This window comes from Neotamlana laminarinivorans (assembly GCF_020523925.1).
Classification (GTDB): domain Bacteria; phylum Bacteroidota; class Bacteroidia; order Flavobacteriales; family Flavobacteriaceae; genus Neotamlana; species Neotamlana laminarinivorans.
In genome coordinates, this window is the sequence record NZ_JAJAPW010000004.1 from 230,686 (window position 1) to 461,371 (window position 230,686).

Annotated in this window: 225 protein-coding genes, 1 tRNA gene and 1 pseudogene (1 of these 227 cut by a window edge); 151 read left to right on the forward strand and 76 right to left on the reverse strand. The window is 32.0% G+C overall.

From position 1 onward, the window contains the following. From rplW to LG649_RS10505, 32 genes are all read left to right on the forward strand, one after another. Positions 1 to 214: the 3' portion of a 50S ribosomal protein L23 gene (gene rplW / locus LG649_RS10350; protein ID WP_044631097.1), read on the forward strand. Its footprint begins 77 nt before the window's first position; only the last 214 of its 291 coding nucleotides appear in the window; its start codon lies off the left edge, out of view; it ends in the stop codon at positions 212 to 214. Positions 215 to 225: 11 nt separating this feature from the next. Then, positions 226 to 1,053: a 50S ribosomal protein L2 gene (rplB, locus tag LG649_RS10355; RefSeq protein WP_044626936.1), complete on the forward strand. Its 828-nt coding sequence runs from the start codon at positions 226 to 228 to the stop codon at positions 1,051 to 1,053. Positions 1,054 to 1,056: 3 nt separating this feature from the next. Continuing rightward, positions 1,057 to 1,335, forward strand: coding sequence for a 30S ribosomal protein S19 (gene rpsS, locus LG649_RS10360; RefSeq protein WP_013869040.1), 279 nt, complete (start codon positions 1,057 to 1,059; stop codon positions 1,333 to 1,335). Positions 1,336 to 1,341: 6 nt separating this feature from the next. Next, positions 1,342 to 1,749 (forward strand): 50S ribosomal protein L22, encoded by a 408-nt coding sequence (gene rplV, locus LG649_RS10365; RefSeq protein WP_044631099.1) that lies wholly within the window; start codon positions 1,342 to 1,344, stop codon positions 1,747 to 1,749. A gap of 9 nt (positions 1,750 to 1,758) precedes the next feature. Beyond that, on the forward strand, positions 1,759 to 2,478 hold the full coding sequence (rpsC, locus tag LG649_RS10370) for a 30S ribosomal protein S3 (RefSeq protein ID WP_044626934.1): 720 nt from the start codon (positions 1,759 to 1,761) through the stop codon (positions 2,476 to 2,478). Between the two features lie 21 nt (positions 2,479 to 2,499). Beyond that, the gene (gene rplP, locus LG649_RS10375) at positions 2,500 to 2,919 is read left to right on the forward strand and encodes a 50S ribosomal protein L16 (protein WP_044626933.1); all 420 of its coding nucleotides are present in this window, start codon (positions 2,500 to 2,502) and stop codon (positions 2,917 to 2,919) included. Between the two features lie 12 nt (positions 2,920 to 2,931). Beyond that, entirely contained in the window at positions 2,932 to 3,123 is a 192-nt protein-coding gene (rpmC, locus tag LG649_RS10380) for a 50S ribosomal protein L29 (protein ID WP_044626932.1), read from the forward strand. A 12-nt stretch (positions 3,124 to 3,135) separates the two neighbouring features. Next, entirely contained in the window at positions 3,136 to 3,393 is a 258-nt protein-coding gene (gene rpsQ / locus LG649_RS10385; protein ID WP_044626931.1) for a 30S ribosomal protein S17, read from the forward strand. Between the two features lie 2 nt (positions 3,394 to 3,395). Then, positions 3,396 to 3,764 carry a 50S ribosomal protein L14 gene (gene rplN / locus LG649_RS10390; protein WP_027138502.1) on the forward strand — a complete coding sequence of 123 codons (369 nt, stop codon included), beginning with the start codon at positions 3,396 to 3,398 and terminating at the stop codon, positions 3,762 to 3,764. Positions 3,765 to 3,776: 12 nt separating this feature from the next. Further along, on the forward strand, positions 3,777 to 4,088 hold the full coding sequence (gene rplX / locus LG649_RS10395) for a 50S ribosomal protein L24 (protein WP_226543757.1): 312 nt from the start codon (positions 3,777 to 3,779) through the stop codon (positions 4,086 to 4,088). A 2-nt stretch (positions 4,089 to 4,090) separates the two neighbouring features. Continuing rightward, on the forward strand, positions 4,091 to 4,642 hold the full coding sequence (gene rplE, locus LG649_RS10400) for a 50S ribosomal protein L5 (RefSeq protein WP_226543758.1): 552 nt from the start codon (positions 4,091 to 4,093) through the stop codon (positions 4,640 to 4,642). A 3-nt stretch (positions 4,643 to 4,645) separates the two neighbouring features. Continuing rightward, the gene (gene rpsN, locus LG649_RS10405; RefSeq protein WP_226543759.1) at positions 4,646 to 4,915 is read left to right on the forward strand and encodes a 30S ribosomal protein S14; all 270 of its coding nucleotides are present in this window, start codon (positions 4,646 to 4,648) and stop codon (positions 4,913 to 4,915) included. 73 nt (positions 4,916 to 4,988) lie between these two features. Then, complete coding sequence (gene rpsH / locus LG649_RS10410; RefSeq protein ID WP_044626927.1) at positions 4,989 to 5,387, forward strand: 30S ribosomal protein S8; 399 nt, start codon at positions 4,989 to 4,991, stop codon at positions 5,385 to 5,387. Positions 5,388 to 5,405: 18 nt separating this feature from the next. Further along, positions 5,406 to 5,948 (forward strand): 50S ribosomal protein L6, encoded by a 543-nt coding sequence (rplF, locus tag LG649_RS10415; RefSeq protein ID WP_226543760.1) that lies wholly within the window; start codon positions 5,406 to 5,408, stop codon positions 5,946 to 5,948. A gap of 11 nt (positions 5,949 to 5,959) precedes the next feature. Then, on the forward strand, positions 5,960 to 6,316 hold the full coding sequence (gene rplR / locus LG649_RS10420) for a 50S ribosomal protein L18 (protein ID WP_044626925.1): 357 nt from the start codon (positions 5,960 to 5,962) through the stop codon (positions 6,314 to 6,316). A gap of 6 nt (positions 6,317 to 6,322) precedes the next feature. Continuing rightward, complete coding sequence (rpsE, locus tag LG649_RS10425; RefSeq protein WP_226543761.1) at positions 6,323 to 6,847, forward strand: 30S ribosomal protein S5; 525 nt, start codon at positions 6,323 to 6,325, stop codon at positions 6,845 to 6,847. A gap of 12 nt (positions 6,848 to 6,859) precedes the next feature. Then, entirely contained in the window at positions 6,860 to 7,039 is a 180-nt protein-coding gene (gene rpmD, locus LG649_RS10430; protein WP_044631108.1) for a 50S ribosomal protein L30, read from the forward strand. Positions 7,040 to 7,055: 16 nt separating this feature from the next. Next, positions 7,056 to 7,508, forward strand: coding sequence for a 50S ribosomal protein L15 (gene rplO, locus LG649_RS10435; RefSeq protein WP_226543762.1), 453 nt, complete (start codon positions 7,056 to 7,058; stop codon positions 7,506 to 7,508). Positions 7,509 to 7,522: 14 nt separating this feature from the next. Beyond that, a complete protein-coding gene (gene secY, locus LG649_RS10440; RefSeq protein WP_226543763.1) occupies positions 7,523 to 8,869 on the forward strand; it encodes a preprotein translocase subunit SecY in 1,347 nt (448 codons plus the stop codon). Positions 8,870 to 8,879: 10 nt separating this feature from the next. After that, positions 8,880 to 9,095 (forward strand): translation initiation factor IF-1, encoded by a 216-nt coding sequence (gene infA / locus LG649_RS10445; RefSeq protein ID WP_007094967.1) that lies wholly within the window; start codon positions 8,880 to 8,882, stop codon positions 9,093 to 9,095. Positions 9,096 to 9,172: 77 nt separating this feature from the next. Beyond that, on the forward strand, positions 9,173 to 9,289 hold the full coding sequence (ykgO, locus tag LG649_RS10450; protein ID WP_013305171.1) for a type B 50S ribosomal protein L36: 117 nt from the start codon (positions 9,173 to 9,175) through the stop codon (positions 9,287 to 9,289). Between the two features lie 104 nt (positions 9,290 to 9,393). Next, positions 9,394 to 9,762 carry a 30S ribosomal protein S13 gene (gene rpsM / locus LG649_RS10455; RefSeq protein ID WP_226543764.1) on the forward strand — a complete coding sequence of 123 codons (369 nt, stop codon included), beginning with the start codon at positions 9,394 to 9,396 and terminating at the stop codon, positions 9,760 to 9,762. A 117-nt stretch (positions 9,763 to 9,879) separates the two neighbouring features. Further along, the gene (rpsK, locus tag LG649_RS10460) at positions 9,880 to 10,263 is read left to right on the forward strand and encodes a 30S ribosomal protein S11 (RefSeq protein ID WP_044631112.1); all 384 of its coding nucleotides are present in this window, start codon (positions 9,880 to 9,882) and stop codon (positions 10,261 to 10,263) included. A gap of 174 nt (positions 10,264 to 10,437) precedes the next feature. Beyond that, positions 10,438 to 11,043, forward strand: a complete 606-nt coding sequence (gene rpsD / locus LG649_RS10465; protein ID WP_226543765.1) for a 30S ribosomal protein S4 — start codon at positions 10,438 to 10,440, stop codon at positions 11,041 to 11,043. Between the two features lie 97 nt (positions 11,044 to 11,140). Further along, positions 11,141 to 12,133: a DNA-directed RNA polymerase subunit alpha gene (locus LG649_RS10470; RefSeq protein WP_226543766.1), complete on the forward strand. Its 993-nt coding sequence runs from the start codon at positions 11,141 to 11,143 to the stop codon at positions 12,131 to 12,133. 69 nt (positions 12,134 to 12,202) lie between these two features. Then, entirely contained in the window at positions 12,203 to 12,676 is a 474-nt protein-coding gene (gene rplQ, locus LG649_RS10475) for a 50S ribosomal protein L17 (RefSeq protein WP_226543767.1), read from the forward strand. 95 nt (positions 12,677 to 12,771) lie between these two features. Beyond that, positions 12,772 to 13,488: a hypothetical protein gene (locus LG649_RS10480; protein WP_226543768.1), complete on the forward strand. Its 717-nt coding sequence runs from the start codon at positions 12,772 to 12,774 to the stop codon at positions 13,486 to 13,488. A 167-nt stretch (positions 13,489 to 13,655) separates the two neighbouring features. Beyond that, entirely contained in the window at positions 13,656 to 14,363 is a 708-nt protein-coding gene (locus tag LG649_RS10485) for a hypothetical protein (RefSeq protein WP_226543769.1), read from the forward strand. 81 nt (positions 14,364 to 14,444) lie between these two features. Continuing rightward, positions 14,445 to 15,548 carry a glutamine-hydrolyzing carbamoyl-phosphate synthase small subunit gene (gene carA / locus LG649_RS10490; RefSeq protein WP_226543770.1) on the forward strand — a complete coding sequence of 368 codons (1,104 nt, stop codon included), beginning with the start codon at positions 14,445 to 14,447 and terminating at the stop codon, positions 15,546 to 15,548. 155 nt (positions 15,549 to 15,703) lie between these two features. Beyond that, positions 15,704 to 16,993 carry a phosphopyruvate hydratase gene (gene eno, locus LG649_RS10495; RefSeq protein ID WP_226543771.1) on the forward strand — a complete coding sequence of 430 codons (1,290 nt, stop codon included), beginning with the start codon at positions 15,704 to 15,706 and terminating at the stop codon, positions 16,991 to 16,993. Positions 16,994 to 17,169: 176 nt separating this feature from the next. Beyond that, positions 17,170 to 18,456, forward strand: a complete 1,287-nt coding sequence (locus LG649_RS10500; protein ID WP_226543772.1) for a citrate synthase — start codon at positions 17,170 to 17,172, stop codon at positions 18,454 to 18,456. A gap of 75 nt (positions 18,457 to 18,531) precedes the next feature. After that, positions 18,532 to 19,446 carry a dimethylarginine dimethylaminohydrolase family protein gene (locus LG649_RS10505; RefSeq protein ID WP_226543773.1) on the forward strand — a complete coding sequence of 305 codons (915 nt, stop codon included), beginning with the start codon at positions 18,532 to 18,534 and terminating at the stop codon, positions 19,444 to 19,446. Positions 19,447 to 19,516: 70 nt separating this feature from the next. On the opposite strand, the gene LG649_RS10510 is transcribed toward LG649_RS10505, so the two are convergent. Both LG649_RS10510 and LG649_RS10515 read right to left on the reverse strand, forming a co-directional pair. Then, positions 19,517 to 20,776, reverse strand: coding sequence for an arylsulfotransferase family protein (locus tag LG649_RS10510; RefSeq protein ID WP_226543774.1), 1,260 nt, complete (start codon positions 20,774 to 20,776; stop codon positions 19,517 to 19,519). Between the two features lie 141 nt (positions 20,777 to 20,917). Continuing rightward, positions 20,918 to 21,790, reverse strand: coding sequence for an MBL fold metallo-hydrolase (locus LG649_RS10515; RefSeq protein WP_226543775.1), 873 nt, complete (start codon positions 21,788 to 21,790; stop codon positions 20,918 to 20,920). Between the two features lie 120 nt (positions 21,791 to 21,910). Here LG649_RS10515 and cyoE point away from each other — a divergent pair, with 120 nt between their 5' ends. From cyoE to tsaB, 14 genes are all read left to right on the forward strand, one after another. Beyond that, positions 21,911 to 22,804 carry a heme o synthase gene (cyoE, locus tag LG649_RS10520; protein ID WP_226543776.1) on the forward strand — a complete coding sequence of 298 codons (894 nt, stop codon included), beginning with the start codon at positions 21,911 to 21,913 and terminating at the stop codon, positions 22,802 to 22,804. 3 nt (positions 22,805 to 22,807) lie between these two features. Further along, entirely contained in the window at positions 22,808 to 23,389 is a 582-nt protein-coding gene (locus LG649_RS10525) for a cytochrome c oxidase subunit 3 (RefSeq protein ID WP_226543777.1), read from the forward strand. Between the two features lie 114 nt (positions 23,390 to 23,503). After that, positions 23,504 to 24,472: a cytochrome c oxidase subunit 3 gene (locus LG649_RS10530; RefSeq protein ID WP_226543778.1), complete on the forward strand. Its 969-nt coding sequence runs from the start codon at positions 23,504 to 23,506 to the stop codon at positions 24,470 to 24,472. 17 nt (positions 24,473 to 24,489) lie between these two features. Beyond that, entirely contained in the window at positions 24,490 to 24,870 is a 381-nt protein-coding gene (locus LG649_RS10535; protein ID WP_226543779.1) for a cytochrome C oxidase subunit IV family protein, read from the forward strand. 85 nt (positions 24,871 to 24,955) lie between these two features. Further along, positions 24,956 to 25,681 carry a hypothetical protein gene (locus LG649_RS10540; RefSeq protein ID WP_226543780.1) on the forward strand — a complete coding sequence of 242 codons (726 nt, stop codon included), beginning with the start codon at positions 24,956 to 24,958 and terminating at the stop codon, positions 25,679 to 25,681. After that, a complete protein-coding gene (locus LG649_RS10545; protein WP_226543781.1) occupies positions 25,668 to 26,411 on the forward strand; it encodes an SCO family protein in 744 nt (247 codons plus the stop codon). Before LG649_RS10540 ends, LG649_RS10545 begins: the two co-directional genes overlap by 14 nt. A gap of 1 nt (position 26,412) precedes the next feature. Next, positions 26,413 to 26,940, forward strand: coding sequence for a DUF420 domain-containing protein (locus LG649_RS10550; RefSeq protein ID WP_226543782.1), 528 nt, complete (start codon positions 26,413 to 26,415; stop codon positions 26,938 to 26,940). Positions 26,941 to 26,976: 36 nt separating this feature from the next. Beyond that, positions 26,977 to 27,198, forward strand: a complete 222-nt coding sequence (locus tag LG649_RS10555) for a hypothetical protein (protein WP_226543783.1) — start codon at positions 26,977 to 26,979, stop codon at positions 27,196 to 27,198. A gap of 91 nt (positions 27,199 to 27,289) precedes the next feature. Continuing rightward, positions 27,290 to 27,991: an ABC transporter ATP-binding protein gene (locus tag LG649_RS10560; protein ID WP_226543784.1), complete on the forward strand. Its 702-nt coding sequence runs from the start codon at positions 27,290 to 27,292 to the stop codon at positions 27,989 to 27,991. Beyond that, on the forward strand, positions 27,984 to 29,213 hold the full coding sequence (locus LG649_RS10565) for an ABC transporter permease (RefSeq protein WP_226543785.1): 1,230 nt from the start codon (positions 27,984 to 27,986) through the stop codon (positions 29,211 to 29,213). The genes LG649_RS10560 and LG649_RS10565 overlap by 8 nt, the downstream gene beginning before the upstream one ends. Position 29,214: 1 nt before the next feature. Beyond that, positions 29,215 to 30,459, forward strand: coding sequence for an ABC transporter permease (locus LG649_RS10570; RefSeq protein ID WP_226543786.1), 1,245 nt, complete (start codon positions 29,215 to 29,217; stop codon positions 30,457 to 30,459). A 12-nt stretch (positions 30,460 to 30,471) separates the two neighbouring features. Next, entirely contained in the window at positions 30,472 to 31,590 is a 1,119-nt protein-coding gene (locus LG649_RS10575; RefSeq protein ID WP_226543787.1) for an efflux RND transporter periplasmic adaptor subunit, read from the forward strand. Continuing rightward, positions 31,574 to 32,923 carry a TolC family protein gene (locus LG649_RS10580; protein ID WP_226543788.1) on the forward strand — a complete coding sequence of 450 codons (1,350 nt, stop codon included), beginning with the start codon at positions 31,574 to 31,576 and terminating at the stop codon, positions 32,921 to 32,923. Before LG649_RS10575 ends, LG649_RS10580 begins: the two co-directional genes overlap by 17 nt. Positions 32,924 to 32,998: 75 nt before the next feature. Continuing rightward, positions 32,999 to 33,673 carry a tRNA (adenosine(37)-N6)-threonylcarbamoyltransferase complex dimerization subunit type 1 TsaB gene (gene tsaB, locus LG649_RS10585; RefSeq protein WP_226543789.1) on the forward strand — a complete coding sequence of 225 codons (675 nt, stop codon included), beginning with the start codon at positions 32,999 to 33,001 and terminating at the stop codon, positions 33,671 to 33,673. A gap of 63 nt (positions 33,674 to 33,736) precedes the next feature. Here the strand turns inward: tsaB and LG649_RS10590 are convergent, their stop codons facing one another. From LG649_RS10590 to LG649_RS10610, 5 genes are all read right to left on the reverse strand, one after another. Beyond that, a complete protein-coding gene (locus tag LG649_RS10590; RefSeq protein WP_226543790.1) occupies positions 33,737 to 34,552 on the reverse strand; it encodes a mechanosensitive ion channel family protein in 816 nt (271 codons plus the stop codon). A 130-nt stretch (positions 34,553 to 34,682) separates the two neighbouring features. After that, positions 34,683 to 35,042 carry a DUF1304 domain-containing protein gene (locus LG649_RS10595; RefSeq protein ID WP_226543791.1) on the reverse strand — a complete coding sequence of 120 codons (360 nt, stop codon included), beginning with the start codon at positions 35,040 to 35,042 and terminating at the stop codon, positions 34,683 to 34,685. Beyond that, positions 35,039 to 37,147: a thioredoxin domain-containing protein gene (locus LG649_RS10600; RefSeq protein ID WP_226543792.1), complete on the reverse strand. Its 2,109-nt coding sequence runs from the start codon at positions 37,145 to 37,147 to the stop codon at positions 35,039 to 35,041. Before LG649_RS10600 ends, LG649_RS10595 begins: the two co-directional genes overlap by 4 nt. Before the next feature lie 82 nt (positions 37,148 to 37,229). Then, on the reverse strand, positions 37,230 to 37,430 hold the full coding sequence (locus tag LG649_RS10605) for a dodecin family protein (RefSeq protein WP_226543793.1): 201 nt from the start codon (positions 37,428 to 37,430) through the stop codon (positions 37,230 to 37,232). 83 nt (positions 37,431 to 37,513) lie between these two features. Beyond that, complete coding sequence (locus LG649_RS10610) at positions 37,514 to 38,416, reverse strand: NifU family protein (RefSeq protein WP_226543794.1); 903 nt, start codon at positions 38,414 to 38,416, stop codon at positions 37,514 to 37,516. A gap of 175 nt (positions 38,417 to 38,591) precedes the next feature. Between LG649_RS10610 and LG649_RS10615 the strand changes: the two genes are divergently transcribed. After that, on the forward strand, positions 38,592 to 39,599 hold the full coding sequence (locus LG649_RS10615) for a PorP/SprF family type IX secretion system membrane protein (RefSeq protein ID WP_226543795.1): 1,008 nt from the start codon (positions 38,592 to 38,594) through the stop codon (positions 39,597 to 39,599). 47 nt (positions 39,600 to 39,646) lie between these two features. Here the strand turns inward: LG649_RS10615 and LG649_RS10620 are convergent, their stop codons facing one another. After that, on the reverse strand, positions 39,647 to 40,804 hold the full coding sequence (locus LG649_RS10620; protein ID WP_226543796.1) for a vWA domain-containing protein: 1,158 nt from the start codon (positions 40,802 to 40,804) through the stop codon (positions 39,647 to 39,649). A gap of 194 nt (positions 40,805 to 40,998) precedes the next feature. Between LG649_RS10620 and LG649_RS10625 the strand changes: the two genes are divergently transcribed. Genes LG649_RS10625 through LG649_RS10635 form a run of 3 tightly spaced genes read left to right on the forward strand, consistent with a single transcriptional unit; the run spans position 40,999 to position 44,469 of the window. Then, entirely contained in the window at positions 40,999 to 43,176 is a 2,178-nt protein-coding gene (locus LG649_RS10625) for a tetratricopeptide repeat-containing sensor histidine kinase (protein ID WP_226543797.1), read from the forward strand. After that, positions 43,177 to 43,911, forward strand: a complete 735-nt coding sequence (locus tag LG649_RS10630; protein ID WP_226544034.1) for a LytR/AlgR family response regulator transcription factor — start codon at positions 43,177 to 43,179, stop codon at positions 43,909 to 43,911. Between the two features lie 39 nt (positions 43,912 to 43,950). Further along, positions 43,951 to 44,469 carry a gamma carbonic anhydrase family protein gene (locus LG649_RS10635; protein WP_226543798.1) on the forward strand — a complete coding sequence of 173 codons (519 nt, stop codon included), beginning with the start codon at positions 43,951 to 43,953 and terminating at the stop codon, positions 44,467 to 44,469. Positions 44,470 to 44,589: 120 nt separating this feature from the next. On the opposite strand, the gene murI is transcribed toward LG649_RS10635, so the two are convergent. The 8 genes from murI to LG649_RS10675 all read right to left on the reverse strand — a co-directional run bounded on the left by murI (position 44,590) and on the right by LG649_RS10675 (position 52,780). Next, entirely contained in the window at positions 44,590 to 45,369 is a 780-nt protein-coding gene (murI, locus tag LG649_RS10640) for a glutamate racemase (RefSeq protein WP_226543799.1), read from the reverse strand. Between the two features lie 66 nt (positions 45,370 to 45,435). Further along, positions 45,436 to 45,936, reverse strand: a complete 501-nt coding sequence (locus tag LG649_RS10645; RefSeq protein ID WP_226543800.1) for an OmpH family outer membrane protein — start codon at positions 45,934 to 45,936, stop codon at positions 45,436 to 45,438. 32 nt (positions 45,937 to 45,968) lie between these two features. Then, complete coding sequence (locus LG649_RS10650) at positions 45,969 to 46,997, reverse strand: OmpH family outer membrane protein (protein WP_226543801.1); 1,029 nt, start codon at positions 46,995 to 46,997, stop codon at positions 45,969 to 45,971. A 141-nt stretch (positions 46,998 to 47,138) separates the two neighbouring features. Continuing rightward, entirely contained in the window at positions 47,139 to 49,769 is a 2,631-nt protein-coding gene (locus LG649_RS10655) for a BamA/OMP85 family outer membrane protein (RefSeq protein ID WP_226543802.1), read from the reverse strand. Further along, positions 49,702 to 50,442 carry an isoprenyl transferase gene (locus LG649_RS10660; RefSeq protein ID WP_226543803.1) on the reverse strand — a complete coding sequence of 247 codons (741 nt, stop codon included), beginning with the start codon at positions 50,440 to 50,442 and terminating at the stop codon, positions 49,702 to 49,704. The genes LG649_RS10655 and LG649_RS10660 overlap by 68 nt, the downstream gene beginning before the upstream one ends. Before the next feature lies 1 nt (position 50,443). After that, complete coding sequence (gene porG / locus LG649_RS10665) at positions 50,444 to 51,130, reverse strand: type IX secretion system protein PorG (protein WP_226543804.1); 687 nt, start codon at positions 51,128 to 51,130, stop codon at positions 50,444 to 50,446. Positions 51,131 to 51,223: 93 nt separating this feature from the next. After that, positions 51,224 to 52,117, reverse strand: coding sequence for an NAD kinase (locus tag LG649_RS10670; protein ID WP_226543805.1), 894 nt, complete (start codon positions 52,115 to 52,117; stop codon positions 51,224 to 51,226). Between the two features lie 3 nt (positions 52,118 to 52,120). After that, complete coding sequence (locus LG649_RS10675; RefSeq protein WP_226543806.1) at positions 52,121 to 52,780, reverse strand: CBS domain-containing protein; 660 nt, start codon at positions 52,778 to 52,780, stop codon at positions 52,121 to 52,123. 86 nt (positions 52,781 to 52,866) lie between these two features. On the opposite strand from LG649_RS10675, the gene LG649_RS10680 reads away from it, so the two are divergent. The 7 genes from LG649_RS10680 (at position 52,867) to LG649_RS10710 (ending at position 61,119) form a co-directional block, all read left to right on the forward strand. Further along, a complete protein-coding gene (locus tag LG649_RS10680) occupies positions 52,867 to 53,580 on the forward strand; it encodes a pyridoxine 5'-phosphate synthase (protein ID WP_226543807.1) in 714 nt (237 codons plus the stop codon). After that, on the forward strand, positions 53,580 to 54,347 hold the full coding sequence (locus tag LG649_RS10685) for an alpha/beta fold hydrolase (RefSeq protein WP_226543808.1): 768 nt from the start codon (positions 53,580 to 53,582) through the stop codon (positions 54,345 to 54,347). The genes LG649_RS10680 and LG649_RS10685 overlap by 1 nt, the downstream gene beginning before the upstream one ends. Before the next feature lie 29 nt (positions 54,348 to 54,376). Then, on the forward strand, positions 54,377 to 54,724 hold the full coding sequence (locus tag LG649_RS10690; protein WP_226543809.1) for a phage holin family protein: 348 nt from the start codon (positions 54,377 to 54,379) through the stop codon (positions 54,722 to 54,724). 172 nt (positions 54,725 to 54,896) lie between these two features. Next, entirely contained in the window at positions 54,897 to 56,225 is a 1,329-nt protein-coding gene (gene tig, locus LG649_RS10695; protein ID WP_226543810.1) for a trigger factor, read from the forward strand. 131 nt (positions 56,226 to 56,356) lie between these two features. Then, positions 56,357 to 57,031: an ATP-dependent Clp endopeptidase proteolytic subunit ClpP gene (gene clpP / locus LG649_RS10700; protein ID WP_044632868.1), complete on the forward strand. Its 675-nt coding sequence runs from the start codon at positions 56,357 to 56,359 to the stop codon at positions 57,029 to 57,031. A gap of 64 nt (positions 57,032 to 57,095) precedes the next feature. Next, positions 57,096 to 58,328 (forward strand): ATP-dependent Clp protease ATP-binding subunit ClpX, encoded by a 1,233-nt coding sequence (gene clpX, locus LG649_RS10705; protein WP_226543811.1) that lies wholly within the window; start codon positions 57,096 to 57,098, stop codon positions 58,326 to 58,328. A 148-nt stretch (positions 58,329 to 58,476) separates the two neighbouring features. Then, positions 58,477 to 61,119, forward strand: a complete 2,643-nt coding sequence (locus LG649_RS10710; protein WP_226543812.1) for a TonB-dependent receptor domain-containing protein — start codon at positions 58,477 to 58,479, stop codon at positions 61,117 to 61,119. Positions 61,120 to 61,378: 259 nt separating this feature from the next. On the opposite strand, the gene groL is transcribed toward LG649_RS10710, so the two are convergent. From groL to miaB, 7 genes are all read right to left on the reverse strand, one after another. Continuing rightward, on the reverse strand, positions 61,379 to 63,010 hold the full coding sequence (gene groL / locus LG649_RS10715; protein WP_226543813.1) for a chaperonin GroEL: 1,632 nt from the start codon (positions 63,008 to 63,010) through the stop codon (positions 61,379 to 61,381). A gap of 106 nt (positions 63,011 to 63,116) precedes the next feature. Then, on the reverse strand, positions 63,117 to 63,392 hold the full coding sequence (locus LG649_RS10720; RefSeq protein ID WP_226543814.1) for a co-chaperone GroES: 276 nt from the start codon (positions 63,390 to 63,392) through the stop codon (positions 63,117 to 63,119). A gap of 166 nt (positions 63,393 to 63,558) precedes the next feature. Then, positions 63,559 to 63,909 carry a preprotein translocase subunit SecG gene (secG, locus tag LG649_RS10725; RefSeq protein WP_226543815.1) on the reverse strand — a complete coding sequence of 117 codons (351 nt, stop codon included), beginning with the start codon at positions 63,907 to 63,909 and terminating at the stop codon, positions 63,559 to 63,561. 6 nt (positions 63,910 to 63,915) lie between these two features. Further along, positions 63,916 to 64,872 carry a hypothetical protein gene (locus tag LG649_RS10730; RefSeq protein ID WP_226543816.1) on the reverse strand — a complete coding sequence of 319 codons (957 nt, stop codon included), beginning with the start codon at positions 64,870 to 64,872 and terminating at the stop codon, positions 63,916 to 63,918. Positions 64,873 to 64,918: 46 nt separating this feature from the next. After that, entirely contained in the window at positions 64,919 to 65,428 is a 510-nt protein-coding gene (gene lptE / locus LG649_RS10735) for an LPS assembly lipoprotein LptE (RefSeq protein ID WP_226543817.1), read from the reverse strand. A 17-nt stretch (positions 65,429 to 65,445) separates the two neighbouring features. Next, complete coding sequence (locus tag LG649_RS10740) at positions 65,446 to 66,720, reverse strand: sigma-54 interaction domain-containing protein (RefSeq protein WP_226544035.1); 1,275 nt, start codon at positions 66,718 to 66,720, stop codon at positions 65,446 to 65,448. 59 nt (positions 66,721 to 66,779) lie between these two features. Next, a complete protein-coding gene (miaB, locus tag LG649_RS10745; RefSeq protein ID WP_226543818.1) occupies positions 66,780 to 68,228 on the reverse strand; it encodes a tRNA (N6-isopentenyl adenosine(37)-C2)-methylthiotransferase MiaB in 1,449 nt (482 codons plus the stop codon). Between the two features lie 167 nt (positions 68,229 to 68,395). On the opposite strand from miaB, the gene LG649_RS10750 reads away from it, so the two are divergent. The 9 genes from LG649_RS10750 (at position 68,396) to LG649_RS10790 (ending at position 80,403) form a co-directional block, all read left to right on the forward strand. Beyond that, entirely contained in the window at positions 68,396 to 69,610 is a 1,215-nt protein-coding gene (locus LG649_RS10750; protein ID WP_226543819.1) for an LVIVD repeat-containing protein, read from the forward strand. Between the two features lie 112 nt (positions 69,611 to 69,722). Next, the gene (locus LG649_RS10755) at positions 69,723 to 70,505 is read left to right on the forward strand and encodes a hypothetical protein (RefSeq protein WP_226543820.1); all 783 of its coding nucleotides are present in this window, start codon (positions 69,723 to 69,725) and stop codon (positions 70,503 to 70,505) included. A 138-nt stretch (positions 70,506 to 70,643) separates the two neighbouring features. Continuing rightward, entirely contained in the window at positions 70,644 to 73,127 is a 2,484-nt protein-coding gene (gene topA / locus LG649_RS10760) for a type I DNA topoisomerase (RefSeq protein ID WP_226543821.1), read from the forward strand. Between the two features lie 134 nt (positions 73,128 to 73,261). Further along, positions 73,262 to 74,428 carry a formimidoylglutamase gene (locus LG649_RS10765; RefSeq protein ID WP_226543822.1) on the forward strand — a complete coding sequence of 389 codons (1,167 nt, stop codon included), beginning with the start codon at positions 73,262 to 73,264 and terminating at the stop codon, positions 74,426 to 74,428. A 160-nt stretch (positions 74,429 to 74,588) separates the two neighbouring features. After that, positions 74,589 to 75,938 carry a T9SS ring complex lipoprotein PorK/GldK gene (gene porK / locus LG649_RS10770; RefSeq protein ID WP_226543823.1) on the forward strand — a complete coding sequence of 450 codons (1,350 nt, stop codon included), beginning with the start codon at positions 74,589 to 74,591 and terminating at the stop codon, positions 75,936 to 75,938. A gap of 83 nt (positions 75,939 to 76,021) precedes the next feature. Beyond that, positions 76,022 to 76,663: a type IX secretion system motor protein PorL/GldL gene (gene porL / locus LG649_RS10775; RefSeq protein ID WP_226543824.1), complete on the forward strand. Its 642-nt coding sequence runs from the start codon at positions 76,022 to 76,024 to the stop codon at positions 76,661 to 76,663. Between the two features lie 59 nt (positions 76,664 to 76,722). Continuing rightward, positions 76,723 to 78,285 (forward strand): type IX secretion system motor protein PorM/GldM, encoded by a 1,563-nt coding sequence (porM, locus tag LG649_RS10780; RefSeq protein ID WP_226543825.1) that lies wholly within the window; start codon positions 76,723 to 76,725, stop codon positions 78,283 to 78,285. Between the two features lie 74 nt (positions 78,286 to 78,359). Continuing rightward, positions 78,360 to 79,250: a type IX secretion system ring subunit PorN/GldN gene (gene porN / locus LG649_RS10785; protein ID WP_226543826.1), complete on the forward strand. Its 891-nt coding sequence runs from the start codon at positions 78,360 to 78,362 to the stop codon at positions 79,248 to 79,250. A 100-nt stretch (positions 79,251 to 79,350) separates the two neighbouring features. Next, positions 79,351 to 80,403: an NAD(P)/FAD-dependent oxidoreductase gene (locus tag LG649_RS10790; protein WP_226543827.1), complete on the forward strand. Its 1,053-nt coding sequence runs from the start codon at positions 79,351 to 79,353 to the stop codon at positions 80,401 to 80,403. Positions 80,404 to 80,487: 84 nt separating this feature from the next. On the opposite strand, the gene LG649_RS10795 is transcribed toward LG649_RS10790, so the two are convergent. Next, positions 80,488 to 80,871: a DUF983 domain-containing protein gene (locus tag LG649_RS10795; RefSeq protein WP_226543828.1), complete on the reverse strand. Its 384-nt coding sequence runs from the start codon at positions 80,869 to 80,871 to the stop codon at positions 80,488 to 80,490. Positions 80,872 to 80,958: 87 nt separating this feature from the next. Here LG649_RS10795 and LG649_RS10800 point away from each other — a divergent pair, with 87 nt between their 5' ends. The 25 genes from LG649_RS10800 (at position 80,959) to LG649_RS10920 (ending at position 117,321) form a co-directional block, all read left to right on the forward strand. Next, entirely contained in the window at positions 80,959 to 82,869 is a 1,911-nt protein-coding gene (locus tag LG649_RS10800) for an ABC-F family ATP-binding cassette domain-containing protein (RefSeq protein ID WP_226543829.1), read from the forward strand. Positions 82,870 to 82,946: 77 nt separating this feature from the next. Next, positions 82,947 to 84,056, forward strand: a complete 1,110-nt coding sequence (locus LG649_RS10805) for an efflux RND transporter periplasmic adaptor subunit (RefSeq protein WP_226543830.1) — start codon at positions 82,947 to 82,949, stop codon at positions 84,054 to 84,056. A 17-nt stretch (positions 84,057 to 84,073) separates the two neighbouring features. Beyond that, positions 84,074 to 87,271 (forward strand): efflux RND transporter permease subunit, encoded by a 3,198-nt coding sequence (locus LG649_RS10810; protein ID WP_226543831.1) that lies wholly within the window; start codon positions 84,074 to 84,076, stop codon positions 87,269 to 87,271. Continuing rightward, positions 87,261 to 88,580, forward strand: coding sequence for a TolC family protein (locus LG649_RS10815; protein WP_226543832.1), 1,320 nt, complete (start codon positions 87,261 to 87,263; stop codon positions 88,578 to 88,580). Before LG649_RS10810 ends, LG649_RS10815 begins: the two co-directional genes overlap by 11 nt. 154 nt (positions 88,581 to 88,734) lie before the next feature. Then, the gene (locus LG649_RS10820) at positions 88,735 to 89,559 is read left to right on the forward strand and encodes a leucine-rich repeat domain-containing protein (protein WP_226543833.1); all 825 of its coding nucleotides are present in this window, start codon (positions 88,735 to 88,737) and stop codon (positions 89,557 to 89,559) included. A gap of 67 nt (positions 89,560 to 89,626) precedes the next feature. After that, positions 89,627 to 89,809 carry a CPXCG motif-containing cysteine-rich protein gene (locus tag LG649_RS10825; protein WP_226543834.1) on the forward strand — a complete coding sequence of 61 codons (183 nt, stop codon included), beginning with the start codon at positions 89,627 to 89,629 and terminating at the stop codon, positions 89,807 to 89,809. A 119-nt stretch (positions 89,810 to 89,928) separates the two neighbouring features. Continuing rightward, positions 89,929 to 90,001, forward strand: a tRNA-Met gene (locus LG649_RS10830). Between the two features lie 163 nt (positions 90,002 to 90,164). Beyond that, a complete protein-coding gene (locus LG649_RS10835) occupies positions 90,165 to 91,841 on the forward strand; it encodes a hypothetical protein (RefSeq protein WP_226543835.1) in 1,677 nt (558 codons plus the stop codon). Further along, positions 91,838 to 93,520 carry a hypothetical protein gene (locus tag LG649_RS10840; RefSeq protein ID WP_226543836.1) on the forward strand — a complete coding sequence of 561 codons (1,683 nt, stop codon included), beginning with the start codon at positions 91,838 to 91,840 and terminating at the stop codon, positions 93,518 to 93,520. Before LG649_RS10835 ends, LG649_RS10840 begins: the two co-directional genes overlap by 4 nt. A gap of 7 nt (positions 93,521 to 93,527) precedes the next feature. Then, positions 93,528 to 94,628, forward strand: a complete 1,101-nt coding sequence (locus LG649_RS10845) for a DUF4238 domain-containing protein (RefSeq protein ID WP_226543837.1) — start codon at positions 93,528 to 93,530, stop codon at positions 94,626 to 94,628. A gap of 82 nt (positions 94,629 to 94,710) precedes the next feature. Further along, on the forward strand, positions 94,711 to 95,124 hold the full coding sequence (locus LG649_RS10850; RefSeq protein WP_226543838.1) for an HYC_CC_PP family protein: 414 nt from the start codon (positions 94,711 to 94,713) through the stop codon (positions 95,122 to 95,124). A 111-nt stretch (positions 95,125 to 95,235) separates the two neighbouring features. Beyond that, on the forward strand, positions 95,236 to 98,964 hold the full coding sequence (locus LG649_RS10855; protein ID WP_226543839.1) for an efflux RND transporter permease subunit: 3,729 nt from the start codon (positions 95,236 to 95,238) through the stop codon (positions 98,962 to 98,964). Beyond that, positions 98,961 to 100,178 carry a TolC family protein gene (locus LG649_RS10860; RefSeq protein ID WP_226543840.1) on the forward strand — a complete coding sequence of 406 codons (1,218 nt, stop codon included), beginning with the start codon at positions 98,961 to 98,963 and terminating at the stop codon, positions 100,176 to 100,178. The genes LG649_RS10855 and LG649_RS10860 overlap by 4 nt, the downstream gene beginning before the upstream one ends. 3 nt (positions 100,179 to 100,181) lie before the next feature. Further along, positions 100,182 to 102,524, forward strand: a complete 2,343-nt coding sequence (locus tag LG649_RS10865) for a multicopper oxidase domain-containing protein (RefSeq protein ID WP_226543841.1) — start codon at positions 100,182 to 100,184, stop codon at positions 102,522 to 102,524. A 15-nt stretch (positions 102,525 to 102,539) separates the two neighbouring features. After that, positions 102,540 to 105,038 carry a heavy metal translocating P-type ATPase gene (locus tag LG649_RS10870; RefSeq protein WP_226543842.1) on the forward strand — a complete coding sequence of 833 codons (2,499 nt, stop codon included), beginning with the start codon at positions 102,540 to 102,542 and terminating at the stop codon, positions 105,036 to 105,038. A gap of 18 nt (positions 105,039 to 105,056) precedes the next feature. Then, positions 105,057 to 105,539, forward strand: coding sequence for a DUF305 domain-containing protein (locus tag LG649_RS10875; protein ID WP_226543843.1), 483 nt, complete (start codon positions 105,057 to 105,059; stop codon positions 105,537 to 105,539). Further along, the gene (locus tag LG649_RS10880; RefSeq protein ID WP_226543844.1) at positions 105,529 to 107,307 is read left to right on the forward strand and encodes an efflux RND transporter periplasmic adaptor subunit; all 1,779 of its coding nucleotides are present in this window, start codon (positions 105,529 to 105,531) and stop codon (positions 107,305 to 107,307) included. The genes LG649_RS10875 and LG649_RS10880 overlap by 11 nt, the downstream gene beginning before the upstream one ends. A 21-nt stretch (positions 107,308 to 107,328) precedes the next feature. Then, positions 107,329 to 107,775, forward strand: coding sequence for a heavy-metal-associated domain-containing protein (locus tag LG649_RS10885; protein WP_226543845.1), 447 nt, complete (start codon positions 107,329 to 107,331; stop codon positions 107,773 to 107,775). Positions 107,776 to 107,879: 104 nt separating this feature from the next. Continuing rightward, complete coding sequence (locus LG649_RS10890) at positions 107,880 to 108,191, forward strand: DUF6660 family protein (protein ID WP_226543846.1); 312 nt, start codon at positions 107,880 to 107,882, stop codon at positions 108,189 to 108,191. 123 nt (positions 108,192 to 108,314) lie between these two features. Further along, on the forward strand, positions 108,315 to 112,649 hold the full coding sequence (locus LG649_RS10895; RefSeq protein WP_226543847.1) for a CusA/CzcA family heavy metal efflux RND transporter: 4,335 nt from the start codon (positions 108,315 to 108,317) through the stop codon (positions 112,647 to 112,649). Between the two features lie 4 nt (positions 112,650 to 112,653). Beyond that, positions 112,654 to 113,859 (forward strand): efflux RND transporter periplasmic adaptor subunit, encoded by a 1,206-nt coding sequence (locus LG649_RS10900; protein WP_226543848.1) that lies wholly within the window; start codon positions 112,654 to 112,656, stop codon positions 113,857 to 113,859. Positions 113,860 to 113,862: 3 nt separating this feature from the next. After that, positions 113,863 to 114,279, forward strand: coding sequence for a Fur family transcriptional regulator (locus LG649_RS10905; protein ID WP_226543849.1), 417 nt, complete (start codon positions 113,863 to 113,865; stop codon positions 114,277 to 114,279). Positions 114,280 to 114,432: 153 nt separating this feature from the next. Beyond that, on the forward strand, positions 114,433 to 114,927 hold the full coding sequence (locus tag LG649_RS10910) for a methyltransferase family protein (RefSeq protein WP_226543850.1): 495 nt from the start codon (positions 114,433 to 114,435) through the stop codon (positions 114,925 to 114,927). A 31-nt stretch (positions 114,928 to 114,958) separates the two neighbouring features. Next, complete coding sequence (locus tag LG649_RS10915; protein WP_226543851.1) at positions 114,959 to 116,911, forward strand: heavy metal translocating P-type ATPase; 1,953 nt, start codon at positions 114,959 to 114,961, stop codon at positions 116,909 to 116,911. A gap of 125 nt (positions 116,912 to 117,036) precedes the next feature. Next, complete coding sequence (locus tag LG649_RS10920; protein WP_226543852.1) at positions 117,037 to 117,321, forward strand: hypothetical protein; 285 nt, start codon at positions 117,037 to 117,039, stop codon at positions 117,319 to 117,321. Between the two features lie 83 nt (positions 117,322 to 117,404). Here the strand turns inward: LG649_RS10920 and LG649_RS10925 are convergent, their stop codons facing one another. After that, complete coding sequence (locus LG649_RS10925) at positions 117,405 to 120,590, reverse strand: hypothetical protein (RefSeq protein WP_226543853.1); 3,186 nt, start codon at positions 120,588 to 120,590, stop codon at positions 117,405 to 117,407. A 506-nt stretch (positions 120,591 to 121,096) separates the two neighbouring features. Between LG649_RS10925 and LG649_RS10930 the strand changes: the two genes are divergently transcribed. The 11 genes from LG649_RS10930 to LG649_RS10980 all read left to right on the forward strand — a co-directional run bounded on the left by LG649_RS10930 (position 121,097) and on the right by LG649_RS10980 (position 131,478). Further along, positions 121,097 to 122,893 (forward strand): ParB/RepB/Spo0J family partition protein, encoded by a 1,797-nt coding sequence (locus tag LG649_RS10930; RefSeq protein ID WP_226543854.1) that lies wholly within the window; start codon positions 121,097 to 121,099, stop codon positions 122,891 to 122,893. 258 nt (positions 122,894 to 123,151) lie between these two features. Beyond that, complete coding sequence (locus tag LG649_RS10935; protein ID WP_226543855.1) at positions 123,152 to 123,313, forward strand: hypothetical protein; 162 nt, start codon at positions 123,152 to 123,154, stop codon at positions 123,311 to 123,313. A 16-nt stretch (positions 123,314 to 123,329) separates the two neighbouring features. After that, positions 123,330 to 123,875, forward strand: a complete 546-nt coding sequence (locus tag LG649_RS10940; protein ID WP_226543856.1) for a hypothetical protein — start codon at positions 123,330 to 123,332, stop codon at positions 123,873 to 123,875. An 85-nt stretch (positions 123,876 to 123,960) separates the two neighbouring features. After that, positions 123,961 to 124,845 (forward strand): hypothetical protein, encoded by an 885-nt coding sequence (locus LG649_RS10945; protein WP_226543857.1) that lies wholly within the window; start codon positions 123,961 to 123,963, stop codon positions 124,843 to 124,845. Positions 124,846 to 125,601: 756 nt separating this feature from the next. Further along, positions 125,602 to 125,958 carry a single-stranded DNA-binding protein gene (locus LG649_RS10950; RefSeq protein WP_226543858.1) on the forward strand — a complete coding sequence of 119 codons (357 nt, stop codon included), beginning with the start codon at positions 125,602 to 125,604 and terminating at the stop codon, positions 125,956 to 125,958. A gap of 78 nt (positions 125,959 to 126,036) precedes the next feature. Continuing rightward, complete coding sequence (locus LG649_RS10955) at positions 126,037 to 126,417, forward strand: DUF6876 family protein (protein WP_173587382.1); 381 nt, start codon at positions 126,037 to 126,039, stop codon at positions 126,415 to 126,417. Positions 126,418 to 126,452: 35 nt separating this feature from the next. After that, positions 126,453 to 126,626, forward strand: a complete 174-nt coding sequence (locus LG649_RS10960) for a hypothetical protein (protein WP_226543859.1) — start codon at positions 126,453 to 126,455, stop codon at positions 126,624 to 126,626. Positions 126,627 to 127,025: 399 nt separating this feature from the next. After that, a complete protein-coding gene (locus LG649_RS10965; RefSeq protein WP_226543860.1) occupies positions 127,026 to 127,421 on the forward strand; it encodes a BfmA/BtgA family mobilization protein in 396 nt (131 codons plus the stop codon). A gap of 4 nt (positions 127,422 to 127,425) precedes the next feature. Beyond that, complete coding sequence (mobB, locus tag LG649_RS10970; RefSeq protein WP_226543861.1) at positions 127,426 to 128,454, forward strand: MobB family relaxase; 1,029 nt, start codon at positions 127,426 to 127,428, stop codon at positions 128,452 to 128,454. A gap of 1 nt (position 128,455) precedes the next feature. Next, positions 128,456 to 130,051 (forward strand): type IV secretory system conjugative DNA transfer family protein, encoded by a 1,596-nt coding sequence (locus LG649_RS10975; RefSeq protein WP_226543862.1) that lies wholly within the window; start codon positions 128,456 to 128,458, stop codon positions 130,049 to 130,051. A gap of 56 nt (positions 130,052 to 130,107) precedes the next feature. Further along, positions 130,108 to 131,478: an RNA-binding domain-containing protein gene (locus LG649_RS10980; protein ID WP_226543863.1), complete on the forward strand. Its 1,371-nt coding sequence runs from the start codon at positions 130,108 to 130,110 to the stop codon at positions 131,476 to 131,478. 20 nt (positions 131,479 to 131,498) lie between these two features. Here the strand turns inward: LG649_RS10980 and LG649_RS10985 are convergent, their stop codons facing one another. From LG649_RS10985 to LG649_RS11025, 9 genes and pseudogenes are all read right to left on the reverse strand, one after another. Further along, on the reverse strand, positions 131,499 to 131,864 hold the full coding sequence (locus LG649_RS10985) for a hypothetical protein (RefSeq protein ID WP_226543864.1): 366 nt from the start codon (positions 131,862 to 131,864) through the stop codon (positions 131,499 to 131,501). A gap of 7 nt (positions 131,865 to 131,871) precedes the next feature. Beyond that, positions 131,872 to 132,702 (reverse strand): annotated as a pseudogene (locus tag LG649_RS10990) (DUF4138 domain-containing protein). Continuing rightward, positions 132,699 to 133,628 carry a conjugative transposon protein TraM gene (gene traM / locus LG649_RS10995; protein WP_226543865.1) on the reverse strand — a complete coding sequence of 310 codons (930 nt, stop codon included), beginning with the start codon at positions 133,626 to 133,628 and terminating at the stop codon, positions 132,699 to 132,701. Before traM ends, LG649_RS10990 begins: the two are co-directional and overlap by 4 nt. Next, on the reverse strand, positions 133,609 to 134,232 hold the full coding sequence (locus LG649_RS11000) for a conjugal transfer protein TraK (RefSeq protein ID WP_226543866.1): 624 nt from the start codon (positions 134,230 to 134,232) through the stop codon (positions 133,609 to 133,611). The genes traM and LG649_RS11000 overlap by 20 nt, the downstream gene beginning before the upstream one ends. A gap of 20 nt (positions 134,233 to 134,252) precedes the next feature. Beyond that, positions 134,253 to 135,095, reverse strand: a complete 843-nt coding sequence (locus LG649_RS11005) for a hypothetical protein (RefSeq protein ID WP_226543867.1) — start codon at positions 135,093 to 135,095, stop codon at positions 134,253 to 134,255. A gap of 2 nt (positions 135,096 to 135,097) precedes the next feature. Beyond that, a complete protein-coding gene (locus LG649_RS11010) occupies positions 135,098 to 135,679 on the reverse strand; it encodes a conjugal transfer protein (RefSeq protein WP_226543868.1) in 582 nt (193 codons plus the stop codon). A gap of 4 nt (positions 135,680 to 135,683) precedes the next feature. Beyond that, positions 135,684 to 138,086 (reverse strand): TraG family conjugative transposon ATPase, encoded by a 2,403-nt coding sequence (locus LG649_RS11015; RefSeq protein WP_226543869.1) that lies wholly within the window; start codon positions 138,084 to 138,086, stop codon positions 135,684 to 135,686. Then, on the reverse strand, positions 138,073 to 138,357 hold the full coding sequence (locus tag LG649_RS11020; RefSeq protein WP_034043654.1) for a hypothetical protein: 285 nt from the start codon (positions 138,355 to 138,357) through the stop codon (positions 138,073 to 138,075). The genes LG649_RS11015 and LG649_RS11020 overlap by 14 nt, the downstream gene beginning before the upstream one ends. Before the next feature lie 34 nt (positions 138,358 to 138,391). Next, on the reverse strand, positions 138,392 to 138,679 hold the full coding sequence (locus LG649_RS11025) for a hypothetical protein (RefSeq protein ID WP_034043657.1): 288 nt from the start codon (positions 138,677 to 138,679) through the stop codon (positions 138,392 to 138,394). Between the two features lie 175 nt (positions 138,680 to 138,854). On the opposite strand from LG649_RS11025, the gene LG649_RS11030 reads away from it, so the two are divergent. The 7 genes from LG649_RS11030 (at position 138,855) to LG649_RS11060 (ending at position 145,538) form a co-directional block, all read left to right on the forward strand. Continuing rightward, complete coding sequence (locus tag LG649_RS11030) at positions 138,855 to 139,508, forward strand: N-acetylmuramoyl-L-alanine amidase family protein (protein WP_226543870.1); 654 nt, start codon at positions 138,855 to 138,857, stop codon at positions 139,506 to 139,508. A 184-nt stretch (positions 139,509 to 139,692) separates the two neighbouring features. Beyond that, entirely contained in the window at positions 139,693 to 140,679 is a 987-nt protein-coding gene (locus LG649_RS11035) for a CBASS cGAMP-activated phospholipase (protein ID WP_226543871.1), read from the forward strand. Beyond that, a complete protein-coding gene (locus LG649_RS11040; RefSeq protein ID WP_226543872.1) occupies positions 140,648 to 141,745 on the forward strand; it encodes a CBASS cGAMP synthase in 1,098 nt (365 codons plus the stop codon). The genes LG649_RS11035 and LG649_RS11040 overlap by 32 nt, the downstream gene beginning before the upstream one ends. After that, positions 141,732 to 142,202, forward strand: coding sequence for a hypothetical protein (locus LG649_RS11045; RefSeq protein WP_226543873.1), 471 nt, complete (start codon positions 141,732 to 141,734; stop codon positions 142,200 to 142,202). Before LG649_RS11040 ends, LG649_RS11045 begins: the two co-directional genes overlap by 14 nt. 28 nt (positions 142,203 to 142,230) lie before the next feature. Then, a complete protein-coding gene (locus tag LG649_RS11050; protein ID WP_226543874.1) occupies positions 142,231 to 142,962 on the forward strand; it encodes an AbiV family abortive infection protein in 732 nt (243 codons plus the stop codon). 327 nt (positions 142,963 to 143,289) lie between these two features. Further along, positions 143,290 to 144,273 (forward strand): YiiX/YebB-like N1pC/P60 family cysteine hydrolase, encoded by a 984-nt coding sequence (locus tag LG649_RS11055; protein ID WP_226543875.1) that lies wholly within the window; start codon positions 143,290 to 143,292, stop codon positions 144,271 to 144,273. A gap of 170 nt (positions 144,274 to 144,443) precedes the next feature. Beyond that, the gene (locus tag LG649_RS11060) at positions 144,444 to 145,538 is read left to right on the forward strand and encodes a DUF3800 domain-containing protein (protein ID WP_226543876.1); all 1,095 of its coding nucleotides are present in this window, start codon (positions 144,444 to 144,446) and stop codon (positions 145,536 to 145,538) included. Between the two features lie 47 nt (positions 145,539 to 145,585). Here the strand turns inward: LG649_RS11060 and LG649_RS11065 are convergent, their stop codons facing one another. From LG649_RS11065 to LG649_RS11090, 6 genes are all read right to left on the reverse strand, one after another. Next, positions 145,586 to 146,707 (reverse strand): endonuclease/exonuclease/phosphatase family protein, encoded by a 1,122-nt coding sequence (locus LG649_RS11065; protein WP_226543877.1) that lies wholly within the window; start codon positions 146,705 to 146,707, stop codon positions 145,586 to 145,588. A 13-nt stretch (positions 146,708 to 146,720) separates the two neighbouring features. Next, a complete protein-coding gene (locus tag LG649_RS11070; protein WP_226543878.1) occupies positions 146,721 to 147,377 on the reverse strand; it encodes a P-loop NTPase family protein in 657 nt (218 codons plus the stop codon). Further along, a complete protein-coding gene (locus LG649_RS11075) occupies positions 147,361 to 147,924 on the reverse strand; it encodes a hypothetical protein (protein ID WP_317197660.1) in 564 nt (187 codons plus the stop codon). The genes LG649_RS11070 and LG649_RS11075 overlap by 17 nt, the downstream gene beginning before the upstream one ends. Before the next feature lie 90 nt (positions 147,925 to 148,014). Then, positions 148,015 to 148,296: a helix-turn-helix domain-containing protein gene (locus LG649_RS11080; RefSeq protein ID WP_042506661.1), complete on the reverse strand. Its 282-nt coding sequence runs from the start codon at positions 148,294 to 148,296 to the stop codon at positions 148,015 to 148,017. 280 nt (positions 148,297 to 148,576) lie between these two features. Then, positions 148,577 to 149,404: an RteC domain-containing protein gene (locus tag LG649_RS11085; RefSeq protein ID WP_226543879.1), complete on the reverse strand. Its 828-nt coding sequence runs from the start codon at positions 149,402 to 149,404 to the stop codon at positions 148,577 to 148,579. Positions 149,405 to 149,593: 189 nt separating this feature from the next. Beyond that, positions 149,594 to 150,307, reverse strand: coding sequence for a helix-turn-helix transcriptional regulator (locus LG649_RS11090; RefSeq protein ID WP_226543880.1), 714 nt, complete (start codon positions 150,305 to 150,307; stop codon positions 149,594 to 149,596). Positions 150,308 to 150,603: 296 nt separating this feature from the next. Between LG649_RS11090 and LG649_RS11095 the strand changes: the two genes are divergently transcribed. Continuing rightward, a complete protein-coding gene (locus LG649_RS11095; protein ID WP_226543881.1) occupies positions 150,604 to 151,584 on the forward strand; it encodes a D-cysteine desulfhydrase family protein in 981 nt (326 codons plus the stop codon). 1 nt (position 151,585) lies between these two features. Here LG649_RS11095 and LG649_RS11100 read toward each other — a convergent pair whose 3' ends face one another. Then, complete coding sequence (locus LG649_RS11100) at positions 151,586 to 152,917, reverse strand: tyrosine-type recombinase/integrase (protein ID WP_226543882.1); 1,332 nt, start codon at positions 152,915 to 152,917, stop codon at positions 151,586 to 151,588. Between the two features lie 272 nt (positions 152,918 to 153,189). Between LG649_RS11100 and LG649_RS11105 the strand changes: the two genes are divergently transcribed. The 10 genes from LG649_RS11105 (at position 153,190) to LG649_RS11150 (ending at position 163,921) form a co-directional block, all read left to right on the forward strand. After that, positions 153,190 to 153,648 (forward strand): RNA methyltransferase, encoded by a 459-nt coding sequence (locus LG649_RS11105; RefSeq protein ID WP_226543883.1) that lies wholly within the window; start codon positions 153,190 to 153,192, stop codon positions 153,646 to 153,648. Positions 153,649 to 153,750: 102 nt separating this feature from the next. Beyond that, complete coding sequence (locus LG649_RS11110; RefSeq protein ID WP_226543884.1) at positions 153,751 to 154,833, forward strand: formylglycine-generating enzyme family protein; 1,083 nt, start codon at positions 153,751 to 153,753, stop codon at positions 154,831 to 154,833. A 230-nt stretch (positions 154,834 to 155,063) separates the two neighbouring features. Next, entirely contained in the window at positions 155,064 to 155,480 is a 417-nt protein-coding gene (locus LG649_RS11115) for a response regulator (protein WP_226543885.1), read from the forward strand. Further along, the gene (locus LG649_RS11120) at positions 155,477 to 156,016 is read left to right on the forward strand and encodes a heme NO-binding domain-containing protein (RefSeq protein ID WP_226543886.1); all 540 of its coding nucleotides are present in this window, start codon (positions 155,477 to 155,479) and stop codon (positions 156,014 to 156,016) included. Before LG649_RS11115 ends, LG649_RS11120 begins: the two co-directional genes overlap by 4 nt. Next, on the forward strand, positions 156,017 to 157,996 hold the full coding sequence (locus LG649_RS11125) for a PAS domain S-box protein (protein ID WP_226543887.1): 1,980 nt from the start codon (positions 156,017 to 156,019) through the stop codon (positions 157,994 to 157,996). It abuts the gene before it with no gap. A 3-nt stretch (positions 157,997 to 157,999) separates the two neighbouring features. Further along, positions 158,000 to 159,133 (forward strand): FIST signal transduction protein, encoded by a 1,134-nt coding sequence (locus LG649_RS11130; RefSeq protein WP_226543888.1) that lies wholly within the window; start codon positions 158,000 to 158,002, stop codon positions 159,131 to 159,133. Next, positions 159,133 to 160,182, forward strand: a complete 1,050-nt coding sequence (locus tag LG649_RS11135; RefSeq protein ID WP_226543889.1) for a sensor histidine kinase — start codon at positions 159,133 to 159,135, stop codon at positions 160,180 to 160,182. The genes LG649_RS11130 and LG649_RS11135 overlap by 1 nt, the downstream gene beginning before the upstream one ends. Positions 160,183 to 160,186: 4 nt before the next feature. Beyond that, positions 160,187 to 160,504, forward strand: coding sequence for an Hpt domain-containing protein (locus LG649_RS11140; RefSeq protein ID WP_226543890.1), 318 nt, complete (start codon positions 160,187 to 160,189; stop codon positions 160,502 to 160,504). Between the two features lie 9 nt (positions 160,505 to 160,513). Next, positions 160,514 to 161,230 (forward strand): LytR/AlgR family response regulator transcription factor, encoded by a 717-nt coding sequence (locus LG649_RS11145; protein ID WP_226543891.1) that lies wholly within the window; start codon positions 160,514 to 160,516, stop codon positions 161,228 to 161,230. Positions 161,231 to 161,341: 111 nt separating this feature from the next. Continuing rightward, a complete protein-coding gene (locus LG649_RS11150; RefSeq protein WP_226543892.1) occupies positions 161,342 to 163,921 on the forward strand; it encodes a DUF6923 family protein in 2,580 nt (859 codons plus the stop codon). 526 nt (positions 163,922 to 164,447) lie between these two features. Here the strand turns inward: LG649_RS11150 and LG649_RS11155 are convergent. Next, positions 164,448 to 166,514 (reverse strand): tetratricopeptide repeat protein, encoded by a 2,067-nt coding sequence (locus tag LG649_RS11155; RefSeq protein WP_226543893.1) that lies wholly within the window; start codon positions 166,512 to 166,514, stop codon positions 164,448 to 164,450. A gap of 152 nt (positions 166,515 to 166,666) precedes the next feature. Here LG649_RS11155 and LG649_RS11160 point away from each other — a divergent pair, with 152 nt between their 5' ends. The 3 genes from LG649_RS11160 (at position 166,667) to LG649_RS11170 (ending at position 169,550) form a co-directional block, all read left to right on the forward strand. After that, complete coding sequence (locus tag LG649_RS11160) at positions 166,667 to 166,927, forward strand: STAS domain-containing protein (protein ID WP_226543894.1); 261 nt, start codon at positions 166,667 to 166,669, stop codon at positions 166,925 to 166,927. Between the two features lie 33 nt (positions 166,928 to 166,960). Beyond that, positions 166,961 to 168,205: an oligosaccharide flippase family protein gene (locus LG649_RS11165; RefSeq protein WP_226543895.1), complete on the forward strand. Its 1,245-nt coding sequence runs from the start codon at positions 166,961 to 166,963 to the stop codon at positions 168,203 to 168,205. Positions 168,206 to 168,323: 118 nt separating this feature from the next. Beyond that, positions 168,324 to 169,550: a glycosyltransferase gene (locus tag LG649_RS11170; RefSeq protein ID WP_226543896.1), complete on the forward strand. Its 1,227-nt coding sequence runs from the start codon at positions 168,324 to 168,326 to the stop codon at positions 169,548 to 169,550. Here the strand turns inward: LG649_RS11170 and LG649_RS11175 are convergent. From LG649_RS11175 to LG649_RS11185, 3 genes are read right to left on the reverse strand one after another with little or no spacing between them, the layout of a single operon-like run. Further along, on the reverse strand, positions 169,540 to 171,060 hold the full coding sequence (locus LG649_RS11175; protein WP_226543897.1) for a cellulase family glycosylhydrolase: 1,521 nt from the start codon (positions 171,058 to 171,060) through the stop codon (positions 169,540 to 169,542). The genes LG649_RS11170 and LG649_RS11175 overlap by 11 nt on opposite strands. After that, positions 171,054 to 172,259: a hypothetical protein gene (locus LG649_RS11180; protein ID WP_226543898.1), complete on the reverse strand. Its 1,206-nt coding sequence runs from the start codon at positions 172,257 to 172,259 to the stop codon at positions 171,054 to 171,056. The genes LG649_RS11175 and LG649_RS11180 overlap by 7 nt, the downstream gene beginning before the upstream one ends. Then, a complete protein-coding gene (locus LG649_RS11185) occupies positions 172,259 to 175,351 on the reverse strand; it encodes a hypothetical protein (protein ID WP_226543899.1) in 3,093 nt (1,030 codons plus the stop codon). Before LG649_RS11185 ends, LG649_RS11180 begins: the two co-directional genes overlap by 1 nt. A 177-nt stretch (positions 175,352 to 175,528) precedes the next feature. Here LG649_RS11185 and LG649_RS11190 point away from each other — a divergent pair, with 177 nt between their 5' ends. The 5 genes from LG649_RS11190 to LG649_RS11210 all read left to right on the forward strand — a co-directional run bounded on the left by LG649_RS11190 (position 175,529) and on the right by LG649_RS11210 (position 183,051). Next, entirely contained in the window at positions 175,529 to 176,719 is a 1,191-nt protein-coding gene (locus LG649_RS11190; RefSeq protein ID WP_226543900.1) for a response regulator, read from the forward strand. Positions 176,720 to 176,901: 182 nt separating this feature from the next. Beyond that, a complete protein-coding gene (locus tag LG649_RS11195) occupies positions 176,902 to 177,597 on the forward strand; it encodes an FKBP-type peptidyl-prolyl cis-trans isomerase (RefSeq protein WP_226543901.1) in 696 nt (231 codons plus the stop codon). A 106-nt stretch (positions 177,598 to 177,703) separates the two neighbouring features. Then, positions 177,704 to 178,585 (forward strand): GTPase Era, encoded by an 882-nt coding sequence (gene era / locus LG649_RS11200; RefSeq protein ID WP_226543902.1) that lies wholly within the window; start codon positions 177,704 to 177,706, stop codon positions 178,583 to 178,585. Positions 178,586 to 178,874: 289 nt separating this feature from the next. Next, on the forward strand, positions 178,875 to 180,182 hold the full coding sequence (gene der / locus LG649_RS11205) for a ribosome biogenesis GTPase Der (protein WP_226543903.1): 1,308 nt from the start codon (positions 178,875 to 178,877) through the stop codon (positions 180,180 to 180,182). Between the two features lie 88 nt (positions 180,183 to 180,270). Next, positions 180,271 to 183,051, forward strand: coding sequence for an outer membrane beta-barrel protein (locus LG649_RS11210; RefSeq protein WP_226543904.1), 2,781 nt, complete (start codon positions 180,271 to 180,273; stop codon positions 183,049 to 183,051). A 2-nt stretch (positions 183,052 to 183,053) separates the two neighbouring features. On the opposite strand, the gene LG649_RS11215 is transcribed toward LG649_RS11210, so the two are convergent. The 6 genes from LG649_RS11215 to LG649_RS11240 all read right to left on the reverse strand — a co-directional run bounded on the left by LG649_RS11215 (position 183,054) and on the right by LG649_RS11240 (position 187,505). Continuing rightward, positions 183,054 to 184,187: a T9SS type A sorting domain-containing protein gene (locus LG649_RS11215; protein WP_226543905.1), complete on the reverse strand. Its 1,134-nt coding sequence runs from the start codon at positions 184,185 to 184,187 to the stop codon at positions 183,054 to 183,056. Between the two features lie 50 nt (positions 184,188 to 184,237). Further along, positions 184,238 to 185,044, reverse strand: a complete 807-nt coding sequence (locus LG649_RS11220) for a TPM domain-containing protein (RefSeq protein WP_226543906.1) — start codon at positions 185,042 to 185,044, stop codon at positions 184,238 to 184,240. Between the two features lie 55 nt (positions 185,045 to 185,099). Beyond that, on the reverse strand, positions 185,100 to 185,537 hold the full coding sequence (locus LG649_RS11225; protein WP_226543907.1) for a TPM domain-containing protein: 438 nt from the start codon (positions 185,535 to 185,537) through the stop codon (positions 185,100 to 185,102). Between the two features lie 4 nt (positions 185,538 to 185,541). Further along, on the reverse strand, positions 185,542 to 186,126 hold the full coding sequence (locus LG649_RS11230; protein WP_226543908.1) for a LemA family protein: 585 nt from the start codon (positions 186,124 to 186,126) through the stop codon (positions 185,542 to 185,544). A 78-nt stretch (positions 186,127 to 186,204) separates the two neighbouring features. Then, on the reverse strand, positions 186,205 to 186,534 hold the full coding sequence (locus LG649_RS11235; protein WP_226543909.1) for a MerR family transcriptional regulator: 330 nt from the start codon (positions 186,532 to 186,534) through the stop codon (positions 186,205 to 186,207). Next, the gene (locus LG649_RS11240) at positions 186,534 to 187,505 is read right to left on the reverse strand and encodes a M23 family metallopeptidase (RefSeq protein WP_226543910.1); all 972 of its coding nucleotides are present in this window, start codon (positions 187,503 to 187,505) and stop codon (positions 186,534 to 186,536) included. Before LG649_RS11240 ends, LG649_RS11235 begins: the two co-directional genes overlap by 1 nt. Before the next feature lie 151 nt (positions 187,506 to 187,656). On the opposite strand from LG649_RS11240, the gene alaS reads away from it, so the two are divergent. From alaS to LG649_RS11255, 3 genes are all read left to right on the forward strand, one after another. Further along, complete coding sequence (alaS, locus tag LG649_RS11245) at positions 187,657 to 190,281, forward strand: alanine--tRNA ligase (RefSeq protein ID WP_226543911.1); 2,625 nt, start codon at positions 187,657 to 187,659, stop codon at positions 190,279 to 190,281. An 80-nt stretch (positions 190,282 to 190,361) separates the two neighbouring features. Then, a complete protein-coding gene (locus LG649_RS11250) occupies positions 190,362 to 191,333 on the forward strand; it encodes a GSCFA domain-containing protein (RefSeq protein ID WP_226543912.1) in 972 nt (323 codons plus the stop codon). 388 nt (positions 191,334 to 191,721) lie between these two features. After that, a complete protein-coding gene (locus tag LG649_RS11255; RefSeq protein ID WP_226543913.1) occupies positions 191,722 to 192,336 on the forward strand; it encodes a DUF4230 domain-containing protein in 615 nt (204 codons plus the stop codon). Here LG649_RS11255 and LG649_RS11260 read toward each other — a convergent pair. Continuing rightward, on the reverse strand, positions 192,316 to 192,636 hold the full coding sequence (locus tag LG649_RS11260; RefSeq protein ID WP_226543914.1) for a rhodanese-like domain-containing protein: 321 nt from the start codon (positions 192,634 to 192,636) through the stop codon (positions 192,316 to 192,318). The genes LG649_RS11255 and LG649_RS11260 overlap by 21 nt on opposite strands. A 129-nt stretch (positions 192,637 to 192,765) precedes the next feature. Here LG649_RS11260 and LG649_RS11265 point away from each other — a divergent pair, with 129 nt between their 5' ends. Next, positions 192,766 to 193,521 (forward strand): enoyl-CoA hydratase/isomerase family protein, encoded by a 756-nt coding sequence (locus tag LG649_RS11265; protein ID WP_226543915.1) that lies wholly within the window; start codon positions 192,766 to 192,768, stop codon positions 193,519 to 193,521. A gap of 57 nt (positions 193,522 to 193,578) precedes the next feature. Here the strand turns inward: LG649_RS11265 and LG649_RS11270 are convergent, their stop codons facing one another. Both LG649_RS11270 and LG649_RS11275 read right to left on the reverse strand, forming a co-directional pair. Continuing rightward, on the reverse strand, positions 193,579 to 194,139 hold the full coding sequence (locus LG649_RS11270; protein WP_226543916.1) for a DUF4136 domain-containing protein: 561 nt from the start codon (positions 194,137 to 194,139) through the stop codon (positions 193,579 to 193,581). A gap of 88 nt (positions 194,140 to 194,227) precedes the next feature. After that, positions 194,228 to 194,386, reverse strand: a complete 159-nt coding sequence (locus tag LG649_RS11275; protein WP_165586785.1) for a DUF5522 domain-containing protein — start codon at positions 194,384 to 194,386, stop codon at positions 194,228 to 194,230. A 50-nt stretch (positions 194,387 to 194,436) separates the two neighbouring features. Between LG649_RS11275 and LG649_RS11280 the strand changes: the two genes are divergently transcribed. Genes LG649_RS11280 through hemL form a run of 4 tightly spaced genes read left to right on the forward strand, consistent with a single transcriptional unit; the run spans position 194,437 to position 197,795 of the window. Further along, positions 194,437 to 194,775: a hypothetical protein gene (locus tag LG649_RS11280; RefSeq protein ID WP_226543917.1), complete on the forward strand. Its 339-nt coding sequence runs from the start codon at positions 194,437 to 194,439 to the stop codon at positions 194,773 to 194,775. Further along, positions 194,765 to 195,676, forward strand: coding sequence for a 1-aminocyclopropane-1-carboxylate deaminase/D-cysteine desulfhydrase (locus tag LG649_RS11285; protein WP_226543918.1), 912 nt, complete (start codon positions 194,765 to 194,767; stop codon positions 195,674 to 195,676). The genes LG649_RS11280 and LG649_RS11285 overlap by 11 nt, the downstream gene beginning before the upstream one ends. Before the next feature lie 8 nt (positions 195,677 to 195,684). Further along, positions 195,685 to 196,485, forward strand: coding sequence for a glucosaminidase domain-containing protein (locus tag LG649_RS11290; protein ID WP_226543919.1), 801 nt, complete (start codon positions 195,685 to 195,687; stop codon positions 196,483 to 196,485). A gap of 23 nt (positions 196,486 to 196,508) precedes the next feature. Then, positions 196,509 to 197,795, forward strand: a complete 1,287-nt coding sequence (gene hemL / locus LG649_RS11295; RefSeq protein ID WP_226543920.1) for a glutamate-1-semialdehyde 2,1-aminomutase — start codon at positions 196,509 to 196,511, stop codon at positions 197,793 to 197,795. Positions 197,796 to 197,881: 86 nt separating this feature from the next. Here hemL and LG649_RS11300 read toward each other — a convergent pair whose 3' ends face one another. From LG649_RS11300 to lysS, 3 genes are all read right to left on the reverse strand, one after another. Continuing rightward, positions 197,882 to 198,343, reverse strand: a complete 462-nt coding sequence (locus tag LG649_RS11300) for a hypothetical protein (RefSeq protein ID WP_226543921.1) — start codon at positions 198,341 to 198,343, stop codon at positions 197,882 to 197,884. Between the two features lie 229 nt (positions 198,344 to 198,572). Beyond that, complete coding sequence (locus LG649_RS11305) at positions 198,573 to 200,651, reverse strand: response regulator (RefSeq protein WP_226543922.1); 2,079 nt, start codon at positions 200,649 to 200,651, stop codon at positions 198,573 to 198,575. 117 nt (positions 200,652 to 200,768) lie between these two features. Continuing rightward, entirely contained in the window at positions 200,769 to 202,463 is a 1,695-nt protein-coding gene (lysS, locus tag LG649_RS11310; protein WP_226543923.1) for a lysine--tRNA ligase, read from the reverse strand. A gap of 230 nt (positions 202,464 to 202,693) precedes the next feature. Here lysS and LG649_RS11315 point away from each other — a divergent pair, with 230 nt between their 5' ends. The 5 genes from LG649_RS11315 to LG649_RS11335 all read left to right on the forward strand — a co-directional run bounded on the left by LG649_RS11315 (position 202,694) and on the right by LG649_RS11335 (position 207,366). Then, the gene (locus LG649_RS11315; RefSeq protein ID WP_226543924.1) at positions 202,694 to 202,852 is read left to right on the forward strand and encodes a YqaE/Pmp3 family membrane protein; all 159 of its coding nucleotides are present in this window, start codon (positions 202,694 to 202,696) and stop codon (positions 202,850 to 202,852) included. Positions 202,853 to 202,886: 34 nt separating this feature from the next. Continuing rightward, entirely contained in the window at positions 202,887 to 203,648 is a 762-nt protein-coding gene (locus LG649_RS11320) for a hypothetical protein (protein ID WP_226543925.1), read from the forward strand. Positions 203,649 to 203,652: 4 nt separating this feature from the next. Further along, the gene (gene lipB, locus LG649_RS11325) at positions 203,653 to 204,357 is read left to right on the forward strand and encodes a lipoyl(octanoyl) transferase LipB (RefSeq protein ID WP_226543926.1); all 705 of its coding nucleotides are present in this window, start codon (positions 203,653 to 203,655) and stop codon (positions 204,355 to 204,357) included. Then, positions 204,354 to 204,857, forward strand: coding sequence for a hypothetical protein (locus tag LG649_RS11330; RefSeq protein ID WP_226543927.1), 504 nt, complete (start codon positions 204,354 to 204,356; stop codon positions 204,855 to 204,857). The genes lipB and LG649_RS11330 overlap by 4 nt, the downstream gene beginning before the upstream one ends. A gap of 136 nt (positions 204,858 to 204,993) precedes the next feature. Then, positions 204,994 to 207,366: a TonB-dependent receptor domain-containing protein gene (locus LG649_RS11335; protein WP_226543928.1), complete on the forward strand. Its 2,373-nt coding sequence runs from the start codon at positions 204,994 to 204,996 to the stop codon at positions 207,364 to 207,366. Here the strand turns inward: LG649_RS11335 and LG649_RS11340 are convergent. The 8 genes from LG649_RS11340 to LG649_RS11375 form a co-directional block, all read right to left on the reverse strand. Next, on the reverse strand, positions 207,363 to 208,625 hold the full coding sequence (locus LG649_RS11340) for an alkaline phosphatase family protein (protein ID WP_226543929.1): 1,263 nt from the start codon (positions 208,623 to 208,625) through the stop codon (positions 207,363 to 207,365). The two genes, LG649_RS11335 and LG649_RS11340, sit on opposite strands and share 4 nt — an antisense overlap. Before the next feature lie 110 nt (positions 208,626 to 208,735). Beyond that, complete coding sequence (locus LG649_RS11345) at positions 208,736 to 209,524, reverse strand: carbonic anhydrase (protein WP_226543930.1); 789 nt, start codon at positions 209,522 to 209,524, stop codon at positions 208,736 to 208,738. Positions 209,525 to 209,599: 75 nt separating this feature from the next. Further along, positions 209,600 to 210,541, reverse strand: a complete 942-nt coding sequence (locus LG649_RS11350; protein ID WP_226543931.1) for an alpha/beta fold hydrolase — start codon at positions 210,539 to 210,541, stop codon at positions 209,600 to 209,602. Positions 210,542 to 210,543: 2 nt separating this feature from the next. Continuing rightward, positions 210,544 to 211,026, reverse strand: a complete 483-nt coding sequence (locus tag LG649_RS11355; RefSeq protein ID WP_226543932.1) for a DUF192 domain-containing protein — start codon at positions 211,024 to 211,026, stop codon at positions 210,544 to 210,546. After that, positions 211,026 to 211,949: a prolipoprotein diacylglyceryl transferase gene (gene lgt, locus LG649_RS11360; RefSeq protein ID WP_226543933.1), complete on the reverse strand. Its 924-nt coding sequence runs from the start codon at positions 211,947 to 211,949 to the stop codon at positions 211,026 to 211,028. Before lgt ends, LG649_RS11355 begins: the two co-directional genes overlap by 1 nt. Before the next feature lie 54 nt (positions 211,950 to 212,003). Continuing rightward, positions 212,004 to 213,131, reverse strand: a complete 1,128-nt coding sequence (locus LG649_RS11365; protein ID WP_226543934.1) for a peptidylprolyl isomerase — start codon at positions 213,129 to 213,131, stop codon at positions 212,004 to 212,006. Positions 213,132 to 213,142: 11 nt separating this feature from the next. Further along, positions 213,143 to 213,676 (reverse strand): gliding motility-associated peptidyl-prolyl isomerase GldI, encoded by a 534-nt coding sequence (gldI, locus tag LG649_RS11370; protein ID WP_226543935.1) that lies wholly within the window; start codon positions 213,674 to 213,676, stop codon positions 213,143 to 213,145. After that, positions 213,669 to 214,688 (reverse strand): DHH family phosphoesterase, encoded by a 1,020-nt coding sequence (locus LG649_RS11375; RefSeq protein WP_226543936.1) that lies wholly within the window; start codon positions 214,686 to 214,688, stop codon positions 213,669 to 213,671. The genes gldI and LG649_RS11375 overlap by 8 nt, the downstream gene beginning before the upstream one ends. Before the next feature lie 86 nt (positions 214,689 to 214,774). Here LG649_RS11375 and LG649_RS11380 point away from each other — a divergent pair, with 86 nt between their 5' ends. After that, on the forward strand, positions 214,775 to 215,194 hold the full coding sequence (locus LG649_RS11380) for a nucleoside-diphosphate kinase (RefSeq protein ID WP_226543937.1): 420 nt from the start codon (positions 214,775 to 214,777) through the stop codon (positions 215,192 to 215,194). 76 nt (positions 215,195 to 215,270) lie between these two features. Here the strand turns inward: LG649_RS11380 and LG649_RS11385 are convergent, their stop codons facing one another. From LG649_RS11385 to recF, 4 genes are all read right to left on the reverse strand, one after another. Beyond that, positions 215,271 to 215,459, reverse strand: a complete 189-nt coding sequence (locus tag LG649_RS11385; protein ID WP_226543938.1) for a cold-shock protein — start codon at positions 215,457 to 215,459, stop codon at positions 215,271 to 215,273. A 172-nt stretch (positions 215,460 to 215,631) separates the two neighbouring features. Continuing rightward, positions 215,632 to 215,823 (reverse strand): cold-shock protein, encoded by a 192-nt coding sequence (locus LG649_RS11390; protein WP_044633579.1) that lies wholly within the window; start codon positions 215,821 to 215,823, stop codon positions 215,632 to 215,634. A 93-nt stretch (positions 215,824 to 215,916) separates the two neighbouring features. Continuing rightward, the gene (locus tag LG649_RS11395; protein WP_226543939.1) at positions 215,917 to 216,213 is read right to left on the reverse strand and encodes a DUF721 domain-containing protein; all 297 of its coding nucleotides are present in this window, start codon (positions 216,211 to 216,213) and stop codon (positions 215,917 to 215,919) included. Between the two features lie 5 nt (positions 216,214 to 216,218). Then, positions 216,219 to 217,298 carry a DNA replication/repair protein RecF gene (gene recF, locus LG649_RS11400; protein WP_226543940.1) on the reverse strand — a complete coding sequence of 360 codons (1,080 nt, stop codon included), beginning with the start codon at positions 217,296 to 217,298 and terminating at the stop codon, positions 216,219 to 216,221. 138 nt (positions 217,299 to 217,436) lie between these two features. Between recF and LG649_RS11405 the strand changes: the two genes are divergently transcribed. The 9 genes from LG649_RS11405 to LG649_RS11445 all read left to right on the forward strand — a co-directional run bounded on the left by LG649_RS11405 (position 217,437) and on the right by LG649_RS11445 (position 224,951). Continuing rightward, positions 217,437 to 218,213, forward strand: a complete 777-nt coding sequence (locus tag LG649_RS11405) for a tetratricopeptide repeat protein (protein ID WP_226543941.1) — start codon at positions 217,437 to 217,439, stop codon at positions 218,211 to 218,213. Between the two features lie 3 nt (positions 218,214 to 218,216). Next, positions 218,217 to 218,702, forward strand: coding sequence for a 6,7-dimethyl-8-ribityllumazine synthase (gene ribH, locus LG649_RS11410; RefSeq protein WP_226543942.1), 486 nt, complete (start codon positions 218,217 to 218,219; stop codon positions 218,700 to 218,702). Positions 218,703 to 218,826: 124 nt separating this feature from the next. Next, positions 218,827 to 219,057 carry a hypothetical protein gene (locus tag LG649_RS11415; protein ID WP_044633584.1) on the forward strand — a complete coding sequence of 77 codons (231 nt, stop codon included), beginning with the start codon at positions 218,827 to 218,829 and terminating at the stop codon, positions 219,055 to 219,057. Positions 219,058 to 219,073: 16 nt separating this feature from the next. After that, positions 219,074 to 219,355 (forward strand): hypothetical protein, encoded by a 282-nt coding sequence (locus tag LG649_RS11420; RefSeq protein ID WP_044633585.1) that lies wholly within the window; start codon positions 219,074 to 219,076, stop codon positions 219,353 to 219,355. Positions 219,356 to 219,361: 6 nt separating this feature from the next. After that, complete coding sequence (mutL, locus tag LG649_RS11425; RefSeq protein WP_226543943.1) at positions 219,362 to 221,242, forward strand: DNA mismatch repair endonuclease MutL; 1,881 nt, start codon at positions 219,362 to 219,364, stop codon at positions 221,240 to 221,242. A 45-nt stretch (positions 221,243 to 221,287) separates the two neighbouring features. Next, positions 221,288 to 222,016 carry a rhomboid family intramembrane serine protease gene (locus LG649_RS11430; RefSeq protein ID WP_226543944.1) on the forward strand — a complete coding sequence of 243 codons (729 nt, stop codon included), beginning with the start codon at positions 221,288 to 221,290 and terminating at the stop codon, positions 222,014 to 222,016. Next, entirely contained in the window at positions 222,016 to 222,858 is an 843-nt protein-coding gene (locus LG649_RS11435; protein ID WP_226543945.1) for a rhomboid family protein, read from the forward strand. The genes LG649_RS11430 and LG649_RS11435 overlap by 1 nt, the downstream gene beginning before the upstream one ends. A gap of 258 nt (positions 222,859 to 223,116) precedes the next feature. Beyond that, the gene (locus LG649_RS11440) at positions 223,117 to 223,938 is read left to right on the forward strand and encodes an endonuclease/exonuclease/phosphatase family protein (protein WP_317197661.1); all 822 of its coding nucleotides are present in this window, start codon (positions 223,117 to 223,119) and stop codon (positions 223,936 to 223,938) included. Between the two features lie 116 nt (positions 223,939 to 224,054). Then, entirely contained in the window at positions 224,055 to 224,951 is an 897-nt protein-coding gene (locus tag LG649_RS11445; RefSeq protein ID WP_226543947.1) for a hypothetical protein, read from the forward strand. A 1-nt stretch (position 224,952) separates the two neighbouring features. On the opposite strand, the gene LG649_RS11450 is transcribed toward LG649_RS11445, so the two are convergent. The 7 genes from LG649_RS11450 to LG649_RS11480 form a co-directional block, all read right to left on the reverse strand. Then, entirely contained in the window at positions 224,953 to 225,261 is a 309-nt protein-coding gene (locus tag LG649_RS11450) for a DUF6122 family protein (RefSeq protein ID WP_226543948.1), read from the reverse strand. After that, positions 225,261 to 225,884 (reverse strand): WbqC family protein, encoded by a 624-nt coding sequence (locus LG649_RS11455; protein WP_226543949.1) that lies wholly within the window; start codon positions 225,882 to 225,884, stop codon positions 225,261 to 225,263. Before LG649_RS11455 ends, LG649_RS11450 begins: the two co-directional genes overlap by 1 nt. 92 nt (positions 225,885 to 225,976) lie before the next feature. Then, entirely contained in the window at positions 225,977 to 227,548 is a 1,572-nt protein-coding gene (lepB, locus tag LG649_RS11460) for a signal peptidase I (protein ID WP_226543950.1), read from the reverse strand. 65 nt (positions 227,549 to 227,613) lie between these two features. Then, positions 227,614 to 228,318, reverse strand: a complete 705-nt coding sequence (gene dapB, locus LG649_RS11465) for a 4-hydroxy-tetrahydrodipicolinate reductase (protein WP_226543951.1) — start codon at positions 228,316 to 228,318, stop codon at positions 227,614 to 227,616. A gap of 32 nt (positions 228,319 to 228,350) precedes the next feature. Continuing rightward, positions 228,351 to 228,977 carry a DUF5683 domain-containing protein gene (locus LG649_RS11470; RefSeq protein WP_226543952.1) on the reverse strand — a complete coding sequence of 209 codons (627 nt, stop codon included), beginning with the start codon at positions 228,975 to 228,977 and terminating at the stop codon, positions 228,351 to 228,353. After that, positions 228,967 to 229,872, reverse strand: a complete 906-nt coding sequence (locus tag LG649_RS11475; RefSeq protein WP_226543953.1) for a ParB/RepB/Spo0J family partition protein — start codon at positions 229,870 to 229,872, stop codon at positions 228,967 to 228,969. The genes LG649_RS11470 and LG649_RS11475 overlap by 11 nt, the downstream gene beginning before the upstream one ends. Before the next feature lie 4 nt (positions 229,873 to 229,876). After that, positions 229,877 to 230,641 (reverse strand): ParA family protein, encoded by a 765-nt coding sequence (locus LG649_RS11480; RefSeq protein ID WP_226543954.1) that lies wholly within the window; start codon positions 230,639 to 230,641, stop codon positions 229,877 to 229,879. Positions 230,642 to 230,686: the final 45 nt, after the last annotated feature.

The following is a 230,686-nucleotide window of genomic DNA, read 5'->3' on the forward strand; positions in this document are numbered from 1 at the left end:
AGTGAATACAAAGGCGAACAAGATAGAAATTAAAAATGCGGTTGAAGCTGCATATGGTGTTTCTGTTGAAAAAGTTCGTACAATAAATATCCGTCCAGATAGAAATACTAAGTATACAAAAACTGGTATTCAACATGGTAAAACTAATGCTAAGAAAAAAGCTTTAGTACAACTGGCGGAAGGTGAAATGATTGATTTATACAGTAACATGTAATTAGACAAAAAATGTCAGTAAGAAAATTAAAACCAATCACACCAGGACAGCGTTTTAGAGTAGTAAATGGGTATGACGCCATAACTACTGATAAGCCGGAAAAGAGTTTACTTGTTCCGAATAAAAGGTCTGGTGGTAGAAACAGTCAAGGAAAAATGACCATGCGCTATATTGGTGGTGGTCATAAAAGAAAGTATCGTATTATCGATTTTAAACGTAACAAAACTGGAATTCCAGCGGAGGTAAAGTCTATTGAGTACGATCCAAACAGAACCGCTTTTATTGCTTTATTGAATTATCAAGATGGCGAGAAAAGATACATTATTGCTCAAAATGGTTTACAAGTTGGCCAAAATGTGGTGTCTGGTACAGAAGGAATTGCTCCTGAAATTGGAAATGCAATGCCATTAAGTGAAATTCCATTAGGTACAATAATCTCTTGTTTAGAGCTACGTCCAGGTCAAGGTGCTGTTATGGCTCGTAGTGCTGGTGCATTTGCTCAATTAATGGCGAGAGATGGTAAGTTTGCTACAGTAAAATTACCTTCTGGAGAAACACGCTTAATTCTTGTAACGTGTATGGCTACAATAGGTGTAGTATCGAATTCGGATCACCAATTACTTGTTGGAGGTAAAGCAGGTAGAACGCGCTGGTTAGGACGTCGTCCAAGAACTAGACCGGTTGTAATGAACCCAATCGATCACCCAATGGGTGGTGGTGAAGGACGTGCTTCAGGTGGTCACCCACGCTCTAGAAACGGTATTCCAGCTAAAGGATTTAGAACACGTTCTAAAACTAAAGCAAGTAATAAATATATTGTAGAACGTAGAAAGAAATAAGACATGGCAAGATCATTAAAAAAAGGACCTTACGTTCATTATAAATTAGAAAGAAAAGTAGCTGCTAATGTTGAAGCTAATAAAAAAACAGTTATCAAAACTTGGTCAAGAGCTAGTATGATAACTCCAGATTTTGTTGGACAAACTATAGCAGTACACAATGGCCGTCAATTTGTTCCTGTTTATGTAACAGAAAATATGGTAGGTCATAAATTAGGAGAATTTTCACCAACACGTTCATTCCGTGGGCATGCAGGTGCTAAAAACAAAGGTAAAAAGTAGTAAGCTATGGGAAGTCGTAAAAAACAAATGGCAGACGCTATTAAGGAAGCAAAGAAGCAAGTTGCTTTTGCAAAACTTAATAACTGTCCTACATCACCAAGAAAAATGCGCTTAGTAGCCGATTTAGTAAGAGGTGAAAAGGTAGAAAATGCACTAAATATCTTAAAATTCAATCAGAAGGAAGCTTCAGGTCGTTTAGAAAAGTTATTACTTTCGGCTATTGCTAACTGGCAAGCTAAAAACGAAGATGCTGATGTTGAATCTGCTGAATTATTCGTAAAAGAGATTAGAGTAGATGGCGGATCAATGTTAAAAAGATTACGTCCAGCTCCTCAAGGTCGTGCACATAGAATCAGAAAACGTTCTAACCATGTAACACTTGTGGTTGGTGCTAACAATAACACACAAAGCTAAGATAGAAGTATGGGACAAAAAACAAATCCAATCGGAAATCGCTTAGGTATTATCAGAGGATGGGAATCTAACTGGTACGGAGGTAATGATTATGGAGATAAGCTTGCCGAAGACGATAAAATTAGAAAATACGTTCACGTACGTCTTTCTAAAGCTAGTGTAAGTAGAGTAATTATCGAACGTACTCTTAAACTTGTAACCGTTACTATCACTACAGCTCGCCCAGGTATCATTATTGGTAAAGGCGGACAAGAGGTAGACAAGTTAAAAGAAGAGCTTAAGAAAATTACTGGTAAAGAAGTTCAGATTAATATTTTTGAAATTAAAAGACCTGAACTAGATGCATTTTTAGTAGCATCAAGTATTGCAAGACAAATAGAAAATCGTATTTCTTATCGTCGTGCAATCAAAATGGCTATTGCTGCTACAATGCGTATGAACGCTGAAGGAATTAAAATCCAAATTAGTGGTCGTTTAAATGGAGCTGAAATGGCACGTTCTGAACACTACAAAGAAGGACGTATTCCTTTATCAACCTTTAGAGCCGATATTGATTATGCTTTAGTTGAAGCACACACTACTTATGGTAGATTAGGTGTAAAAGTATGGATCATGAAAGGCGAAGTATATGGTAAAAGAGAGCTTTCTCCGCTTGTAGGTTTATCTAAAAAGCAAGGAAAAGGTGGCGCTGGACGCGGAAATAAAGGACCTCGTCGCAGTAGAAAGTAATTTTTTATAAAGTAAAGAAACATGTTACAGCCTAAAAGAACAAAATTTCGTAAGCAGCAAAAAGGACGTATGAAAGGAAATGCCGGTAGAGGGCATCAACTTTCAAACGGTACCTTTGGAATAAAAGCATTAGACTCTGTATTTATAACATCACGTCAAATTGAAGCAGCACGTATTGCCGCTACACGTTACATGAAAAGAGAAGGGCAACTTTGGATTAAAATATTTCCAGACAAGCCAATTACAAAAAAGCCTCTTGAAGTACGTATGGGTAAAGGTAAAGGTGCCGTAGAATTATGGGTAGCTGTTGTAAAACCAGGAAGAGTACTTTTTGAAATAGGTGGTGTGCCATTAGACGTGGCTAAAGAAGCTTTACGTCTTGCAGCACAAAAACTACCAGTTAAAACTAAGTTTTTAATCGCTAGAGATTACGAAGCATAATAATTTAAGATTATGAAACAATCAGAAATTAAAGAATTATCTGTTGCTGAGTTACAAGAAAAACTTAGTGAAGTAAAAAAGAGTTATTCAGACCTAAAATTGGCTCATGCAATTTCTCCTTTAGAAAATCCAATTCAATTACGTAGTGCAAGACGCACCGTTGCAAGAATTGCGACCGAATTAACTAAAAGAGATTCACAATAATTCTGCTTAAATATGGAAACAAGAAATTTAAGAAAAGAACGTATAGGAGTTGTTACAAGTAACAAAATGCAGAAATCAATTGTGGTTTCTGAGGTGAAAAAAGTAAAACACCCTATGTATGGAAAGTTCGTGTTAAAAACAAAAAAATATGTTGCGCACGACGAGAAAAATGACTGCAACGAAGGAGATACTGTAAGAATCATGGAAACACGACCTTTAAGTAAATCTAAATGTTGGAGATTAGTTGAAATAATTGAAAGAGCGAAATAATTATGGTACAGCAAGAATCAAGATTAAAAGTAGCAGATAACACTGGAGCAAAGGAAGTTTTAACTATCCGAGTTCTAGGTGGTACTAAAAGAAGATACGCTTCTGTAGGTGATAAAATTGTAGTTTCTGTTAAAGATGCTACACCAAACGGTAATATTAAAAAAGGAGCCGTATCAACTGCAGTAGTAGTGCGTACTGTAAAAGAAGTAAGAAGACCAGATGGATCTTATATTAGATTCGATGATAATGCTTGTGTTTTATTAAACCCAGCGGGTGAGATGAGAGGTACACGTGTTTTTGGTCCTGTTGCTAGAGAACTTCGTGATAAACAATTCATGAAAATTGTATCATTAGCACCAGAAGTGCTTTAATACATTATTAAGATGACAAAGCTTAAAATTAAAACTGGAGATACTGTAAAAGTAATTGCTGGCGACCATAAAGGTAGCGAAGGTAAGGTACAAAAGGTATTAATAGAAAAAAACAAAGCCATTGTTGAGGGAGTAAATTTGGTTAAGAAACATACTAAACCAAGTGCTCAAAACCCACAAGGAGGCATTGTAGAGAAGGAAGCACCAATTCACATCTCTAACTTATCGTTGTTAACTTCTAAAGGAGAAGCAACGAGAGTGGGGTACAGAGTAGAAGGTGATAAGAAAGTAAGATTCTCATTAAAATCTAATGAAGTAATATAGTTATGGCATATTCACCTAGACTTAAAGAAGAGTATAAAAGCAAAGTAATTGCAGCTCTTACAGACGAATTTGGATATCAAAATGTAATGCAAGTTCCTAAACTACAAAAGATAGTTATATCTAAAGGTGTTGGGGCTGCAGTTGCAGATAAAAAATTAATAGACTATGCTGTTGAAGAATTAACAACAATATCTGGTCAAAAAGCTGTAGCTACTTTATCTAAAAAGGATGTTGCTTCTTTTAAATTACGTAAAGGTATGCCAATTGGAGCAAAAGTAACTTTACGTGGAGAAAGAATGTATGAATTTTTAGATAGATTAGTAACTTCTGCCTTACCTCGTGTAAGAGATTTTAATGGTATCAAAGCTACAGGTTTCGATGGTCGTGGTAATTACAACCTTGGAATCACTGAACAAATAATCTTTCCTGAAATAAATATCGATAAGGTTAATAAAATTTCAGGTATGGATATTACATTTGTAACATCTGCCGAAACAGATAAGGAAGCAAAATCATTATTAACTGAATTAGGGTTACCTTTTAAAAAGAACTAAGATATGGCTAAAGAATCAATGAAAGCCCGTGAGGTAAAAAGAGCTAAAACAGTAGCTAAATATGCTGAGAAAAGAAAAGCTTTAAAAGAAGCTGGAGATTACGAAGCATTACAAAAGTTACCAAAAAACGCTTCTCCAGTTCGTATGCATAATAGATGTAAGCTTACTGGAAGACCTAAAGGTTACATGAGAAACTTTGGTATTTCTCGTGTAATGTTTAGAGAAATGGCTAACAAAGGCTTAATCCCAGGGGTTAAAAAAGCTAGTTGGTAAAAAAAGAATTATAAATTGGTTTTAGGTTCAAGAGAAAGAGTTTCTTGAAAACCACTACCGCAAATTAATAAATATGTATACAGATCCAATCGCGGATTATCTTACTAGAATTAGAAACGCAGTGCGTGCTAACCACAGAGTGGTTGAGATTCCTGCTTCTAATTTAAAGAAAAACATAACTAAAATATTATTTGAACAAGGATATATTTTAAGTTATAAGTTTGATGATTCAACTGTACAAGGAACAATTAAAATTGCTCTTAAGTACAACAAAGAAACAAAAGAACCAGTAATTAAAAAACTTCAACGCATTAGTACTCCAGGTTTACGTAAGTATGCGGGTGCTGATGAGTTACCAAGAATTCTTAATGGTTTAGGTATTGCCATTGTTTCTACATCTCATGGTGTAATGACAGGTAAACAAGCTAAAAAAGAGAATGTAGGTGGTGAAGTTTTATGTTACGTTTACTAATTTTAAAACCTAATAGAAATGTCAAGAATAGGAAAAAATCCAGTAGCCATTCCAGAGGGTGTAACAGTTAGTGTTAAAGATAACACTGTAACTGTAAAAGGAAAATTAGGAGAATTAACTCAAAGTTTCGATACAGTAGCAATTGAAGTAGAAGAAGGAAACGTTATTGTTTCACGCTCTGCTGAAACTAAAGATCATAAAGCTAAACACGGTTTATACAGAGCCTTAATTGCAAACATGATTGAAGGTGTATCAAAAGGATGGACAAAAGAATTAGAATTGGTTGGTGTAGGTTACAGAGCATCAAACCAAGGACAAAAATTAGACCTTGCTATTGGTTTTTCACATAACATTGTTATGGATATTGCTCCAGAAGTTAAAGTGGAAACTGTTTCTGAAAAAGGAAAGAATCCAATTGTAAAACTATCTTCTTTTGACAAACAACTTGTTGGTCAAGTTGCTGCAAAAATTCGCGGTTTCAGAAAACCTGAACCTTACAAAGGAAAAGGTATTAAGTTTGTTGGTGAGGAAATTAGAAGAAAAGCAGGTAAATCAGCTTAATAAATTTAGTTATGGCATTAACAAAGAACGAAAGAAGATTAAGAATAAAAAACAGAATTCGTAAGGTTGTTTCTGGTACAGAAGCAAGACCTAGATTAGCTGTTTACAGAAGTAATAAAGAAATTTATGCTCAAATAGTTGATGATGTAACTGGTGTAACACTAGGTTCAGCATCTTCAAGAGATAAAAGTATAGATACTGCTAAAGTTAATAAAGTTGAAGCTGCTAAATTAGTAGGTAAGGCTATAGCTGAGAAAGCACTTAAAGCAGGTATAGAAACTATCGCTTTCGATAGAGGTGGTTATTTATACCATGGTAGAGTAAAATCATTAGCTGAAGGAGCTAGAGAGGCAGGACTTAAATTCTAAGATATTATGTTTCAAAAATATAAAAGCGCAGAGTTAGTAAAACCAAGTGGATTAGATCTTAAAGATCGTTTAGTTGGTGTACAGAGAGTTACAAAAGTAACTAAAGGTGGTAGAGCATTTGGTTTTTCGGCAATCGTTGTGGTTGGTGATGAAGCTGGTGTTGTAGGACAAGGTTTAGGAAAATCTAAAGACGTTGCTAGTGCAATTGCAAAAGCCGTTGAAGATGCTAAAAAAAATCTAGTTCGTATTCCTATTATTAAAGGAACTTTACCTCATGAACAAAAAGGTAAATATGGTGGTGCAAGAGTAAATATTATTCCTGCTGCTCCTGGTACAGGGGTAATCGCTGGTGGTGCTGTAAGAACAGTATTAGAAGCCGTTGGTGTACACGATGTATTATCAAAATCTCAAGGGTCTTCAAACCCTCACAATGTTGTAAAAGCAACTTTTGATGCTTTATTACAATTAAGAGATGCAAAAACTATTGCTAGAGATAGAGGTATTACACTTCAACAAGTTTTTAACGCTTAATAACAGACAGAAATGGCAAAGATTAAAGTAACAAAAGTTAAAAGCGCAATCAATCGTACTTTAAGACAAAAAAGAACTTTAGAAGCTCTAGGTCTTAAAAAGATTGGACAAGTAAAAGAGTTTGAAGCTACACCAAATATTCTTGGTATGGTTGCAAAAGTGTCACATTTAGTTTCTGTTGAAGAAGCTTAAAAAATAAAACTGAAAAATGGATTTAAGTAATTTAAAACCTGCACAAGGTTCAGTAAAAAACCAAGGAAAACGTATTGGTCGTGGTCAAGGTTCTGGTAAAGGTGGTACCGCTACACGTGGTCACAAAGGAGCTAAATCACGTTCAGGTTATTCTAAAAAATTAGGTTTTGAAGGTGGACAAATGCCTCTTCAAAGACGTGTTCCTAAGTTTGGTTTTACAAACATTAACCGTGTAGAGTATCAAGGTGTAAATTTAGACACTTTACAACAATTGGTTGATGACAAGAAAATTAATGATACTGTAGATTTTGAATCATTATTCGCAAACCGTTTAGTTGGTAAAAACGATTTAGTAAAAATATTAGGTCGTGGTGAATTAAAAGCAAAATTAAAAGTATCTGCTCATAAGTTTACTGCATCCGCTAAAGCTGCTATTGAAGCTGCTGGTGGTGAAGCTGTAACAATTTAAGACATTTTATACGTATGAAGTTTATAGAATCAATTAAAAATGTATGGAAAATCGAGGAACTAAGAAACCGTATTGTGGTTACTTTAACCTTGTTATTAGTTTATCGATTTGGTGCACAAGTAGTTTTACCAGGTATAGATGCAGCTCAATTAAGTGGATTATCTGACAGTACAGATAGTGGCTTATTAGGTTTACTTAATGCTTTCACTGGTGGTGCTTTTGCAAATGCTTCAGTATTTGCTCTTGGTATTATGCCATACATTTCTGCTTCTATTGTTGTACAATTAATGGGAATAGCTATTCCATATTTACAGAAGTTACAAAAGGAAGGAGCTAGTGGCCAAAAGAAAATTACACAAATAACACGTTGGTTAACAATAGCTATCTGTTTATTACAAGCCCCTGGTTACTTAGCAAGCTTACCTGCATTAGGTATTCCACAAAGTGCCTTTTTATTAGGTACAGGGTTTACATTTTATTTTTCTTCAGTTTCCATTTTAGTAACAGGCTGTATTTTTGCTATGTGGTTAGGTGAAAGAATTACTGATAAAGGAATTGGTAATGGTATTTCATTATTAATTATGGTAGGTATTATTGCTACATTACCACAAGCATTTTTGCAAAACGCAGCTACCAGGTTAGAAGGAAATAATGTTATGTTAATTCTTTTTGAACTTGTAATATGGTTTGTAATTATATTGGCATCTATTATGTTAGTAATGGGTGTTCGTAAAATTGCTGTACAATATGCTAGAAGAACTGCTACTGGAGGTTATGAAAAGGCTGCTGTGGCTGGTTCTAGACAATACATACCGTTAAAATTAAACGCTTCAGGTGTAATGCCAATTATATTTGCTCAAGCAATTATGTTTGTGCCAGGTTTAGTTGGTGGTTCTTCTTTCCTAAAAGATACCAGTTTTGGTGCATGGTTAACAACAAATTATTCAGATTTATTTGGTTTCACATATAACCTAACATTTGCTTTATTAATTATTGTGTTCACATATTTTTATACAGCAATTACAGTACCTACTAATAAAATGGCCGACGATTTAAAGCGTAGTGGTGGGTTTATACCAGGTATTCGTCCAGGTTCTGAAACATCTGAGTATTTAGATAAAATTATGTCTCAAATAACTTTACCAGGCTCTATATTTTTAGCTCTAATAGCAGTTTTTCCTGCAATTATTGTTAAACTTATGGGAGTACAACAGACATGGGCTATGTTTTTTGGTGGCACATCATTGTTAATTATGGTTGGAGTTGCAATAGATACTATGCAACAAATTAATTCTTATTTGTTAAATAGACACTATGATGGTTTGATGAAAACAGGTAAAAATAGAAAGGCAGTAGCTTAATTATTATACTATGGCAAAACAAGCAGCAATTGAGCAAGACGGAACAATTATAGAAGCATTATCTAATGCTATGTTTCGTGTAGAGTTAGAAAATGGTCATATAGTGACCGCACATATATCTGGTAAAATGCGTATGCATTATATAAAATTATTACCAGGTGATAAAGTAAAATTAGAAATGAGTCCTTATGATTTAACTAAGGCTCGTATAACTTATAGATACTAATACTAAAAAACGTTCAAAGTTCAAAGTTCAAAGTTTTAAGTTGAACCTTGAATTTAGAACCTTGAATATTGAATATTATGAAAGTAAGAGCATCAGTAAAGAAAAGAAGCGCAGATTGTAAAATTGTGCGTAGAAAAGGTAGACTTTACGTTATTAACAAAAAGAATCCTAGATTTAAACAAAGACAAGGATAAAAAAATAATGGTCATTAGTAATTAGACGTTAGATGAATCTGTTTGAAATAGAAATGTTTAGGATTCTAACAACTAAAAGCTAACAACTAAAAACTAAAATCGAAATGGCAAGAATTGCAGGTGTAGACATACCAAAAAACAAAAGAGGAGTTATCTCTTTAACTTATATCTACGGAGTAGGTAGAAGCAGAGCAAAAGAAATTTTAGCTACAGCTAAAGTTGATGAAAGTACTAAAGTTCAAGATTGGACAGACGATGATATTAGCGGAATTCGTGAAGCTATTGGAGCGTTTACAATTGAAGGTGAGTTACGTTCTGAAACTCAATTAAACATTAAACGTTTAATGGATATAGGATGTAACAGAGGTATTCGTCATAGAGCTGGTCTTCCTTTAAGAGGACAACGTACTAAAAACAACTCTAGAACAAGAAAAGGAAAAAGAAAAACTGTTGCTAACAAGAAAAAAGCATAAGTAAAATAATTTAACAGTCATTAGTTCATTAGTATTTGGACGTTAGAAGAATCTGTTTGAAATGTAAAAGTTTAGGATTCCAATAACTAAAAGCTAGCAACTAAAAACTAAAAGAATATGGCAAAAACAAGCACAAAAAAACGTAAAGTTATTGTTGAGTCTGTAGGTGAAGCTCACGTTACAGCATCATTTAACAATATCATTATTTCACTTACCAATAAAAATGGAGACGTTATTTCATGGTCTTCTGCTGGTAAAATGGGATTTAGAGGTTCAAAGAAAAACACACCTTATGCAGCTCAATTAGCTGCTGAAGATGCTGCAGGAGTAGCGTCAGAAGCAGGTTTAAAGAAAGTAAAGGTATACGTTAAAGGACCAGGTAATGGTAGAGAATCTGCTATTCGTTCAATCCATAATGCAGGTATCGAAGTTACAGAAATTATCGATGTAACTCCATTACCACATAACGGTTGTCGTCCTCCAAAACGTCGTAGAGTATAATTACATTTTAATGTAAGTTAAATAAATATCAGCTATATATAGCTGATATTTATTTTTTTATGTACATTTGCAAACCGAAAAAATAATATAAACAAGTATTAATGAGAGATTAACGTTTGTCGAAGGATAAGATTAAGACCTTAATTCACAAACACTCTCTAAATTTAATTTAAAATGGCAAGATATACTGGTCCTAAAACTAAAATAGCTCGTAAGTTTGGCGAAGCTATATTCGGAGATGATAAATCTTTCGAAAAAAGAAATTACCCTCCTGGGCAACACGGTAACAACCGTCGTCGTGGTAAAAAATCTGAATACGCTATCCAGTTAATGGAAAAGCAAAAAGCTAAATATACTTACGGTATTTTAGAAAGACAATTTAGAGGCTTATTTAAAAAAGCTAGAGCTGCACAAGGTATTACAGGTGAAGTTTTACTACAATTATGTGAATCTAGATTAGATAATGTTGTTTTCCGTATGGGAATTGCTCCAACAAGAAGTGGTGCAAGACAATTAGTTTCTCATAGGCACATTACTGTAAATGGTGAATTGGTAAATATTCCTTCTTATCAATTAAAAGCTGGTGATGTTGTTGCTGTAAGAGAAAAATCTAAATCTTTAGAAGCTATTGAAAGATCTTTAGCAAATTCTAGTAATGTTTTTGAGTGGATTACATGGAATAGTGACACTAAACAAGGAACTTACGTTTCTGTACCACAAAGAATTCAAATCCCAGAAAATATCAACGAGCAATTTATCGTCGAATTATATTCTAAATAATAAATTAACACCATTGGTATTTAGCCAAAGGGTTTATTCGTATTTCTTCAAACTTATAAACCGCGCAACTAAATAACAATTAAAACGAAGAAAAACTATGGCAGTATTTAATTTTCAAAAGCCGGATAAAGTAATCATGATTGATTCAACTGATTACGAAGGCAAATTCGAATTCAGACCTTTAGAACCAGGTTATGGTTTAACAGTTGGTAACGCTTTACGCAGGGTATTACTTTCCTCTTTAGAGGGATTTGCTATTACTTCTGTTAGAATTGAAAGTGTAGACCATGAGTTTTCAACTATAGCTGGAGTTGTAGAGGATGTTACCGAAATCATTTTAAATTTAAAACAAGTACGTTTTAAAAGACAAATTGATGATATTGATAACGAATCAGTTTCAATTTCAATATCTGGTCAAGAGAGAATTACAGCTGGAGATTTCCAAAAATTTATTTCAGGATTCCAAGTATTAAATACAGAATTAGTAATCTGTAATTTAGACCCTAAGGTAAACTTAAATATGGAAATTACTATTGAAAAAGGTAGAGGTTATGTACCTGCTGAAGAAAACAAAAAAGCTTCTGCACCAATAGGTACTATTTTTACCGATTCAATTTATACACCAATTAAAAACGTTAAGTATAGTATTGAAAACTATCGTGTAGAACAAAAAACTGATTACGAAAAATTAGTTTTTGAAATTTTAACCGATGGATCAATAACTCCACAAGACGCTTTAACTGAAGCTGCAAAAACATTAATTCACCACTTCATGTTATTCTCTGATGAGCGTATAACACTTGAAGCTGATGAAATAGCACAAACTGAAACTTATGACGAAGAATCACTTCACATGAGACAGTTACTTAAAACTAAATTAGTTGATATGGATTTATCTGTACGTGCACTTAACTGTTTAAAAGCTGCCGAAGTAGATACTTTAGGAGATTTAGTATCATTTAATAAAAACGATTTAATGAAGTTCCGTAACTTTGGTAAAAAATCATTAACTGAGCTAGAAGAACTAGTAAATGTTAAAGGTTTAAACTTCGGAATGGACTTAAGCAAATATAAATTAGACAAAGATTAATTTTATAAACTCCTTTATAATTTGCTCCTTAAATAAGTTGTAGCAAGATAAAGGTTTAACACAAAAGTCATGAGACACGGAAAAAAGATTAACCATTTAGGCAGAAAAACAGCTCACAGAAAAGCAATGTTAGCTAATATGGCATGTTCTTTAATAGAGCACAAACGTATTAACACTACTGTAGCAAAAGCAAAAGCTTTAAAACAATTTGTTGAGCCGTTAGTAACAAAGTCTAAAGAAGATACAACACATAACAGACGTATTGTTATGTCACGCCTTAGACAAAAAGATGCGGTTACTGAACTATTTAGAGAAGTAGCTACTAAAGTTGCAGACAGACCAGGTGGTTATACACGTATTATTAAATTAGGAAATCGTTTAGGTGATAATGCCGATATGGCTATGATTGAGTTAGTAGATTACAACGAAATTTACAACGCTGATAAACCTAAGAAGAAAACAACAAGAAGAAGCAGAAGAGGTGGTTCTAAACCAGCTGAAGCTGCTCCAGTTGAAACTAAAGCTTCTAACGAAGAAGAATAAATGTTAATAAGCTTAAAAAATATAAGGGCAAACTATTTTAGTTTGTCTTTTTTTTTTATGTAAATTTAAAAAATCATTAATCAAAAATTTTTTAAATGAAATTAGTTTATCTTTTAATTACACTTGTCTTTATTAATAAAGGTTTACATGCTCAAACTGATCTAAATGTAGTAGTAAACAAATCTTATTTTGATATAAATACAGGTAGCAATTTTATGAGTGGTTTTACCGTCAAATCACCAATAATTAATAACCAAATTGAAGGAAATTATTATTTGTTTAATAATTGGTTTCAAGCAGCATTTGTTTATGATTTAGAAAATAAAGGCTATAAGATTTCTAATTCAAATTTTAACATAAAGGATAATGCCATTGAGGTTAAATTGCCAACTGAAGAAGGTAAGGAACCAGAGAAATTTATCTTCGATTCTGATAAAATATCCAAATTTGTGTTTAAGAATCATTTTTTCGTAAAAAAGATGATAGATGATAGTGGTGAAAAATATTTTGTAGAAGCATTAATAAAAGAAGGAAATATAAAATTATATAAATATCAATACACAGAGATTTTAGAGGCATCTTTTAATAAAATGACTCAGAAAAAATTAGGAAAAGATAAGATACTTATAAAATATAGATACTTTATCGAACGTAATAATGGTGCTTTAAATGAAATTAAACTTAGCAAATCGGGTATTATTAAAGCTTTAAATAATTCAACAAAATTAAAACAATATATAAAAGAAAATAAACTTAAAATGAAAAAAACTGTTGATTTTATTAATGTTATTAATTATTTTAATTCAATTTAATAATACATTTTAAATTTGCAATTCAACCAACCTAAAATATTTCTAAATTATTTATTTCTAAGATTTGTTTTCTTTAAACTTTGTTAATTAAAGTTTAAATTTATTATAAATGTATAGTTACGTACTTGTTTTTTTTAATTTTAAACTCAAACATTAAAATTAACATTATGCTCTACAAAATTAATTTATTAACAATATTTTTTATTAGTACTTTCTCAATAGCTCAAAATACTGATGCCGAAATTGTAATAGAAGGCAACACAATGAACATGTCAGGAAAGGGGAACTTAAGTAATGGTTTCTGGGTAAAATCTAGCAGTATAAAAAAAGAAGTAGTAGGCACTGACTATATGGTTGAAAACTGGGCAGAAACAGTAGAGTTACATGATGTAAAAAATAAGTCATATAAAATACCTAATTCCAACTTTAATATTACTCATAATAGATTAGAATCTAAAATAGGTGATGATAAAAAGGCAAAAACCTTTATTTTCGATAAAAAAAATGTTAATGATTTTGTATTGCAAAATCATTTATTTGTTAAAAAACAAATTGATAAAAAAATCACATATGTCGAATCACTATCTAACGAGGTCGGCGTAAATTTATATAAATATTACTTTTCAGAAGTTATTGAAGCTGCATTCAACACTATGACTCAAAAAAAAATGGGTAAGGATAAAATTGTGATAAAGACTAAATATTATCTTGAAAAACAAGAGAATGTACTAACTGAATTGAAATTTAGTAAATCAGGAATTATAAAATCATTATCTAATTCTACAGAATTAAAAAAATATATTAAATCTAATCATTTAAAAATGAAAGAAGAGAAGGAATTTATAGATGTTTTACATTATTATAATACCATATAATTTTGTTAATTAAATAAATATAAGGGCAAACTATTTTAGTTTGTCCTTTTTTTTGTGCAATTTTGTGAAACTTTTTTTTAAATGAGATATCAAAAACGACAAAAAGCCATTATTCTCCTAGCAGATGGCACTGTTTTTTACGGAAAGGCAGTTGGTAACAAGCAAGGTACTTCCTTCGGTGAGGTTTGTTTTAACACAGGTATGACTGGATATCAAGAGATATTCACAGATCCTTCATACTTTGGTCAAATCATGGTAACAACAAATGCTCACATTGGTAATTATGGAATCAATGAAGGCGAAGTTGAATCTAATTCTGTTAAAATTGCAGGTTTAGTGGTAAAAAACTTTAGTTACGAATATTCCAGAGAAGCTGCTGACAATTCTCTTGAAGTATTTTTAAACGATAATAATCTTTTTGCTATATCCGATGTTGATACACGTGCACTTGTTAGCTATATCAGAGAGCATGGAGCAATGAATGCTGTAATATCAACAGATGTAGCGAATATTGATGATTTGAAAAAGCAATTAGCAGAATTTCCTAAAATGGAAGGTTTAGAACTAGCTTCTAAAGTTTCTACTAAAGAGCCTTATTATTATGGAGATGAAAATGCTACATATAAAGTTGCAGCTTTAGATTTAGGGATTAAAACCAATATTCTTAGAAACTTAGCTAAACGAGATGTTTACATTAAGGTATTTCCATACACAGCAAAATTTGAAGATTTAGAAGCTTTTAACCCTGACGGTTATTTTATATCTAACGGTCCTGGAGATCCAGAACCATTAGTTGAGGCTCAACAATTAGCTAAAGAAGTTATAAAAAGAAATTTACCATTATTTGGAATTTGTTTAGGTCACCAAATAATAGCTTTGGCTAATGGGGTATCTACTTATAAAATGTATAATGGACATAGAGGAATAAATCATCCTATTAAAAATTTAATTACTGGTAAAGGCGAAATTACTTCTCAAAATCATGGTTTTGCCATAAATAGAGAAGAAACAGAAGCTAATTCAGAATTAGAAATAACACATGTGCATTTAAATGATAATACTATTGCTGGTATTGCGATGAAAAATAAAAATTGTTTTTCGGTACAGTATCATCCAGAAGCTAGTCCAGGACCACATGATGCATCGTATTTATTCGATCAATTCATAGATAATATTAAAAAATAGTTTAAGAAAAACTCAAAAACAGTTAATTGTTTTTGAGTTTTTTTTTAATACTAAAACGTTATCGAAATGTTTTTTTAAATTCTTTTAAAAAGCATTAAATAATAACAAGATTAAACCGTAAATTTGAATAAAATAAAGATTAAAATAAACTTATTATGAGTGTAATAGTTAACGTTCACGCAAGACAAATTTTAGATTCTAGAGGAAACCCTACTGTAGAAGTAGATGTAGTAACAGAAAACGATGTTTTAGGTAGAGCCGCAGTGCCATCTGGAGCATCAACAGGAGAGCACGAAGCCGTTGAGTTAAGAGATGGTGGAAATACCTATATGGGTAAAGGTGTTTTAAAAGCTGTTGAAAATGTTAACGCTATTATCGCTCAAGAATTATTAGGTGTTTCAGTTTTTGAACAAAACCTAATTGATAAAATAATGATTGAGTTAGATGGAACATCTAATAAATCAAAATTAGGAGCCAACGCCATTTTAGGTGTATCTTTAGCAGTAGCTAAAGCAGCAGCTGGAGAGCTTGGTTTACCTTTGTACAGATACGTTGGAGGTGTTTCAGCAAACACATTACCAGTACCTATGATGAATATTATTAATGGAGGTTCGCATAGCGATGCGCCAATAGCATTTCAAGAATTTATGGTAATGCCAGTAAAAGCCAAAAGCTTTACACATGCCATGCAAATGGGAACCGAAATTTTTCATAACCTAAAAAAAGTATTACACGACCGTAACTTAAGTACAGCAGTAGGTGACGAAGGTGGTTTTGCTCCAACTTTAGATGGAACAGAAGATGCTATTGAAACTATAGCAAAAGCTGTTGAAAATGCTGGTTACAAATTTGGAGATGAAGTAATGATTGCTCTAGATTGTGCTTCTGCAGAGTTTTATGTTGATGGAAAATATGATTACTCTAAGTTTGAAGGAGAAACAGGAGTTATCAGAACAAGTAAAGAGCAAGCAGATTATTTAGCCGAATTAGTTGAAAAATACCCAATTATTTCTATTGAGGACGGTATGGATGAAAACGATTGGGATGGTTGGAAATATTTAACTGAGATTGTTGGAGATAAAGTACAATTAGTAGGAGACGATTTATACGTAACTAACGTAGAGCGTTTATCAAAAGGTATTGAAAACGGTATTGCTAATTCAATATTAATTAAAGTAAACCAAATAGGTACTTTAACCGAAACTATTGCAGCTGTTAATATGGCACATAACGCAGGTTATACATCTGTAATGTCTCACCGTTCTGGAGAAACAGAGGATAATACTATTGCAGATTTAGCAGTAGCATTAAATACAGGTCAAATTAAAACAGGTTCTGCTTCACGAAGCGATCGTATGGCAAAATACAATCAATTATTACGTATTGAAGAAGAATTAGGAGATGTTGCTTATTTTCCTGGTAAAAATGCATTTAAAGTAAAGTAAAATCAAGTTATATTTTACACAAAAAAGCGGTTGTTGTTAAATAATCGCTTTTTTTATGTTTATTACTAAAATTAATAGCAGTATTTATTAAATCATTTAAAATAGGCTTTAAAAATAGAGGTATATTTATTATTTTAGCCTTCGGCAAAAAATAAACATAAAATACAACATTAAACATGGCAAATACTGCTACATTAGAAATAAACGGTAAAAAAACCGAATTTCCTTTAATAAAGGGAACAGAAGATGAAGTTGCAATAGACATCTCGAAATTAAGAGCGTCAACAGGTGGGGTAATTACTGTAGACCCAGGATATAAAAATACGGGTTCTTGTGAAAGTGCCATTACTTTTCTTGATGGGGAAAAAGGTATTTTAAGATATCGTGGATATTCTATAGAAGAATTAGCTGAAAAAGCAGATTTTTTAGAGGTAGTTTATTTGTTAATTTTTGGAGAACTTCCAACAGCAAGCGAATTAGATAAATTTGAAAATGATATTAAAGCTAATTCACTTGTAGATGACGATGTAAGAAAGATTCTTGAAGCGTTTCCAAAAAATGCACATCCAATGGGTGTGTTATCTTCATTAACAAGTGCTTTAACCGCATTTAATCCAATATCGGTTAATATAGAGTCGCAAGAAGACATGTATAACGCTATTGTAACAATTTTAGGGAAATTTCCATTATTAGTTGGTTGGACAATGCGTAAGAAAAAAGGTTTACATTTAAACTATGGAAAGAAGTCTTTAGGTTACGTAGAAAACTTAATGTACTTAATGTTTAAACAACCAAATGAAGAGTTTGAAGTTAATCCTATTATAAAAGATGCTTTAGATAAGTTGTTAATTCTTCATGCCGATCACGAACAAAACTGTTCTACATCAACAGTAAGAATTGTTGGTTCTTCTCATGCCGGTTTGTTTGCATCATTATCTGCTGGTATTTCAGCACTATGGGGTCCACTTCATGGAGGAGCAAACCAAGCCGTGTTAGAAATGCTTGAAGCTATAAAGGCCGATGGTGGAGATACTAAAAAATACATGGCAAAGGCTAAAGATAAAAATGATCCGTTCCGTTTAATGGGCTTTGGGCACAGAGTTTATAAAAATTTCGATCCAAGAGCAAGAATTATTAAAAAGGCTGCCGATGAAGTTTTAGGAGATTTAGGAATTAGCGACCCAATTTTAGATATTGCAAGAGGTCTAGAAAAAGAAGCTTTAGAAGATCAGTATTTTGTAGATAGAAAATTATACCCTAACGTAGATTTCTATTCAGGTATTATTTACCGTGCTATGGGTATTCCTGTTGAAATGTTTACTGTAATGTTTGCTCTTGGCCGTTTACCTGGTTGGATAGCCCAATGGAGAGAAATGCGTTTACGTAAAGAACCAATTGGTCGTCCAAGACAAGTTTATATTGGGGAAAACGAAAGAGCATTTAAAGCTATAAACGAAAGATAAAAATAGTTTTAAATAAAACTTTAAAATATAAAGCTTCATAAGTTAGTTCTTGTGAAGCTTTTTTATATTTACAGTATGTTAAAACTAAATGTTAAAAACGAAACTTCAAGGCTTCGTGCAGTAATCTTAGGAACTGCAGTAAATAATGGATCGGTACCAAAACTTGAAGATTGTTACGACCCAAAGAGTAGGGAGCATGTGCTATCTGGAACTTATCCTAAGGAGGAAGATATGATTTTAGAAATGGAAGCTGTAGCAAAGGTTTTTAATAAATATAATGTACAAGTTTTTAGGCCAACAGTTATACTTAACTGTAACCAAATATTCTCTCGAGATATAGCTTTTGTTATTGAAAATAAAATAATTCGAGCAAATATTTTACCAGACAGGGAAGAAGAAGTAAAAGCGATACAACACGTTTGGAATCAAATAGAACCTGAGCATAGGATAATTTTACCAGAGGCTTGCCATATTGAAGGAGGAGACATAATGCCTTGGAACGATTATATATTTATTGGAACATATACCGGTGATGATTATCCAAATTTTATAACAGCTAGAACCAATAAAGAAGCTGTAAAAGCCATTCAAGAACTTTTTCCAAATAAAAAAGTAAAAGCTTTCGAGCTAAGAAAGTCTAATACCAATGCTAAAGAAAACGCATTACATTTAGATTGTTGTTTTCAACCGTTAGGGAAAGGAAAAGCAATACTTCATAAAAACGGATTTTTAGTTGAAAAAGAATACAATTGGTTAGTTGATTTTTTTGGGAAAGAAAATATTTTTGAAATTACAAAGGAGGAAATGTATAACATGAACAGCAATGTGTTTTCAATTTCTGAAGAAGTAATTATTTCCGAGCAAAATTTCACTAGGTTAAACCAATGGCTAAGAAATGAAGGTTTTGTAGTTGAAGAAGTTCCGTATGCCGAAATAGCAAAACAAGAAGGTTTATTACGTTGTTCAACCTTACCCTTAATTCGCGATTAAATATATTGTTTATAGAATAAAAAGGCCTTTACAATTAGTAAAAGCCTTTTGTTTAAAGTAAAAAGTGTTTTTAATCAACACCTAAATAAGTAAGTGATTCATCTGTTACAGGAATGGCGTAAACTCGCCAAAGAGTGTCGTATCCAGCATACTTCCATAAAACTTCACCATTATTCGATACTTCCCAAACAGTACCATCTCTTCCCTCAGCAATAAGTGTGTTACCATTAGGTGTTCTAACAGCACCGCCTAAACCAGCACTATATAATTCAGAATCTGTAAATGACCAAACTAATTCTGGTTCGTTGTTAGTCCCACTAACAAGTTGGTAAGGCGGGTTTAATTCATATTCGAAAACCGCAGACTGATTATCATAAATATTGTTTGAGAAAACTAGCATATTACCCGTATCTAGTAAATTAGGATAATGTACATCGTTTAATGTTACATCTCCAATATTGTCGTAAGTTAATGGGTTGCCAAAACGATAAATTAAGTCGCCTCCTAAGTTATAATTTCCGCCAGAGCTTGTAGCGGCTTCGGCAGTAGTAGTACTATGGTCTATTACCCAAACCTCGCTATAGTTATTAATAGTAACATAAATAATGTCGTTATCTTCATCAACAGTAATTCCGTTGGCATGCATAATATCGCCATTATCTTGCGAGCTGTTATAATTAATATCAATTTTATTAGGGTTTTCTTCAACAGAACCATAATTAAGTTTGGTGCTGTCGTAGTCTTGAATTAAATGATCTGTGGCGTGCCATTCCCAAACAATTTCTTGGGTTAACGGATTCATTTCTACAATAGCTTCTGGGTAAATGTCTTGACTTCCAGAAAAACCTTGTTCGGCAGCATCACTAGCTGTAAGCTCTTCCCAAACGGGAAAAATAATATTTCCGTTAGATAGGTATTCTACATCGTGATGTGCGGTTTGAGTAGTTGTACTATACGATACTTCCCAATCTGTGGTTTGGTCGGCATTAATTTTTTGAAATTTTCCGCCATAACCACCAAAGGTAATTGCAGCATCATTGGCTTTTAAACAAACAATCATACTACCATCGCTTAATAAACTAGCATCATTGCCTATGGCATCGTCAAAGTCCCAACTAAAAAGTATATCACCATCATGATCAATAATATCTGCACCTTGCCCTGTTTGATCAACTACTAAAATATATGTAGAAGTATCATAATCCGAATCATCATTATTTGTTTGTTCGGTGTCGTTATCATCATTGTTACAAGACGTAAATAATGCAATAAGGACGATTACTAACAGCTGTTTTGTAACAGCTAAATTTAATTTTAACATATTTTTCATAATAAAGTTTTATTTAAATCTTTAGATGAGATTTTTTATAAAAACACGCACTTTATGATGAAAAATAAAATTAGGTTTAGAGTGTTATCAGGTTTTATACATTTATAAAACTGTAAAAGGTAATTTAAACCAGTAGATTACTTAATCTTTTTTTAGACTAGTATAAAAAATACGCCTTATTTTTTCTGAGGAAATAAAACAGCAGCCATAATTTAAATCGTCATAGATTTTTGTTAGCGATGTATTTTTAGCTACTTCATTTTCTGTTTTCCCTTTTTCAATTTCAGCTAAAACATTAGTTTTTAAAGTTTCAAGCATATTTAAAAAGGTTTTGTAATCGTTTGTTGTAGCGACACTACCATGGCCAGGAATTATTTTAGTGTTTTCATCAATTAACATAAGGCTTTTTTTAACGGCATTAATATAACCATTAACACTACCTCCAGATTTTAAATCTATATATGGGTAACGACCATTAAAAAAAGTATCGCCGGTGTGTAATACATTGCTTTCGGTAAAATAAATTACAGCATCGCCATCTGTGTGAGCGTTGTCTACATGTATCATCATGACTTCTTCATTGTTAATATACACATTCAACTCACTATTAAAAGTTATTACTGGAAGTGCTTTTTTAGATTGTTTTGTGTTAGCTTTTATTCGATTGTAAACGTTGTTATGTGCAATTATAGGTGTGTTTAGCGTTGCGATATTTTCATTTCCTCCTGTATGATCTCCATGATGGTGTGTATTAGCTAAAAACTTTATAGGTTTATCACTTAAGGTTTTTATGGCCTCTAAAATTTTAGGTGTTAAACCCGCAAATTGGCTGTCTATCATTAAAATACCGTCGGCGCCAATTGATAAACCAATATTTCCACCTTGTCCCTCTAGCATATAAATGTTTTCAGTTAGCGGTGTTGTGGTAATAATAATGTCTTTTTTGTTTTGAGCTGAGGCAGATATTATAGTGCAGCAAAAAAATAAAAAATAATAGAAGTCAAGGTTTTTCATATCAGTAATAGCTTTTTATGTAAAATTACAATTTTTAATAAATATTAAAAACATTGCCCAAAAGGCTTTTATAAAGTATCTTTGCACTCGCAAAACAAAACGGGCATAGCCTTAAAGCAATTGAGCAAAACCAATACTTCAATAACAGCACCTTCTGTAATTTCAGATTTTAAAGAAATCACTAAAATGCGATTAGCACTAAGTGTGGTATTTTCGTCGCTGGCCGGATATTTATTAGGTGTTGAAGTGGTTGAAGTAAAAACCTTAATTCTTTTAGCTTTAGGTGGTTATTTTATGGTAGGGGCTTCAAATGCTTTTAATCAAATAATTGAAAAAGATTTAGATGCTTTAATGAGCCGTACAAAAAATCGTCCTATTCCATCAGGTCGTATGTCGGTTACTACAGCATTTATAATAGCTTGTACTTTCACGATTTTAGGTATCGTTATTTTATACACCATTAACAAGCAAACAGCTATGTTTGGTGCTATTTCAACATTTTTATATACATCTGTTTACACGCCTTTAAAAACAAAAACACCACTTGCCGTTTTTGTGGGAGCTATACCAGGAGCCATACCTTTTATGTTAGGTTGGGTTGCTGCTACAGATGATTTTGGAATAGAACCAGGAACACTTTTTGCGTTACAGTTTTTTTGGCAATTCCCGCATTTTTGGGCTATTGGATGGTTTTTATTTGATGATTATAAAAAAGGCGGATTTTTTATGCTGCCAACAGGAAAACAAGATAAAGGTACAGCGGTACAAACTATTATGTACACTATCTGGACTATTATGGTATCAATAATTCCTGTTTTTGGCTTTACAGGTAGGCTACAACTTTCTGTAATTGCGACTATAGTAGTGTTTTTATTAGGTTTATGGATGTTGTATTACGCTATAAGATTGTTTAGATTAATGACAGAGAAAGCTGCTAAACAGCTTATGTTAGTAAGTGTATCTTACATATCGTTGGTACAAATTGTATATGTAGTCGATAAATTTTTACATTAAATTATGGATTTAACTCAAGGAACTCCTCAAGAAAAAAATATTAGAGCAAAAAAAATGATGCTTTGGTTTGGCATTATTTCACTTATTATGTCTTTTGCTGGCTGGACAAGTGCATTTGTAGTAAGTAGTTCACGTCCCGATTGGTTGAAAGATTTCCAGTTACCAAATGCATTTATAATTAGCACAGTAGTTATAATAATAAGTAGTGTAACTTTTTTTATGGCAAAAAATGCTTTGAAAAAAAATAATAAAAGTCTAACAACAATATGGTTAGTAATAACTTTAGTGCTAGGTGTTGTTTTTATTTTTAATCAATTTCAAGGTTTTCAAGAAATAATTAATCTAGGTTATAACTTTACAGGACCAACGAGTAATGTAACTATGTCTTATATTTATTTAATTGCTGTAGTTCATATTTTACATGTTGTTGTAGGTTTAATTTGTTTGTTAGTAGTTATTTTTAATCATTTAAGAAATAAATATTCTGTATCGAACAGGCTAGGTTTTGATTTAGCAGCCACCTTTTGGCATTTTATAGATATTCTTTGGGTGTATTTATTTTTGTTTCTTTATTTTGTGGGATAACAAAAAATGTAAATCAACTTTTATTTAAAGTGGGTATAATTTGTAGTTTGATGTTTTATTACATAAATAAAATACCTATTTTTGTGCAACTTTTATAAACAATAACCAAAATTTATGAGTACAGCAGTAGCAGAAGGCAAAACATGGAGCGGAGGAAACGAGCCATTAAAAGCTAGTTACGGAAAGATGATGATGTGGTTTTTCATCCTTTCAGATGCCTTAACTTTTTCTGGGTTTTTAGCAGCCTACGGATTTTCAAGATTTAAATTTATTGATGCATGGCCAATTGCCGATGAAGTGTTTACACACGTACCATTTTTACATGGGCAAGAACTACCAATGATTTATGTAGCCTTTATGACATTTGTATTAATCATGTCTTCGGTTACTATGGTATTAGCTGTAGATGCAGGTCATCATTTAAATAAAGCAAAAGTTACTATTTATATGTTTTTAACTATAATTGGTGGTATTATATTCGTTGGTTCTCAAGCATGGGAATGGGCTACATTCATTCAAGGAGATTATGGTGCGGTACAAACAAAAGGTGGTAACATTTTACAGTTTGTAGATACCGAAGGTCATCGAGTAGCATTAAGTGATTTTGTTGTTGCTAGCCATACAGACAGAACACAGCACGAAAGTAAAAACGGTTTATGGTTTGTTAACGAAGGTACGTTACCAACTTATAGTGTTCAAGATGTTATTCATGGTTTAGAGTCTCATGAAAATGTTTTAGTGCGAACTCAAACATTAACAGAAGAAGGGGAAAAAACAGTATTATCTAGAACAGAGTCTTTAGAAGCTATAAAAACAAACGGTAAAGCAGTTGTAGAAGGTGCTAATCTTCACGTAAACGAATACGGTTCGCCATTATTTGCAGATTTCTTTTTCTTTATAACAGGATTTCACGGGTTTCACGTATTTTCGGGTATTGTACTTAATATTATCATTTTCTTTAACGTAGTAATAGGTACTTACGAAAAACGTAAGAGCTACGAAATGGTAGAAAAAGTTGGTTTATACTGGCACTTTGTAGATTTAGTTTGGGTATTCGTATTCACATTCTTCTACTTAGTATAACAAAAAAATAAATTAAAATGGCACACGAACATAAATTAGAAATTTTTAGAGGACTTTGGAAATTTAAGTCTAACAAACAAAAAATCTGGGGTGTTTTAGCATTTCTTTCGTTTGTAACTGCAATAGAAGTTGTTTTAGGTATATACAAACCAGAAGGATTAATGGCTAAGTTTTTAGGAATGAAATTACTTAACTGGATTTTCATAATATTAACTATTGTAAAAGCGTATTATATCGCTTGGGATTTTATGCACATGCGCGACGAAACTAAAGGATTGAGACGTGCGGTAGTATGGACAGGCGTTTTCTTAATAATATATTTATCATTTATATTATTGCAAGAAGGAGGATATGTATTTAATGTTTACGATAACGGTTACATAAAACGCGATTTTTAAATATAAAATCAGTTAAATAATAATATTAAGGCGGTTTTTAAACCGCCTTTTTTTATTTTTGCAAAACAAATTTTACAGTGTTTTTATGAGTAAAAGTAAAGCCAGTAGGTATTTTGTTTTGGTAGTATTATTCTTTTTACCAGTGGCATTTCTGTTGCTGTTATATCCTGCAACACATAATTATACACCTCTAGAAATAATAAATGAGAATGTTACTGATTTAAATGGGTTTACATCTCTTACCAAAGAAGACGTTCAATTAAAAGATCATATTACAGTTTTAGGTTTTTTAGGCGAAAACCCAATAGATCATACCATTGCAGCTTCCAATTTAAAAGAATTAGTTTACGATAAATTTAAAGGCTTTAAAAAGTTTCAAATAGTAATGCTTTTACCAACAGGAACCGAAGCTTCGGTTGAAACTGTAAAAAAAGAGATAAGTTCTTATGAAGCTTTAGACTATTGGCATTTTGTTTTTGCATCACCAAATAAAATAAAACAAATACATAATAGTTTAAAAACAGATACACCGCTATCGGCAGATTTATACTCGCAGAAGGTTTTTGTTGTAGATAAAGATTTAACACAACGTGGGAGACTTGATGATAGAGAAGACAATGAAAAAGAAAAAAATAAACCTGTTTATGGTTTAAACGGTTACGATTGTATTGAAGTAGCCGAAATAAAAAATAAAATGAGTGACGATTTGCGTGTATTGTTTACAGAATATCGCCAAAAGCGAAAGGGTGAATTTGAAAACACAGATACAAGGCGCGCTAACGATTTAAAAAATAGCAATGAAGAAAACTAATTATTCATACGTTGGTATAGCATTTATAATATTACTTTTTGGTATTTTATTTGTTCCTAAAATAGTCGATAGAATTACTCAAGGCGATGTAATTAGAAACGAAAGTCGAAGTGATTATGCAAACGATAAAAAAAATCAAGCTTCAGATTTAGTTTTTATTGACAATAATGGTGAAAAACGCAAAGTACCCGAATTTAGTTTTACCAATCAAGAAGGTAAAACAATAACTAATAAAGATTATTTAGGAAAAGTATATGTAGTTGAATTCTTTTTTACAACATGTCCAACTATTTGCCCAAGAATGAATAATAATTTGGTTAAAATACAGGATACATTTAAAGATTTTGAAAATTTTGGTGTAGCATCATTCACCATAAATCCAGATTACGATACTCCAGAGGTTTTAAAAAATTACGCTCAAACATATGGTATTACTAACCCTAATTGGAATTTATTAACCGGAGAAAAAGAGGCAATATATAATTTAGCTAATGCTGGTTTTTATATTTATGCAGCACAAAACGAGAATGTATTAGGAGGCTTCGAGCATTCAGGAAACTTCGCTTTAATAGATAAAAACGGATATATTCGCTCTAGAAAAGACGAAAACGGAAATCCAATAATATATTACAGAGGCATTGTATCTGAAGAAGAACAAACCGACGACGACGGTATAGCCGAAGAAATAAGCATATTAAAAGAAGACATAGCAAAACTTTTAAAAGAATAACATGAATACCAATAAAAATACGCAAGACCATAAAAAATACAATACTTTAATAATTATACTATCTGTAGTTATACCCGTTGTAGTAGCAATACTTTTTGGCGTAAAGTTAGATGTTGAATTACCTATATTTTTACCACCAGTTTATGCAGTAATAAACGGTATTACTGCTGTTGTTTTAGTTCTTGCTGTGTGGCAAATTAAAAAAGGAAACCAAAAGGCTCACGAATTATTAATGAAATTTGCCATAGGGTTATCGTTACTGTTTTTAGTTATGTATGTGTTATATCACATGACTAGTGACTCTACAAGTTACGAAGGTAGTTACGGCGCTATTTATTACACAATTTTAATAAGTCATATAATTTTATCAGTAGCTGTAATACCATTTGTATTAATTACTTATGCAAGAGCCATTACCCAAAATTTTAAATTACATAAAAAGATAGCTAAAATAACATATCCAATTTGGTTGTATGTTGCAGTAACAGGAGTTATTGTTTATTTAATGATTTCACCGTATTATAACTAAATTCAATATTTAGAATTAAAAAAGTAATTTTTTAAAATGAAGCAAAAAGCAGTCCTTTCTTTAATCATTCTATTTCTTTTTTTTAAAGGAAATGCGCAATGTGCTATGTGTCGTGCTGTATTAGAAAGCGAAGAAAGCCAAACTGCAGCCGAAGCCATAAACGACGGCATAGTTTATTTAATGGCAATACCTTACATTTTAGTTGGAGGGCTCATTTATTTTATATACCAGAAATACAAAACCTCAAGCAATAAATAATTTTTTTAATTTTTTTTGTAACATTTTTTTTTATTGATAGTCTAAGAAGAAAGGCTTAACTTAAAGGTCGGCTAATCAATCAAAAATTAAAATGTTAAAAATTAACCAGCTTCACAAATCCTATCCCATAGGAGACTCAAGTTTACATGTATTAAAGGGAATTGATATTTCTGTTGAAGAAGGCGAAATGGTTGCCATAATGGGCTCTTCAGGTTCAGGTAAATCAACGCTTTTAAATATTATTGGTATGTTAGATGAAGCCGATACCGGCGATTATATTCTAGATGGTTTACCAATAAAAAATCTTACTGAAAAAAAAGCAGCAGTTTACAGAAATAAATTTTTAGGCTTTATTTTCCAATCTTTCAATTTAATAAACTACAAAAATGCTATTGAAAACGTGGCCCTTCCATTGTATTATCAAGGAATAAAGCGTAAAGAACGTATTGAAAAAGCAAAATTTCATTTACAAAAAGTAGGTTTATTAGATTGGGCCGATCATTTACCAAAAGAACTTTCAGGAGGGCAAAAACAACGTGTTGCCATTGCTAGAGCATTAGCTGCAAACCCTAAATTATTACTTGCCGATGAGCCAACCGGAGCTTTAGATACTAAAACCTCTCACGAAATTATGGCTTTTATTCAAAGTCTTAACGATGAAGGTAAAACCATTTTAATGGTAACTCACGAAGAAGATATAGCAAATATGTGTAAACGGATTGTGCGTTTGCGAGATGGCGTAATAATGGAAGATAAAAAGGTAAACCAAGTAAGAGCAGAACAATATGTTTGATATAGACCTTTGGCGCGAAATTTTTCAGAGTATAAACATGAATAGAACGCGTAGTTTACTCTCTGGCTTCACGGTAGCTTTTGCAATTTTGTTATTCGCCATACTTTTTGGTATTGCAAATGGCTTACAAAACACATTTGAAGAAGCTTTTGTAGACGATGCAGACAATGCCATTTTTATAAGGTCTGGCTTAACAACTAAAGCAAATAAAGGTTACCAAGCAGGACGGAAAATTCAGTTTGAAAATGAAGATTACGAGTTTGTAAAAGAAGAATTTGGTGATGATATCGAGTATATAACATCACGAGTTTATAAAAATTTAAATGCTTCGTACAAAAACGAGCAGAATACTTATGATATTCGAGCGGTGCATCCAGACCATCAATTTCTTGAAAAAACATTAGTAAAAGAAGGACGCTATTTGAACTTCAACGATATTCAAAACAATACTAAAGTTGTTGTTGTTGGAAGAATGGTAGAAACCGATTTATATAAAACGGTTCCAGCCCTTGGTAAATACATTAATTTAAACGGTATTCAATATAAAATTGTTGGTGTTTTTGAAGATGAAGGAAGCGAATATGAAGAACGCCGTATTTACATGCCGGTTACAACAGCTCAAAAAATTTATGGAAATAACGATTATGTAGATGAAATAAGCCTAACCTATAATCCGGAAATGAATTCCGATCAAGCCTTAGCTTTTGGTAATAAAATTAAAGCTAAGTTAAAAGAACGGTTTTCTGTAGCTCCTTCAGATCAACGCGCTATTAGAATCTGGAATATGGCACAAGGCACAAAACAAGTAGATATAATGACATCTAGTTTAACCGTAATTATTCTAATTATTGGTTTTGGTACCTTAATCGCAGGTATTGTAGGTATAAGTAATATCATGATTTTTATAGTAAAAGAGCGCACCAAAGAAATAGGAATACGTAAGGCTTTAGGAGCATCTCCAAGATCTATTGTGGCAATTATACTAATAGAGTCTATTATAATTACTGCCATTGCTGGTTATGTTGGGCTATTAATTGGGGTTGCAGTTTTAGAGTTGGTTGGGCCATCACTAGAAGTTTATTTTATTAAAGATCCAGGAGTAAGTAACACTTTGGTTGTTGGAGCCACTTTAACTCTAATTATAGCCGGAACTATTGCAGGTTATGTGCCTGCAAAAAAGGCGTCGAGAATTAAACCAATTGTAGCATTAAGAAACGACTAGTATGTTAAAATTTTTATTAGAAAGAGACACTTGGCAAGAAATTTTCGATAGCTTAGGTAAAAACAAACTAAGGTCTATTTTAACCATGGTAGGTGTTTGGTGGGGTATTTTATTATTAATAGGATTGTTAGGTTCTGCCCGAGGTTTAGAGAATGCATTTAACCGCTTATTTGGCGATTTTGCAACAAATACAGTGTTTGTATGGGGACAAAGTACAGACCAGGCTTTTAAAGGTTTTCAAAAAGGCAGACAAGTAAGTTTAAGTTTAAACGATGCCAAAAGTATTGAAGCCAATGTAGAAGGTGTAGAGTTTGTTTTACCAAGAAGCCAGCAAACAGTTAGCGCAACCAGAAATTTTTTATCAGGAAGTTTTCAAATGGCGGGCGATTACCCGCTGCTCGATCAACTTCAGAAAAAGAATTTAATTCATGGGCGTTTCATTAATCAAAATGATATAAATGATAGAAAAAAAGTTGTGGTTATTTCCGAAGACAGCTATCAGCAATTATTCGAAAAAGATGAAGAAGCTATTGGTACTTACATTGAAATAAATGATATTAATTTTAAAGTTATAGGTGTTTTTGAAGTTGGTAATGTAAATATGGGACCACGAACAGATATGCATGTGCCTTTTACTACATTTCAGCAAATTTACAACCGAGGCGATAAAATTGGTTGGATGATGATAACTGGTCAACCAGAATACGATATTAAGCAAATTGAAACAGATGTTAAGTTAATGCTTAAAAACTTAAACGATATTCACCCTGAAGACGAGCGTGCCTTTGGTAGCTTTAACTTAGGTAAAGAGTTTAAAAAAATGACAGGCTTTTTAGTAGGTATGCAATTTTTAACATGGTTTGTAGGGATTGCAACATTAATTGCTGGTGTATTTGCCATAGGGAATATTTTACTTATCACAGTAAAAGAGCGCACTAAAGAAATTGGTGTAAGGCGTGCTTTAGGCGCAACACCGTACGAAATTAAAAGACAAATAGTAACAGAAGCAGTATTTTTAACACTTATGGCTGGGTTATTAGGTATAATAACCGGCGGTTGGATTTTAATTATAATGGACTACTTTTTTGGTCAAGGTCCGGATGCCGCTATAGTAAACGCATCAGTTTCAATAGCAGTTGTGTTTTTAGCCCTATTAATATTGGTAGCTTTAGGCACATTAATAGGCTTAATTCCTGCATTTAAAGCAACAAGTATAAAACCCATAGAAGCATTAAGAGAAGAATAAACAATCAAAAAAATGAATAAAACAGTTAAAATTATTTTAGGAATAGTAGCCCTAATTTTATTAGTATTTGTATTAAAATACTTTAAGGATGCCAACTCAAAATCTATTGAAGATTTTAAAGTAGAAGAACCCTTTTACACATCAATAAATACTAAAGCAGTAGCAACGGGAAAATTAAATCCAGAGGAAGAAATTGAATTAAAACCCCAAATTTCTGGTATTGTTGACGAAATTTTTGTTGAAGAAGGCGATTTAGTAAAAAAAGGCGATTTAATAGCTAAAATTAGAGTTGTACCAAACGAACAGAGTTTAGTAAGTGCAAGCAGTCGTATTAAAAGTGAACAATTAGGGTATAATAATGCTAAAGTATTATTCGATAGAAATAAAGCGTTGTTTGAAAAAGGTGTTATTTCTCAGCAAGATTTTGAAAATAGCGAATTAGCATTTAATCAATCCAAAGAAACTTTAGCACAAGCACAAAATGACTATAAAATTATTAAGCAAGGTTCTATTTCTGGCGGAAGTGCAGCAAATACAAGTATTGTAGCTCAAATACCAGGTACTATTTTAGAAATTCCGGTGCGAGAAGGAGATCAAGTTATACAAAGTAATAACTTTAACGATGGTACAACCATAGCAACAATTGCCGATATGAGTTTAATGATTTTTGAAGGTAAGGTTGATGAAGCCGAAATAGGAAAACTTAAAGAAGGCAAAGAAATAAAAGTAGTTTTAGGAGCCATTAACGACAAAGAATTTCCTGCTACTTTAACCTTTTTAGCACCCAAAGGAATAGAAGAAAATGGCGCAGTACAGTTTACCATAAAAGCCGATGTAAAGTTAGATTCTTTAACAAATATACGCGCAGGTTATAGTGCAAATGCTGAAATAGATATTGAGGCAAAAGATAGTGTTTTAGCTATTCGTGAAGCCTTATTACAATACAACAGAATTACCGAAAAACCTTTTGTAGAAATTCAGCAAGAAGACGGTAAATTTAAAAAAGAAAATGTAGAGCTTGGTTTATCTGATGGTATTAACGTTGAAATAGTTGAAGGTGTTAAAGAAGGCGATAAAATTAAAGTGTGGAACAAAGCATCAAAAGATAATGAGGATGAAGAAGAAAAGTAATTTTACAAAAAAATACATAAAAGCTTTTACGTTTTTAGGGCTGTTTTTATTAGCAGCGTCATTAAACGCTCAAGAAAAAAAATGGACATTAGAAGAATGTGTTTATTATGCACTTGAAAATAACATAAGCATTAAGCTAGCTAAAAATACATTATTGTCAAATAATCAAGATGTTTTAGCGGCAAAAGGGCAGTTTTTACCTTCAGTAGGAGCTGGTGTTACACAATCGCTAAGCCTTGGACAATCTGAAATTTATCCGGGAGCATTTGTAGATCGTACATTTCACTCAACAAGTGTTGGTGTATCTTTATCTCAAACTATTTTTGATGGATTTGCAAATACATACGCCTATAAACAATCTAAGCTTACTAGAGAAACAAATGAATTAGAGTTAAATAGAATAAAAGATGATATTTCCCTAAATGTAGTTAATGCTTATTTAAATGTTTTATTTAACAAAGAAAATTTAGAAACAGCACAAGCGCAATACGAGTTTAGTAAAAAACAATTAAATCAAGTACAAGATTTAGTTGATGCAGGTGTACAGCCAAGAGCAAATATTTACGATGCAGAAGCTACATTAAGTAGAGACGAACAACAAGTTACTTTGTCCGAAAACAGTGTGAATTTAGCGCTGTTATCGCTTTCTCAATTATTACAAGTTCCGTTTAAAGATTTTAATGTTGAAGATGTAGAAGTAGAAAATCCTTCTGCAGAACTTTTATACAAAAGTATTGAGCCAATTTTAGATTATGCTGTTGCCAACAGAAATGAAATTAAAGTAGCCGAAAAAAATATAGAAAGTTCAAAATTAAGTACAAAAATTGCAGAAGGTGGTTATTTACCAAGTTTAACCTTTGGTTATGGGTACAATTCTGGAGCCAATTTCTCTAACTTAATTAGCTATAATTCGTTTTTCGAGCAGTTAAATGATAATCGAGGACATAGTTTTAGTTTATCGCTTAGCATACCAATATTTTCAAGATTTGCAAATAAAACATCTGTAGCTAAATCGGTTATTCAAGAAGATAATAGTTTATTAAACTTACAGCAGGCTAAATTAGATTTAGAAACTAATATTCAAAGTGCTTTTACAGATGCTCAAGCAGCTTTTAAAGCTTTTGAAGCAGCAAAAAAAACATTAGCATCGCAGGAATTAGCTTTTGCAAACTCTAAAGAAAGGTTTGATATAGGAGCCATGACATCGTACGATTTAGAGCAGGCTAGAGTACAATTAATAAATGCAGAATCCTCTTTAATAAACGCTAAGTACGATTTTATTTTTAAAACAAAAGTTTTAGATTTTTACTTAGGTAAACCTTTAACAAATTAATATGTAATTTTGCAATCTAAGCATTATAAATAATCACATAAATCATTCCCGCTTAGGCGGGAATTTGTTTTTAAAATGAGTACACATATATTAAACATAGAAACTGCTACAACAAATTGTTCGGTTTCCGTTTCAAAAAATGGAGAAACCATTGCTTTAATTGAAGATAACGATAAAGGCTACTCGCACGCCGAACGTTTACATGTTTACATCGATGAGGTTTTAATGAAAGCAAGTATAACAACTCAAGATTTAAACGCCATTGCTGTAAGCAAAGGCCCTGGTTCTTACACGGGTTTGCGAATAGGAGTTTCGACCGCCAAAGGACTTTCTTTTTCCTTAAACATTCCTTTAATTTCAGTACCAACGTTAACCGCATTGGCTCATCAAGTTAAAACTTCAGAAGGAGTAATTGTTGCTATGTTAGATGCAAGACGTATGGAAGTATATTCAGCTATTTTCGATAGTAGTTTTAATCAAATAAGAGAAACTCAAGCTCAAATATTAGATGAAAACGCTTTCGCGGAAAATTTAAAAGCAGGCAAAGTTTACTTTATAGGAAACGGTGTAGAGAAAACAAAAACGCTTATTGATAACCAGAATGCCATTTTTATTGAAGGTAAATTACCATCTGCTAACGAAATGAGCTTAATAGCCTTCAAGAAATATGAAGAAGAAAAATTTGAAGATGTAGCTTATTTTGAACCCTATTACTTAAAAGATTTTGTGGCAATAAAATCAAAAAAATAGAGATTAAAAAAGGCGGAAGTTTTACACTTCCGCCTTTTTAATTTATATACTATTGCTTAGTAATTAAGCATCTTTATGTATTTCAACACTGTGTGGGTAAGGAATTTCAATGCCAGCAGCATCAAGAGCTAATTTCACATTTTCTGTAACATCAAAATAAACAGTCCAATAATCTTCGGTTTTACACCAAGGTCTTGTAGCAAAGTTTACAGAGCTATCAGCCAATTCTAAAACTGTAACAGCCGGAGCAGGATCTTTTAATACTTTTGGGTGCGATGTTAAAACATTCATTATAACATCTTTTGTTTGCTTAATATCGGCATCGTAACTAACACCAAAAACTAAATCAACACGACGAGTACCTTCGGTAGTATAATTAATAATATTACCGTTAGATAGTGCAGCATTTGGAATTATAATTTCTCGGTTAGATAGTCCAGTAAGTTTTGTTGTGAAAATTTCAATTTCTTTTACTACACCTAATTCTCCTTGAGCTTCTATTAAATCTCCAATTTTTATTGGTTTAAAAATCATTAATAAAACACCACCAGCAAAATTACCTAACGATCCTTGTAAAGCCATACCAATTGCTAAACCAGCAGCAGCTAAAATAGCAGCAAACGAAGTTGTTTCTACACCTATTGTACCAAGTACAACAATAATTAAAACAATTTTAAAAATCCAGCTTAATAAGTTAATTAAAAACTTTTGTAAGCTTTCGTCGTAATTTTGCTTAAGCATTACTTTTTTAAGGCCTTTAATTAAAGTTTTAATTACCCAAGAACCAATAATCCAGATGGCAATGGCTCCAATAATTTTTAAACCATAATCTAAAATTAGGGCCATCCATTTTGATGCGTCAATGTTTTTTAAATCCATAATTTGTGTTATTTATAATTAAATTAAAGTTAGTAACTATTTATTTTGTTTTAACTAAAGCTAGGTAAAATAAAAGTTAATTGATTATAATATTATAGACACAGAAATATTAAACGGTCACTTTAAAAAACTAAAAACCAAATAAAATAATTATTAGTGTAATTATAGCTGGAACCGATTGAAAATAAAACAGCTTAATTTGTTTAGTTGAATAAGCGCCATATATACCAGCAATTATTATACAAATGATAAAAAATAACGCGGTTGAAATATCATTTTTAATAATAGAAAATATAATTCCGGCAGCTATAAAACCATTGTATAAACCTTGATTAGCGGCTAAAACTTTAGTTTCTTTGGCAAAGGCTTCAGATTTTATATTAAAGGCTTTAATGCCTTTTGGTTTGGTCCAGAAAAACATTTCTAAAATTAAAAAGTAAAAATGTTCTATGGCTACAAATGCTAGTAATATTATGGTTAATGTTTTCATTGTTTAGTTATTAGTTTTAAGGCTTCTTTAGTTTTGCTTACAGGTAATTTACATGATTTGTTTACACAAACATAAATTAAGGTTTTATCTGGTGTAAATCTGTTTTTTAATAGAGGCATACTATTTTCATATTTAGATACAGCTATTAATTTATTTGGTAAATAGTTTTTATTTAATTCGGTTAATTGTTTATGAGCTTCATTACCAACTAATGCAACTTCGTAATATGGATGTGTGTAATTTAGCATTAAATTTAACCAATTTGAATAGCCCGATGGATAGTCTTGCATTTCTAAAGTTACGTTGTTTAGCATGTTTGTTGCTGTATTATAAAAGTATTCATTATCAAAATAATGTGACAATCTAAACAAGTTATTTGCCATAATAGAATTGCTGGCTGCAATTACATTATCGCGGTATTCTACACTTCTAGATACTAAAGCTTCATCTTTACTGGATGTGAAGAAAAACATATTACTTGTTTTGTCAAAAAAGAAATCGAAGGTGTAATTCGTTAAATCGCGCGATGTTTTTAACCATTTTTCTTCTCCGGTAACTTCGTAAAGCGCAATAAATGCTTCAATAGTGGTGGCGTAATCTTCTAAAAAACCATTAATGGAGCTTTTTCCATTTTTGTAATTATGAAACAAGCTACCATCGTTTTGTAACTGATTGTTTAAAATAAAGTTTGCGTTTTTTTCCGCGGAAGCGAGGTAAGTTTCCTCACCTAAAACCCGGTAAGCATCCACGTAGGCTTTAAGCATTAAGGCATTCCAAGAGGTTAGGGTTTTATCGTCTAACCTTGGTTTTGGACGTTTATTTCTAATTTCTAATAGTGTTTGCTTCCATTTTGTTTTATAAGATTGAAGAGCTTCTATTGAAATATTATGTTTTTCCGCGAAAGCGTTATCGTCTTCATTTTTTATTAGTACGTAATTGTTATGTTCCCAAAATCCGAAATCGTTTACATTATAATAGTTGGAAAATAATAAGAAATCTTCTTTTAAAATATGTTCTAACTCTTGTTTTGTCCATACGTAAAAAGCGCCTTCTTCTAATTCGTTGTTTTTGTTTAAGCTATCGGCATCTAATGATGAATAAAATGCACCGTTTTTAGTTGTCATTTCATTGTTTACATAATTTAATGTTTCTGTAATTACGTTTTTGTAGAGTTTGTTTTTTGTAAGTTGGTAAGCATCGGCATATAAACTTACCAGTTGTGCATTGTCGTAAAGCATTTTTTCGAAATGCGGTACATGCCATTTAATATCGACAGAATATCGAGAAAAACCACCGCCAATATGGTCGTACAATCCGCCATAAGCCATTTTGGTAAGTGTTAGGTTTACAAAATTTAAAATGTCTTGGTTGTTATTTTGATATGCATAACGAAGTAAAAATTGATAGTTATTAGGCATCATAAATTTTGGAGCTCTGTTAGTGCCACCATAATGCTTATCGAAACTGTTAGACCATTTTTTTACAGCATTATTTATAAATGTTTTATTAAAATCGGGTTTGTTGTTGTTGGTAGCAACAACATCCATGCTTTTTATGCCTTGTTCAAGTTTATTGGCATATTCATGTAGTTTTTCTGGGTTACTTTTATATAATTCTGCAATTTGGTTTAAAGCGCTAATCCATTGTTCTTTTTTAAAATATGTACCGCCCCAAACAGGTCTTCCATCTGGTAAGGCTACAATATTTAAAGGCCAACCACCTTGGCCAGTCATAAGTTGTACGGCATTCATGTAAACTTGGTCTACATCTGGGCGTTCTTCTCTATCAATTTTAATATTGATGTAATTGGTGTTCATGGTTTGTGCTACTAACGAATCTTCAAAACTTTCATGTTCCATAACATGGCACCAATGGCAAGCCGCATAACCAATACTAATTAAAACAAGTTTGTTTTCTGTTTTAGCTTGATTTAATGTTTTACTATTCCAAGGTTGCCAATTAACAGGGTTATGCGCATGTTGTAAAAGATATGGGCTTGTTTCGTTAATTAACGCATTTGTATATTTATGGGTCATGGGTTTTGACGATTTAGAAGTACAAGAAAATAAAACAATAAAAACTACTAAAAGATAAAGATGTTTCATGTTATAAAAATAAGTATTATAAAATGAAAAAGCACTCTAAAAAGAGTGCTTTAAATATATATAAATAGGTAGTGTTTAGGACTTATTCAATTTCGAAAGTAACTTTTAAATTTACTCTAAACTCGGTTACATCTCCATCTTTTACAATAGCGCTTTGGTCTTGTACATAAACCGAACGAATATTTTTTAAGGTTTTTGATGCTTCTTTTACTGCTTTTTTAGTAGCATCTTCCCAACTTTTATTTGAGTTAGAAAGCACCTCGATTACTTTTAATACTGCCATAATATTTTGTTTTTAAATTAATTTTGTTTTCTATTAATTTAGAAACAATTGGCTTCAAAAAGTCACATTAAGTTCTAAAAAACTTATCCATTAATAGCTTCTACCATGGCTACTTTACCTGGAAGCATTTCTTTTAGCATATTTTCTATACCGTTTTTAAGTGTAAATGTTGACGATGGGCAACCACTACAAGCTCCCTGGAGTAGCACACTTACGTTTTTGGTGTTTTCGTCGTAACCAATAAACTGAATATTACCACCATCACTCGCAACAGCTGGTTTTACATATTCTTCTAAAATATTTACAATTTGTTTTGATGTGTCATCTAAAGCTTCAAAATGGTGATCTAGCTGTTCTGTAGATTTTTTAAGTGTCTCAGTAGCTTCTGGTAAAACAATGTCTTTACCCTTCTCAATAAAACTTCTTATAAATTCACGAATTTCAAGGGTGATTTCTTGCCATTCCGTAATATCAAATTTTGTAATAGAAACATAGTTTTCATCAAAAAATACACTTTTTACAAAAGGAAAATGAAATAGCTCTGTAGCTAATGGCGATAATTTGGCTTCTTCAATAGAGGTAAACTCAAACATTGCTGTTACTAACTTTTTGTTAGCTACAAATTTCATTACGCTAGGGTTTGGTGTACTTTCTGCATATACCGTTACAGGTACTTTTTTTGCAGTTGCAGTTTCTGTTATTACAGTACCACCGTCGTTTAAATAAGCTTCAATTTGCTGAGCTACTTCATCTTGAACATCTTTCCATTCTACAATATTATAGCGTTCTACGGCAATAAAGTTTCCAGATATATAAATTTTCTTTACAAAAGGTAAATAAAATAGCTGTTGAGCCAGAGGTGAAGGCTTTGCTTCATCAATATTATTAAATTCAAAACTCTCATTTTTTGTAATGAATTTATTCAATTCAAATTTAACAATAGCATTGTTTGTTGTTTCTTGCACAGAAACCTTAAAAGTATTCATTTCAACTAATTTTTTACAAAAATACTAAAAGAAACACTTTCTTGCTTATATATTTATTTTTAGTTCTTATATTATGAGCTTAAATTAAAACGTATATTTATCGTGTTTTTTGTAAGTAGTTTTGAATTAAAAAATGCGTTTTTAATGTTACTAACCCCAATTCGGTTATAATTTTATGAATTTAAAAAATAGTATTACAATTGTTTTCTTTTCACTTATATCTTATATAAGTGTATCTCAAGACGGATTACCAATTTATTCTGATTATTTAACCGATAATTATTACTTAATTCACCCATCTATGGCTGGAGCGGCTAATTGTGCTAAGGTTAGATTAACAGGAAGACAGCAGTGGTTTGGGCATGAAAACGCACCTAAACTAATGACGTTAAGTGCCAATGGAAGAATAGGAGAATCTGCTTCTGGAATTGGAGGAATAGTTTTTGCAGACGGTAATGGTTACCACTCTGTAAAAGGAGCTTACCTTACTTACGCTCATCATTTAATGTTTTCTAGAAGTGAAACAGATTTAAATATGCTTTCTTTTGGATTAAGCGCTGGTTTTATTCAATATCAATTAGATGAAACTGGATTCCTTTTTGACGGTCCAGATCCTATAGTTAGTGGAGGTGTAGAGAATGCAACTAATTTTAATGTAGATATTGGAGCTTCTTATCATTATTTAGATTTTTATATTCATGGTACAATAAAAAATGTGTTAGAAAATGAAGGGGTTAATAACAATACACAAATTACAAGTAATTTAAGACGTTATTTAGTAACCGCAGGTTATGTATTTAATAAATATGGAAGTTCTTGGAGTTTTGAGCCTTCTGTATTATTTAATTATAGAGATTTAACTGAAGAAACTACTATGGATTTTAATGCAAAAGCATACAAAGCTATGGATTTTGGTACCATTTGGGGAGGCTTATCATTTAGAAAAAGCTTTGATGGTGCAGAATATGTAAATGATTCTGATAGTAGTATAGGAAGCCAAACCCTTAACCAAATTTCTCCAATTTTAGGAATTAACTATAATAATTTAATGTTTGCTTATACATATGCACATCAGTTAGATGATGTTGTTTTTACCAATGGTGGTTTTCATCAAATAACAATTGGTATTAATTTTAGTTGTCGTAGAGAGCGTTACGATTGTAATTGTCCTGCAGTAAACTAAATGAAAAATATAACAAAAAAGAGGCTTAAAAGCCTCTTTTTATTTAGTTACCATTGGTAAGATTTTATTTTTGCCTGTTCTTTTATGGCTTTTATCATGGCACTTTCTAAACCATTTGTTTCTTGTTTTTGTAATTTACTAATGTATTCGGTACGTTTAGCGTTTAAAGCTTTTATTTCTTTTTGAATTTTTTCACGATTATTACGTTTAGTTTCAATGTAAGTTATAATTTCTGATTCAGATTTTCCTTTTAATTCTTGAGGTAAAACTTCATCGTTTAAATTTTTAATGTCAACTTCATTTTCTTCAATAGCATCAACTAAATCCCAGCTTTTATTTTTATAAAAGTGTGAGCTTTTGCTAATTGTTCGCTTAACAGCGTTAGCTTTGCTATAACTATTTGCATTATTATCTTGTTCTGTTTGTAATGCGAGTTTACTGTAGCCTTTGGTGCCGTAACTAACATATGTTTTATTTAGTTTTTCATTTAAAATTAAAATATCATCGTCATAAGGAGTGGCAATATGTACAGTTTTGCGATTATGATTTATAGCCATATAATCGCCATTGGTAAGTTGAGCACCATCTTTCCAGTAACTAGAAATACCTTGGTTATAATCACCACAAAAAATGGTGTTTACAGTTATATCTTTATCTTTTGCATTTGTAGCAGCATGTTTATAATTAACACGACCTTGGGTAAAAGGTTCGTTTCCTGCAATAAAAATTAGTTTTAAATCGTCTGGATTACTACCCCAGTTTAATTGGTTAATTGATGTTTGTAAGGCTTGTCCACAATACTCATTACCGCCATTTGTAGTAAGAGAAAAAAGTTCTTTTGATATATCGTCTAAATCTTCACTAAAAGCAAGAACTTGTCTAATATAGCCTTCGTCGCCATTTAAATTATCATTGCCGTACTCGTACAATGCAATTTGCAAATTTGGCTTATCGTTTTTACACTTAGCATAAGATAGTTCGTTAACAATATCCCAAAGTTGAGCTTTGGCTTGGTTTATTAGTCCATCCATACTATTACTGGTATCAAGTAGTAAAGCTACTTTTATGTATGGTTTATTGTATTTAGTTATTGCCGTTTTGGTAGTATTGCCAAATGCAATTTTAGGTTCTTTAGTTTTAGAGTTGCATGCTAAAGAAGCAAATAAAGTAAAACTTAATACTGTTGATTTAATTAATGTTGTCATTTTTTTCGTTTTTCTGATTAATGATTTAAAACTAACTAGAAGAATTTTTTTTAAAAACAACCAATGAGTAACAGCTACTTTTTAATTCGTAAACCAAGCTTTTTAATTTGTAAAGTCTTTTTTTAACTTAAAAAAATAAGTGTTTTTAAAAACTTACCATTTTAATATACCAAGTAAAGTACGTATGTTTAGCTATGCAATTGTTTAAAAAAACATTAAGGCTTTGGTTTTTGTTGTGTGGGTTAGTTACACTTGCACAAAATAATACAGAAAGTATAGCTCAACAACCCAAGTTTACGGTTAGGGGTTCTGTTGTAGAAATTGATACCTATAAGCCTATACAAAATGTAAATATTGAAGTAAATGGAGGTGCTTATACTACAACAGACACCTTTGGTGAATTTAGAATTGAGGCCAGAAAAGGAGATGAGTTAACTATTAAGCACAAAGATTTTGAAACTGTTTATTACACCATAAAAAGCAATGAACGTTTATTAGTAAAGGTACAACCTAACGCAGAGTACGAAGCTAGTATGTTGAAGCGTAAATCAAAATCTAGGTATAATATTGAAAGCTTTAATGCCTTAATAGATTCTGCTGAAACCTACTTAAAAAAAGATGCTAAAACAAGTTTAGAGTTTGCCGCTAATGCATTAGAAAAAGGTAACTCAATTAAACAAAACGCTGATGCTTATGAAGTTTTAGGCGATATTTATATGTATTGGAAACAGTTTGATTTAGCGGTTTATAATTACCGTATAAGCTTACAAAGTATAAATTCTAATCTGGTAAAATTAAAACTAGCCAAAGCTTATAAGCAAAATAAAAATTATCAAGAAAGTTTATCAATTTACAATGGCATAAACAAAGCTAATTTATCAAACTGGCAACTTATAGAGTTAAATGAAGGTTTAGGAGACGTATACTATTCTACTAAAGTTTACCACAAAGCTATTAGTAGTTATCAAGTAGGTTTAAACATAGCACAAAAACATTTAATTACACCTAAAATAACCGATTTAAACTCAAAAATAGCACAAACATACAATGCAAATGGAGAGCCCGAAACAGCCAAAGGGTTTTTTAATAAATCCATGCAATTGGCAAATACAGAAAACCAAAAACGAGCAGTAGAAGAAAAAATAAAAGTTGCCGATTTTGAGAGCGAAAACAAAAATTTTTCAGATGAAATTGAGTTAAGAAAAGAAGCTTTAAACACTATAAACGACATTGAATACGATTCTGTTTTCGATAATTCAAGTGCGTTAACCCCTCAAAAACAAAATTATAAAATAGGAAATGCATACGCAGCACAAAAAGATTTTAATAATGCCATTCCATATTTTAAAAAGAGTATAACAGAAGCCGATAATAAAGCCGACTTAATTGTACAAAAAGATGCTACACGCCGTCTTTCAGAAATTTACAGAGATGCAGGCGAGTTTAATAAAGCTTTAACTACTTACCAAGAATATGTAGAACTTGTAGATAAGCTTTATGCCCAAAAGGAACAAGAAATATCACAAGCAGCCCGTTTTAGTCGAGATATTGCCATTAAACAGAATAGAATTTTAAGTTTAGAGAATGACAGAGCTTTAAACGAAAGTCAATATCAATTATCAACAGAACAGGCAAAGCGTCAAAAACTCATTATTTACTCGCTAATAATAGGTGTTTTACTATTATTGGTTTTAGCTTTTTTAATGTATAAAAACATAAAACAGCAGCGGTTTGCTAACAATTTATTGGCATTAAAAAGTTTACGAAGCCAAATGAATCCGCATTTTATATTTAATGCACTAAATTCTGTAAACAGTTTTATTGCTTTAAACGACGAACGAACAGCAAACAAATATTTAACCGATTTTTCAAAGTTAATGCGTGCTGTTTTAGAGAATAGTGAAGAAGATTTTATTCCTTTAGAAAAGGAAATTGAACTATTAAAACTTTACACCCAACTTGAACATTTTAGGTTTCAAGATAAATTTAATTATCAAATAAAAATTGACCCGAGTATCAAGATTCAAGATTTTGTAATTCCTCCTATGTTATTACAGCCTTATATAGAAAATGCCGTGTGGCATGGGTTACGTTACAAAAAAGAAAAAGGATTTTTACAAATAGAACTAAAGCAATCTAACCCCAGCCAAATACAAATAATTGTAGCAGATAATGGTATTGGAAGAGAAAAATCTAAAGCTTTAAAAACCGAAAATCAAAAAAAACAGAATTCTAAAGGTATGGGCAATATAAAAAAGCGCGTATCAATTTTAAACGAAATGTATAAAGATAAGGTAGATGTTGAGGTAAGCGATTTTCAAAACACCGAAGATGTGGGAACTAAAGTAGTAGTAACACTAAAAAAAGACTAAATAATGCTAAAAGCTATAATAGTTGAAGATGAGCAAACAAGCAGAGACATTTTAAAAAACTACCTGCAAAAATATTGTCCTAATATTCAAGTTTTAGGCGAAGCGTCAAACATAGACGAAGCAATAGTTTTAATTCGTAAAACCGAATTAGATGTCGTTTTTCTAGATGTAGAAATGCCTTATGGTAATGCCTTTGATTTGCTAGATAAAGTAGGTGATATAAATTTTGAAACAATTTTTGTTACAGCCTACAACAATTACGCTATTGATGCTTTAAATGCGCACGCGAGTTACTACTTAATGAAGCCTATTTCAATAGATGAATTAATAAAGGCTGTAGATTATGTAACCAATATAAAACAAAAAGAAGAAGCTCTACAAAACCAAATTTTAGTGCCAAATACAAATACAGTAAGTGGTAAAATAACAATACCACAATTAGACGGCTTCGAGATTATAGAAACCTCAGATATTTTATTTTGTAAAGCCGACGACAATTACACCGAAATTTATTTAAAAAATAACACAAAAAAAATAGTAAGTAAAACCTTAAAGTATTTTGACGATATGCTGAGCAATTCAACATTTTCCAGAGTACATAAATCCTATTTAATAAACGTAGCCGAAGTAAAAAAATATGTAAAAGGAAAGGGTGGAAGCGTAATTTTAAGTAACGGTAAAGAAATTATGGTATCTGCATCAAAAAAAGCACAATTATTAGCTTATTTTAAATAAATCAATACTTAAATTAGTACTTATAAATAAAAAACCAACATGCCAATTATAAAACCTGTAAACGGAAAACACCCAGAAATACCAAACGATTGCTACATAGCCGAAAATGCCACAATTGTAGGTCAAGTTACAGTAGGAAACCAATGCAGTTTTTGGTTTAATGCAGTAGTTCGAGGTGATGTTAACTATATAAAAATGGGCAATAAAGTAAATGTGCAAGACGGAGCAGTAATTCACGCCACATATAAAACAGCTCCCACAACTATAGGTAATAACGTGTCAATAGGGCACAATGCCATTGTACACGGTTGTACAATTCACGATAATGTTTTAGTAGGCATGGGAAGCATTATTATGGACGATTGTATTATTGAAAGTAATTGCATTATTGCCGCCGGAGCGGTTGTAACACAAAATACTCATATAAAGTCAGGTAGTATTTACGCTGGCGTTCCAGCAAAAAAAATAAAAAATATAAGCCAAGAGTTAATATCTGGTCAGATCGATAGAATAGCCAATAATTATATAAAGTATTCAAGTTGGTTTAAAGAAGAATAATTTTAAATAAAGTTTATTGGCGTTCCACCTCCTAAGGTCGGTGTCGGGCTTTACACTATATCTTTTTCTCGTGCCTCAAAAAAGGATGCCGTTTCAATCCCTAACGCAATTTAGTTTTCGTTAAAAATCTAAATAATCAACTTTAAACTCGGTTCCTACTAAGCTTTTTAAAACCTCTGTATTACCGTTAATATAAAAACTGTGTTCAATAGTTTTAAAGCTATTGTTAATAAGATTAAGTTTTTCTAAAACCGTTTTAGTTTGTCTAGCTACAGCCTCACCAGAATCTATAATTTTAACATTATTAGGTAAAATATTAATAAGTAAAGGCGTTAAATAGGGGTAGTGCGTACAACCTAAAACTAAATAATCTATGTTAGCATCAATCATAGGTTGTAAATATTGATTTAAAAGAGTTTTCATTTCATCAGAAAACAACTTTCCGCCTTCAATAAGTTCAACAATACCATCACCATGCTGCTCAATAACTTTAATATTGCTAGCAAACAAAGTTGAGGTTTTAGAAAATAATGTACTACTTAATGTGCCACGTGTAGCCAAAATACCAATAGTGTTAGTTTTTGTTTGTAAAGCTGCTGGTTTTATGGCGGGTTCAATACCAATAAAAGGAATACTGTAATTAGCTCTTAAATAATCTATAGCATTAGTAGTAGCCGTATTGCATGCCACAATAATAAGCTTGCAGTTTTGCTTTAGTAAGTACTCAGTATTTTTAATACTTAAATTTATAATAGCATCTTTACCTTTTGGGCCATAGGGTGCATTTTTACTATCGGCTAAATATATTGTGTTTTCGTTTGGAAGAAGTGCGTTTATTTCTTTCCAAATGGAAGTGCCACCAACTCCAGAATCAAAAATACCAATAGCGTTTGTGTTCATAGTTTAACAAAAATAAAAAAGCTGCTTTAAAAAGCAGCTTTTTTATTTATTGGAGTAAAGGTTTTATTAAATACCTAATTTTTTCTTTACATCTGCAGAAATATCTTTTCCTTCAGCAACAATTAAAGTAGATCTATCTAAAACATAGTCGTACCCTAAAGATTTAGCTACTTCGTTAATAGCGTTCATTGCTTTTTCTTGAATAGGCTTAAATAATTCAGCTTCTTTCTCTGCAATGTGTTTTTGTGCATCTGCTCTAAATTGTGCAATACGTTGTTGTTTTTCTTGTAACTCTAAACCGCGCTTTTGGTTTTCTTCATCGGTTTTAGTGTTTGCTTCAGCCTCGTATTGTTTAACCGTGTTTTGGTATTCTGTAATAGAAGCTTGTATATCTGTTTGGTAAGTTTTACCAAGTGTTTCAAGTTCAGATTGAGCAGCCTTTGCTTCTGGCATTGCAGCAATTAATTCTTGTGTGTTTATATGTGCAACTTTGCTTTGTGCTTGAGTAAAGCTAATTGTTCCTATGCATAATGCAGTTGCTAATAAAATAGTTTTTAAGTGTTTCATTTTTTAATGTATTAATTGTGTGTTATAAATTATTAATTATTGTTTAAGCTGTCTTTAGCTTTTTGTCTTTCTTCTAGTATTTTTTTCTTTTTTTCTTCAAGCGCTTTTTTACGAGCAGCTCTTTCAGCTAATTTACGCTGCCTGTTTTCCTCTATAAGTTGCTCTTTAGTTTTAGTCGTTTCTTTTTCTCCAGTTGTCTCTTCAGTGGTTTTAGCTTCTTCTGATTTAGCTGTAGCCTCTTCAGTTGTATTTGTTGTTTCTTCTGCTTTAGCTTGTTTTGCTTTTTCGCGTTCTTCTATTATTTTTTGTCGTCTTTCTTCTGCGGCTTTAACTTTTGCTTCTCTTGCTGCTAACTTTTCCTGTCTGGCTTTTTCAATGGCACTTTCTCTAGCTGCTTTTTTTTCTTCAAGAGCTTTTTGTCTAGCTTCTAATTCTGGATTTACTTCAGGAATTAAATCTTCTTCTTCAGCAGTTTTTCGTTCAGCTCTCGTTTGGGCTTGATTTCGTTTAGCTGTTCTTGTTATACTTCTAATTACTTGCTCGCTAATATCGTATGCCTTATTTGAATATAGCATGTTTACTTCAGCCTTATCTAAAACCATGTCGTAATTTCTACCTTCGGCCATATCTTGAACTGCAGCAAATATTTGATCTTGTATGGGCTGCATTAATTGTTTTTGTTGAATAAACAAATCGCCATTTGGCCCAAATCTTTTTTGTTGGTAATCCAGAATTTCTTGTTCTTCAAATAAAATATCTTCTTCACGCTCGTTTATTAACTCTTTTGTTAATAATGCTTTTTCGTTACTTAACTCTTTTCTTTTTTGTTCTATGGCTGTTAATTTTTGGTGGATTTCATTTTTCCACTTTTCAGCCTTGGTGTTAAGTTGTGATGATGCTTCTTGATACTCTGGTACGTTTTCTAAAATATATTCGGTGTCAATATAAGCAATTCTTAAACCACGTTGAGCAAAAGACGATAAGCTAATTGTAAAAACTAGTGTCAATAAAAAAAGAACTCTGTTGTACATGGGGTTATATTTTATAGTTATTGAACTCATAGATTTTAAATGTTTAAGTAAAATTTTACCTGCGTAAATTTACTGTTTTCAAAATTAACGAATTTTAACATTAAAAATTTTAATTATCATGCAAAACATCGAAGTGTTAATAGAAAATATCGTGCCAAAATAAATTTCTATTTAAAATTGCTGTCCAATTATGAAGTGTGTTTCCCAACCATTTTTGGTGGTTTCACCTGGTAGCGGATCGAAACCATGACCAAAGTCTATACCTAATAGACCAAAAGCTGGCATAAAAATACGCACGCCTAAACCTGCAGAACGTTTTACATTAAAAGGGTTATAATTTTTAAAATCATTGTAAGAAACACCACCTTCTAAAAATCCTAAAGCATATATTTTTGCTGAAGCACTTAAAGTAATAGGATAACGAAGCTCTAACGAGAATTTGTTGTAAATACTACCTCCATCTGCAGATGCAGAACCTGTAGATGGGTCTAAAGGTGTTAAAGATTGGTTAGGGTAGCCACGAAGTTGTATTACTTCACGACCATCTAAACTATAGTTTGCTAGTCCATCACCTCCTAAAAAGTAACGCTCAAAAGGTATAACACCTCTGTCTTTGTTATAAGCTCCTAAATATCCAAATTCCACTAGTGGGCGTAATACTAAGTTTTTTACAATTTGTGTATACCATTCGCCTTTAAAGTTAAGTTTATAAAACTCTAACCATTTGTATCTTTCTTGGTCTATTTCTCCAATTCTGTCAGAGTCGGCAGTTTCACGCTCTTCTAGCAATTCCCCGTAATCTACACCATCAAATAATGAGTATGGTAGTGTTAATTTAGCAGTAATACCAAATTTAGAACCTGCTGTAGGGAATACAGGATCTACACTGGTGTTGTTTCTGTTTAAACCAATAGTATAAGATAAGTTATTTGAATAACCATCGCCAAATGTAAATAAACCTGTGTTGTAGTTGTTTAAGTCATAACGCTGAAAACTAACAGCTTGTGAAAGTGTGAAGTAATCATCTGGAACAGATAAACGTTTTGCTAAACCAAAAGTAATACCTGTAATATTGAAACTTTGGCTTTTATCTGCATTTCCTGTTTGATAGTTGTATAAAAACTGTTTAGTATGCGATAATGAAGTAGAGAATTGTACAGGACGTTTACCTCCTAGCCAAGGCTCTGAAAATGAAAAACTATAGGTTTGGAAAAAACGACTAGCTTGTAAGCGTAATGCTAAGCTTTGTCCGTCTCCCATTGGAATTGGCTTGTAAGCTTCTTTTTTAAATATATCTTTAATTGAAAAGTTGTTAAATGATAAGCCTAGTGTACCAATAAAACCACCCCCACCGTAACCACCTTGTAGTTCGATTTGGCTAGATCCTGTTTCTTTCACAGAATATTCCATATCGATAGTACCTTCATTAGGGTTAGGGTTTATAAAGTTTGGAGCTATTTCTTGAGCATCAAAAAAGCCCATCTGCCCAAGTTCTCTTACTGTACGAACAACATTTGCTTTACTGTAAAGTTGACCCGGTCTGGTACGTAATTCACGATAGACAACATGGTCGTTTGTTTTATCATTGCCAACTACAGTTACTTTGTTGAAATATGCTGGTTTCCCTTCTGTAATTCTAACTTCAATATCAATAATGTTATTATCTGCACTTACTTCAACGGGATTAATTTGCGAGAATAGGTAGCCGTTATTTTGGTATTGGTTAGTAATATCAAAACCATCTGGTTTAGTATCGTCTGCGATACGTTTTTGTAATTCTACACCGTTGTATGTATCTCCTTTTTTAATTCGTAAAATACTATTTAAATATTCGTTAGAGTATACAGTATTACCAATAAAAGTTATGTTACCAAATTTGTAAAGCTCTCCTTCGTTTACATCTATTTTTAAGGATATTGTTTTATCGTCGTTGTAAATAACGCTGTCTGTAATTATACGTGCATCTCTGTAACCGTTTTCTTTGTACTTATCAACTACGTGATCCAAATCTGCTTGGTATGCAGAATCGATAAATTTTGAACGTTTGTATATGCGAAGTCTGTTTATTTTTTTGGTGCTTTTCATGGCTTTTCTAAGCATTTTATCGCTTAAAACATCGTTGCCTGCAAATTCAATATCTTTTATTTTTACTTTTTCTCCTTTATCAATGTTAAGCACCATGTTAACACGGGATGTTGGTATGGAATCTTTAACTTCAACGGTGTTTATATGTACTTTTGTGTTTAAAAAACCGTCTTTTTTGTATTTTTTTTCTAGGAAATTTTTGGTGGTTGTTATAAGGTTTTCTGTAACTTTTGTTCCTTTTTTTAGTTTAGTTTCTTCAATAATATTTTCTTTTTTACCCTTTTTTACCCCATAGATTTTTAATAAATTAAGTTGAGGTAAATCTGAAAGCCTAATTTCAAGTGTAGCTACATCACCTTCAACTTTAGATACATAGACTTCAATATCGTTGAATAATTTAGAGTTCCATAGTTTTTTAATTGCGTTAGCAATTTCTTCGCCAGGTATATTTATTTCTTTACCTTTTCTTAATCCGGAATATGAAATTATAGTTTGTTCGTTAAAAGAGGTGTCTCCTGAAACAGTAATTTCTCCAATGGTATATTTTTTTCCTTGGTTGTAGGTTAGTTCTTGAGCGTTAGTTTTTATACTCGCTACTAAAAATAAAAATGCTAAAGTGTACTTTAAAGTATATGTTAAAGGTGAATTTTTAGCTAAGTTGTTCACTTGTTTTCCCAAATCGTCGTTCTCTTTTTTGATATTCAATAATAGCTTCATACAAATGCTGCTTGGTAAAATCTGGCCATAGTATTTTAGTAAAATACAACTCGGCGTAAGCGATTTGCCAGAGCAAAAAATTACTAATACGTTGTTCTCCACTAGTTCTTATAAGCAAATCCACGTCTGGTAAATTTTGCGTGTAAAGATGCTTATTTATAATTGATTCTTCAATATTTTCCGGCGAAATTATATTATTTTTAACTTTAATGCTAATTTCTTTAACAGTGTTTAGTAATTCTTCTCTAGAACCATAACTTAATGCAAGGGTTAAAGTCATTCTTGAATTATCCTTAGTTTTGTTAATAACATCTTGAAGTTCGTTATGCACTTTATTGGGTAATGTTTTTAAATTACCTATGGCCGAAAGTTTAATATTGTTGTCTTGTAATGTTGAAATTTCCTTTTTTAAGGAGGAAACTAAAAGTTTCATTAAAGTTTGTACTTCTAGTTTAGGGCGTTTCCAGTTTTCTGTAGAGAAGGCGTAAAGCGTTAAGTTTTCAACACCTAGTTCCGCGCAGGCTTCAACAGTTTGTCTTACAGATTTGGTTCCGTTCTCATGGCCAAAAGCACGCATCATGCCTTGTTGTTTTGCCCAACGGCCATTACCATCCATAATAATGGCAATATGTTTAGGTAGTCGATTAAGTTTTATGTTCTCTTTTAAATTCATTTTAATTTACACAATAACATGGTTTTTCTCCAAAGGTGTAAGTTAAGGTAAAACCTGTAAATACATACCAGTCGTTGTTATTTATATTTCCGAATCTGTATTCTTGTCTGCTGTTTGAGTTAGGAATATTTCCGTCGATTTCATCTGAAAATGTGTATCGTGCACCAATTTCGAAACTAAGAATAAAATTACCTAAAAAATTCGTTTTAAAGCCAATTGCCATGGGTATACCGTAAGCCCAACTTTTTGTGCCTTCAGGTAAACTAATGCCATTATCAAAATAATAATTGTCGTGATTTGCAGCGCTTAGTCCAGCAAATAAGTATGGTGTAGCTATTGTATGTTCAGCATGAAGATTAAAATCTACAAACGTAAACTCCATACCTGCTGCTAGTTCTAAGATATCTGTATCTATACTGTAGTTTCGTTGTATTCTTCTTGGATCATCCGATTTATTATCAAAAGCTTCAATATCAGAATAAATAACAGAAAACCTCCAAGAATGTCTTGGGCTAGCATTCCATCTATAAACTAAACCTAATGCGGCAGCATTTGGAGCAATATATTTTGTTGATCCTACATCTCCTATAAAATTGCTGCCTCCGGCATAAATACCAATTTCATTAATTTGTGAGTAAGAAAAGCTTAAGCTTAAAATACTTAATGTTAATAGAATAAATCGCTTCATAAACATTCAAAAGTTTGCAAATATAATAAATAAGATGAGTCTACAATGTGTAAGACCCTTTTAGTCTGAGTTTAAAACAGATTTTCTTATAAATTATTGTTTTTGATTTCGGTTGTCTTCACCCCAAAGCAATTTTTTTCTTAAGGTGTCTAAAAAGCTTTCATTGAATAAATCTATCATTTTAATAGTAAAATCGGCTTTCTTAATTTTAATAATGGTTCCATTATCTAAAGTCGCAATTCTGGAATCTAACGATATTAAATGCTGTTGTTCTCTGCCATCAACATTTAATTGTATTTCTGTTGAGTCAGGTATAACTAAGGGGCGTGCACTTAAATTATGTGGTGCTATTGGTGTGAGCACAAAGCTGTAGGCGCCTGGTGTAATTACTGGCCCTCCACAACTTAAAGAATATCCTGTAGAGCCTGTTGGTGTAGATACTATTAAACCGTCGCTCCAGTAGGAGGTTAAGTGTTCGCCATCTAAGTGAGTTTCTACGGTTATCATAGATGTTGTGTTTTTGCGGCTAACAGTAACTTCGTTTAATGCGAAATATAAATCTTCTACATCTTTATTTGTTGGTAATGTTTCAACGGCTAATAAACTGCGTTCGGAAATTTTGTATTTGCCATCAATTATATTTTGAAATGCTTGTTCAATCGCTTCAACATGTATAGTTGCTAAAAAACCTAAACGGCCAGTGTTTATACCAATTATTGGTATATCTATGTCTTTTACATAAGTAATAGCTCTTAAAATTGTACCATCGCCACCAATGCTTACAAGTAAATCGAAGGTTTTATCTAGGTGATCAAATTTATTAAAGGTTTCAAAGCCTTTTATATTATGGGCTTCGTTGTTTATTAAATTATAAAATTCATCTTCAATGTAGGCTTCAATACCTTGTCTAAACAAATAATTAAACAATGTTTCAACAGATTTGCTTGTTGTTTTGTTGTAATAGCGTCCAAAAACGGCAACTTTCATAAATTAAATGTTTAAATATCGGTTTAAATAATCGCTTCGTTCTTTTAAGTTGGCAACAAAGCTGTCTTCTTCGTGGTTTGAAATAATGTTGTAGCTATATCTTCTAAAGGTTTGTATAATATCATTTAAACTAGTGTTACCAACTTTAAGTGTAATTTGCGTTAAATCACTATTGTTTTTAGATATAAAAGCACCTAGAAGTTTTCCGTTGTTCGATTCAATAATTTGGCTAATCTCACTAAAAGAATAATCGTTAAGTCCTTTTTCTACAACTAAAATTCCGCCAGGTTCAATTAAAAAGGGCGACTCTGCAAAAAGACTTACAAAATCGGTTAACTCGTAATAGCCTAAGTAGTTGTTTTTTGCATCTAGTACAGGCATTATATTGGTTTCATTTCTCGCAAAGGCCTCTAGTACATCTAACCATAAAGTTGTATCTCGAACAAAAAAATCTTCAAGCGCATAGGTGTATTCTTTTAAGTTCTTTGCGGCTTCAAAACAATGTGCATCTGTTTCAGAAAAACACCCCAGATAATTATTATTTTCGTTTTTAACTGGAATATGAGAAAATGTTAATTGATTAAAAAGAAGCTGTAAATCGCTAATTTTATTTTGCGTTTCTATAGGTTTAACGTCGTTAATTATAAATTCTGAAAGATTCATAAGCCATTAATTTAGCTGCAAATTAATCAAAAAAATACTATGTAAGCCTGTTCTACTTTGTATTTTTGTTTAATAAAAATAGATTTATGACTAAGTTAAGTGTAAATATTAACAAGATAGCCACATTAAGAAACTCCAGAGGTGGCGATATGCCAAATGTAGTGCAATTTGCCAAAGATGCGCAGCGTTTTGGGGCAGAAGGCATAACCATACACCCAAGGCCAGACGAGCGCCATATTCGTTACCAAGATGCTCGAGATTTAAAAGCAGAAGTTTATACAGAGTATAATATTGAAGGAAACCCGGTAGAATCTTTTATGAAATTGGTTTTAGAAATAAAACCTACACAGGTTACTTTAGTACCAGATGCGGTTGATGCTATTACAAGTAATGCTGGTTGGGATACCATAAAGCATAAAGATTTTTTAATTGATGTTATAAAAGAATTTAAGCAAAACGATATTAGAACTTCAATATTTGTAGATTCTGTTTTAGAGCAAATAGAAGGAGCAAAAGCTACAGGAACAGACAGAATAGAACTCTATACTGAAGCTTTTGCGCACCAATATAGTTTAGGAAATAAAGATGCAATAAAACCTTATGCCGAAAGTGCAAAACTTGCAGGAGAATTAGGTTTAGGTTTAAACGCAGGACACGATTTATCTCTAGATAATATCAAGTATTTTAAAGAAAATATTCCAGGGTTGTTAGAGGTTTCTATAGGTCATGCCTTGATAGCTGAAAGTTTATATTTAGGTGCAGAAAATGTTATACAAATGTATTTACATAAATTAAAATAATGGAACAGCTTTATTCAAATATTTTAGGCGAAGGTAAACCCTTTATAATTTTGCATGGTTTTTTAGGTATGAGCGATAACTGGAAAACTTTAGGTAAGCAATTTAGCGAGCAAGGTTATCAAGTGCATTTAATAGATCAACGAAATCATGGACGTAGTTTTTGGAGCGAAACATTTAACTACGAAGTATTAGCCCAAGATTTAAAAAACTATTGCGACCATAATAACTTTAAAGATATTGTTTTGTTAGGTCACTCTATGGGAGGTAAAACAGCTATGATGTTTTCTACCTTATATCCAGAATATGTTTCTAAATTAATTGTTGCCGATATTTCTCCGCGTTTTTATCCGGTGCATCACGATGGCATTTTAAACGGATTAAGTGCTATAAATTTTGATGCCATTAAAAGTAGAGGAGAAGCCGACAAAATGTTAAGTGAATATGTTAGTGATTTTGGTACTAGACAATTTTTACTAAAAAACGTTTACCGCGTTACTAAAGATAAATTAGGGCTTCGTATAAATTTAGAAGTATTAAAAAATGAAGTAGGAGAAGTAGGTGAAGCTTTACCAACACAACAAACATTTAGTAAAGACACTTTGTTTTTGCGTGGAGACCGATCGGAATACATAGGGGTTGGAGACGAAAGTATTATTAAAAGTCATTTTGAAAAAGCCAAAATTGTAACCATTTCCAATGCAGGACATTGGTTACATGCCGAAAATCCTAAAGAGTTTTATGAATCTGTTATGAAATTCTTAAGCTAAGTTTTGTTATATTTAATAAAACAATCCTTATGAAATTAATAATAAAACTTCTTTTAAACGCTATAATTGTATTCGCCTTAGCGCATGTTTTAAGTGGCGTTTACGTAAATAGTTACGTTACAGCAGTAATTGTAGCTGTAGTTATTTCTATTTTAAACTTAATTGTAAAGCCAATTTTAGTCATCTTTACCTTGCCAATAACCATTGTAACTTTAGGGCTATTTCTTTTGGTAATTAATGCAATAATTATTTTGCTTGCAGATAATTTAATAGCCGGATTTTCGGTAAGTAGTATCTGGACAGCTATTTTATTTAGTTTATTATTGTCGTTTTTGCAATCTATAGTACAATCTACACTAAAAGAAGACAAAAAGTAGTCTAAAAATCAAGTAATTAAAAACTTTGTTGGGATGTAAAAATAGCTTACTTTTGCATCCCGATTTTAATTTCTGTTAAAGTTGAATTTCCGCGAAAGCGAAATTGGTAAAGTTTGGGTTGTAAAACCTACATTAAATTGTTAAACACCTTTATAGGTTATATATTGTTACAATGAATATTACAAGAGAAAACGTTGATGCATTAAATGCTGTAGTAAAAGTAGATATCGCAAAAGAAGATTACAGCGATAAAGTAGAAAAAATCTTAACAGATTACAGAAAAACAGCTAACATTCCTGGTTTTAGAAAAGGGCATGTGCCAATGGGAATGGTGAAGAAACAATACGGGAAAGCCGTTTTAGTTGATGAAGTAAATAAGCTTTTACAAGATGCTTTAAACAAGTATTTAACCGAAGAGAAATTAGACGTTCTTGGGCAACCATTACCAAAACCTCAAGATGATATTGATTGGGATGCCGAAAAATTCTCATTTGAATTCGAATTAGGTTTAGCTCCAGAATTTGAAGTAGAATTAAAAGGTAAAAAAGCCATTACGCAATACAATATTGTTGCAGACGATAAAATGATTGATGAGCAAGTAGAGCGTATTCAAAAACAATATGGCAAATTAGTATCTCAAGATACTGTTGAAAAAGACAGTGAAATTACAGGAACTTTTACCAACGAAGAAAAAGAAATAGATAATAAAGTAACTTTAACTTTAGATAAGTTTGAAGGAAAAGCTACCGAAAAACAATTTATAGGAGCTAAAGCTGGCGATGTAATTACATTAAAAACAAAAGGCCTTTATAGCGATGAGCATGAATTAATGCACGCTTTAAAATTAAGTCACGACGATGTACATGGTTTAGATATTGAAGTTAACTTTACCATTAACGAAATAAACAAGCGTGAACTTGCAGATTTAGATCAAGAGTTATTCGATAAGCTTTTTGGTGAAGGAACCGTAAAGTCTGTAACTGAGCTTAAAGACAAGATTAAGGAAGACGCTGAAAAGCAATTTGTGCAGCAAGCAGACCAAAAGTTATTAAACGACGTAACTGAATATTTAGTTGAAAACACAAAATTCGATTTACCAGCAGAATTTTTAACAAAATGGATGCAAACTGCAGGTGAAAAAGAAATGAATGCAGAAGAAGCTAAAGAAGAATACGAAAAGTCTGAAAAAAGCTTACGTTACCAATTAATTGAAGGTAAATTAATTGAAGCTAACGATATTAAAATTACTATGGATGATATTAAAGATCATGCACGTAATATGATTAAAGCGCAAATGGCTCAATTCGGTCAAATGAATCCATCAGATAAAGAATTAGACGATATTGCTGCTCGTGTATTATCTAACCAAGATGAAGCTCGCAGAATTTCAGAACAAATAATAAGTCAGAGATTGTTAGAGGTTTACAAAGAAAAAGCAAACCTTAAAACAAAAGAATTAAGTTACGAAAACTTTGTTAAAGAAGTTTACGGCGACAAGTAATTAAAAAATTAAATGCTTATCTTTAGGCGCTTAAATCTATTGATTTAAGCGCCTTTTTATTACAAACTTAATAAATTTTTGATTTAACTTATTTTAAATCAAATAATTATAAAATAAATTTCGTATTATATATGGATTACGCAAAAGAATTTGAAAAATTCGCGATAAAAGATCAAGGTATAAGCAGTACATACTACAATAAAATAATAAGCAGTATGTATCCAACCAATTTAACGCCAAATATTATTGAAGAACGCCAAATGAATATAGCTGTTTTCGATGTATTTTCACGTTTAATGATGGATAGAATTATATTTTTAGGAACAGGAATAAACGATCAGGTAGCAAATATTGTACAAGCACAATTACTATTTTTAGAAAGTACAGATGCTAATAAAGATATTCAAATATATATTAACTCACCAGGAGGAAGCGTTTATGCAGGTTTGGGTATTTACGATACTATGCAGTTTATAAAGCCAGATGTGGCCACAATTTGTACAGGTATGGCAGCTTCAATGGGTGCGGTTTTACTTTGTGCAGGAGCAAAAGGTAAGCGTAGTGGTTTAACGCACTCTCGCGTAATGATTCATCAACCACTTGGAGGCGCCCAAGGTCAAGCCAGTGATATTGAAATTACAGCCAAAGAAATTCTTACTTTAAAAGAAGAACTTTATAAAATAATAAGTAAGCATTCAGGGCAAGATTACGACAAAATATATGAAGATAGTGATAGAGATTACTGGATGAAAGCCGATAAAGCTAAAGAATACGGTATGATTGATGAGATTTTGGCTCGTAATTAAAATATAATTTTGTAAATTTAATATTGATTTACAGTGATTTACAACAAAAAATAGAAATAGATTAATGGCAAAGGAAGAATTAGAATGTTCATTTTGCGGTCGTAAAAAATCGGAAACTAACTTATTAATTGCAGGTCTAGATGCGCATATTTGCGACAGATGTATCGAGCAAGCTCATGGTATTGTTTTAGAAGAATCGAAGCAAAACGATGGCAGCGATTTATCTGCGGAATTAAAGCTTAAAAAGCCACTGCAAATAAAAGAGTTTTTAGATGAATATATAATTGGTCAAGATGTTACCAAAAAAGTAATGTCTGTAGCTGTATATAACCATTACAAGCGTTTATTACAAACCCCAACAAAGGATGATATCGATATTCAAAAAAGTAATATCGTTATGGTTGGGCAAACAGGAACCGGTAAAACTTTAATGGCTAAAACGATAGCAAGAATGTTAAATGTACCCTTAGCTATTGTTGATGCTACAGTTTTAACAGAAGCTGGATATGTAGGTGAAGATGTAGAAAGTATTTTAACAAGACTATTACAAGCAGCCGATTATAATTTAGAAAAAGCAGAAAAAGGAATTGTTTTTATAGATGAAATTGATAAAATTGCACGTAAAAGCGATAACCCTTCTATAACTAGAGATGTATCGGGCGAAGGTGTTCAACAAGCCTTATTAAAGCTGTTAGAAGGAACTGTTGTAAATGTACCACCAAAAGGAGGTCGTAAACATCCAGATCAAAAATTTATAGAGGTTAATACCGAAAATATTCTGTTTATTGCAGGAGGAGCCTTCGATGGTATTGAGCGCGTTATTTCAAAACGTTTAAACATGCAAGCTGTTGGTTACAGTGCTTCAATGTCTGATGATGTTGTAGATCAGAATCATTTACTTCAATACATTATACCAAAAGATTTAAAAGATTTTGGATTAATACCAGAAATAATTGGTCGTTTGCCAGTACTAACCTATATGGATCCGTTAGATGCTAAAACATTAAGAGCAATTTTAACCGAGCCTAAAAATGCCTTAATAAAACAATATAAAAAATTGTTTGGTATGGACGATATAGACTTTAGTATAACAGATGGTGCCCTAGAGTTTATTGTTGAAAAAGCAATAGAGTATAAATTAGGAGCCAGAGGTTTACGTTCACTTTGTGAAGAAATTTTAACTGACGCAATGTTTGAACTACCAAGTAGTAAAGAGAAAAAATTAAATGTGACAAAAGCTTACGCAGAAGAAAAGCTTACAAAAACTACTTTAAAAAAGCTTAAGGCAGTTTCATAAAAAAACAGATTAAATTTTCGTTTAAAACGCTTCTCAATAAATATTGAGAAGCGTTTTTATTTTGTTCAAAATCTAAAATTAAATCACTTATTTTTATTTAATCTAAATAAAAATATTAAATTTGCCCGAAAATTTATAATCACATAAAATGATAGATCAAAAACGAAGATTGCCCATAGGCTTATTACAATTAAAAATGTGGCTTATTATATTTTTCGCAATATTTAATACAGCAAATTCACAAAACACATTATCAAAAATACAAGGTGAAGTTCAGGATGAAAATAATATGCCTATTGCAGATGCTACTGTTGTACTTAAAGGAACAACTTATGGTGTAACCACCAATGTTAATGGTTTGTATGAGCTTAATGCGCCAACTGGAAAGTATATTTTAAAGGTTTCGTATTTAGGATATCAACAAAAAGAAATAGTAATTAATTTAACTGCAAACACTTTAACCTTAAATGTACTTCTAAAAGAGAGTAGCGAAAATTTAAACGAAGTTGTAGTAAATGGTAAAAATATTGAGGCTGTTATTGTAGAAACTAGAACAGCTACAAAGTCTAATATGAGTTTAATGAATACTCCAGCGGCAATAGTAGCTGTAAATAGGGGGATTTTAGATCAGCAAGGAATAACAAATTTGCAAGATGCCATTAGAAACGTAAGTGGTGTTACACAGGCAGGAAATAATTATAACATTGGAGATAATTTAATTATTAGAGGTCTAGATGCTAATTATACTTTAGATGGTATGTATTCTGGTGCCGGTTTAGGAAATAGTTACAACCCTACACGATCTTTAACTAATGTAGAAAGTATTGAGGTTTTAAAAGGTCCTGCAACAGGGCTTTATGGTATGGGGTCAGCAGGAGGTGTTATTAATTTTGTAGAAAAAAAGCCTTTGTTTCAAGAACATGGTTTGGCTGAAATTAAACTTGGCCAATGGAATCATTATAGAGCTATGGTTGATTATACAGCGCCTTTGTCAAATAAATTTGCATTTAGAATAGTATCTGCTTCTGAAGCCCAAGATGGTTATAGAGATGTTTCTTCTGATAGATTTGAAACTTACGGTGCTTTAACTTTTAAATCGCCATCAAATAAACATAATATAACTTTGTCTGGAGCCGTAATTCAAGATGCCATAGATATTGATGCCATTGGAGATCCGGTTAGGCTTTACACACCAGGTATTTTAAGTGACTATAGCTGGACAAGCCTTGTTAATGATACACAAACCGATCCAGATACAGGAGAATATTTGGGTATTCAATTAACTGACGAACAAAGACAAATATTAGCTAATTCACTAAATACTTTAGATGGTTTAGAGCCTTACGATATTGGAGATCATTCACTAATTACCGATATAGCCGACCCAAATAAAGGTAAAGAATATCGTGTAAAATTGCGTTATGATATTAATCCAATTAAGAATTTAACCATAACCAATCAGTTATTATATAGAACTTACGAATCAAACTTCACAAGACAAACAGGAGCTTTAAATTATTTTTATTATCAACAAAGTGGTGTTATTCACAATGGTGTACGTTCACCGTTAATAATTGATGATGTTATATATCCTTTAGCGGCTAGAAGGCAGGAATACAGGCATCAAGAAACTAAAGAAAAAGCATTTCAATACTTTGGAGATTTTAAATATGATTGGAATTTAGGAAAAGTAAAAGGAGAGCATTTATTAAGTGTAAATTATGAAAACAGATCGTTGGATTATAAATATTGGTCTATTTGGGATGCAGATGATAGTAGAGCAGTTACACCAGTTCCTTATATTTTAGATATATCGGATGCAAGTACCGTAGCAAGTATTAACGGTAGTTTTTGGAACTACGATCCAGTTTTAAGAAGCGATTATAAAAAGGGAATAGAAGCCTATGGAGTAAGTTTTCAAGAGGTGTTGTATTTGTTTGATGAAAAATTAACAGCTCGTTTAGGTGTTGCATTCTCTAATATTGCTCAAGATTATGAAAATGTATATTCTGATTTACCTGTTTATGATTTTGATGATTCTGGTTATACCTATAATTTAGGATTAACATTTAGACCAATTGACCAACTTTCAATTTTTGGTAATTATGCTAAAGGAAGAACAGCTTATAGCATAACGGGATCTATTAATGAAGTTGATGAAAGCAATAGAGATGACTCTGAAGCATTATCTGTAGATTTAGGAATTCGTTTTAAAACACAAGATAATAGTTTACTAGCATCTTTAGTTGCATTTAATACAGCAAGAACCAATATTGGGTATTCTAACCCAGATTACGACGAAGTTGATAACGCTGATGTACCACAGTATTTTTACGACCGAGAAGATAGAACAAAAGGTATAGAATTAGATGTTAATTATTATTTAAGTAAAAAATTATCGTTTAATGTAAATGGTACTTTGCAAGATCCGCAAACACTAACTTCAGGAGAGGTAACTACCGAACAAACTAAAGGTGTGCCAAAAAAATATGCACGATTCTGGACAGAATATAAGCACTTCTTTATCAATTCTAAAAATCCTTTGTTAATTAATTTAGGTGTAAGATATGAAGATGAACGTACCATTGATGGTTATAGTTTAACAGGTGCACACATAAACAGTTATACCGTTTTTGATGCTGGTATTGGCTACAATATTAACAATACATGGAATTTAAGATTAAATATTGATAACCTTTTAAATGAAGATTATTATTCTAAGGCTATGTTTGCAGGTGCTTTACCAGGGGAAACTAGAAATTTCGAATTGAATGTTCAATACAGGTTTTAGACTACAGAAATTAAAATATTTAAAACTTTGATAGTCCTTTTTTAAGTTATAGTAGACTGTTGAAATTAGTTTATTTTTAATCCCATAATAATATATTTATTGTGGGATTTTTTTATTTGGTAGTATTAAAAATAAAAAACGCTTCCCAAAATATTGAGAAGCGTTTTTGTATTTAAATATTCCAGTATCTTTCTCATACCGAATAAAAATAATATCTGCGTTTTAGTGAGCAAATACTTGTTTGCAGCGACTCCGCTGCCTACATCATACCTGGCATTCCACCGCCGCCCATTGGAGGCATTGCAGGAGCATCTTCTTTAATATCTATTAAAGCACACTCGGTAGTTAAAATCATTCCAGAAACAGACGCAGCATTCTCTAAAGCAATACGAGTTACTTTTTTAGGATCTATAATTCCTGCTTTAAGCATATCTACATATTCTTCAGATTTAGCATCGTAACCAAAATCTTTTTTACCTTCAAGTACTTTGTTAATTACAACAGAGCCTTCTCCACCTGCATTTTCTACAATAGTACGTAAAGGTGCTTCAATAGCCTTATTTACAATTTGTACACCTGTAGTTTCATCTAAGTTTACAGTTTCAATTTTTTCTAAAACTGCTTTAGCTCTTACTAAGGCAACACCACCACCGGCAACAATACCTTCTTCTACTGCAGCGCGAGTAGCATGTAAAGCATCATCAACACGATCTTTCTTTTCTTTCATTTCAACTTCACTAGCAGCACCAACGTAAAGTACAGCAACACCGCCCGCTAATTTAGCCAAACGTTCTTGTAATTTTTCTTTATCGTAATCGCTAGTGGTAGTTTCAATTTGTGCTTTAATTTGGTTAACACGAGCTTTTATAGCTTCATTGTCACCAGAACCATTTACAATTGTTGTATTATCTTTATCAATAGTTACAGTTTCGGCAGTTCCTAACATACTTAAATCTGCATTTTCTAAAGTAAATCCTCTTTCTTCAGAAATTACAGTACCACCAGTTAAAATAGCTATATCTTCAAGCATAGCTTTACGTCTGTCTCCAAAACCAGGAGCTTTTACAGCAGCAATTTTTAAACCACCACGTAATTTGTTTACTACTAAAGTTGCTAATGCTTGTCCATCAACATCTTCAGCAATAATTAATAATGGGCGACCAGATTGTGCAACTGGCTCTAAAATTGGAAGAATTTCTTGTAAGTTAGAAATCTTTTTATCGAATAATAAAATGTACGGATTTTCTAAATCGGCTATCATTTTATCAGAATCTGTTACAAAGTAAGGTGATAAATATCCTCTGTCGAACTGCATTCCTTCAACAACATCTACATAAGTATCTAAACCTTTAGCTTCTTCAACAGTAATAACTCCTTCTTTACCAACTTTAGAGAATGCTTGAGCGATTAATTCACCAATAGTATCGTCGTTGTTTGCAGAAATGGCAGCAACTTGTTTTATTTTTTCTGAAGAGTTACCAACTTCTTGAGCTTGTTTAGCTAGGTCGGCAGTAATAGCCTCAACAGCTTTATCTATACCGCGTTTTAAATCCATTGGGTTAGCACCTGAAGCTACGTTTTTTAAACCTTCTTTTACAATAGCTTGTGCTAAAACAGTAGCTGTAGTTGTACCATCACCAGCTAAATCGTTGGTTTTGCTTGCAACTTCTTTTACCATTTGTGCTCCCATGTTTTCATGAGCATCTTCTAATTCAACTTCTTTAGCTACAGAAACACCATCTTTAGTAATATGTGGTGCTCCAAAGCTTTTAGAAATAATTACATTACGACCTTTAGGACCTAATGTTACTTTTACTGCATTTGCTAATGCATCAACACCGCGTTTTAATCCGTCGCGTGCTTCAATATCAAATTTTATATCTTTTGCCATTTTATTTAAATTTTTGTTTCAGTTCCTTGAAAAAAGGATCCTTATATAATTAAATTTAGTTTTGTTAATACGCTTTCCGCTTTTGCGGAAATAGAAAAAGTTACAATTAAACTATTGCTAAAATATCGCTTTCACGCATCATTAAATAATCTGTACCTTCAAGTTTTAACTCTGTTCCAGCATATTTACCATACAAAACAGTGTCTCCAACTTTTACAGTAATAGGTTCGTCTTTAGTACCTGGTCCGGCAGCAACAACGGTTCCTTTTTGTGGTTTTTCTTTAGCGTTATCCGGAATAATAATTCCTGAAGCTGTTTTAGTTTCAGCAGCAGCAGGTTCTATAAGAACTCTATCTGCTAATGGTTTAATGTTCAATGCCATTTGTATTATATTTTAAGTTTTAAAATTAATATTTACGATTAGCTACTAAGCTAAAAATGTGCCATTGGAGTGCAACTGACAAACTTTCAGAAACACTGTCGGAACTTCCGTAAATAAAAAATGCCAACTTTTACAGTTGGCATTTTTAAGTGTTTTTTATTTTGTTTTATTGAACAGAATCAATGGTAGCATCATTATTAGTTGCTGGGGCTGCAGGAGTTGGTAATGGTTGCTCAATTGCTTCCTCTGCTTCATAAGCTTTGGATTCTGCACTACCAGTACTTCTGTTAATTGTTACATTAGATAGTAAGATTAATACTAATAATACAGTTGCTAAAGTCCATGTACTTTTATCTAAAAAGTCGGTTGTTTTTTTAACGCCGCCTAATTGTTGAGTGCCACCGCCTCCAAATGACGACGATAACCCACCACCTTTAGGGTTTTGTACCATAATTACAACTATAAGCAAAAATGCTACTACTACTATTAAGGCTAAAAATATTGTAAACGTACTCATTATCTTTTATTTATTTTGATCTCTTAATTTTTCTACTGCTTTAATTTGGTCTGCAAAGAAACCACTTTTTTCTGGATATTTCAAACTTAAAATTTTATATGATTGAATAGCCTTTTTATAATTTTTTTGTTCTACATAAATTCGCGCTAAAGTCTCGGTCATTAAAGCTTCTGGTTGAATCATTTGTTCCTTAGCCAAATTACCTTTGGGTATGGTGTCTTTTACAGGTTTAATTTTTGGACTTTGCTTAATGAATTTATCTATAAGTTCAAATTTTTTGGCCTTTTCTAAATCGTCATCAATTGGGTTAGAATTCAATTTTGTTTCAACACCAAATTCAGCTTCTGGTTGTTTTTTTTCACGTTTGATAGGTTCAAAGTGCGATATTTTTAACCATTCGTTAAACGAATGTTTTTCAGCTTTGTTAAAAGGAAGAGGTTTGCCTAAATTTAATATTTGTTCTGGTGATTGATCTATTTTAGGAATACCAACTAGATTAGATAATTCAATCGCTTTTTTTTTATCCGAATTGGTTTCTGATGTTTTTCTTTCTTCTTTAGGTTGAAACAAATTGGGGTCTAATGCACCATTAGTATCTTCAATTTGTTGATTTAAATGGTCATCTACTAAAGTGCTTTTATTAACAGAAATATCTTGGGCTTCCACCTCAATATCTTTTAAATGTACTGTATTTTGTTTGATGTGTTCTGAAATTTCATTTTGCATAAATTCTTCAGAAGTTATATAATCAAATAAAATGCTTCTATTTGTTGTATATGCTGCTGTGGTTTTTAAGGCATAATTGTATTTAAAACTATTTTGATTTTTTAAACCTTTTAAGTAAATGGCTCTTGCAGACTGAAAGTAAGGAAATTCTGTTATTATTGATTTTACTGCATCGGTTTGCTCGGAAGTTAATGTTTCCGGATGTAGCATAATGTTTGTAAAATCGGTTTTATTCATTGTAGGTGCCAAATTTGTTTTATTCTTTTAAAAAAGTACTATAAAGTTACCATTTTGCTAATGTAGCATTTACAATATCTTGGGTTAAACGGTCAAAAATTTCTTCGTGAGCTGTTGTTTTTAAAGTTCCTGTAAGTTGTGCTGTACCATCGTAATCATAGAAAAAAGAAAACGTTTGTTCTACGTCATCTTCTGCGTCGTTTGTGTTTATAAAGCGTACACGTACAGAAATTGTTAATCTGTTTTGAGCCGCTGTGTTTGAAGATGTTGATGTAGTTGGTGAAATGCGATAATCTGTAATTTCGCCTTCAAAAATTAAATCACCATTATTAGTTACCAAACTGTAGTTGGTTTGGTCTTGAACATAATCTTCCAAGGCTAGTTTAAAGTCTCTTGTTAAACCAGGTTCAACTAAAAGCGCTGTGTTTTCAAAGCTATTTACTTGAAATGAATCGGCATCAATAGATGTAGGTTGTGTTAGTCCATATTGAATTTTGCAACTGTAAATTGTACTTACTGCTACACAAACTAGAATAATATATTTTAAATGTTTCATGTATTTAAAACTCAAAATTATAAATCGTATTGTTTAATTTTTCTGTATAAAGTGCGTTCGCTTATACCTAATTCGGCAGCAGCCAATTTACGTTTACCATTGTGGCGCTCTAAAGATTTTTTTATAAGTTCTAGTTCTTTGTCTTGTAAAGATAAAGTTTCTTCTTCTTCAATTTCTTCAGCAAAATGGTATTTATCGGTTATAGATTCGTTTTCTATTACTGGTGGTGTGGTGTGTTCTGGAATACTTAAAAAATCACTTTCATTATCATCATGTTCTTCAAAAGCAATATCATCATTGGTTGGATTACCGTAAATTTTTTGAATTAAGCTTTCGTTGTTTTTTTCGACATCTTTAGTGTTACCATTTTTCATGAGTTCCATGGTAAGTTTTTTAAGATCATTTAGATCGCTTTTCATATCGAAAAGTACCTTGTAAAGTATTTCACGCTCGCTACTAAAGTCGCTTTCTGCTTTTGTTTGTTTTATAACTGCGGGTAAATTATTTCCAGTTGTTGGTAAATAGTTGCGCAGAGTTTCGGCAGAAACGGTTCGGTTTTGTTCTAATACAGAAAGTTGTTCGGCAATGTTTCGTAATTGGCGAATGTTTCCGCTCCAGCGATATTTTACAAGTAGTTGCACAGCGTTTTCAGATAGTTTAACCGTTGGCATTTTATACTTTAATGCAAAGTCGCTGGCAAATTTTCTAAATAATAAATGGATGTCTTCTTGTCGCTCGCGCAATGGTGGAAGATTAATATCTACAGTACTTAAACGATAAAATAAGTCTTCTCGAAATTTTTCTTTTTGTATAGCTTCAAACATGTTTACGTTTGTAGCCGCAACAATACGCACGTTAGTTTTTTGTACTTTACTAGAGCCTACTTTTAAAAACTCGCCATTTTCTAAAACACGAAGTAAGCGTACTTGGGTTGTTAGTGGTAATTCTCCAACTTCATCTAAAAAAATGGTTCCGCCATCGGCTTCTTCAAAATAACCGCTACGTGTTTGAGTTGCTCCTGTAAATGCGCCTTTTTCGTGACCAAAAAGTTCGCTGTCTATTGTGCCTTCTGGTATAGCGCCACAGTTAACTGCTATGTATTTGTTGTGTTTGCGATGCGATAATTGGTGTATTATTTTAGGAATACTTTCTTTACCAACCCCGCTTTCGCCAGTTACTAAAACCGATATATCTGTTGGTGCAACTTGTATAGCTTTTTCTATGGCACGGTTTAGTGCTGGCGTATTACCAATTATACCAAAACGTTGTTTTATTGCTTGAACAGATTCCATTTTTTCTATATTCAAAAGTCAAGATTTAAAGTAATCAAGACTTCAAATTTTATTTAATATTAATTGTTTTCTGAATAGCCTACAGCTTCTCCAATTAAGGTAGCACTTGTGCAGCTATTAATTTTTACGTTTACAAAATCGCCTTCTTTATAATGTTCTTTAGGGAAAACAGCTACTAAGTTTTCTGATGTTCTTCCAGACCATTCGGCATCCGATTTTTTTGAAGATTTTTCAATTAAAACCTCTACAACTTTGCCAACATTACTTTTCATTACGTCTTCACTTAAATCGCGCTGTAGTTGTACAATTTCTGCTAATCGACGTTTTTTAACAGCTTCCGGAATATCATCTTCTAGTTTTCTTTCGGCTAAAGTTCCTGGGCGTTCAGAATAAGCAAACATGTAACCGTAACTGTATTTTACGTAGCGCATAAGCGAAAGTGTGTCTTGATGATCTTCTTCTGTTTCGGTTGGGAAACCAGAAATCATATCTTGGCTAATACCACAATCTGGAATAAGTTTGCGAATATTATCAATAATATCAAAATATTCTTCGCGTGTGTGCAAGCGGTTCATAGCTTTTAAAATACGGTTGCTTCCACTTTGTACAGGTAAGTGAATGTAATTGCAAATGTTTTTATGCTTTGCCATGGTTTCAATAACATCAATAGTAAAATCTTGCGGGTTAGATGTTGAGAAACGAAAACGCATTTTAGGTTGTGCTATGGCACACATGTCTAATAATTTGGCAAAATTAACTGCAGTAGCTTTTTGTATATCGCTGGCTTTATCAAAGTCTTTTTTAAGTCCGCCGCCATACCATAAATAGCTGTCTACATTTTGGCCAAGAAGTGTAACTTCCTTGTAACCTTTATTGGCTAAATCGTTAATTTCTTCAATAATACTCTGTGGGTCTCTACTGCGTTCGCGACCACGAGTAAATGGCACAACGCAAAATGTACACATATTATCGCAACCACGTGTAATAGATACAAAAGCAGTTATACCATTGCTATTTAATCGAACAGGAGAAATATCGCCGTAGGTTTCTTCTTTTGATAAGATAACGTTAATAGCATCTCTACCTTCATCAACTTCAGCTAAAAGGTTGGGTAAATCTTTGTAAGCATCTGGGCCAACAACTAAATCTACAATTTTTTCTTCTTCAAGAAATTTACTTTTAAGGCGTTCGGCCATACAACCTAAAACCCCAACTTTCATTTTAGGGTTGTGGTTACTTTTTATGGCGTTATATTTTTCTAACCGTTTTCTAACGGTTTGTTCGGCTTTATCGCGAATAGAGCAGGTATTAACTAAAACCAAATCGGCTTCTTCAATGGTTTGTGTAGTGTTAAAACCTTGCTCAGATAATATTGAAGCAACAATTTCACTGTCGCTAAAATTCATGGCACAACCATAACTCTCTATAAAAAGCTTGCGTTTATTGCCTTCTTTTTGCTCAAGAATTAATGATTCTCCTTGTTTATTTTCGTCTATTGTCTTTTCCATAATTATTTGAAATATTTCATTTCAACAAGCATGCAAAGATATAATTTATTTGTGGTTTGGTGACAAATTGGCAGTTAATTTTTGTTTTAAAGTTATTTTAAAAATATTGTAGGTAAACACGCAACCTTTTTTTGTTTTTGTATCTTTAAAATAAAATCAATCAAACTATGAAAACAAAACTAATACTCTGTTTTGTCGCTATTTGCCCCTTTTTTTCATGCGATGATAATTACGAAGTGGTACAAGTTGCCACACCACAATTAATTAGTAAAACCGAATTTAGAAATTCTGTTACAGTTCAAGAGCCACATATTATACAGGAAGCTGGTAAAATTTATGCTTATAAAGATTTAATATTTGTAGGAGATATTGATGGTATTCATGTTATAGATAATTCAATTCCAGAAACACCAGTATTAGTGAAATTTATTAAAATTCCTGTGAATGAAGATATTTCGGTTAAAGATGATTACTTGTACGCAGATAGTGCCACCGATTTGTTGGTTTTTGATATATCGGATATTAATAATGAAGTAAGTTTAGTTGAACGCTTAGAAGATGTATTTACTATTTACGATTATAATTTTCCTGAAGAAGCCGATGAGGCCGATTATAGCAAGTATAATTATGAAGAAGATATTATTGTTGGATGGACAGTTGCTACGGAGCGACGAAAAAAACAAGACGATTTAATGTTTACTGATTTTGCTAATAATGCTGTGGAATCCACAACAGGAACAGGAGGTTCTTTAGCACGTTTTCAAATTGTAAACGATTATTTGTATACTGTTGGTTCCTACGAAATGTCTATTTTCAATATCTCAAATTTATCGCAACCCGTTTTAACTAATACAAATTATGCCGGTTGGAATATTGAAACTATGTTTCAAAAAGATAATTATTTGTATTTGGGTAGTACTAATGGTATGTACATTTATAGTTTAGGTAATCCATCGGCACCTGAATATATTTCAGAGTTTACACATTGGGAAAGTTGCGATCCTGTAGTTGTAGATGGTGATTATGCTTATTTAACATTGCGCGGTGGTAATGCTTGTGGGCAACTAGAAAGTGTTTTAGAAGTTATTGATGTAAGCGACAAAGCAAACCCAACCTTGGCATCGCGCTACACTTTAGAGAATCCTTACGGTTTAGGGATTAAAGGAAATATGCTTTTTGTTTGCGATGGCACCGCTGGACTAAAACTATTTAATAAAGAAAATCCGTTAGATTTAAGTATGGTGAAAGATTACAACAATATTCAATCTAAAGATGTTATACCGCTTGAAAACTCATTGTTAATGATTGGAGGTAATACGTTGTATCAATACAAATATTTAGAAGATGATATCAATCTTATTAGTACATTTCAGTTAAACTAAAATTTAATTTGCTCAATATTAAAGCGCTACTGTAAAGTGGCGTTTTTTGTTTGTGGTATTTATAAAAAAACGATTACATTTAGTCTTTCTAACCGTTAACTAATAAATTTTTATGAATTCTGTAAATGAAATTTCCCAAAAAATAGCACAATCTCGAGCTTTAGATTTTGGAGATATTTTTAATAAGTGTATTGTGCTTTTTAAAAAAACTTGGGTGCAAGGGTTGCTGCTGCAATTGTTTTCAATGTTAATTATGTTGCCCTTAATTATAATATTTTATATTCCTTTTATAACCATGATAATCGATCAGCAACGAAATGGTTATGCAGATCCGCAGGCTATGGATAATTTTTTTCAAAGCATGTCTGTTATTTATATCATAATAGTTTCAATAGGGGGTGTTGTTTTGGGTGTGCTTGTAACAGCGCTTAATGCTGCTTTTTACAGAATAATGAGGAAATTAGACTCTAACGAAAGCGTAACAGCCAAGGATTTCTTTTATTTTATAAAAGGTAAATATATAGGTAAAATAGCCTTACTAATGTTAATTTCAATATTAATAGCAATTCCTTCTGCTTTACTATGTTACATACCGTTGATTTATTTTTCGGTGCCTTTAGCATATATTTTTGTGGTTTTTGCTTTTAACGAAGATTTTTCGGTAAGCGAAATATTATCAACAGCATTTAAACTTGGTAATAAAAAATGGGGAATTACCATAGGTTTAATTATTGTAGCTTATCTGGGTATTCTAGTGTTAACTTTTATAACTTGTGGTATTGGAGGTATTTTTATTCAATCATTTTTATTCCATCCAATGTATTTAATTTATAAAGAAGTAGTTGGCTTTAACGAAAAAAGTGCCATTGATGAAATAGGCACACCCATAGAATAAATAGTTTATTAAATTATTAACAGCCTGTATTTAAGATGTTAAATACAGGCTTTTTTTATTTAAAAAAAATAATGAAGTACTATAAAATTAGGAAGTTAAATTATTTTTCACATAAATTTGTAGCTCAAAACACGAAGTATGGCGAAGAATTTAGTGATAGTAGAGTCACCTGCAAAAGCAAAAACCATTGAAAAATTTCTTGGTAAAGATTTTAAAGTAGAATCTAGTTTTGGGCATATTGCCGATTTACCAAGCAAAGAATTAGGGGTAGATGTTGAAGGTGATTTTAATCCCAAATACGAAGTATCTAAGGATAAAAAAGCGGTTGTAAAAAAACTTAAAGATTTAGCTAAAAAAGCCGAAATGGTTTGGTTAGCAAGTGATGAGGATCGCGAGGGAGAAGCTATTGCATGGCATTTAGCCGAAACGTTAAAGTTGGATAAAGATAAAACTAAACGTATTGTATTTCATGAAATTACAAAAACAGCCATATTAAAAGCAATTGAAAACCCAAGAGGTATAGATTACGATTTAGTTGATGCACAACAAGCGCGTCGTGTTTTAGATAGAATTGTAGGTTACGAGCTTTCGCCGGTATTATGGAGAAAAGTAAAAGGCGGTTTATCTGCAGGTCGTGTACAATCGGTTTCTGTGCGATTAATTGTTGAAAAGGAACGTGAAATTGCAGATTTTAAACCTGTAGCATCATATAGAATTGATGCTGAATTTTCAAATGAAGACGGTCAAACATTTAAAGCAAAGCTTCCTAAGAATTTTAAAACTAAAAAAGAGGCTTTAGCGTTTTTAGAAAAAAATGCTGCTGCAAACTTTAAAGTAGCCGATTTAACAAAAAAACCGGCAAAAAAATCACCAGCAGCACCATTTACAACCTCAACTTTACAGCAGGAAGCATCACGTAAACTATATTTTTCGGTAAGTAAAACCATGACGATGGCACAACGTCTATACGAAGCGGGTTTAATTACTTACATGAGAACCGATAGTGTAAATTTATCTGACGAAGCAAGAAAAGGAGCTGAGGCTGAAATTAAAAAAGCCTATGGCGACGAATATAGTAATCCTAGAAATTATGTAGGCAAAGCTAAAGGAGCGCAAGAAGCTCACGAAGCTATTCGTCCAACAAACTTTGCAACGCATAGTGTAAATATAGATAGAGATCAAGCAAGGCTTTACGATTTAATATGGAAACGAGCTATAGCATCACAAATGAGTGAAGCTAATTTAGAGCGTACCAATGTGAAAATTGAAGCCGACACACATAAAGAAACATTTACAGCAAACGGCGAGGTTATTACTTTCGATGGTTTCTTAAAAGTATATTTAGAAGGAACAGATGATGAAGATGCCGAACAAGATGGTATGTTGCCAGCAATGAAGGTTAACGAAACCTTATTAAATAGCTACATTACCGCAACCGAACGTTATACGCGTCCGCCAGCAAGATATACTGAAGCTTCTTTAGTTAAAAAGCTAGAAGAATTAGGTATTGGTCGTCCGTCCACATACGCGCCAACAATATCAACTATTCAAAATAGAAATTATATTGAAAAAGGTACTGTTGATGGTGTAGAGCGTGAATATTCGCAATTAACACTTCAAGAAGGAAATATAAAAGATGTAACCTTAACCGAAAAAGTAGGTTCAGATAAAGGAAAATTAGTGCCAACCGATATTGGAATGATTGTAACCGATTTCCTGGTTAATCATTTCGATGCTATTCTCGATTATAATTTTACAGCGAAAGTTGAAGAGGATTTTGATGATATTGCTGAAGGAAAAGAGGATTGGCAAAAAATGATGAAATCGTTTTATAAAGATTTTCATCCGGTTGTTGAAGATGTAAAAGAAAACGCCGATAGAGAATCTGGTGAGCGTATTCTTGGAACCGACCCAACAACAGGAAAGCAAGTAAGTGTGCGTTTAGGTAAATTTGGACCAATGGTGCAAATAGGTACGGTTGATGATGAAGAAAAACCACAATTTGCAAGCCTAAGTCCAGACCAACAATTAAATACCATAACCTACGAAGAGGCGATGGATTTATTTCAACTTCCAAAAAATTTAGGTGAGTTTGAAGGCGAAACGGTTGAAGTAAATAATGGACGTTTCGGGCCATATGTGAAATTTGGAAAAGCTTATGTGTCGTTGCCTAAAGGAATCGATCCGTTAAGTGTTGAATTAGACGATGCTATTGTTTTAATAAAAGAAAAACAAAAAGCCGATGCGCCAATTTACCATTATCAAGATTTACCAGTGCAAAAAGGTAAAGGGCGTTTTGGACCATATATTAAATGGAACAACATGTTTATTAACGTAAACAAAAAATACGATTGGGATAATTTATCCGATGATGATATTGTAACGCTTATCGAAGATAAAATTCAAAAAGAAAAAGATAAGCTTATTCATTCTTGGGAAGATGGTGCTATTCGTGTTGAAAAAGCACGTTGGGGAAGGCATAATGTAATTCAGGGAAAAACTAAAGTAGAGTTAGCAAAAACCGTTGATGTAAGCGAAATGACTTTAGAGGAAGCAAAAGCTATTATTGAGGCTAATGCCCCTAAAAAGAAAACAAGAAAAAAAGCTACGAAAAAGAAGTAATTCAAGTTTTTATTAAACTATTTACACTAAGTGAGTTTTTTTATTAAGTTTTTTTTAAAGATTCTTCAAAAAAATCCATTTATTCTTTTAATATTTGTGTTACATTGTTTTAAAAATAAACCATATATTGATTAATGGATTTTAGTTTTTTGTCCCCAGTGCCAGATTCTGTGTTAGCATACAACGAGGTGCTTTCGCAGCAAACTTTAGGTACAAACATAAAAATACACTCTAGCCAAAACGGAATTCCAGATTTAAAAAATGTAAAAGTTGCAATTCTTGGTGTTTTAGAAAACCGAAACGATTATAATTATATAGGAGAAACGTTTCAGTTAAATGAAATTCGAAAGGCATTTTACAGCCTTTTTCCTGGTAGCTGGAATATTACCATTGCAGACCTTGGTGATATTAGTAGAGGCGAAACAGTAAACGACACCTATTTTGCGCTAAAGGAAACTATAATTAACCTAGTTAAAGCAAATGTAATACCTGTAATATTAGGTGGCTCTCAAGATTTAACTTATGCTAATTATCGTGCCTACGATAATTTAATTCCTATGGTAAACATAGTAAATGTAGATGCTAAATTTAATTTGGGAGACTCTAGTAAGCCTATAAAAAATAATAGTTTTGTGGGTAAAATTATTCTAGACAAGCCTTATAATCTTTTTAACTATTCCACGCTTGGTTATCAAACTTATTTTAATCCACAAGAAGAAATAGATCTTATGGAGAGTTTGTATTTTGAATATTACAGATTGGGCGAAATAGCAAACAATATTACTCTTGCAGAACCAGTAATGCGCGACGCCAATATAGTAACAGTCGATTTAAATTCAATTAAAAGTGCAGAGGTTAGTTTAAAACAAAAATTTTCGCCAAATGGATTCGATGGAAAAGAAATTTGTGCCATTACACGTTATGCAGGTATAAGTAATAAAGTAAGTTCTTTTGGAATTTATGAATATAAACCATCTAAAGACGATGAAATAACAGCAATGTTAATAGCTCAAATGATTTGGTATTTTATTGAAGGTGTAAATTATAGGGTGAAAGATGATGATTTTTCAGATGAAAGTTCATATCAAAAATTCATAACTTTAACTGAATCAGAGGAGTTAGTGTTTTATAAAAGTAATAAAACAGGTAGATGGTGGATAGAAATTCCATTTTTGTCAAATGTTAATAATAAATTAAAAAGACATACGTTATTACCATGCATGCACCAAGATTATATTGATGCATGTAATAATAAGGTGCCAGAGCGCTGGTATAAAGCAATACAAAAGAATAGCTTGTAAGATGAGAGTCAGTTGAAACGTTGTTTTAATCGGTAAAGCGCGAAATTTTCACGACGAAATGTAATTTTTTTGGATAAAAAGTTGTTTTTTAAAAAATATATAAATATGTTTACGCTCTCAAATAAGAAGCTAAATAATTAACCTCGAGTTTTCTATGGATATGAAGAAGTTTATTTTATTAACTACAGTAATAGCAGTATTAGCAAGTTGTAGCTCTACCGATAGAGGGGAGCTAGTAGGAGCTAAAGGAAAAAAGTGGCATCCAGAAAAGCCATATGGTATGGAACTTATCCCAGGTGGATCTTTTATAATGGGTAAAGCAGATGATGATCTTGCAGGTATTCATGATGCGCCATCAAAAACAGTAACTGTTAGGGCGTTTTATATGGACGCAACAGAAATTACAAACAGCGAATACCGTCAGTTTGTAAATTGGGTAAGAGATTCTATTGTTCGATACAAACTTGCAGTTTTAGCAGATGAAGTTGGTAAATTGCCAGAAGATGGAGGTATTGGAGAGTATGCTTTTAAAGATGCAGACACAGCTAATATGTCCGTTTATGAAAAGTATATGTTTGAAAACTATACAGGTCTTGGGCCTACTGGTTTTGAGGGTAGAAAAATAAATAGAGATGTAGATTTAATATTTGATACGTCTGAGTACCCAGATGAGTATTATGCAGAGGTAATGGATACTATGTATTTGCCTTTAGAAGAGTCTTATAACGGTCAACGTACATGGGATGTTAAAAAATTTAAATTCCAGTATAACTATATGGATATAGTAGAGGCTGCAAGAAATAGAGGAATTAGCCGTAAAGATGCAGTTAAAAAAGAAGAAATAGAGATTTATCCGGATACAACTGTTTGGATTAGAGATTTCGCGTATTCATATAACGAGCCTATGCACAATGATTATTTTTGGCATGATGCATATGGAGAGTACCCTGTTGTAGGAGTAACTTGGATGCAAGCTAAAGCATTTTGTGAATGGAGAACTTTAAATAAGAATTCATACCAAAAATCAAAAGGAGCAGCCTACGTAAATGCATTCAGATTACCTTCTGAAGCAGAGTGGGAATATGCAGCTCGTGGAGGTTTACAAGCAGCAACTTACCCTTGGGGAGGGCCTTACACAAAAAGCGATAGAGGTTGTTTTATGGCAAACTTCAAACCAGTAAGAGGAGATTATGCCGCAGACCAAGCCTTATATACCGTAGAAGCAAAATCTTATGAGCCTAATGATTATAATTTGTATAATATGGCTGGTAACGTATCTGAATGGATAAATGCTTCATATGATCCTTCAGCATATCAATATACATCTACAATTAACCCTAGTGTTAATGATAGAAATAATACGCGTAAAATAGTTAGAGGCGGTTCATGGAAGGACGTCGCATACTTCTTACAGGTAAGTTCACGTGATTACGAATATCAAGATTCAGCAAGAAGTTACATTGGCTTCAGAACCGTTCAGGATTATATGGGGACAAACGTAACTCAGTAACGGTATAAACTAATAAATCAATAATTAAAATAACTATTAACCCAATAAGTATTAACCTACTTAAACATTAAAAATCGAAAATTATGGCAAAGTCAAAAGCAAGCAAAAAGTTCATGAATATGGCTTATGGTTTAGGAGCAGCAGTTGTAATCCTTGGAGCATTATTCAAAATCACTCACATCGAATTCGGACCAGTAAATGGTAACATGTTACTTACAATTGGTTTAGTATCAGAGGCATTAATATTCGCTTTATCAGCATTTGAACCTGTAGAAGATGAATTAGATTGGTCTTTAGTTTATCCTGAATTAGCAGGCGGACAAGCTACAGCAAAGAAAGAAGTAGCACAAGATGCAGAAGGATTATTATCTAAAAAATTAGATGGTTTACTAAAAGAAGCCAAAATTGATGGAGAGTTAATCGCAAGCTTAGGCGATAGTATCAAAAACTTTGAAGGTGCTGCAAGAAACATGGGGTCTACTGTAGATTCTGTGGCTGCAACAAAAAAATATGGAGAAGAATTATCATTAGCAGCAGCTCAAATGGAATCTTTAAACAGTCTTTACAAAGTACAGTTAGAGAGCATTAATAAGCAAGCTGCTATCAATGAAGAATCTGTTGAAAATGCAGCTAAAGTAAAAGAACAAATGCAATCTTTAGCATCAAACTTATCATCTTTAAATGGTGTTTACGGTGGAATGCTTTCTGCAATGAACAAAAGCTAATTAGGAGTTAATTATTATTCCCAAATCAAAAATTAATTAACCAAAAAACCTAATTTAAAATGGCAGGAGGAAATTTATCACCTAGACAGAAAATGATTAACCTGATGTATTTAGTGTTTATTGCTATGCTTGCACTAAATATGTCCAAAGAAGTGCTTTCTGCATTTGGGTTAATGAATGAGAAGCTTGTTGAATCTAATAATGCAACAGAAGAAAGAAACTTAAGTTTAGTTGCAAGTTTAGAACAAAAAGCTACAGATCAACCAGAAAAATATAAACCTTTACAAGCTAAAGCATCTCAAATAGATAAGTTAGCACATGACTTTGATGGTTACATATCAGAACTTAAAAAGGATATGATGGAAACTGTTGAAGACGAGAAGGATTACGAAGTAATGGATAAAGGCGAGTTTTTAGACCAAGCATTCTTTAAAGGTGGAAAACTTAAACCAGAAGGCGAAGAGTTTTTAAACAAAATAACAACCTTTAGAGAAGGTGTTATTGATGTCTTAAAAGAAGAAAAAGGAATGGAAGCCGTGATCGAAGATGTTAAAAAGAAATTTAACACAGATCAAGTTGAAAATAGAGACGGTATTAAAGTAGATTGGTTAGATTATCATTATAAAGGATTTCCTTTAGTGGCTTCTTTAACTAAAATGACTCAATTGCAAGCCGATATTAAAACTACCGAATCTGAGGTGTTATCACAAATGTTAGCTGGTGAGTTATCAAATCAGGTATCAATGACGAACTATACTACTTTAATGGAAACGACTAAGTCTGCTTATTTTAATGGAGAGAAGTTTGATGGACAAATTGTTTTAGGACGTAAAGATGCTTCTACTAAACCAAAGCGTGTAGAGTTAAAATTAGACGGTAGAGCTTTAACTGAAGATCAATATGAAATTGAAGACGGTAAAGTAAAATTAAAGATAGGAACAGGTGGCGTAGGAGAACACAAAATTGAAGGAAACCTTATTTTTGGAGAAGGTGGAGAAGAAATTGAAGTTCCAGTTAGCTCATCTTTTGCTACTGTTGCTAAACCAAACTCTGCTACTATTTCTGCAGATAAAATGAATGTTGTTTACCGCGGTGTGAAAAACCCAATGACTATTTCTTTTGCAGGTGTGCCTGATAATAAAGTATCAGCTAGTGCACAAGGTTTATCTAGAGCAGGAGGTAGCAAATATATAATGGATGCTACAAGAGTAAAAGGTAGAGAAGTAACAATTAACGTTACAGGTACATTACCTGATGGAGGAAAAGTTAGCGATAGAGCAACTTTTAGAATTAAAGATTTGCCTAAACCAACAGGAACAATTAGAGGAGAAGATGGCGCTGTTAAAATGCAAAGAAATGCTTTAGAAATTTCTACAATTGGAGCTAAATTTGACGATTTTGATTTTGAATTGCCATTACGAGTTTCAGGATTTAGTTTTAAAGTACCTGGACAGCCAACAATAAAAGTAAGAGGAAATAAGTTAGATAGTAGAGCAAAAGGTGCTTTACGAAAAGCAAAACGTGGCTCAAGTGTTCAAATATTTGATATTGAGGCTAAAGCTAGTGGCGTTAGCGTTATACTTAAAAAAGTATCGCCTGTATTTATAGAGTTAACAAATTAATATTTTAACCAGATAAATTGTTTGATACTTAACCGTATTAAAAGGCTGTAGTAAAAAAATAAAATTTTAAAAAGATGAATTTAAAAAGTTTTTTATTAACCACTGTTACTGTTTTATCGGCATCGTTAATGTTTGCACAAGCAAATATTTTAAATGCCAAAAGCCCAGAGGAAATAGGGGTAAGAACAGAAGGTCAAAAAGCAGTAGACAACGATAAACCATTAGAATACGGTTACGTAGATGATAGAGATATATTATTCTCTAAAATGGTTTGGGAGCGCATTTCTTTAGATGAGCGTGCTAATTTTCCTTTATACTATCCAATAGATACCAACAATATTGGTAGTCACCGAAGATCTTTATATGATGTTCTTATGAAGGCTGTAAAAACAGGAAAGATAGAAAACATTTATGACGATTCATATTTTACAACTAAGCGTACCTTAAAAGATATAGAAGGTGCACTAGTAAAAGTTGATACTACAGAATTAGGTATAGAGCAAATTAATGCTGGTGAAACTGTTTCTCCAGAATATGTTAATAGACGTGAAATTAGTGCTGCTGATATTGTAGAGTACAGAATTAGAGGATTGTGGTATTTCGATAAGCGTCAAGCTGAAATGAAATACAGACTTATTGGTATAGCTCCTGTAGCTCCAGATGTTAATTTTATTGACGATGAAGAGCCAGATTTAGTACCACTTTTTTGGGTGTTTTTCCCAGATGCAAGAGAGGTACTACATGAAGCGAAAGCTTTTAATAATGAAAACAGCTCAATGCCATTTTCTTTTGATCATATCTTAAACGCAAGACGTTTTCACGGATATATTTATAAAGAAGATAACGTACAAAACGATAGAGCAGTTAATGAATATGTTTCAGAAAATGCTTTAATGCAATTACTAGAATCCGAAAGGATTAAAGATAAGATTAGAGATTTCGAATTAGATATGTGGACATACTAGTTCAAAATTCATAACAAATTAACGCCCGCTGTAAGCGGGCGTTTTTGTTTTTTATAATTGATATTAATACAAAAACTTATTTTCTATATATCTTCGCAGTGTGAAGCAAGTAGATTATATAATAGTTGGTTTAGGTATTGCAGGAGTTAGTTTTTGCGAACAATTAAGAGCGAATAACAAGTCCTTTTTAGTTTACGACAATAACTCACAGAAGTCATCTGTAGTGGCAGGCGGATTGTACAATCCTGTTGTGCTTAGAAGGTTTACATCGGTTTGGAAAAGTAAGCAGCAACTCGATTTAGCTTTGCCAATGTATGCTGATATTGAAAAAAGATTACATATTAAGTTAGATTATAAATTACCTGTATACAGAAAATTCGCGTCAACAGAAGAACAGAACAATTGGTTTACTGCTTCAGATAAGCCTTTACTAGCTCCATTTTTATCTACAAATCTTGTTAAAAATAGTAACAAGAAACTAAACGCACCTTTCGGGTTTGGTGAAGTATTACATTCTGGTAAAATAGATGTAAAAACGCTAATAGAACTTTATAAGACTGATTTAATTAATAATAAACTGTTTTTTGATGAGGGCTTTGATTATGATTCAATTAATTTTAGTAGTGAATCTTTAAATTATAAAAATATAAGTGCAAAACAGATTGTTTTTGCCGAAGGGTATGGTTTAAAACAAAATCCTTTTTTTAAAAATTTACCGCTAGTAGGAACTAAAGGGGAGCTTATTACAATTTATGCGCCAGAAATAAATATAGATTTTGTTTTAAAATCTGGAGTGTTTTTAATCCCGTTAGGTGATGATTTATATACGGTTGGAGCTACCTACGAATGGAAAGATACGACATACAATGTTACTGAAAAAGCTAAGAAGGAATTAATAGATAAACTAAAAAAACTTATTAATTGCGATTTTAAAGTGGTAAATCAAGTTGCAGGAATGAGACCTACAGTTATTGATAGAAGGCCGTTAGTAGGAACACACCAAAAACATAAAAACTTGCACATTTTAAATGGTTTAGGTACTCGTGGTGTTATGATTGGTCCATACGCAGCACAAGAGCTGTTTAATTCAATTGAAAATAATGTAATTTTAAACTCAGAAATTAATATCGACAGATTCTTAAATATAGATTAGGGATAGTAACGGCATCCTTTTTTGAAGTATGAGAAAAAGATATAGTGAATAGCCCGACCCCAATATATTGGGGTAATCCCCAAATTATTTTTTAGCCAAATTTTTATCGTAATGCATAAAAATATTAATCCAAATATTTCTAGATAATCTTAATATTACGGGCATAAATACAATTAATGTCGCAACAATAGATATAAATACACCCATTAAACTTGTTTTAAAAACAAAAAATGAAATAACAAAAGCAGCAACAGCAAAAGCAATGCCTACACCGTAGCTAACATACATAGAGCCATAAAAAAACGATGGTTCAATTTTATATTTAGTGCCACAATTCGAGCATTTTTCATGCATGTTTAAAGCTTCGCTTAAAATATATGGGTTTTTGTTAACATACATAGATTCGTGATGGCATTTAGGGCAAGTACCGGTAAAAATGCTATATAGCTTAGAGCCTTTTTTAAACATAATATTTGTGTATTTTTGCTATCAAAATTTAGTAGTACAAAGTTACTTTTTTAAAAATAAACCCACTGTAATAAAAGTTACATTTCTATGATGAATATTCATAACTTATCGATTTCCTTTCAAGGCGAATACCTTTTTGAAGATATAACATTTAAACTAGGAAATGGTGACCGCATTGGGCTTATTGGCAAAAATGGCGCAGGAAAATCGACCATGCTTAAAATTTTATCGAAAGAGTTAGAGCCAGATACTGGACAAATCGCTGCCGATAAAGATTTACAAATTGGCTTTTTAAAACAGGATATAGATTTTGTTTTAGGAAGGACAGTGCTTGAAGAATCGTACGAAGCTTTTACCGAAATAAAGGAATTAGAAGCTAAAATGGATGAAGTGAACACCCAATTGGCCGAACGTACCGATTATGAAAGCGAAGCCTACAACCAATTAATGATAGACATTAACGAATTACAACATCAATACGAAATTGCAGGTGGTTATAATTACCAAGGTGATACCGAAAAAATATTACAAGGTTTAGGTTTTAAGCGTGATGATTTTAACAAATTAACCGATACCTTTTCTGGTGGTTGGCGTATGCGTATTGAGTTGGCTAAACTATTACTCCAGAATAATGATATTCTGCTACTAGATGAGCCTACCAACCACTTGGATATAGAATCTATTATTTGGTTAGAAGGCTTTTTAAAAGGCTACACCGGTGCTGTGGTAATTGTATCGCACGATAAAATGTTTTTAGATAATGTTACCAACCGAAGTATTGAAATTTCTTTAGGAAGAATTTACGATTACCCAAAACCATATTCACAATATTTAGTGTTGCGTAAAGAGTTGCGCGAACAGCAGTTGGCATCGCAAAAAAATCAGCAAAAGCAAATTGAGCAAACTGAGAAATTAATAGAGAAGTTCCGTGCTAAAGCATCAAAAGCAACCATGGCTCAATCGTTAATTAAAAAGTTAGATAAAATTGAACGTATTGAGGTTGATGAAGATGATAATAGTGTAATGACGCTTAATTTTCCAGTTTCTATAACACCTGGTAAAGTGGTGGTTGAAGCCGAGGCAGTTTCGAAAAACTATGGAGATAAAAAGGTTTTAACCGAAGTAGATTTACTTATCGAGCGCGATAGTAAAACGGCTTTTGTTGGGCAAAACGGACAAGGAAAATCTACTTTAGCCAAAATTATAGTTGGTGACTTAAAGCACAACGGAAATTTAAAATTGGGCCATAATGTGCAGATAGGTTATTTTGCCCAAAACCAAGCGGAATATTTAGATGGTAATAAAACCGTTTTAGATATTATGATTGATGCTGCCAACGAAACCAATAGAAGTAAAGTTAGAGATATTTTAGGATCGTTTTTGTTTAGAGGCGACGAAGTAGAAAAGTATGTACGCGTGCTTTCTGGAGGTGAGCGTAACCGTTTAGCTTTAGCTAAATTAATGTTGCAGCCATTTAATGTTTTGGTGATGGATGAGCCAACAAACCACCTTGATATAAAGTCTAAAAACGTATTAAAAGATGCCTTAAGTCGTTTTGAAGGTACTTTAATTTTAGTATCGCACGACCGTGATTTTCTTCAAGGTTTAACAAATAGTGTTTACGAGTTTAAAGACCATAAATTAAAAGAATATTTGGGCGATATCGATTTTTATTTAGAACAACGAAACGTTGAAAACTTAAGAGAAGTAGAAAAACGTACGGTTGTTAAAGAAACTCCTAAGGAAAAGAAAAGTAGAAGCTACGAAGAACAGAAAAAGCTAAAGTCGCTAAATAATAAATTAAGTAATGTTGAAGCAAAAATAAGCGAGCTTGAAAAGAAAATAAAAGCTATTGATGCTGAATTAGAAGTTAATTACGAGGAAGTTACATCGAAGCCTAGTTTTTTTGACGATTACCAAAAATTAAAATCTAACCTAAGCGATAATATGCAAAAATGGGAAGCTTTACAGTTTGAAATAGAGGCTTTAGAAGATTAATTTTTAAGTTTTTTTTAAGAGAATAGCATTAAACTATAAGGTAGTTTTGCAGTCATACACGCTCAAACTACTAACCAATGCGAAAAATTATACTTGCCGGAATAGGTTTACTTTTAATTTTAGGAGCCTTATACGGAGCAAAATTACTTGTAGATAGTAAAAACAAACCTAAACCAGTAAAAGAAAAAGTTATAAAAACCGTAATTACAGATACGGTTATTAACTCCAATATTAAAATTGTAGTTCCTGCAAACGGAAATTTAGTAGCAAAACAACGTTTAGAAATTTATGCCGAAGTACAAGGTATTTTTAAAGCAGGGAATAAATTATTTAAGCCAGGACAAGAATATAAAAGGGGCGAAGCTTTAATTCGTATGGATGCTTCAGAGCATTATGCCTCTGTACAATCTGCAAAAAGCAATTTGTATAATAGTATCGCATCTATAATGCCCGATCTTCGGTTAGACTTTCCAGATGTTTTTGAAAAGTGGCAAAATTATTTAAGTGGTTTCGATATTAGCAAAACAACACCCAAGTTACCAGAAATGACTTCCGATAAGGAAAACTATTTTATTACAGGTCGAGGTATTGTAACTAGTTACTATAACGTTAAAAATTTGGAGCAGCGCTTAACTAAATACACTATTACCGCTCCGTTTTCAGGTATTTTAACAGAAGCTTTAGTTACCGAGGGGTCTTTAATACGTAGCGGACAAAAGTTAGGCGAGTTTATTAATCCTAGTATTTACGAAATGGAAGTTGCTATCAGTAAAACCTATTCGTCTTTATTACGCGTTGGGGAGCCAGTAGCTTTAAATAATTTAGAAAATACGGAAAGCTATATAGGTAAAGTATCTAGAATTAACGGTAGTGTTGATGCCACTACACAAACCGTTACTGCATATATTGAGGTTAAACATGCTAATTTAAAAGAAGGTATGTACTTAGAAGCAAATTTAGATGCTAAGGAAGAACAAGATGCTTACGAGATGGATAGAAATTTATTGCAAGATGGCAATCAAGTATTTGTAGTAAATAATAATGTTTTAGAGTTAATAAATGTAACACCAGTTTATTTTTCAGACAGTAAAGTTGTAATAAAAGGTATTCCTAACAATACTGTAGTTCTTAAAAAATCAGTGCCAGGAGCATATTCAGGTATGCGAGTTAAATCTGCCAATAACTAATTTTATACAGCTAAATAATGAAAAAGATAATACAATATTTTATCCGTTACCATGTAGCTGTAAATGTGTTTATTCTAGCATTTATTGTTTTTGGTATTTTTGGTGTTTTAGCCTTAAAATCCTCATTTTTCCCACTTTCAGATTCTAAAATTATAAATATTACAATAACCTATCCTGGAGCTTCACCTTTAGAGATAGAAGAAGGTATTGTTCTTAAAATAGAAGATAACTTAAAAGGGTTAGAAGGTGTAGATCGGGTAACATCGGTTTCAAAAGAAGATAGTGGAACTATTACAGTTGAAATTGAAAAAGGAGAGAATATCGATTTTATGCTTTTAGAAGTTAAAAATGCGGTAGATAGAGTGCCTTCTTTTCCCACAGGAATGGAACCTTTAGTAGTGTCTAAACAAGAAGAAGTTCGCGAAACCATAAATTTTGCTGTAAATGGTAAAAATGTTCCCTTAAAAACCCTAAAGCAGCTAGCACGACAAGTTGAAACCGATTTAAGAGCTATTGATGGAATTTCTCAATTAGAAATTTCAGGTTTTCCAGATGAAGAAATTGAAATAGCGGTTAACGAAACAGATTTATTAGCTTATAATATAACATTTGCCGAAGTGGCTAGTGCTGTTAGTAGTGCTAATATTTTAGTTACAGGCGGAAATGTAAAAACCGATGCTGAAGAGTTTTTAATTCGTGGAAATAATAAGAATTATTATGGCCGTGAATTATCGAATATTGTTGTAAAAGCCTCAGCCGATGGTAAAATTGTAAGGTTAAAAGATATTGCAATTATTCGCGATCGTTTTTCCGAAACACCAAACGCCACTTATTTTAATCAAGATTTAGCAGTTAATATTTCTATAACAAGTACAAATAGCGAAGATCTAATTTCTTCAGCTACAAAAGTTAAGGAGTATATTGAAGGTTACAACCAAAAATACGATAATATAAAAATTGATGTAGTTAGCGATCGTTCTATACCACTTAAGCAGCGTACCATGTTGTTAGTAGAAAATGCCTGGCAAGGTATTTTACTCGTATTAATTTTTCTGTCGTTATTTTTAAACACACGATTGGCACTTTGGGTAGCCTTTGGTTTACCTATTTCCTTTTTAGGAATGTTTATTTTTGCAGCACAGTTTGATGTAACTATAAACGTACTTTCTCTTTTCGGAATGATTATCGTTATTGGTATTTTGGTAGATGATGGTATTGTAATTGCCGAAAATATTTATCAACATTACGAAAAAGGAAAAAGTCCGGTTCAAGCAGCAATAGATGGTACTTTAGAGGTAATTCCGCCTGTAGTTTCAGCTATTATAACTACACTTTTAGCATTCTCTTTATTCTTCTTTTTAGATAGTAGAATTGGAGAAAATTTCGCTGAAGTTTCTGTAGTTGTAATTTTAACCTTAGTGGTTTCGTTAGTAGAAGCTCTAATAATATTACCAGCGCACTTGGCACACTCTAAAGCGTTAAAGCCACCAGTTGAACACGAAAACCCATCAAAAATAAAGAAGTTTTTCTCTGTAATGCGTGGCATTAATAAAATGGGAGATAGAATTATGACGTATTTACGTGTACGAATATATTCGCCTGTTTTAGATTTTGTGTTAAATTATAAAATGCTAGCCTTAGGTATTTTTGTAGGTTTGTTTATAATTACTATTGGTGCATTAAGAGGAAGTGTAATAGGGGTAACATTGTTTCCAAGAGTAGCGAGTGATGCGGTAACGGTTGAGTTGGTTATGCCAACAGGAACAAACGAGAAAATTACAGATTCAATCATATCAATGATTGAGGAAAAAAGCTTTATAGTAAATAAGGAGCTAACCGAAAAATATTTAAAAGGAACAAATAAAGAGTTGTTTGAAAATACAATTGTAACCTTATCAAGTAGCTCTAGTGCTACATTACGAATTAATTTATTACCCGGCGAAGAGCGTCCAGACGAAATTAAATCGTTTTTAGTAACTAACAGGTTAGAGGAACTTGTTGGGCCAGTAATTGGTACCGAACGGTTAATTTATGGTTCTGGAGGTAATTTTGGTGGTAATCCAGTCTCAGTATCTTTACTAAGTAATAATATTGAAGAATTAAAAGCATCAAAAGAAGCTTTAAAATCATATTTAAAATCGAACCCATTATTAAAAGATATTGGGGATAATGATCCTGCTGGTATAAAAGAAATTCGTTTAGAACTTAAAGAAAGTGCTTATTTATTAGGTTTAAATTTACAAACGGTAATGGCACAAGTACGATCTGGTTTTTTTGGTAATCAAGCACAACGTTTTCAAAGAGGGCAAGACGAAATTAAGGTTTGGGTACGTTACGACCGCACAAATCGTAGTTCTATTAACGATTTAGATCAAATGCGAATTGTAACACCAAACGGCGAGCGTGTTACCCTTAAAGATATTGCTACATATTCTATTGCTCGAGGTGAGGTGGCTATTAATCATTTAGATGGCATTAGAGAAATACAAGTGTATGCCGATTTAAAAGATCCTGCTACCAGTGCAACAGATATAATAGATGAAATTAAAACAACATTTATTCCAGAGCTGCAATCTCAATATCCAACAATTAACGCTTCATACGAAGGTCAAAATAGAGAGGCTTCAAAACTAGTAAATTCATTAAAAGTTGCAGGTCCAATCATCTTATTACTCATATATATAACAATAGCCTTTACTTTTAGAAGTTATTCGCAGCCATTCTTATTATTATTATTAATTCCATTTTGTTTAACGGCAGTAGCTTGGGGCCATTGGCTATTAGGTTTTCAAGTAAATGTTTTATCACTTTTAGGAATTATTGCCTTGATAGGAATTATGGTAAACGACGGTTTAGTATTAATAGGAAAGTTTAATGGTAATTTAAAAGAAGGAATGGATTTTGATACCGCTATATCTGAAGCAGGAAAGTCAAGATTTAGAGCCATATTTTTAACATCGTTAACTACTATGGCAGGATTAGCACCTTTGCTAATTGAAAAAAGTAGACAAGCACAGTTTTTAAAACCAATGGCCATTGCAATATCGTTTGGTATTGGCTATGCCACTGTTTTAACTTTGCTGGTTTTACCGCTATTTTTATCGTTTAGTAATAGCTTAAAAAAGAATGCTAAGTGGTTATATACAGGAAAATCGGTAACTAAAGAAGAAGTAGAACGTGCTATTATAGAGCAAAATGAAGCCCATGAAGACTAAGTTTTTTTACATAAGTATTTTATTAATATCAAATAGTATTCTAGCTCAACAGTTAATAACACCAGATAAGGCTGTAAGTTTAGCTTTAGAAAATAATTACGGAATAAAAGTGGCACAAAATAGTGTGGCACTTGCAGAAAATAATGCCGATATTTTAAATTCTGGTTATTTACCAGAATTATCGTTTGGTGCAGATGGTTATTATTATTTAAATAATTCTGAAACTGAGTTTTCTAACCCAGACACAGCACCAGTAACATTAAACAGTGCTGAAAGCTCTAGTTACAGTGCATCTCTAGATTTAAGTTACACAATTTTTGATGGTTTGGGAAGACTTTTTGATTACAAGCAGCTACAACGAACAAAGGACTTAACCGAGTTAGAGGCTCGTGAAATAATTGAAAATACTATTTTACAACTCTTCACAGTTTATTACAGTGTTGCTGAATTAGAGGAAAATACTGAAGCTATAAAAGAAACCCTCGAAATATCAAAAGAAAGGTTGGTAAGAGCAGGATATCAGTTTGATTATGGTCAAAACACAAAACTAGAAGTTTTAAATGCTGAGGTAGATATTAATAACGATAGCATAAGTGTTATGAATTCTAGACAGGAACTAATAAATTTTAAAAGAGATTTAAATTTAGTTTTAGGTAATACTATTAAAGAAGATTTTAGTGTTGATACTAATATTACATTTAACTATCTGTTAGATAAAAACGAAATGTTAGAAAAAGCTAAGCAATACAATACAAGTTTATTACAAATTGATAAAAACATTGAAATTAATAAATATACTTTAAAATCTAGTGTATCCCCATTTTTGCCAAGTTTAGGTTTAGTAGGAAGTTATGGATGGAATAAAAATAATAATAACGCAGCATCCTTTGTTTCAACTTCAACAAGTAATGGTTTTACAGGAGGTTTATCTCTAACCTGGGATTTGTTTGATGGAGGCTCAAGTATTACCGCGGTAAAAAATGCGCGTATTAATTTAGATACTCAAAAAATTCAAAAAGAAGAATTATTGGTAACTATAGAACGCGATTTTAATAACTCATGGGACGATTACCACAATAAACTTAATATTTATAAACTTCAAGAAGCTAATATTAAAACGTCACAAAACAATTTTGATAGAACTCAAGAAAAGTTTAAACTTGGTCAAGTTAACTCAATTGAGTTTAGGCAAGCGCAAATAAACTTGCTAAATGCAGAATTAACCAAAAACCAAGCAAAGTATTCTGCAAAATTAGCTGAACTTGAATTACTTAAAATAAGTGGAGAAATACTTAACGTTAAGTTTTAATAAGTTAATATATAGCAATAAAATGCATTTTGTCGGAAAAATTGTGCATTTCATCAATCTCAAGTGTTAAAATTTTTTACGTTTTATCGATTTAAATGGTTATTTGTCGATTACTGCTATAAATTTGTAGCATGATATTCTAAATCTAACAACCATGAAAAAATTATCTTTAACTCTAGTATTTATTTTAGCAACTTTTTATTCGTTTGCTAATGTATCAACTTCAGAAAAGGAAGCTTTAATAGCTATTTATAACTCTACAAATGGAAGTCAATGGAATGTAACTTGGGATTTAAATGCTCCTGTATCCAATTGGTATGGTGTAACTTTACAAAATGATAAAGTTGTAGAATTAAATTTGCAGTTTAACAATTTAGTTGGTGAGTTGCCTAAAGAAATAGGCAATTTAGTTCATTTAAGAAAAATGAATTTAGGGTTTAATAAATTACGAGGTAGTATTCCAACTTCAATTAAAGATTTAGAAGGATTAACTGTACTAGCCTTATACATGAATAGGTTTGATGGTGAAATTCCTTCAGAACTAGGATCTTTAAAAAAATTAGAATCATTAAAATTATATAGTAATAGTTTTTCAGGAGAAATTCCTGTTGCCCTAACAGAATTATCTAACCTAAAGGAATTACTTTTAGGCAGTAATTTTTTAACAGGAGAAATTCCTTTAGAAATAACGGCTTTAACAAAACTTGAAAAGTTAAGTTTAATGGATAACCAAATGTATGGTGAAATTCCTGCAGACCTTGCTAATTTAGAACATCTTGAAGAGTTATTGCTATCTACAAATCAATTCACTGGTGATTTTCCTGTAGAATTCTTAAGTCATAAAAATTTAAACACCGTAATGGTAAGCGATAATAATTTAAACGAGGAGTATATTACAGTGTCAAGTAAAACACCTCCATCTTTAGGTATTCTAAAAATAGAAAATGCAACCGCGGTAATGGATTTAGAAAAAGAATAATAAACAAATTTTAAAATAAGTTATAGCCATCAATGTTATTGATGGCTATTTTTTTTATTTTTATTTTATGTTTGAACATTTTTTTACATGCCCATATTGTTGGGAAACCATATCAATGCTAATAGATGATTCTGTAAACGAGCAAACATATATTGAAGATTGTGAGGTTTGTTGTAACCCAATACAGATAACCTCGAAATTTTTTAATAGGGAACTTGTAGATTTTCAAGTTAATAGCATAGAGCAGTAATATTTTTTTAAATTTATTATTGTATAAACTAAAAAGGATTGTATATTTGCAGTCCGAAACAATTAGGTCGGCCTTATGAACCGAAAGTTAAAAGCTAAGAAAATTGTTTAATATTATATCGCGGGATAGAGCAGTAGGTAGCTCGTCGGGCTCATAACCCGAAGGTCACTGGTTCGAGTCCAGTTCCCGCTACTAGTAAAACCAAGCCTTTCAAGAAATTGAAAGGCTTTTTTATTTCACATAGTACAGAATAAGTACAGAATTTAGCTGTTTATCTTCTGCTAAATAGTATTTGATTTAATTTGATTTCATTTAGTATGTGAAATAAAATTTAAACTATATTTTTCTATGAAAATTGAAGAATAGAGAATTAATATTAAAAATACCTTACAATTTTTCTAATTCGCTTCTATACTTTTTTAACTTTAGTCAAAAATTTAATTCTTTTCATTTGCAATTTCTACAAGACTTATTAGATAATAGAGAGCCTGCTAATCGCTGGCAGGATTATAGAATCTTTTGTGACAATATTAAAAATATTGATATAAACCTTTATATAAAGGCACTACCTGAATTACTGAAAAATTTAAAAAGTAACTATCCAACCAGAAACCTTCTGGTCGCATTAGAACGCGAAGCAAAAATGAATGCTTCTTTTGGTAAAGAAATGTATTTGAAAACACTTGAAGCAAATAATCCTGATTCATATTTTACATTGATGGACATTCTTTCTGGATTATATAATTCAGACCAAAAGTTTACAATAGATGAAATTAAACGTCTAATTAAAGATGATAATATAGACGTAAATAAAATTGGAATACAATCTATCGTAAAAATTGATTTGGTAGCTAAAACTACACCAAAAGCATTTGTGAATTGGATTGAAAAGCAGTTTGATACCATAAGCAAGTCCGAAAATCATTTGGATCTTTGGTCGGCAATATTTTTTACAGTTAGAAATAAAAGAACTGAGATAAAAAGTGCAGATACAATTATAGATAGGTTATCAAGTATAGAGACTATCGATATTCAATTAGAGCTCATTTACTTTTTAGATTATAATATAGATTTAGAAAAGGAATTACATCTGTTTAAAAAATACCTTCCACTATTACTTCATATTGATATTGAACACGCAGGCGCTTATAATCAATTGGCATATCGATTAGAAAATGTAGCAAAAACTAATTTAAACTTAGTTGTTGATTTTATAACAGATTGGGTAGCGATGAGTCCTGATAATGCTAGAAAGATTGAATATTTCAGTCATTTGCTAAATACACTTTGTGATAATTTTTATTCTGACTTCCAAAAGCTATACACCAACTGGTTAAATAAAGATAATCCCAATTTTCATATTGCCATTTTTGAAATGAATAGTGCCAGATATATGAGGAATCTATCAGGATTAACGATTTCTGAAGAAGTATTGAATGGTCTCTCAGATTATGACATTGAATATATTACTTATAAAATACTCGCTTTCGTTTATGACAAGGACACCTCAATTTCCTTGGTGTATTCTATATTGGAACATAAAGCAGATAATAAAGAAGTCGTTCCGTTTTTGGCTGATTTGTTTATCAACCATATCATCTTTAATTATTATTCTGCTATAGAGTTTTTAAACTTAAAAAAGAAGACTGCAAGTAGAAAGCTCAAAAAAATAACTAACGATATTGTAAAAGAAGGCGAAGATAAATACAAGGCATATTCAGATTTAGAAAACTTAAAAGAGTTTGCACCTTCAGAACGAAGACTTATTTACTATAATAAAATCGAAGGTAAAAAATTCAGTAAATCATTTAAGGAAAGTGAAGCAGAAGGTCCTTCCTTTTTTAGTTCTATAACAACAATTAATTATAGAACAGGTAAATCTATATTCTCAAAATATGAAAACCAATACACCGAAAAAATGACACCAGGACTTATATCTCATTCTGGCGAAATGCCAAGAGGCGAATTTATAGACCCAATAGGTCAAGCACAAGAAAGATTGTATTGGCAAAATTTTAAAAGAAGACAATGAGATTTTTATTAAGCGAATACATAAATCTTTTAAAAGAGGATAAAGAGCTTGATACTTTACTGACTGATTTGTTAGTTGGAATGAAATTCACAACCATTTCAAAACCAATGAAAGGTCGTCAATTTGGTGTGGATATTTCTGCTGTTGGTATAGATCCAGAAGATGGTATTAAAAAAGTGTTTTTGTTAGCTGTGAAACAAGGCAATCTAACCAGAACAACTTGGGATGGAAATGTAAATGCAATTCGCTCTACTTTAAACCAAATAAAGGATACTTATATACCTATTTCTTTAACAACAAATCTCAAAAAACTTCCTATAAAAATAATTGTTAGTACAAATGGAGTAAGAAATCAAAATGTACTTAGCGATTGGACACAATATGTCGAACAAAACATAACAGATACTATTGAGTACGATTTTTGGGGAACAGGCGAAATAAGCGCTATGCTTGATGATTATCTTATAAACGAAAAACTATTTCCGCAGGAGTACCAATCGCTGTTAAGAAAGTCCTTAGTATTTCTAGAATTACCAGATTATGATTTACAACATTTCTATGCGCTTATTCAGCAAATTTTAGAGAAACAACCCAAACAAAAACGACATATCTTGAAAAAGTTGAGGCTGGTAAGATTATGTTTAAACATCTTATACAAATGGTCACAAGACAATAATAATTTAAAGCCTTCAATATATGCGAGTGAGAGCAGTTTGCTTCTTACATGGCATTTTATACAAGAAGGTAATCATTTAGAGAAAAGCTATGTCAGGGAAGAATTTTACAAAATTCACTCATTAAAAAGAACAATAGGTGTCAATTATTTCAATAAAGTAGTTGAACACTATAAAGTTGAACACAGCATATACAAGTACAGTAGAAATAGTTTAGAATATAGCTTGAATGTTTGGGAGGAAATAGGAATAATAGCAATCATAGGCTTAACCGAAATACAAGAGTTTAGAATCCATTATCGAGAAGGAAATGAAGAACAAGCACAAACCTATTACCAAAGCGCACTTTCAATTAGTAATGGATTATGTCTGTTTATTCAGAACAATCCACCTTCAAAATATCCAGAATACGATGTCCATAGTATTGAAATTGCATTAGCACTTAATCTAATGAATTTTACAAGAAACTTCGACCCAGCCAAAAAATGGATTTCTGAAATGACATTAGGTTTTAACAATAATTATAAGCTTAATAAGTTTTTTCCGTTGTTTAGAAAAAGTTATGAAAAGCTGGTAGATATTCACAATGGCGAAGAAGAATGTGATGTCCAATCATCTATGATAATTCCTATTTTGGCTGAATATGCTTTAGTATTTAATGATGAAGATTTATACAAGTTCGTAAGGAAGATTTCTACGGAACTTTTTACAGACTTAAATTTACAGATTTGGTTTCCGCTTAAAGAAATGGAAAATAAAATTTGTATTCAAGATTATAGTCATGGCGAAGGCACAACAAAACATTCAGTAACGCTCTATGAAGATGCTGAAGAATACAAAAAAGAAATGGTATCAGAAATGGAACTCTTTGGATTAGAAAAGGATTTTAAAATTTTTAAGCACAGTTTCGATATTGTAGCACACGTTGCAAGCAGGCATTATAAAAGCCAACCTTTTCCTTTAACTTGGCGTGTTTTTATGAAGCAAGAAGTCTCAACAAAATAATAGAATAATGTCAAATCCAATAAAACAACATTATATACCACGTTCATATTTAAAGAACTTTGCAGTTGAAGGAAGAAAAAGAAATCACTTTGTGGATGTTTACAAAATGGATAATGATATGCTATTAGAGCAAATTAGCACTAAAGATATTTGTTTTGAAAAGAATATTTATACAATACCAGCTGAATCAGATGAAATAAAATATGCCTTAGAAAAACACTATGCTGAGAATGTTGATAGTGAGTTTCCAAAAGTATATAAGTTACTTATTGACGAAAAACTGCTGGCGGTTACGCAAGAGCAAAAAATCCAAATACTTTATGTATGTCTATCATTATATTTCCGCACACCACGGATTTTAAATCATCAAAAAAGTTTTAATAACCAAATATTTGATACTGCTTCACATACAGTAAATAAAGAAGGTATTATTAAAATGAATTTGTATGGAGAAAAAATGGAATTTCATATTGATGATATTGAGGTAGTTAAAAAAGAATATAATGAACGTGCAAGAACAGTTTTTTTAGTAAATCATTTAGAACAATGGGGGAGTTTTGTACAGTTCAAATATGATTGTACAATAAATGTGATTAAAATTAATGACACCAATGCACCAATAATAACGTGTGATAACCCCGTTTCAATAAGACATTTTGAAACAAATAAATTTCAAGGTTTATATGATCCTAAAGCAGTTATTACATTACCCTTGGATCGTTCACATTATTTAGAGATACATCCTAATGACTATGCAGATGGTCAAACACGAATTAATAGACTTACTCAAGATAGAGACTATGTATTTACAACAAATGGAGTTACCCAACAGAATGCTGAAAACTTATTAGTATCATACAAAGGAGATATTGATAAACATTTTGATATTCAAAACCATTATGAAAATCCAGAAAATGGAGAAGAATTTTTAAAAAAAGCTCAATATAGAGTAGAACAAGCTCTTGTTTTATTTGATATTCTAAAGAAAAAGGGATTTGATTCAAAAGAGTTTATAGGTAAACTTAAAGAACTTTTAGAGCATCCATATTGTAAAAATGATATACAAATGTTGAAATATAAAAAAGTGCTTTCTAAAATGGGAAAATGATAACAACGCGTAAACTCTAAACCTCTAAACTTCTGTTAAACAAAACATGGTGTTGTTAAAATTTCGTAACTTCGCAATTAGTATGAAACAAGTATTCCATAAAATAATGTCTTTGACAATGGCTTTTGTAGTGTTATTCTCTACAATGTCATTTACCCTTAGTATGCATTATTGTGGAGATACTTTGGTAGAAACTGCTATGTTCCATAAAGCTGAAGGATGCGGAATGGAAATGGTAAAACCTTCAAATGAAGGTTGTTCTATTATAAAAAAGAACTGTTGTAATGATGAACAATTGGTAGTCGATGGTCAAGACGAACTGCAATTACAAGTTGACAAAATTTCTTTTGAGCAACAGGTATTCATCGCTTCATTTGTTTACGCTTATATTAACCTTTTTGAAGGTTTAGATAACAAGTTATCTTCTTTTGAAGAATACGAACCACCACTCGTCATAAAGGAAATCTTCAAGATTGACGAGACTTATTTAATTTGATTTTTAAACAATAGACTGTTTTATCCTATGACTGTATGATGTCATAAGGATAATTTGCTGTATTCGGTGTTTTCTTAACGCCAATGTCTAACTGTTTAATAATCAAAGCTAATGCTAAATAAAAGCATCAAATTTTTAATAGAAAACAAACTCGTAGCAGTTCTGCTACTCGTCCTTTTTGTTGGATGGGGAACTGTTAACGCACCTTTTAATTGGGACACAGGATTTTTACCAAGCAACCCTGTAGCGGTAGATGCCATTCCAGATATTGGAGAAAACCAACAAATTGTATTTACAAAGTGGGATGGTCGTTCGCCACAAGATATAGAAGACCAAATTACTTATCCTTTAACGACTTCTTTACTCGGTATTCCAGGAGTAAAAACCATTCGTAGTTCTTCTATGTTTGGGTTTTCAAGCATCTATATCATTTTTGAAGAAGATATAGAATTCTATTGGAGTCGTAGTCGCATTCTCGAAAAACTCAATTCATTACCAAGTGGATTATTACCCGAAGGTGTTAATCCTGCATTGGGACCAGATGCCACAGGTTTAGGACAAATATTTTGGTACACTCTTGAAGGTCGGGATGAAAACGGAAATGTTACTGGTGGTTGGGATTTACACGAACTACGTAGCATTCAGGATTACTATGTAAAATATGCTTTATCTACTGCAAGTGGTGTTTCTGAAGTCGCTTCCATTGGTGGTTATGTTCAGGAGTATCAAGTTGATGTCAATCCAGAGCTAATGCGGCAATATAACATTGGCTTAAACCAGATTGTAAAAGCGGTTAAAAGTAGTAATCAAGATATTGGTGCGCAGACTTTAGAAATCAATCAAGCCGAATATTTAGTACGTGGTTTAGGTTATGTAAAATCTGTCGAAGACATTGAAAACGCTGTAGTTACTTCAGAAGATTTTACTTCAATTAAGATTAAAGACATAGGTAAAGTCTCTTTAGGTCCAGCAACACGAAGAGGTTTATTGGATAAAGAAGGTGCGGAAGTTGTTGGAGGTGTTGTAGTTGCACGATATGGTGCAAATCCAATGGAAGTCATTAACAATGTAAAAGCTCAAATTGAGGAACTGAAAGGAGGATTGCCAACAAAAGTATTGGCTGATGGACGAACATCTCAATTAACAGTTGTTCCTTTCTATGATCGTACCGAGCTTATTGAAGAAACATTAGACACACTTAATGAAGCGTTGACACTAGAAATATTAATTACCATTTTGGTTATTATTGTTATGGTTTTCAATTTAAGAGCTTCTATTTTAATTTCTGGATTGTTACCTGTTGCAGTATTAATGGTGTTTGTTACCATGAAACTGTTTAACGTAGACGCCAATATTGTAGCACTTTCTGGTATTGCCATTGCTATTGGAACTATGGTAGATGTAGGCGTCATTCTCGCAGAGAATATGATTCGCCATCTCGATGATGAAAAATTACGGCTACGAGAAGATGGTACAGAGTTGACTACAAATGAAGTGGTTTATAATGCAACAGCCGAAGTTTCTGGCGCTATTTTAACTGCGGTATTAACTACCATTATCAGCTTTGTTCCTGTATTTACAATGATTGGTGCTGAAGGAAAATTGTTTAGACCACTTGCATTTACCAAAACGATGGCATTATCAGCATCTTTGGTTATTGCTTTATTTCTAATTCCACCATTTGCAGCCTATTTATTCAGAAAAACATCACTTAAAAGTTCATTTAAGCATATCATAAATGGTGCTTTAATAATTGCTGGAATCGCAATTATGGTTACTGGATATTGGTTAGGGATTATTTTAATTGCTTTTGGTATTACAGGTTTACTTGGAGTTTTGGGTAAACTAAATAAGAGAAATAGCAATCTTGTAAATATTATTATTTCATGTACTGCCATTATATTTTTACTTGCCGAATATTGGCGACCATTAGGCTTTGATAGAAGTATTCTAGTAAACTTAATTTTTGTGGCTATTATTTGCTTCGGAATTTTAGGAATATTTTCAATTTTTAGAAGGTACTATGGTCAAATTTTAAATTGGGCTTTAGCAAACAAGTTATTGTTTTTAATTATTCCAGCAACTGTGCTTGTTTCTGGAGGATGGATAATGAATAATACAGGAAAAGAATTTATGCCATCTCTAAACGAAGGCTCTTTTCTATTAATGCCAACCTCATTACCACATTCCGGTGTTGAGGAAAATAAACGTGTTCTTCAGCAATTGGATATGGCTGTAGGCACCATTCCAGAAATTGAAACCGTAGTAGGAAAGTCTGGTAGAACAGAATCTGCATTAGATCCTGCGCCTTTATCTATGTACGAAAACATGATTCAGTATAAATCTGAATACATGCGTAATTCCAAAGGAAAAAGACAACGTTACAAAGTAAACGACGACGGTGCTTTTGAGTTGAAAGATGGAACATTCATCGCCAACCCTAATAATTCAGAAAATACTGTTTTTACAAAAGTTGAACATACTCAACTTATCAAAGATGATGATGGCGAATTCTATCGTAATTGGCGACCAGAAATTAATAGTCCTGATGATATTTGGAATGAAATCGTTAGAGTTACCAAATTACCTGGCGTTACTTCTGCGCCAAAATTACAACCCATAGAAACCAGATTGGTAATGCTTCAAACAGGAATGCGTGCACCAATGGGAATTAAAGTAAAAGGACAAGATTTAAAACAAATTGAAGCGTTTGGGTTACAATTAGAAAGTCTTTTAAAACAAGCTGAAGGTGTAAAAGAGCAAGCTGTTTTTGCAGATAGAATTGTAGGGAAACCTTATTTACTTATTGATATTGATAGAGAAAAAATAGCACGTTATGGTGTGTCTATAGAAGATGTACAAAGTGTGTTAAAAGTAGCAATTGGTGGTATGGCTATAACGCAAACGGTTGAAGGAAGAGAACGCTATGCCGTTAGAGTGCGATATCCAAGAGAGCTGCGTGGTAATCCAGAAGATATAAAAGGTATTTATATTCCTGTTGAGAAAGGAAGTCCTATTCCATTAAGTGAATTAGCGACTATTCGGTATGAGCAAGGTCCACAAGTCATAAAAAGTGAAGACACTTTTTTAGTCGGCTATGTGCTGTTTGATAAATTAGATGGATTTGCAGAAGTTGATGTTGTTGAAAATGCGCAAGCTTTATTTCAACAGAAAATAGATTCAGGAGAATTAACTGTTCCTAAAGGTATCAGCTATAAATTTACAGGTACTTATGAAAATCAGTTACGAGCAGAAAAAACGCTTTCAGTCGTCGTACCATTAGCACTTGCTATTATTTTCTTGATTCTGTATTTCCAGTTCAAATCTGTTACTACTTCACTCATGGTTTTTACGGGAATAACGGTTGCATTTGCAGGTGGTTTTATAATGATATGGTTGTACGGTCAAGATTGGTTTTTCAATTTCAGTTTGTTTGGAGAGAATATGCGAGACCTTTTCAATATGAAAACCATCAATTTAAGTGTAGCGGTTTGGGTAGGTTTTATAGCATTATTTGGTATTGCCACCGATGATGGTGTCGTTATGGCAACATACCTCACGCAAACTTTTGAGCGTGAAAAACCTTCTGATAGAAAGAGCATTAGAACTTCCGCTTTACAGGCAGCCGAAAAACGTATTCGTCCATGTTTAATGACTACTGTAACTACCATTTTGGCGCTGTTACCAGTATTGACATCCACAGGAAAAGGAAGTGATATTATGATACCTATGGCAATTCCAATATTTGGCGGAATGGTTATAGACATTACCTCTTACTTTATTGTACCAGTTTTATACAGCTGGAGAGAAGAGTTTAAATTGAAAAGAGCAAACAAATGAAAAGAATAATTTATACACTCATAGGTTTATTAACTTTTAGTGTTTCTAATGCACAAGAATTAGAAACACTTATTAGTGAAGCATTAAATAGCAATCCTGAAATTCAAAAGTTTGAATTACAGTATAGCATTGCTTCCGAAAAAGTGAATGAAGTAAATACATTACCTAATACCGAATTTGGAGTGGGTTACTTCGTAAGCGAACCAGAAACTCGAACAGGAGCGCAACGCTTTAAAGTATCTGCTAAACAAATGTTGCCTTGGTTTGGAAATATAACTGCAAGAGAAAACTATGTGAGCGCTTTGGCAGATGCTAAATATGAGGACATTGTTATTGCTAAAAGAAAATTGATGGCTTCGGTATCGCAATCCTATTACAATTTGTATGCTAATAAAGCAAAACAAGACGTATTAAGCGAGAATATTAAACTACTTAAAACTTACGAAATATTGGCTTTAACATCGGTTGAAGTTGGGAAAGCTTCAGCTGTAGATGTTTTACGATTACAAATGCGTCAAAACGAAATGCAACAATTAAAAGATGTTTTGAGTCAACAGTTTTTAGCGGAGCAAACTACTTTTAATAAGCTTTTAAATCGTGATAAGGATGTACAAGTTTCAGTAGTTATTGAGTTAATGATTCCTTCAGAAGATTTTGAAATCAATTCTGAGAATTTAGCCCTTCATCCTGAATTACTGAAATTCGATAAACTCTATCAGTCGGTAGAGCAATTTGAATTATTAAACCAAAAAGAAAGTAGTCCAATGATTGGTTTCGGTTTAGATTATATCAATGTTGATAAACGTCCTAACATGGATTTTAGCGACAATGGAAAAGATATAATTATGCCAATGGTGTCCCTATCAATTCCCATATTCAATAATAAGTACAAATCCCAAACCAAACAAAATGAGTTGCAACAGCAAGAGATTTTGGCACAAAAACAAGAGCGCACAAATACTTTAGAAACACTATTAGATAAAGCAGTAAACGATAAGGTTTCAGCAAGAATAAGTTATGCAACCCAAACGAAGAACTTAAAGCAAGCTAAAGATGCTGAAGAGATTCTTATTAAAAATTACGAAACAGGAACGATTGATTTTAATGACGTTTTGGACATACAAGAATTGCAATTGAAGTTTCAAATGAATCAAATTGAGTCTGTTAAAACCTACTATGTACAAACCACAATTATTAATTATTTAATTCAGTAAAAAATGAAAACAGTTAACACAATTATATTCTTATTCTTAACGTCAACTGTATTTGCCCAAGTCGGGACAAATGGAAATGACAGAAAAGAAGAAGGAAGAAACATAAAAGAATATAACCTCACTATAGAAGAAAATGAATTAACGCTCGCAGGATTTACAGCCAATGGTATGACAATAAATGGGAGTGTACCTGGTCCTACATTAGAATTTAATGAAGGAGACCTTGCCATAATTAATGTTACCAATAAAATGGATGAAGAAACCTCTGTGCATTGGCACGGGTTAATACTTCCTAATTTTTATGATGGTGTACCATATTTAACCACGCCACCAATAAAACCAAATACAACATTTCAATATAGAATTCCTATCAACCAATCTGGTACGTATTGGTATCACTCACATACTATGTTACAAGAGCAGAAAGGAGTTTACGGTTCAATAGTTATTCAGCCTAAAGAGAAAACATTGGAATATGACACAGATTTAGTCGTAGTACTTTCTGATTGGACAAATGAAAAACCAATGAGCGTATTGCGTAACCTTAAAAGAGGAAACGAGTGGTATCAAGTTAAAAAAGGTACAGCAGTTCCATTAAGCAGAGTTATAAAAGAAGGTGCATTAGGTGCGCAATTTAAGTTTTGGCGCGATAGAATGGAAGGCGCAGATATTGCAGATATTTATTACCCTGCATTTCTTTCTAATGGTAAAAAACTTGCAGAATATCCAAAGTTTAAACCTGGAGAAAAAGTAAGACTTCGGTTTATCAACGCCTCTGCCTCAACTTATTATTGGATGGATTTTGGAGCAGGTAATGCTACAGTCGTTTCAAGTGATGGTGTCGATGTCACACCAGTCAATAAAAGTAGGTTTCTCTTTGGTATAGCAGAAACCTATGATGTCATAGTTACGATACCAAACGGTACATTAGAAGTAACTGCAACCGCACAAGATGGGTCGGGCTACACATCAATTCGTTTGGGTACTGGAAAACTTTTTCCTGCAACTGTAATAGATAGACCAGACAAAGTAGCAATGATGAAGCAAATGGCAAAAATGGATATGAAAATGGGAGCACCTGCAATGGCAGGTAATCAAAAGAAAAATACACCTAAAGCTTTAATGGAAAAGTATGGAATGAAGATGGATATGAAAGACGGCAGCATGAAAATGGAGATGAACAATATGATGTCGATGAAAGATGGTAAGATGAATGACCAAATGGATATGAAGATGAATGAAAAGGATAAGATGGAAATGAAAAAAGACTTAATACCTATGAAACATGACATGTTTATGATGCAAAAAGATAGGACTTCGTTTGATTATGATGCACGTAAAACATATTTCAACTATGACTTTTTAGAGGCAAAAGAAAATACTACTTATAAGTCCGACATACCTATAAATGATATTTTACTTAATCTAACTGGTAATATGCAACGCTATGTATGGAGTATGAATGGTGTGCCATTATCCGAAACCGATAAAATTAAAATAAAAAGTGGAGAGGTTACAAGAATAACCTTAAATAACTTAACAATGATGCACCACCCAATGCATCTTCACGGTCACTATTTCAGGGTTATTAATGAAAACGGAGAACGCTCGCCATTAAAACATACGGTTAATGTGCCACCAATGCAAAAAGTAGTTATTGAATTTTATAACGAAGAATATGGCGATTGGTTTTTTCATTGTCACGTATTATATCATATGATGGGTGGTATGGCAAGAGTATTTAGTTATGACACACCACGAGATGAAAGGATGGAAGCATATCCAGTTCAAAAACTCATCAATGAAACTGATCATTATTATTCTTGGGGAAGTGCTCGTGCAGGTTCAAATTTCACAGAATTAAACCTTATGTCCAGTAATATTAGAAATGAATTTAGTTTAAGAACCGAATTGGATTATAATAAAAATCTTGAAGCAGAAGTAAATTATAACCGATACTTAAATGATTGGGTACGTGTTTATGCAGGTTTAAACACCGAAACATCAACACCAGATTCTTATGACACGTTTAATACCGTAGGATTAGTTGGCGTTAAATATTTCACACCATATAGATTTAATGTAGATGTGAGTATGGACCATCAACTGCGTCCTAGAATTCGCTTAGATAGAGAGCTTCTACTTTTTCCAAGATTTTTTATAGAAGGCGAATATGAATATAGAGCTGACTTTGGTTGGGTCAATAATTTGGAGAATAATAATTCATACGAAGGCGAAACCCAATGGTTGGTTGGAGCCTCTTATATTTTATCACGAAATTTTTCAATTCAAGGAAACTATAACAACCGATATGGTTGGGGTGGCGGACTTTTGGTAAGATTTTAATTATAAAAGTAAACAATGAAACATAAATATCACATACACGGAATGACTTGCAACGGTTGTCGCAGTCACGTAGAAGAAATATTTTCAAAATTGGAAGGTGTTTCAAAGGCTTCTGTTGATTTAGAAAAAGCAGAAGCAACAATTGAAATGGAATCTCATATTCCAATAGAGAAGTTTCAAGAAGCTTTAAAAAAGGGTGGTGGAAAGTATAGTATTCACAAATCAGGAGAACACCTTCATACAAAAGTAGAAAAGGAAAAACAGCCAAAAGGTAAAGGCGCAGGTACATTTTATTGCCCAATGCATTGCGAAGGCGATAAGACCTATGATAAACCAGGCGATTGTCCTGTCTGCGGAATGGATTTAGTCGAAGAACAAAATCTGTCCACAGCTTCATCAGAACAATGGACATGCCCCATGCATCCAGAAATAATAAAAGATGAAGCAGGTGCTTGTCCTAAATGCGGAATGGATTTAGTACCAATGAAAGCAGATAGTTCAGCGGAAGAGAAGACCTATATAAAATTATTAAAGAAGTTTAAGATTGCAGTATTATTCACATTGCCAATTTTCTTAATTGCAATGAGTGAAATGCTAACCAATAATCCATTGTATGACATCATGGAACAAAAATATTGGAATTGGATTCAGTTCGCATTATCCATTCCAGTTGTATTTTATGCTACTTGGATGTTTTTTGAACGTGCCTGTAAAAGTATAAAAACTTGGAATCTCAATATGTTTACACTTATTGGAATAGGTGCTGGTGTAGCTTGGTTATTTAGTGTTTTTGGTATGTTATTTCCAGACATTTTTCCAAGTCAGTTCAAAACGGAATCTGGAGCAGTACACGTTTATTTTGAAGCAGCAACCGTTATCCTAACATTAGTGCTTTTAGGTCAACTTTTAGAAGCTCGTGCGCATAGTAAAACCAATTCAGCAGTAAAAGAATTATTAAAGTTAGCACCCAATAAAGCTATTAAAATAGTAGATGGCGAAGATGTTGAAGTAACCATCGATGCTATTGAATTAAATGATATTCTAAAAGTAAAACCAGGCGATAAGATTCCTGTGGATGGTTCGATAACAAAAGGAGATACAACTATTGATGAGTCAATGATTACTGGAGAACCAATTCCCGTTAATAAAACAGTAAATGATAAAGTAAGTAGCGGAACAATAAACGGCAACCAGTCTTTTTTTATGAAAGCTGAAAAAGTGGGGAGTGATACGTTACTCTCTCAAATCATCCACATGGTTAACAATGCCAGTAGGAGTCGTGCGCCAATTCAAAATTTAGCCGATAAAGTATCAGGTTATTTCGTGCCTGTTGTGGTCATTATCTCTTTACTAACTTTTGCGGTTTGGGCAATTTGGGGACCAGAACCAGTTTATGTTTATGCCTTTGTGAATGCTATTGCTGTTTTAATAATAGCTTGTCCTTGTGCATTGGGATTGGCAACACCCATGTCTGTAATGGTTGGTGTTGGTAAAGGTGCTCAAAATGGCGTATTGATTAAAAATGCTGAAGCACTTGAAAAAATGGATAAGGTTACTACACTAATCGTAGATAAGACAGGAACAATTACCGAAGGAAAACCAACGGTTGAAACAGTAGGTTCTTTTGATACTGATTTTAGCGAAAATGACATTCTGAAATATATTGTTTCGTTAAACAAAAACAGCGAACATCCATTGGCAGAAGCTACCGTTAAATATGGAAAAGAACAAAACGCAGAAATTTTAAAATCCGAAGATTTTAGTGCCGTTACAGGTAAAGGTGTAGAAGCTACTGTTAATAATAAAAAGGTGGCATTAGGAAATCCTAAGATGATGGATTATGCCAATGCTGAGATAACCTCGCAAATGGAGGAAGAAGCTAAAGTTTATCAAAAACAAGGGAAAACTGTTTCTTATTTATCAATAGATAAAAAGGTTACTGGTTATGTAGTAATAGGCGATAAAATTAAGGAAACTAGCGCCAAAGCCATTAAAGAACTTCAAGACAAAGGTATTGAAGTCATCATGTTAACAGGCGATAATCACGACACAGCACAAGCAGTAGCAACAGAATTAAATCTTACAGATTTTAAAGCAAGTATGTTGCCTGAGGATAAACTCAAGGAAGTAGAGAAACTACAAGAAAAAGGAAGGGTTGTTGCTATGGCAGGCGATGGTATTAATGACGCACCAGCACTTGCTAAAAGTGATGTAGGTGTCGCAATGGGTACAGGAACAGATGTAGCTATAGAAAGTGCCATGATAACCTTGGTAAAAGGCGATTTGCACGGTATTGTAAAAGCCAGAAATTTAAGCGATGCTGTAATGAAAAACATTAAACAGAATCTATTTTTTGCACTTATCTATAACACATTAGGTGTGCCGATTGCAGCAGGTGTTTTGTTCCCATTCTTCGGAATTTTACTATCGCCTATGATTGCAGCATTAGCCATGAGTTTTAGTTCGGTTTCAGTTATAGCCAACGCATTAAGATTAAGAACAATTAAAGTTTAACTATAAAATCAAATAATTATGGAAAATTCAAATCAACACTCAAATAAAGGAAACTATAAAACATTTTTTTTAATGTTAGGGTTGTCATTTATAGCAATGTATATAACCATGTACTTAAATACCTATGCCATAGGCCATGTATATTTCAGCTTGACTCGCTTTTATATGGTTTGCTTAGGGATTTCAACGATGGCAGTTATTATGCTATTATTCATGCTGAAAATGTATAAAAACAAAAAGAAGAATATAGCAATACTTATAGGAAGCCTAGTGCTTTTTGTAAGTGCATTAGGATTAGTTAGAGCACAAGCACCAATTGTAGGAGATGTGCTTTGGTTAAAAGGGATGATTCCTCATCATTCTATTGCCATACTAACAAGTGAACGAGCAGATATTCAAGACCCAGAAGTCAAAAAATTAGCAAATGCTATTATTGAAGCGCAACGTAAGGAAATAGAAGAAATGAAAGCAATGATAAAACGATTAGAAAATGAAAAATAATAAATTAGTCATTTACATAGGAATATTAGCAGTAGGACTTTTGTTAGGATGGTTTCTTTTTGGTAATTCATCTGCTAAAGAAACTGAACATAATCACGAAGCAACAATAGAAACCAACCAAATGTGGACGTGTTCTATGCATCCACAAATTATGCAACCAGAACCAAGCGATTGCCCAATTTGTGGAATGGATTTAATTCCTGCTGTAAGTGGAAGTGATGGATTATTAGCAGACCAATTCAAACTTACAGAAAACGCTTTGGCGTTGGCAAATATTCAAACTTCAATTGTCAGCAATGATAAAACAGAAGATAATACCATTAAATTATCTGGAAAAATTGTAGAAAATGAAGAAGCTAATGCAGTCCAAGTCAGTTATTTTTCTGGAAGAATAGAACGTCTAAATGTGAGCTTTACAGGCGAAGAAGTTAGAAAAGGGCAGTTATTGGCAACTATCTATTCGCCAGAATTATATGCAGCGCAACAAGAACTCATCACAGCAGCTTCATTAAAGGAATCTCAACCTGCATTATACAAAGCTGTGCGTAACAAATTAAAATTGTGGAAGCTCTCTGAAAATCAAATTAATCAAATTGAAACTTCTGGTAAGGTTAAAGAAAACTTTCCGGTATATGCAACGGTTTCAGGTACGGTTTCAGATAAATTAGTCGAACAAGGCGATTATATTAAACTAGGTCAACCTATACTCAAAATAGCTAATCTAAACACGGTTTGGGCAAATTTTGATGTGTATGAAAATCAAATCGATTTATTTAAAAAAGGACAAGAAATTTCAGTCACTACCAATACTTATTCTAATAAAGAATTCAAAGCTAAAGTAGATTTTATAGACCCTGTTTTAGATACGAAAACAAGAACTGTGAAATTAAGAGCGGTGCTTAATAATAAACAGAATGTTTTTAAGCCAGGAATGTTTGTTGAAGGAAATATTAAAGGAATTTCTTCAAGTAACGAACAAGTATTGACTATTCCATCTACAGCCGCTTTATGGACAGGAGAACGTTCAGTTGTCTATATAAAAACAGACCCTACTCAACCTGTTTTTGAAATGCGCATTATTACATTAGGTAATCAAATTGGCGATAATTATGAGGTGTTAGAGGGTTTGAACAATGGCGATGAGATAGTAACAAATGGAACATTTACCGTAGATGCAGCAGCGCAATTACAAGGCAAAAAATCAATGATGAATAAAAAAGGTGGTAAAGTTACGACTGGTCATGAAGGACATCTTGGAATGGAAAATAATTCTTCCGTAAAAATTGAGAATCATTCTAATATGAATGAGAGAATAAAAATTTCGAAGGACTTTCAGAATCAATTGAAAGTCGTTTTTAATTATTATATCAAATTAAAAGATGCTTTGGTTAAAGATGATACTAATAACGTAATGACAGAATCAAAAAGACTATTGGGCAATTTATCTAAGGTTGATATGAAGCTATTAAAAGATAAAGAGGCTCATGGTCATTGGATGTCATTAGAAAAAGAAATAAAAGCATCGGCAACATCAATTTCAAACACATCAAATATTGAATCACAACGAAATCATTTTAAGCACCTCTCATCACATTTAATTAGTACGATTCAGACATTTGGTATCAATGAAAAAGTCTTTGTTGAGTTTTGCCCGATGGTAGACGATAACAATGGTGCATACTGGTTGAGCAGGGAAGAAAAAGTAGTCAACCCATATTTTGGTGGTGCGATGCTAACCTGTGGAGAAGTAAAACAAGTAATAGAATAATAACAATTAATTTTTAAAACAATGAAAAAAGTAATTTTAAGTGTAGCTGTAGTAATGGCTATAGGTTTAACAAGTTGTAAAAACGAAACCAAGCAAGAAAAAGAATCAACAGAAACAAAAACGGAAGTATCTAAAGACATGGCTATGGCAGACATATCTTTTGGTGTTAGAGGTAATTGCGGAATGTGTAAAAAAACCATAGAAAAAGCTGCAAACAAAGTTGAAGGTGTGGCAAATGCAACATGGGATGTCGATAAAAAGAAAATAGATGTGTCTTTTGATGATGCCAAAACAGATGAAATGGCAATTCATAACGCAATTGCAGCATCAGGTTATGATACTGAAAAGGTTTCTGGAAATGAGGAAGCTTACAGTAATTTACCAGGATGTTGTAAATATGAACATGATATGGTAATGAATCAATCAGGAGATAAAAATGAAGAGGATCATTCAGACCATGACCATTAATAATAATAGAAGAGCCTTGTTAATTAAGGCTCTTCTATTATAAAAGTTACATGCCTACGTTATTTGCAACACCATTGCATTAAATAATGTATATCTTTGCTACGATGAAATTTTTAGCCTTCATATTATCAATTTATATTTTCGCGCTTAATTTAGCACCTTGCGAAGATAATGCTACGCATGATAATGAGGTTCAAACAGAAATTTCACAAGGAATGAACAATGACCATCAGCACCAAGATTCAGATTTATGTTCGCCTTTTTGTATTTGCCAATGTTGCCATATAAATGCAACATATTTTCAATTTGCAGATTTAAAATTTAATTTTCCTTATATATCTACTCAAGATTTTCTTTACTTAAACGGTACAGAAAAAGATTTTACTACTTCCATTTTACAGCCACCTAGGGCTTAATTCAGTTTTTTTAAGGATAACTATATCCAATTTCAAGCCTTTTATGGCTCTTTTCATTTCGAGTAATTCTAATTTTTATTTTAGAATTATATCGAGAAGTTTAACTGAATTAATACATTTTCTATGATTAATAAAATCATTGATTTTTCAATCAATAACAAATTCATTATTGGTTTGCTTACGCTTACCATTGTTGGAGCAGGTATTTGGAGTATGACTCAAGTACCAATCGATGCTGTTCCAGATATTACCAACAACCAAGTACAAGTCATTACACAAGCACCAAATTTAGGAACAGAGGATATTGAGCAAATTATTACTTATCCAGTAGAGGTTGCAATGAGCAATCTGCCTAATGTTCAAGAAATTCGTTCCATTTCTCGTTTTGGCTTATCAGTTGTTACCATTGTTTTTGACGATGATATGGGAACGTATCTGCCACGTCAATTAGTTGCTGAAAAACTCAACGACATAAAAGGACAAATTCCCGAGGGATTCGGAGAACCTTCAATGGGTCCTATTTCATCTGGTCTAGGGGAAATCTATCAATACACACTTAAAGTCAAACCAGAATATAAAGACAAATATTCGGTTACTGATTTGCGCACCATGCAAGATTGGATAGTTCAACGTCAAATGGCAATGGTAGAAGGTGTTGTTGAAGTTAATGCTATTGGCGGAAAAATTAAGCAATATGAAGTCGCTGTCGATCCAAATGAGTTGCGAGCAATCGGATTAACAATTACCGATGTCTTTGAAGCGTTGGAAAACAACAATCAAAATACAGGTGGTGCATATATCGAAAAAAACCATCAAGCTAATTTTATTCGTGGCGAAGGCTTAGTGCGTAGTTTGGATGATATTAAAAAAATCACAGTAAAAAACACCAATAATATTCCTATAACTATTGGCGACATTGCCAAAGTACAATTTGGGTCAGCTATTCGTTATGGCGCATTAACACAAGATGGCGAAGGCGAAGTTGTAGGTGGTTTGGTAATGATGCTTAAAGGAGCAAACTCAAACGATGTTATTGAGAATGTAAAAGAGCGCATGGCTCAAATAGAAAAGTCATTACCAGAAGGTGTGATTATTGAACCTTTATTAGACCGAAGTAAGTTAATAGCAGAAACTACATCAACTGTAGCAACAAACCTTATTGAAGGTGCATTAATAGTAATATTTGTACTCATCTTTTTATTAGGAAACTGGCGAGGTGGTTTAATAGTGGCATCCACTATTCCGTTATCGTTGTTGTTTGCATTTATCCTTATGAATGTGTTTGATGTTTGGGCTAATTTAATGAGCTTAGGAGCAATAGATTTTGGTATTATTGTAGATGGTGCTGTAATCATTGTAGAAAGCACCGTTTTTCTTATAGCATCACAAGTATTAAAGAAAAGGAAACTGACATCTAAAGAACGTGACGGTGTTGCATCAGATGCTTCAAAAAAAATGATGAATGCTGCCTTTTTTGGTCAGCTAATTATTCTAATTGTTTTCCTTCCCATTTTGGCATTGGAAGGCATTGAAGGGAAAATGTTCAAACCAATGGCATTAACTTTCATTTTCGCAATGATTGGCGCCATGGTGCTTTGTTTGACCTATGTACCAATGATGTCTGCCTTGATTTTAAGAGCACCAAAAAACGACAAAAAATCATATGGCGATAAATTTGTGCATTGGGTAGAACGTAAATATCAACCGTTGTTAGAAAAAGCCTTAAAGAAAGGTAAACTAATAATTGGTGTTTCTGTTGTTTTATTTGGTATTGCAGTCTTTATTTTTACTAGAATGGGAGGCGAGTTTATACCACAACTTGATGAAGGCGATATTGCGTTTCACGCCATTTTAAAACCAGGTAGTTCCCTTACAGAAACTATTGAAACGACAACAAAAATTGAACAAATTGTAAAGGCAAAGTTTCCAGAAGTTGAAAAAATTGTAAGTCGAATTGGTGTTGCTGAAATTCCAACAGACCCAATGCCAATGGATTTGGCTGATGTTTTTGTGATTCTGAAGCCAAAAAGCGAATGGACAACAGCCACTACAAAAGATGAATTGATAGAGAAGATGAAAGAAGCGGTTGAAATCGTTCCAGGTGTCAACTATGAATTTACACAACCTATCGAAATGCGCTTCAACGAATTACTAGAAGGTGTTAGAGAAGACATTGCTATAAAACTTTATGGAGAAGATATAAATGTACTGTCTCAAAAAGCAGAAGAAATATCTCAAATTATTGCAGGTACAGAAGGTATTGGAGATATGAAAGCCGAAGCCACAACAGGCTTACCACAAATGACCATTACCTACAATAGAAATAAATTAGCACAATACGGACTGCAAATAAACACCTTAAATCAAATTGTTCAATCGGCTTTTGCAGGTGGTACGGCAGGAATTATTTTTGAAGGCGAAAAGCGATTCGATTTAGTGGTAAGATTAAATTCTCAAAACCGAAAGGATATCTCAGATGTTCAAAATTTATATATCAATTTACCGTCTGGTACTCAAATTCCACTTCGTGAAGTTGCTGATATAAGCTACAAAGCAGGCCCAATGCAAATAAGCAGGGATAATACAAACAGAAGGACCTATGTTGGTATTAATGTAAGAGGACGTGATGTAAAATCTTTAGTAACCGAGATTAAATCAAAGTTAGATGCTAAACTTGAATTACCAACTGGCTATTTTATTAGGTATGGTGGTGCATTTGAAAACTTAGAACGTGCAAGTAACAGATTGCAAACTGTAGTTCCAATTGCGTTATTACTCATTTTTGTACTTATTTATTTTGCTTTAAAATCGTTGCCACAAACCTTAATGATTTATATCGCAATTCCTATGGCAACCATTGGTGGTGTAGTAGCATTGTGGTTAAGGGATATGCCATTTAGTATTTCAGCAGGTGTAGGTTTTATTGTTTTGTTTGGCGTCGCTGTTCTTAACGGTCTGGTAATGATAAGCGGGCTGAATGAGTTGAAAGAAGAAGGCGTTACCAATCTTAAAGATAGAATCATAGAAGGAACAAAACGAAGAATTAGACCTATAATGTTAACTGCTTTTACAGATGTTTTAGGCTTCTTACCTATGGCAATTTCGGCATCAGCTGGTGCAGAAGTGCAGCGACCATTAGCAACTGTCGTTATTGGTGGATTATTAACTTCTACATTACTTACGTTGTTCGTGTTACCCATTTTGTACCATTGGGTAGAAAACAAATCTTTTAAGTTTAAACCGAATAGAAAGTTGGTTGCAACAACAGCAGTTTTACTGTTAATGTTTGGCTTTTCAGCACAAAGTAATGCACAACAGATAAGCGACACACTTCCCGAAATAACATTACAGGAATCTGTAAAACTCTCAAAAAGTAATTATCCACTTTTAAAGCAAAAGCAATTGGAAATTACAAAACAAGAGCAGTTAAAAAGTACAGCTTATGATTTTGGTACCACCCAAATATTTACAGGAGGCGAAGAAGTTAATAATGGAAATGGTATTTATACTACTATAGGAATTGGTCAAAGCAATATTGATGTGTTTGGTATTTCTGCAAAAAAGCGATTGCAAGAACAACGCATTCAATTAGCTCAAAAGGCTTTTCAGCTTTCAGAATTAGATTTAGAATTGGAAGTGAAAAAGGCGTGGGCAAATGCCTTGCAGAGTAAAAGGAATTATAATTTATACAAAGAGTTAGATTCTATATATACCAATTTTGAAAAAGCTGTAGCATTGAATTTTGAAGTAGAAGCTATTTCAAGGTTAGAATATTCAGCAGCTAAAAATCAAGCCTTACAGATTCAAAATAGATTTATGCAATCAAAAAGTGACTATGCTATTGCATTACAACAGTTAAATCTATGGCTGGTTTCTGATACATTCTATACGGTTCCTAATGATTTTGAAATTACTAGCGACATTGATGTTAATACGTTTAACCTAGAAGAACATCCCTTAAATAGCATAGCACAATTACAGGTAACAGAAGCAGAAGCAACATATAAGGCTGCCAAAGCAGATAATTTACCCAAGTTAAATCTTCAAGGTGGTTTACAAAACGTAAATGGTAACTCAGGTTTTTACACCTATCAAGCAGGTATTTCATTTCCTTTTTTATCAGGCACAAATAAAGCGAAAGTTAAAACCGCAAAAATCGATAAGGAAATTGCAGAAACGAACATTCAGTTCAAAAAACAAGACCTACAATCCAAGTTTGTACAATCAAAAGAGAATTATCAAAAATGGAAAACGTCATGGCTTTTCTATAAAAATGAGGTATTACCACTTGTGAAAGAACAAAAAGTGGGTGCTTTATTTGCTTATAAAGAAGGAGAGGTAGATTATACAGGGTTTACACAACTCATAAAAGAAGCTATTCAATCTGAAATAGAAGCTCAGAAAGCATTAATAAATTATTTAGAAAGCACATTTCAACTACAATATTTTAATCAATAAGAAAATGAAAAACACACGATATATAATCTTAGCACTACTAACAGTTTCGCTTTTAGTTGCTGCATGTGGAAATAAAGAAAATCACAATAGTGAAGATGGTAATTCGCATAGCGATGATGCAAAGCTAGAAGCTAAAGAAGACCATAGTGATGAAGAAGAAGTTCTGCTTTCACAACAACAGTTTGATGCATTGCAAATGAAAACAGACACCTTGGCATTACGCAACATGAATGGTTATGTAGAAGCCAATGGCACATTAGAAGTCCCACCACAAAATGAAGCAGCAATAACTTCAGTAGTTGGTGCAAATGTGGTATCGATAAAAGTTATTGAAGGCGATAAAGTTAATAAAGGTCAAGTGGTTGCCTATTTATCCCATCCTAATATTATAAAAATGCAGACTGATTATTTGAATACTTTTAGCAACAGTAATTTTTTAAAGAAAAACTATGAACGTCAACAAAAATTATATGATGCAGGAGTTGGCTCTGGTGCAAATTTTCAAAAAGCCGAAGCAGAATATGATGCCTCTAAAGCGATGGTAAATGGATTAGAAGCCCAATTGAGACTATTAAACATAAACGCGTCATCAGTACGAAATGGAACAATTGCTCAAAGCATATCATTAAGAAGTCCAATAGAAGGCTTTGTCCAAAAAGTTGAAGTTAAAACAGGACAATATGTTGAGCCACAAACCGAACTGTTTGAAATCGTAAACACGCATCACGTTCATGCAGATTTAATGGTGTTCGAAAAAGACGTTTATAAAGTAAAGAAAGGTCAAAAAGTGATTTTCAATTTACAATCCAATACAGACGAGGAGCTTACAGCAGAAATCTACTCGGTAAGTAAAACTTTTGAAGATAATCCTAAAGCACTTCACGTACACGCTGAAATTGAAAATAAAAAAGGTAATTTAATTCCAGGAATGTATATACAAGGTAAAATTCAAGTTGAGAATGCAGAAACAAATGCACTACCAGAAAGTGCTATTATAAAAGAAGGCGATAGATTTTATGTTTTTTCCGTAGAAAGAGAAAATGAAGATTGGAGTTTTAAGCCCGTTGAAGTGCTTTTAGGAGCAAAAGATGGCAATTGGATAGCTGTTCAATTTACTGAAGAACTAGATAAAGCTACAAAATTTGCTTATAATAATGCGTATTATTTGATTGCTGAAATGAAAAAAGGAGAAGCAGAACACGAACATTAAATTATGAAAACAATAGAACAATTTTTAGAGTCAAAAAACATACGAGTAACGGCAATGCGTTTATTAATTTATAAGTTCCTTGCAGAAAAACAAGTTGCAGTTACATTGAGCGATATAGAAAATGCCTTTGAGAAAGCAGATAGAACAACGTTGTACAGAACCATTAAAACATTTGAAGAAAAAGCTATCGTTCATCAAATAGACGATGGCACAGGAATTAATAAATATGCTTTGTGTGAAAAGGGTTGTAATTGCGAGATTGAAACCGATTTGCATTTGCATTTTCATTGTAATAACTGTAATGAAACCATTTGTTTAACAGAACATAAAATCCCTCAAATTAAAGTGCCTGACGGTTTTGTTTCAGAAAATGTAAACTTGGTAGTAAAAGGGGTTTGTGATAAGTGTAGTGGTCAATAAATGCACTTCCATTGCATAGATATTTAAAGCATTTTTGTTGTAAATAATCAAAATAAAAAATCGATGTTGCTATTTAGTTTTCAAGTCGTTTACTTTTTGCTCGTATTTGTCGTAAGGTCATTGTTGTTAAAAAGTAAAACAGGCATTAATCCATTGACCTTTAATAAAGCTGATGATGCTCACGGTTTTAATGGAAAGGTATTTACTGCTATAACGTTTATTGAGTTGATTATTGTTGGTATTTACGCTTTTAAGATTGAGTGGTATAAATACTTACTTCCTTTTTGGTATATAGAAAATGAAATTTTATCTATAATTGGTTGGGGATTTTTAATTATTTCTCTAATCGTAGTTTGGATTGCTCAATCACATATGGCTAATTCGTGGAGAATTGGAATTGATGAAAAAAATAAGACAAAACTTGTAACTAAAGGATTATTTTCAATTTCCAGAAACCCAATCTTTCTAGGAATTATGATTGCGAATATGGGATTGTTTTTGGTCATTCCAAATGCTTTTACACTATTGATAATTTCATTATCAACTATAAGTATAAATACACAAATTAGGTTAGAAGAAGAATTTTTGAAAAGAGAGTTTGGAAAGGATTATTTTGAGTATGCAAAAAAAGTGAGAAGGTGGATATAAACAATTTTAAATTTGAAGTATTAAATTAATGATGAAAAAAAAGAAACTTAACTTAAAAGATATCAAACCAAATTCTGAAAAAGAACACAGTCACGATGATGGTCACGACCATAGTGGTCAACCCAATAATTTTAAAGCATATATACCTGCAGTTATAAGTTTTACAATGCTTATAATTGGAATAGCATTGGATTATTTTGATGTTGGTTTTTTTAAAGATTGGCTACGTATTATTTGGTATGCAATTGCTTATTTGCCTGTTGGGTTTCCTGTTGTAAAAGAAGGCTGGGAAAGTATCAAAAAAGGCGACGTTTTCACAGAATTTTTCTTGATGTCGATAGCCACAATTGGTGCATTTATTATTGGCGAATATCCTGAAGGCGTTGCAGTAATGTTGTTTTATGCAGTTGGCGAATTATTTCAAAACGCAGCAGTCAACAGAGCGAAATCTAACATTAAGGCATTGCTCGACGTAAGGCCAAATGAGGCTTTAGTATATCGCAATGATGATTACACTTCTGTAAGCCCAGAAATGGTTGAAATTGGAGAAAAAGTTCAAGTACGCGTGGGAGAAAAAGTTCCCTTGGATGGTATTCTACTTTCCGAAAAAGGTTCATTTAACACAGCGGCTTTGACTGGCGAAAGCAAACCTGATACGATTGCAAAAGGCGAAAAAGTATTTGCAGGAAGTATTAATATGGATAGTGTTATAGAAATTGAAACCACCAAAGAATTTAAGGATAGTTCCATTGCTCGAATTCTCGATATGGTACAGAATGCCACAGCGCGAAAATCTAAAACCGAATTGTTCATTAGAAAATTTGCACGAGTTTATACACCCATCGTAGTGTTTTTGGCTATCGCTGTTACATTTTTACCATACTTTTTTGTAGATGATTATGTGTTTAGAGATTGGTTGTATCGTGCCTTAATATTTTTGGTTATATCCTGTCCTTGTGCTTTGGTTATATCTATTCCGTTGGGTTACTTCGGCGGATTAGGAGCAGCTTCAAAAAATGGAATTTTGTTCAAAGGAGCTTCGTTTTTAGATGCAATGACCAAAATTAACACGTTGGTAATGGATAAAACTGGAACTGTTACCAAAGGCGTTTTTAAAATCAAAGAAGTAAAGGCTATTGGTTGGGAAGAATCTGATTTTATGAAGTACTTAATGGCTATAGAAGAACAATCCACACATCCTATCGCAAAGGCCATAATGGAGTATAAGGAAGACGGAGAAGATTTTGAAGCTAAAGACGTTTCTGAAATCGCAGGTAAAGGTTTAAAAGGGATTGTAAATGGTAAAACAATTTTAGTTGGAAACAAAGCCTTAATGCTTGCCAATAATATAGATGTTCCAACTGAAACTGATTCTATTGTAGAATCCATAGTATTAGTAGCAATAGATAATAAGTTCGCTGGTTATGTTGTGATAGCAGACGAATTAAAAGAGGATGCAAAAGAAACAATTACAGCATTGCACAAAGTAGGTATTAAAAACATTATGATGCTCTCTGGCGATAAAGATTCCATCACTCAACAAGTAGCAAGAGAATTAGGAATTGAAAATGCCAAAGGAGGTTTGCTACCAGAAGATAAATTAAATGAAGTTGAAATTTTAAAACAGAACCCTAATAATAAGATTGCTTTCATAGGGGATGGTATTAATGATGCACCAGTTTTAGCGGCAAGCGATGTAGGAATCGCAATGGGCGGATTAGGTAGTGATGTAGCGATTGAAACAGCAGATGTTATTATTCAAACTGACCAACCTTCAAAAGTAGTCAGAGCAATTAAAATAGGTCGTTCCACCCGAAAAATAGTTTGGCAAAACATTGGTTTAGCATTTGGAGTAAAAGTAATAGTTCTGATTTTGGGCGCAGGTGGTTTGGCGACAATGTGGGAAGCGGTATTTGCTGATGTAGGTGTAGCTTTATTAGCCATTTTGAATGCTGTGAGGTTGCAGAGAATGAGTTGGAAATAGTCAGTCAAATTTATAATCACGATATACTTAATCTTCTACTATCATCTAAATCCAATATTGGCAAATTAAAAAAGCATAAGTTTATTATTAATACTTTCATAAATTTAGATGATTCAGTAGATAAAATGATTCATAAAAGGAAGAATGACAAACATTGGAAGTTTAGAGAGGATTTCGATTTTAATGTAGTTGCGGAAAAATTTAAATACCTTGAAGATTCTGATTTACCTGATGAGAGTTTTCATCTAGCCTATAAAAGGAAAAACAACAATTTATCTCTACAATGTATTATCGATAAGTTTGAAAAATTTAAAAGTATATATTTCACACTCATTAAAAATTGCAATCGTTTTATAAGGTATATTACAAATTCAATTTATAATTATTTTAACGTATATCCAACAGAATAAACTCTGCCTTTCAAACAATTAATGTACGAACGTCTCAAGCATCCTTATTTTAATAATAATGATACAAACGAAAGTAAGTAAACTTAACTACCACTATTCATTACTGCTACATACTCTATATCGTTCAATTTTACATCATTTTTATGAACAAAAAAGATTTCTGTTTTCTCAATCCACAAATCAAAATTCACTTGCATTTGCAAATCTTTTTCAATTTTCCCACAGTATAATCTGATTTTTTTGAACCTCTTAATTCCTTCTTTTAAAACAAGTAAATTCCTGTTGTTTACAGCATTCATTAAGTGGAATCTGCAAGGTGTCAACAATATAGTGTCTTCGTCTATTTCATTTTCTCGAAAATTACTGGAAATCATCACTTGATACCAAAATGGATTTTTGTCATCAACATCTGTAATAATGCTAATTTTAATTCTATTATTAGCATCAATATTACCAAAACGTTCAATCCAATCTTCAAAGATTTTAATACCAAATTCAATATTTTCAAAACCTAATATTAACCCAACACCACCAGGAGATCCAAATACACCCATTCCTTTCCAAGTTGCATTGTCCCATAGTTTGTTTTCTATAACAGAAATTACTTTGCGTTTGTTGTGAGGTATTGTTTTTAAGTCAGGTTTATTAGGTTTAGACTTAGTTGAAGTTTTCTTTTTATCAATATTATTGCTCTTAGGTTTATTTAATAGAAATCGACTTTCTCTTACATTTGGCGTTATTTCACTTTTCCAATTGTTAAACGTTAATTTAGGTTTGTCACCAAGAACGTTTCCTATGAAAATTTTATGATTAAGTAATATTTGGAGCCTTTCATTAACTTCTTGATTTTTAAATAAATCTTCCAAATAAATTTTATAATCTTCCATTATAAAATCATTAATCAATATATGTGACATTAAATCCATACCACATTTAAAAATTTGCTCTTGGTCTTTTACAGGATGAAAATTAGCATCCCAATACAAATCATAGCAATGTGTTTTTTTATCTGCAACGACTTTAAACTCATTGTTTGAGTGCTGTAGTTTTATCAATATGCTTTCACAACTTGGGTATAAGTTTTCTAGAGATGTGCCAAGAAACCCTTCTATGTAAGCCAAAATTGTCTCAGCTAATATTATAATTTGTGTTTCAGTATTAAATTGAACTTCAATTTTACAACCTAAAATAGTAGTGGATAGTGAAGAGGTTTTATTTGAGAAACATTCTATTTCCTTAATAAATTGTTCTCTTAATGGTTGATTAGCTACTACATTATAATAATCTTCTAATTCTTTTTCTGACTTTACATTTACATGTAAATAATCTTTAAAAATATCGCCTTGATAACCTAAGAGAAACAACGCAACATCTTCGGATAATAATAATTCTTCCTTTTTGCAAATTAGAGGAAGGTATTCTAGTGTATCAGTATTTAAATTAGAGTTTAATAACCTTACACATAAAAAAGTATCAAATTTTGTAAGATTATCTATGCCATCGATTTTATCCGCATTTTTTAATTGATAGTAGAGAACTCTGAAGAGCTCATGCCATGTTAAAAAATGTGGTAACCTGCCAAGTAAAACTTCTTCACCTAAAAGGTTGTCCATCAAATTAATTAGTCTAGGGTCAAGATTACCTTCGTCAAACCAAGGTTTTAAGAGTATAGATACAGCTGAAACTTTACTGGCATAAGAGGCATGATGCAAACCTAATTGACCATAAGCTTGACTTAAACCCATTGACGCTAGATAAAAACCATACTGGCTTTCGCTTTTAGATAGTTTAGTAATAGCCTTGCCAAAATTTATTAAACCATCTCGGTAGTTTTTATTAGCCATTTTTTGTCCACCTCTATTTATATAGAGTTGACCAGCTTCCATCTGTGAGGTTCTTGTTTCTGATAATCTTATAACTGTTTCAAATAAATCATCAAATTCTTTAGAATCCGTAAAAATGTTTCCTAAAATCAATATCATTTTTTGAAATTGTTCAAATGGAAATTCAAGCCTGCCTTCTGAAGCTAAAATAGTTTTTTTCATTCGAAGAAAAATTAATCTGTTTTCTTCGGTTTTATCAATTAAGTCAAATGATAATGTAATGTCTCTATACATCAATGCAGTTAATGAAGTGCTTGATGATGTCTTTCGCTTAGAAATTTTCTCTAGAAAATCAAAAAGCTCTCTCTTTTCAGATTTAAGTAGCTTTAATGGAACTAATTTTTCATTGTTTGATTGAACAGTTCTTAGTAATGTATAAAGTGTGGTGTAATATTCTATTGAAGATATTGTTATATAAGAATGTATGTGCTTTTTAAATTCATGATATTCAATTAAGAATGCTTTATAATCGTCATAATAGTTCACATATGTCCAAGCTTTTTGATATCTGAATCTTAATATCTGACCTTTATTTCCGGTTTTTTCGACTAATCGTTCAACTCGATCAAATTTTCCTTCAAGTTCAGTTCTAGGTTTTTCAAGTTTTTTGGTTAAAATTGCAGCTTCGAGAGCATCTTCAACCAATTGAAAATCATATTCAAAATATCGATTTGAATTTGATATGTTTTCTTCAATTTCAGCGAGTTTTTTTTCTCTTCTTATATCATTAGAGCCTAAGGATTTTTCATCACGTCTGTATATTTCAGAAAGGTTTAAAGAGTCAACAACTAAATTTATTAGATTACTAGAATAGACGTTTTCCAAAATCCAGACACCATCAAAGATTACAATATCTATCTTAAATTGTTTAATAAATTCGTCTTGAGCATCTTTTTTCTTTTTGCTTGAAGGTGTTTGATTGGTAATAAAGTAAATTCTGGTATAGTCTCTTTCTGTTCCTAGAATACTTACAATATCACTTTTCAATTTAGATTTCCACGTCTTTTTTGCACTAATAGCAAATGCCCATTTCTCATCTTTATCCCAACCATTATTAGGAATAAACCATCTATCTGAAATTGATGTTGAAACAGGATATGTTTCAGAGTCGGTCTTACCGTCACCACCACCAGTTGGACCAACTTGCGGTATTAAATTTGGTGTTATCAATTTTTCTGCTAGCTTTCTAGCTAAGGTTTCAAACTGATTTTCTTTTTGGTTTTTTGTGATGTTATCTAGCTCAAAGGCTAGGACTTCTTTAGGTAATTCATGTGAAGTGGAAATGTCTGAATCTGAAAAATTTTCAGGTCTTAATCTTCTATAGAATTCAGAAGGACTCAAAATTGAATCATTCTCTTTTTTATTACTGTTTTCTTGTTCTGACATTAATTATTAATTGATTTTTCTAAAGATAAAAAAGATGAACATATTAAATTGAAATCCAATAATAAAATAAGATAGTAAAGAATATTTCTAAACTTAATTATTAGAAGAGAGTAATGGTAGAGTTTCAAATTATAAATACACTCAGCACATTTCCCTAAATTCCGTTGCTCTACATTTCGAGAAAAGAGCTTCACTAAAAAACTCTTGGACACAATTCCAAAGTTTTAGATTTCCACTTCGCTAGATCCTGTCTAATCCCGAAACTTCGGGAGCAGGAAAACTACATTCCCAATATAAAACCTTGAAATAGCGTCCGCTTAAAAGAGGGAGAGATATCTATATCAATATTGGTACAAAGATAAACTCGCAAAATATTATCATCAAAAGACTACGGCATAAAGCCAACGCTTCGCCCACAACTCATTTATTCCGTTTCCTTTTGAGCAGAAATTTTGTCTTCCGTTTGGGTTCTGCAAAAATATTGTTTAATCTAAAATTTAAGTATTATGACAACAACAGCAAGTATTACAAGTAAAAACGGAAAGGCAAAAACCATCGTTAAAAATGAGGTCAAAAAGAAATTGACACAAAGCGCCATTGGACTTCAAGTTCAAGAGCTCAGTATTGGAAGGATTATCCCAGACCCAATGCAACCAAGAAAATCCTTTAACGAAGAAGCTCTCAGGCAACTGTCTGAAAGCATCCAAGAACACGGTGTCCTACAACCAATTACAGTCCGGAAATCTGGAAAAGATTACATCATTGTAATGGGAGAGCGTAGGTTTCGCGCAAGCAAATTGGCGAAAAAGAAAACAATTCCGAGTATCATAAGAGAATACAATAATAATGATGTTCTGGAAATTCAAATTATCGAAAATCTGCAAAGACAAGATGTTGAGCCCACCGAAGAAGCCGAGGCGGTAGCATTCCTAAGCGAAAAATATTCGCCAATGGAGATTTCAAAACGGTTGGGAAGAACAGAAAACTTTGTAAGGCAACGTTTAAAATTAGCGGGTCTAATTGAAGGTTTTAAAGTATTTGTTCGTAATGACGAAATGACTATTTCGTTAGGAGTAGGAGTTGCACTTTTCGAGTCAGAGGAACAGCAAATGATGCTGGAAACAATGGGAGAAGAATTTAATGCACATCAAATTAATCAGATGATTAAGAACCAGACTTACGATTTGGAAAAAGCACCTTTTGATGTAGTCGATGAAAAATTGATTACCAAAGTTGGTGCCTGTACAACATGTCCGTTCAACGCAATAAATCAAGGTAATTTGTTTGGCGATGGCAAAATGGTATGTACAAAATCAGCCTGTTATGAAATGAAGAAAAGCAAGTCGTTTTTGAATTTGATTGAGAAATCGAAGAAAGAGAATGTGCTTTTGATTCCTGAAATTCGCAAGTATTGGGCTGATGACGACAACAATCAGCTTATTATATCGCAATTGGAACAAAACGGATTGAAAGTTTACCTTCTGGATGATGTTGAAATAATCGAAGAGCCAATTGAGCCTACAATAGAAGCAATTAAGACAGAATACCAACATTACGACTATTCTGAAGAGGAGCTAAAAACTGAACTAGAAGAAGCGATTGAGAATTACAAGGAAGAGTTGGAAACATATAATTACGCAAAGGAAAATGGATTTGTAGATGGTGTTATGTTTCATCCAAAAACGTACCTAAATAAAGTAATTTTTGTGAAGATAAAAGAAGATTCAAAAACGGAAAATTCTACATATTCTGAGCCGATAGCCAATAGAAAAATGGCCGATTGTACACCAGAAGAACAAATCGTGAAAATCAACGAAAGGGAAATCCGTAAAAGACACATTGAGCATAACAAGCAGTTTGAGGATATGGTTCAGATGATTCGTCAAACCGATTATATTGAAAAGAAGAAAGCGCTTTCGGTAGATGAGATGGTGGCTTTCTCATTAACCTTATTTGAAAATAATGTGGACTATGTAGGTCGACAAAAACACTTTTCAAAATTATTAGGCAACACATCCAAGATGACTGATGTGGAAACTGTCGAGAATTTCAAAAAGAATTTCAAAAAGGAAACCTTTTATAAGTTGATTCGGTACATTCTTACCAAGCAAGTACATTTTGGCGAAAGCAATCATGTTAATAACCTGACAAACATTTCATTCTACAATGCGATGCAAGGGTATTATAAAACCAAAATTGCAAATATTGAAAAGGAATATGTAGAAGAGAGAAACAAGCGTGAAACACGTTTGAAAGAGCGAATAGGAAATCTTGAAAAGAAAATTCAGGAATTAAACGATTAGCTTTTGTTGTTGGAAGTAAGGGTCAGCATTCGTGCTGGCTCTTATTTTTTTTATATAGTATTCATGAAAATGGGTAAGTAGAAAGTATTCAATCAATATCAGCGCAAAGGTAAACTCGTAAAATACACCCATCAAAAGACTACGGCATAAAGCCTACCCATCATCCAACGCTTATTTATTCCGTTTCCTTTTGAGCTGTGATTTTAGCTTCCGTTTAGGTATTGCTCAAATATTGTTTAATCAAAAAATCTTAGAATTATGAAACAAGTATCAGAAAAGCCCAACATGTCATTACAAGAAGCAGAACAACATTATCAATCAAGTAGTGAAAATTATGATGTTGATAGTGGAGAAAGTCATTTAGCGTATTACAGAGATAATCATCCTGCGAATTATCAAGTACTATTAGATAGCGTTTAATTTAAAATCTCACATCATGGAAAATTTAAAAGTAGTTCAGTTCGATTTCGGTTTTGAATGTAAGCCGATATCAGCAAAAGATAAAGTTGTAAAACCAACTAAAAAGGATAAGAGTGATTTCGTTTTCGATTTTATGGATTGTCTTGCAAGTCCAATCATAGTTTTTAAATCTGCATGGCAAGATACTATACCTAAAGATATACTTGGTAGAATCAAATTATCACGAATCATTTGCTCAATGACAGGAGATAAAATGGCATCACTTACAGAGACTTTAGCCTATATGATGCCAAGAACTTATGAAGCACCCATGCAGACAGAATGGGCAAACATTTATACATGGCTAGGACTTCAATATGCAATGCAGACCAAAAGTAAAGACCAATTAGAAGCTATGATTGAAATAGCACCAAAAGAACTGTCTGATTATGAAAAAGGACTCTTAAAAAACCTGAGACTATGGATTTATGATAAACGAAGAAAAGCTCTAAAAGGTATTTTGAAAAAGAATAAAGTTTCAAAAGAAGATGGTATTTTAGATATTCAAGAGAAGCTGTTTTAATAATAAACATTTTCAATAAAAGTCATTTTATCTCTGCTTTATTTACGTTATAACATTATATTTATAATTCATAGAACAGTTCGAAATGTTGACATATCATGGACTTATAGAATTAAGGGACAAACTCGCAAATAACGAGATTGGGCTAGAACTTGCAAAAGAAAAATGTTGGAGTGACTTCAAAGAAGGACAACGGTCTTGGCATACAAAAGATTGGAAGGATAGAAGGCCAAAATTCATTAAAGAAAAATGCGAAATATGTAGTAGTAAAGAAACATTAACGATACAGCATCTTTCCCACCCAAAAAAATATTCAGAATTTAAAAGAGAAATAATAAGAACTTATGCGAAGGATTACATAGACACTAATCCAAACATTGATAAATCTGAATTTACTGCTCATATTCTAAAAAAATATGAATATGTCCCAATTCCTTTGTGCCCAAATTGTATGTGTAAAAATCCCAGCGAAAGGGTAAGGAAAATTCCAAAATATCGTTGTGCGGACTGTAAGCACGAATTTGAAGAAGCGATTTATAGGTCGGAAATCGAACTTATTTCTATTTTTTATCAGGATGAGGATGCATATGAAGTTCGAGATAAATGTTTTATTTCAAAAGATAAATGGAGAAACAAACACAACCTATCAAATATTCGGTATTGGTTGCAAAGAGAATTAGCAAAAAATAAAGATTCTGAAACGATTGAAAAAAAGGCTTTTTTACTTTATTTAAGCGACAACATTAAGTATCTGTCCTTTGAAGATACAATAACGGCTTGCAAAAAATGTGCATCTAGTTTTGACTTACACAAAATGGAATTATGCCCCAAATGTAAAAAACATTATAAAGGCATTCAATATCCAACTTGTATACAATGTTTGCCAGAAGAAAAACGAAAAGCTGCGATGGAAAAAATTGAATTTGGTAAAGAATGGCAGGATATGCATAAAAGACTTGGAATAGACTAATATTGGAAGTAATAAAACGAGCTGCTAAGTCGTATAAAATTAATTGCTAGTACAAACCTACTTACGAAATTCCTCGCAAATTTTTTATTCGGTTTTTTGATTTGCTAAACCATCCAACTAATTATACAAACAAGCTGTTTGAAATAACCAGTAGAAATCAATTTTTATATCCCATTCAACACATTTCCTTCCATTCCGTAAAAACTACATTCCAGAAAAAGAGCTTCATTATCAAAGGTCTTGGACATAATCCACACTTTTGACTTTCCATTACGTTAACCCTTTCCGCTTCTCTGGAAAGGAACACTACATTCCAAGTAAAAAGCGTGAATCAAGTCCGCCAAATAAGGAAAAATGTATTTGCATTTTGTTCCACTTCCTATGATTTTGTATTTCACAAAGACTTTAGAATCACTTCCGTAATCCAACACCGTCATACCTTTTTTTGACAGCAAAATAACAACATTCAGCTTTGAACGACAGCATAACCAGGCTCGTGCCTCGCACTTTTTATATGTCTAAACAAAGCTGAATATCGAAAGCACTAAGCAACAAAAAGAAGGTAACAGCGTCGGCTCTATGGGAAGTAAATCTAAAATGAATCTTATGAAATCTTACAAAATCAATAAAAAGGAAGCGGAACAAAAGTTAAAAAAACAAAAAAAGGAAAACGCTCTGGATATAATAAGTAAATCAATAACAAAGCCTTTCTGAATGGTTCAGATTGGTCAATATTAATCTTTAAATTTTTTAATTATGAGTACTCTAAGAAACAAAGTACAGTTAATTGGCAACGTAGGAAACGAGCCAGAAATCACAAACCTTGAAAGCGGAAAGAAAGTTGCAAAATTTTCAATCGCAACCAATGAATCGTATAAGGATTCTAATGGAGAAAAAGTGACAAACACCCAATGGCACAATATTGTAGCATGGGGAAAAATTGCCGAAATCGTAGAAAAGTATGTAGGCAAGGGAAAAGAAGTAGCACTAGAGGGAAAATTGACTTCACGCTCTTATGAAACTAAAGAGGGAGAAAAAAGATACGTTACCGAAGTGGTCGTAGATGAAATTCTTCTTTTAGGAATTAAAGGCGAGGATAACGCTACGGAATAATTGAAAATTAAAAGAGAGCGTTCCTATCCAAAAGATGCGCTCTCTTTTTCATTATTAATCTTATTAAATAGAATTACAATGAATGATAAAGTTAACAAAATAAAAGCCGATTTGCAACATTTTTGTGGTACAGAAATGTTCTTTAAAATTCCATTAATTGGAACTCGTTTTACAGATGGATTAAAATATTTAGCCAACGAAGCGGAATGCTTTTGGTTGATTACAGATGCATCCGTAATTGCAAAAAGTTTATCGAACAGAAGTGAATTTATTACCATCGATTTTAAACGACTTTCTGAAAAGGAACAGTTTGAAAAGCAATGCGAAGCCATCATTAATTATAGCGATGGAAATGATAAAATTTTTGAAACGCACCGATATAATGTAACCGATTTTCCTTTGGATGAATTGCGATTATTTTTTGTAAATAATACGCTGATGCTTCCAAGTGAATATTGAATTTTTGAGATATGATTTATATTAAATTTCAAGATTTGAGTTCGGAAAAGCAAGAGGAACTTTTAAAAGTTTCAAGAGAACACGTTACATATCTTTATGGAGATTCCATTAAAAAGTATGTTGACGAAACTGGCGCAGATTATGATAGCCTGATAGACGAAGAAATGATTAAAAATTTATACACTTATAGTTATGTTTTTAACATTTAGAAGATTTATAATTGAATTATTAACCCTGGACCTCTAATTATTTAGAGGTCTTTTTTTGTCATGTTATTTTATATTCTGCAACAAAAAGAGCTATTCCTTAAAGATACTTTTAAACTTCAAGAATAACACTCTTAAAAAATCGAATTACAATTAGCAATCGTTAAAAAGCCATTACATTTTTGGATGAAATGGTATTTTTTTTGTCCAGCGAGCTGGACGAAAAGGAATAGCAAGAGGGTAACACGCTAGCGCGATGTTATATATGTTGATTTGATATTCAATTCATTGAATATCAGTTGTTTATTGTGATTTTGAACACTTATTTGGATAGCTCTATTCCAAAAGTTTATTGAAAACCATGCGAAATGCACCAGAAACATTGAAAAAGTTTATTGAAAAATGAAAGTTAAGAACAAATATGAATACGATTATGCGGCAATCAATTTAAAGCGTAATGTGGTAAAACGCTTTCGTAAACTATCGCGAAAGTTTGCCAAACAACAATCGGAAACTTTGGATGCAATGGTCGATTTTTTTGAATGGCACGGGTTCTCGCCATTTGATAAAAAAGAACCAAGTCTTTTAATTGAATTATTAAAGAATCGTAAACGTACTGAAGCAGTAATTGCCATTATAAAAGACATTGAAAAGAACCATGATAAACCGACAACTGCAATGTTGCAATCTTTATTTATGGAGTTTGAACCAAAGAAAGAAAAATTGATTTTAGAGAAAGAGGTCAAAGAGAAGGAAGTACTATTTGTAGAAAAAAATGATTCAAATAATCAATTATAATATTATGTATATCACAATTACAGCTCAAAAATTAGGAGGAGATTATTCACAAAGTTCTGCGGATTTTGCTGAGTATCTGGAGAAGGAAAATCAAGGTTTGGAGCAAGAAGATGTGGAGCATTTTTTTAATCAATATGGAGATGAAATTGACGCCAAAGACGTGGTCAAAGAAATCGATGGCAATACTGCAAAACTCAAAAAGAAAGAACCTAAATTTTATTCAATTACAGTTAGTCCTAGTAAATATGAATTGAGAAAATTACAGAATAATTCTGAAGATTTAAAGAAATATACCAGAGCCATAATGAACGATTATGCAACGTCCTTCAATCGAGAAATTAATGGTAAACCGATAACCGTTGACGACATAAAATATTATGCGAAAATTGAGCATCAAAGAACATTCAAAGGCACAGATAAACAGGTTAAAGAAAACCAACCTTTTGCTACTAAAATACTGCAACTAAAAACTGATATTCGAAAAATAGAGAATCATCAATTAGATGGAAATATTAAAAAAATGAAATCCCAAATAATTAAACTTGAAGCCGAAGCACCACACCAACAAAATGGAAAACGAATTGTTCAAGGGATGAAAAAAGCGGGTAATCAAAGTCATATTCATATTATCGTGAGTCGAAAGGATGCATCAAATTCTGTGAGTTTATCGCCAGGATCTAAATACAAAGCTTCAGAAGTTACGATGAATGGAAAATTAGTAAAACGTGGATTCGACAGAGATGCATTTTTTACAAAAGCAGAAAGCACGTTTGATAAAACTTTTGGCTATAAACGCAACTATGCAGAATCCTATAAATCGAAGAAAGATTTTATTAAAAATCCAAAGCTGTACTTCACAACATTGTTAGGATTGCCTGCAAGCGAAAAAGCAGTTGCTTTTAAAATGCTTGCTAAATCTGGAGTACCCATTGCAAGTATTCCAACAAATCAAGTCCAAATAGCGCTTAAAACCATAAGGTATTTAAAACGTGGTGTGGACATAGCAATTAAATCAGGTTCAATAGGTATATAAAATGGAAATACAAGGAATCACATTTACGATTGGGTTATTATTTGGAATGAGCTTAATGTTCTCTAGTCTTTTCAAAATGACCCGATATGCTTTTTTTATAAATCTTATTTTAACTGTAATTTGCTTAGGACTACTTTTTAAATTAAGTCCTTATTTAATTCATTGGGTTATCCAGCTTCTATATATTGGTTGTCCGCTTTTGCTTATCAATACGGTGTTATATGTTTTTCTTCACAAGGAAAATGAAATTTTGGATTCCAATGATAAACACCAAGTTCATTTTAAAGTAAAGCGTGGAAATTTCAAAATAAACAACATCAAACGAGGCGCTTCAATCATTGGTTCTGCAGGAAGCGGAAAAACAGAAAGCGTCGTTTTTAATTTTCTTCAGCATTTCAGCAAGCATAAATTTTCTGGTGTGATTCACGATTACAAGAATTTTGAAATCACAGAAATGGCATTTCCCTTATTTGAAAAAAACGAGATTGATTTCAAAGTGATTTCATTCGATAATATTCATAATCGAGTGAATCCAATTGCACCAAGATATATGACCAATGAAGAAAGCGTAAATGAGGTTGCAAGAGTACTTATAGAAAACTTATTAGAACAAAGAGAGTCCGGAAGTATAGGAACAACAAAATTTTTCAATGATGCAGCAGAAGGCTTAATTGGAGGATTGATTTGGAAGTTAAGAACCTCACATCCGCAATATTGTACATTGCCACACTTAATAGCTGTTTACCAATATCTCAATACTTCAAGTCTAATTGCATTTTTGAGTAAGAATACAACATCGAGAGCGATGGCTGATGCTTTTATTAGTGGTAAGGATTCGGACAGACAAACGGCTGGTGTAAAAAGCACTTTGGCCAATGCGCTCAAAAAAATAAGTACTCAACGTATTTTTATGACCTTATCCGCAGATGATGTTCCATTAGATATAAATAGTCAGGAACGACCTTTAGTAATTTCAGTAGTCAATAATCCGAAATACGAGACTGCCTATTCGCCAATTATAGCAACTATTATTCACACGATTACAAAGCAAATGAGTGTGAGAAATTCTAATGCTTCGTTTTTATTGATGGAAGAAGCACCAACGATTAGATTGTTGAATATGCATAGAATTCCTGCCACATTACGTAGTTATGATATTGCTACGATTTACGTGATGCAAGATAAAATTCAAAACGATATGATGTATGGCGATAAGGCAAGTAAAGCGATTTTAAGTAATTTATCCTATCAATTCTTCGGAAAGGTAAACGATCCAGACACAGCGAAATATTACGAACGCTTTTTTGAAATTGTAAAGAAAGAAACTACAAGCGTAAACAGAGGTCATAATCTTAATTTTGATACTAGAATTACAACAGGAGAGCGTGAAGTAGCTAAAATTAGAGCCGATGTATTTTTTAGACTGAAAGAAGGCGAATTTATTACGTTCGCTGATGGAAAGGACAGGAAAGTACAATTTAAACTTCAAAAAATTGAAAAGCGATTACCGACAAAACAACAAGACTATTCTGAAGCCGACTTACAAGCTAATTTTGATAAGGTTTATGAAGAGGTAAAATCTATTTTCAAAAATTAATATCAGTATCTTTATAGCGTAATTAGTTAGAAATTAATAAGACCATTTCAATTTTCATGACCGAAACCAATCGTATAGAATACAAACAAGAACTTACCGAAGGATTAGAAAAAGAAGTCATTGCTTTTCTGAATTATCGTGAAGGTGGTATTATCTATATAGGTATAGATAAAATAGGTAAAACCTATGGTTTGGCAGATTCTGATGGCGACCAATTAAAGATAAAGGATCGGTTGAAGAACAATATTAAACCATCGGCATTAGGATTATTTGATATTGTTAGTGAAGAACGAGAGGGCAAGGATATTATAAAAATCATTGTGGCTAGTGGACCAGAAAAACCATATCATATAAGAAAATATGGTATGAGTGAAAAGGGTTGCTTTATTCGCATTGGAACTGCTGCAGAACCCATGCCTCAAAAAATGATTGATACGCTTTTTTCTAAACGTACTCGAAATTCCATAAACAAAATAAAAGCTTCTACCCAAGACTTAACGTTTAGCCAACTGAAAATTTATTATGAAGAATCTGGCTATAAACTTGGGAATGCGTTTGCTAAAAATTTAGAACTGCTTACTGAAGATGGTGCATATAATTATGCAGCCTATTTATTGGCAGACAAAAATAATACATCCATTAAGGTTGCAAAATATTCTGGAACAAACCGAACAGATTTAATAGAAAGCAATGAATATGGTAACGAATGTTTGGCTAAGGCAACCAAACAAGTCATAGACAAGATTGCTGTAGAAAACAGAACAACTACAAAAATCACTTCAAAAGAACGAAAACAAAACCATCTTTGGAATCCTATTGCGCTTCGTGAAGCTATCATCAATGCTTTTGTACATAATGATTATACCAATGAAGTACCACCCAAGTTTGAAATTTTCGCAGATAGAATTGAGATTACATCTGCTGGAGGTTTACCTGAAGGATTGAGCAAACAAGAATTTTTTGAAGGGTTTTCTGTTCCACGAAATAAGGAACTGATGCGAATTTTTAAAGATTTAGAACTGGTTGAACAATTAGGTTCTGGCATCCCTCGTATTTTAGAACACTATGGAAAAGAGAGTTTTAGTTTTTCCGATAACTTTCTTAGAATGACTTTTATTGCTAAAGAAGTTGCTGATGAATCCACTATTAGAGAAGATGATAAAGAAGTTGGTCAAAAAGGTGGTGTAACAGGTGGTGCAATGGGTGGTGTAACAGGTGGTGCAATAGATGCTATAGACGCACTTACTAAAAGACAAAAAGAAGTACTTAAACTTATTGCAACCAATACTACTATTACTTATACTGAAATAGCTGAAACTTTAGGCATCAATGAATCCCCTGTGGGCAAACATATAAATGCGCTCAAAACCAAAGGGTTTATAAAACGCCACGGTGGCACACAAGGCTATTGGGAAATTAATCTCTAAAAAAATCAGTAAGTATCCTTTTAAAAAGGCGATTTATCTTTTGAACCTCTGGCATCTGCCAGCCACTTACCATTTTGTTTAACTAGTTTAAAAAGTCCTGGTGCCTTATCGTAGGCGGTGGTATATTTTACCCAAGCCACATTTCCCATAATCGTATCCCGCAAAACGGAAAAGTTGGAATCATCCTTTACCGTAACGTTGAACATATTTATAGTATTCATATAGTTGGAATATGCCTGTGGTGTCGAGTTGGCTTTCAAAGCTTTCTCATCCTTTTCATAAAAGCTTTCGATAACAATTTTAGCTGTGGCACTTGGTCCTGAAATCTTAGTTTCGGCACAAGAAAGGAACAGCAATACGAGTAAGCAAATAACGATTTTTTTCATAATATTATTAATTTGGGTTATTGATATATTTATGTGATATTTTCAGTTCAATATTTCGTTCGCCAGCTTTCTCGTTCAGTTCTAAAATTACTCTTCGGTCATTGGATAATGAAAATTTTGGCATGACATAAATAAATCTTACCGTTTCATTTACCGCGATTTTAGAAGGCAGATGATGTTTAAAAATAGGTTCTTGATACAACCGTTGTAAAGATTTCTTTTTTCCTTTTTGTCGAGTTTCGATGGAAAGATTCAAGAAATTCAAATCGTAATCCAAAGTAGAATTATTCCTAATTTGAATAACGAAATAGAGCTCTTCTTTATCAAAAACGATATTCTCAAGTCTTAAAATGACACCATCATTTCGCCTTGTAAATCTTCCAAGGTATTGTCTTCTGTCAAGAAGATAAGAGCAGAATTTTTGATAATAATATGTGCTGTTATCAATACTTTTTTCAAAAGTTTCAGGCTGAATAGAGTCTTTAACTTTTGGTTTTTCATTCCCAATACTACTTGCCATCGGGATAAAATAATTAAGTTTTGAAAGCTACGCTTTATATCTTACAATATACGAAAAAATTGAACCATTTCTATTGATTACCAGTAGATTACTTTCTTTTCCTTGCTTGGCTTGCAGTAAGCCAAAATATTGTTCTTTTTCACGATTGTAAGTGAATACAAAATTTTCTGAGCCAGTAATTCCCTGTCTTATAGGTTCTGGAAAAAAGAGTGCAACATTTTTGCTGTCGTTAGCATAAATAGTATCAAGGATTTCTGTTGTTTGTGCTTCCAAAAAAGTGGAAATCAACACAATTAATGTAAATAGTATCTGTTTCATAATTTAGGTTTTAAAATAAGTTTATAATTGTTCAGCACAGTAACCTTTACATTTCGGTTACTACGTCTTAATACTTTTGTAATGCCACCAACTTGCGGAACAGTTGGTATATTGATATCGCCTATTACGTCGTCCAAAACCTCGCTTGTAGCTTCAGCTCGAAAATTGTTTTCTACATAAATGCCTTCACTACCATCCTGTAAATCGAAAGCTTTAAGCTTTGTTGGATGATGCCTAATGTTTTCTATGGAAATTAAAGCACGATTAGGTTGAAAACTAATAAAACCAAAAACAGGTGTGTTCTTTTGCATCAGTTTACCATTGATAGTTGCAGCTTTAGTAAGTCGCATTCTCAACCTGGTATTCGCTTTTACAACTTGGTCGCCATCAACAACCACATAAATGATGGCATCTGTATTTCCAATAATTGCAAGCTCGTTGGGTTTTGGCGCAGCAGCAAAAAACAGTTGATGTTCAAGGCCCAATTCCTTAGCTTGGATTTTAAGTTCTCTTAGTATTTCTGTAGAATCAATTTCTACAGGTTGTTTCTTTTCGACTTTCTTTTGACCGAAGTTTGCATATCTCTCTTCTGAATATTGAATCTTACCAGCATCGTAAATACTATCGACAATGCGTTTCTTTTCACGTTCTGGTAGATCAGGATCGTAATAACCCATAGAATCGATTAATTTTTCATCATATATACTAGGTGCATTATTTTCACGTACTTCTTTCAGATCATTAAGAGCATCCAATTTAGAATCATACTCTTTTTGATTTTCTTCCAAATCTGGTATCAAGGTCTGTTCAAGATTGTCGTTTTCATTGTCATCATCGCCCATTACCATCACGGAATAGGAAATAAGGAATATGAAAACAATAGCTAAAACTGCTATAAAAACTATTTTATTCTTTTCTATTCTCATCACTAAGTTTTTTTAAGGTGTTTTCGAAATAATTTGTAATTAAAAGTCCGTGTGGATTGTTAGGGAAATTTCTGTCAACCATAATTAGGTTTCCGGTGGAAACTAATTCATAAGTATCGATTATTGTTCCTCTATTGATTTCAAAAATGGTTGTAGCGGTAAAACTATATACACCATTATTGTCGTTTATTTTTGAATCGATGCTGAGTACTTTTTGAACTAAGGAAAATTGCAATAATCGATTATAAACACCATCTGCTTTTTTCTGGCGATAAAGATTATCCACAGAGCTATTACCCAACCAAAGTGCCTTTTTCAAATTTTTCTCATAGTTGCTTGCATCGATGTTGTAGAAATAGGTGTGAAACAATTCTAAATGCGCCAAAGCTTCAACTCTAAAATTTTCCTTTTGGCTCACTAGCTTTAATGGAATAATGCTACCATCTGTATTAATGGCAAATGCACTATTCATTGCATTTTTGTTAGTAGTAAATGCCATCCAAACTGAAAAAATGCTAGATAACAATGCGCAAATGACAACTGCCAAAACAATAAATCGATTGAGTTTTAAAACGTTGTAAATATTTTTATATGGTGTTTTCATATTTTTATTTTTAATCTGCCTTAGGCAGTAAATAATCTGAGTGTAAAAGATGTGGCTCGTTTATAAAGCTTGAATTTTAGAAACACGATAAATGCAACAGAACCTAATTGAACAACAGGTGCGAAAAAGCCTTGACCTGTATCGGTCCCAAATAGGTTGACCCAAAAATTGGTATTGATTTCTGTATAAATTGCGTTCACAAATACATTGACGAGAAAGAAAGCTGGCACGAGCATATACACGGCTGCATACAGCTTGAAAAATGTATAAGCAAGAGAACGAAACTTTTCAAAAACCGCCAAACTAATGACCAATGGGAAGAATGCTTGCATTATTCCTAAAAGAAAAAAACGTTCTGCTAAGAATAGTGGATAGATAAACAAATCCAATATCCATAGTATCGTACTCAGGATAAACGCCAATATCTTGAAACCATATAATGGCGTTACCAATGCTTCATACAAAAGCGTCATTGCTGAACTTGCGGCATCAAAAAGACTTACATCTTCCTCTAAAGGTATGTCTTGCATTTGCAATGGTAATAGCGCAGGTGCAGTCCCTCGATATTGTCCTTCAATGGCTACTAAAATACCATCGAAAAACCCTAACACCTGCGTTGAAAAAATAACCAAAAGCACAACCGCAAAATTCTTTGCAAGTTCCCCAGGACTCAATCCCCAAGAATAACCATCTTTATCCGCAATACCTTCATTATATTTCTTTAGGATATTGACTAGAAAAAACAACACAGCAAGCGTTTTCATTCCAGCAATGGTATATTGCGAGAAACTACTGTTCTGTATGGTTTGAAATACCGCATCGATATATTCTAGCCCAATTCCTAAGATGATGGTTGCAGTCATTTCTAATAATTTGTTTCGCGATTATTAACTTTATCCTGCATTTTTCTGAAGGAAATAATATCCTTGTAGCGTTTCGTTTTTGTCTTGATATTGGAAACCATTTCCTTTGATTCCAATTCTTTTTCTTTTAGGATTTCTGCACGTTCGGCATCACTCATTTTTAGATTATCGCTGGATAAGATTTCGCTCATAAATTCAACGGTGTCCAATGAGTTTTGGACTATGATATCGAATGATTCTACAACCTTAGTAACTTCATCTGGTTTTATATAAGGCGAGTTCAAAATGTCTTGCAAATCATTTTGCATAACATTGATAAGACGCTGATTGTTTTGTGCAATTTCCTCAACCGCTCTAAGTTGTTGCACCACACTCGAAACTTTCTCTATGGCTTCTTTTGCATCCTTTAAAAATTTCACAGACTTAATCATTTGCGCTGTCTGTTTACCTGATTCTACAAGTTGTTTTACCAAACTAATAAAATTTGTGTTGTCATAAGTTGGCATTCCTTGGCTTGTTGCCTTTGATGGAATTAATAGCATTAATACTACTGCCATTACTAAAATTCTGATTTTGTTTTTCATAATATTACGTTTTAGATGTGAATTGAATTATTGCTTTTTGCATGTCATGATGCTCTTCATAGAACTTCATTATGTCTTCGTTTTCTTGTCCATCGGTTAAATAGGCTGCGTACACTTCTTTAGGCACTTCAAGCCTAAAAATGTTGCTTTCCTTTCCGATTTTGATAAACATTTCGGTATACTTCCGTAGACCAGAAAGATTGTTTTTAATGGATTTTAATTGGTTTAAGTCGTGGCTAGATAGATTGAGTCTTTTAACCAGTTCTTCATAGCCTTTTTCATTATTGAGACTGTAAATGACTTGGGTATTCTCTAGAATGCTGGCAGATGTTGAATTATTCGGAAGCTGATTAATGGATTGCAGTATAATTCCAATTGCACCATTTTGTTTCCGTATAGCTTGATAATAGAATTCCACACTTTCAAGTACGTTTTCAAACTTCAGTTGTTTGGCAAACTCATCGAATAGGATGATGCCTTTTTCAGCTCGATTTTTCCAAATGGTTCTTTGAATGGCAGACTTAATGAGCTTCAACATTACGGATAAAATTTCCTTATTGTCTTTTACCTCGTCTAGTTCAAAAACAATCAATCGTTTGTCCTCAATTTTATAGGTCTGATCTTCGCTGACTTCAAATAGAAAACTATATAGACCATCGCCAACATACTCAGACATGACGTGTAAAAAACTCGTAACATTGAAGTAGTCGGGATGGATTTTAAGGGTAGTCAGAAGATCTTTCTGATGCCTTTCTATAAAGTTGTAATAACCTTCCAAAGAATGATTTTCAGAAGTGCTATTGTAATAATGGCGCAGTATCTTTTTAACGGAAACCGATTGCGCTTTTGTTACTTTTAAATCTGAAGCAAACAATTCAAAAAGAAATACTGATAAATCCTCTAACCGTTCAGGTGTCAAATCTTTTACGTCACTAATGTAAAAAGGATTGATACCTAGGTTCTTTCCGCTTTCGTATCGTAATACGGTATATTTTTCAGGATAGAGTTTGGCAAATTTGGTGTAAGAACCACCCAAATCTATGATGACCAATCTTACACCACTTTCAAAATATTGGCGCAAAATATTGTTGGCTAAAAACGATTTGCCTTCGCCAGTTGGTGCAAAAATGGCAAAATTTCGAGCTTTGATTCGCTTCTTTTTTTCATCCCAAACATCTTTTAATATCGGAATGTTATGTTCCCTGTCATTAAAGATGATTCCTGTTTTATCCGATTTGTAATTGGTATTATTAATAAATAAGCAAAGTGCATGCTTTAAATCGGTAACATATAAATCATTATTCGAGAAATTGGAAGAAAAGCAACAGTAACTATTCAGTATATAATTTTTACGTTCTTCGCCTCTTGGATAATAAGGAATGATATCTAATTCCTTGAATTCCGTTTTAATTTTGGAAGTTATTTTATCTAGCTCTTTAACATCCCTAGACCAATACACAATATTAAGATGACCACGAATAATTCGTGAATTATCATCTGCATTAATTTGGTCTAAAATGTGTTGAATTTTACCAAGAACTACCTTGTTCTGTGAACCAAAATTCGAACTCTTATTGAGTTCCTCTATTTTCTTATCCAATAGCTTGCGCCATTTCTGTTTGTCATCCAAATAAAGAATCTGGTTAACAATATGGTTTTCATTAAGTGTAAGTCCTAAGCCATCAATAAACCCTTGATGAAACACAAAATCGTCCGAAGTAAATTTCTCATTGGTTTTGCTACTTTGTACGTTTTCGCCAAAGCATAATTCGCTGTTGATGGCGAGCGCATCAAAATGGTTTTCGCCAATATTGACGCTTTTCTTTTCCAATAAAATATCGGTATCAAACCCTTCATTGAAACCATTAAAATAACTACTTGTTAATTGCTGAATATCTTCCGATTTAAGCGGAAGAAATTCTATTTTTCTACTGTTATTTATAAAGGAAACCGAATCATTTACAGAGTTAGCAAAGCTCTTAATATTATCATCAAATTCTTGTACAATTCCCTTTGAAATTTTTCTGAACGGATTGACATATTTCGGATTGTTAAGTGCTTTGTTCTTGGTTAAGATGAAGAATAGATAACACTTATGTTCTATGTGTCCACGACCTTTAAAATGCTCGTGTGTGGCTTTTTCCAAAAAAGTAGTGTTTGGAAGTTTTTCCGAAGAATAAGATTTCTTAAGGTAAATGTCTTGTTTATGGACAACAGTTCCAATAGGTAATGATTTCAAAGCTTGAAACCATGCACCATGCATGTCCTCAAAATCCTTTTCGGACAAGGAATAGATTTCTGGTAGATTCCCTTCATAGCATAAAACCACATTGCCATTATTGGCAAATATGATATGGTCATGAATATCTACAATGGGTTGATATGCTGAAATATTAATCTTCTTCATAATCGAAACCTGAATTTCTTTTGTTACTAATGATTTGCGGAAAAGCTTTTGCCATCTGAAAAAGTTGTGGATCGTTGGTTATGCGTGTCAAGGCAACATATAAAGCTGCATTGAAAATCAGAATGCTAATTATCATCACAAAGCTGAAAGAGAAAATGATGATTAATAATGATGCAAGAATTGAAACCATCATTAAGGCAAACAGGGAAATAGGCAATCCAAAAATGACTGCCCGTTTCCTAATGTTTTTATATACTTCGTATTTCTTCATACAGCTGCTCTAATAAATCCCTCGATGAGGGTCATTATACTACGATAGTTATTAAGTAAGTGAAGATGCCTACCACAGCACCAGCAATTAGAACAAATACTAAAACACGAGTAATACCTTTTTTAAGGTCTGCGTTCTCGCCAAAGAAATGACCAGCATTAAATAGGAATCCAACAAGAAAGATGACGCCCAAAATGATTGGGAAAATGGTTCTAATGGTATCTGAAACATCATTTACAGAATCTTCAATACCACCAATTTGCGCAAAGCTTGATGCTGATGTCATCAAGAATGCGAGTAAGATAAAAATTGATTTTTTCATAATTATTTGGTTTAGCCTGTAGAGGCAGTTTCTAATTTTATTTTGTGAAATCTATTATGAAATGAAGATGAAGGAAGAAAATCTCTAAATTTTAACGCTAATTGGTGTTAAACTTTTGAAGATTATTAAGGAAGTGATTGATTTCTTGAATATTGTGTAATCTAAAACGATTATTATGAAAACATTAAATCAAATTGCATTACTGTTATTCTGCCTAGTTTTTCTAAATCTATCTTATGCGCAGAATGGTAAAGACCAAGCAAGAAATCCTATTGTAATAATAGATCCTGGACATGGAGGAAAAGATGCTGGAGCAACAACCAGAAATGGTATAAAAGAAAAAGATATTGTTTTGGGTATTGCTTCTAAAATAGTGGTACTAAATAACAAGCTTGTTGAAAATCCTTTAATGTTATTTCTAACTAGATATACAGACACATTAATATCTCTAGGCGATAGAACGGAACTAACCAAAAGACTAAAAGCTGATATATTTATTTCAATTCATTGCAACCAAGCTATAAACAGAACAGCATCAGGAACAGAAGTTTTTATTCATCCGAAAAGCGAAGTGCAAGCTGAAGAATCTGCCTATTTAGGGTTTACTATTCAAAAAGGATTAACTGATATACTTGGCATTAATAACAGAGGTGTCAAATATGGCAATTTTCAGGTGTTACGAGATATCGACGATAGTAGTGCAGCCGTTCTTTTAGAACTTGGGTTTTTGTCTCAAACGGATGAAGCTATCTACTTAACTAAAGAAGATTCTCAAAATGCTGTTGCTTTGGTTATACTTCAATCTATTATTAAATTTCTGGGGTTATGAATGAGTTTATGTATGCTATTGTAAGGAGCTTAAAAGAAATTCTATTAGTGTTATTTAATTTTTTATTCCGAAAAATAAAATTTTAATTAAATATTGACATTTTGTCAGAATTAGATGAAATATGTCGTTTTGATAATGTTGGTCAGCTTATTGATGTAAATGTTAAAGAAATTATAATATTTATATGCAAGATAAACCAAGACTCAAAATATTGTCCATAGATGGAGGAGGAATCAAAGGTGTTTTTCCTGCTAAATTTTTAGCCTTGCTTGAAGAAGAAATAGGAGAAGGACAAATACACAAGCACTTTGATATTATAACTGGTACTTCAACAGGAGGCATAATAGCTTTAGCTCTTTCATTAGGCATTCCAGCAAAAAAAATTCTTGAACTTTATAAAGACAATGCACACACTATTTTTGGAAAAAAGAGATGTAATATTTTTAGACGTGCATTTTATAGTAATAAACCGTTGGAAGCCCTTTTAAAAGATATATTCAAGGAATATCATAACAAAGACGAACATCCCAGAATAGATGATGCAAAAACAAAACTGCTAATTCCTATTTATAGCTTAACTGATGGTTCAACGCAAGTTCTTAAAACACCACATGCATCAGATTTAATTTTAGATAAGCATATACCTATGTATATGGCGGCAATGGCAACATCGGCAGCACCTACTTTTTTTAATCCTTATTCAAATAATTTTAAAAAAATTGATTCTACAACGGTTGAGAGTTTTACCAATAAAGTAGATGGCGGTGTTTATGCTAATAATCCGAGCATGATTGCACTTATAGAAGCACAAACTAGATTAGAAAGAGAGCTTTCCGAAATAGATTTACTTTCATTAGGAACAGGGCAAAAAATATTTTCCAATGCCAAGAAGAAAAAAAGATGGCAAGTTTTTTATTGGATTTGGAAAAAAAGAATTATCGAATTGTTTATGCAAAGTCAGTCACAAATAGTACATAATTCTATTTCTGTATTGAATAATTTTAATAACGATTTTAATTATCATAGAATTGATTTAGAGTTTGATGAAAACTTTAAAGTTGCTATGGATGAAAAAAACGCAAATAAATTGGAGGCTTTAGCAGAGCGAGCAACCAGAGAATATCAAAAAAATTGTAAAGATGTATTGGATACCTATTTTGGCAATAGGTAGTTACCTATTACTCAAAAACACTAATGAAAAGAAACCTAGAAAAAAAACTTATAATATGGCAAACTGTAATAAACTTTTTAAAGACTACAATGGTAATTTAACAATCAAGTCGGCAAAAAAAGACCGTCTGAAGGAGTCAAAAAGAGTATTAAGAGATAGAATTAGAAAGTATTTCAAAGATAATCATCCAGAGTATGTGCCTGAGTTTTATATTCAAGGTAGTTACAAAATGAAAACGACTATTGTAACGAAAGATGATGATTGTGATTTAGATGATGGTGTCTATTTTAAAAGAGAAGTAGGAGTAACTGGTACAACACTTCAAAAATGGGTTAAAGATGCAGTAATTGATGCTACTTCCGCCGACCCTCAACATAGAAAAAGATGTGTTAGGGTTATTTATGCAGCAGATTATCATATTGATTTTCCAGTTTACTATTTTCAAGAAGATTGGGAGCATCCTCGTTTAGCAGTTAAAGATGAGGAATTACAAGAGAGTGATCCAAAAGAGGTTATTGATTGGTTCGCTAGTGCTAAAGATGGGAATGGTCAATTAGTGAGAGTAGTAAAGTTTTTAAAGGGTTGGGGAGATTTCAAAAGAAATAAAATGCCAAGTGGCCTAGCTATGTGCATATTGGCTGAAAAAAATATTAAATATAACGATAGAGATGACATTTCGATAAAAGAGACATTAGAAGCTATTAAGACGACATTAAACGATAGTTTTGAATGTATTGTTCCAGGAACACCATATGATGATTTGTTTTCAGAGTACGATGATTCCAGAAAAAATAATTTTCTTTCAAATCTTGACGACTTCATAGAAGATGCTACGAAAGCAGTTGAAGATGAGCCTAATCAGTTAAAATCAAGTAAACTATGGAGGAAACACTTTGGAGATAAGTTTCCATTAGGAGCAGATGAAGATGTTGACGCTAAAGAAAAAGCATTACTAGCTCAATCAGCAAGTATTCTATCAGGTACTGCGCATACAAAAAGAGATGGGTCAATAAGTGATTCAGGAAGTGTGAAAAATAAACCGCATACTAATTATGGCGGGAAGTAAATTTCATAAAAATAGAACCCAAAAATCATCAAGAGCAGATTTAATTAAAAGAGCTATTTTAATCCGTGAAAAAAAATTACTAAAGACGTATTTTGATTTTTTGGATTGCAGTATTAGTAAAGGTGTACTTATTGTAAAAGGTATTTGTAAGCCAACAGACCAATCACCAGAATACCATTATACTTTAACTTACAATGCTTTGACACCACCAAAGATTTTAGTTGATTCACCACAAATTGAGTACAACGACGAAATACATATGTTTCCATCAGATAACTCACTTTGTCTATATCATGCTAAGTCAGATGATTTAGTTTGGGATTCACGAAATCATAATCTCTATGATACTATTATCCCTTGGACTCAAGAATGGTTCGTTTATTATGAACTGTACAATATAACTGGTAAATGGGAACATCCGCATATAGATCATAGGCTAAACAAATTAGTAGAATAATTGCTGTAAAAATTAAAGTATTAATACAATGCAAGAAGTAACTTTTATTAATTTATCTAAAGCAAAATCTAAAGATTTAAACATTAACATCTTTGAAAATGCAAAACGTTTAAAATCTGATTCTTCAGTATTAGTTGATGTAAACAAATCATATAGCAGCGCAAGTTCTTTACTTATTTTGAGTTCCGAAGAAGTCATAAAAGCAATATTGGTATTATTGCATAGTCATGGGTACAGAGTGTATTTACTTAAAGATGCTAAAGGGTTTTTTAAAAATCATGAAATAAGACATTCACTTCAAATGCTTATTGAAACTGGAATGTCTCTATTTGATACAATTGATAACTGGGAAAACAGAAAATTAAAAAAGCAAATTCCTAACACGAAAAAGAAATGGCTTAATAATACATTACAATTTTTATCTGATGCAGCATTTGTATTGTCAAATGTTAGTACTGCAATTAATAGGATTGAGGGAATCAAAAAGTTCAACGACTTAAAAAATGCAGGTTTTTATGTAGATTATAGAAATGAAATTTTAATTCCACAAAAAACTGTCAATAAGGAGGATTATAATTCGATTTTAGATACATCAAACCGACTGATTATATTTTATAAACAATTGAGAATTTTATTTCATCCTTCAATCACAAAGCATTTGTCAAATGATAAGATTGAAGAAATAAAAAATGGGCTACATACCTTCATAAATGAAGCTTTAAAAGACTTTTCTTTTAAGGAGATAAATAAAATTAAGTAGTTTAAATATCAATATTCCCCCAAACCAAAGGATGTTCACTAGCAGCAACATTTCTATTTGATACAGATTTGTAGATTAACCATTGTGGATGTTTTTCTGGTCACATCGCTTTGCGATTTAAGTAATGCCTATAATTTAGACTTAGTATATCCTTAAAGTATTAAATTGATGTAAAATTAATGACTTAAAGTTACTCTTTTAAAGTAAAAAAGAAAAATTATCTTTACGGGATAACAACGACTAAAAACTTACTTTATCCTGACGTATATGCGGGATATGAAACAAAGAGGTTGTTATATAACACATTGCCAGTAATTTGAACAACCTATGTACATTATTAACTTCAGTAAATTAAGAGTTGGAGATATTCTTCTGACTCGAAAACATGACAGAGAGTGTGAATTGATTAGAAAATCAACCAAATCTGATTATTCTCACGCAATTCTTTACGTTGGTGTCGGAAGTGGAATCGAATCTAATGGTCTTGGCGTTCAATCAATAAATACTGCACGAACGATATATAAATTCCCAAATGATGTCCAAATATTAAGATATAACAAATCAAATTTTGAGAGCATTATTGAAGATGTAATAAATTTTGCAAGACAAAAAATAGGAACTGAATATTCAACAAAGGAAGCAAGATTATCGAGGTTGGAAGAGACTATTCAAGCAAAAGAAACAAACAGACAATTTTGCACACGTTTTGTGGCACAGTCGTATAAAAACGCTGGAATTAAAGTTGTTCCAAATCCAGATTATTGTTCACCAAAAGAATTAATAGAATCTGATTTTTTTGACTTAATAGATAGTTGCTTAGAAAAAGGAACTAAAGAACAAATTGATTATGCAAATGAAAAGGACAATCCTATTAGTCAACAGACTGATATAACTAACGATATCTTTGAATTTGCAAGAAGCATTTCCAATACAGATATTCAAACTTTTGAACAACTATCTAAATATGTTTTAGAGAATAGAACGAAAGAACCTGAAATAACGGAATTTATTCGCAATTCTGGATACCTAACGATGTGGAAAAAAGACATTAAAAGGAATCCTTGGTATTATGATTATCAAAAGGCTATAGAACATTATAAATGTTCGGAGGAAAGAAAAGGAAATGGAAAGTTTTTTTCAGATACAGAAGAATATACAAGACATCGATTTTTGGTGTCATTAGATGCAATGAAATTTGGATATAGTTTTTATGAACAAGATTTTTTTAAAGACCAAATTGAACTTTGCGAAAAACTAATCGAATTAAGTAAGCAAAGAGAATATGTAGGAAATAAACTTTTGAGCGAATAAAAAATTACTGGCAATAAAGCCGTGTATAATTAATGGCTAATTCTTGCCTACTTACGAAAATTCTCTCGCCTTCTATTCGATTTTTATTTGCTAAATTAGGTACTTAAAACACGCAACAAACCATATACAATCACATTAGTAGAAATTATGACAGAAAACTTTGGATACAAATGAATATTTATTTTGATGAAGCTGGAAATACTGGCCAAAACTTACTTGATGAAAATCAACCTGTTTATGTTTTAGTTTCACACAATTTTTCAATTGAAGAAGCAGAAGCTATATTATCCCCAATAAAAACAAATTCCTCAGAAGTTCATTTTAAGAATCTAAAAAAATATCCAAAATATCAAAAACCAATAAAGGAAATATTAAATAATCCCTTGATTAAATATGAACGCATCAAAATTGCTTATTATAATAAAAAGTATGCTCTTTGCGCACATTTAGTTGACCAGTTAGTCGAAACAACCTTTTACAATCTAGGTCTAGAATATTATGAAAACGGACTGAATATTATGTATGCTCAGTCTCTCTATTTACAAGCTCATTTGTTTGAATCAAAATTTGAATACACCGAATTATTAGAACGATTTCAAAAAATGATTAGAAACAAAGATTTTGAATCGATAGATTCCTTCTATTTGAAAGCAGAAGAAATTTTTAATCACATTAAAAAAGAAAGTGAAAAAAACTTTTTCTTTCCAATCCTAAAAAGTAAAGACTTTATTGAGGACATACTAACATCAATCAATAAGTTTTCTATTGATTTAGCATTGCCATCCTTAACAATATTGAGTGATGTTTGGTATAAAAATGAAAATGTTAGTATTAAAATTATTCACGATGATTCAAAACAAGTTGAATTTTGGAAAGACTACATTATTTTTATGGCAAAAGACATTTCAAAGAAAAAAGTAGATGTTGGATTTGACGACAGAAAAATGACCTTTCCATTGCAAATAGATTCAATCGAAATGGTTGACTCGAAAAATCATATTCAAATACAACTTTCGGATTTAATTGGAAGTTCATTCGCCTATTACGCTAAAAACATCTTACTTGAACAAAATGAAAAAGATACACTTTCTAAGATAATTTCTGATTCGACATTGGCTAAAATGAATGTTCATCCATTACAACCCGATTTGTCATTTTTTGAGAAAGACTTTGAGAAAGGAGAAAATGATATAAATCCACTTGATTTTTTAGCTGAAAAAAGTTTAGATAATAAAGATAAATTTAATGATTCATACCCAAAATAACTTCTGCTAACATCCGAATATAACATATAGATTGGTTAATTAATAAGTTAGTGTAAATCTATCTTACCCCAAACCAAAGGATGCTCACTAGCAGCAACATTTCTATTTGAAACAGATTTATAGATAGACCATTGCGGCTGTTTTTCTGGCCACATCGCCTTGCGATTTAAGCCACTATCTTTCATTTTATTGAATAAAGCAGGAGAGAACAACATGTAGTCTTTTTGCTTAATATTTACACCCATTCTGTAAGCGCCTAATCTAAAATAAGTGCTATCATTTCCCTTATCAATATCCACTTCAAACGAGAGATGTTTTGTAATGTCTTTAAGGTCTGTATCTTGTATTAGCGGCGATAGAGAATTACAATAAGATGGCGCGTTGAATGTACCTGCAATTATGATATTATTTTTGCCTTCAGCAATCAACTTTTTGTAAACTTCAGCAATCTTATAAACTTGTTTTTTTCTAATTTTATCAGACCGTTTTCTATCTTTTGTAGGCTTTCTTAAATAAGTATTTAGTAACCAAATAGTTTCTTTTGATGGTGTGCTAATTTCATATTCAATCAAATTTTTGCCATCATCATTTGTCGCTGCATTGATATTATGTGTTCTAACAGCTTCTAGATTATAGCCTTGTCGCAATGCTATTCCCATTTCTAAACTATTCATATCATTGCCTTGAATCACAAAAGAGTGGTTAAAAGGTTTGCAGTCAAATTCTGGTAGAATGAGCTGGTTAAAGTCCTCAAATGAAGCTCTATCCTCAATTTCTTGTAGCAGTATAATATCTGGATTTACAGTTGCGATAACTTGTGCTTTATGTTGTGTTGATTTAGGATGAATAGGAACGGTTTGTAGTTTTATCCATCCATTCCAATCTGTGAGATTACCAGCTTTATTGTCAATGGAATGGCTTAAACCTTTCATAAACAGAAAACCTGCTTTTCGTCTCAAAACAGCATAAGGACGAGGACTTGATTTTTCAAAACCAATTAAAAATGATAATTCTCTAATCCGATCTTGCTGGTTCAATGATTTAGAAGGTTCAAGCATGAGTTCGTCAAGCTCAATTGTCCAATTGGCAGTTAGATTTTTGGTTAGTTTTTCTAGAAGACTTCTGTCTCTATGGAATAAGTTCTGGACATTAAAAGTTGCTATTTTCATAATTTCTTAGTTTTTATTTTCTTTTATCGCAAGAGTCTTCATCGAATGCTACCAGATTAAATAATTCTCGCATTCTGCTTCTTACTCTATTGCCATACAAATCTTCCAGTTCTTCAGCATTTAGATTTGTGGTAGCATGTGTTTTAATTTTGTGGTCTATGAAAAGTTCGTGACGTGAGAGAAGAATTTCGCCCATGACATTACAATCTTTTCCGTAGTGTCTTCCAATGGGTTCAATACCCAAATCATCAAAACAGAAAAACTGCCTACACCCATAATCCTCGATAGTTTTGTAGCCAATGTGATTGAAACCAAATACGATATTTCTGGAAGGAATCAGGATGTATGGTTTTTGTAATGGAACAATGTTTTTTAGCAATAGCATCAAGCTCGTTTTGCCACAGCCAACAGGTCCAGAAAGTAAAATGCCTTTATCTGGATCTATCTCGTTTTTCTCGCAATTTTCTTTGTCTTTTATAAAATAATGGCAGAGTTTTAAAATGATTGGATGGTCTTCTTCGTAGATTTTAAAACCGTTACCAAAGAGCATTTTTCCTTTGACATCGAGGTAAATTAAGATTTTTTCAAAATCGTACGTCACTTCTTTGCCATCAAACGTACCAATGTCATACGTTTTGTGTTCTTCGACTATTTTACAAGGGTTGACCATAATCTTTGTTTTTACTGGTTCTCAGGTTATCCTTTTTTTGAGGAACTGCATCTGCAGTTTCAAATTCATTGGCTTTAAGCATCCAATTACTTGCAGTAGCATGCCAATCTTCTATTTTTATTTTGCCACCAATTTTCCAACCAATGCCTTGGTAGTGGTTGTAGAATTTCTTGGCTTCATTATCTGGCCATTTTTTCTTTTTAAAAAAATCAATGACTTCAAATTCATTTTTTGGTAGCTTAGTTTTATTTATGTTTTCTATTTGTTTATTAATGTTTGTATTACGTATCAATGCTTGTTCACTACTTGTTTCAAACTCATTCACAACTTGTTCAGAGGTTGTACCGAAATTGAACAACTTGATTTTACTGCCTTTATATGGATTGTGTGAAGGGAAATATTTTAGATAATCCCATGAATCCATTTGTTTTAAACAGCGATGATAAGTTGCTGTCGAACCAATTTTTGAAAGTTCCATAACTTCTTGTCTGTCTATGTAAAATTCTTCTCGAAATCGGTTTAAATTCCAAAACTGAAACAAAGCCATATATAAGCTTACATGAGTTGTATTTAACCTTTTGTCTGCATAGACTTTTTGAAATACAGCATTGAGATGTTTTATATAATTCATACATCCTTAATCGATTTTGTGGTGTACTCGGTTATTGTCCATGACTTTCTGAATTTCTTCGGAATCATAAAAAATGATGCCACCAACTTTTGTGTAGGGTAGTGTACCTTTAATTCGAAGATTCTGTAGAGTGCCAGGACTAATTTGGAGTAAGTCCATGAGTTCTGAAGATTTTAGATATTTCTTCAGCTTACCTTGCGCTTGTTTACTTAAAAGTTTTTTGATGTCATCAAGTAGTTCAAGTTTGAAATCCATTAGATCATCTGTAGTAATAATTGTTGCTGGCATAGTAGAACTGTTTTTAGAAAAGAACTACCATTTTGCTTTCAATTAAAATGATAGTCCTTGACCTGATTTGACTTTCGTTCTACAAATTTGAATAGTATTGATGGATTTTAATCACAAGTAAGACCAGAGTACGGTCAAATTTTAACATTATTAAATTTGATGCTATTTGTTGGGTTTTGATGTTGTTATGAGTGAATTGCTGATTGGAAAAAGTCGATAATTGGTATAAAAACATGAAAGCAGGAGGTCAACCGTATGTGGTTAAAAAATGAAGATTTTTTTATTCTTCAGCGCTATCCATTTGCAGAAGTAAACCATTGGATAAATCATCCAAAAATTTGGTTCTGCTTATTTTCCGAGATTTAATTTCAGAGAATATTTTATAGAAATCCCCAATATCAAAATGTAATACTTTTTGTAAAGCTGTTGCAATTTCTTTAATATCTACATTACCATTATTAATTACACGATTAAAATAAAGTGCATAGATTAATTCGGTTAATGCAGATTTAGAAGATGTCCATTTTAGATTTGTATTATCAATTTCATTTGTAGATTTTCTATTCTTTATTTTATCAAGCCTCAATTTTAGGTAATTCATAAAAAGCTTGTAGGCTTTAATCTTACCTAAAAGCATATCACGAGGCGTACTAAAATCTGGATCTTGGAAATAAAACTTAGATGATGTGATTGAGAAATTGTCTAAATGCCTTCTAGTGTAATATTGCTTATCAAAATGATAGAGGTTTGCTTCTACATATTGGTTAAAATCAATATTGTATAAATAAAATCGATTTAGCTTTCGAAGTTTTTTCTTTAATGTTTTTTCTTGGTCTTGAACATTTGATTTTGGAAACTGAAGCTCAAAAGAGCGAATTTCGGTATAATAGATAAGTTGAATTAAAGAGGTTTGTTTTTGATGTTTGAAGAATTCTACTTCCTTTGGAATTGAGACAAAATCAGTTTTAATAATAGCTTTTCTAAAATCATTTAATGTATTGCGTGATAGGATGATGATTTGTCTAGACGTGTCAAGAATGGATGAAGAACTTTGTTCAATTTTTTCAAGTTTATTAGTGTAAATAGTATTGCGTAAGGTAAAATCCATCACAAAAGTTTAGTTATACACGCGGCACCCAATAGATAATCTATTGATTTTTAATAGTATTTGGTAGATTTTAGGTTAGTTTAATAAAGATGACTAGAAAAACATGAATTAAGGATAATAAACTGTGTAAATTTTGCGTATTTGCTATGTGAATTTTATACACAATTCATAAATACTATTCAAATTAGTTTATTTATTCACTTTATCAATAAGTTCTTGTCTGCTCGAACAGTTTGATTTGTTAAAGATATTAGAAGCGTGCTTTCTAACTGTACCATAGGATATAAACATGTTTTCAGCTATTTTTTTATAACTGTAGCCTTCTATTATCTGAAGTACAATTTCATTCTCTCTATTTGTAAGACCGTATAGGTCTGCAATATCTTGATCCAATTTGTAGGTGTTCTTTAATCGATATAAATAACTATTTACTTCCATTATGGTCACAAAAAAGAAAGAGGATGTCATTATGGAATGCGTTATGGGTTGAAAATCGCCAAAATAAGTTAATGCTGGAAGCATAACTAAAGAGAATATTGAACTTAAACCTAAATTCGTTTGGATTTTAAAATAGCTGTCTCTTTTAGTTTTCTTTTTAATCACTAGAAAGAAATACACAATAAAAACTATGGAAAGTATAGTAGGGAAAATTAGAAATAGACTTCTAGCGAAGTCTAGAGAACCTGTATAGTAGTATGGAATAATAAAAAGTAACGCAAAACAAAGGGAAAGAATGATAATCAAGTTCTTTATTTTGAAAAATGTATTTGGTGTTTTAATATTGAATTCTTTATATAAATACCAAACTAGATAGATGCACATTAATATTGAAATAGCATAAGTTATTACATATTGAATTATTTTAGGACCAGGAAAGTTGTCGTCTGGTAACAAGCCATTCAAAATATTGTACAGTAGAAAAATAATAGCTAAAATTAGATAGCGATACTTGGATTGAATGTTTTGACGCTTCCCTAATCCAATATTAAAAAGTTGAAAAACAATGATAATGCCAATAACAATACACAAGAATAGCACCACCCAATGCATAGATGAAGCATAGGTGTATTCTGGGACAAATCGATATTTTTGTATTAAGTAAAACATATAACCACATGTACAACAATATTTTAACTTAAAATTTCGAGAGTAATAAATATAACTTATCTTAGTGTAAATTGAAAATAGTAGAGCGTAAAATGCTGAATAACAAATATAAACTAGGTTTTTTCCCTACGCCTTTGGAGAAAATGAATAACTTATCTCAAGTTTATCCAAACTATAATTTGTATATAAAAAGAGATGATAACTCAGGTTTGGCATCTGGTGGAAACAAGGTAAGAAAACTGCAATTTTTCATTTATGAGGCTTTAAGCAAAGGTTGTGATACCATTATTACTGCTGGAGCACAACAATCTAATCATTGCCGACAAACAGCAGCAGCTTGTGCTAAATCTGGATTAGAATGTCATTTACTGCTAGGAGGTAAAGAGCCTAAAAATTACAATGGTAATTTGTTGCTTTCTCATTTATTAGGAGCCAAAATTCATTTTACTGGAGATAATAGAAAAGGAGAGGACATAATCAAATTAAAACAAGACTTAGAAGTACAGAAAAGAAATGTTTATGAAATCCCTTATGGTGGCTCGAATATGCTAGGAGCTTATGGTTTTATAGATGCAGTTAAAGAATTAAAGAAGCAACTCTCAGAAAAGAACTTAAAAATCGATTATATTTTCTTCGCTTCAAGCTCTGGTGGTACACAGGCAGGACTTAAGCTTGGTGTGGATTTATATAATCTTGATATAAATTTAATGCCTATCAGTATAGATAAAATTGGTTTAGGAGATAAAACATTAGACGATGTTGTTTTAGAAATACTTAATCAAGGTCAAAAAGAATTAGGTATTAAAAAAGTATACTCAATTAAAGATGCAACACTTATTAGGGATTACGATAAACCTGGTTATGGAGTAATTACTCAAAACGAAAAGATGTCCATAAAACAATTGGCTCAAAGTGAAGGTATATTGTTAGACCCTGTTTATTCTGGTAGAGCTTTTTACGGAATGATAGATCATTTGAAAAGTAATAAGATAGAAAAAAACTCTAATGTCCTCTTTTGGCATACAGGTGGTTTACCAGCAAATTTTTATTATTCCGAAGAACTTTTAAAATAACTTAAAAGTTAATTACTTCTTCTAAGGCATCATCAGCTTCTTCATGGATAAAGTTAGCTTGATAGATTAAAGTCGTTTTTAAATCACTATGTCTATATAGTTTCTGAAGCATTCTAGGATGAATCTTATTACCAGCGATATTTCCAAAACTATGTCGAGCAATATGGTTAGAAAGATTTTTGTCAATTTCACACATATCGCCAATTCGCTTCAAATATTTGTTAAGCAATTTAGTTGCGTTTCTAGTTTTTCTAAAAATATCTTCAGTATCAGATTGATTCACATCTTTCAGGAAAGGAAAGATAAAGCTATTGTTAGCTTCCTTTTCTTGTTTGTAATATTCTAGTATTGCTTCCGCCTTCTCAGATACTTTAAGACTTAATGGTTTTTCATTCTTATTCATTACGTAGAACAAACGTCCATCTTTAAAATCTGACCATTTTAATTTTATTGCATCCGAAATTCGTATTCCAGCGAAGTAAAAAGCAAATAGCCATACGTTTTGAGTGTGCCATATTGAGGTGTTAGGTTCTAATTCTAAAAGTTCAATCTGCTCTACCTCGTTTACAATGAGACCTATCTTATGACTAGAGCCAATACGAATTTTTTCTTTTTCACCACCGAAAGGATAAAATTTGGAATCTACTATACCATTTTTAATAGCCTTATTAAAAAGAGTACGGATAAATATGAGTTGATTAGTTATGGTACGTGTTTTTTGTTCAAGATAGACCGCACAAAAATCTTTATACCTATCCAAAAAAGATTCATTTATATCTTGAAACTTCAAGGATTTATTCTTTTTAAAGTGTTCAACAGAATCCATAAAAGTATGCTCACCTTTTCTTCCTTTACTAACTCGTGTCTTTCTACGTTCTTTAATTCCGTTAATAACTACATTTTTTTCATGTGAGTTATTATGGTTTAAAAATTCTTCTAAGTTGTATAAAATTGATAATTCAGATTTTGCAACTGAAAATACATCACGTTCATATTTGCTTTTAATTCTACCTGAGGCAACATTGAAAAATGATTTAGAACCACCAGCACCTCTTAGTTTTAACTTGACCTGCTTTGGTGTGATTTTGTCTTTAGAATCGAAGTAAACATCATTAGCTTCAGTAAGTTTTTTTAAAAGAAAATTATTAAGTTTTTTAGCGTTTGGATGTGTTTTTTTTACTCTTCCTGCATTTTTATCCCAATCTTTTTCTAGCACATACTGTCCAAGCCATTTATAATTTGTCTTATAATTTTCACTAATACGAATTGCAAGTGGGATAGTTTTATCTTTGCGAATCATATTTTTCCGAAGTACTATTTTAATAATCGCCATAATCACTTAACTTAGAATATAAAGATAATCAATTTTAAAATAGTTAGTACAGAATAAGTACAGAATAATTTGATTTTAATTGTATTTAAATGCTATCGTTTAAAATGTAAAGTAGTGAATAACATAAGTTTTACTAGAGAATGAGGTGTTTACTGTCTTGATACCTTTAAGCTCATAACCCGAAGGTCACTGGTTCGAGTCCAGTTCCCGCTACTAAGAAAAGCCAAGTACATTTGTATTTGGCTTTTTTATTTTATAAACTTATTTAAAAAATGAACAATAACTTTGTAAACGAGTTTTTTGGCATAGGGATATTAAATGGAAAAACACCAGAAAATTTAGGTGTGTTATGGCGTTCTGCTCAAAATTTAGGTGCTAGTTTTATTTTTACAATAGGTAATCGTTATGCCAAACAAGCTTGCGATACACACAATGCAGTAAAATCGATGCCATATTTTCATTACGAAAATTTTGAAGAATTTTTTAATAATTTACCCAAAGGAGCAAGAATAGTTGGTGTAGAACTTCATGAAAATGCAGAAAACTTGGAATCATTCAAGCATCCTAGGCGCTGTGTGTATTTATTAGGTGCTGAAGATCATGGTTTAACTAATGAAGCTATTCAAAAATCTCATTTTTTAGTTAAATTTAAGTCGCAGTTTAGCCTTAATGTTTCAGTAGCTGGTAGTATTGTTATGTACGATAGGCAGCTCAACAAAGCAAGGAGTTAGGTTAAGTGTTTTTTTGCATACTGTTAAAATAGACGAATTCAAATCACTAAAGTCAGGCAATCATTATATTTGTTAAAAGTAATTTGTTTTAAAATTTAATACGTGAATACAAAAAAAATAACTTCTCTCGCAATATCTATATTACTAGTTACATTATTGTTTAGCTGCAAAAAAAAATCAAACTCCAATAATCAAGAAAATGATTTGGTTAAAATTGAAGTTCCAAAGGCACCAGAAGGTATGGTTTGGGTAGAGGGTAAAACCTTTACACAAGGCGCAAAACCTGGAGACAAATACGCTATGCCTAGAGAAAAACCAGCTCACCAAGTAACTGTTAACGGTTTTTTTATAGATATTACCGAAGTAACAAATAAACAGTTTAAAAAGTTTGTTAAAGAAACAGGTTATATTACAATAGCAGAACGCCCAATAATTTGGGATGAAATGAAAAAAGATTTGCCTCCAGGAACTCCTAAACCACACGATTCTGTATTACAACCAGGAAGTTTAATTTTTAATAAAAATGTAAATCAAGTAGCAACCATGGATAATTATACCCAGTGGTGGACATGGAAAATAGGAGCAAACTGGAAACATCCCGAAGGTCCAGAAAGCAGTATAGAAGGAAAAGATGATTATCCTGTAGTGCACATTGCATATCAAGATGCCTTGGCTTATTGTAAATGGGCGAACAGACGATTACCTACCGAAGCAGAATGGGAAGCTGCAGCTCAAGGAAATTTAAAAGATAATATTTATACCTGGGGAAATAATCCAGAACTATTAACCCAAAAAGCAAATACATGGCAAGGTGTATTTCCAATAAAAAACCAATCAGAAGATGGATTTGAACTTATTGCTCCGGTAAAATCATTCGAACCTAATAGTATAGGTTTGTACGATATGATGGGAAATGTTTGGGAGTTAACTAGCGATTTATTTAACGTAAATTATTACCAACAAATTAGTAACAACGAGCCATTAATAAACCCTACGGGAGCAAGTACAAGTTACAGTCCTAGTAATCCTTATCAAGAAGAGCATGTAATAAAAGGAGGTTCATTTTTATGTCATGCATCTTATTGTGCTAGCTTCAGAATCTCTGCTCGAATGGGTTCAAGTCCAGATTCAGGCTCCGACCATTCAGGGTTTCGTACTGTAGCCACTTTAAACATGATAAAATAGAATATTTATTATTTATGGGTTAGTTTTCTGATTTGTAGTGTTTTAAATATCTAATATGTAAGTTTTTACACCGGTATTTTAAGGCCATGACTTCATAATTAATGGCTGTAAAACCATTCAACTATGTTAAACTCCCATTCATCTACAGATAACTATGAGTTGCCGAAAACCATATTTTTCAGATTCAATTCCTGTTATTTTTGTTGGTGATTAATTTAATAATGGGGACCATGGCCAAGAAATTGAATATATTGTTAATAGAAGACGATATGATTGAAGTGATGAAATTGAATAGAGCAATAACATCACTAGATCTTAAACATAGAATAATTGAAGCTAATAATGGAGAAGAGGCTTTAAAAATTTTACAAAAAAAAGACGAATTACCTGACATTATTTTGTTAGATTTAAACATGCCAAAAATAAACGGTATTGAATTTTTAAATATTTTAAAAAGTGATGATGTTTTAAAATATATACCAACTATTATTTTAACAACATCTTCAAATCAAAAAGATTTAGAAGAATGTTACAAAATAGGTATTGCAGGTTATATTTTAAAACCTTTAAAGTATGAAGAATACGTAACAAAATTACAAACAACCTTGGCATATTGGAGTATTAATGAATTAAAGCAAGTATTTTGAAAGGCATCGTTTTTACAGAGTTTCTAGATTTAGTTGAAGAAAAATTTGGGTTAGAAATGGTTGATAAAATAATAACCAGCTCTAACTTAAAATCTGAAGGTATCTACACCTCTGTAGGAACATACGAGTTTTCAGAAATGTTGCAGCTTTTAACAAAGTTGAGCGAAAACACTAATATTGCAATTGACAACCTACTGCAAGTTTATGCAGAACATTTTTTTAGTGTAATAAAGCGAAGTTATTCTGGAATTTTACAAATGTATTCAGATCCCATCGAAATGTTAGCTTCAATAGAAAATCATATTCATGTTGAAGTTAGAAAAATTTATCCAGACGCCGAGTTACCAACCTTTCAAGTTCTAGAAAAAACACCAACCAAATTAGTTTTAATATATAAATCTAGCAGAGCAATGCATGCTTTTGGTTTAGGTTTAATGAATAAAACATTCGAACATTTTAACACTGCATCAACAATAGAGTTTGAAAAACTTAATGATGCTGCTACCGAAGTAAAGTTTATCGTCAATAAAATCTAAATGAGTCAAGATAAAATTGACATATTAGAACGTGCCCTTCAACGAGAAAAGGCGGCTAGAAAACAAGCCGAAAAAATTCTAGAAGAAAAATCTGCAGAGTTATACGAATCCAATCAAAAGCTAGCAAAAGCATATTCACATTTAGAGTCTACTTGGTCTAAAACAGATTCTCAACTTCAAGGTGTTTTCGAGCATATAGTAGATGCTTATGTAGTTGCCGATGTAGATGCAAATATTATAAAAATGAATGCTGCAGCTGTAAAGCTTTTAGGTTTAAAAAGTACCAAAGATAGTTGCAATTTAATGGAGCTAGTAAGGCCAGACCAATTTGAAGATGTTTACAATGCATTTAATATAGTATATAAACAAGGTGGTTCGGTAAGCGATTTAGTGGTTAATATAACAACAAAAGACAACAGAGGCCTAATAATTCAAATTAATGCAAGTGTTATATACGATAACGGAATACCAATAGCTTCACACGGTATATTTAGAGATATCACCGAATCTAAAAACGAAAAGGAAAAGCTTATAGAATCCGAAGATCGATTAGCAACTTTAATTTTAAGTTTAGAAGAAGGTGTGCTTTTAGAAGATGAAAATCGTAGAATTAAAGTTATAAACAATAGGTTTTGTGAGTTTTTTAATATCCCAATTTCACCAGAAAAGTTAGTAGGTGTAGATTGCTCAAGAGCAGCAAGAAGATTAAAACACTTATTTAAAAATCCTGAAAAATTCATGCAAAATATTGAAGCAGTTTTGCAAAAAAAACAAGCTGTTTTAAATGAAGAGTTTCAAATGGCAGACGGCAGAATTTTTGAGCGCGATTTTATTCCCATTTATAGAGATGGGATTTATAAGGGGCATTTATGGAAGTATAGCGATGTTACCATAAGAAAGCATTACAGTAAAAGTCTAGAAATAGAAAAACACAAGTACTCGAGCATCATTTCTAATATGAATTTAGGTTTAATAGAAATAGACTTAAATGATAAAATTTTGATGGCCAACAATAGTTTTACTGAAATTACAGGATATTCAGAAAAAGAACTCATAGGCAAACGAGGTGTAGATTTAATGACCTTTGACCAGGACAGAAGAGTAATTGAAGGAAAAATTGCTGAAAGAAAAAAAGGTAAAATTGACTCTTACGAATTAAAAATTATTAGAAAAGACGGAGAAACTAGGCATGTGTTAATAAGCGGAGCTCCAAATTATAACCTAAAAGGTGAAACTGTAGGTTCAATAGGAGTTATATTTGATATAACTCAAATAAAAAACCTTCAACTACAAAAAGAAAATCTTCTAAAAAAATTAGAAAAAAGTAACGATGAGTTATACGAATACGCACATGTAGTGTCTCACGACTTAAAATCTCCGCTTAGAAGTATAAATGCCTTAGTAAGTTGGTTAAAAGAAGATAATAAAGATAATCTAGACGCAGTTAGTTTACAAAACATAGCCCACATTGAAACAACTCTAGAAAAAATGGAACAATTAATAACAGATGTTCTAGAATACTCTAGTATTACGTTTAATGAAGAGGAAATGAAGCTCGTAAATTTAAACACCCTAGTTACAGATTTACTAAAAATTCTGCATAAACCAAACCATGTAGAAATTAAAGTAAATAATGTTTTGCCAGAGGTAAAAGGAAACAAAATTAAGCTTCAACAATTATTTCAAAATTTAATAAGTAACGCTATTAAATTTATAGATAAAGACAAAGGTTTAGTAGAAATTAATGTAGAAAAACAAGATGAACATTTCGTGTTCTCAGTAAAAGATAATGGTGTAGGAATTGAAAAGAAATTTCATGATAAAATTTTTAAAATTTTCCACGCTTTAAATAAACGTAAAGATTCAACAGGAGTAGGACTTTCAATAGTTAAAAAAATAGTTGAATTACATGAAGGAGAAATTTGGCTAGAAAGTGAGCCAAATATAGGTACAACCTTTTACTTTACTTTAAAAAAATAGAGGATGAAAATTACACAACTTAAAAAACAAAAAAATACTAATTGGGAATATTTAGGAGATAAAATTTCTTTAAATAACCCTTTGGTTTTAGTATTTGGTAATAGGTTTTTACTGGAAGAAGATACTATTTACAAAGAGGTAAAAGAAATATTTCCAACAGGAAACATTGTTTTTGCATCAACTAGCGGAGATATAACAGCAGAATCTGTAGATGATAATAGTGTAACAATTACAGCAATAGAGTTTGAAAAAAGCACTTACGAAATAAAAACCAGCAATGTAGCTAATTTAACAGAAGACAGCTTTAAAACAGGAGAAGATATTGTTAAACAGTTTAACACAGAAAATCTCAAGTTTATTTTTATAGTGTCAGAAGGGAGCTTTATAAACGGAAGCCAACTTACTAAAGGCATGAATTCGGGAACAAACAATAATGTTTTAATTACAGGTGGTTTATGTGGTGATGCAGCCAGATTTGAAAAAACATTAGCATCATATAACGAAACCCCTAAAGAAGGAGAAATTGTAGCTATTGGTTTTTATGGCGATACATTGGAGGTTTCATTTTCCATATTTGGAGGCTGGACACCATTTGGTCCAGAGCGAACCGTTACAAAATCTGAAGGTAATGTACTTTATGAGTTAGATGGATTACCCGCACTAGATTTATATAAAACATATTTAGGTGAAAAGTCTAAAGATTTACCTGCAGCAGCTTTGTTGTATCCAATGAATGTTAAAATTGAAAATGAAGATCACTCTATTGTTCGAACAATTTTAACCATAAATGAAGAAGATCAATCCATGATATTCGCTGGAGACATACCCGTTAACTCCAAAGTACAACTTATGATGACTAATGTTGATAATATTGCAAACGCATCAGAGCAAGCAGCCAAACAAGCCTTAGTAAATCGTAAAAATAATCCAGAAATAGCCTTTTTAGTTAGTTGTATTGGTAGAAAGTTAGTTTTAGACCAACGTGTTGAAGAAGAAGTAGAAGAAGTAATTTCTGTAGTGGGAGAAAACACTGTAATTTCTGGGTTTTATTCCTATGGAGAAATAGCGCCTTTTAATGGAGAAAATAATTGTCAGTTACATAATCAAACCATGACAGTGACTTTAATAAGCGAATAATGAATTCTCTTTTAAAACGACAAATTCGAAAATATTTAAATAAAGATCTGGCTAATAGTAAAGAGCTTGAAGCTTTCATTTCTGCTGTAAATCATTCATACAATAATTTTGACGAGCAGTTTATAATGTTGCAACGAGCAATGACAATAAGTTCAGACGAGCTTTTTAAAGCTAACCAAAGTCTGCAAAAGAAAACAGAAGCTCAAAAAAAAGTAATATCTAAATTAAATAGCGCTTTTGAAACTCTTAAATCTAAAAAACAATCTAACGAAAAGGAGATTGATTTAAAAGATTTAGATGGCCTAAAATTAGCCGAATTTATAAATGAGCAGGCTCAAAAAGTAGTAGAAGTAAACCAACAACGCGAAAAACTTTTAGAAGAATTATCATATCAAAATCAAGAGCTAAACGATTATGCTCACATGATTTCACACGATTTAAAAACACCTTTACGAAGCATAGATACTTTAATTGTTTGGCTGTACGATGATAATCAAAAAGTGTTTAACCAAAGCGATAGAGAAACCATTTATCAAATAAGAAACAATGTTGAAAAAATGGAACTCTTAATAAATGGTATATTAGAGTATTCCACTATAGGAAAAAGTCAGGCAGGAAAATATAATGTAGATGTCAATTACGCAATAAACGAAATTTTAGGAAGGTTAAATATACCATCAAATATTACAATAGTAAAAAAACAAGAATTCCCGCTTATTAAAGCAGATATGTACAGAATTCAGCAAGTGTTTCAAAATTTAATATCAAATGCTATTAATTTTAATGATAAAAAGAAAGGCTTAGTTGAAATAGGATTTGAAAACTTAGATAACTACTGGCAATTTTACGTAAAAGACAATGGCCAAGGTATAGAACCGCAATATTTTGACAAAATTTTTAAAACATTTCAGAAGCTAGAAAATAAGGTCGGATCAATAGGTATGGGGCTATCTGTAGTAAAAAAAATAGTAAATATGTATGATGGAGAAGTATGGGTAGAGTCTGAAATAGGTAAGGGCTCCACGTTTTTCTTTACAATAAAAAAATAAAAAAATGGAACAACCCAATTTATCATACATACATAGTATGTCTGGAGGAGACAAAGCTTTTGAACAAAAGTTAATTAACATTATAAAAGAAGAGTTTCCACAAGAAAAACAGGCTTATTATAACAGTGCTTCTGCTAAACAATTAAAAGAAACAGCAGAGAATGTACACAAACTTAAACATAAAATTAGTATTTTAGGGCTTGAAAAAAGTTATGAAATTGCAAGGGAATACGAAGAAAACTTAGTTGAGGGCAATACAAACCTTGAAAATGAGTTTAACAATATCCTACAAAACATAACAGATTATTTAGAGCAACTATAATAAAAATTTATGAATTGTATAATTATTGATGATGAGTTAACCGCACGTGCCATCATTAATCAATTGTGCGCTAGCACCACATCAATAAATGTTTTAGGTGAATTTTCTAATGCTATTCAGGCCATAAAATATTTAAATCAAAACGAAGTAGATTTAATATTTCTTGATATTCATATGCCTGATTTTACGGGCTTCGATTTTATTGAAACTATAAAAAACCCACCAAAAATTATTTTAACAACCTCCGATCCTCAGTTTGCCATTCAAGCTTTTGAGTATAGTTGTATTGTAGATTATCTTGTAAAACCAATTACCATAGAGCGTTTTAATAAAGGTATACAAAAAGCAGAGGCTTTTACTAAAGTTACAAATAATACAACCGCAGACACACCAGAAGAAAGTGAGGCAAACACAGATAACCATTTATATATTAATATAGATAGGCGGTTAATAAAAATTGAAATTCCTAGTATTTATTTAATTGAGGCAAAAGGCGACTACATACAAGTAAAAACAGAAGATAAAAATTATACAGTACATTCTACATTAAAAAAAATAGAAGAGAAATTACCACCCGATTTGTTTTTAAAAGTACACCGTTCCTATATAATAAACATAAAAAAAATAATAGATATAGAAGATAACAGCGTGCTAATCAAACGAGATGTCATCCCTGTTAGTCGTTCTAATCGTCCTGAATTAATGAAGCGTTTAAATCTTTTGTGAATTTCATCGTTTGTTTTAAACCATTCATCTACAGTTAAACTGTATTAACCGAAATAAAATCCTACAAAAAGAGTTTTAAGATTAAATTTGTGATATAAACCTACTTATGTCATGAAAAAAACTTTACTTTTTTTATTTTTAATCAGTTCGCTGGTTAATGCACAAGAACCATTTAACTGCGATTATAACGCATATTTGTTTCAATACAATGATGTGTATGCAGTCGATTTAGCATCAGGAAACTCTTATCTTGTCGCTCAAGATGTAACACCTGGAGATATAAATGCAGCAGCTTATAACCCTGCTGATGGTTATATTTGGGGCTCTTTAAAAACACCAGCAAAAACCATAGTTAGAATTGGTAAAGATTTTAGTACCACAACTTTTTACATAGATGAACTACCAACTAGTAATAGATATGTAGGCGATGTAAGTAGTAATGGTATTTACTACTTAAAAGGCGGAGGGACTACATATTACGCCATAGATGTAAATCCAGAATCTGCAACATATGGAGAGCATTTAGCAACTAAAACATTATCACAGAATATAAATGTTCATGATTGGGCATTTAATGCTGTAGATGGTAAGTTGTATACTGTTGAAAAAAACACTAATATTTTATATAGAATTGATGCAGAAACAGGAATTGTAAATAACCTAGGTGTAGTGCCTATAATTTCTGGTTTAACCTACACTTATGGTGCCGTTTATTTTGATGCATCAGGACGTTTTTATGTGTCTGCCAACCAAACAGGAACAATTTATGTTATACAATCAGTTCAAGATATAAACGGTTTAAACGTAATAGAGTCTAATCTATTTGCTTTTGGGCCTTCTAGTGCTTCAAACGATGGGGCACGTTGTCCTACAGCTCCAGTACCACAAGAAGATTGTACAAATGGTATTGATGATGATGGAGATGGCTTAGTAGATTGTGAAGATCCGTCATGTTCTGGTTACGCATCATGTCCAGTTATCGAGGTTACAAGTACTTCTAGTTCTAACGAAGGCGGTTTAGAAAGTAACAACCGTTTGGCACAGCAAATATCTAAAAGAAACTTTAATAGATCTAAAACAAGCTATAAGTTTAATAAAACAACAGCTAAAAAATTAGTTAAGCCAACATCTTATGGTAAAACAAAAACAGGCAAAGGAAATGGAGGAGCTTCCTTAAGAGATTTTATTCCGTTTGGTACTATAAACGAAGATGAGGTTATCGAGGCAACTCCTTCAGATTTAATTGGTATAACCAATGCCGTAGACATTTACTCTGTAGACTATTTAAAAAATGATGAAACTATTGCTTCTATTTTATTACTTGAAACAGAAAACGGCGTTTACGAACACACAAAATATATCTGTGACAGATTACTAGGAGCAGAATTAATATCAGTATCAACATTACAAATAAAAGATCAACCTTTTATAAGAGCTTTAATTAGAAATCCTGAAGGTGCTTTAGAGTTTGCCTTAAGTTTTTCGGCAACATCAACAAATAACGATGCTAATTTTGGTATAGAAAGTCATTGGACTTTAGATAAATACACAGATAATGCTGGGTTTTACAACTTTCAAATATGGTCTAATTCATTAGATGACCTATTAGCACTAAGTGATGAAGTTTTAAATTTACTTGAAGCACAGCAACCAATTTCAGGATATTCAAATTCTACACCACCAACAGTTTTTGTTAGAAAAGGTAATTACAGAAACGGGAAATTAGATTTACAAATTGTTAATACAAACAGAACCGATGCTGTTGCGTTTGATGGAGGTTTAAGAGCTACAGAAACAGAAACGGTTGAAAACGTAACTACAAGTATAGATTTAGATGGAAATTTTATTACTTCGCTTGAAGTTGATGCGGGTAATTTATTTGACATTGGGTTTAGAATTGGTGATGGTATTGCTACACCAGACGATTTATTTATGTCTGATGGACCATGGGGCTATGATGATGCTGCTTCTGGAACAGAAGTATTATCATACACCGTTCAAGAAAACGAAGAAACCTTTAATGATAATGATTTTGCCGTAGAGCGTAATATAAATGTTGAAGCAGAAATAGATGACTATGTAGCGGTTTACAGAGCATTAACTCCTAAATTTAATGCTTTAGATTTAACTAATTATGAGACTTTAAACTTTCAAGCTAAAGGAACTGGAAACGTTATAATTAGATTAGTTAAAGAAAGTGTAACCGATTGGCAACAGCAATACAAAACAACTATTGCATTAACAGAAAATTTACAAAACTATTCAATCTCATTTAATGATTTTAAAGATTTAAATGGAAATAGTATTGATGCATCAGATATAACTTCAATAGTATTTACAATGTTAGCAGAAAACCACGGACAGGTAGAATCTAAAAGTTTAAACTTAAAGCAAGTAAGTTTTTCATCTGTAAATCAGTCGTTATCCACAAATGAAGTAGCTGCAAATACCTTGTTATCTTACCCTAATCCGTTTAAAAATAGAACGGTAATTCAACTAGAGGATAATGAATCAACTAGTGTAAACATTCAGGTTTATGATATGTTAGGTAGAGTTGTAGACGAACAAATACTAACTGTAAATAATAAAGAAGCTGTATATAATGCACCCAAATTATCAAAAGGAGTTTACAAGTATAAATTAGTTAATAGCGCAAAACAAGTTTATTCAGGAACATTTATGAAAGAGTAATTATTGTTAATTTGAATTAGTGGAAAAGGCCAAAGCTTTAAGTTTTGGTCTTTTTTTATACTCTAAATTTTAGAGTAATATCTATTTTTCATGAATTAAGAGTAGAGATGTTTTACGATTGTAATTATTCTACAAATAAGGTTTATTTAATAAAATTGCAGAAAAGAAAGTGAAATTTTTAACTGTTAAATGAACAAGAACATTTTTTTATTTATACACGCTAGCCAAACTTTTAAAAATTAAACTTTTGTTTTAAGAGTACCAATATTTTTATTTAAAATGGTTTAAAGAATACTTTTTTGAAAAGCTTTAAATCTTTAAAATCTTTTGGTTTTTTAAGTAATCTAACCAATTTTAACCTCACCTCATACAAAGACCTTAATTTTTTCATTAAAACAAAATAAAACTGAGGCTTAATGTTTTTATCTATAATAGGTAATTGAATGTTTAAATAGCCATTAATCTGTTTAATTACTAATTATAATTAAATAATACTGTTATTAATCAGAAATAAAAATAAGATGTTTTAATTCTGCTTTTTAAATAACGGTAAGTTGGTTAAATACCATTTAAACCTAATTCCAACTTCGGTATAGGTAAAGCCAGCAGCAGTAGCAGATGCAATGTTACTTCTTGTTCCAAAAAGGTTGGCTAAGCAGCGTTCAGAAAATTTATAACCTAATTTACCTTGAACTCTGTATGTGCTTTGGCTAGCATCGTTATCTATATATTGTAATCCGGTGGCAGCTGTAAGTTCGTAAAACCATTCTTTTGGTTTTGTAATAGCTTCATCTTTAATAATATTAGCAAAAATTTCGGCAGCATTAAATTTTTCAGGACTAAAATAAATAGTAGGAACTTGATTTTTAAAAGTAATATATTGGTAATTTAAACCCGCTTTTAAAGAGGGTTTACTTAAAATATTGTAGTACAAAGAGGTGAAAAGCAAGTTTCTGGCATTATTATCGTTTTGCCAGGTATAAAAATATTGCGTAAACCAACCTAAATTAAAGTTTGTGCTTAAACTGTAGTTTGCATAAATGTTGTTCATTACAATTTCTCTATCTAATAACTCTGCGTTAAAGCTTTGTATTTCACGTTTATAACCTATATCTAAAACTTGTAATTTTAATGGTTTTATATTAAGTGAAACATCAGAAACTAATTGGGTATAGCTATCATTATTTGCGTTAGCAGCTGTTATACCTGCTATGGCTTTTAGCGTAATTGTATTTAAAAGCTGGTATGAAAATCCACCAGAAAATGTGTGAGATGTAGCATCATTGTCTGTTACTTTATTACTTGTATTGCGGTATGCATAATTGGCTAACCATTTAAATTTAATTGAGGTAGGAAGCTCTAAACTTGTTTGTAGGTTGAAAGCTTTGTTATCGCCATTATCAAATGAATAAGAGGCTTTAGATTCTAAAAAAGGAGTAAAACTTCTATCTAAAGTAGATATAAAGTTACTAGCGTCTTTTTGTTTTTTGTAAAACTTTAAAGTATTTTCTGCCCAAGTGTATGCTTTTTTATAAAACCCCTGTGCTTTTAAAGCGTTGGCTTTTCCTAAGTTGCCATCAAAAGAAGTACTATCATTTTTCAATATTTTATCATAATCTGTAACACTGTCGTTAAAATTACTTTTATAAATATTTAAAGTGGCTCTTAAGGATAAAACCCAATTTTGGTTAGGATATTCTTCGTTTAAATTAGATATTAATGCATCAGCTTGTTTAAATTTTTTATTCCAAATTAAAGCTTGAGCATACCGTTCTGTTGTGGCTTGTTTTAAATTATTATTTATATCGGTATTTAGGCTAGAATATGCTTTTTCGCTAATGTTTAAGGCTTCTTTATCTTTACTTTTTAAATGCATTACTAATGCTAATCCATTTAAAGATATAAGTTTGTTTTCGGGGTTTTTGCCTATTAAGTTATATGTGTTTTCTGCATCATCAAGTCGGTTGGCAATTAAGTATAAATTGGCAAGGTTTATAAGTGCATCTTTATCATTATTAAAGAGTTTAAGACTTTCTTTTAATAATGTTTCAGCTTCATTATAATTTTGAGATTGTTGCTTTTGGTATGCATAACCTAAATAAATAAATTTTTTTGAAGTTAATGCATTGGGGTTACCAGGAGATACGGCAAGAGCCTTGTCTATATAAGTTAAGGCATTTTGATATTCTTTTAAATTTGAAAGCGTATTGGCATAGCTTAACAAAGCCGCAAAACTTTCAGGATCTTCATCAATTAGAGTTTTAAAAAAGGTTTTGGCTTCGTTAAATTTTTTGTTCCATAATAAGGATTCTCCATAATTTAGTTTCACTTCAAAATCGTTAGGATAATCTTCAAGTAATTTTGTAAACAATACTTTAGCTTCAGGAGCTTTACCGTTTAAACCAATAGCACGACCGTAGCATAATCTTGCTGTTTTGTTATTTGGGTATGTTTTTAAAACTTCCTGAAAAAAACTTTCGGCCTTATTGTATTTTCCTGTTTCTAAATATTTAAAGCCTTCATTCATGTCTTGAGAAAAACAAAAGTTAAAAGCTATAAGTGTTATAAATAGGGCATATTTTAGTTTACACATAAGTATGATTTTTATTACGTGCAAGTTAATACCAAATTAGCTAACATTCATCTATAGTAATACGTAACTCACCGAAATTAACAAGTTTTCTATTACATATTGCGAGATATTTGTCTTGAATTTTAGATTTATAATTAATTAAACATAATAAAATGTCGTTTAGAATTAATACCCAAAATAGTATGTTTTTTATAGAAGGAACTTTAGATGCTACTACGGTTAAAAAATTTAAAAATGATTTAAAAGAAATACTTGAATTACATAGTGAGATTACTATTAATTTCGAGAAACTAGAGTATGTAAGTTTCTCAGGTTTAAAAGCTCTTATAGAGTTAAATCTGTTTGCTTTTGAAAACAAAAAGTTAATAAAAGTAGAAGGTAAGCAATTAAAAGAGTTTTATAAAATTGCATAAAAAGTAGTTGGTTTTTAAAAAAATAACAACGATATGGAGCTTTTAGCTAAATTAAAAACAAAAAAAATTACACCAGAACAATTATTCATGCTAAGTGTTTTAGTTGTAAACGGAGGTAATTACTTATATAATTTAATACTAGGGCGAATTTTAGGTCCAGCTCAATTTGCCGATGCGGCAGTTTTAATAACATTTCTGTTGGTATTAAGTTTTGCTGCCATGACTTTTCAGTTAGTAACAGCAAAATTTTCGGTACTTTTTGAAAACGAAATTTTTAAAAGCTTTATATCTAGAATTTATAAAAATGCACTGTTAACAGGCGCTGTTATGGGTATGTTAATAGTGGTTTTTTCTAAACATTTACAAGTTGTTTTTAATACATCATCATCAACAATGTTTATGGTTTTTGGTTTTGGTGTTCCGCTTTATTTTTTAATGAGTGTAAATCGTGGTGTGTTTCAAGGTAAAAAGGCTTTTAAAAAGCTTTCTATAACTTACCAAAGCGAAATGTTAAGTCGTTTAACAATTACACTTGGTTTAATTTTTTTATTTAAAATACAATCGTCGGTAGTAATTTCCATTGGGATATTATTGTCTTTTGTTTTTGGGCTTATACCTTTTAAAAAACCAGAAATAAAATCAAATAAAATATTTAAGCTTAGTAAAGAAAACTCGAAAGCCATAAAAAATTTTTTTGTAATAACTGCATTTTACGAACTCACTCAAATTATAATAAATAATAGTGATATACTTTTAGTGAAGCATTATTTCGAGTCTTACGATGCTGGTTTGTACGCTTCTTTAGCATTAATAGGTCGTATAGTTTATTTTATAGCGTGGATGTTTGTAATGTTATTATTGCCAACAGTTATTCAGCTTAAAAAAGAAGGCAAAGAAACGGCTCCTGTGTTATTTAAATATGTGTTATACATTGCAGGAATTGCAGTTGCAATAATATTAGGTTGTGTGTTTTTTCCAAGAACAGCAATAATTATATTATTTGGCAAAAGTTATTTAGCCATGGCTCCTTTATTATGGAAATATGCTTTAGCAACATCTATGTTTGCAATATCTAACATTTTTGCATATTACTACCTGTCTTTAGATAAATACGTGCCTGTAGTTATTTCTGGATTATTTGGCGTTTTACAAATGGGATTAGTTGTTTTTTTTCACGATAGTTTAGAGCAAGTCGTGCACATGCAAATTTTAGCTATGTTTTTACTATTAGTTATACAGTTAGTCTTTTTTAAGCTAAATCAAACCAAAACAGCCTAATCTATAGTTAAATACCATTCGTCTATACTTTGAGGTTTTCTAACTAAAATCAACAAAAAGAACAAGACGTTTTTGTGTTATTTGTATTACAATTAATCAGACTTAATAAATATCTATTATGAAATTAGCTATAGTAACAGCATATCCACCAAGTAAGGTAACATTAAATGAGTATGCATACCATTTAGTTAAACAGTTTAGAAAAAAAGAAGATGTTACAGAACTTATTTTACTAACCGATAAAACTAAAGATAAAAAAGATATTACGTTTACCGAATTAGGCTGCGATATTACAATTAAAGAATGCTGGAGCTTTAATAGTTACAAAAATATTTTAAGTGTAAATAAAGCTATAAACCAAACAAAGCCAGATGCTGTGTTATTTAATTTACAGTTTATGAAGTTTGGAGATAAAAAAGTAGCTGCAGCTTTAGGTTTAATGTTACCATTAGTTTGTAAGTTAAAAGGTATACCAAATATTGTTTTGTTACACAATATTTTAGAAGAAGTAGATTTAGGGAGTGCTGGTTTTACCAACAGTAAACTAATGCAAAAAATATATGGTTTTATAGGGACATCTTTAACCAAATTAATTTTGCAAGCCGATACTGTAGCCGTTACCATGCAAAAATATGTAGATATTTTGCAAGAAAAATATAAAGCTCAAAACATAACACTTATACCGCATGGTACTTTTGAAATAGCCGAAGAACCTAACTACAAAATACCAACTAACCCAATGCAAATAATGACTTTTGGAAAGTTTGGTACTTATAAAAAAGTTGAAGGGATGATTGAAGCTGTAGAAAAAGTAAGAGCCAAAACAGGTTTGGATTTAGAAGTGGTTATAGCAGGAACTGATAACCCAAATGTGCCAGGATATTTAGCGCAAGTAAAAGAAGCTTACAAGCATGTGTCTCAAGTGGTTTTTACAGGCTATGTTGAAGAACATGAGGTGCCTATGTTGTTTAATGAAAGTGCAGTGGTAGTTTTTCCTTATACATCCACAACAGGTAGTTCCGGAGTTTTACACCAAGCAGGAAGTTATGGTAAAGCAGTAGTTATGCCAGATTTAGGGGATTTAGCTTTGCTTGTACAAGATGAAGGTTATAGAGGCGAATTTTTCGAACCTAATTCTGTTGAAAGTTTAGCCAATGCTATTGAAAATATTGTTACAAATGACGCCTATAGAATTGAGTTAGGTAAAGCAAATTATAAAGCAGCCACAGCTTATCCTATGGATGTTATAGCTGATATGTATTTAAACAGATTTAAAAAAAATATAGAAACAAAACGCGGTGCAAAAACTCCTAAGGTTAATAGCACAAATGAGATTATTCTATAGTATTTATATATTTAAACGCTGGTTTAGTCTCTCCTTTTTGGTTTATAAAACCAAAATTACCTTGAACCCGTTTTTTCCAAGGAAGTCTTCCAACGACTTCCTTTGGTATTTCTACAAAGTCGTATAATGTCCAAGACATAAATTGTAAGTTATTTTTAGCAATTATTTCTTGGATTTTTTTATGATAGTTGGCTTGATCTTCTTCTGTACTTCCAAAGGGCTTCCATAAGCCTCTGTAACTCGATAGCCCAAACTCTTGCATTACAAGCGGTTTGTTAGGTAAAAGTTTTTTTAAATGTTTTACTTCATCGTTTAATACTTCTAAATCTTCATAATAGTGAAAGGATATAAAATCTACTTTGTCCTTTAAAATAGTGGCACTTTCTGTGTTAGACCATCCTATAGTTATCGGGTGCTTTTCATCTATAGATTTAACTAAAACAATCATGTTTTCAAGCCAAGCTATAACATTATCTTTTCCTCTAGATTCAAAATCTAGATTGGGTTCGTTTTTAATATCATAGGCCAATAGTGCTTTATGGTTTTTAACGGCTAATACTATTTTTTCTGCGTGGCGTTGGTTTAAAGTCCAATCCATTATGGAGTAATTACCATAAAAATCGAATAAGGTTAAAATTACTTTTAGGTTGTTAGCTTCAGCAATATCTAGTGTTTTAAGTAGTTTACTTACCTTATTATAATCTATAGTTGCTTTTCCAAAATCTTCATATTGTATAAAAATTCGTATTGAATTTAAACCTGCATTTTTAATTATTTTAAAATCTTTATTAATAGTGTCTGCAGAGAAATCATCGCCAAACATTTTCCAAGGAGTTGCTTGTGGGTAGTAATTAATTCCTTTAATTTTAAAATTGTTAAGAGGGCTTGTTTGGGGTATATCGGTATTATCTTTTTCATTTTCTTTTACCATATGCCTAATGCGCCAAAAACCATCTTCTAATAAAAAAACTACTTTGTATGTAGAGATTTCAGTGGTTTCGTAAACTAAACTATCATTTTTAAAAACACGTTTGTATTCTTTTACGTCCTTATCTGTTAAAACAGCTAATTGACCGTCTTCGCTAAAGAACTCAAGTTTAGGGTTGTGTTTTAAAGTGGTTGCTTCAATAGTTATGTTTTGTTTTTTATTTAGTTCTATATACTCAAATAGATTTTCTCTAGCATGTTCAGTATAATAATCTTTAATGCCAGCTGTTTTGTTGGTTTTGTAAGCAATTTGTTTAACGTACCAAGCATCTAAATAATCGTTTTGTAAGGCGTTTAAGTTTTCTTTATCCATTGGGCGACCTTCATTGTTTAAGGTTTCCCACGTCATTTTAGGTAAATATTGTTCAACTTTTGCAATTTCTGTGTGCAGCATTTTACTACGATCGGCACCGGTGTTTAAATAACTAAAAATACCGCTAAGTGCAGATACTATTAGGGCAATAAGCAAAATGTAAGATGCTAATAAAACCGTACGCATTATATTTTTATTAATACTTACCATAGCTTTTTATTAAATTGTTTGGTTATTCCTGCTGTTTCAATTTTAAAATTGTAGTTGTTATTTTTATATATGGCAGGCTTTAAGTTAAAATATACGTAACCATTAAACGTAGTTTTGGTTAGTATTTTAACCAACTGGTTGTTAGAATAAATGTGAAGTTTTACGTGTAAACCATCGGGAATCATTTGGTTCATAAAACTTTGTATAGGACCAACAGAAATGATTCGGTTTTTATTTGTAAATGCAACATTAAAATCTTTAACTACTTGTTTGTAGTTTAAAGTTATGGTGTTACTTTCTGCCATACCATTAATGTAAGCTTTTACAGACCAATTATCGGCGTGGTCTGGATGTATAATTTTAGAATTAGCAACTCCATTTAGTGTTAAGCCAGATGTTTTTAAAACGTTTCCTTCTGCATTTTTTATAAAAAAATCAACATAAGTACCGTCGCTAACTACATTATTAAATCTGTCTTTTATAACAGAAGTTGTAAAGTTGGTAATTTGATTTCCATCGGCATAATTATGAGGACTTGAATACGAAATTTTAAAACGAGTTGGAACTGCAGGCATAGCATTAATTGTAAATTCTTTTGAATTCGTGCCTAAAGCTTCAGAAGACACCAAAATACGACCATCTTGTTTTTTTGAGTATATGTTTTTAAAAGCAATTAGATTTTTAGTGAAAATGTTATCAACTTCTTCTGAATTTAAAAACTGATTTTTAACTTTTACAGGCGTATTTGTAGGTACAGGGTTATCTAAAGAATCGGTAGGAATTACAACAAGCATACTATAATCTGTTCCTCCAGCTTCAATACTAGGAGGACCAATATAGGTTTCCATTGTGGCAACTTCAGCTTTGGGTTTTATGTATAGTTTACCTGAAGTTGGATAATTTTTGTCTAAAATTTTCCAATTTATCACACCTATTTTTTTTGCTATATTTTCAGGTAAAGTATATTCTAAATTTAAATTGTTTATGGTGCCTGTTACCAAAGTAGTGCCGTAACTGTTTGAGCAGTAAAGTAAAGGTGTGTTATTATTTGCGTTTTTAAACTTTAAAACAATGTGGCTGCCTACGGTAAACTCTGTTTTAGTTGTTAAAAGTTTAACTGAAGTGTTTTTCTGAGCAAAAACCAAAGGCGAAGCTAGCCAAATACTTAAAAGTAATATGTAAATGGATTTAAAATTCATTAAAAAGGGCTGCCAATGTAAGTGTTAATTTCAATTTTAATATAGCTAAAATCTGGATGATTTATAGGTTGTAATTCGTTATTTATATGGTTTGTAATTCTGTTTGGAATAATTTTATTTGAAATATCGCTGTTGGGTAAACCGTTAACAAAAATGTTTTCCATGCTGGTATTTATAATTTTTACGGCACCAGGTTCTAAAATTTGATATTCAAAATTTTGTTTACGTTCTTGTCTTACGCCTTCTTTAACAAAAAAATGATCAACCCAAACCATGTTTTTATTATCATCGTAATAAGAAATTAAAAGCTGAGGTATTGTTATTTCTTGAATACCACTATTAAATAAGTTTCCAAAAATATAGTTTTCAGTAATATTAACATCACTTAAAACGACACCTTTATATAAATCTGAACCAGCAACATTTCCAGCAGCTTGCAGGTTAAATTTTGTGGGTTGTTCTTCAAATTCAACTGGAGTAAATTCGTCTGGATTAAAAGTATCTGGAATAGAATCTTGGGTTTTGGACCACGCTATGCCTTCAAAATTAATTCTAAAGCAGCTTGATTCTTTTGGCATTAATTTATGTTTAATATGATATTTTGCATTGTACGTTGCTAATTGTTTGTTATCGTTGTTATAGAGGGTGCCTTTTAAAATAACATCGGCAGGAACATTATCTATATTTTGTACTTCTCCAATAATGGCATAACTACCATTGTATTTTACTAATTTGGCCGAAATAACTTCTAAAACGGGTTGCTTTAAAATATCTTCATGATGGGTTTGTTCTGTAGTAATTCGGCGTCTACCTTGGTTGTAATATTTTGTAACATTGTCTGAGTATAGTTGGTCTGGCGGTAAATCATTGTTTAAATCATCGGGTTGTAAATACCATTTTCCTTTAATTTTTGATAAGGATTTATAATCTATCTTCTCAATTTTTTCTAGTGGCGTAATCCATTGGGTAGTTACTTTAGCCGAAACAGTACTGTCGTTATGTTTTGTTATTTCAGATTCTATAGCATCCATTTTGGCGTAGCTACTTAAAAGTCCATCTGTTACCGATATTTCTAACATATACTGTGCTATAGGTAAATTACTTGCAGGATTTATTAAACTATGAGCTTTTTCAAATTCTTTAAAATCTAAGGCATCGTAATATGCTATTATAGCATTTTCAGGACTTCGTTGCGAGTCATTTTTTATATAAAAAAGGTATATGCCATAAAATATAATAATGGTTAATATTAAAGACCAAACATGTGTTATTCTTATTACATTTCTATTAAATTTATTGTATTGTACAGGGAATTTTAAGAATTCTGGAATGGGCTTAAATCGAGTTTTTAACATAATAACCCATAACATTTGTATGTTTAGAATAAAAGCTACTATTACTGTTAAAAAAGGCATGATGCCCCAGTGTATTTTTAACCACTTAGCTACATCTTCTTTAGGCAATATTTCTGATACAGGAGGGATGTTTAAACGTTCCCATACCATAATGCCGTTTTCTAGTTGTCTTAAGCGTTGCCAACCGCAGAAATATAAAATAGGATCGTAAAATTTATCGTTTGAAAAAATGTATTTTAAATTATATTTTTCTGGAGTAGTTAAAAATTGTTGTAAAGAGCCAATACCGGCTACACCTTTAAATTTTGAGTTTTCTAGGCGCTCTATAGGTCGCGTTGTTAATTCAGGTAATCTTCTTGCAGAGTGGTAATTACCGTCTACAGTCATGGCGTTAGTTTGCGCACTTAACCAAGCCATTTGGTCGCCAAAGCCAAGAGTTAAAAATCGCCATTTATCATGATCATCTTGATTTAAAAAATTCACAATAGGAAGCATTTTTATTTTTTGAGGTTGTGATGGCCTAAAATAATTTAAACTCATAGTGAAAATTACCATAAATACGAACAAACCTGCTAGAATACCTCCAATTATTCTGTGATAAACACCTCCAAATTTTTTCTGAATAGCATCTTTCATATCTCCTTCTACAAAACGATAGGCAAACTCACCCATCATAGGAATAGAAAGTATAGAAGCCCAAAGTGTAAAACGGTCTAATGTTAAAATATTAAAAGCAGTTTCGCCTAACATTTTTAAAGGAACGGGTGTTGTACCTCCGGTTCCTAAAATGGTACATATAGTAACCGATAAACCAAAAAACAAATAGCGTTTACTGTAATATCGGTAAAAAATATACGGTAATAAAACAAGTAATATTCCCCAAGGAATTAAAAAGAAAACGAGACCAGATGAGGTGATTTCTAAAAAATTATCGCGCGACCCATGCGGAATAGGAACCTGTGTAATAGGGTTGGCTTTAGAATTTAACCAATAAGGAAAAATACAACCAACAATAAGCACCAAAGACAACATGCCAAAAACAACAATGCGTTTAAATAATTTAAAAAAACTATTTAAAAACACTTTAAAAGTAACGGCTTTCATGGTGCCTACTTGCTCTTTAGATACATCCATTAAAACCATTCCTATTAAGGGGAAAATAAAGAATACCATTCCAAAAATAGGCGTAACATGGTGCGAGGTTACAGTAACCGATATTAAAGATAAACAAGTAGCTAAATACCACTTTTTGCCGGTTTTAAGCCATAAATAAATTTCTGGTAAGGCGTGCATTAAAACCGAAACACCAACAATACTTGGTAGTTGCCCAAAAATATGCAGCGTTTCAACAAAAGATGACGAAAACACAGCCAACACACACGCATAACCAGCAACAGTTTTATTAGCCGTCATCATTAAAGAAAATCGGTAGGTTCCTGTAATAAATAAGGTTATTGCAATTAATGCCACGGTAAACATACCAAACTTAACGCCTCCTATATAAGAAAGCACGCCTATAGATTGATGTACTAATGGCGGATAACTCTGTACTGTAAAACCTGTATACCATTCGTAATTCCAAGGTTCAAACCAACTATTAGCATAATGGTCTGCAAAAAATAAATGAATTAAAGCATCATAAGTAGTTTCTAGGGTAAAAAAAATAGAACTACCATGGAATGCTAAACCTAGTAAAAGTGCAGCAATTAAAAATTTATTTGATTTTTCGGGCTTCAAGATATTTATTTAAAGAAGTGTAAATATATAAAATACATTAACTAAAGTTTTTTTAATCGTCTACACTAAATAGCGTTTCATCTACACTTCATATTTCATTTAACTAAAATATGGATTTTCGTACAATAACTGTAATATTTTTGAAGCGTAATAACCCCAACCAAATCAATCCAGTTTATGAAAATTTTAGCAATAGATGATCAGCAGCTAGTTTTATTGCCTTTACAAAAAAGGCTTGAAGAACTAGGGTACGATGTTGTTATAGAAACTAATGCCAAAAGTGCTCTTGAAATTTTTAAAGGCTTAAGACCCGACTTAGTTATTGTAGATATTAATATGCCTGAGATATCAGGTTTAGAGGTTGTTGAATTTATTAGAAATTCAGCAAAACCTAAAACACCAATAATGGTGCTTTCTGGTAACACTCAAGATGATGTAATTACCAAAGGTTTCGATCTGGGAATAGACGATTACATGAAAAAGCCTTTAAGTTTAAACGAAGTTTGCGCACGTGTAAAACGTTTAATAGGTGCACCAGAAATAGAAAAATCTGCAATAGAAAGTAATGTAATGATACAGCAGCGCTGTGTAGGGGTAGTAATTCCATGTTACAATGAAGAAGAACGTTTGTTAAGCGACGAGTTTTTAAGCTACATAGATAAATACTCTGGGTACCATTTATGTTTTGTAAACGATGGCAGTAAGGATAAAACTTTAGAAGTTTTAAAGAAATTACAAAAAGGACGAGAAGATTTTATTTCGGTTTATGATTGTGAAAAAAATGGTGGAAAAGCCGAGGCTGTAAGATTAGGTATGTTGTATATGGCTAAAAAAGTTGATTTAGATTTTATAGGCTTCCTTGATGCCGATTTATCTACAGATTTAGCAGATTTTGATGATTTAGTAAAAACAATAGAAACGTCAGATTTTAAAATTGTTAGCGGTTCAAGAATATCCAGAATGGGAGCTGATATAACAAAAGAATCTGCAAGAAAAATTATTAGTTTAACCATAAACTATATAATTAGAAAAATATTAAAAATGGATTTTAAAGACACCCAATGTGGGGCTAAAATTTTTAGAAAAGATGTTATTAAAATTGCATTTAACGACAAGTTTGTAACCCAATGGATTTTTGATGTTGAAATATTTAAACGCATAAGTCAACATTTCGGACTCAAAAAAGCAAAATCCCTGTTATGTGAACAGCCATTAAAACGATGGATTCATGCAGATGGCTCTAAGCTATCAATGAAAGATTCCTTTAAAATTATATTTCAATTAGGGCAAATAGCTTGGGTGTATAGAAAAAATAAAAATATTAAAGTAATAGGCGTGAATGATGTTTTAATGAATGAAAGCCTATAAGTTGATTGATTGTTTGGAAAAAGAGATGCGTAAAGCATCTCTTTTTATTTATATTCAAATCAAACCTAAACGTTTGTTAAGAAATATTTAACACATCTAGTTGTAATCATAAAAATATATTCTTCACACTTGATTATAATTTTGTTACTTTTGGGCAAACAATAAATAAATAAACACAAATAATGAGATTTTTAAGTTTAGCTTTAATAGCGGTATTACTTGTTTCTTGTAACAAACAAGGCGTTACAAATAAACCTTTACAAACAGAAATAGATTCTGTTAGTTATGCCATAGGTATGGATGTAGCAAAAAATGTAAAAACAAGTTTTGACGAGTTCGATAACGATTTGTTTATACAAGGTTTTATGAATGTTACAGACTCTGTAGATATGCAAATTGATGCAGAAAAGGCACAACAAATAATTAGAGCGTTTTTTCAGAAAAAACAAAAAGAAGAATTAGCTAAAAAACAAGAAAAAGCTAAAGCAAATAAAGAAGAAGGCGAAAAGTTTTTAGCCGAAAACAAGGATAAAGATGGTGTTGTAACTACAGAAAGCGGTTTACAATATATTGTTTTAAAAGAAGGAACAGGGGCAATACCAACAACTACAGACAGAGTTAAAGTACATTATCATGGTACATTACTTGACGGAACAGTGTTTGATAGTTCTGTTGATAGAGGAACTCCAGCCGAATTTGGCGTAACACAAGTAATTAAAGGATGGACAGAAGGTTTACAGTTAATGAAAGAAGGTGCTAAATATAAATTTTTTATACCAAGTAATTTAGCATATGGCTCTAACCCAAGACCAGGAGGAAAAATAGAAGCAAATTCAACATTAATTTTCGATGTAGAATTACTAGAAATATTAAAATGATAAAAGTTTATCTTTTTTAAAAGGTGCTAATTCAATTAGCGCCTTTTTTTATGGAATAAATTAAAATACCAAATTGTACCTTTGCAATAAATTAAAATAGTAGTAAATGAAACATAAAGCTGGTTTTGTAAATATTATAGGTAACCCAAATGTGGGTAAATCTACTTTAATGAATGCTTTTATAGGTGAAAAGCTATCCATAATAACCTCTAAAGCACAAACCACCCGTCATCGCATTTTAGGTATTGTAAATGGCGACGATTTTCAAGTGGTTTTAAGTGATACACCAGGAATAATTAAACCAGCATACGAGCTTCAAGAATCTATGATGGGGTTTGTAAAATCGGCGTTTGAAGATGCAGATGTACTTATTTACATGGTAGAAATAGGCGAAAAAGATTTGAAAGACGAAGCGTTTTTTAATAAAATCACAAACTCTAAAATTCCAGTTTTATTATTACTCAATAAAATAGATACATCAAATCAAGAACAGCTAGAAGAGCAAGTTCAAATTTGGTCAGAAAAAGTGCCAAATGCAGAAATTTTTCCAGTATCGGCACTTGAAGGCTTTAATGTAAAAGAGGTTTTTAATAGAATTATAGAATTAATTCCAGATTCGCCACCGTTTTACCCAAAAGATCAGCTAACTGATAAACCAGAGCGCTTTTTTATTAACGAAACCATTCGCGAAAAAATTCTAATACATTACAAAAAAGAAATTCCGTACGCCGTTGAGGTAGATACAGAAGAATTTTTCGAAGAAGAAAATATTATACGCGTTCGTTCGGTTATTATGGTTGAGCGTGAAACACAAAAAGGTATAATAATTGGCCATAAAGGAAGTGCTTTAAAGCGAGTTGGTGTAGAAGCAAGAAAAGATTTAGAGCAATTTTTTGGAAAACAAATTCACCTAGAATTGTACGTTAAGGTAAATAAAAATTGGCGTAGTAATCAAAATCAATTAAAACGCTTTGGATACAATAATTAAATAATAGTAAGTTTTTGTTGCCATAACAATTAGTTAATATAATAATTCAATATTTGCGCTGTCAAAATAAATATATTTGACACGTTTTGAGTTAGTTAGTTTTTAAAAAAGCTTTAATTGATGTTTCTTCACTTTTCAATTAGGGCTTTTTTTTATTTTATAAAACAAACTTTTTTTTCATAAATAAATAAAAACCACGTTGCCTAATTAAGTTTTCCTATTTTTGCAAAATATTTCAGGAAAAGAAATGTATCTTAATCAGTATTAAGCTGTTTTATACAACAAAGTTATGAGTAATATAGTAGCCATAGTAGGAAGACCAAATGTAGGTAAATCAACGTTTTTTAACCGTTTAATACAACGTAGAGAAGCCATTGTGGATGCAGTTAGTGGTGTAACTAGAGATAGGCACTATGGTAAAAGTGATTGGAATGGTAAAGAATTCTCGTTAATTGATACTGGCGGTTATGTAGTTGGTAGCGACGATATTTTTGAAGCCGAAATAGATAAACAAGTTGAGTTAGCTATTGATGAGGCAGATGCCATAATTTTTATGGTTGATGTTGAAACAGGTGTAACAGGCATGGATGAAGATGTGGCAAACTTACTACGTAAAGTAAAAAAGCCCGTATTTTTAGTCGTAAATAAAGTTGATAACGGTAAGCGTGCAGAAGATGCTGTAGAATTTTATTCATTAGGGTTAGGCGATTATTATACCATTGCTAGTATAAATGGAAGTGGAACAGGCGATTTATTAGATGCTTTAGTTGAAGCGTTACCTGAAAAAGAAGATGAAGTTATTGAAAATGAACTGCCACGTTTTGCTGTGGTTGGTCGCCCAAATGCTGGGAAATCATCATTTATAAACGCTTTAATTGGTGAAGATCGATATATCGTTACAGATATTGCTGGCACTACAAGAGACTCGATTGATACTAAATACAACCGTTTCGGGTTCGAGTTTAATTTAGTGGATACAGCCGGAATACGTCGTAAATCTAAGGTTAAAGAAGATTTAGAATTTTACTCGGTAATGCGAAGTGTTCGTGCTATAGAACATGCCGATGTGTGTTTGGTAGTTCTCGATGCCAACAGAGGTTTCGATGGGCAAGTGCAAAACATTTTTTGGTTAGCCGAACGTAACCGAAAAGGTATTGTTATTCTGGTTAATAAATGGGATTTAGTAGAAAAAGATCATAAATCGGTAAAAGATTACGAAAAAGCCATTCGTAAGCAAATAGAGCCGTTTACCGATGTGCCAATTATTTTCATATCGGCACTTACTAAACAACGTATTTTTAAAGCGATAGAAACGGCTGTTGAGGTTTATAAAAACCGTAGTAAAAAAATAAAAACTAGTAAGCTAAACGAAATTTTATTGCCAATTATAGAGCATTATCCGCCACCAGCTTACAAAGGTAAATTTGTAAAAATTAAATATATTATGCAATTGCCAACACCACAACCGCAATTCGCATTTTTCTGTAATTTACCACAATATGTAAAAGATCCTTACAGACGATTTTTAGAGAATAAACTACGCGAACACTTCGATTTTAATGGCGTGCCAATTTCTGTTTATATGCGTAAAAAGTAATTTTCTTACTTTTTAACATTTTGCCAACATTTTAGATTGCTTGCTTTGAGTATCTTACAACTCTAAATCAATCAATCAAAAAATTTCTATGCATAAACGTTTTGTTCTTGTAGCAACCTTTTTGTGTTGCTTGTGCACTTTTAGTCAATCAAATCAATTTAAAATATCAGGTAAAATAATTTCAGATGATGATAAAATGCCTCTGGAAGCAGCCACTGTTTTTCTTCAAACAATTAAAGATAGTAGTTTAGTTACCTATACTATTACCGATAAAAATGGCGATTTTTATTTGGAAGATCGTGTTTACAATAAATCTTTAAACCTATTAGTGTCTTACGTAGGCTATCAAACATTACGGAGAGAAATTCAATTAAATAAATCAGAAATAAACTTAGGAGAAATTAATCTTAAAATTAGTTCTGCGCTCGATGAGGTTGTTATAAAAGCATCAGCTCCTGTAACCATAAAAAAAGACACATTAGAGTTTAATGTAAGTTCTTTTAAAACAAAAAAAGATGCCACTGTTGAAGATTTGCTTAAAGAATTACCAGGGGTTGAAGTAGGCGATGATGGAAAAATAAAAGTAAACGGTAAAGAAGTAAATCAAATTTTGGTAAACGGAAAGCCTTTTTTTGGTAACGATCCATCAATAACAACTAAAAATTTAACTAAAGAAATTATAGAAAAAATTCAGGTTGTAGATACAAAAACAAAAAGTGAAGCTTTTACAGGAGAAGAAGGAGATTCCGAGAATAAAACCATTAATTTAACCATAAAAGAAGAAAACAATAAAGGTGTTTTTGGTCGAGTTTCAGCTGGTGTAGGAACAGATAAGCGTTACGAGTTTGCAGGCATGTTTAACCATTTTGATAACGACCAGCGATTAAGTGTTTTGGTTGGTGGTAATAATATAAACTCTCCTGGATTTAGTTTTGGCGAAATTGAAAAAATGTTTGGTGGTGGCAATTCGTGGTTTAATAGTAACGGAAGTTTTAGTATTAATGGCAGGCAATTTGGCGGAGGAGAAGGTATTACAACATCTAAAATAGGAGGTGCAAATTATGCCGATTCGTTTGGAGATAAAACCGAGTTTTCTTCCGATTATTTTTACTCTGGAAGTAGTTCAGAGAACGATAAACTATCAGAGCGAGAAGTTATTTTATCCGATTCTAGGTACTACGTTAATTCAACATCAAGTTCTTTAAACGAAACCGATAGTCATACATTTAATTCTGATTTAGAAATTAAAATTGATAGTACACTTTTAATTAATATAAAACCATCATTTTCATTTACTAAAACCATAACAGAATATACAAGTAATGATGAAACTTTAGATGAAGAATTTAATTTAACAAATCAGTCAGATGTAAAATCTTTTGTAGAAAATCGTTTAAGTAATTTTTCTAATGCTTTAAGTATTACCAAAAAATTTGGTAGTAAAGGCGCATTTTTACGCTTCAATATTAATAATAAAATATCTAAAACCGAAGGGGACGACTTTATTAATTCGCTATCCGAAGTGTTTGGTAGCGACCCCGAAGCTATAGATAGAAATCAGTTAGCAAATAATAGCAACCAGAGTAACGATTTTACTAGTAAAGTACGTTACAGGTGGCCTATAATAGCCAAAAAGTTATTTGTAAATTTTGATTACGAATACCAACATAATAAAGATGAAAACGTAAAAAGTACTTTCGATTTTGATGATGTTACAAACGATTTTACAAGTTTTAACGAAGATCAAAGTACAGATTTTAATTATACCGATATTAAAAGTGCTCCAGGAACCGAAATAAGTTATAGAGATAAAAAATTGTCAACAAGTTTAGGGGTAAATTATGTTTTTAGAACCTTGAAAAATTTTGATGGTTTACGGCCAGAATATAATATAGAGCGTGATTTTGAAGCTGCCGAATTAAACACTAGGTTAAATTATAAATTCAGTAAAAAAGCGTCTATTTACGCTAGTTACCGTTTAGCAAATAGGCCACCAGAAATACGTTATTTACAAGCTTTTGAAGATGTGTCTAACCCTTTAAATACTATTGTAGGAAACCCTAATTTAAAGCCTACAAACGAAAATAGATTTTACTTTAATTTTAACTCATATAATTGGCAAGAGCGCTCTGGGTTTTATATGTATTTAAGTGCAGAGTCGTTTAATAATGCCGTAGTATCTAAATCTACAATAGATGCAGAAACACTAACCCGAACTACAACCTACGAAAATGTAAATGGGAATAAAAGTGGTTATTTTGGTTTCGAGTACAGTAAAAATGTAAAGTTAGATTCTCTAAATTCCATCCGATTTAAAATAGGAACATGGGCTAATTTAAGAAAAAACATTAATTTTAATAACGACGTAAAATATGCGAGTAACAGTTTTACGTTTACACCAAATATTGGCTTTGATTATGTTTTGAAGGGTATTTTTGAGTTTAAACCTAGATATAATATTGGTTTTACCAATACAAAATACGATATAGACGATTTTGATGATGTAAAATTTGCATCACATAATTTAATGTTAAGAACAGGTTTTTTTCTTCCAAAAGGATTGGAGTGGCGTAACGAGGTTACATATACATACAACCCTAATGTGTCTGACGATTTTCAAAAAAGTGCTTGGTTTTTTAATTCTACCGTGAGTTATTCTGTATTAAAAGATAAAGGTTTAGTAAGCTTAAAGGTTTACGATTTACTTAATCAGAATACTAATGCTATACGAACTGCAACACAAGATTATATTGAAGATGCTCAAAGTACGGTATTGCGGCGATATTTTATGCTAAGTTTTAGTTGGAAATTTAATAGTCTTGGCTCAAAAGGAGAAACCGGTGGTAATGGTATGTATATTATAGATTAAGTTTATTTAATCATTTTTTTTATAAAGCGTTTGTTTTCTTGTTCAATAGAAATAAAATATAAACCAGATTTAAGACTGGCCGTCTTAATTATATCACTCTTATTCTGTTGTAAGATGCATTGTCCAATTTTATTATATATTTTAATACTGTCGGCTTTTTTATTCAGTTTTATTTCGTTTTTAAACGGATTTGGGTAAATATTTAAGCTATCAGCTTCAATGTTTTTTTTTGGTGCTAACGTAGAATTATCAATAATAATTTCTCTTAATTTTGAAGGAAATGTGAAGACATTATAAGTTAGCTTTTCGTTTGATAAATATAGGGTATCCGTATTTTCGTTACTTTCAATAAAGCATATACCCTCAACCTGGTTTCCAAAAGGAATAAAGTTGTCTAACCTTGCTGTATTGCTATTTTCAAAAACATTTAAATTTGAAGGTGTAGTAATGTTTAGGTTATAAATTTCAAATAAAAACGGTATAATTTGGTCTTCAGAATAACCCGATAAGTATATTTTGTTTGGGCCAGCCATATCGGCGCCAGTAACTAAACCTTGTACATTAAAATTGCTAACTTTTTTCGCTGTATGTGTGCCAATGGTTTTTGGTAGGGCATAAACATCAACCTCATTATTTTCCCAGTTTTTTGTAAAAATTAATAAGTAGTCATTATAAACTACAAAAGCTTCAGCATCCCAATTGTTGTCATTTAATTTTGAAGTAAAACTTGTTTGGTTTTCGTACGTATAGTTAATAATTTCAGCATTTACTGAATTACTAGAGTTAAATTCAGATTTTAAAACTCTGTAAAACTTTAAATCGGTTCGGTTGCCAAAATTGTTACCTATGTCTCCAATGTATATATAATTATCATCTTCACCCAAATCTTCCCAGTCAAAATTAGTGGCATTATTTATTGTAATGGTTCGCTCCAGATTTCCAATAATATTAAATTCATAAAGTTCAGCACTGTTTCCGCTATCGTTATGGGTGATTAATTTATTGTTAATGTAAAGAAGTCCTGAGGTTTCGCTAGCTATTTCTGGGAAAGTAAACTTTGCTGATGTAGTTACATTTTGGGCATTTAATTGAAATACACAAATTGAGAATGTTATAAAAATACAATAACGAATCATTCTGTTTAATGTTTGATTTACAGAAAGATAATAAAAAAACATTTAAACTGTTACCATCCGCCAGAGGCACCGCCACCGCCAAAGCCACCGCCGCCAAAGCCACCACCAAAGCCGCCACCACCAAAGCTTCCACCGCCAGAGCTTCTGCCCCAGCCGCTAGAGCCACTTCTATAGCTCCCTCGACCCATATTACTTAAAATTATAGCTTCTAAAATATCGGCACCTGTATTTCTATGACCACGATTTCCGCCACCGCCACCACGATTATTTTTAGAAATAGAAATGATTATAATTATAACTATAAAGAACAGGAAAAACGCAACAGCTACAGGAAAACCAGAAGAATTTGACTGTCTAGTGCCTTTGTATTCTCCTTGAAGAACTTCAAAAATAGCATCAACTCCGCGGTTTAAACCGCCATAGTAATCGTTTTGTTTAAAATAGGGTATAATGTCACGATTTATAATGCGTTTACTCATGGCATCGGTTAGTAAATGTTCTACGCCATAACCGGTATTAATTCCAATTTTTCTATCGGCATTAGCTAATAAAATTAAAATACCGTTGTCTTCTTTTTCTTGTCCAATGCCCCAAGCTTGTCCCCATTTTGCACCTAAAAAATTAATGTCTTCGCCTTTAGTAGAATTAATAATGGCTACAACAATTTGAGTGGAAGTGGTATTGGAATATTTTATAAGCTTTTGTTCCAAACTACTTTTTTGAGAAGCAGATAGCAGGTTTTCGTAATCGTAAACGCTGGTTTGAAAACTTGGTTTTTTAGGAATATCAAACTGAGCAAAGGTTTTACTAGATGCTGTTAATAATAGAATTAAAGTTAAAACTACTTTAAAAAGCATGTGTTGTTTGTAAACGGACTTATAGCTAAATATTAATTTGTGCATATTAAAACGCTTATCCTTTTGAAATTTCGTTACTAAGTTCGTTAATATCATCGTTAGAATATGGGAAATGTTTTTTTAGCTGTTCGCCAGATTTTAAAATACCTTGAACTAACCCTTGTTTAAATTGCCCTTTTTTAAAGTGCGATTGAATAACATCTTTCGTGCTATCCCAAAAAGTAGTTGCTACTACATCGTTTATGCCTTTATCACCATAAATAACAAATGTTTTGTCGTTTATAGCAACATAAATTAGTACACCGTTTTGCAATTTTGTGTTATCCATTTTGAGTTCATGAAAAACTTCTAAGGCACGCTCGGTAGCATCTCCGTTAGAAGTTTTTTCAATGTGTACACGTATTTCGCCTGAGGTGTTTAACTCGGCTAAACGAATAGCTTCAACAATTTCTTGTTCTTCTTCAGTAGAAAGAAATGCTTCAATTTTCGACATTTTATTAAAAGTCAAATTTTACCTCAGGAGCTTTTTCAGCGCCAGCTTCAGACTCAAAATACGCTTTTTTGTCAAACCCAAATATTCCAGCAAATAAACTGTTTGGAAAAGACCTGATGGTTTGGTTATAAGGTTTTACCGCTTCATTAAAACGATCTCTTGTAACATTAATGCGGTTTTCGGTACCTTCAATTTGCGATTGTAATTCTAAAAAGTTTTGGTTAGCTTTTAAATCTGGATAACGTTCTACTGTTACTAATAAACTTTTTAAAGCACCACTTAAACCGCCTTGTACTTCATTAAATTTAGCTAATTGTTCTGGTGTAATGTTAGAAGGATCGATACTTACCGAAGTTGCTTTTGCTCTGGCATTAATTACAGCTTCTAAAGCACCTTTTTCATAATCGGCAGCACCTTTAACGGTGTTTACTAAGTTATCAATTAAATCGGCTCTTCTTTGGTAAGAACTTTCTACTTTTCCCCAAGCTTCATTTACGTTTTCATCTAGCCCAACTATAGAGTTGTAGCTTTTAATTCCGAATAAGGCTAATAATGCAATGATTACAACGGGAATAATCCATTTTTTCATGATATAAAATTATTTTTGCGGTTATATATTAGTTAGAAACACAAAGTGTGGAAAAGTTACAAATAAATAAAATAAAAGTTACAGATTCTCTTTTATTTTTATGAGTTGAACCTTAATGTTTTCAAGCTTACTTATAATATCAAAATTACTAAGTGCTTGCTTTTTTTCTTCTTTTAAATGGGTTTTTGCACCTTCAAGTGTAAAGCCACGTTCTTTAACCAAATGATATATAAATTTAAGGTTTTTTATATCGTCTGGTGTAAATTTACGGTTGCCTTTTGCGTTTTTTTTAGGTTTTAAAACATCAAATTCTTTTTCCCAAAACCTAATTAAAGAGGTATTTACCTTAAAGGCTTTGGCAACTTCACCAATGCTGTAATAGCGTTTTTCAGGTAAATCTAAGTGCATTAGTCTAGAGATTGGTTTTCTAAAGATGCGTGTTCTAATAATTTATTAAATTCTTCGGCAGTTAAACTTCCGTAGTAAAAGTTTATTGGGTTTATACGTTGGCCATCTTTAAAAACTTCGTAGTGTAAATGTGGCGCCTCAGAGCGTCCAGTACTTCCCACAAAGCCAATTAAATCGCCACGTTTAACCTTTTGGTTTTTGCGTACGTTATATTTGTATAAGTGAGCATATAAACTAATGTAGCCGTAACCATGGTCTATTCTAATATGGTTTCCATAACCCGATGAGTTGCTGTCTGCACGTTTAACAACACCATCGCCAGAGGCATAAATAGGTGTGCCTCTTGGAGCTGTAAAATCCATTCCCCAGTGCATTTTTCTAACTTTAGTAAAAGGGTCAGATCGCATGCCGTAACCTGAGGCCATTCGTGTTAAATCCTCGTTACTTACAGGTTGTATAGCAGGAATTGCAGCCAAAAGTTTTTCTTTTTCTTCGGCAAGTTTTGCAATCTCGTCTAAAGAGCGCGATTGTACAACAATTTGTTTTTGTAAAACATCTAAGCGTTTGTTGCTTTCTATAATAAGTTTAGAGTTGTCAAAGCCTTCTAAATCTTTATATCGGTTTATACCTCCAAAACCAGCTTTACGTTGTTCGTCTGGTATAGGGTTGGCTTCAAAAAAAACACGATAAATATTGTTGTCTCTATCTGCAATATTATTCAAAACGGTTTCGGCTTGCTGCATTTTTTTGTTAAGCAATTCATATTGCAATTCCATGTTTTGTAATTCGCGTTTTAAGGCACGTTCCTTGGGCGATTCAACATATTGGCTAGTAACAAAAACCATTAAAAATCCAAAAAATGCAGAGGCTAATAAAAAAATAAAAGTATACTTGAACGCTCTTCCTTTTTTACGTTCAATTTTCTTGTAGGAAAGTGATTCGGAATCGTAATAATATTTTACCTTACTCATGTCGCAATTTATGCTATTTTTGCACTTTATTTATTTGGAAATTATGAAGCCTAAATTAAATTTATGCTTAGTTTAGTCGTAATAAACGAGTAAAGATAAAAATTGTTTTCAAATAAATATAATTTAACAAAACTGTAACTATTTTAAGTTGATGAAATCTCAAGACGTTCGAGCCAAATTTTTAAGTTTTTTTGAAGATAAAAAGCATGCCATTGTACCATCGGCACCTATGGTTGTTAAAAACGATCCAACCTTAATGTTTGTAAATGCTGGTATGGTACCGTTTAAAGAATATTTTTTAGGTAATACCAAAGCAAAAAACAGTAGAGTAACCGACTCTCAAAAATGTTTACGTGTTTCTGGAAAACACAACGATTTAGAAGAAGTAGGGTACGATACTTACCATCATACTTTATTTGAAATGCTAGGTAACTGGAGTTTTGGCGATTATTTTAAGGAAGAAGCCATAGCTTGGGCATGGGAATTACTTACCGAAGTTTACAAAATAGATAAAGACATTTTATATGTTACGGTTTTTGAAGGTGATGAAGCAGATGGAACAGAAATGGATACCGAGGCGTATAATATTTGGAAAAAATATATTGCCGAAGACCGCATTTTAAAAGGAAATAAAAAAGATAATTTCTGGGAAATGGGCGATCAAGGACCTTGTGGACCGTGTAGCGAAATACATGTTGATATTCGTTCTGCTGAAGAAAAATCAAAAATCTCAGGTAAAGAATTGGTAAACGAAGATCATCCGCAAGTGGTTGAAATTTGGAACCTAGTTTTTATGCAATACAACCGAAAAGCTAACGGAACGCTTGTTGAATTGCCGAATAAACATATTGATACCGGTATGGGCTTCGAGCGTTTGTGTATGGTGTTGCAAGGCGTACAATCTAACTACGATACCGATGTTTTTATACCTTTAATTAGAGAGATTGAAACCATAACAAATACAAAATATGGTGCCACAAAAACTGAAAATAATGAGGTTGATGTTGCTATTCGTGTAATTTCAGATCACGTTCGCGCCGTAGCATTTTCTATAGCCGATGGGCAATTGCCAAGTAACACTGGAGCAGGTTACGTAATTCGTAGAATTTTACGTCGCGCTGTGCGTTACGGTTTTACATTTTTAAATAAGCAAGAACCATTTATCTACAAATTAGTAAATGTTTTAAGTGAAAAAATGGGAGATGCTTTCCCAGAAATGGTAGCTCAAAAACAATTAGTTGAAAACGTAATTAAAGAAGAAGAACAGTCGTTTTTACGAACTTTAGATCAAGGTTTAGTGCTTTTAAACAAAATAGTTGAAGATACTAAAGGAAGTACTGTTTCTGGTGAAAAAGCTTTCGAATTGTATGATACTTACGGATTTCCAATTGATTTAACCGCCTTAATTTTATCTGAAAAAGGTTTAAAACTAGATGAAAAAGGTTTTGAAGCACAATTACAAAAACAAAAAGATAGATCGCGTGCAGCTAGCGAAACTAGTGCAGACGATTGGACAATTTTAATTGATGATACTGCTGAAGAATTTATTGGCTACGACGCACTCGAAGCTAATGTTAAAATAACTAAATACCGTAAAACAACATCTAAAAAAGATGGTGATATGTATCAATTGGTATTTAATTTAACGCCGTTTTACGCAGAAGGTGGCGGACAAGTAGGCGATAAAGGGTATTTAGAAGATGCACATGGCGATGTGGTTTATATTTTAAACACTAAAAAAGAAAACAACGTTATTGTTCATTTCACAAAGAATTTACCAAAGCACTTAAACGAAAGTTTTAAGGCCGTGGTTAACGAGAGCGAACGTTATAAAACCGAATGTAACCATACCGCAACACACTTATTACACCAAGCTTTACGTGAAATTTTAGGAACACATGTTGAGCAAAAAGGAAGTGCTGTAAATGCTAAACAATTACGATTCGATTTTTCTCATTTTTCAAAATTAACCGAAGAAGAATTAACCGATGTTGAAGCCTTTGTAAATGCAAGAATTTCGGAGAAATTAAGTTTGGTTGAAAAACGAAATGTGCCAAAGGAAGAAGCTATTGCCGATGGCGCTATGAGTTTGTTTGGCGAAAAATATGGCGATACTGTTCGTTCAATTCGTTTTGGACAATCTATTGAGCTTTGTGGTGGGACTCACGTAAAAAACACCAGCGATATTTGGCATTTTAAAATCGTATCAGAAGGTGCAGTTGCATCTGGTATTCGCCGTATAGAAGCCATTACAAATGAAGCTGCTCAAACTTATTTTATTGAAAATAGCAAGGTGTATTCAGAAATGAAAGCTTTGTTGAATAACACCAAAGAACCTGTAAAAGCTCTTGAAACATTGCAAGAAGAAAATGCAAGTTTAAAAAAGCAAATAGAAAACTTATTAAAAGATAAAGCTAAAAACATAAAAGGCGAATTAAAAAGCGAAATTACCCAAGTTAATGGAGTAAACTTTTTAGCCAAAAAATTAGATTTAGATACAGCAGGTTTAAAAGACGTAGCTTTCGAGTTGGGTGGAGAAACCAATAATTTATTTTTATTATTTGGTAGCGAAAAAGAAGGAAAAGCATTTTTAACTTGTTATATTTCAAAAGAGCTTGTTGCTGAAAAAGATTTAAATGCAGGGCAAGTAGTTCGTGAATTAGGTAAATTAATTCAAGGCGGTGGTGGCGGCCAACCGTTTTTTGCAACAGCAGGAGGAAGAAAACCAGATGGTATTGCCGAGGCTCTTGAAAAGGCGAAGGAGTATATTAGCTAAAACCAATGTTTTTAGAATAGCTGAGTTTTCAAATAAGAATTAATGTCATCCCGAACACGTTTCGGGATTTCATTTTAATTATGAATCTACAAACCAAAATACCATTAAGCAAACAGTCTGGTAATTTAATAAATTACCATTCTAATATTTTGTTGCTAGGATCTTGTTTTTCAGAAAATATTGGAGATAAGCTAGAGTATTTTAAATTTAAAAATTTCCAAAACCCATTTGGTATTTTATTTCATCCTATAGCGATTGAAGTCTTAATTACTGATGCTTTAAACAATAAAATATATACCGATAATGATGTGTTTTTTCATAATGAACAATGGCATTGTTTTAACGCACATTCTAAGTTAAGTAATACTTCAAAAGAAGAGTTGCTTAATAAATTAAATCTTCAGCTTCAAAATACTAAAATACAATTGCAAACCGCATCTCATATTGTAATTACGTTGGGTACAGCCTGGGTTTATCGTTTAATAGAAAACAATTCAATAGTAGCTAATTGCCATAAAATTCCGCAGAAAAATTTTAAAAAGGAACTCTTGTCTGTTCAAAATGTTTCAGAATCACTTCAAAACATAATAAATCAAATCCGTACGATAAACAAAGATTCTTCAATTATATTTGCGGTGTCTCCGGTGCGTCATTTAAAAGATGGATTTATTGAAAATACCCGAAGTAAGTCGCATTTAATTTCAGCTATTCATCATGTTATTAACGTGCAATCAGCAAATAAAATAGGTTCAACTAACTATTTTCCTTCTTTTGAGATTATGATGGACGAACTTCGTGATTACCGATTTTACAACATAGATATGTTGCATCCTAACCAACTCGCTATCAATTATATTTGGGAAAATTTTAAACAGGTATGGATTAACGAAAAAGTATATTCAGTTATTAATGAGGTTGATAAGGTTCAGAAATCTTTGCAGCATAAACCGTTTAACGAAAATTCAGAATCACATAAGAAATTTCTTGAAAAAATAAAGGTCAAAATAGAAGCAATACAATCTCAATATCCGCATTTATTGTTCAGTATTTAACTTTTAAACTTTTTTTGTAACACTTAATCGAAAAATTAACTTTTGTTAACATAATTCTTTTACATTTAGAGTGCTATTAATCAGTTCATATTTAAAGCACCAATTACTAAATTCAATTCAGTTGATGCGTAATTGGTGTTTTTAATTTTATTAAGTTTTATTTAAAAATTACTTAACCTAAATCTAATAGTGCTAGGGGTAATCTCTTCTATATTTGTGTTGTTAGAAATAACATACTATACATTAGTTAGGCTTCATACGTCGAAGTAAACTAATGTTTTTTTATGCGTTTATTTATTAGAAACAAAACAAGTTTTTATTTTTAATTTAGAGACACTTCATTAGCGAAAAAATAAAAAATCACAAAAATATTTCTTTAACTTAGCGTATGCGAAAAATTCTTTTTGGTGTAATAATTACTTTGGTTGTATTATTCACCTTTAAATATTGTGGCGATAAACGCGAAGATAAAATTGTGCTTCAAGAAAGTTCGGCGCTTATTCAAGAACAAATAAAAAATGTTGGTAAACTTATAGTTACAGAGGGACATTTTAGCGAGGTTTTTAATTATAAGAACTCTAAAGACATTTTTGGAGATTTAGTTTCGGTTGAAAAAAAAGCTTTAGTGGTTGTTAATGCCGATGTTACGGTAGCTTACGATTTAAGTAAAATTGAATTTGAATTAGATGAAGTAACTAAAACACTTACTATTTTAAAAATACCTGAAGAAGAGATTAAAATAAATCCGGATTTTGAGTATTATGATATTCAAGCAGATTTTTTAAATCCTTTTGAAGCGAAAGATTACAATGAAATTAAAAATATTGTAAAAAAATCGTTGAGTAAAAAAATAGAAGCATCCGATTTAAAAAAGAATGCCAAAAACCGATTAATTAGCGAGCTTTCTAAATTTTATATATTAACCAATTCGTTGGGCTGGACACTTAAATACAACGAAAATCCGGTAAAGTCTGCTAATGATTTAGAGCGGGTTAAATTGTAATTTTTTATTTAAACTAATCCAGCCGCCGCCATTAATAGCTTTAATACCATTAGTTTTTAAAATATTAGCAGCAGTTCTAGAACGCACACCAGCAACACAGCAGGTTATTACTGGTTTGTTGTAGTTTTTTATTGTATCAATTTTTTGCCCAATCTCATTCAAAGGAATATTTATAGCGTTTTTAATGCCGCCTGTGGCAAACTCTTCCTTGGTACGAACATCAATAATAATAGCATTTCTTAATTGAAATGCTTTAATTTTTCTTTTACTCGATCCAAAAAAAATATTTAAAAAATGCATAGTTGCTTATTTATGTCAAATTAAAGGAAATAATATTAAACAATATCAATATGTAATATGAGCCTGTTTAAAGATGATTAATAATTTGTGTATCTTCACTTTTTACAACTATAAAGTTTTAGAATTATAATGATAGAGCCTTACGTAACATTTAATGAAAAAAATAATGTTGGTTATATTGAGTTTTTTCATCCTAGCCATAATGCCATGCCAAGTAATGTTTTAAAACAATTAGAACAAACCTTTGTAAATGCTGAAAATAGTGATGTTAAAGTACTAGTTTTAAAAAGTGGAGGAGATAGAACGTTTTGTGCAGGAGCAAGTTTTAATGAATTAATTAAAATTGAAGATGAAGCTACCGGAAAAGCTTTTTTCTCTGGTTTTGCCAATGTAATTAATGCGATGAGAAAGTCTAGTAAAATAATTATTGGTCGTGTGCAAGGAAAGGCAGTTGGTGGCGGTGTTGGTTTAGCCGCAGCAACCGATTATTGTTTGGCAACACAATACGCATCTATAAAATTAAGTGAGTTAAGTATTGGTATTGGGCCATTTGTTATAGAACCCGCAGTTACTAGAAAAATAGGAGTTTCTAATATGTCGGAAATGACATTGAATGCTGAAACTTTTTACTCTGCAGAATGGGCAAGAAGTAAAGAGTTTTTTGTTGATGTTTTTAAAACTACTGAAGATTTAGATGTAGCTGTTAAAAATTTAGCAGAAAAATTAGCAAGCTATAACCCAGAAGCTTTAAAAGAAATGAAGCGTGTAATTTGGCAAAACACTACCCATTGGGATGATTTGTTGAGTAAACGCGCAGAAATTAGTGGTAAATTAGTATTAAGTAAGTTTACAAAAGAAACATTACAACGATTTAAACAAAGTTAGAGTACATTAAAAAAGCGTTCTTATTTCAGAACGCTTTTTCTTTTATTAAAAGATATTTTATTGCATAGCTTCCGGCGGGTATTTTTTCATTATTTCTGAAACAAACTCTTTAATGCGTTCTTCTTTTTTCTCAACATTTCTACTTAAATATCCAGTTCCCATACCTTGCCATATAAGTTCTTTTTTGTTAGCATCAATAAGGTCAATAAACAAAGTGCCCTCTGTGCTAACCGAAGTTGTAGGTTGGTTCCAACCCCAGCCCCAACCAGGACCAAAACCAGGACCCCAGCCACCCCAACCCCAAGCGCCGTTGCCCCAGGTATTGTTGTAAACATCTACACGTTGGTTCGATTTAGTAAAAAGGCTAACCAGTAAATCTGGATTTTCAGACTTAGTAAATCCTTTAGCTAAAAGTTCGGCTTCAATGGCTCGTAAAATACGACGTTTATCTAGGTCGCTTATTTCTGCTTTATCTATGCCTGTTTTAAAAAAGGCGAAAGTTTTGTAATTATTAAAATCTGCTTTTTTATCATAATCGGCAGCAACTCTTACAGAGGTGCATGACGAAAAAACCATAAAAAAAGCTAAAAGAGGTAAAGTTTTTAAAAACGTTTTCATAGCAAAGTTTTTTAGTTAATTCTTAAGAAAATTTCATTAAACTTAAATATCAATAATTATACCAACCTATTGTATTTAAAAATTTTAACTAATAGCTGTTGGTTTTTTTATTATAGCCGTAAGGGCAATGCCTACAACCACTTTCGCAACAATAACCACGTTTTAAATGGTATTGTTCGGTAAAACAACGATAGCCTTCGGGCGTTAAATAGTAATCGCCTTCTTCAACTGGAATTATTTTTTTCATCTTAATCAAAGATAATGTAATTTGGATTGATTTTTGAAAAGCTTTTGTTAATGATTTTTGTTTCAAAATATTTAGTGCCCAATGGTTATTTAGGTTTAACCCTTTTTCCTTTTGTATTTTTAAAAAAGAAGGAGTTAAAACAAGATGCTGTTTTTATTAATCATGAGCGTATTCATTTAAAACAACAATTAGAGTTGTTGGTTATACCGTTTTATTTTTGGTATGTTATTGAGTTTGTATTTCGTTTATTTCAATACAAAAAGTGGCATTTAGCTTACCGAAATATATCTTTCGAGCGCGAGGCTTATCTGCAAGAAAAAAAACTAGAATATATTAAAAATAGACCGTTTTGGGCTTTTTTAAAGTATCTTCGCAGGCATGATTTTTAAGCTAGAACATAGCATAAACCAGCGCATAAATTTACCAGAAAAATATGGTATTGAACTTTATATTAAGCGAGAGGATAGAATTCATTCGTTTATTTCTGGGAATAAATACCGTAAATTAAAATACAATCTTCAAGAAGCACAGCATTTAGGTTTTAAAACTTTATTGACTTTTGGTGGGGCTTATTCCAATCATATTGCTGCTGTTGCAGCTGCAGGTAAAGTTTTTAATTTTAAAACTATTGGCGTAATTCGTGGCGAAGAGCTTCTAAATAAAATCAGTCAAAATTCTACTTTAAGTTTCGCTAAAAAAGAAGGGATGCAATTTAAATTTGTTACTCGAGAAGCTTACAGAAATAAAACAAGTGAATCATTTTTAAATCATTTAGAAAACCAATTTGGAAGTTTTTTTGTTATTCCTGAAGGTGGCACAAATGACCTCGCAGTAAAAGGCTGTGAAGAAATTTTAAATGAAACAGATAAAGATTTTAATTTTATCTGTACTGCAGTTGGTACAGGCGGCACTATTTCTGGTTTAATAAATGCATCAAACCAAAATCAGCAAATTTTAGGCTTTCCGGCGCTTAAAGGTGACTTTTTAAAAGAAGATATTAGTAAATTTGCATCGAAGAGTAATTGGAAAATAATTACAGATTACCATTTTGGCGGTTATGCTAAAATAAATGAGGATTTAATTGATTTTATAAATAGATTTAAAGCAGATAGTAATATACCGCTCGATCCGGTTTATACTGGAAAAATGATGTTCGGAATTTTTAATTTAATTGAAAACGGCTATTTTCCGAAAGGCTCAAAAATACTAGCAATTCATACAGGTGGTTTGCAAGGAATTTCCGGGATGAATACATTATTAAAAAAGAAAAATTTACCCTTAATAAAGTAACTTTTTAAATGAAAAAAATATTATTGATTTGTTGTTTAAGTTTAATTGTATTTAGTTGTAAAACAAAAAAGACAGCTACAACAAAACGACCAACGCGAACTACACAAACAACCAAACAGACTTCAACCCGCAATAAAACTGAAGAATCTACACCTAAAACTGTTACAAACAGTCCTAAAGTTTATGCAAGTAAAACTGAAGAATATATTGATTTATACAAAGAAGTTGCTCAGCAAGAAATGCAATTATATGGTATTCCTGCAAGTATAACTTTGGCCCAAGGTATTTTAGAATCGGCCTCTGGTTATGGAAGATTATCGGTTGAAGCTAATAATCACTTCGGAATTAAATGTCATGGCTGGACTGGAGCAAAAATTTATCATGATGATGATGCATTGCAAGAATGCTTTAGGAAATATAAAGATCCAAAATATTCATTCAGAGACCATTCATTATTTTTAAAAGATAGAAAACGCTATGCAGCTCTGTTCGATTTAAAACAAGAAGATTATAAAGGTTGGGCAAAAGGCTTGCGAGCTGCTGGTTACGCTACCGATAGAAAATACCCGGATAAATTAATTAGCTTAATAGAACGCTATAATTTAGACGAGTTTGATAAAAAAGTACTTGGTAAAAGTTATACGCCATATAAAGCACCAACTTATAACCAAACCTATACCGTATCGAAAGGTGATACACTATATTCTATTTCTAGAAAGTATAATTTAACGGTAAAAGAATTGCAAAAATTAAATGGTTTACGTAGTACAAACTTAAGTATTGGGCAAGTTTTAATTGTAAAACCTTAATTTTAAAAACATAAAAAATAAAAATGATTTATAAGAGAAGTAGCGCATTATTTGCAGAAGCCGAAAAAGTAATTCCAGGAGGTGTAAACTCACCAGTAAGAGCATTTAAAGGTGTTGGAGGAACTCCAATTTTTGTAAAAGAAGCAAAGGGCGCTTATTTGTTTGATGAAGATGATAATAGATTAATAGATTATATAAATTCTTGGGGTCCTATGATTTTAGGTCATGCTTTTAAACCTGTGGTAGATGCGGTAGTGGAAAAAGCACAAAAAGGGACATCGTTTGGAATGCCAACCGAAATTGAAACTAAAATAGCAGAATTAGCAGTTTCAATGGTTCCTAATATAGATAAAATCCGTTTTGTAAACTCAGGAACTGAAGCTTGTATGAGCGCCGTAAGGTTGGCACGTGGTTTTACAGGAAAGGATAAAATTATAAAGTTTGCTGGTTGCTATCATGGCCATTCCGATTCGTTTTTAATTCAAGCGGGTAGTGGTGCTAGCACCTTTGGAACACCAAACTCACCAGGTGTTACTCAAGGTACAGCAAAAGATACCTTGTTGGCAAATTACAATGATATTGAAAATGTAAAAGCTATAATTGAAGCTAATAAAAACGAAATAGCTTGTATTATTATCGAACCAGTTGCTGGAAATATGGGCTGCATCCCACCAAAAGAAGGTTTTTTACAAGCGTTAAGATCCGTTTGCGACCAAAATAATATTTTGCTGATTTTTGATGAGGTTATGACAGGCTTTCGTTTAGCAAAAGGAGGCGCACAAGAACTATTTAATATAAAAGCAGATATAGTTTGTTTTGGAAAAGTTATTGGTGGTGGTTTACCTGTTGGAGCATTTGCAGCTAGTCATGAAATTATGGATTATTTAGCTCCAGTTGGTCCTGTTTATCAAGCAGGAACTTTAAGTGGAAACCCGTTAGCTATGGCAGCAGGTTTAGCGATGTTAACCGAGTTGAATAGCAACGGAAGTATTTTTGATAGCATTAACGAAAAAACAGAATATTTACACAGAGGTATTACAAAAGTATTGAACGATAATAAAGTGGTGCATACCATAAACCGTGTAGGTTCTATGATATCTGTACATTTTGATGAAGCAGAGGTTTACGATTTTAATACGGCTGCAAAAGGTAATAATGAAACCTTTAAAAAATTCTTTCATGGTCTGTTAAGCGAAGGTGTTTATATTGCACCAAGTGCTTTCGAAACTTGGTTTATAACAGAAGCATTAACTTATGAAGATTTAGATTTTACTATAAATGCAATAAACAAAGTAGCAAAAACTTTGTAAAAAAAGCACAGCGTATTCAAAATGTTTTGAATACGCTGTGTTATCAATCAATCAACTAAAATAATTGAACCAACTCAATTATATTTTTAGGCTTTTTTACCTTCGCCTTTATTTTTTTTACCGCGTTTACCCATGCGTTCTTGGTGTTCTTGCCATTTTGCATACTGGTCATCGTTTAAAATATCTTTCATTTTAGCTTTCATAGCTATTTTATGATCTAAACGAGCGTTCTCCATAGCTAAACGTTCTTCGGCTGTTGGTTTTTTACGTTCTTCACCGCTTTCTTTTTTAGCTTTACGCTCCTCCATCATGGCTTTGCGTTTTTTTGCATTTTCTAAATTTATAGCTTGAATTTTTTCTTGTTGCGACTTTGTTAAATCTAACTCAAGTACCATTCGTTTTGTTTGTAAAGTGGCAATTTCTTCAGCAGAAAGATTCATCATTTTGTCTCCTCTATCTTTTCTGTGGTTTCTTCTTTCTCCATCTTCATTTTGCGCTACAGCTTGTAATCCTACCAATGCAATAGCAATTAAAAGTATTTTTTTCATCTTATTTTGTTTTTAAATTATTTGTCTTTAGGACTTATAAATTTTAAAATAGTTTAATAACTATTGCTACTTTAACTTGAGCTTAACAAATTGTAAATAAGAGTGAAAGATTGTGAAGTGTAATAAATACAAGGGGTTTAAAGGAGTTTTGTTTTTAAAAGTGTGGTAATAATTTTGAATAAAATTTATATTACGATTTAATAAAAAAAGAAACTTTTTATTAAATACATTAATTATTGTAGTTGTTAAAATGAAAATTTAAAAGTTTGGCTATGTGTTCCTTTTTAAATGGCTTAGAAAGGTAGTTATTCATTCCATTTTCAAGTGCTTTACTTATGGCTTCTGGAGTTACATTTGCAGATAAACCTAGTATAATTACATCTTTATCTAATTTTCTAATTTCTTTAGTAGCTTCCCAACCATCCATAACAGGCATATGTATATCCATGAAAATTAAATGGAAGTTTCCTGATTTAAACTTGTCGAGTCCTACTTTGCCGTTATCGGCTGTTTGTGCCTTGATATTAAAACTTTCTAAGAATTTTTTTAGTACTATAACATTCAGTTTGTTATCGTCTACAATAAGGACATTTAGCTTAGAAAGGTTAGTAGAGTCTTCGCTTGTTAACGATTTAATTTTAAATTCATTTTGATTGGGTAGGATAGGGAAAACAACATTAAACTTAAATGTTGTGCCTTCGTTTAGTTTACTTTTTACTGTAATATCTCCATCCATCATATTAATGAAAATTTTACTAATAGCTAAGCCTAATCCGCTGCCTTCGTATTGTTTTTTTATACTATTTTCAATTTGTTTGAAGCGCTCGAAAATAGAATCCATTTTATCGGGTGGAATGCCTATACCAGTATCTTTAATAGAAATTTTTATTTCTAATTTATTGTTTTGTGTAACTTTTTCGTTATAAATTAATGTAATACCACCATGATTTGTAAACTTTAATGCGTTTTTAAGTAGGTTGTTTATTATTTGAACAAACTTACCCTCATCTCCTGTAACAAATAAATCTTTTACCTTTTTATACTTTGATTTAAGATAAAGGTCTTTTTTTAAGAATATAAACTGGTTTACTTCAATAAGATCCTTAACTTTTTGAAAAGGATTGAACTTGATTTCTGAAAGTTCTATTTTTCCAGATTCAATTTTATCAATATCTAAAATATCATTTACAATATTTAAAAGGTTACTAGAAGATTTTTCCATTAAACCTAAATACTCTTTATTCGTTTTATTTAGTTTACTTTCTTTTAAAAGTTCAATAAAACCTAATATGGCATGTAGCGGTGTTCTAATTTCATGACTCATGTTAGATAAAAACTCTGTTTTAGCTAACGATGCTTTTTCAGCTTTTTTACGCTCTTTATTTAACTTTTTATTAGTTGTTATAAGTTTGTTGTTTGTTTCTAAAGCCAATTTACGTTCATTAACAACACTTAAATAAAAATAAACTAATAATGAAATTAATAAGCTAAATAATAACCCTATTATTAATGTTATACTAGTTAGCTCACGTCTTTTTGTGGATTGAAATTTTTTACTAGGAAAGAGTTTTAAAGTCCATTGTTGATTGTCTAAATCATCAACGAGTATATTAAATGTAAAGCTAGCTGGTGTATTTAATTTGTTGTTTGAGTTAAGTTGGAAAAATAATGTATTAGTATGGTCGTAAAGCTCAATGGCATAAAAATTATTTAAGCTAGAACTAAATTTTGTGAATTTTGCATTAAAATCCATTCCCGCAGAAATTGTGCCTTGAAAAGTGTTATTAAAGTAAACAGGTACATCAACTAGAAATGCATGACCTCCTTGTGTTAATGCACTCCAGGGTGTGATGTTTGTTTCGTTAAATTTGGCGTGGTTTATCCATTCGTCTCGGCGATATTCAACTTTAGATATGTCTAGGTTTAATGCACTTTCGTTACCAACTAATGGAGTTATTTTGCGAATTACCATTGTACTGTCTATCCATTCTAAAAACCTAAAGCTTTGGGTTTGTTCAATAAGTAATTCGGCATCTTTTTCCCAATAATTAAGAAACATGCCATTAGTAAACTCAATTCTATTTTTTAAGTTTTCAAGCTTGCCTATATCACTATTTAAAATATTTTCAAATTCTTTTGATGTAAGTTGGCCAACTTGATCAATGTTATTTTCTACTGAAGTATTTAAAGAGTTTAAACTACTTTTAAAAACTGTAAAAACTATTGTAATACATAAAATAAAAGTAAAAAGAGGTAGTAAAACTATTTTGCTTTTTAATTTATAAGGTATTTTTTGAGATTTAATCATTAATTGTTTTGCAAATAGTAATTTCTTACCAAATAAATTTAACTAAAAAAAGCACTAAAACTAGAAAAACCTTACACTTTTTAATATGTAAGGTTTTTTGTAGGGTAAAACAATGGTTTATAAAACTGTTACAAATAAGCCCTCGTCTGTTTTTTCAACTTTGGCTAAATTATTTTTAGTTAGTTCTTTAATGGTTTTATCCCATTTTTTATTAGATAAACCAGATGTGGTTTTTAATTCTGTTAATTCTATTTTTTCAGCTTTGGTTAAAACTTCAAAAACAGCCTTAGCATCTTCACTTATTTCTAAAGGTTTCTTTTCTGGTCGCATTTGCGGGAAAAATAAAACCTCTTGTATAGATTGGTTATTGGTTAAGTACATAATTAATCGGTCCATACCAATACCCATTCCAGAAGTAGGAGGCATACCATATTCTAAAGCACGTAAAAAGTCGTAATCAATAATGCCATTAGCTTCGTCGTCACCCTTTTTAGCCAATTCCATTTGGTGCTCAAAACGCTCACGTTGGTCTATTGGGTCGTTAAGTTCAGAATAGGCGTTAGCAATTTCTTTACCACAAACCATAAGCTCGAAACGTTCGGTTAATTCAGGGTTTTCACGGTGTTCTTTACACAATGGGCTCATTTCCTTTGGATAATCTGTAATAAAGGTTGGCTGTATGTAGTTACCCTCGCATTTTTCACCAAAAATTTCATCAATAAGTTTACCTTTTCCCATAGTATCATCAACCTCAATACCCATACTCTTAGCAGCTTCACGAATTTCGGCTTCTGTTTTACCAGTAATATCAAAACCAGTAAAATGTTTTATAGAATCGGCCATAGTAACACGAGCGTAAGGCGCTTTAAAATCTATTTCATGCTCACCAAAAGTAACTTTAGTTGTTCCGTTTACAGCAGTAGAACAATATTCTAAAAGCTTTTCACAGAAATCCATCATCCAGTTATAATCCTTGTATGCCACATAAATTTCCATGGCAGTAAACTCAGGATTATGCGTTCTGTCCATACCTTCATTACGGAAGTTTTTACTAAACTCGTAAACCCCATCAAAACCACCAACAATAAGGCGCTTTAGGTAAAGTTCGTTAGCAATACGCATGTATAAAGGCACATCTAAAGCGTTGTGATGTGTAATAAATGGGCGCGCAGCAGCACCACCAGGAATAGGTTGTAAAACCGGAGTTTCAACCTCAAAATATCCAGCATCGTTAAAAAACTTACGCATGGCGTTAAACAGTTTTGTACGTTTTACAAAAACCTCTTTAACATTTGGGTTAACCACTAAGTCGGCATAACGTTGTCTGTAACGTAATTCTGGATCGTCAAATTTATCATGAATATTTCCATCGGCATCAACTTTAGGTAAAGGTAGTGGTTTTAAAGCCTTGCTTAATAGCGAAAAATCTTTAACCATAACCGTTTTTTCACCAACTTTAGTTGTAAAAAGCTCACCTTCAACACCAATAAAATCACCTATATCAAGTAATTTTTTGTAAACGGTATTGTATTTTGTTTTATCGTCTCCAGTACAAATTTCATCTCTGTTAAAATACACTTGTACGCGCCCTTCGGCATCTTGTAATTCGGCAAAACTAGCATTACCTTGTATACGTCTAGACATTAAACGTCCTGCGATAATAACCTTTTTACCAGCTTCAAAATTGGTTTTAATCGTTTTCGAGCTATCATTTACCGGATAAAGATCGGCCGGATATGGATTAATACCTAACTCTCGTAATTTTCCTAATTTGTCTCTTCTTACAATTTCTTGCTCTGATAATTGCGCCATAGCTTACTTACTTGATAAAATTTTAATGGCGCAAAGATACACATTTGCCATTGTTTTTAAACATCATATTTTTACTATTTTTTAGGGCGTTACCACAAGGGTCGGGCTTTCGCTACTCGCTGCCTTCTGCGGCGGCGAGCTCAAACACACCGCTCAATCCCTAACGCAACTTGTAACAAACCAAAAACTTTTTCGTCAAATAAATATCAATCAATAAAAAATCAAAAAAAATGAGTTTCTGGAGAGTTTTACTATCAATTATTTGTCCGCCTTTAGCAGTTCTAGATAAAGGCTGTGGTTCAATTATAATCGTGTTTTTATTATGGCTTTGTGGTTGGGTGCCTGGTGTAATTGCGGCGTTGGTAATACTTAATAATCCTAATAATTAATTTATCTTTGTAAAGTACAACCAAATCTATAACAATGTTAAAAAACATTACTATTCTTATTTGCTCATTCTCTTTATTTTTAACAAGTTGCCAATTCAGTGAAGACATTTACATAAATGAAGATGGCTCTGGAAAAATAGCCTTTTCGTTTGATGGCTCCCAGTTCATGCAAATGGCTGGAGATGCAATGGGAGAAGAAGCTCAAGAATCTATAGATTCTACTTTTAGTTTTAAAGAAATTTTAAACAAAAAGAAAGATAGTATAGCAACTTTGTCTGTAGAAGAACAGAAAAAACTAAAAAAATTCGAAAATTATGATATACACATGATAATGGATTCTGAAACCAAAATCATGAAATTAGAGGTATATACAGAGTTTACAGATGCTTCTAATATGCAAGATATGTTTAAAGCTATGACTACTTTTAGCGAACTTGAAGCTAATAAAAAAGAAACCCCTATAGGAAACGATAAAGCTAATCCGCTTTCATCATTAAATAATAGTGATTATACAAATGTATCATATACATATAATGGAAATAAATTTACACGAAATGTTCAGTTTATAGATAAAGAAGGGTATAAACAACTTACAGATAGCTTAAAACAAATGTCTGCAATGTTAGGGACTTCTGTTTACAAGTTAAATTATCATTTTGCTAAACCTATAAAATCGATTAATAATGATAATGCCATGTTTAGTGCAGATAGAAAAACAGTAACGGTAGAGTTTCCTTTTATGACATATATGTTAGACCCAGAAGCATTAAACCTAGAAGTAATTTTAGAAGATTAATACATTGAATAAAAAAGTAATTTTAGAAGATTTAGGCCATAAAGATTATAAAGAAACTTGGGACTACCAAGAAAGTTTATTTAAAGGCATTGTAGATACCAAAATAAAAAATAGGCGAGAAGAAGCTGGTTTAAAAACCAAAAACTACTTTTTATTTGTAGAGCATTCGCATGTTTATACTTTGGGTAAAAGTGGCGATTTATCTAATTTACTTCTAGACGAAAATCAGCTTGCTAAAAAAGGGGCAACGTTTTATAAAATTAACAGAGGGGGAGATATTACCTATCACGGTCCGGGGCAAATTGTTGGTTACCCTATTTTAGATTTAGAAAACTTTTTTACCGATATACACAAGTATTTACGTTTGCTAGAAGAAATGATAATTTTAACTTTAGCTGAATACAACTTAAAAGCAGAACGAAGCCCTGGAGAAACAGGAGTTTGGTTAGATGTAGGAACACCGTTTGCTCGCAAAATTTGTGCTATGGGTGTTCGTGCAAGCCGTTGGGTAACCATGCACGGTTTTGCTTTAAATGTAAATGCCGATTTGGGGTATTTCGATAATATAATTCCTTGCGGTATTCGCGGTAAGGCAGTAACATCTTTAAATGTTGAGTTAGGTAAAAAAACAGTAGATGAAGCCGAAGTTAAAACCAAACTTTTAAAGCATTTTGAAACCTTATTTGGCGCATATTTTATTACTAAATGAAATTAAAACGCATTTTTAAAATAACTTTACTAATATTCTGCATACTTATAGCAGGGCTATTTAATTTTGCGTTGTTTTATTTTGTTTTTGGTGGAGGTTTTAGTTTTAAGAACAGGCAGTTTTTATTGGTAGCAGTAGCTTTTACAGGTATATCAAGTGTAATCTACCATATAAAAACGTTACCCATGTATAAACCTAAAGCAAAAAAAGTAGCAGAAATAAACTACGTACTATGGGTTTTAAACGGGCTATTTGCTTTAGCCGTATTATATCTTGCGATACGTTTATGGTATGATATGTTTTATAAGGTAAATTGGAAAGGTACTAATGAAGATTATCTTATTATACTATTGTTTTTTATACCTATGCTATTTACTGCAATTTCTATTCTTATTGAGGAGCGTGTACTTTATAACATAATTATAACATCTCGAAAGCATTCTCACTTCAATAAAATTAATCAAATTGGTACTAAACAACATAACGAAAATTCTAATTAAACACAGTAAGTTTAATAAGCTAAATTTTTGTTAAAACCGTGTTGTAAACTTCTAATTAACAATTTCTACGGTTAAATTTTTGCATTTTTGCTTTTTAGAATCAGCCTATCTAAATTTAAAAGACCATCCTAAATATATGAACTTTCAATTCATTAAGCTTTTTGCATTTTCTTTCCTATTATTATTTGTGAGCTATTCGCATGCACAAAGTATTGAAATTAAAGGAAAAATTTTAGATGAAACCAGCAACGAACCTTTAGCATATGCAACAGTTTTAGTTGCAGATTCAGAAACTAAACAACCAATTTCAGGTACAACAACAGCTGAAGATGGTTCGTTTTACCTAAACACAGATGCAAAAAGCTTTTACATAGAAGTAAGTTATATTGGTTTTATTTCAAAAACCTTTAATCAATTCAATATTAAAAATAATACGATTGATTTAGGCACATTTACGTTAGCCGAAGATGCTGCCCAATTAGATGTTGTTTTGGTGCAAGCCGAAGTGTCTCGAACTCAATTTAAACTCGATAAACGCGTGTTTAATGTAGGGAAAGATATTGCAAGTACTGGCGCTAGTGCGTTAGATGTGCTTAACAATGTGCCCAGTGTTAATGTAGATATTGAAGGTGCTATTAGCTTACGCGGAAATTCTGGAGTACAAGTTTTAATAAACGGAAAACCTTCTATTTTAACCGACGATGGCGGTGCTTTAGGAAGTATTACTGCCGACATGATTGAAAATATTGAAGTTATAACAAATCCATCAGCAAAATACGATGCCGAAGGAACCTCAGGAATTATAAACATAATCATTAAAAAAGAAGAGCGTAAAGGCGTAAACGGTTCGGTAAGTTTAAATACGGGAATTCCAGATAACCACAGTATTGGTTTGAGTTTAAATAGACGTTCAGAAAAATTTAATTTATTTACACAGTTTGGTTTAGGACGCAGAAGTTATCCAAGAGATAGCGAAGGTGTTAATATTGATTTAGATGATAATACAACCCTAATTAATAGCGGAACCGAGTACAGAAACGAGAAATTTTACAATATTACCTTAGGAATAGATTATTATATAACATCAAATGATGTGTTAACCCTTTCGGGGAATTTTGCCTACGAAATTGAAGATCAGCCTTCAAACTACAACTTTCAACTTTTTGATGAAAACGATGCTTTAGAATCTGAATGGAACCGAAACGAAACCACCGAAGCTACAAACCCGAAATGGCAATACGAACTGGTTTATAAGAAAGATTTTAAAGACCATGACGATCACGATTTATTGTTTAGTGTAACTGGAAACTCGTTTGCAAAAGACCAAAACTCACTGTTTAACGATGTTACCGTTGCTGGTGAAGATTACGATGCTACACAAAAAATTAGAACAGATTTTTCCGAAGATAATTTTACGTTTAAGTTAGATTATACCAAGCCATTTAACGAACAATGGAGCATGGAAGCAGGAGGTCAATATGTGTTAAACGATGTAAGTAATGATTATGAAGTACAAGATTTAGATGGTGGTGTTTTTGTAACAGATACCGGGTTAACCAATATATTTAATTTTAACCAAAACGTTTTGGGTGTTTATGCTTCTGGAGCTTATCAAGGTGAAAAATGGGGTTTAAAAGGAGGTGTACGTTTAGAGCATACCGATTTAGAAACTCTACTTGAAACTACCAACGAATCTAATAATCAAGACTATTCAAATTGGTTTCCTAGTTTGCATTCTTCTTATAAGTTTTCAGATGTGGTTTCACTGCAAGCAGGATATTCAAAACGTATTTACAGACCAAGATTAAGAGATTTAAATCCTTTTTTTAATATTAGAAACAGTTATAGCATCCGCCAAGGAAATCCAGAATTACAACCCGAATTTACCGATTCGTATGAAATTACAACTATTTTTGATATTAGTAAAACGGCGTTGAATTTTGGCGTGTATCATCGTTTTACAACCGATGTTATTGAAAGTATTACCACAGCAGAAGATAATGTAAGCACCGCAAGACCAGAAAATATTGGAACGAACAGTACTGTTGGTTTCGAATTCAATACCAAATATTCTCCTATAAATTGGCTAACATTTAATGTCGATTTTAATTTTAATTATTTTAATAGAGAGGGGACTTTCGAAGATCAGGTTTTCGATTTTAATGGCGATCAATGGACGTCTAAATTAATGGCAAAGTTTAAATTGCCAGCAGATATCGATTTTGAAGCTACAGGAAACTATCAATCCGATTACGAAACTGTTCAAGGTAACACCGAAGCTATTGCGTTTTTAGATATCGGGCTTCGTAAAAAAATACTTAAAGGTAAAGGCGTTTTTAGTTTTGGTGTTCGCGATGCTTTTGCCTCACGAAATTTTGAGAGTTTTACAAACCAAGACACGTTTACTAATTACTCTAAAAACTCACGAGGTCGTTTTTTAACTTTTGGCTTTAGTTACGGTTTTGGTAAAGGTGAAGCTATGGAATATAGTGGAGGTAAAAGGCGTTAAGGTTGTTTTAAAACCATTTTAATGTTCTCTAACTTTCCGTCAATATTTTCAGGGATTTCTAAATTTAGAATTTTACAAATTAAGGGGTAAATATTAACGTTTTTTATTTCAGGAATGGTTAAGCCGGATTTGAAGGCGGGACCGTTGGCATAAAAAATGCCCTGCATATCTTTGTAATTGGTTGAATATCCATGAACACCAATGTTTTTAAAAGGTCCCATACCTTTTTTTGTAGAAAAATAATATCCGTAATCCGGAATTATTTGCACAGTTCCCCAATCAGGATTACTAGGTGTATATTCAAAACCTGGTGTGTTTTCTGTTTTATAAACTTTAAAATGAAGTTCTTTTGGCTTTAAAAATGCTAAAATAGAATCGGTTGAAACGTTGGGTTTAGGGTGCAAGCTTACAAAAGCACCGTTACTAATAGATGTGTATAAATTATTGTTTTCTATTTGTGTTAAAGAAATAAAATTTTTGGTATTTACTTCTGCCATCCCATGATCAGAAACAATTATAATATTAACAGGTAGTTTGGTTTTGGCAATACCTTCAAATAAATTTCCTAAATTTTTATCTAAATTGTAAAGTTTATTTTTGAGTTCTAAATCGTTATTGGGTCCGTATTTATGCCCGATATCATCCATGTCTGAGAAATACATGGTAATAAGTTTTGGACGTTTATTTTCCGGAAGATTTAACCAGTTTAAAACATCATTTACACGTTTTTCATTTTTTATTTTAGCATCATATTTTTTGTAATATGTAGGGTGTTTACCTTGAATATTGGCTTCCGTACCTACAAAAAAGTAACTTGCAGTAATAATATTATGTTTTTGAGCTTGTAGCCAAATAGGTGTGCCATTGTAAAATTCGCCGTCTTCAACAACAGTTCTGTTACCAATGCTGTAAACAGCATCTTTTTTATAGCTGTAAAATGTATTACCAATTAAGCCGTGTTTGTCTGGATACATGCCAGTGGCAATGCTGTAATGGTTAGGAAATGTTTTTGATGGAAAAGAAGAAATTAAGCCTTTGCTATTTACGCCTGTTTGTATAAATTTTGAAAGATTTGGAGGTGAAAATCTATTTACATAATCCCAACGAAAACCATCTAATGAAATTAAAATTACATAAGGTTTACCTTCTGGTGTTCTTGTGTTTATTTCAGTTTTTATGCTTCCTGGTTTTGCAGTTTTACATGATTGGAATATTAATAATAAAGCAATTAAATAGAATAATAGCTTGTTTTTTATCATAATTTTTAAGCTTATTGGTGGTTACAAGTAGTAAAAACTAATGTATTACTTTATGAATGCAGCTTGGTTAAAATTTTTCTAAAAAAAGGTTAATTTTTTTAAATACTATTTTAATAATGGTATCTAATAGTTCTATCATTTAAGGCTTGCTCATTTCTATAATTATTAACGGGCATATTGTTTTTTAGTTTTAAGATTTCTTCAACAGATAAAATAATAGGTTTTTTAAAGAGAATCCAATTAACATTTTCTGTACAAGGAGGCGTTGTTAAAGAACCGTTGTAGGTATAATAATCTTTGGAATGTTGAAAGAGTGAAGACAAATCTATTTTTTTATGTATATATTTAGTATCTCCATTTTTAAGAGGTAAAAAACTTTCTAAAAACTCAAATAATTGGCTTTCATTGCCTTCTTCACCAAGAATGCCTAATACACTTATTTCGCCGTGTTTGTTAATGTGAACTAAGTGAATTTCAATAGGATAAATTATACCATTTATCTTATGCTCTGATGGTTCGTGAAAGTGAATTTGTTTTAGGTAATATATATCATTTTTATAAAAAATAGAATCACCTATTTCGAAATCAAACTGTATAGAGTGTCCGTTATTATTTACTTTTTCAATATAGGTTGATGGAGAATAATGTATTTTTAAATCTGATCTATTTTTAACAGAATCTGTATGGGTGTGAATTATGTTTATTGGTGACTGGTGTAGGCCATCACATTCTGTGTTTGCTTCAATTTCAGCCCAATGCTTTGGAGCTGTTTCGCCTTGATAGCTCCAGTGTTTTATTTTATGTGGGGTATTATTTAATGCAAGCCCTTTTGTTTGTTTTTTGCATGATATAAGGCTTATTGTAAGAAGTGTAAATAAGGTGTAAACTATTGTTTTCATGATGCATAAAAATTCTATACATCAAAATTAATATTGTAGTTTTCAAGAAAAGCTAACTTATATCAGGTTTTGTTATTAGTTGTTTAAAAATTCTAAAATTTTAGTATTTATAGCATCAGCTTGGTCTATAGATAAAAAATGACCGGCATTTGTAATAATTTCACCTTGCCCTTTTTGTAGTGTTTTAGCAAGTTCTATGGTTTTTTCGTTGTTAATAGCATCATTATCACCAATTAAAACCAAAGTGGGTAATTTTAAGTTTTTTAATTCATTTCTAGAAAATGGTTTCATTTTCAGCATTAACTTATTCAAGGTGTCTTTTCCTGTGCCTATTTTATATTGTTTTATATATGTGTCGCTAATATTATTTGGGTTGTTAGACATGGCTTCTAGTGTTTGATTAACACGTTTTTCTTTAGAAGAAAACACATAAATAATATTTTTAAGTAAATCTGAGCTGGGTTTTATCCAAGTAAAAGTTTGAGCAGGACTTAGTAAAACCAATTTTTTTATTTTTTCAGGATTGTTTAAAGTTAAATTAGTGGCAAGCCAACCGCCTCGTGATGCCCCAATAAGATTGAAGTTATTTAAATCGAGCGCATAAAATATTTCGTTGTACCAATCTATTACGGTTTCAATGTCATCTATATCTTTTTGAATACATGATTTACCAGGTTCTAAAATAAAATCGATAGCAAAAACACGATAATTATCGCTAAGGCTTTTAATGTTTGGATACCACATGGTAGAACTGGCATTCATACCGTGAAGTAAAACTATAGATTCTTTATTGCTCTTGCCGCTAACAATTACATGAGCAACACCATATGTTGTGGGAATATAAAGTTCTTCAAAATTTACATCCCATAGTTTTAAACTTTCGTTGTAAGCTTCAAAGTATGCTTTATTTGATGCTACAGCATTTGTAATATATTTTGGTGTGGCTTTGTATTTGTCGTATTTATTAGTGCAATTAAAAAGTAAAATGCAAAGTGCTAAATATAAGATTAATTTCATGGTTATTTTCTGCTAAAAGCAATACTATCGTTAACAGCAATTTCCCATTTGTCAACTAAACCGGCGTTAATTTCAAAAACATATTTGGCAGGAACGTTAGAGGGTAAAGATGCTTCGTTATAAGGTTTTGCGTTTTTTTGAAAACTAACAATTTTGTTATTGTTATCAATAAAAATTAAGTCTAAACCAATTTTTGTGTTTTTCATGTAAAACGAACGTGGTTGCATATCGTTAAAAATAAAAAGCATTCCATGGTTTTCCTCCATATTGTTTCTATACATTAAACCAGTTTGCGTTTCGTATTCGGTTTCGGCAATTTCTATATCAAAATTAACCTGACTGCTATCACTTTTAAAAATTGTAAGTTCGCCTTCTTTTGAGAAAGTGATTTCGGTTTGTTTAATTACTTTTTTATCATCTTTACAAGAGAAATAAACTAGTATAAAACTCAACAATAAAACAGAAAAAAACCTTTTTGAAGTCATTATTTTAGCGCTGTTTTAGGTTTGTAAACAAACATAAAATAAAGACCAATTAAAATAAACGGAATACTTAACCATTGCCCTGTATTTAAGCCAAACCAGTTAATATATTCTTCGCCTTGTGGTTCTTTAAAGAATTCAACAAAAAAGCGAATAGACCATAGTAGAATTAAAAATAAACCAAATAAAAATCCGGTTTGTTCGCTTTTTTTTGTTTTAGCATAGAAATACAACAAAATTAAGAATACAAAAATGTAGCAAAACGATTCGTAAAGTTGTGCTGGGTGCCTGTATGGTATAGCCTCTAAAAGTTCAGGATTGCTAGCAATGGCATCGTAGGCTTTTTGTACATCTTTAATACCTGTAATACGGGTAACTTCGTATTTATTATAATAATCTTGAATAAAACGAACGCCTAACGGGAAGTCTCCAGATTTTTTACCAATAATTTCAGAGTTTATAAAGTTTCCAATTCTAATAAAAACTGCGCCTGAAGCCACCGCAAGCACAATACGGTCTAAAATCCATAAAATAGATTTGTAGTTGTATTTTTTACGATATAAATACATACCTATAATTATGCCAATAGCAGCGCCATGACTTGCTAAGCCTTGGAAACCTGTGAATTCTACCCCATTTTTAAAACTGAAAGGAAGAAAAATGCTAAAGAAATCTTGTTGTATTAATTCCGACTGATAAAATAATACATGCCCTAAACGAGCACCAAGCATTGTCGCTAAAACTGTGTATATAAATAACGGGTCGAGGTAGTCCAACGAAATTTTTTCTTTGGTAAAAATACGTTTCATGATATAAAAACCAATTACAAATGCAGCAACCCACATTAGGCTGTAAAAATGTATTTTGAAATTTCCAATAATATCAATACCTGTAACGGGATTCCAATCTAGTTTTAGTAAATGCATAGGTGTAATTTTATGGGTAAATATAACCCTAAATACAATGTTTTTTGTTAAATTTTAATTAATAAGTGAGATGGTTTCTATCTCGAAAATTAAATTAGACTTTCCAGGAATACCACGGTTGCCATATTCGCCATAAGCTAAATGGTATGGAATAAAAAAGGTAGCTTTATCTCCTAAGCTTAATTGTTTTAAGCCTTCTTTTAAACCTGCAATTAATGGTGCATCTGCACTTAGTTCTAGTTCTACAGCTTCATATTTATCTGCTAATTTTCTTTTTTCGTTTACGGCATCAAGTGCTTCTGCTGTTTCAAGCTTGCTTGTTTCAAGTAGTTTTGCGTTTTCAAAATATACGGCATAGTGGCATAAAACAATATCGCCATCTTTTAACTTTTCTCCTGTGCCTTTTTCTGAAACAAAATATTTTAAGCCAGACTCAAGTGTTTTAGCTTTAGCTTTTTGGGCATCAAACTTGTCTTTTGAAGCTTTAATAATAGCAGCTTCTTTTTCTGCTTTTTCTTTTGCAAGGCGTTCTTCTTCTGCAAAATGATTAATAAAAATTTCGTTAGCCTTAAATTTTTTAGCGGTTTTACCTTTTCTAATAATGTTTAACTCTTGAATAATAACATCGTTTTTTGGGCGATTTCTGTTATCTACCTCTACATTTGAGATAGAGTCTTGAATATTTAAACCTATAACCAATTCTCCAAATACACTATGTACATTGTCTAGATGAGGTTTAGGTATTTCGGTAATAAAAAACTGGCTGCCATTGCTATTTGGGCCTGAGTTTGCCATAGATAAAATTCCTGGCTTGTCGTGTTTTAAATCGGGGTGAAATTCATCTTTAAACTTATATCCAGGATTTCCCATACCTGTTCCTGTTGGGTCTCCACCTTGAATCATAAACTTATCCATTACTCTATGAAAAATAAGGCCGTTATAAAACTTTTTACCTTTATAAGCACTATCTACCATAGTGTTTGTGCCTTCTGCTAGCGAAACAAAATTGGCAACAGTTACTGGTACTTTTTCACTTTCTAATTTGGCAACCATAACGCCTTTGTTTGTAATAAATTCAGCATAAATACCATCTTCAAGTTCAGGGTATTGAGCTTTACATGAAGTAAGATTAATACATACTAAAACATTTAAAATGAAAATAGATTTTTTGTAGATGTTCATTTTTTAAGGGTTTAATTTTGGGTAATTGAGTTAACGGTTACTTCGCAGATTAAAGGAGTGTTGTGTTGAATTTTATTCTCGTCACCATAGTAGCCATAGGCTTTTTGCGACGGAAAAATAAAAGTTACAGTTTCTCCGGTTTTCATAAGTTTTAAGCCCTCTCTCATGCCTGTGAACAATTCTTCTTTATCCATAGCATAGTTTTGGGTTTTTGTATCTTCGAAAGAATAAATTTCCTTTCCGCTTAAGGTTTTTACATTGTAGTTGTAGTTTACAATATCTCCAAACTTTGGTGTGCTAAGTGTATCTGCCTCAATTTTGTTATTGTAATAATACCAAAAACCATTTTCTGATGCAATGTAATTTTGCTCTTGTTTTTGCATTAACTTTTCAATTAAAGCATGTTCTGTAGCATTTAATTTTTTATTACGTTCTATAGATTCGTTAATAAAAGAGCCAGATTTTACAGTAATTGGGCGTCTTGCTTCTGGTGTTTTACAACCAAATATAAAAATGGGAATTAGTAGCGTTAAAAACTTATTCATTGTTAAGGGCATTATTGTAAGACGGTAATATACTAATAAATTTTTCAACTGTTTCATTTAGAGATAAACTACTTCGCCCTCCTGCAGCATTGGTGTGGCCGCCACCGTTAAAATGTTCGCGAGACATTAAGTTTACCGAAAAATTACCTTTAGATCTTAATGAGATTTTTATGATACCTTCCTGTTTATCTTCAATAAAAATTGCAGCTAAAACAATACCCTGAAGTGATAAGCCATAATTAACAAAGCCTTCAGTAAAGCCTTTTTTATAGTTATAGCGATTAAGTTCGTCTTGAGAAAGTGTAATATAAGCCGTTTTACTTTCAGGTATGGTTTTTAAGTTGTTAAGAGCGCAACCCAATAGTTGTAAACGTTCAAAACTATTAGTGTCGTAAATATTGTTATGTATTTGCGAGTTATTAGCGCCTTTTTCAATTAAATTGGCAATAATGTGATGTGTTTTACTAGTAGTTGATGGAAAACGAAACGAACCAGTATCAGTCATTATACCTAAATATAAGCAGGTTGCAATATCGGAATCAATTAAATTGGTGTCGTTCAATAAATCTATGTAATTGTAAACCATTTCGCAGGTAGAGCTCATACTAACATCGCTGTAGGTATAGGTAGCATAATTATCTGGAGCCTGATGGTGGTCTATCATTATTTTTAAAGCTTCACTGTTAGCTAGGGCGGTTTCCATTTCTCCAGTTCTGTGGAAAGCATTAAAATCTAGAGTAAAAATAACATCGGCACTATTAATTAATTTGTCGCTAGTATCTTTATCTGTTTCATATTTTAAAACAACGTTATTTCCAGGAACCCATTTTAAAAATTCTGGATAATCGTTTGGCATTATAACCTGTACATTATGATTTAATTTTTTTAAATAATGAAATAACCCTAACGATGAGCCAATAGCATCGCCATCTGGGTTTTTGTGGGCTACAATTACGATGTGTTTTGGGGTTGAAAATAAATGTTTTATGTCGAGTAAATCTTGCTTTTTCATAGTTTGCGAAGATACAATTTTTTAAAATTGAATAACTTGTTTTTAATTATAAATAGCGTACTTTTGCAGGCAAATAAATACATTACATGGCAACAAATAGAACATTTACAATGCTTAAGCCTGATGCTGTTGAAAAAGGACACATTGGTGCAATACTAGAAAAAATTTCTGCTTCAGGTTTTAAAATTGTAGCAATGAAATTAACACAATTAACGAAAGCTGATGCTGAAGAATTTTATGCAATACACAGCGAGCGTCCGTTTTATGGAGAGTTAGTAGAGTACATGACTCGCGGGCCAATTGTTGCGGCTATTCTTGAAAAAGAAAATGCGGTTGAAGATTTTAGAACTTTAATTGGGGCAACTAATCCAGAGGATGCAGCAGAAGGAACTATTAGAAAATTATATGCGGCTTCTATAAGTGAAAATGCAGTGCACGGTAGCGATAGTGATGAAAACGCTGCTATTGAAGGTGCATTCCATTTTTCAGGAAGAGATACTTTCTAATAATTTTTAAAATAAATACAAAAAAGCCCGCAACATTGTTGCGGGCTTTTGTTTCTCTTAAAAAGTTACTACTATATTAAACAAGTTTTACGTTTACAGCGTTTAACCCTTTTCTTCCTTCTTGTAAATCGAATTCTACGTTGTCTCCCTGTTGAATTTCATCAATTAAACCAGAGATGTGAACAAAATGTTCTTTGTTTGAACCTTCTTCTGTAATAAAACCAAACCCTTTGGTATCGTTGAAGAATTTAACTGTTCCTGTCATTTTTTTTTAAGATATTAAATTAATTATTTGTGTTAATGCAAACTCAGTGCCAAATAATAATTATTAGCTATCTATTTAACAAAAAGTTAGACGACCGAAAGATAAAAAAAAAGCCTATTGAAAATAAATTTTCAACAGACTTTTTTAATCTTGTAAGTGTTAAAGTATATGTTTAGATTACTTTTACGTTTACGGCGTTTAATCCTTTTCTACCTTCTTGTAGATCGAATTCAACATTATCGCCTTCACGAATTTCATCGATAAGTCCTGAAATGTGTACGAAATGTTCTTTGTTGTTGTCGTCTTCTACGATAAATCCAAATCCTTTTGAATCATTGAAGAATTTTACGGTACCTTTACTCATTGTGTTTTTATTAAATTAAGGGGCAAAGGTAATGTAAATAAGTATAGTAACCGGTATTTTAGTAGTTTATTTTAAATAAATTTTAAAATGTATTTATCTTAAAATCAGTTTTTTAATAATTTCTTTGCCTAACTCTTCATTAAGCATGTTAATTATTTTTTGTTTTCCGTAGCTTAATTCTTCACGAAGTACACTGGAACTTAAACTAACATAAAGGGTTTCACGCTCTAAACTAACTGAAGTGGTATAGTTGTTTATGCCGTTACCCATTAAATTTTCCCAGGCATTGGCAACGTTTACTTTATCTAGGCCTTTATCTAACTTGTTGGTTTCAACAAACTGCTTTAGCGCATCGCTAATACTTAAGTGGTCGTGGTTTCGTTTTGCCATAGTTTTTACAGGTTAAATATCTCGTAGCTTTGGTGTACTTGTTTTACAGCATTTTCGGTTCGGTTAGCATGTGTATCGCTAATAAATAACTGGCCAAAATTTTCATCGTCAACTAATTTAATAATTTGTGCAACTCGGTTTTCATCTAATTTATCAAAAATATCATCGAGTAATAAAATAGGATTAACGCCGCTTTGGGCTTTTATAAAATCGAACTGTGCTAATTTTAAAGCTATTAAAAATGATTTTTGTTGTCCTTGGCTCCCGAATTTTTTAATGGGGTGCGTTTCAATATTAAATTGTAAATCGTCTTTATGTATGCCAACACTAGTGTATTGTAGTGCTTTATCTTTATTAATGGCTTGTTTTAAAAGTGTGTTTAAATCATTATCAAATAAATGGCTATTGTATACCAAATCTACCTCTTCATTACCATTACTAATAGCGTTGTAGCGCGACTTAAAAATAGGAATAAATTCTTGTAAAAAGGCATCACGTTTTTTAAAAACTTGAGAGCCGTATTCGTTTAATTGGTTGTTATAAACATCTAGTGTGTCTTGATTAAACGTATGGTTTAGTGCAAAATATTTTAATAATGCATTACGTTGTGCAAGAGTTTTATTATAACTAATTAATTGGTTTAAATAAGTTTTGTCGCTTTGCGAAATTACGCTATCAATAAATTTTCGGCGGGTATCGCTACCTTCAATAATTAAGTCTCTATCGGCTGGCGAAATAATAACTAAAGGTAAAAAACCAATATGTTCACTAAATTTTTCGTAAGCTTTTCCGTTACGTTTAATAATTTTTTTTTGACCACGTTTTAGGCTTATTGTTATTTTTTCTTCCGTTTCAATTTTTTCATAATTACCATTTATTACAAAAAAATCTTCATCATGTTTTATGTTTTGCGATGCTACAGGGTTAAAATAACTTTTTCCGAAAGATAAATGATAAATTGCATCGAGTACATTTGTTTTTCCAATACCATTATTACCAACAATACAGTTAATTTTGTTGTTAAAAACAAACGATTTACTCTCAAAATTTTTGTAATTAAGTAAAGAAAGTGATTTTAAAATCATAAAAAAAGGCAACTATAAATGCATTTAAAGGCTTGCAAGCTTAAAGAAGCGCAAATTATTGAAAAATATCAAATAAATAGGCTTTTAGTTATGAAGAAAAATTTTATTTTTGCGCCACATTAATTTAGACAGCATAGCATGGCGACTTATAAAAAGAAAGGTGGGAAACCACAAACAAAAGTAGAAAAGCAAATTGATATTGAAGAGGATTCTACTACGGCTGAAGTATTTAATACTTTAGATGAAACAGCTTCAAAAACAGAGGCTTTTGTAGAAAAAAATCAAAAATATATATTTATTATAATTGGTGTTGTAGCCTTAATAGTTCTTGGTTCTATGGGGTACAAAGAGTTTATTGCTAAGCCAAAACAAACTAACGCCATGAACGATATGTTCCAGGCGCAAAAGTATTTTAATGAGGCTGTAAATAATGCAGGTACAGCAAAAGATTCATTATTTAATTTAGCATTAACTGGAGGAGAAGGTAAATTCGGTATGTTAGATATTATTGATGAATACAGCGGAACACCGTCTGCTAATTTAGCAAATTATTATGCTGGTACGGCATACTTAAATTTGAAAGATTACAAAAATGCTATTGAGTATTTAAGTGATTTTAGCAGTGAAGATGAGGTTTTAGCCCCATTAGCAAAAGGAAATATAGGTGATGCCTTTGCACAATTAAACCAACAAGAAGATGCTTTAAGTTACTATGAAGAAGCAGCAAATATGCGAGATAACGAATACACTACACCAATGTATTTGTACAAAGCAGGTGTAATAGCTTTAGAATTAGGAAAAGCAAGTAAAGCATTAGGTTACTTCGAGACTATAAAAGAAGATTACTCTAATTCAACTGAAGCTTCGCAGGTTGAAGTTTTAATTGGTAAAGCGCAAGTGTTGGCTAATAAATAATATATGGCTACAAAAAATAAAAACTTATCACAATACGATAAAAACACAATCCCAAACGCGAATAACTTTCGGTTTGGGATTGTTGTTTCAGAGTGGAACGAAAACATCACAGAAGGTTTATACCAAGGTGCTTTTGATGCCTTAATTGATAACGGTGTACCTCACAATTCTATAATTCGTTGGGATGTACCAGGAAGCTTCGAGCTAATTTATGGCTGCAAAAAAATGATAGAGCAAAATGTTGATGCTGTAATTGCTATTGGAAGTGTAATACAAGGCGAAACCAAACACTTTGATTTTGTTTGCGAAGGTGTTACTCAAGGTATAAAAGATTTAAATATAATTACAGATACACCAGTAGTATTTTGTGTACTTACCGATAATACCATGCAGCAAGCCATAGATCGTGCTGGAGGTAAACATGGAAATAAAGGTACAGAGGCCGCTATAGCTGCAATAAAAATGGCTAATTTAAGGTCAAATAATTAATAGTAAACTTTTTTAAGTCATCAACAGTCTCCCGTCATTAAGCATTAATGTTAACAATTTTTGGCATTTCTCCACTTAGTTTCTGCCTATTTTTAAGTATTTTTGGGGTTTAAATACCACAATTTTGTTTAAACAACGTAAGCCCAGAACTTTTAATTATCAACCTCGATTTTCAAAGGAAAATAAAGAACAATCTCACGAAAGTGAAACAGATAAAAAAGACTTTGCTTCAAAATGGCGAAATAGTGTTGGTAACAGAAAAAAAGTAAAAGGCATTATGCCAATGCGTACTTTAATTTTGGCTTTGGTATTATTATTGATTTGTATGTATTTACTCGAAAAAAAATACATGTAACTTAAAGCTAAACAGTATGGGACTTTTAAAAACACGTAAAAACAAAAAATTTAATTATCAACCACGTTATTTTGACGATAAAGGTGAAGGTAATCCGTTTGAAATTAAACATAAATTCGACAATTTTAGAAAAACCGTTGAAACTAATAAAAGTATAAAAACCCGATTTAACGAAGCTTTAGACGATTATAAAAATCCAGATAAAGAAGCTAATAGGAGAATTTTAATTATAGTTGGAGTTTTAGTTTTAATATTTTTATTTATAATCGATTTCGATTTATCTATATTTTTTTCATAATAATTTATGGCAGACATTATACAACTTTTACCCGATCATGTAGCAAATCAAATAGCCGCAGGAGAAGTTGTACAGCGTCCAGCTTCGGTAGTAAAAGAACTTCTTGAAAATGCTATTGATGCAGGAGCTAATACTATAAAATTAATTATTAAAGATGCAGGTAAAACCTTAGTACAGGTAATAGATGATGGCAAGGGCATGAGTACTACAGATGCACGTTTAAGTTTTGAGCGTCATGCTACTTCAAAAATTAAATCTGCAGACGATTTATTTCAACTTAATACTAAAGGATTTCGTGGTGAAGCTCTGGCGAGTATTGCAGCCATTGCCCATGTAGAGCTTAAAACAAAACAAGAAACAGACGATGTTGGAAACACCATACAAATAGAGGGTAGCAAGGTGGTTACACAAGAAATTGTGGTAACCCCAAAAGGCACATCGGTTGCGGTAAAAAACTTGTTTTTTAATATACCAGCACGACGTAATTTTTTAAAATCTGATGCGGTAGAATTACGCCATATTATGGATGAGTTTCATCGTGTAGCTTTAGCTCATCCTTCTATGAATTTTCTTTTTTACAATAACGGAAGCGAAACCTTTAATTTGCCGGTTAGTAATTTTAGGCAGCGTATTGTAAATATTTTTGGAAGTAAAACCAATGAAAAGTTGGTGCCAGTTAACGAAGATACCGAAGTACTTAAAATTTCTGGTTTTGTTGGTAAGCCCGAGTTTGCAAAAAAAACACGAGGTGAGCAGTATTTTTTTGTGAATAATAGATTTATAAAAAGTGCTTATTTAAATCATGCAATTGCCTCGGCGTTTGAGGGTTTGTTAAAAAACGGAACACACGCGAGCTATTTTTTAAATTTAGATGTAGATCCGCAAACCATAGATATTAATATTCATCCCACTAAAACCGAAATTAAGTTTGACGACGAGCATACGCTTTACGCTATTTTACGTTCTGCTGTAAAACATAGTTTAGGGCAATTTAATATAGCACCAGTTTTAGATTTTGATAGAGATCCTAATTTAGATACCTCGTATACCCAGCAAAAAATTAATATTAAAGCACCGCAAATTGAGGTTGATAGAAGTTTTAATCCGTTTAAAAACGAGCCTATTAAAACAGAATCTAAATCGTCTTTCTCAGGTAGACAAACCACATCGTTCAAGCCAACACCTAATAATTGGGATAGTTTGTATGTTGGCGTGGCTTCAAAAGAAATAAATAATAATAACGAAACACTTGTAGATTTTAGTGAAGTTCAATTTGAAAGTGAAGAGCAAACAGCTTCAATGTTTGATAATGATGAGGTAGAACAAGCTAATACAACCTATCAAATTCACAATAAATACATTGTAAGCACAATAAAATCTGGTATGTTGGTTATCGATCAATACCGTGCACATCAAAGGGTTTTATATGAAGATTTTTTAAAGAATCTTACTATAAAAGAAGCTACAAGTCAGCAGTTATTATTTCCGCTACAGCTACATTTTTCAAAACAAGATGTAGAAATCATCAGTCAATTAAAAGAAGATTTAGAATTTACAGGATTTTTATTTTCAGAAATAACTAAAGAAACAGTTGAAATTACTGGGGTTCCGGTGGGTGTTCCCGAAAGCGAAGTGTCTATTATTTTAGAACAGTTAATAAGCGATGTAGAAAACGAGGTGCCTGATAGTAATTTTAGTGCGGCCGATTTACTAGCGAAATCTATGGCTAAAAGTTTAGCAATCAAAACAGGGCAGGCTTTAAAAAAAGATGAGCAAGAACACTTGGTAAATAAACTTTTTGCTTGTAAAGAGCCAAACGTTTCCCCAGCTAATAAAACAACATTTATTACTATGAGTGTTGATGAGTTAGATAAAAAATTTATATGATGTAACCTCTGTCATATAGAGGTATACAAAAAGAGAATTTAAATTATGATGAGAATTTCAGATACCGTAAAACATTTAATAATTATTAATGTATTAGTGTTTATAGGTACATTAACAATAGGTGGAGGTCAATTATTTTATGAATGGTTTGCCTTATATTTTCCAAAAAACGAAGCGTTTAAACCTTGGCAAATTGTTACACATATGTTTATGCATGGTGGCTTTACACATTTGTTATTTAATATGTTTGCCCTTTGGATGTTTGGTTCGCCTGTAGAGAATGTTTTAGGCTCAAAGCGATTTTTGTTTATATATTTTTCTGCTGGTTTAGGAGCTGTGGCATTACAGTTAGGGTATTATTATTTTAAATATATTCCTATGGAGCAAGAAGCTATGGCTTTAGGTTTTTCGCAAGATCAAATTGTAGAAGTATTTAAAGAAGGCAAAGTATTTCGTGCAATAGGGCAAGAGTTTAATGAAATTTATTATGCTTCAATGGTTGGTGCGTCAGGATGTATTATGGGAATTTTAGCTGCTTTTGGAATGATGAACCCCAATGCAGAACTTATGATGATTTTTCTTCCAATTCCTATAAAAGCCAAGTATTTTATCCCAGGAATTATTATATTAGACTTAGTTTCAGGTATAACAGGGCAATCCTTTTTTAGCCCAAGTAATACGGCTTATATGGCTCACGTTGGTGGTGCTATTACCGGATTTATTATTATGTGGTATTGGAAAAAAAATCAGTTTAACCAAAATCGTTGGTATTAATGGGCACTATTGTTCAAGACTTAAAATATAAATTTTCTAATTTAAATGTGCTTGAAAAAATTATAGCCATAAATGTGGTTGTATTTATTTTATCATTACCGTTTAAAAATGAATTAGGATGGCTTGAGCTACCAAGTAATTTAAGTGAGTTTATTACTAAACCATGGACCATAATTAGTTACGCTTTTTTACATTTCGATGGGTTGCATATTCTATTTAATATGCTCTGGTTGTATTTTTTAGGGCGTATGTTTTTAAATCTATTTAGCCCTAAAATGGCGTTAAATATTTATTTTTTGGGAGCTATATTTGGTGGTATATTATTTATATTGGGTTATAATTTATTACCATCACTTTTTGGAGGTCATTCTAGACTGTTAGGTGCTTCTGCTGCAGTTAGGGCTTTACTTATTTTTTTATGTGCTTATATGCCCAATCAAGAAGTACGTTTTTTTACTTTTAATATTAAGCTTTGGTATATAGGTTTAGGTATTGTAGTTTTAGATGTGTTTGGCTTGTTTGGAGTTAATTCAGGAGGTAATCTAGCACATTTGGGTGGTGCAATTCTTGGTTATGTTTATGCCAAACAATTACATACAGGAAGCGATATTGGTAAAGGTTTCGAACGTTTTATGGATAAAATTGTAAATATTTTTAAGTCCTCTAAAAGAGGACCGTTAAAAACTGTTCATAAAAATAAAGTTGGCGGATACACTAAAGCCGATTTTAATGAGTTTAATACTCAAAAAAAAATTGATGTTATTCTAGATAAAATAAGTAAAAGTGGTTACGATAGTTTAACATCAGAAGAAAAAGAATTCCTGTTTAGAGCAGGGAAATAACTGTTAAAGCTAGAAGCTAAAGTTTAAAAACTAAGGCATATATAGTAGAAAGCTATGAGTAAACTAAGCTTCACGAATAAAATAGTTTATTTTTTAAATACAGTCGTTGCTGTATTACTATTGCTGTCTTATATTTTGCCATTTTTACCGCCAAAAACCTTTAGTATTCTTGCAGTCCTTAATCTGGGCGTTTCTTTTTTAATAATACTTAATGTTATATTTTTTATTTATTGGTTAATTAAGTTTAAACGAAAGTTTATGCTGTCTTTAACCGTATTGCTCATAGGTTATTTTGGCTTTGGTTCGCTTTACAAGTTTTCATCTGCTAAAAATATTGAAGATAGCGGTAATTTTAAAGTGATGAATTATAATGTTCGTTTGTTTAATTTATACGAATGGTTACCAGGAACCGATGTTGATGCTAAAATTATAGATTTAATTAAAACAGAATCGCCAGATATTTTAAGCCTTCAAGAATATCATTCTCGGGAGGATGTTAATTTATCTTTTTTTAAATATAAATATGAAAAACTTTCAGGTAAAAAAATAAAATCAGGACAAGCCATTTACTCTCAGTTTCCCATAATAAACTCGGGTTCTATCGAGTTTCCAAATACATCAAATAATGCCATTTTTGCTGATGTGGTAAAAGGTAACGATACCATTCGCGTGTATAATATTCATTTAGAGTCAATGCGAATTAACACACAGGTTGAAAGTTTAAAAAAGGAAAACTCCGAGCGTTTGTTTAATCGTATTAGCAATACATTTAAAATGCAACAGTTTCAAACAGAATTGTTTTTAATGCACAAAAAGCAATGTGATTATAAAATGATTATTTGTGGCGATTTTAATAACACCGCTTTTTCATATGTTTATAAAACTATAAAAGGAGATTTAAACGATACTTTTATACAGGCTGGTTCTGGTTTTGGTCGTACATATCATTTTAAATTCTTTCCTGTTCGTATAGACTTTATTTTTGCAGATCAAGCTTTTAATGTAAATGGTTTTAAAACCTACGATAACTACTATTCCGATCATTATCCAATTACAGCAACTTTAAGTTTAAAAAAATAGCATAACTTCTACTTAACATGTTTGCTTAAAAAATAGCTTTATAGCTATTTCCCGATAACTTTATAATAACCTTTACAAGTTATGTTTGTTTATTACTAACCATTTAGTTTTTAACAATGCAAACGCAACACAATACACAACAACCTGAAGTTTTTTTTCATGTAGGTACCGCAAAAACAGGAACAACTTTTTTACAATATCGCGTATTCCCAAAGTTACAAGGCCTTTCTTATATTCAACGTACACGCTACAAAAAAGCTATTAAAATTATAAAAAAAGGCAAACACAACCGATATTTAGTGTCTCGAGAGTTAGATCGACGTGTTTTTGAAAAGGAAGTAGAACGTTTTGCAAAAGCATACCCAAATACCTTAGCAATTATTGTATTTAGAAGGCATGATAGCTATATAGCATCAGAGTATCGCAGGTATGTAAAAAATGGTTTTACAGGAAGTTTTAAAGATTTTTTTGATGTACAAAATGATTCAGGGTTCTTTAAAAAAGAACATATGGACTATGATAGACAAATAAAAATTTTAGAAAAAAGCTTTAATGTAAAACCTCTTGTTTTAGTTTACAACGATTTAAAAAATGACTCGAAAGCATTTATAGGAGGCATTGCAAATGCTTTAGAAGCCACTGTAGATTTAAGTACTTTAGATTTATCTAGAAAACACAAATCCTATTTCGAAAAACAATTAAAAGCGATGCAATTTATGAGCAAGTATATAAACATGACCAAACGTCGCGGATTTAAAAACAGCTTTTTAAACTTATTATTTAGGCTGTATTTAGGAACATTACGATATGGAATTCTACATGGTGCGCGATTATTGCCAGATACCATGTTTTCAAAATCACCACTTATTAGCAAGAAGGATTTAAAAGAGGTTAAAAAATATTATAAAGCCGAGTGGAAAGCTTGTAAATCTTACAGTACAAGATTGGTTACAGATTTTAGTCAAATTGAAGCTGTAGATTTAAATGAAGATTTAATTTACGGCGGAATATAGCTTACATAAAACGGCAATCTAAAATATCGGCAATAATGTGAATTACGAGGCCTAAGGCCACTAATCGAGATTTTTTAGGCACTAGCAGAAATATATAAAACAAAATAGCAAACCAAGAATGTAACGGATGATAGCCAATACTACAGCGACCCGAGTCGAAAATTGGTGTGGCTAATAAATGGTCTAAATCTATTAATATTCCAGCAACCATGGTTAGGTAGGCAATTTTCCAGTTGGCTTTATAAAACAATAAAGCAATTACAAGTGGTAATAAAAAGTGTGTGCCGTAATGTACAATGGGTTGTAGCATTATATTGCATTTAGTTGCTGACACTCTAAATAATTTAAGGCATTTGGGCCTTCGTTAAATAGTAAATCCAGAATACTTAAATTGGGTATAAAACCGTGTTTACTGCTAAAAACTTGGGTGTAGCTATCAAAGTTAGGCGTGCTTTCCTTTTTTGCATTAACCAGTGGTCTAAAATCTGTTTTATCGTTTATTTCTTTTTGATAAGTTTCAGATTTTGTAAAATTTAAATCCAATTGTAAACAATCACAAATTACCTCAAAACATTTCAAATTAAAATCTAGAATAAAGTCTTGTTTTGTTGTAAATAATGGTTGTAATTCATCTTCATAAAATTCAAAAAAAGGTGAAGTTTTGTAAGCCGATTCTAAAGATTTCCAATGATTAAGTTGCCATTTTTCTTCATTAAAAATTTTAACGTCGCGGTATTTTTGTCTGTTTTTTTGCGAGTAACTAACTGGAATATTTAAAGTAAGTTTTCCGTTTGCGCCGTAAATATTTGTACGATTACGGTAGGTTTGTTTTATAAAATTATCATCCATTTCAAAACATACTTCGTCTGCATTTGCCATAGCAACAAAGTGTTTAATGTTTGGAAAATATGTTGGGTGGATAATAATGTTCATAATCTAAATTCCCACGATAGTGGGAATCTTAATAGAAGTTTTCTTAATGTTTTAAATCGCTTAAAGTGTATGAAGTGTTTCGATAGTTTTTGTTATTCTGCCTTCTTACGCTTACGCCATTGGCTAAACCCGAAATAAGCAGCTAATAATACTAAAAACGGAATTAAGAAAGAGGTTGCTTTACCTGTTCCAGAAACGGTTGTAAAAAAGCGTTCCCAACGTGGGCTTGAACCATCCCAACTCATCCAAATAAACACCGGTTTACCAACTACATGGCTAAACGGTACAAATCCCCACGCACGAGCATCAATAGAGTTGTGGCGGTTATCTCCCATCATCCAATAATAATTCTGTTTAAATGTGTAGCTGTTGGCCACTTCACCATTTATTAAAATTTGATTACCGTTTACACTTAAGGTATTGCCTTCGTATTCTGTAATGGCTCGTTTATAAAGTGGTAAATTATCAATTGTAATTTCTATACTTTTTCCTTCTTCAGGAATATAAAGTGGTCCAAATTGATCTACGTTCCAGTTGTAGTTTGGATCGTGTGGAAAAATACCTGGATCACGCATACCTTTTTCTTTTATGTTGGGCGTAATACTAACTACATTTGGGTTGTTTTTAAATTTAGCTAATGCTTCATCTGAAATAGCTGAAAAATAATAGGTGTTTTGGTTGTTTATAATAGTAAAACCATCAGTAATGTCGTAACGATCTTTTAAAAACTTAGGGTTAAACTGACTCGTTTTAGGTTGTACAAAATAACTAAATTGTAAGTGGGCTCTATCTGGCAGTTCGTTTTTCTTTCCGTTAATATAAACAAAACCATCGCGAACTTCTAAAGTATCACCAGCAACACCAACACATCGTTTAACTAAGTTGGTTTTTTTATCGATTGGCTTGTAGTAATTACGATCTGGATGAAAATTATTCATATCTAAAAGCGTATCGGCTGGTTGGTTAAATACTACAATGTCGTTACGCTCTATTTTTTCAAACCCAGGAATGCGCAAATAGGGCAGTTGTAACAGGTTTTTCCATGACTTACTATCCTTATGATCATCAAATAAATACGATTTCTTTTTTATAACAGGAATAGTGTCGTGTACCATTGGAGCAGCCACAGTTGTATTAGGTACACGGGCTCCGTAGTGAAATTTACTAACAAATAAAAAGTCGCCAACTAGCAACGATTTTTCTAGGGACGACGACGGAATAGTAAATGGCTGTATAAAATAAGTGTGTACAATAGTTGCAGCCACGATAGCGAATAAAATAGAACTTGTCCATTCACCAGAACCAGATTTTGGTTGTAAACTCCTGTTCTCAACATAACTTACATCTGCAACATAATTTAAATAGTAGTTGTAAAAACCTAAGGTTAAAACAGCAAGAGCAGTGTCTAAATGAGTGTTTTTACCAAAACTTCTGGCAGTTTCTACCCAAACTACAATAAACATGATTAGGTTTACAATTGGTAGGAATAATAAAATTGTCCACCACCAAGGGCGGTTAATTATTTTCATTAAAATTACGGCATTGTAAACAGGAACAAAGGCTTCCCAAGCTTGTTTACCAGCTTTAATATAAAGTTTCCAGGTGCCTAAACCATGAATTACTTGAATAATTAAAAAGAAAATAAACCACTGCGACCAAGTCATAATTTTAAATTTTTATTGTTTTGTTAGTGCTATACTGAATTTATTAGTTACAAACTTAAGTAGTTTTAACCAATATTTAACACGTCGTTCATAGTAAATACACCTGTTTTGCCAATAATCCATTCTGCAGCGATTACTGCTCCTAGTGCAAAGCCTTGGCGGTTATGAGCAACGTGGTCTATTGTTATGGTGTCTACTTCGCTAGCGTAAGTAATGGTATGTGTACCCGGAACATCTTCAATACGTTTTGCTGTAATTGGAATGATGTTTTCTCCGTTTTCATCTAATTTCCAATCGCTAAAATTATTATTGTTTGAAATTATATCGTTGGCTAAAGAAATAGCCGTACCGCTTGGAGCATCAAGTTTTTGGGTGTGATGAATTTCTTCCATTGAAACGTTGTATTGTTTTAAGTTACTCATCATTTTTGCTAAGTACTTATTCATTTCAAAGAAAATATTAACTCCTAAACTAAAGTTTGAAGCATAAATAAATGCGCCTTTTTTTTCGTTACATAAATTTACAGCATTGTTGAAATTATCTAGCCAACCAGTAGTACCTGAAATTACAGGAACACCATTATTTAAGCAGTTAGATATATTATTAAAAGCCACGTTTGGGATACTAAAGTCTATAGCAACATCGGCAAGTGTTATATCGTAATTGGTGTTGTCTTTGTCTATTTTTAAAACAATTTCATGTCCGCGGTTAATGGCAATTTGTTCAATGGTTTTGCCCATTTTTCCGTATCCTAGTAAAGCTATTTTCATATGTTTATAATGGTAATTCTGTTTTGTAAAGGCTAAAACTTAAAATTTAATGTAAGGCCTAAATTATTTGTAGCATTAATTTCATTAAACTCGTAATGTGGAGCTAAAGATAAGTTTTCATCTACGTTGTATTGCATTAAATGCGCATCAACATTAGCATCAATTATGTTTAAAGCATATAAACCAATAGTTACTAATAATGAAATTTCTTTTTGTTGTTTGTAAAAATCTTGCGCAGTTTCAAGATTGTCGGTAGATATTCTAGGCTCGTCTAATAGTGTTCCGTCGGTATCGTAATAAAATTCATCATTTGTAAAACCTGCAAGTCTACTTTTATAAGCATCGCGGTAACGATTGTACTGCTTGTTATTATCAATATAAAAATAAAGTCCTGTGCCAAGTGCGGCATATACAATAGGAACTTTCCAGTATTTTTTATTGTAAACTTGACCCAAACCAGGCAAAATAGCTGAAAAAAAAGCAGCTTTGGCAGGTCTTAACGGATCTATAGGTTTAGATATTTTAATTACAGAATCTATTACAACTTCCTTAGGAAGCTTTTCTTGTTCTGGTTTATCTTCACTTTTATCGGTTTGAGCTATTAATGAAAAACTGAAGCATAAAAATAATAGGCTTAATATTAAATTTTTATTTAGCACCTTCAACTAATTTTTTAATGCGGTTAAAATCTTCTTCGGAATGAAAGGGAATAGTAATTTTTCCTTTACCGTTTTTAGAGACTTTAACGTCAATTTTATGCCCAAAGTATTCCGAAAAGGAATTTATTCCACTTTTTATAAATGTAGGGACAGTACCTTCAGTTTGTTTTGAAGAGGTTTCAGGGTTTGGTGAATTGTGATTTCTTACAATGTTTTCTGTTTCTCTAACAGATAGTTTTTTGGTTAGTATTTTTTCGTAAATATCTAACTGGTCGCTAGTATCTTCTATGGCTATTAATGCTCGCCCATGACCCATAGATATAAAGCCATCACGCATTCCTGTTTGAATTATAGGATCTAATTTAAGCAGACGTAAATAATTTGTTATTGTAGATCGTTTTTTACCAACTCGCTCACTCATTTGCTCTTGAGTAAGGTTGATTTCATCAATTAAACGTTGGTAAGATAAAGCAATTTCAATAGGATCTAAATCTTGTCGTTGAATATTTTCAACCAGAGCCATTTCTAACGATTCTTGATCGTTAGCTATCCTTACATAGGCAGGAATAGTTTCTAATTCTAATAGTTTAGAGGCTCTAAAACGACGCTCACCAGACACGAGTTGATATTGGTTGTGTCCAATTTTTCTAACTGTTATTGGTTGAATTATTCCTAATTCTTTTATTGATGAGGCAAGTTCTTGTAAAGATTCTTCGCTAAAATTAGTACGTGGCTGAAACGGGTTAACTTCAATAAAACTTAAATCAAGTTCTATGATGTTGCCTATAACTTTATCTGCATTTTTATCTTGTGCCGATTTTATATCATTTTCAGGATCTTTTAATAAGGCCGAGAGCCCTCTTCCTAAAGCTTGTTTCTTGTTTGCCTTCGCCATAATTTTAGGAGTTTTTATTTATAATTTCTTTAGCTAAACTTAAATAATTGTTGGCGCCTTTACTTGAGGCGTCAAAATTAATTATGCTTTCGCCGTAACTAGGAGCTTCGCTTAATCGAACATTGCGTTGTATTATAGTTTGAAAAACCATATCGTTAAAATGTTTTTGTACTTCCTCAACAACTTGGTTAGAAAGTCTTAAACGAGCATCATACATGGTAAGTAATAAGCCTTCAATATCTAAATCTTGATTATGAATTTTTTGTACACTCTTAATTGTGTTTAGTAATTTACCTAAACCTTCAAGTGCAAAATATTCGCATTGAATTGGAATAATTACAGAATCTGCAGCAGTTAAAGCATTAAGAGTTAGTAAACCTAACGATGGTGCACAATCTATTAAAATATAATCATAATCATCTTTTATAGGTTTTAATGCTTTTTTAAGCATGTACTCACGATGATCTTTGTCTACCAATTCAATTTCTATAGCAACCAAATCAATGTGGGCTGGAATAATGTCAAGATTAGGAGTATCTGTATTTAAAATAGCATCTTTTGGTTCATGCGAATGTTCTAAAAGTTGGTAGGTGCCAATTTCAACAGATTCAACATCTATACCAATTCCCGATGTAGCATTTGCCTGAGGATCGGCATCAATAAGTAATACTTTTTTTTCTAGAACGCCTAATGAAGCAGCTAAATTTATAGACGTAGTTGTTTTACCTACGCCTCCTTTTTGGTTAGCAATTGCAATAATTTTACCCATTAATCAGTTTGGTTTTATTAGCGGTAAAAATACGATTATTTCTTA

Excerpts from the sequence above, each read along its gene's own strand:
- LG649_RS10815 (WP_226543832.1), top strand. The coding sequence starts at position 87,261 with ATGAAGACTAAGTTTTTTTACATAAGTATTTTATTAATATCAAATAGT.
- LG649_RS11010 (WP_226543868.1), bottom strand. The coding sequence starts at position 135,679 with ATGAAAAACAAAATCAGAATTTTAGTAATGGCAGTAGTATTAATGCTA.
- murI (WP_226543799.1), bottom strand. The coding sequence starts at position 45,369 with ATGAACACAAACGCTATTGGTATTTTTGATTCTGGAGTTGGTGGCACT.
- rplR (WP_044626925.1), top strand. The coding sequence starts at position 5,960 with ATGGCATTAACAAAGAACGAAAGAAGATTAAGAATAAAAAACAGAATT.
- LG649_RS10845 (WP_226543837.1), top strand. The coding sequence starts at position 93,528 with ATGTCAAATCCAATAAAACAACATTATATACCACGTTCATATTTAAAG.
- LG649_RS11175 (WP_226543897.1), bottom strand. The coding sequence starts at position 171,060 with ATGGTAAGTATTAATAAAAATATAATGCGTACGGTTTTATTAGCATCT.
- LG649_RS10940 (WP_226543856.1), top strand. The coding sequence starts at position 123,330 with ATGGAAAATTTAAAAGTAGTTCAGTTCGATTTCGGTTTTGAATGTAAG.
- era (WP_226543902.1), top strand. The coding sequence starts at position 177,704 with ATGAAACATAAAGCTGGTTTTGTAAATATTATAGGTAACCCAAATGTG.
- LG649_RS11130 (WP_226543888.1), top strand. The coding sequence starts at position 158,000 with ATGAAAATTACACAACTTAAAAAACAAAAAAATACTAATTGGGAATAT.
- LG649_RS11060 (WP_226543876.1), top strand. The coding sequence starts at position 144,444 with ATGAATATTTATTTTGATGAAGCTGGAAATACTGGCCAAAACTTACTT.
- LG649_RS10545 (WP_226543781.1), top strand. The coding sequence starts at position 25,668 with ATGAAGAAAACTAATTATTCATACGTTGGTATAGCATTTATAATATTA.
- infA (WP_007094967.1), top strand. The coding sequence starts at position 8,880 with ATGGCAAAACAAGCAGCAATTGAGCAAGACGGAACAATTATAGAAGCA.
- LG649_RS11045 (WP_226543873.1), top strand. The coding sequence starts at position 141,732 with ATGGCGGGAAGTAAATTTCATAAAAATAGAACCCAAAAATCATCAAGA.
- LG649_RS11035 (WP_226543871.1), top strand. The coding sequence starts at position 139,693 with ATGCAAGATAAACCAAGACTCAAAATATTGTCCATAGATGGAGGAGGA.
- LG649_RS10575 (WP_226543787.1), top strand. The coding sequence starts at position 30,472 with ATGAATAAAACAGTTAAAATTATTTTAGGAATAGTAGCCCTAATTTTA.
- LG649_RS11020 (WP_034043654.1), bottom strand. The coding sequence starts at position 138,357 with ATGAAGAAATACGAAGTATATAAAAACATTAGGAAACGGGCAGTCATT.
- hemL (WP_226543920.1), top strand. The coding sequence starts at position 196,509 with ATGATTTATAAGAGAAGTAGCGCATTATTTGCAGAAGCCGAAAAAGTA.
- porL (WP_226543824.1), top strand. The coding sequence starts at position 76,022 with ATGGCAAAGTCAAAAGCAAGCAAAAAGTTCATGAATATGGCTTATGGT.
- lgt (WP_226543933.1), bottom strand. The coding sequence starts at position 211,949 with ATGCATTTACTAAAACTAGATTGGAATCCCGTTACAGGTATTGATATT.
- LG649_RS11320 (WP_226543925.1), top strand. The coding sequence starts at position 202,887 with ATGTTAAAAAACATTACTATTCTTATTTGCTCATTCTCTTTATTTTTA.
- LG649_RS10905 (WP_226543849.1), top strand. The coding sequence starts at position 113,863 with ATGAAAACAATAGAACAATTTTTAGAGTCAAAAAACATACGAGTAACG.
- LG649_RS10470 (WP_226543766.1), top strand. The coding sequence starts at position 11,141 with ATGGCAGTATTTAATTTTCAAAAGCCGGATAAAGTAATCATGATTGAT.
- LG649_RS10740 (WP_226544035.1), bottom strand. The coding sequence starts at position 66,720 with ATGGAATCTGTTCAAGCAATAAAACAACGTTTTGGTATAATTGGTAAT.
- LG649_RS11115 (WP_226543885.1), top strand. The coding sequence starts at position 155,064 with ATGGCCAAGAAATTGAATATATTGTTAATAGAAGACGATATGATTGAA.
- LG649_RS10920 (WP_226543852.1), top strand. The coding sequence starts at position 117,037 with ATGATTCATAAAAGGAAGAATGACAAACATTGGAAGTTTAGAGAGGAT.
- rpmC (WP_044626932.1), top strand. The coding sequence starts at position 2,932 with ATGAAACAATCAGAAATTAAAGAATTATCTGTTGCTGAGTTACAAGAA.
- LG649_RS10605 (WP_226543793.1), bottom strand. The coding sequence starts at position 37,430 with ATGGCAGTATTAAAAGTAATCGAGGTGCTTTCTAACTCAAATAAAAGT.
- LG649_RS10820 (WP_226543833.1), top strand. The coding sequence starts at position 88,735 with ATGAAAAAATTATCTTTAACTCTAGTATTTATTTTAGCAACTTTTTAT.
- ribH (WP_226543942.1), top strand. The coding sequence starts at position 218,217 with ATGGCTACAAAAAATAAAAACTTATCACAATACGATAAAAACACAATC.
- LG649_RS11215 (WP_226543905.1), bottom strand. The coding sequence starts at position 184,187 with ATGATTCGTTATTGTATTTTTATAACATTCTCAATTTGTGTATTTCAA.
- LG649_RS11025 (WP_034043657.1), bottom strand. The coding sequence starts at position 138,679 with ATGAAAAAATCAATTTTTATCTTACTCGCATTCTTGATGACATCAGCA.
- LG649_RS10945 (WP_226543857.1), top strand. The coding sequence starts at position 123,961 with ATGTTGACATATCATGGACTTATAGAATTAAGGGACAAACTCGCAAAT.
- dapB (WP_226543951.1), bottom strand. The coding sequence starts at position 228,318 with ATGAAAATAGCTTTACTAGGATACGGAAAAATGGGCAAAACCATTGAA.
- LG649_RS11455 (WP_226543949.1), bottom strand. The coding sequence starts at position 225,884 with ATGAACATTATTATCCACCCAACATATTTTCCAAACATTAAACACTTT.
- LG649_RS10690 (WP_226543809.1), top strand. The coding sequence starts at position 54,377 with ATGAAATTAATAATAAAACTTCTTTTAAACGCTATAATTGTATTCGCC.
- rplO (WP_226543762.1), top strand. The coding sequence starts at position 7,056 with ATGGATTTAAGTAATTTAAAACCTGCACAAGGTTCAGTAAAAAACCAA.
- groL (WP_226543813.1), bottom strand. The coding sequence starts at position 63,010 with ATGGCAAAAGATATAAAATTTGATATTGAAGCACGCGACGGATTAAAA.
- rplE (WP_226543758.1), top strand. The coding sequence starts at position 4,091 with ATGGCATATTCACCTAGACTTAAAGAAGAGTATAAAAGCAAAGTAATT.
- tsaB (WP_226543789.1), top strand. The coding sequence starts at position 32,999 with ATGAGTACACATATATTAAACATAGAAACTGCTACAACAAATTGTTCG.
- LG649_RS11380 (WP_226543937.1), top strand. The coding sequence starts at position 214,775 with ATGGCAACAAATAGAACATTTACAATGCTTAAGCCTGATGCTGTTGAA.
- LG649_RS11195 (WP_226543901.1), top strand. The coding sequence starts at position 176,902 with ATGAGATTTTTAAGTTTAGCTTTAATAGCGGTATTACTTGTTTCTTGT.
- LG649_RS10965 (WP_226543860.1), top strand. The coding sequence starts at position 127,026 with ATGAAAGTTAAGAACAAATATGAATACGATTATGCGGCAATCAATTTA.
- mobB (WP_226543861.1), top strand. The coding sequence starts at position 127,426 with ATGTATATCACAATTACAGCTCAAAAATTAGGAGGAGATTATTCACAA.
- clpX (WP_226543811.1), top strand. The coding sequence starts at position 57,096 with ATGGCAAAGGAAGAATTAGAATGTTCATTTTGCGGTCGTAAAAAATCG.
- LG649_RS10880 (WP_226543844.1), top strand. The coding sequence starts at position 105,529 with ATGAAAAATAATAAATTAGTCATTTACATAGGAATATTAGCAGTAGGA.
- LG649_RS11125 (WP_226543887.1), top strand. The coding sequence starts at position 156,017 with ATGAGTCAAGATAAAATTGACATATTAGAACGTGCCCTTCAACGAGAA.
- LG649_RS11150 (WP_226543892.1), top strand. The coding sequence starts at position 161,342 with ATGAAAAAAACTTTACTTTTTTTATTTTTAATCAGTTCGCTGGTTAAT.
- LG649_RS10985 (WP_226543864.1), bottom strand. The coding sequence starts at position 131,864 with ATGAAAAAAATCGTTATTTGCTTACTCGTATTGCTGTTCCTTTCTTGT.
- LG649_RS10870 (WP_226543842.1), top strand. The coding sequence starts at position 102,540 with ATGAAACATAAATATCACATACACGGAATGACTTGCAACGGTTGTCGC.
- LG649_RS10670 (WP_226543805.1), bottom strand. The coding sequence starts at position 52,117 with ATGAAAGTTGCCGTTTTTGGACGCTATTACAACAAAACAACAAGCAAA.
- LG649_RS11085 (WP_226543879.1), bottom strand. The coding sequence starts at position 149,404 with ATGGATTTTACCTTACGCAATACTATTTACACTAATAAACTTGAAAAA.
- rpsD (WP_226543765.1), top strand. The coding sequence starts at position 10,438 with ATGGCAAGATATACTGGTCCTAAAACTAAAATAGCTCGTAAGTTTGGC.
- LG649_RS11315 (WP_226543924.1), top strand. The coding sequence starts at position 202,694 with ATGAGTTTCTGGAGAGTTTTACTATCAATTATTTGTCCGCCTTTAGCA.
- LG649_RS11280 (WP_226543917.1), top strand. The coding sequence starts at position 194,437 with ATGATTTTTGTTTCAAAATATTTAGTGCCCAATGGTTATTTAGGTTTA.
- LG649_RS10570 (WP_226543786.1), top strand. The coding sequence starts at position 29,215 with ATGTTAAAATTTTTATTAGAAAGAGACACTTGGCAAGAAATTTTCGAT.
- LG649_RS11220 (WP_226543906.1), bottom strand. The coding sequence starts at position 185,044 with ATGCTTTTTAAAGTAGTTTTAACTTTAATTCTATTATTAACAGCATCT.
- LG649_RS11165 (WP_226543895.1), top strand. The coding sequence starts at position 166,961 with ATGGAGCTTTTAGCTAAATTAAAAACAAAAAAAATTACACCAGAACAA.
- LG649_RS10805 (WP_226543830.1), top strand. The coding sequence starts at position 82,947 with ATGCGAAAAATTATACTTGCCGGAATAGGTTTACTTTTAATTTTAGGA.
- LG649_RS11440 (WP_317197661.1), top strand. The coding sequence starts at position 223,117 with ATGCTGTCTTTAACCGTATTGCTCATAGGTTATTTTGGCTTTGGTTCG.
- LG649_RS10480 (WP_226543768.1), top strand. The coding sequence starts at position 12,772 with ATGAAATTAGTTTATCTTTTAATTACACTTGTCTTTATTAATAAAGGT.
- porG (WP_226543804.1), bottom strand. The coding sequence starts at position 51,130 with ATGAAGCGATTTATTCTATTAACATTAAGTATTTTAAGCTTAAGCTTT.
- LG649_RS10900 (WP_226543848.1), top strand. The coding sequence starts at position 112,654 with ATGAAAAACACACGATATATAATCTTAGCACTACTAACAGTTTCGCTT.
- LG649_RS10645 (WP_226543800.1), bottom strand. The coding sequence starts at position 45,936 with ATGAAACACTTAAAAACTATTTTATTAGCAACTGCATTATGCATAGGA.
- LG649_RS11345 (WP_226543930.1), bottom strand. The coding sequence starts at position 209,524 with ATGAAAACAATAGTTTACACCTTATTTACACTTCTTACAATAAGCCTT.
- LG649_RS11225 (WP_226543907.1), bottom strand. The coding sequence starts at position 185,537 with ATGTCGAAAATTGAAGCATTTCTTTCTACTGAAGAAGAACAAGAAATT.
- LG649_RS10560 (WP_226543784.1), top strand. The coding sequence starts at position 27,290 with ATGTTAAAAATTAACCAGCTTCACAAATCCTATCCCATAGGAGACTCA.
- topA (WP_226543821.1), top strand. The coding sequence starts at position 70,644 with ATGGCGAAGAATTTAGTGATAGTAGAGTCACCTGCAAAAGCAAAAACC.
- LG649_RS11065 (WP_226543877.1), bottom strand. The coding sequence starts at position 146,707 with ATGAAAATAGCAACTTTTAATGTCCAGAACTTATTCCATAGAGACAGA.
- LG649_RS10485 (WP_226543769.1), top strand. The coding sequence starts at position 13,656 with ATGCTCTACAAAATTAATTTATTAACAATATTTTTTATTAGTACTTTC.
- LG649_RS11050 (WP_226543874.1), top strand. The coding sequence starts at position 142,231 with ATGCAAGAAGTAACTTTTATTAATTTATCTAAAGCAAAATCTAAAGAT.
- LG649_RS11260 (WP_226543914.1), bottom strand. The coding sequence starts at position 192,636 with ATGCATTTTTTAAATATTTTTTTTGGATCGAGTAAAAGAAAAATTAAA.
- rplV (WP_044631099.1), top strand. The coding sequence starts at position 1,342 with ATGGGAAGTCGTAAAAAACAAATGGCAGACGCTATTAAGGAAGCAAAG.
- rplN (WP_027138502.1), top strand. The coding sequence starts at position 3,396 with ATGGTACAGCAAGAATCAAGATTAAAAGTAGCAGATAACACTGGAGCA.
- LG649_RS11350 (WP_226543931.1), bottom strand. The coding sequence starts at position 210,541 with ATGAAATTAATCTTATATTTAGCACTTTGCATTTTACTTTTTAATTGC.
- LG649_RS11170 (WP_226543896.1), top strand. The coding sequence starts at position 168,324 with ATGAAATTAGCTATAGTAACAGCATATCCACCAAGTAAGGTAACATTA.
- LG649_RS10600 (WP_226543792.1), bottom strand. The coding sequence starts at position 37,147 with ATGAAACATCTTTATCTTTTAGTAGTTTTTATTGTTTTATTTTCTTGT.
- LG649_RS11340 (WP_226543929.1), bottom strand. The coding sequence starts at position 208,625 with ATGATAAAAAACAAGCTATTATTCTATTTAATTGCTTTATTATTAATA.
- LG649_RS11330 (WP_226543927.1), top strand. The coding sequence starts at position 204,354 with ATGAAATTAAAACGCATTTTTAAAATAACTTTACTAATATTCTGCATA.
- carA (WP_226543770.1), top strand. The coding sequence starts at position 14,445 with ATGAGATATCAAAAACGACAAAAAGCCATTATTCTCCTAGCAGATGGC.
- LG649_RS10765 (WP_226543822.1), top strand. The coding sequence starts at position 73,262 with ATGGATTTTAGTTTTTTGTCCCCAGTGCCAGATTCTGTGTTAGCATAC.
- LG649_RS11005 (WP_226543867.1), bottom strand. The coding sequence starts at position 135,095 with ATGACTGCAACCATCATCTTAGGAATTGGGCTAGAATATATCGATGCG.
- LG649_RS11145 (WP_226543891.1), top strand. The coding sequence starts at position 160,514 with ATGAATTGTATAATTATTGATGATGAGTTAACCGCACGTGCCATCATT.
- LG649_RS10590 (WP_226543790.1), bottom strand. The coding sequence starts at position 34,552 with ATGGATTTAAAAAACATTGACGCATCAAAATGGATGGCCCTAATTTTA.
- porK (WP_226543823.1), top strand. The coding sequence starts at position 74,589 with ATGAAGAAGTTTATTTTATTAACTACAGTAATAGCAGTATTAGCAAGT.
- LG649_RS11255 (WP_226543913.1), top strand. The coding sequence starts at position 191,722 with ATGCGAAAAATTCTTTTTGGTGTAATAATTACTTTGGTTGTATTATTC.
- LG649_RS11240 (WP_226543910.1), bottom strand. The coding sequence starts at position 187,505 with ATGAGTAAGGTAAAATATTATTACGATTCCGAATCACTTTCCTACAAG.
- rpsC (WP_044626934.1), top strand. The coding sequence starts at position 1,759 with ATGGGACAAAAAACAAATCCAATCGGAAATCGCTTAGGTATTATCAGA.
- LG649_RS11390 (WP_044633579.1), bottom strand. The coding sequence starts at position 215,823 with ATGAGTAAAGGTACCGTAAAATTCTTCAATGATTCAAAAGGATTTGGA.
- LG649_RS11285 (WP_226543918.1), top strand. The coding sequence starts at position 194,765 with ATGATTTTTAAGCTAGAACATAGCATAAACCAGCGCATAAATTTACCA.
- LG649_RS10610 (WP_226543794.1), bottom strand. The coding sequence starts at position 38,416 with ATGAATACTTTTAAGGTTTCTGTGCAAGAAACAACAAACAATGCTATT.
- LG649_RS11355 (WP_226543932.1), bottom strand. The coding sequence starts at position 211,026 with ATGACTTCAAAAAGGTTTTTTTCTGTTTTATTGTTGAGTTTTATACTA.
- LG649_RS11395 (WP_226543939.1), bottom strand. The coding sequence starts at position 216,213 with ATGGCAAAACGAAACCACGACCACTTAAGTATTAGCGATGCGCTAAAG.
- LG649_RS10620 (WP_226543796.1), bottom strand. The coding sequence starts at position 40,804 with ATGACAACATTAATTAAATCAACAGTATTAAGTTTTACTTTATTTGCT.
- porN (WP_226543826.1), top strand. The coding sequence starts at position 78,360 with ATGAATTTAAAAAGTTTTTTATTAACCACTGTTACTGTTTTATCGGCA.
- LG649_RS10930 (WP_226543854.1), top strand. The coding sequence starts at position 121,097 with ATGACAACAACAGCAAGTATTACAAGTAAAAACGGAAAGGCAAAAACC.
- LG649_RS10895 (WP_226543847.1), top strand. The coding sequence starts at position 108,315 with ATGATTAATAAAATCATTGATTTTTCAATCAATAACAAATTCATTATT.
- LG649_RS10720 (WP_226543814.1), bottom strand. The coding sequence starts at position 63,392 with ATGGCATTGAACATTAAACCATTAGCAGATAGAGTTCTTATAGAACCT.
- LG649_RS10885 (WP_226543845.1), top strand. The coding sequence starts at position 107,329 with ATGAAAAAAGTAATTTTAAGTGTAGCTGTAGTAATGGCTATAGGTTTA.
- LG649_RS10935 (WP_226543855.1), top strand. The coding sequence starts at position 123,152 with ATGAAACAAGTATCAGAAAAGCCCAACATGTCATTACAAGAAGCAGAA.
- LG649_RS11080 (WP_042506661.1), bottom strand. The coding sequence starts at position 148,296 with ATGCCAGCAACAATTATTACTACAGATGATCTAATGGATTTCAAACTT.
- LG649_RS10510 (WP_226543774.1), bottom strand. The coding sequence starts at position 20,776 with ATGAAAAATATGTTAAAATTAAATTTAGCTGTTACAAAACAGCTGTTA.
- LG649_RS10625 (WP_226543797.1), top strand. The coding sequence starts at position 40,999 with ATGCAATTGTTTAAAAAAACATTAAGGCTTTGGTTTTTGTTGTGTGGG.
- LG649_RS11000 (WP_226543866.1), bottom strand. The coding sequence starts at position 134,232 with ATGAAAACACCATATAAAAATATTTACAACGTTTTAAAACTCAATCGA.
- LG649_RS10580 (WP_226543788.1), top strand. The coding sequence starts at position 31,574 with ATGAAGAAGAAAAGTAATTTTACAAAAAAATACATAAAAGCTTTTACG.
- LG649_RS10865 (WP_226543841.1), top strand. The coding sequence starts at position 100,182 with ATGAAAACAGTTAACACAATTATATTCTTATTCTTAACGTCAACTGTA.
- rpsE (WP_226543761.1), top strand. The coding sequence starts at position 6,323 with ATGTTTCAAAAATATAAAAGCGCAGAGTTAGTAAAACCAAGTGGATTA.
- LG649_RS11100 (WP_226543882.1), bottom strand. The coding sequence starts at position 152,917 with ATGGCGATTATTAAAATAGTACTTCGGAAAAATATGATTCGCAAAGAT.
- LG649_RS11480 (WP_226543954.1), bottom strand. The coding sequence starts at position 230,641 with ATGGGTAAAATTATTGCAATTGCTAACCAAAAAGGAGGCGTAGGTAAA.
- tig (WP_226543810.1), top strand. The coding sequence starts at position 54,897 with ATGAATATTACAAGAGAAAACGTTGATGCATTAAATGCTGTAGTAAAA.
- LG649_RS10875 (WP_226543843.1), top strand. The coding sequence starts at position 105,057 with ATGGAAAATTCAAATCAACACTCAAATAAAGGAAACTATAAAACATTT.
- LG649_RS10980 (WP_226543863.1), top strand. The coding sequence starts at position 130,108 with ATGACCGAAACCAATCGTATAGAATACAAACAAGAACTTACCGAAGGA.
- ykgO (WP_013305171.1), top strand. The coding sequence starts at position 9,173 with ATGAAAGTAAGAGCATCAGTAAAGAAAAGAAGCGCAGATTGTAAAATT.
- gldI (WP_226543935.1), bottom strand. The coding sequence starts at position 213,676 with ATGAATAAGTTTTTAACGCTACTAATTCCCATTTTTATATTTGGTTGT.
- secY (WP_226543763.1), top strand. The coding sequence starts at position 7,523 with ATGAAGTTTATAGAATCAATTAAAAATGTATGGAAAATCGAGGAACTA.
- LG649_RS10825 (WP_226543834.1), top strand. The coding sequence starts at position 89,627 with ATGTTTGAACATTTTTTTACATGCCCATATTGTTGGGAAACCATATCA.
- LG649_RS10750 (WP_226543819.1), top strand. The coding sequence starts at position 68,396 with ATGAAAACAAAACTAATACTCTGTTTTGTCGCTATTTGCCCCTTTTTT.
- LG649_RS11155 (WP_226543893.1), bottom strand. The coding sequence starts at position 166,514 with ATGTGTAAACTAAAATATGCCCTATTTATAACACTTATAGCTTTTAAC.
- LG649_RS11135 (WP_226543889.1), top strand. The coding sequence starts at position 159,133 with ATGAATTCTCTTTTAAAACGACAAATTCGAAAATATTTAAATAAAGAT.
- LG649_RS10525 (WP_226543777.1), top strand. The coding sequence starts at position 22,808 with ATGGATTTAACTCAAGGAACTCCTCAAGAAAAAAATATTAGAGCAAAA.
- LG649_RS10555 (WP_226543783.1), top strand. The coding sequence starts at position 26,977 with ATGAAGCAAAAAGCAGTCCTTTCTTTAATCATTCTATTTCTTTTTTTT.
- LG649_RS10680 (WP_226543807.1), top strand. The coding sequence starts at position 52,867 with ATGACTAAGTTAAGTGTAAATATTAACAAGATAGCCACATTAAGAAAC.
- LG649_RS10710 (WP_226543812.1), top strand. The coding sequence starts at position 58,477 with ATGATAGATCAAAAACGAAGATTGCCCATAGGCTTATTACAATTAAAA.
- LG649_RS10660 (WP_226543803.1), bottom strand. The coding sequence starts at position 50,442 with ATGAATTTAAAAGAGAACATAAAACTTAATCGACTACCTAAACATATT.
- LG649_RS10890 (WP_226543846.1), top strand. The coding sequence starts at position 107,880 with ATGAAATTTTTAGCCTTCATATTATCAATTTATATTTTCGCGCTTAAT.
- LG649_RS11070 (WP_226543878.1), bottom strand. The coding sequence starts at position 147,377 with ATGGTCAACCCTTGTAAAATAGTCGAAGAACACAAAACGTATGACATT.
- LG649_RS10685 (WP_226543808.1), top strand. The coding sequence starts at position 53,580 with ATGGAACAGCTTTATTCAAATATTTTAGGCGAAGGTAAACCCTTTATA.
- secG (WP_226543815.1), bottom strand. The coding sequence starts at position 63,909 with ATGAGTACGTTTACAATATTTTTAGCCTTAATAGTAGTAGTAGCATTT.
- eno (WP_226543771.1), top strand. The coding sequence starts at position 15,704 with ATGAGTGTAATAGTTAACGTTCACGCAAGACAAATTTTAGATTCTAGA.
- LG649_RS11030 (WP_226543870.1), top strand. The coding sequence starts at position 138,855 with ATGAAAACATTAAATCAAATTGCATTACTGTTATTCTGCCTAGTTTTT.
- LG649_RS11300 (WP_226543921.1), bottom strand. The coding sequence starts at position 198,343 with ATGAAAAAAATACTTTTAATTGCTATTGCATTGGTAGGATTACAAGCT.
- LG649_RS11140 (WP_226543890.1), top strand. The coding sequence starts at position 160,187 with ATGGAACAACCCAATTTATCATACATACATAGTATGTCTGGAGGAGAC.
- LG649_RS10505 (WP_226543773.1), top strand. The coding sequence starts at position 18,532 with ATGTTAAAACTAAATGTTAAAAACGAAACTTCAAGGCTTCGTGCAGTA.
- LG649_RS11270 (WP_226543916.1), bottom strand. The coding sequence starts at position 194,139 with ATGAAAACGTTTTTAAAAACTTTACCTCTTTTAGCTTTTTTTATGGTT.
- LG649_RS11405 (WP_226543941.1), top strand. The coding sequence starts at position 217,437 with ATGGCGACTTATAAAAAGAAAGGTGGGAAACCACAAACAAAAGTAGAA.
- lptE (WP_226543817.1), bottom strand. The coding sequence starts at position 65,428 with ATGAAACATTTAAAATATATTATTCTAGTTTGTGTAGCAGTAAGTACA.
- LG649_RS11430 (WP_226543944.1), top strand. The coding sequence starts at position 221,288 with ATGATGAGAATTTCAGATACCGTAAAACATTTAATAATTATTAATGTA.
- LG649_RS11250 (WP_226543912.1), top strand. The coding sequence starts at position 190,362 with ATGAATCTACAAACCAAAATACCATTAAGCAAACAGTCTGGTAATTTA.
- LG649_RS10540 (WP_226543780.1), top strand. The coding sequence starts at position 24,956 with ATGAGTAAAAGTAAAGCCAGTAGGTATTTTGTTTTGGTAGTATTATTC.
- LG649_RS11180 (WP_226543898.1), bottom strand. The coding sequence starts at position 172,259 with ATGAATTTTAAATCCATTTACATATTACTTTTAAGTATTTGGCTAGCT.
- LG649_RS11230 (WP_226543908.1), bottom strand. The coding sequence starts at position 186,126 with ATGAAAAAATGGATTATTCCCGTTGTAATCATTGCATTATTAGCCTTA.
- LG649_RS10955 (WP_173587382.1), top strand. The coding sequence starts at position 126,037 with ATGAATGATAAAGTTAACAAAATAAAAGCCGATTTGCAACATTTTTGT.
- LG649_RS10925 (WP_226543853.1), bottom strand. The coding sequence starts at position 120,590 with ATGTCAGAACAAGAAAACAGTAATAAAAAAGAGAATGATTCAATTTTG.
- LG649_RS11365 (WP_226543934.1), bottom strand. The coding sequence starts at position 213,131 with ATGAACATCTACAAAAAATCTATTTTCATTTTAAATGTTTTAGTATGT.
- LG649_RS10850 (WP_226543838.1), top strand. The coding sequence starts at position 94,711 with ATGAAACAAGTATTCCATAAAATAATGTCTTTGACAATGGCTTTTGTA.
- lepB (WP_226543950.1), bottom strand. The coding sequence starts at position 227,548 with ATGACTTGGTCGCAGTGGTTTATTTTCTTTTTAATTATTCAAGTAATT.
- LG649_RS10655 (WP_226543802.1), bottom strand. The coding sequence starts at position 49,769 with ATGAAGCTATTATTGAATATCAAAAAAGAGAACGACGATTTGGGAAAA.
- LG649_RS11375 (WP_226543936.1), bottom strand. The coding sequence starts at position 214,688 with ATGAAAAAGCAAGATTTACTCGACATAAAACATTTATTTTCAACCCCA.
- LG649_RS10500 (WP_226543772.1), top strand. The coding sequence starts at position 17,170 with ATGGCAAATACTGCTACATTAGAAATAAACGGTAAAAAAACCGAATTT.
- rpmD (WP_044631108.1), top strand. The coding sequence starts at position 6,860 with ATGGCAAAGATTAAAGTAACAAAAGTTAAAAGCGCAATCAATCGTACT.
- LG649_RS10795 (WP_226543828.1), bottom strand. The coding sequence starts at position 80,871 with ATGTTTAAAAAAGGCTCTAAGCTATATAGCATTTTTACCGGTACTTGC.
- LG649_RS10565 (WP_226543785.1), top strand. The coding sequence starts at position 27,984 with ATGTTTGATATAGACCTTTGGCGCGAAATTTTTCAGAGTATAAACATG.
- LG649_RS10755 (WP_226543820.1), top strand. The coding sequence starts at position 69,723 with ATGAATTCTGTAAATGAAATTTCCCAAAAAATAGCACAATCTCGAGCT.
- alaS (WP_226543911.1), top strand. The coding sequence starts at position 187,657 with ATGAAATCTCAAGACGTTCGAGCCAAATTTTTAAGTTTTTTTGAAGAT.
- LG649_RS11435 (WP_226543945.1), top strand. The coding sequence starts at position 222,016 with ATGGGCACTATTGTTCAAGACTTAAAATATAAATTTTCTAATTTAAAT.
- LG649_RS10530 (WP_226543778.1), top strand. The coding sequence starts at position 23,504 with ATGAGTACAGCAGTAGCAGAAGGCAAAACATGGAGCGGAGGAAACGAG.
- rpsM (WP_226543764.1), top strand. The coding sequence starts at position 9,394 with ATGGCAAGAATTGCAGGTGTAGACATACCAAAAAACAAAAGAGGAGTT.
- LG649_RS10635 (WP_226543798.1), top strand. The coding sequence starts at position 43,951 with ATGCCAATTATAAAACCTGTAAACGGAAAACACCCAGAAATACCAAAC.
- LG649_RS10615 (WP_226543795.1), top strand. The coding sequence starts at position 38,592 with ATGAATTTAAAAAATAGTATTACAATTGTTTTCTTTTCACTTATATCT.
- LG649_RS11235 (WP_226543909.1), bottom strand. The coding sequence starts at position 186,534 with ATGCACTTAGATTTACCTGAAAAACGCTATTACAGCATTGGTGAAGTT.
- der (WP_226543903.1), top strand. The coding sequence starts at position 178,875 with ATGAGTAATATAGTAGCCATAGTAGGAAGACCAAATGTAGGTAAATCA.
- rplF (WP_226543760.1), top strand. The coding sequence starts at position 5,406 with ATGTCAAGAATAGGAAAAAATCCAGTAGCCATTCCAGAGGGTGTAACA.
- traM (WP_226543865.1), bottom strand. The coding sequence starts at position 133,628 with ATGAGAATAGAAAAGAATAAAATAGTTTTTATAGCAGTTTTAGCTATT.
- LG649_RS11040 (WP_226543872.1), top strand. The coding sequence starts at position 140,648 with ATGTATTGGATACCTATTTTGGCAATAGGTAGTTACCTATTACTCAAA.
- miaB (WP_226543818.1), bottom strand. The coding sequence starts at position 68,228 with ATGGAAAAGACAATAGACGAAAATAAACAAGGAGAATCATTAATTCTT.
- recF (WP_226543940.1), bottom strand. The coding sequence starts at position 217,298 with ATGATTTTAAAATCACTTTCTTTACTTAATTACAAAAATTTTGAGAGT.
- LG649_RS10860 (WP_226543840.1), top strand. The coding sequence starts at position 98,961 with ATGAAAAGAATAATTTATACACTCATAGGTTTATTAACTTTTAGTGTT.
- rpsN (WP_226543759.1), top strand. The coding sequence starts at position 4,646 with ATGGCTAAAGAATCAATGAAAGCCCGTGAGGTAAAAAGAGCTAAAACA.
- LG649_RS10650 (WP_226543801.1), bottom strand. The coding sequence starts at position 46,997 with ATGAGTTCAATAACTATAAAATATAACCCCATGTACAACAGAGTTCTT.
- mutL (WP_226543943.1), top strand. The coding sequence starts at position 219,362 with ATGGCAGACATTATACAACTTTTACCCGATCATGTAGCAAATCAAATA.
- LG649_RS11475 (WP_226543953.1), bottom strand. The coding sequence starts at position 229,872 with ATGGCGAAGGCAAACAAGAAACAAGCTTTAGGAAGAGGGCTCTCGGCC.
- LG649_RS10810 (WP_226543831.1), top strand. The coding sequence starts at position 84,074 with ATGAAAAAGATAATACAATATTTTATCCGTTACCATGTAGCTGTAAAT.
- rplB (WP_044626936.1), top strand. The coding sequence starts at position 226 with ATGTCAGTAAGAAAATTAAAACCAATCACACCAGGACAGCGTTTTAGA.
- LG649_RS11275 (WP_165586785.1), bottom strand. The coding sequence starts at position 194,386 with ATGAAAAAAATAATTCCAGTTGAAGAAGGCGATTACTATTTAACGCCC.
- LG649_RS11210 (WP_226543904.1), top strand. The coding sequence starts at position 180,271 with ATGCATAAACGTTTTGTTCTTGTAGCAACCTTTTTGTGTTGCTTGTGC.
- LG649_RS11095 (WP_226543881.1), top strand. The coding sequence starts at position 150,604 with ATGCTGAATAACAAATATAAACTAGGTTTTTTCCCTACGCCTTTGGAG.
- LG649_RS10855 (WP_226543839.1), top strand. The coding sequence starts at position 95,236 with ATGCTAAATAAAAGCATCAAATTTTTAATAGAAAACAAACTCGTAGCA.
- LG649_RS11160 (WP_226543894.1), top strand. The coding sequence starts at position 166,667 with ATGTCGTTTAGAATTAATACCCAAAATAGTATGTTTTTTATAGAAGGA.
- LG649_RS10535 (WP_226543779.1), top strand. The coding sequence starts at position 24,490 with ATGGCACACGAACATAAATTAGAAATTTTTAGAGGACTTTGGAAATTT.
- clpP (WP_044632868.1), top strand. The coding sequence starts at position 56,357 with ATGGATTACGCAAAAGAATTTGAAAAATTCGCGATAAAAGATCAAGGT.
- LG649_RS11105 (WP_226543883.1), top strand. The coding sequence starts at position 153,190 with ATGAACAATAACTTTGTAAACGAGTTTTTTGGCATAGGGATATTAAAT.
- LG649_RS10550 (WP_226543782.1), top strand. The coding sequence starts at position 26,413 with ATGAATACCAATAAAAATACGCAAGACCATAAAAAATACAATACTTTA.
- rpsQ (WP_044626931.1), top strand. The coding sequence starts at position 3,136 with ATGGAAACAAGAAATTTAAGAAAAGAACGTATAGGAGTTGTTACAAGT.
- LG649_RS10675 (WP_226543806.1), bottom strand. The coding sequence starts at position 52,780 with ATGAATCTTTCAGAATTTATAATTAACGACGTTAAACCTATAGAAACG.
- LG649_RS10840 (WP_226543836.1), top strand. The coding sequence starts at position 91,838 with ATGAGATTTTTATTAAGCGAATACATAAATCTTTTAAAAGAGGATAAA.
- LG649_RS11290 (WP_226543919.1), top strand. The coding sequence starts at position 195,685 with ATGAAAAAAATATTATTGATTTGTTGTTTAAGTTTAATTGTATTTAGT.
- LG649_RS11190 (WP_226543900.1), top strand. The coding sequence starts at position 175,529 with ATGAAAATTTTAGCAATAGATGATCAGCAGCTAGTTTTATTGCCTTTA.
- LG649_RS10595 (WP_226543791.1), bottom strand. The coding sequence starts at position 35,042 with ATGAAAACATTAACCATAATATTACTAGCATTTGTAGCCATAGAACAT.
- lysS (WP_226543923.1), bottom strand. The coding sequence starts at position 202,463 with ATGGCGCAATTATCAGAGCAAGAAATTGTAAGAAGAGACAAATTAGGA.
- LG649_RS10915 (WP_226543851.1), top strand. The coding sequence starts at position 114,959 with ATGAAAAAAAAGAAACTTAACTTAAAAGATATCAAACCAAATTCTGAA.
- LG649_RS10800 (WP_226543829.1), top strand. The coding sequence starts at position 80,959 with ATGATGAATATTCATAACTTATCGATTTCCTTTCAAGGCGAATACCTT.
- LG649_RS11305 (WP_226543922.1), bottom strand. The coding sequence starts at position 200,651 with ATGATTAAATCTCAAAAAATACCTTATAAATTAAAAAGCAAAATAGTT.
- rplQ (WP_226543767.1), top strand. The coding sequence starts at position 12,203 with ATGAGACACGGAAAAAAGATTAACCATTTAGGCAGAAAAACAGCTCAC.
- LG649_RS11015 (WP_226543869.1), bottom strand. The coding sequence starts at position 138,086 with ATGAAGAAGATTAATATTTCAGCATATCAACCCATTGTAGATATTCAT.
- LG649_RS11445 (WP_226543947.1), top strand. The coding sequence starts at position 224,055 with ATGCAAACGCAACACAATACACAACAACCTGAAGTTTTTTTTCATGTA.
- LG649_RS11450 (WP_226543948.1), bottom strand. The coding sequence starts at position 225,261 with ATGCTACAACCCATTGTACATTACGGCACACACTTTTTATTACCACTT.
- LG649_RS11385 (WP_226543938.1), bottom strand. The coding sequence starts at position 215,459 with ATGACAGGAACAGTTAAATTCTTCAACGATACCAAAGGGTTTGGTTTT.
- LG649_RS11420 (WP_044633585.1), top strand. The coding sequence starts at position 219,074 with ATGGGACTTTTAAAAACACGTAAAAACAAAAAATTTAATTATCAACCA.
- LG649_RS10950 (WP_226543858.1), top strand. The coding sequence starts at position 125,602 with ATGAGTACTCTAAGAAACAAAGTACAGTTAATTGGCAACGTAGGAAAC.
- porM (WP_226543825.1), top strand. The coding sequence starts at position 76,723 with ATGGCAGGAGGAAATTTATCACCTAGACAGAAAATGATTAACCTGATG.
- rplP (WP_044626933.1), top strand. The coding sequence starts at position 2,500 with ATGTTACAGCCTAAAAGAACAAAATTTCGTAAGCAGCAAAAAGGACGT.
- rplX (WP_226543757.1), top strand. The coding sequence starts at position 3,777 with ATGACAAAGCTTAAAATTAAAACTGGAGATACTGTAAAAGTAATTGCT.
- LG649_RS10975 (WP_226543862.1), top strand. The coding sequence starts at position 128,456 with ATGGAAATACAAGGAATCACATTTACGATTGGGTTATTATTTGGAATG.
- rpsH (WP_044626927.1), top strand. The coding sequence starts at position 4,989 with ATGTATACAGATCCAATCGCGGATTATCTTACTAGAATTAGAAACGCA.
- LG649_RS10515 (WP_226543775.1), bottom strand. The coding sequence starts at position 21,790 with ATGAAAAACCTTGACTTCTATTATTTTTTATTTTTTTGCTGCACTATA.
- rpsS (WP_013869040.1), top strand. The coding sequence starts at position 1,057 with ATGGCAAGATCATTAAAAAAAGGACCTTACGTTCATTATAAATTAGAA.
- LG649_RS11075 (WP_317197660.1), bottom strand. The coding sequence starts at position 147,924 with ATGGCTTTGTTTCAGTTTTGGAATTTAAACCGATTTCGAGAAGAATTT.
- LG649_RS11055 (WP_226543875.1), top strand. The coding sequence starts at position 143,290 with ATGTACATTATTAACTTCAGTAAATTAAGAGTTGGAGATATTCTTCTG.
- LG649_RS10730 (WP_226543816.1), bottom strand. The coding sequence starts at position 64,872 with ATGAATAAAACCGATTTTACAAACATTATGCTACATCCGGAAACATTA.
- LG649_RS11335 (WP_226543928.1), top strand. The coding sequence starts at position 204,994 with ATGAACTTTCAATTCATTAAGCTTTTTGCATTTTCTTTCCTATTATTA.
- rpsK (WP_044631112.1), top strand. The coding sequence starts at position 9,880 with ATGGCAAAAACAAGCACAAAAAAACGTAAAGTTATTGTTGAGTCTGTA.
- LG649_RS11265 (WP_226543915.1), top strand. The coding sequence starts at position 192,766 with ATGATAGAGCCTTACGTAACATTTAATGAAAAAAATAATGTTGGTTAT.